At 62.3% G+C, this 226,335-nt stretch carries 216 protein-coding genes, 1 other RNA gene and 1 pseudogene (2 of these 218 only partly in view); 108 read left to right on the top strand and 110 right to left on the bottom strand.

Annotated elements, in window-relative coordinates; translation table 11 throughout:
- Positions 1-2,023, top strand: the 3' portion of a protein-coding gene (locus F455_RS0103580) for a xanthine dehydrogenase family protein molybdopterin-binding subunit (protein ID WP_018971896.1). 197 nt of this gene lie to the left of the window's left edge; the window shows 2,023 of its 2,220 coding nt (coding positions 198-2,220); the start codon falls outside the window, past its left edge; the stop codon is at positions 2,021-2,023.
- Positions 2,024-2,093: 70 nt separating this feature from the next.
- Here F455_RS0103580 and aceA read toward each other — a convergent pair whose 3' ends face one another.
- On the bottom strand, positions 2,094-3,389 hold the full coding sequence (gene aceA / locus F455_RS0103585) for an isocitrate lyase (RefSeq protein WP_018971897.1): 1,296 nt from the start codon (positions 3,387-3,389) through the stop codon (positions 2,094-2,096).
- 68 nt (positions 3,390-3,457) lie between these two features.
- Complete coding sequence (locus F455_RS0103590; protein WP_157578399.1) at positions 3,458-3,802, bottom strand: hypothetical protein; 345 nt, start codon at positions 3,800-3,802, stop codon at positions 3,458-3,460.
- Positions 3,803-3,930: 128 nt separating this feature from the next.
- Between F455_RS0103590 and F455_RS0103595 the strand changes: the two genes are divergently transcribed.
- From F455_RS0103595 to F455_RS0103610, 4 genes are read left to right on the top strand one after another with little or no spacing between them, the layout of a single operon-like run.
- The gene (locus tag F455_RS0103595) at positions 3,931-4,980 is read left to right on the top strand and encodes a LysR family transcriptional regulator (protein ID WP_018971899.1); all 1,050 of its coding nucleotides are present in this window, start codon (positions 3,931-3,933) and stop codon (positions 4,978-4,980) included.
- 20 nt (positions 4,981-5,000) lie between these two features.
- Entirely contained in the window at positions 5,001-6,569 is a 1,569-nt protein-coding gene (locus tag F455_RS0103600) for an ATP-binding protein (RefSeq protein WP_157578400.1), read from the top strand.
- On the top strand, positions 6,566-7,315 hold the full coding sequence (locus F455_RS0103605; RefSeq protein ID WP_018971901.1) for a response regulator: 750 nt from the start codon (positions 6,566-6,568) through the stop codon (positions 7,313-7,315). Before F455_RS0103600 ends, F455_RS0103605 begins: the two co-directional genes overlap by 4 nt.
- Before the next feature lie 28 nt (positions 7,316-7,343).
- The gene (locus F455_RS0103610; protein ID WP_018971902.1) at positions 7,344-8,573 is read left to right on the top strand and encodes a nucleoside recognition domain-containing protein; all 1,230 of its coding nucleotides are present in this window, start codon (positions 7,344-7,346) and stop codon (positions 8,571-8,573) included.
- Positions 8,574-8,578: 5 nt separating this feature from the next.
- Here the strand turns inward: F455_RS0103610 and F455_RS0103615 are convergent, their stop codons facing one another.
- Positions 8,579-8,782 (bottom strand): hypothetical protein, encoded by a 204-nt coding sequence (locus F455_RS0103615; RefSeq protein ID WP_018971903.1) that lies wholly within the window; start codon positions 8,780-8,782, stop codon positions 8,579-8,581.
- Between the two features lie 135 nt (positions 8,783-8,917).
- Positions 8,918-10,759 (bottom strand): monovalent cation:proton antiporter-2 (CPA2) family protein, encoded by a 1,842-nt coding sequence (locus F455_RS0103620; protein WP_018971904.1) that lies wholly within the window; start codon positions 10,757-10,759, stop codon positions 8,918-8,920.
- A 149-nt stretch (positions 10,760-10,908) separates the two neighbouring features.
- Between F455_RS0103620 and F455_RS19645 the strand changes: the two genes are divergently transcribed.
- Entirely contained in the window at positions 10,909-11,277 is a 369-nt protein-coding gene (locus F455_RS19645; RefSeq protein ID WP_245539934.1) for a hypothetical protein, read from the top strand.
- 209 nt (positions 11,278-11,486) lie between these two features.
- Positions 11,487-13,574, top strand: a complete 2,088-nt coding sequence (locus F455_RS0103630) for a hypothetical protein (RefSeq protein WP_157578401.1) — start codon at positions 11,487-11,489, stop codon at positions 13,572-13,574.
- Between the two features lie 68 nt (positions 13,575-13,642).
- Here the strand turns inward: F455_RS0103630 and F455_RS0103635 are convergent, their stop codons facing one another.
- Positions 13,643-13,972 (bottom strand): hypothetical protein, encoded by a 330-nt coding sequence (locus F455_RS0103635; RefSeq protein WP_157578402.1) that lies wholly within the window; start codon positions 13,970-13,972, stop codon positions 13,643-13,645.
- Positions 13,973-14,464: 492 nt separating this feature from the next.
- Between F455_RS0103635 and F455_RS0103640 the strand changes: the two genes are divergently transcribed.
- The 9 genes from F455_RS0103640 to F455_RS0103680 all read left to right on the top strand — a co-directional run bounded on the left by F455_RS0103640 (position 14,465) and on the right by F455_RS0103680 (position 19,110).
- Positions 14,465-14,734: a hypothetical protein gene (locus tag F455_RS0103640; RefSeq protein WP_018971908.1), complete on the top strand. Its 270-nt coding sequence runs from the start codon at positions 14,465-14,467 to the stop codon at positions 14,732-14,734.
- Positions 14,735-14,980: 246 nt separating this feature from the next.
- On the top strand, positions 14,981-15,190 hold the full coding sequence (locus F455_RS0103645; protein ID WP_018971909.1) for a cold-shock protein: 210 nt from the start codon (positions 14,981-14,983) through the stop codon (positions 15,188-15,190).
- Between the two features lie 63 nt (positions 15,191-15,253).
- Positions 15,254-15,511: an RNA recognition motif domain-containing protein gene (locus F455_RS0103650; protein WP_083918879.1), complete on the top strand. Its 258-nt coding sequence runs from the start codon at positions 15,254-15,256 to the stop codon at positions 15,509-15,511.
- On the top strand, positions 15,508-15,954 hold the full coding sequence (locus tag F455_RS0103655) for a hypothetical protein (RefSeq protein ID WP_018971911.1): 447 nt from the start codon (positions 15,508-15,510) through the stop codon (positions 15,952-15,954). The genes F455_RS0103650 and F455_RS0103655 overlap by 4 nt, the downstream gene beginning before the upstream one ends.
- Positions 15,955-16,495: 541 nt before the next feature.
- Positions 16,496-16,645, top strand: a complete 150-nt coding sequence (locus tag F455_RS22345; RefSeq protein WP_018971912.1) for a DUF3096 domain-containing protein — start codon at positions 16,496-16,498, stop codon at positions 16,643-16,645.
- Positions 16,646-16,749: 104 nt separating this feature from the next.
- Positions 16,750-16,908 (top strand): DUF3309 family protein, encoded by a 159-nt coding sequence (locus tag F455_RS22350; RefSeq protein WP_018971913.1) that lies wholly within the window; start codon positions 16,750-16,752, stop codon positions 16,906-16,908.
- Between the two features lie 164 nt (positions 16,909-17,072).
- On the top strand, positions 17,073-17,465 hold the full coding sequence (locus tag F455_RS19655) for a DUF5329 family protein (protein WP_018971914.1): 393 nt from the start codon (positions 17,073-17,075) through the stop codon (positions 17,463-17,465).
- A gap of 165 nt (positions 17,466-17,630) precedes the next feature.
- Complete coding sequence (locus tag F455_RS0103675; RefSeq protein ID WP_018971915.1) at positions 17,631-18,350, top strand: Crp/Fnr family transcriptional regulator; 720 nt, start codon at positions 17,631-17,633, stop codon at positions 18,348-18,350.
- 52 nt (positions 18,351-18,402) lie between these two features.
- A complete protein-coding gene (locus F455_RS0103680; RefSeq protein WP_018971916.1) occupies positions 18,403-19,110 on the top strand; it encodes a Crp/Fnr family transcriptional regulator in 708 nt (235 codons plus the stop codon).
- A 47-nt stretch (positions 19,111-19,157) separates the two neighbouring features.
- Here the strand turns inward: F455_RS0103680 and F455_RS21795 are convergent, their stop codons facing one another.
- From F455_RS21795 to F455_RS0103690, 4 genes are all read right to left on the bottom strand, one after another.
- Positions 19,158-19,985, bottom strand: a complete 828-nt coding sequence (locus F455_RS21795; RefSeq protein WP_018971917.1) for an SH3 domain-containing protein — start codon at positions 19,983-19,985, stop codon at positions 19,158-19,160.
- A gap of 249 nt (positions 19,986-20,234) precedes the next feature.
- A complete protein-coding gene (locus F455_RS23610) occupies positions 20,235-20,429 on the bottom strand; it encodes a DUF3606 domain-containing protein (protein WP_157578403.1) in 195 nt (64 codons plus the stop codon).
- 95 nt (positions 20,430-20,524) lie between these two features.
- Positions 20,525-20,692, bottom strand: a complete 168-nt coding sequence (locus F455_RS23185; RefSeq protein ID WP_169337285.1) for a hypothetical protein — start codon at positions 20,690-20,692, stop codon at positions 20,525-20,527.
- 226 nt (positions 20,693-20,918) lie between these two features.
- On the bottom strand, positions 20,919-21,374 hold the full coding sequence (locus tag F455_RS0103690) for a hypothetical protein (RefSeq protein WP_018971918.1): 456 nt from the start codon (positions 21,372-21,374) through the stop codon (positions 20,919-20,921).
- 290 nt (positions 21,375-21,664) lie between these two features.
- Here F455_RS0103690 and F455_RS22360 point away from each other — a divergent pair, with 290 nt between their 5' ends.
- The 4 genes from F455_RS22360 (at position 21,665) to F455_RS0103710 (ending at position 23,033) form a co-directional block, all read left to right on the top strand.
- Positions 21,665-21,826 carry a DUF1328 domain-containing protein gene (locus tag F455_RS22360; RefSeq protein WP_018971919.1) on the top strand — a complete coding sequence of 54 codons (162 nt, stop codon included), beginning with the start codon at positions 21,665-21,667 and terminating at the stop codon, positions 21,824-21,826.
- Positions 21,827-21,921: 95 nt separating this feature from the next.
- Entirely contained in the window at positions 21,922-22,122 is a 201-nt protein-coding gene (locus tag F455_RS0103700; protein ID WP_018971920.1) for a CsbD family protein, read from the top strand.
- Positions 22,123-22,341: 219 nt separating this feature from the next.
- The gene (locus tag F455_RS22815; RefSeq protein ID WP_018971921.1) at positions 22,342-22,515 is read left to right on the top strand and encodes a hypothetical protein; all 174 of its coding nucleotides are present in this window, start codon (positions 22,342-22,344) and stop codon (positions 22,513-22,515) included.
- A gap of 80 nt (positions 22,516-22,595) precedes the next feature.
- Positions 22,596-23,033, top strand: a complete 438-nt coding sequence (locus F455_RS0103710) for a hypothetical protein (RefSeq protein ID WP_018971922.1) — start codon at positions 22,596-22,598, stop codon at positions 23,031-23,033.
- A 71-nt stretch (positions 23,034-23,104) separates the two neighbouring features.
- On the opposite strand, the gene F455_RS0103715 is transcribed toward F455_RS0103710, so the two are convergent.
- The 3 genes from F455_RS0103715 to F455_RS22820 form a co-directional block, all read right to left on the bottom strand.
- On the bottom strand, positions 23,105-23,722 hold the full coding sequence (locus F455_RS0103715) for a TMEM175 family protein (RefSeq protein ID WP_018971923.1): 618 nt from the start codon (positions 23,720-23,722) through the stop codon (positions 23,105-23,107).
- Positions 23,719-24,582, bottom strand: coding sequence for a slipin family protein (locus tag F455_RS0103720; RefSeq protein ID WP_026293036.1), 864 nt, complete (start codon positions 24,580-24,582; stop codon positions 23,719-23,721). The genes F455_RS0103715 and F455_RS0103720 overlap by 4 nt, the downstream gene beginning before the upstream one ends.
- A gap of 377 nt (positions 24,583-24,959) precedes the next feature.
- The gene (locus tag F455_RS22820) at positions 24,960-25,163 is read right to left on the bottom strand and encodes a hypothetical protein (protein ID WP_157578404.1); all 204 of its coding nucleotides are present in this window, start codon (positions 25,161-25,163) and stop codon (positions 24,960-24,962) included.
- A 534-nt stretch (positions 25,164-25,697) separates the two neighbouring features.
- Between F455_RS22820 and F455_RS0103725 the strand changes: the two genes are divergently transcribed.
- The 6 genes from F455_RS0103725 (at position 25,698) to F455_RS0103750 (ending at position 29,305) form a co-directional block, all read left to right on the top strand.
- On the top strand, positions 25,698-26,177 hold the full coding sequence (locus F455_RS0103725) for a hypothetical protein (protein ID WP_018971925.1): 480 nt from the start codon (positions 25,698-25,700) through the stop codon (positions 26,175-26,177).
- 127 nt (positions 26,178-26,304) lie between these two features.
- Positions 26,305-26,571, top strand: coding sequence for a hypothetical protein (locus F455_RS22825; RefSeq protein ID WP_157578405.1), 267 nt, complete (start codon positions 26,305-26,307; stop codon positions 26,569-26,571).
- A 115-nt stretch (positions 26,572-26,686) separates the two neighbouring features.
- Positions 26,687-26,905 (top strand): hypothetical protein, encoded by a 219-nt coding sequence (locus F455_RS0103730; RefSeq protein WP_026293037.1) that lies wholly within the window; start codon positions 26,687-26,689, stop codon positions 26,903-26,905.
- A gap of 304 nt (positions 26,906-27,209) precedes the next feature.
- Positions 27,210-27,680, top strand: coding sequence for a Spy/CpxP family protein refolding chaperone (locus tag F455_RS19665; protein ID WP_018971927.1), 471 nt, complete (start codon positions 27,210-27,212; stop codon positions 27,678-27,680).
- Between the two features lie 57 nt (positions 27,681-27,737).
- A complete protein-coding gene (locus F455_RS22830) occupies positions 27,738-28,043 on the top strand; it encodes a hypothetical protein (RefSeq protein ID WP_157578406.1) in 306 nt (101 codons plus the stop codon).
- Between the two features lie 773 nt (positions 28,044-28,816).
- Positions 28,817-29,305, top strand: coding sequence for an RrF2 family transcriptional regulator (locus F455_RS0103750; protein WP_018971930.1), 489 nt, complete (start codon positions 28,817-28,819; stop codon positions 29,303-29,305).
- Between the two features lie 54 nt (positions 29,306-29,359).
- Here F455_RS0103750 and F455_RS0103755 read toward each other — a convergent pair whose 3' ends face one another.
- Entirely contained in the window at positions 29,360-29,800 is a 441-nt protein-coding gene (locus F455_RS0103755; protein ID WP_018971931.1) for a cupin domain-containing protein, read from the bottom strand.
- A 61-nt stretch (positions 29,801-29,861) separates the two neighbouring features.
- A complete protein-coding gene (locus F455_RS0103760; protein ID WP_018971932.1) occupies positions 29,862-30,614 on the bottom strand; it encodes an SDR family oxidoreductase in 753 nt (250 codons plus the stop codon).
- A 393-nt stretch (positions 30,615-31,007) separates the two neighbouring features.
- On the opposite strand from F455_RS0103760, the gene F455_RS0103765 reads away from it, so the two are divergent.
- From F455_RS0103765 to F455_RS0103795, 6 genes are all read left to right on the top strand, one after another.
- Positions 31,008-31,877: a hypothetical protein gene (locus F455_RS0103765; protein WP_018971933.1), complete on the top strand. Its 870-nt coding sequence runs from the start codon at positions 31,008-31,010 to the stop codon at positions 31,875-31,877.
- 43 nt (positions 31,878-31,920) lie between these two features.
- Positions 31,921-32,979, top strand: coding sequence for a YncE family protein (locus F455_RS0103770; RefSeq protein WP_033409194.1), 1,059 nt, complete (start codon positions 31,921-31,923; stop codon positions 32,977-32,979).
- A 137-nt stretch (positions 32,980-33,116) separates the two neighbouring features.
- Positions 33,117-36,059: a TonB-dependent receptor domain-containing protein gene (locus F455_RS0103775; protein WP_169337286.1), complete on the top strand. Its 2,943-nt coding sequence runs from the start codon at positions 33,117-33,119 to the stop codon at positions 36,057-36,059.
- 136 nt (positions 36,060-36,195) lie between these two features.
- A complete protein-coding gene (locus F455_RS0103780; protein ID WP_018971936.1) occupies positions 36,196-36,858 on the top strand; it encodes a response regulator in 663 nt (220 codons plus the stop codon).
- A complete protein-coding gene (locus F455_RS22365; protein ID WP_033408904.1) occupies positions 36,855-38,180 on the top strand; it encodes a sensor histidine kinase in 1,326 nt (441 codons plus the stop codon). Before F455_RS0103780 ends, F455_RS22365 begins: the two co-directional genes overlap by 4 nt.
- 132 nt (positions 38,181-38,312) lie before the next feature.
- Positions 38,313-38,945: a hypothetical protein gene (locus F455_RS0103795; RefSeq protein ID WP_018971940.1), complete on the top strand. Its 633-nt coding sequence runs from the start codon at positions 38,313-38,315 to the stop codon at positions 38,943-38,945.
- 112 nt (positions 38,946-39,057) lie between these two features.
- On the opposite strand, the gene F455_RS21810 is transcribed toward F455_RS0103795, so the two are convergent.
- The gene (locus tag F455_RS21810) at positions 39,058-40,188 is read right to left on the bottom strand and encodes a GGDEF domain-containing protein (RefSeq protein ID WP_169337287.1); all 1,131 of its coding nucleotides are present in this window, start codon (positions 40,186-40,188) and stop codon (positions 39,058-39,060) included.
- Between the two features lie 621 nt (positions 40,189-40,809).
- On the opposite strand from F455_RS21810, the gene F455_RS0103805 reads away from it, so the two are divergent.
- From F455_RS0103805 to F455_RS0103830, 6 genes are all read left to right on the top strand, one after another.
- A complete protein-coding gene (locus tag F455_RS0103805; RefSeq protein ID WP_157578407.1) occupies positions 40,810-43,836 on the top strand; it encodes a sensor histidine kinase in 3,027 nt (1,008 codons plus the stop codon).
- Between the two features lie 43 nt (positions 43,837-43,879).
- A complete protein-coding gene (locus F455_RS0103810; RefSeq protein WP_018971942.1) occupies positions 43,880-44,566 on the top strand; it encodes a response regulator transcription factor in 687 nt (228 codons plus the stop codon).
- A 212-nt stretch (positions 44,567-44,778) separates the two neighbouring features.
- A complete protein-coding gene (locus tag F455_RS0103815) occupies positions 44,779-45,543 on the top strand; it encodes a hypothetical protein (protein WP_157578408.1) in 765 nt (254 codons plus the stop codon).
- Positions 45,540-46,931: a collagen-like protein gene (locus F455_RS21815; protein WP_157578409.1), complete on the top strand. Its 1,392-nt coding sequence runs from the start codon at positions 45,540-45,542 to the stop codon at positions 46,929-46,931. The genes F455_RS0103815 and F455_RS21815 overlap by 4 nt, the downstream gene beginning before the upstream one ends.
- 47 nt (positions 46,932-46,978) lie before the next feature.
- Positions 46,979-48,067 (top strand): Ig-like domain-containing protein, encoded by a 1,089-nt coding sequence (locus tag F455_RS0103825; RefSeq protein WP_018971945.1) that lies wholly within the window; start codon positions 46,979-46,981, stop codon positions 48,065-48,067.
- 26 nt (positions 48,068-48,093) lie between these two features.
- Complete coding sequence (locus F455_RS0103830; RefSeq protein ID WP_026293040.1) at positions 48,094-48,801, top strand: hypothetical protein; 708 nt, start codon at positions 48,094-48,096, stop codon at positions 48,799-48,801.
- Between the two features lie 226 nt (positions 48,802-49,027).
- Here F455_RS0103830 and F455_RS0103835 read toward each other — a convergent pair whose 3' ends face one another.
- Together F455_RS0103835 and F455_RS0103840 are read right to left on the bottom strand one after the other, a co-directional pair.
- Positions 49,028-50,449, bottom strand: a complete 1,422-nt coding sequence (locus F455_RS0103835; RefSeq protein WP_169337288.1) for a thioredoxin family protein — start codon at positions 50,447-50,449, stop codon at positions 49,028-49,030.
- A gap of 149 nt (positions 50,450-50,598) precedes the next feature.
- Positions 50,599-51,468 carry an SDR family oxidoreductase gene (locus F455_RS0103840; RefSeq protein ID WP_018971948.1) on the bottom strand — a complete coding sequence of 290 codons (870 nt, stop codon included), beginning with the start codon at positions 51,466-51,468 and terminating at the stop codon, positions 50,599-50,601.
- 101 nt (positions 51,469-51,569) lie between these two features.
- On the opposite strand from F455_RS0103840, the gene F455_RS0103845 reads away from it, so the two are divergent.
- Positions 51,570-52,469, top strand: coding sequence for a LysR family transcriptional regulator (locus F455_RS0103845; protein ID WP_018971949.1), 900 nt, complete (start codon positions 51,570-51,572; stop codon positions 52,467-52,469).
- Between the two features lie 188 nt (positions 52,470-52,657).
- Here F455_RS0103845 and F455_RS0103850 read toward each other — a convergent pair whose 3' ends face one another.
- Together F455_RS0103850 and F455_RS0103855 are read right to left on the bottom strand one after the other, a co-directional pair.
- Positions 52,658-53,023, bottom strand: coding sequence for a SnoaL-like domain-containing protein (locus F455_RS0103850; protein ID WP_018971950.1), 366 nt, complete (start codon positions 53,021-53,023; stop codon positions 52,658-52,660).
- 294 nt (positions 53,024-53,317) lie between these two features.
- On the bottom strand, positions 53,318-53,896 hold the full coding sequence (locus F455_RS0103855; protein ID WP_033409200.1) for a TetR/AcrR family transcriptional regulator: 579 nt from the start codon (positions 53,894-53,896) through the stop codon (positions 53,318-53,320).
- Positions 53,897-54,052: 156 nt separating this feature from the next.
- Between F455_RS0103855 and F455_RS0103860 the strand changes: the two genes are divergently transcribed.
- Both F455_RS0103860 and F455_RS0103865 read left to right on the top strand, forming a co-directional pair.
- Complete coding sequence (locus tag F455_RS0103860; RefSeq protein WP_026293041.1) at positions 54,053-54,805, top strand: SDR family NAD(P)-dependent oxidoreductase; 753 nt, start codon at positions 54,053-54,055, stop codon at positions 54,803-54,805.
- Positions 54,806-54,919: 114 nt separating this feature from the next.
- Positions 54,920-55,552, top strand: a complete 633-nt coding sequence (locus F455_RS0103865; protein WP_018971953.1) for a class I SAM-dependent methyltransferase — start codon at positions 54,920-54,922, stop codon at positions 55,550-55,552.
- A 379-nt stretch (positions 55,553-55,931) separates the two neighbouring features.
- Here the strand turns inward: F455_RS0103865 and F455_RS0103870 are convergent, their stop codons facing one another.
- A complete protein-coding gene (locus F455_RS0103870; RefSeq protein WP_026293042.1) occupies positions 55,932-56,912 on the bottom strand; it encodes an AraC family transcriptional regulator in 981 nt (326 codons plus the stop codon).
- A 288-nt stretch (positions 56,913-57,200) separates the two neighbouring features.
- On the opposite strand from F455_RS0103870, the gene F455_RS0103875 reads away from it, so the two are divergent.
- The 3 genes from F455_RS0103875 (at position 57,201) to F455_RS0103885 (ending at position 60,679) form a co-directional block, all read left to right on the top strand.
- Entirely contained in the window at positions 57,201-58,232 is a 1,032-nt protein-coding gene (locus tag F455_RS0103875; protein ID WP_026293043.1) for an alpha/beta hydrolase, read from the top strand.
- 100 nt (positions 58,233-58,332) lie between these two features.
- Positions 58,333-59,400: an aldo/keto reductase gene (locus tag F455_RS0103880; RefSeq protein ID WP_026293044.1), complete on the top strand. Its 1,068-nt coding sequence runs from the start codon at positions 58,333-58,335 to the stop codon at positions 59,398-59,400.
- 259 nt (positions 59,401-59,659) lie between these two features.
- Positions 59,660-60,679, top strand: coding sequence for an SDR family NAD(P)-dependent oxidoreductase (locus F455_RS0103885; RefSeq protein WP_026293045.1), 1,020 nt, complete (start codon positions 59,660-59,662; stop codon positions 60,677-60,679).
- Positions 60,680-60,993: 314 nt separating this feature from the next.
- On the opposite strand, the gene F455_RS0103890 is transcribed toward F455_RS0103885, so the two are convergent.
- The 4 genes from F455_RS0103890 to F455_RS0103905 all read right to left on the bottom strand — a co-directional run bounded on the left by F455_RS0103890 (position 60,994) and on the right by F455_RS0103905 (position 63,168).
- Positions 60,994-61,494: an SRPBCC family protein gene (locus tag F455_RS0103890; RefSeq protein WP_051084118.1), complete on the bottom strand. Its 501-nt coding sequence runs from the start codon at positions 61,492-61,494 to the stop codon at positions 60,994-60,996.
- Complete coding sequence (locus F455_RS0103895) at positions 61,472-61,834, bottom strand: ArsR/SmtB family transcription factor (protein ID WP_026293046.1); 363 nt, start codon at positions 61,832-61,834, stop codon at positions 61,472-61,474. Before F455_RS0103895 ends, F455_RS0103890 begins: the two co-directional genes overlap by 23 nt.
- A 234-nt stretch (positions 61,835-62,068) precedes the next feature.
- Positions 62,069-62,674: a TetR/AcrR family transcriptional regulator gene (locus tag F455_RS0103900; protein ID WP_051084119.1), complete on the bottom strand. Its 606-nt coding sequence runs from the start codon at positions 62,672-62,674 to the stop codon at positions 62,069-62,071.
- Complete coding sequence (locus F455_RS0103905; protein ID WP_018971961.1) at positions 62,674-63,168, bottom strand: hypothetical protein; 495 nt, start codon at positions 63,166-63,168, stop codon at positions 62,674-62,676. The genes F455_RS0103900 and F455_RS0103905 overlap by 1 nt, the downstream gene beginning before the upstream one ends.
- Before the next feature lie 113 nt (positions 63,169-63,281).
- Between F455_RS0103905 and F455_RS0103910 the strand changes: the two genes are divergently transcribed.
- From F455_RS0103910 to F455_RS0103935, 6 genes are all read left to right on the top strand, one after another.
- Positions 63,282-63,848 carry a TetR/AcrR family transcriptional regulator gene (locus F455_RS0103910; RefSeq protein WP_018971962.1) on the top strand — a complete coding sequence of 189 codons (567 nt, stop codon included), beginning with the start codon at positions 63,282-63,284 and terminating at the stop codon, positions 63,846-63,848.
- Positions 63,849-63,931: 83 nt separating this feature from the next.
- A complete protein-coding gene (locus F455_RS0103915; protein ID WP_018971963.1) occupies positions 63,932-64,768 on the top strand; it encodes an oxidoreductase in 837 nt (278 codons plus the stop codon).
- A complete protein-coding gene (locus tag F455_RS0103920; RefSeq protein ID WP_018971964.1) occupies positions 64,765-65,772 on the top strand; it encodes an NADP-dependent oxidoreductase in 1,008 nt (335 codons plus the stop codon). The genes F455_RS0103915 and F455_RS0103920 overlap by 4 nt, the downstream gene beginning before the upstream one ends.
- A gap of 23 nt (positions 65,773-65,795) precedes the next feature.
- Positions 65,796-66,248: a hypothetical protein gene (locus tag F455_RS0103925; protein WP_018971965.1), complete on the top strand. Its 453-nt coding sequence runs from the start codon at positions 65,796-65,798 to the stop codon at positions 66,246-66,248.
- Positions 66,249-66,509: 261 nt separating this feature from the next.
- The gene (locus tag F455_RS0103930) at positions 66,510-67,436 is read left to right on the top strand and encodes a LysR family transcriptional regulator (RefSeq protein ID WP_018971966.1); all 927 of its coding nucleotides are present in this window, start codon (positions 66,510-66,512) and stop codon (positions 67,434-67,436) included.
- 101 nt (positions 67,437-67,537) lie between these two features.
- Complete coding sequence (locus tag F455_RS0103935; RefSeq protein ID WP_018971967.1) at positions 67,538-68,089, top strand: carboxymuconolactone decarboxylase family protein; 552 nt, start codon at positions 67,538-67,540, stop codon at positions 68,087-68,089.
- Between the two features lie 48 nt (positions 68,090-68,137).
- On the opposite strand, the gene F455_RS0103940 is transcribed toward F455_RS0103935, so the two are convergent.
- Positions 68,138-68,695: a TetR/AcrR family transcriptional regulator gene (locus tag F455_RS0103940; protein ID WP_018971968.1), complete on the bottom strand. Its 558-nt coding sequence runs from the start codon at positions 68,693-68,695 to the stop codon at positions 68,138-68,140.
- A gap of 149 nt (positions 68,696-68,844) precedes the next feature.
- Here F455_RS0103940 and F455_RS0103945 point away from each other — a divergent pair, with 149 nt between their 5' ends.
- A complete protein-coding gene (locus tag F455_RS0103945) occupies positions 68,845-69,705 on the top strand; it encodes an alpha/beta fold hydrolase (protein ID WP_018971969.1) in 861 nt (286 codons plus the stop codon).
- Positions 69,706-70,082: 377 nt separating this feature from the next.
- Here the strand turns inward: F455_RS0103945 and F455_RS0103950 are convergent, their stop codons facing one another.
- The 3 genes from F455_RS0103950 to F455_RS0103960 form a co-directional block, all read right to left on the bottom strand.
- On the bottom strand, positions 70,083-73,217 hold the full coding sequence (locus tag F455_RS0103950; protein ID WP_018971970.1) for an efflux RND transporter permease subunit: 3,135 nt from the start codon (positions 73,215-73,217) through the stop codon (positions 70,083-70,085).
- Positions 73,217-74,332, bottom strand: coding sequence for an efflux RND transporter periplasmic adaptor subunit (locus F455_RS0103955; RefSeq protein WP_018971971.1), 1,116 nt, complete (start codon positions 74,330-74,332; stop codon positions 73,217-73,219). The genes F455_RS0103950 and F455_RS0103955 overlap by 1 nt, the downstream gene beginning before the upstream one ends.
- 84 nt (positions 74,333-74,416) lie before the next feature.
- Positions 74,417-75,034, bottom strand: coding sequence for a TetR/AcrR family transcriptional regulator (locus F455_RS0103960; protein ID WP_018971972.1), 618 nt, complete (start codon positions 75,032-75,034; stop codon positions 74,417-74,419).
- A gap of 89 nt (positions 75,035-75,123) precedes the next feature.
- Here F455_RS0103960 and F455_RS0103965 point away from each other — a divergent pair, with 89 nt between their 5' ends.
- Positions 75,124-75,594, top strand: coding sequence for a hypothetical protein (locus F455_RS0103965; protein ID WP_018971973.1), 471 nt, complete (start codon positions 75,124-75,126; stop codon positions 75,592-75,594).
- Between the two features lie 263 nt (positions 75,595-75,857).
- Here the strand turns inward: F455_RS0103965 and F455_RS0103970 are convergent, their stop codons facing one another.
- A complete protein-coding gene (locus F455_RS0103970; protein ID WP_018971974.1) occupies positions 75,858-76,232 on the bottom strand; it encodes a hypothetical protein in 375 nt (124 codons plus the stop codon).
- Positions 76,233-77,337: 1,105 nt separating this feature from the next.
- Here F455_RS0103970 and F455_RS19685 point away from each other — a divergent pair.
- Both F455_RS19685 and F455_RS0103980 read left to right on the top strand, forming a co-directional pair.
- Complete coding sequence (locus tag F455_RS19685; protein WP_169337289.1) at positions 77,338-78,201, top strand: tyrosinase family protein; 864 nt, start codon at positions 77,338-77,340, stop codon at positions 78,199-78,201.
- 48 nt (positions 78,202-78,249) lie between these two features.
- Positions 78,250-79,536 (top strand): discoidin domain-containing protein, encoded by a 1,287-nt coding sequence (locus F455_RS0103980; protein ID WP_083918782.1) that lies wholly within the window; start codon positions 78,250-78,252, stop codon positions 79,534-79,536.
- A gap of 361 nt (positions 79,537-79,897) precedes the next feature.
- Here F455_RS0103980 and F455_RS21820 read toward each other — a convergent pair whose 3' ends face one another.
- Positions 79,898-83,857 carry a beta strand repeat-containing protein gene (locus F455_RS21820; protein ID WP_020684046.1) on the bottom strand — a complete coding sequence of 1,320 codons (3,960 nt, stop codon included), beginning with the start codon at positions 83,855-83,857 and terminating at the stop codon, positions 79,898-79,900.
- Positions 83,858-84,266: 409 nt separating this feature from the next.
- On the opposite strand from F455_RS21820, the gene F455_RS0103990 reads away from it, so the two are divergent.
- Complete coding sequence (locus tag F455_RS0103990) at positions 84,267-85,247, top strand: hypothetical protein (RefSeq protein ID WP_157578410.1); 981 nt, start codon at positions 84,267-84,269, stop codon at positions 85,245-85,247.
- Between the two features lie 571 nt (positions 85,248-85,818).
- Here F455_RS0103990 and F455_RS0103995 read toward each other — a convergent pair.
- Together F455_RS0103995 and F455_RS22835 are read right to left on the bottom strand one after the other, a co-directional pair.
- Positions 85,819-86,286 (bottom strand): DUF6197 family protein, encoded by a 468-nt coding sequence (locus F455_RS0103995; protein WP_018971978.1) that lies wholly within the window; start codon positions 86,284-86,286, stop codon positions 85,819-85,821.
- Positions 86,287-86,290: 4 nt separating this feature from the next.
- Positions 86,291-86,755, bottom strand: a complete 465-nt coding sequence (locus tag F455_RS22835; RefSeq protein WP_157578411.1) for a hypothetical protein — start codon at positions 86,753-86,755, stop codon at positions 86,291-86,293.
- 356 nt (positions 86,756-87,111) lie between these two features.
- On the opposite strand from F455_RS22835, the gene F455_RS0104000 reads away from it, so the two are divergent.
- Positions 87,112-88,512 carry a 3' terminal RNA ribose 2'-O-methyltransferase Hen1 gene (locus tag F455_RS0104000; RefSeq protein ID WP_020684048.1) on the top strand — a complete coding sequence of 467 codons (1,401 nt, stop codon included), beginning with the start codon at positions 87,112-87,114 and terminating at the stop codon, positions 88,510-88,512.
- 17 nt (positions 88,513-88,529) lie between these two features.
- Entirely contained in the window at positions 88,530-91,079 is a 2,550-nt protein-coding gene (locus tag F455_RS0104005) for a polynucleotide kinase-phosphatase (protein WP_018971980.1), read from the top strand.
- 318 nt (positions 91,080-91,397) lie between these two features.
- On the opposite strand, the gene F455_RS23615 is transcribed toward F455_RS0104005, so the two are convergent.
- From F455_RS23615 to F455_RS23620, 4 genes and pseudogenes are all read right to left on the bottom strand, one after another.
- Entirely contained in the window at positions 91,398-91,760 is a 363-nt protein-coding gene (locus F455_RS23615) for a type II secretion system protein GspG (RefSeq protein ID WP_425413735.1), read from the bottom strand.
- A gap of 3 nt (positions 91,761-91,763) precedes the next feature.
- Positions 91,764-92,270 (bottom strand): hypothetical protein, encoded by a 507-nt coding sequence (locus F455_RS19695; RefSeq protein WP_018971981.1) that lies wholly within the window; start codon positions 92,268-92,270, stop codon positions 91,764-91,766.
- Positions 92,271-92,371: 101 nt separating this feature from the next.
- Complete coding sequence (locus F455_RS22840) at positions 92,372-93,253, bottom strand: hypothetical protein (RefSeq protein ID WP_157578413.1); 882 nt, start codon at positions 93,251-93,253, stop codon at positions 92,372-92,374.
- A gap of 195 nt (positions 93,254-93,448) precedes the next feature.
- Positions 93,449-93,505, bottom strand: a pseudogene (locus tag F455_RS23620) (SEC-C metal-binding domain-containing protein); the annotation flags it as partial.
- Between the two features lie 258 nt (positions 93,506-93,763).
- On the opposite strand from F455_RS23620, the gene F455_RS21825 reads away from it, so the two are divergent.
- The 3 genes from F455_RS21825 to F455_RS22850 all read left to right on the top strand — a co-directional run bounded on the left by F455_RS21825 (position 93,764) and on the right by F455_RS22850 (position 96,661).
- Complete coding sequence (locus F455_RS21825) at positions 93,764-94,483, top strand: hypothetical protein (RefSeq protein ID WP_018971982.1); 720 nt, start codon at positions 93,764-93,766, stop codon at positions 94,481-94,483.
- A gap of 73 nt (positions 94,484-94,556) precedes the next feature.
- Positions 94,557-95,777: a hypothetical protein gene (locus F455_RS22845; RefSeq protein ID WP_157578414.1), complete on the top strand. Its 1,221-nt coding sequence runs from the start codon at positions 94,557-94,559 to the stop codon at positions 95,775-95,777.
- Positions 95,778-95,929: 152 nt separating this feature from the next.
- Positions 95,930-96,661 carry a hypothetical protein gene (locus F455_RS22850; RefSeq protein ID WP_157578415.1) on the top strand — a complete coding sequence of 244 codons (732 nt, stop codon included), beginning with the start codon at positions 95,930-95,932 and terminating at the stop codon, positions 96,659-96,661.
- Positions 96,662-97,234: 573 nt separating this feature from the next.
- Here the strand turns inward: F455_RS22850 and F455_RS0104020 are convergent.
- Positions 97,235-98,536 (bottom strand): PQQ-dependent sugar dehydrogenase, encoded by a 1,302-nt coding sequence (locus F455_RS0104020; RefSeq protein WP_018971983.1) that lies wholly within the window; start codon positions 98,534-98,536, stop codon positions 97,235-97,237.
- A 161-nt stretch (positions 98,537-98,697) separates the two neighbouring features.
- On the opposite strand from F455_RS0104020, the gene F455_RS0104025 reads away from it, so the two are divergent.
- A complete protein-coding gene (locus F455_RS0104025) occupies positions 98,698-102,171 on the top strand; it encodes an ankyrin repeat domain-containing protein (RefSeq protein ID WP_018971984.1) in 3,474 nt (1,157 codons plus the stop codon).
- Here the strand turns inward: F455_RS0104025 and F455_RS0104030 are convergent.
- On the bottom strand, positions 102,168-102,650 hold the full coding sequence (locus tag F455_RS0104030) for a YajQ family cyclic di-GMP-binding protein (RefSeq protein ID WP_018971985.1): 483 nt from the start codon (positions 102,648-102,650) through the stop codon (positions 102,168-102,170). The two genes, F455_RS0104025 and F455_RS0104030, sit on opposite strands and share 4 nt — an antisense overlap.
- A gap of 80 nt (positions 102,651-102,730) precedes the next feature.
- Positions 102,731-102,982, bottom strand: coding sequence for a hypothetical protein (locus tag F455_RS22855; protein ID WP_157578416.1), 252 nt, complete (start codon positions 102,980-102,982; stop codon positions 102,731-102,733).
- Positions 102,983-103,008: 26 nt separating this feature from the next.
- Between F455_RS22855 and F455_RS22860 the strand changes: the two genes are divergently transcribed.
- Genes F455_RS22860 through F455_RS0104050 form a run of 3 tightly spaced genes read left to right on the top strand, consistent with a single transcriptional unit; the run spans position 103,009 to position 105,113 of the window.
- On the top strand, positions 103,009-103,284 hold the full coding sequence (locus tag F455_RS22860) for a hypothetical protein (RefSeq protein WP_157578417.1): 276 nt from the start codon (positions 103,009-103,011) through the stop codon (positions 103,282-103,284).
- Entirely contained in the window at positions 103,281-104,762 is a 1,482-nt protein-coding gene (locus tag F455_RS0104045; protein WP_018971988.1) for a choice-of-anchor tandem repeat GloVer-containing protein, read from the top strand. Before F455_RS22860 ends, F455_RS0104045 begins: the two co-directional genes overlap by 4 nt.
- Before the next feature lie 60 nt (positions 104,763-104,822).
- A complete protein-coding gene (locus F455_RS0104050) occupies positions 104,823-105,113 on the top strand; it encodes a DUF2277 domain-containing protein (protein WP_211212281.1) in 291 nt (96 codons plus the stop codon).
- Between the two features lie 12 nt (positions 105,114-105,125).
- Here F455_RS0104050 and F455_RS0104055 read toward each other — a convergent pair whose 3' ends face one another.
- The 5 genes from F455_RS0104055 to F455_RS0104075 form a co-directional block, all read right to left on the bottom strand.
- A complete protein-coding gene (locus tag F455_RS0104055) occupies positions 105,126-105,851 on the bottom strand; it encodes a pseudouridine synthase (RefSeq protein ID WP_018971990.1) in 726 nt (241 codons plus the stop codon).
- 1 nt (position 105,852) lies between these two features.
- Positions 105,853-106,569 carry a DUF6624 domain-containing protein gene (locus tag F455_RS21830; protein WP_157578418.1) on the bottom strand — a complete coding sequence of 239 codons (717 nt, stop codon included), beginning with the start codon at positions 106,567-106,569 and terminating at the stop codon, positions 105,853-105,855.
- A 64-nt stretch (positions 106,570-106,633) separates the two neighbouring features.
- The gene (ubiB, locus tag F455_RS0104065) at positions 106,634-108,298 is read right to left on the bottom strand and encodes a ubiquinone biosynthesis regulatory protein kinase UbiB (protein ID WP_018971992.1); all 1,665 of its coding nucleotides are present in this window, start codon (positions 108,296-108,298) and stop codon (positions 106,634-106,636) included.
- The gene (locus F455_RS0104070) at positions 108,295-108,939 is read right to left on the bottom strand and encodes a ubiquinone biosynthesis accessory factor UbiJ (RefSeq protein WP_018971993.1); all 645 of its coding nucleotides are present in this window, start codon (positions 108,937-108,939) and stop codon (positions 108,295-108,297) included. The genes ubiB and F455_RS0104070 overlap by 4 nt, the downstream gene beginning before the upstream one ends.
- A 50-nt stretch (positions 108,940-108,989) precedes the next feature.
- Entirely contained in the window at positions 108,990-109,982 is a 993-nt protein-coding gene (locus F455_RS0104075; RefSeq protein WP_018971994.1) for an NAD-dependent epimerase/dehydratase family protein, read from the bottom strand.
- Between the two features lie 117 nt (positions 109,983-110,099).
- Here F455_RS0104075 and F455_RS0104080 point away from each other — a divergent pair, with 117 nt between their 5' ends.
- Positions 110,100-112,166, top strand: coding sequence for an alpha/beta hydrolase (locus F455_RS0104080; RefSeq protein ID WP_018971995.1), 2,067 nt, complete (start codon positions 110,100-110,102; stop codon positions 112,164-112,166).
- 7 nt (positions 112,167-112,173) lie between these two features.
- On the opposite strand, the gene F455_RS0104085 is transcribed toward F455_RS0104080, so the two are convergent.
- The 11 genes from F455_RS0104085 to F455_RS0104135 form a co-directional block, all read right to left on the bottom strand.
- Positions 112,174-112,767, bottom strand: a complete 594-nt coding sequence (locus F455_RS0104085) for a HupE/UreJ family protein (protein WP_018971996.1) — start codon at positions 112,765-112,767, stop codon at positions 112,174-112,176.
- Complete coding sequence (gene ureG, locus F455_RS0104090; protein WP_018971997.1) at positions 112,764-113,414, bottom strand: urease accessory protein UreG; 651 nt, start codon at positions 113,412-113,414, stop codon at positions 112,764-112,766. The genes F455_RS0104085 and ureG overlap by 4 nt, the downstream gene beginning before the upstream one ends.
- Positions 113,414-114,112 (bottom strand): urease accessory protein UreF, encoded by a 699-nt coding sequence (locus F455_RS0104095; RefSeq protein WP_018971998.1) that lies wholly within the window; start codon positions 114,110-114,112, stop codon positions 113,414-113,416. The genes ureG and F455_RS0104095 overlap by 1 nt, the downstream gene beginning before the upstream one ends.
- Positions 114,099-114,602, bottom strand: a complete 504-nt coding sequence (locus F455_RS0104100) for an urease accessory protein UreE (protein WP_018971999.1) — start codon at positions 114,600-114,602, stop codon at positions 114,099-114,101. The genes F455_RS0104095 and F455_RS0104100 overlap by 14 nt, the downstream gene beginning before the upstream one ends.
- Positions 114,603-114,610: 8 nt before the next feature.
- Positions 114,611-116,323 carry an urease subunit alpha gene (ureC, locus tag F455_RS0104105; RefSeq protein WP_018972000.1) on the bottom strand — a complete coding sequence of 571 codons (1,713 nt, stop codon included), beginning with the start codon at positions 116,321-116,323 and terminating at the stop codon, positions 114,611-114,613.
- Entirely contained in the window at positions 116,320-116,640 is a 321-nt protein-coding gene (locus F455_RS0104110) for an urease subunit beta (RefSeq protein ID WP_018972001.1), read from the bottom strand. Before F455_RS0104110 ends, ureC begins: the two co-directional genes overlap by 4 nt.
- Before the next feature lie 11 nt (positions 116,641-116,651).
- Positions 116,652-116,954 (bottom strand): urease subunit gamma, encoded by a 303-nt coding sequence (locus F455_RS0104115; protein WP_026293049.1) that lies wholly within the window; start codon positions 116,952-116,954, stop codon positions 116,652-116,654.
- Positions 116,955-117,029: 75 nt separating this feature from the next.
- Positions 117,030-117,407 (bottom strand): cupin domain-containing protein, encoded by a 378-nt coding sequence (locus F455_RS0104120; protein ID WP_018972003.1) that lies wholly within the window; start codon positions 117,405-117,407, stop codon positions 117,030-117,032.
- A gap of 75 nt (positions 117,408-117,482) precedes the next feature.
- On the bottom strand, positions 117,483-118,370 hold the full coding sequence (locus F455_RS0104125; RefSeq protein WP_018972004.1) for an urease accessory protein UreD: 888 nt from the start codon (positions 118,368-118,370) through the stop codon (positions 117,483-117,485).
- Between the two features lie 99 nt (positions 118,371-118,469).
- Positions 118,470-118,886 carry a DUF4156 domain-containing protein gene (locus F455_RS0104130; protein ID WP_018972005.1) on the bottom strand — a complete coding sequence of 139 codons (417 nt, stop codon included), beginning with the start codon at positions 118,884-118,886 and terminating at the stop codon, positions 118,470-118,472.
- Between the two features lie 97 nt (positions 118,887-118,983).
- Entirely contained in the window at positions 118,984-121,911 is a 2,928-nt protein-coding gene (locus F455_RS0104135; RefSeq protein ID WP_018972006.1) for a M16 family metallopeptidase, read from the bottom strand.
- A gap of 423 nt (positions 121,912-122,334) precedes the next feature.
- Here F455_RS0104135 and F455_RS0104140 point away from each other — a divergent pair, with 423 nt between their 5' ends.
- The 3 genes from F455_RS0104140 to trmL all read left to right on the top strand — a co-directional run bounded on the left by F455_RS0104140 (position 122,335) and on the right by trmL (position 123,975).
- Complete coding sequence (locus F455_RS0104140) at positions 122,335-122,589, top strand: hypothetical protein (protein ID WP_018972007.1); 255 nt, start codon at positions 122,335-122,337, stop codon at positions 122,587-122,589.
- Between the two features lie 382 nt (positions 122,590-122,971).
- On the top strand, positions 122,972-123,244 hold the full coding sequence (locus F455_RS0104145; protein ID WP_018972008.1) for a hypothetical protein: 273 nt from the start codon (positions 122,972-122,974) through the stop codon (positions 123,242-123,244).
- Positions 123,245-123,510: 266 nt separating this feature from the next.
- On the top strand, positions 123,511-123,975 hold the full coding sequence (gene trmL / locus F455_RS0104150; RefSeq protein WP_018972009.1) for a tRNA (uridine(34)/cytosine(34)/5-carboxymethylaminomethyluridine(34)-2'-O)-methyltransferase TrmL: 465 nt from the start codon (positions 123,511-123,513) through the stop codon (positions 123,973-123,975).
- Here the strand turns inward: trmL and F455_RS22865 are convergent.
- The 6 genes from F455_RS22865 to F455_RS0104175 all read right to left on the bottom strand — a co-directional run bounded on the left by F455_RS22865 (position 123,959) and on the right by F455_RS0104175 (position 127,659).
- On the bottom strand, positions 123,959-124,387 hold the full coding sequence (locus tag F455_RS22865) for a hypothetical protein (RefSeq protein WP_157578420.1): 429 nt from the start codon (positions 124,385-124,387) through the stop codon (positions 123,959-123,961). The genes trmL and F455_RS22865 overlap by 17 nt on opposite strands.
- A 51-nt stretch (positions 124,388-124,438) precedes the next feature.
- Positions 124,439-125,458 carry an NAD(P)H-dependent glycerol-3-phosphate dehydrogenase gene (locus tag F455_RS0104155; protein ID WP_026293051.1) on the bottom strand — a complete coding sequence of 340 codons (1,020 nt, stop codon included), beginning with the start codon at positions 125,456-125,458 and terminating at the stop codon, positions 124,439-124,441.
- A gap of 75 nt (positions 125,459-125,533) precedes the next feature.
- Positions 125,534-126,016 carry a protein-export chaperone SecB gene (gene secB, locus F455_RS0104160; protein ID WP_018972011.1) on the bottom strand — a complete coding sequence of 161 codons (483 nt, stop codon included), beginning with the start codon at positions 126,014-126,016 and terminating at the stop codon, positions 125,534-125,536.
- Between the two features lie 217 nt (positions 126,017-126,233).
- Positions 126,234-126,674 (bottom strand): rhodanese-like domain-containing protein, encoded by a 441-nt coding sequence (locus tag F455_RS0104165; protein ID WP_026293052.1) that lies wholly within the window; start codon positions 126,672-126,674, stop codon positions 126,234-126,236.
- A 76-nt stretch (positions 126,675-126,750) separates the two neighbouring features.
- The gene (locus tag F455_RS0104170) at positions 126,751-127,158 is read right to left on the bottom strand and encodes a hypothetical protein (protein ID WP_018972013.1); all 408 of its coding nucleotides are present in this window, start codon (positions 127,156-127,158) and stop codon (positions 126,751-126,753) included.
- A gap of 66 nt (positions 127,159-127,224) precedes the next feature.
- Entirely contained in the window at positions 127,225-127,659 is a 435-nt protein-coding gene (locus F455_RS0104175) for a YiiD C-terminal domain-containing protein (RefSeq protein WP_245539935.1), read from the bottom strand.
- A gap of 118 nt (positions 127,660-127,777) precedes the next feature.
- On the opposite strand from F455_RS0104175, the gene F455_RS0104180 reads away from it, so the two are divergent.
- Positions 127,778-128,584, top strand: coding sequence for a uroporphyrinogen-III synthase (locus tag F455_RS0104180; RefSeq protein WP_026293054.1), 807 nt, complete (start codon positions 127,778-127,780; stop codon positions 128,582-128,584).
- An 83-nt stretch (positions 128,585-128,667) separates the two neighbouring features.
- Positions 128,668-129,324, top strand: coding sequence for a YkgJ family cysteine cluster protein (locus tag F455_RS22380; protein ID WP_169337290.1), 657 nt, complete (start codon positions 128,668-128,670; stop codon positions 129,322-129,324).
- A gap of 31 nt (positions 129,325-129,355) precedes the next feature.
- Here F455_RS22380 and xerC read toward each other — a convergent pair whose 3' ends face one another.
- From xerC to F455_RS0104220, 6 genes are all read right to left on the bottom strand, one after another.
- Positions 129,356-130,261, bottom strand: coding sequence for a tyrosine recombinase XerC (xerC, locus tag F455_RS0104195; protein ID WP_018972018.1), 906 nt, complete (start codon positions 130,259-130,261; stop codon positions 129,356-129,358).
- Entirely contained in the window at positions 130,258-130,956 is a 699-nt protein-coding gene (locus F455_RS0104200; protein ID WP_018972019.1) for a DUF484 family protein, read from the bottom strand. Before F455_RS0104200 ends, xerC begins: the two co-directional genes overlap by 4 nt.
- Positions 130,953-131,777 (bottom strand): diaminopimelate epimerase, encoded by an 825-nt coding sequence (gene dapF / locus F455_RS0104205; protein ID WP_018972020.1) that lies wholly within the window; start codon positions 131,775-131,777, stop codon positions 130,953-130,955. The genes F455_RS0104200 and dapF overlap by 4 nt, the downstream gene beginning before the upstream one ends.
- Before the next feature lie 16 nt (positions 131,778-131,793).
- Entirely contained in the window at positions 131,794-131,982 is a 189-nt protein-coding gene (lptM, locus tag F455_RS23325) for an LPS translocon maturation chaperone LptM (RefSeq protein ID WP_020684049.1), read from the bottom strand.
- Between the two features lie 106 nt (positions 131,983-132,088).
- Positions 132,089-132,901 carry an SEL1-like repeat protein gene (locus F455_RS19715; RefSeq protein WP_157578421.1) on the bottom strand — a complete coding sequence of 271 codons (813 nt, stop codon included), beginning with the start codon at positions 132,899-132,901 and terminating at the stop codon, positions 132,089-132,091.
- A gap of 118 nt (positions 132,902-133,019) precedes the next feature.
- Positions 133,020-133,799, bottom strand: a complete 780-nt coding sequence (locus F455_RS0104220) for an AraC family transcriptional regulator (RefSeq protein WP_018972023.1) — start codon at positions 133,797-133,799, stop codon at positions 133,020-133,022.
- A gap of 168 nt (positions 133,800-133,967) precedes the next feature.
- Here F455_RS0104220 and F455_RS0104225 point away from each other — a divergent pair, with 168 nt between their 5' ends.
- Positions 133,968-135,188, top strand: a complete 1,221-nt coding sequence (locus F455_RS0104225) for an MFS transporter (protein WP_018972024.1) — start codon at positions 133,968-133,970, stop codon at positions 135,186-135,188.
- 31 nt (positions 135,189-135,219) lie between these two features.
- Here the strand turns inward: F455_RS0104225 and F455_RS0104230 are convergent, their stop codons facing one another.
- Positions 135,220-137,226, bottom strand: coding sequence for an SPFH domain-containing protein (locus F455_RS0104230; protein ID WP_018972025.1), 2,007 nt, complete (start codon positions 137,224-137,226; stop codon positions 135,220-135,222).
- Positions 137,227-137,592: 366 nt separating this feature from the next.
- On the opposite strand from F455_RS0104230, the gene F455_RS0104235 reads away from it, so the two are divergent.
- The 4 genes from F455_RS0104235 (at position 137,593) to F455_RS21835 (ending at position 145,231) form a co-directional block, all read left to right on the top strand.
- A complete protein-coding gene (locus tag F455_RS0104235; RefSeq protein WP_018972026.1) occupies positions 137,593-138,831 on the top strand; it encodes a sterol desaturase family protein in 1,239 nt (412 codons plus the stop codon).
- A 147-nt stretch (positions 138,832-138,978) separates the two neighbouring features.
- Positions 138,979-140,064, top strand: a complete 1,086-nt coding sequence (locus F455_RS0104240) for a hypothetical protein (RefSeq protein WP_018972027.1) — start codon at positions 138,979-138,981, stop codon at positions 140,062-140,064.
- 78 nt (positions 140,065-140,142) lie between these two features.
- A complete protein-coding gene (locus tag F455_RS0104245) occupies positions 140,143-143,664 on the top strand; it encodes an indolepyruvate ferredoxin oxidoreductase family protein (protein WP_026293057.1) in 3,522 nt (1,173 codons plus the stop codon).
- Between the two features lie 217 nt (positions 143,665-143,881).
- Positions 143,882-145,231 (top strand): glycosyltransferase, encoded by a 1,350-nt coding sequence (locus tag F455_RS21835; RefSeq protein ID WP_169337291.1) that lies wholly within the window; start codon positions 143,882-143,884, stop codon positions 145,229-145,231.
- 25 nt (positions 145,232-145,256) lie between these two features.
- On the opposite strand, the gene F455_RS0104260 is transcribed toward F455_RS21835, so the two are convergent.
- The 3 genes from F455_RS0104260 to F455_RS0104270 all read right to left on the bottom strand — a co-directional run bounded on the left by F455_RS0104260 (position 145,257) and on the right by F455_RS0104270 (position 147,649).
- Entirely contained in the window at positions 145,257-145,862 is a 606-nt protein-coding gene (locus tag F455_RS0104260) for a lysophospholipid acyltransferase family protein (protein ID WP_018972031.1), read from the bottom strand.
- Positions 145,859-146,266 (bottom strand): alternative ribosome rescue aminoacyl-tRNA hydrolase ArfB, encoded by a 408-nt coding sequence (gene arfB, locus F455_RS0104265; RefSeq protein WP_018972032.1) that lies wholly within the window; start codon positions 146,264-146,266, stop codon positions 145,859-145,861. The genes F455_RS0104260 and arfB overlap by 4 nt, the downstream gene beginning before the upstream one ends.
- 93 nt (positions 146,267-146,359) lie before the next feature.
- The gene (locus F455_RS0104270) at positions 146,360-147,649 is read right to left on the bottom strand and encodes a 6-phosphofructokinase (protein ID WP_018972033.1); all 1,290 of its coding nucleotides are present in this window, start codon (positions 147,647-147,649) and stop codon (positions 146,360-146,362) included.
- Positions 147,650-147,756: 107 nt separating this feature from the next.
- Here F455_RS0104270 and F455_RS0104275 point away from each other — a divergent pair, with 107 nt between their 5' ends.
- The 6 genes from F455_RS0104275 to F455_RS0104300 all read left to right on the top strand — a co-directional run bounded on the left by F455_RS0104275 (position 147,757) and on the right by F455_RS0104300 (position 152,489).
- Positions 147,757-148,320, top strand: coding sequence for an adenylate kinase (locus tag F455_RS0104275; protein ID WP_018972034.1), 564 nt, complete (start codon positions 147,757-147,759; stop codon positions 148,318-148,320).
- A 5-nt stretch (positions 148,321-148,325) separates the two neighbouring features.
- Positions 148,326-148,712 carry a hypothetical protein gene (locus F455_RS22875; protein WP_157578423.1) on the top strand — a complete coding sequence of 129 codons (387 nt, stop codon included), beginning with the start codon at positions 148,326-148,328 and terminating at the stop codon, positions 148,710-148,712.
- Between the two features lie 100 nt (positions 148,713-148,812).
- A complete protein-coding gene (locus tag F455_RS0104280) occupies positions 148,813-149,355 on the top strand; it encodes a hypothetical protein (RefSeq protein ID WP_018972035.1) in 543 nt (180 codons plus the stop codon).
- Between the two features lie 70 nt (positions 149,356-149,425).
- A complete protein-coding gene (gene mpl / locus F455_RS0104285) occupies positions 149,426-150,805 on the top strand; it encodes a UDP-N-acetylmuramate:L-alanyl-gamma-D-glutamyl-meso-diaminopimelate ligase (protein WP_026293058.1) in 1,380 nt (459 codons plus the stop codon).
- 153 nt (positions 150,806-150,958) lie between these two features.
- Positions 150,959-151,849 (top strand): cupin domain-containing protein, encoded by an 891-nt coding sequence (locus F455_RS22390; protein ID WP_245539936.1) that lies wholly within the window; start codon positions 150,959-150,961, stop codon positions 151,847-151,849.
- A gap of 52 nt (positions 151,850-151,901) precedes the next feature.
- The gene (locus F455_RS0104300) at positions 151,902-152,489 is read left to right on the top strand and encodes a YdeI/OmpD-associated family protein (protein ID WP_051084121.1); all 588 of its coding nucleotides are present in this window, start codon (positions 151,902-151,904) and stop codon (positions 152,487-152,489) included.
- Positions 152,490-152,615: 126 nt separating this feature from the next.
- Here F455_RS0104300 and F455_RS0104305 read toward each other — a convergent pair whose 3' ends face one another.
- The 3 genes from F455_RS0104305 to F455_RS0104315 all read right to left on the bottom strand — a co-directional run bounded on the left by F455_RS0104305 (position 152,616) and on the right by F455_RS0104315 (position 155,015).
- On the bottom strand, positions 152,616-153,602 hold the full coding sequence (locus F455_RS0104305; protein WP_018972040.1) for a catalase family peroxidase: 987 nt from the start codon (positions 153,600-153,602) through the stop codon (positions 152,616-152,618).
- Positions 153,603-154,144: 542 nt separating this feature from the next.
- Positions 154,145-154,621, bottom strand: a complete 477-nt coding sequence (locus tag F455_RS0104310) for a helix-turn-helix domain-containing protein (RefSeq protein WP_018972041.1) — start codon at positions 154,619-154,621, stop codon at positions 154,145-154,147.
- Between the two features lie 16 nt (positions 154,622-154,637).
- Positions 154,638-155,015, bottom strand: a complete 378-nt coding sequence (locus F455_RS0104315) for an HU family DNA-binding protein (protein WP_018972042.1) — start codon at positions 155,013-155,015, stop codon at positions 154,638-154,640.
- A gap of 420 nt (positions 155,016-155,435) precedes the next feature.
- Between F455_RS0104315 and F455_RS0104320 the strand changes: the two genes are divergently transcribed.
- Positions 155,436-155,987: a hypothetical protein gene (locus F455_RS0104320; protein ID WP_018972043.1), complete on the top strand. Its 552-nt coding sequence runs from the start codon at positions 155,436-155,438 to the stop codon at positions 155,985-155,987.
- A gap of 64 nt (positions 155,988-156,051) precedes the next feature.
- Entirely contained in the window at positions 156,052-156,651 is a 600-nt protein-coding gene (locus F455_RS0104325; protein WP_026293060.1) for an LON peptidase substrate-binding domain-containing protein, read from the top strand.
- On the opposite strand, the gene F455_RS23625 is transcribed toward F455_RS0104325, so the two are convergent.
- Positions 156,617-156,823 (bottom strand): hypothetical protein, encoded by a 207-nt coding sequence (locus F455_RS23625; RefSeq protein ID WP_425413736.1) that lies wholly within the window; start codon positions 156,821-156,823, stop codon positions 156,617-156,619. The genes F455_RS0104325 and F455_RS23625 overlap by 35 nt on opposite strands.
- A gap of 122 nt (positions 156,824-156,945) precedes the next feature.
- Between F455_RS23625 and F455_RS0104330 the strand changes: the two genes are divergently transcribed.
- The 3 genes from F455_RS0104330 to F455_RS0104340 all read left to right on the top strand — a co-directional run bounded on the left by F455_RS0104330 (position 156,946) and on the right by F455_RS0104340 (position 159,535).
- Positions 156,946-157,764 carry an SDR family oxidoreductase gene (locus F455_RS0104330; protein ID WP_018972045.1) on the top strand — a complete coding sequence of 273 codons (819 nt, stop codon included), beginning with the start codon at positions 156,946-156,948 and terminating at the stop codon, positions 157,762-157,764.
- Between the two features lie 70 nt (positions 157,765-157,834).
- Positions 157,835-158,266 carry a VOC family protein gene (locus F455_RS0104335; protein ID WP_026293061.1) on the top strand — a complete coding sequence of 144 codons (432 nt, stop codon included), beginning with the start codon at positions 157,835-157,837 and terminating at the stop codon, positions 158,264-158,266.
- A 45-nt stretch (positions 158,267-158,311) separates the two neighbouring features.
- Positions 158,312-159,535, top strand: a complete 1,224-nt coding sequence (locus F455_RS0104340; protein WP_018972047.1) for an acetylornithine transaminase — start codon at positions 158,312-158,314, stop codon at positions 159,533-159,535.
- Positions 159,536-159,565: 30 nt separating this feature from the next.
- Here F455_RS0104340 and F455_RS0104345 read toward each other — a convergent pair whose 3' ends face one another.
- Both F455_RS0104345 and speA read right to left on the bottom strand, forming a co-directional pair.
- A complete protein-coding gene (locus F455_RS0104345) occupies positions 159,566-160,435 on the bottom strand; it encodes an NAD(P)-dependent oxidoreductase (protein ID WP_018972048.1) in 870 nt (289 codons plus the stop codon).
- Positions 160,436-160,446: 11 nt separating this feature from the next.
- Positions 160,447-162,336, bottom strand: a complete 1,890-nt coding sequence (gene speA / locus F455_RS0104350) for an arginine decarboxylase (RefSeq protein WP_033409224.1) — start codon at positions 162,334-162,336, stop codon at positions 160,447-160,449.
- Positions 162,337-162,471: 135 nt separating this feature from the next.
- Here speA and speE point away from each other — a divergent pair, with 135 nt between their 5' ends.
- Positions 162,472-163,329: a polyamine aminopropyltransferase gene (speE, locus tag F455_RS0104355; RefSeq protein WP_018972050.1), complete on the top strand. Its 858-nt coding sequence runs from the start codon at positions 162,472-162,474 to the stop codon at positions 163,327-163,329.
- A gap of 1 nt (position 163,330) precedes the next feature.
- Here the strand turns inward: speE and F455_RS22880 are convergent, their stop codons facing one another.
- Positions 163,331-163,810 carry a PGPGW domain-containing protein gene (locus F455_RS22880; protein ID WP_169337292.1) on the bottom strand — a complete coding sequence of 160 codons (480 nt, stop codon included), beginning with the start codon at positions 163,808-163,810 and terminating at the stop codon, positions 163,331-163,333.
- Here F455_RS22880 and F455_RS0104365 point away from each other — a divergent pair.
- The 6 genes from F455_RS0104365 to F455_RS19735 all read left to right on the top strand — a co-directional run bounded on the left by F455_RS0104365 (position 163,809) and on the right by F455_RS19735 (position 169,441).
- Positions 163,809-164,963: a hypothetical protein gene (locus F455_RS0104365; RefSeq protein WP_018972052.1), complete on the top strand. Its 1,155-nt coding sequence runs from the start codon at positions 163,809-163,811 to the stop codon at positions 164,961-164,963. The two genes, F455_RS22880 and F455_RS0104365, sit on opposite strands and share 2 nt — an antisense overlap.
- A 58-nt stretch (positions 164,964-165,021) precedes the next feature.
- Complete coding sequence (locus F455_RS0104370) at positions 165,022-165,654, top strand: nucleotide-binding protein (protein WP_018972053.1); 633 nt, start codon at positions 165,022-165,024, stop codon at positions 165,652-165,654.
- 78 nt (positions 165,655-165,732) lie between these two features.
- Positions 165,733-166,197, top strand: coding sequence for a SixA phosphatase family protein (locus F455_RS0104375; RefSeq protein ID WP_018972054.1), 465 nt, complete (start codon positions 165,733-165,735; stop codon positions 166,195-166,197).
- A 39-nt stretch (positions 166,198-166,236) separates the two neighbouring features.
- On the top strand, positions 166,237-166,881 hold the full coding sequence (locus F455_RS19730; RefSeq protein WP_018972055.1) for a YceI family protein: 645 nt from the start codon (positions 166,237-166,239) through the stop codon (positions 166,879-166,881).
- A 37-nt stretch (positions 166,882-166,918) separates the two neighbouring features.
- Positions 166,919-168,775: a phospholipase D family protein gene (locus F455_RS0104385; RefSeq protein WP_018972056.1), complete on the top strand. Its 1,857-nt coding sequence runs from the start codon at positions 166,919-166,921 to the stop codon at positions 168,773-168,775.
- 93 nt (positions 168,776-168,868) lie between these two features.
- Positions 168,869-169,441 (top strand): YkvA family protein, encoded by a 573-nt coding sequence (locus tag F455_RS19735; RefSeq protein WP_018972057.1) that lies wholly within the window; start codon positions 168,869-168,871, stop codon positions 169,439-169,441.
- 82 nt (positions 169,442-169,523) lie between these two features.
- Here the strand turns inward: F455_RS19735 and F455_RS0104395 are convergent, their stop codons facing one another.
- Entirely contained in the window at positions 169,524-170,801 is a 1,278-nt protein-coding gene (locus tag F455_RS0104395; RefSeq protein ID WP_018972058.1) for an acetyl-CoA C-acetyltransferase, read from the bottom strand.
- Between the two features lie 64 nt (positions 170,802-170,865).
- Here F455_RS0104395 and F455_RS19740 point away from each other — a divergent pair, with 64 nt between their 5' ends.
- Positions 170,866-171,579 carry a 2OG-Fe(II) oxygenase gene (locus tag F455_RS19740; protein WP_018972059.1) on the top strand — a complete coding sequence of 238 codons (714 nt, stop codon included), beginning with the start codon at positions 170,866-170,868 and terminating at the stop codon, positions 171,577-171,579.
- 16 nt (positions 171,580-171,595) lie between these two features.
- On the opposite strand, the gene F455_RS21840 is transcribed toward F455_RS19740, so the two are convergent.
- From F455_RS21840 to glnA, 9 genes are all read right to left on the bottom strand, one after another.
- Positions 171,596-172,537, bottom strand: a complete 942-nt coding sequence (locus tag F455_RS21840) for a class I SAM-dependent methyltransferase (protein ID WP_018972060.1) — start codon at positions 172,535-172,537, stop codon at positions 171,596-171,598.
- Between the two features lie 261 nt (positions 172,538-172,798).
- Entirely contained in the window at positions 172,799-173,956 is a 1,158-nt protein-coding gene (locus tag F455_RS21845) for a class I SAM-dependent methyltransferase (RefSeq protein ID WP_157578433.1), read from the bottom strand.
- A gap of 168 nt (positions 173,957-174,124) precedes the next feature.
- Positions 174,125-175,534 carry a nitrogen regulation protein NR(I) gene (gene ntrC / locus F455_RS0104415; protein WP_018972062.1) on the bottom strand — a complete coding sequence of 470 codons (1,410 nt, stop codon included), beginning with the start codon at positions 175,532-175,534 and terminating at the stop codon, positions 174,125-174,127.
- On the bottom strand, positions 175,527-176,588 hold the full coding sequence (locus F455_RS0104420; protein ID WP_018972063.1) for a two-component system sensor histidine kinase NtrB: 1,062 nt from the start codon (positions 176,586-176,588) through the stop codon (positions 175,527-175,529). The genes ntrC and F455_RS0104420 overlap by 8 nt, the downstream gene beginning before the upstream one ends.
- A gap of 9 nt (positions 176,589-176,597) precedes the next feature.
- Complete coding sequence (locus tag F455_RS0104425) at positions 176,598-178,442, bottom strand: family 43 glycosylhydrolase (protein WP_157578435.1); 1,845 nt, start codon at positions 178,440-178,442, stop codon at positions 176,598-176,600.
- A 108-nt stretch (positions 178,443-178,550) separates the two neighbouring features.
- The gene (locus tag F455_RS0104430; RefSeq protein ID WP_018972065.1) at positions 178,551-180,038 is read right to left on the bottom strand and encodes an ammonium transporter; all 1,488 of its coding nucleotides are present in this window, start codon (positions 180,036-180,038) and stop codon (positions 178,551-178,553) included.
- Between the two features lie 29 nt (positions 180,039-180,067).
- A complete protein-coding gene (locus F455_RS0104435) occupies positions 180,068-180,406 on the bottom strand; it encodes a P-II family nitrogen regulator (RefSeq protein ID WP_018972066.1) in 339 nt (112 codons plus the stop codon).
- Between the two features lie 15 nt (positions 180,407-180,421).
- Positions 180,422-181,192 carry a TorF family putative porin gene (locus tag F455_RS0104440; protein WP_018972067.1) on the bottom strand — a complete coding sequence of 257 codons (771 nt, stop codon included), beginning with the start codon at positions 181,190-181,192 and terminating at the stop codon, positions 180,422-180,424.
- A 280-nt stretch (positions 181,193-181,472) separates the two neighbouring features.
- Positions 181,473-182,879, bottom strand: coding sequence for a type I glutamate--ammonia ligase (gene glnA, locus F455_RS0104445; protein ID WP_018972068.1), 1,407 nt, complete (start codon positions 182,877-182,879; stop codon positions 181,473-181,475).
- A gap of 268 nt (positions 182,880-183,147) precedes the next feature.
- Here glnA and F455_RS0104450 point away from each other — a divergent pair, with 268 nt between their 5' ends.
- Positions 183,148-183,669 (top strand): tetratricopeptide repeat protein, encoded by a 522-nt coding sequence (locus F455_RS0104450; protein ID WP_157578439.1) that lies wholly within the window; start codon positions 183,148-183,150, stop codon positions 183,667-183,669.
- A gap of 20 nt (positions 183,670-183,689) precedes the next feature.
- Here F455_RS0104450 and F455_RS0104455 read toward each other — a convergent pair whose 3' ends face one another.
- From F455_RS0104455 to F455_RS0104505, 11 genes are all read right to left on the bottom strand, one after another.
- Positions 183,690-184,991 (bottom strand): aspartyl/asparaginyl beta-hydroxylase domain-containing protein, encoded by a 1,302-nt coding sequence (locus tag F455_RS0104455; protein ID WP_018972070.1) that lies wholly within the window; start codon positions 184,989-184,991, stop codon positions 183,690-183,692.
- A gap of 5 nt (positions 184,992-184,996) precedes the next feature.
- Positions 184,997-186,016 carry a tetratricopeptide repeat protein gene (locus F455_RS0104460; protein ID WP_018972071.1) on the bottom strand — a complete coding sequence of 340 codons (1,020 nt, stop codon included), beginning with the start codon at positions 186,014-186,016 and terminating at the stop codon, positions 184,997-184,999.
- Between the two features lie 205 nt (positions 186,017-186,221).
- The gene (locus F455_RS0104465; protein WP_018972072.1) at positions 186,222-187,214 is read right to left on the bottom strand and encodes a YheT family hydrolase; all 993 of its coding nucleotides are present in this window, start codon (positions 187,212-187,214) and stop codon (positions 186,222-186,224) included.
- A 251-nt stretch (positions 187,215-187,465) separates the two neighbouring features.
- Complete coding sequence (locus F455_RS0104470; RefSeq protein ID WP_018972073.1) at positions 187,466-188,263, bottom strand: lysophospholipid acyltransferase family protein; 798 nt, start codon at positions 188,261-188,263, stop codon at positions 187,466-187,468.
- Between the two features lie 67 nt (positions 188,264-188,330).
- Entirely contained in the window at positions 188,331-188,768 is a 438-nt protein-coding gene (locus F455_RS0104475) for a hotdog fold thioesterase (RefSeq protein WP_018972074.1), read from the bottom strand.
- 36 nt (positions 188,769-188,804) lie between these two features.
- A complete protein-coding gene (locus F455_RS0104480) occupies positions 188,805-190,067 on the bottom strand; it encodes a heme biosynthesis HemY N-terminal domain-containing protein (RefSeq protein WP_018972075.1) in 1,263 nt (420 codons plus the stop codon).
- Positions 190,064-191,197 (bottom strand): uroporphyrinogen-III C-methyltransferase, encoded by a 1,134-nt coding sequence (locus tag F455_RS19755; RefSeq protein ID WP_018972076.1) that lies wholly within the window; start codon positions 191,195-191,197, stop codon positions 190,064-190,066. The genes F455_RS0104480 and F455_RS19755 overlap by 4 nt, the downstream gene beginning before the upstream one ends.
- Positions 191,198-191,279: 82 nt before the next feature.
- A complete protein-coding gene (locus F455_RS0104490; protein WP_018972077.1) occupies positions 191,280-192,047 on the bottom strand; it encodes a M48 family metallopeptidase in 768 nt (255 codons plus the stop codon).
- A gap of 46 nt (positions 192,048-192,093) precedes the next feature.
- The gene (locus tag F455_RS0104495) at positions 192,094-193,011 is read right to left on the bottom strand and encodes a recombination-associated protein RdgC (RefSeq protein ID WP_018972078.1); all 918 of its coding nucleotides are present in this window, start codon (positions 193,009-193,011) and stop codon (positions 192,094-192,096) included.
- A 67-nt stretch (positions 193,012-193,078) separates the two neighbouring features.
- Positions 193,079-193,951 (bottom strand): tRNA 2-thiocytidine(32) synthetase TtcA, encoded by an 873-nt coding sequence (gene ttcA, locus F455_RS0104500; protein ID WP_018972079.1) that lies wholly within the window; start codon positions 193,949-193,951, stop codon positions 193,079-193,081.
- 51 nt (positions 193,952-194,002) lie between these two features.
- Positions 194,003-195,379, bottom strand: a complete 1,377-nt coding sequence (locus tag F455_RS0104505) for a leucyl aminopeptidase family protein (protein WP_018972080.1) — start codon at positions 195,377-195,379, stop codon at positions 194,003-194,005.
- Positions 195,380-195,514: 135 nt separating this feature from the next.
- Between F455_RS0104505 and F455_RS0104510 the strand changes: the two genes are divergently transcribed.
- Positions 195,515-195,718: a YdcH family protein gene (locus F455_RS0104510; RefSeq protein ID WP_018972081.1), complete on the top strand. Its 204-nt coding sequence runs from the start codon at positions 195,515-195,517 to the stop codon at positions 195,716-195,718.
- A gap of 41 nt (positions 195,719-195,759) precedes the next feature.
- Here F455_RS0104510 and plsB read toward each other — a convergent pair whose 3' ends face one another.
- The 4 genes from plsB to F455_RS0104530 form a co-directional block, all read right to left on the bottom strand.
- On the bottom strand, positions 195,760-198,294 hold the full coding sequence (plsB, locus tag F455_RS19760; RefSeq protein WP_018972082.1) for a glycerol-3-phosphate 1-O-acyltransferase PlsB: 2,535 nt from the start codon (positions 198,292-198,294) through the stop codon (positions 195,760-195,762).
- Between the two features lie 160 nt (positions 198,295-198,454).
- Positions 198,455-199,402, bottom strand: a complete 948-nt coding sequence (locus F455_RS0104520; protein ID WP_018972083.1) for a hypothetical protein — start codon at positions 199,400-199,402, stop codon at positions 198,455-198,457.
- Between the two features lie 494 nt (positions 199,403-199,896).
- Entirely contained in the window at positions 199,897-201,879 is a 1,983-nt protein-coding gene (locus tag F455_RS0104525; protein WP_018972084.1) for a UvrD-helicase domain-containing protein, read from the bottom strand.
- Between the two features lie 111 nt (positions 201,880-201,990).
- Positions 201,991-202,833: an NAD-dependent protein deacetylase gene (locus F455_RS0104530; RefSeq protein ID WP_157578441.1), complete on the bottom strand. Its 843-nt coding sequence runs from the start codon at positions 202,831-202,833 to the stop codon at positions 201,991-201,993.
- 169 nt (positions 202,834-203,002) lie between these two features.
- On the opposite strand from F455_RS0104530, the gene F455_RS0104535 reads away from it, so the two are divergent.
- From F455_RS0104535 to F455_RS0104545, 4 genes are all read left to right on the top strand, one after another.
- Entirely contained in the window at positions 203,003-203,623 is a 621-nt protein-coding gene (locus F455_RS0104535; RefSeq protein ID WP_018972086.1) for a thymidine kinase, read from the top strand.
- A 99-nt stretch (positions 203,624-203,722) separates the two neighbouring features.
- Positions 203,723-204,448, top strand: a complete 726-nt coding sequence (locus F455_RS0104540; protein WP_018972087.1) for a response regulator transcription factor — start codon at positions 203,723-203,725, stop codon at positions 204,446-204,448.
- 59 nt (positions 204,449-204,507) lie between these two features.
- A non-coding RNA gene (locus F455_RS22395) (sX9 sRNA) lies at positions 204,508-204,584 on the top strand.
- Between the two features lie 57 nt (positions 204,585-204,641).
- Complete coding sequence (locus F455_RS0104545) at positions 204,642-205,886, top strand: sensor histidine kinase (RefSeq protein ID WP_018972088.1); 1,245 nt, start codon at positions 204,642-204,644, stop codon at positions 205,884-205,886.
- A 58-nt stretch (positions 205,887-205,944) separates the two neighbouring features.
- Here F455_RS0104545 and F455_RS0104550 read toward each other — a convergent pair whose 3' ends face one another.
- The gene (locus F455_RS0104550) at positions 205,945-207,591 is read right to left on the bottom strand and encodes an L-lactate permease (protein WP_018972089.1); all 1,647 of its coding nucleotides are present in this window, start codon (positions 207,589-207,591) and stop codon (positions 205,945-205,947) included.
- Positions 207,592-207,925: 334 nt separating this feature from the next.
- On the opposite strand from F455_RS0104550, the gene F455_RS0104555 reads away from it, so the two are divergent.
- The 6 genes from F455_RS0104555 to F455_RS0104580 all read left to right on the top strand — a co-directional run bounded on the left by F455_RS0104555 (position 207,926) and on the right by F455_RS0104580 (position 214,203).
- A complete protein-coding gene (locus F455_RS0104555; RefSeq protein WP_018972090.1) occupies positions 207,926-209,263 on the top strand; it encodes an FAD-linked oxidase C-terminal domain-containing protein in 1,338 nt (445 codons plus the stop codon).
- Positions 209,264-209,268: 5 nt separating this feature from the next.
- On the top strand, positions 209,269-210,330 hold the full coding sequence (gene glcE, locus F455_RS0104560) for a glycolate oxidase subunit GlcE (protein WP_033409243.1): 1,062 nt from the start codon (positions 209,269-209,271) through the stop codon (positions 210,328-210,330).
- A 2-nt stretch (positions 210,331-210,332) separates the two neighbouring features.
- Entirely contained in the window at positions 210,333-211,586 is a 1,254-nt protein-coding gene (gene glcF, locus F455_RS0104565; RefSeq protein WP_018972092.1) for a glycolate oxidase subunit GlcF, read from the top strand.
- Between the two features lie 64 nt (positions 211,587-211,650).
- Positions 211,651-212,703, top strand: coding sequence for an oxidoreductase (locus F455_RS0104570; protein WP_018972093.1), 1,053 nt, complete (start codon positions 211,651-211,653; stop codon positions 212,701-212,703).
- Between the two features lie 97 nt (positions 212,704-212,800).
- Positions 212,801-213,577, top strand: coding sequence for a protein-disulfide reductase DsbD domain-containing protein (locus F455_RS19765; protein WP_169337293.1), 777 nt, complete (start codon positions 212,801-212,803; stop codon positions 213,575-213,577).
- Between the two features lie 14 nt (positions 213,578-213,591).
- The gene (locus F455_RS0104580) at positions 213,592-214,203 is read left to right on the top strand and encodes a thioredoxin family protein (RefSeq protein WP_018972095.1); all 612 of its coding nucleotides are present in this window, start codon (positions 213,592-213,594) and stop codon (positions 214,201-214,203) included.
- Between the two features lie 16 nt (positions 214,204-214,219).
- Here F455_RS0104580 and F455_RS0104585 read toward each other — a convergent pair whose 3' ends face one another.
- The 3 genes from F455_RS0104585 to F455_RS0104595 form a co-directional block, all read right to left on the bottom strand.
- A complete protein-coding gene (locus F455_RS0104585; protein WP_018972096.1) occupies positions 214,220-215,500 on the bottom strand; it encodes an MFS transporter in 1,281 nt (426 codons plus the stop codon).
- Between the two features lie 18 nt (positions 215,501-215,518).
- On the bottom strand, positions 215,519-216,052 hold the full coding sequence (locus F455_RS0104590; protein ID WP_018972097.1) for a PadR family transcriptional regulator: 534 nt from the start codon (positions 216,050-216,052) through the stop codon (positions 215,519-215,521).
- A 160-nt stretch (positions 216,053-216,212) separates the two neighbouring features.
- Positions 216,213-216,728, bottom strand: coding sequence for a lipocalin-like domain-containing protein (locus tag F455_RS0104595; protein WP_157578443.1), 516 nt, complete (start codon positions 216,726-216,728; stop codon positions 216,213-216,215).
- Positions 216,729-216,860: 132 nt separating this feature from the next.
- Between F455_RS0104595 and F455_RS0104600 the strand changes: the two genes are divergently transcribed.
- Positions 216,861-217,721, top strand: coding sequence for a LysR family transcriptional regulator (locus F455_RS0104600; protein WP_018972099.1), 861 nt, complete (start codon positions 216,861-216,863; stop codon positions 217,719-217,721).
- Between the two features lie 23 nt (positions 217,722-217,744).
- On the opposite strand, the gene F455_RS0104605 is transcribed toward F455_RS0104600, so the two are convergent.
- Both F455_RS0104605 and folE read right to left on the bottom strand, forming a co-directional pair.
- Positions 217,745-219,112 (bottom strand): TCR/Tet family MFS transporter, encoded by a 1,368-nt coding sequence (locus tag F455_RS0104605; RefSeq protein ID WP_018972100.1) that lies wholly within the window; start codon positions 219,110-219,112, stop codon positions 217,745-217,747.
- A 72-nt stretch (positions 219,113-219,184) separates the two neighbouring features.
- Positions 219,185-219,796, bottom strand: a complete 612-nt coding sequence (folE, locus tag F455_RS0104610; protein ID WP_018972101.1) for a GTP cyclohydrolase I FolE — start codon at positions 219,794-219,796, stop codon at positions 219,185-219,187.
- A gap of 129 nt (positions 219,797-219,925) precedes the next feature.
- Between folE and F455_RS21850 the strand changes: the two genes are divergently transcribed.
- On the top strand, positions 219,926-220,714 hold the full coding sequence (locus F455_RS21850) for an energy transducer TonB (RefSeq protein ID WP_083918788.1): 789 nt from the start codon (positions 219,926-219,928) through the stop codon (positions 220,712-220,714).
- Here F455_RS21850 and F455_RS19775 read toward each other — a convergent pair.
- On the bottom strand, positions 220,684-226,335 hold the 3' portion of the coding sequence (locus F455_RS19775; RefSeq protein WP_018972102.1) for a glycoside hydrolase family 94 protein. Its footprint extends 3,159 nt past the window's final position; 5,652 of the gene's 8,811 nt are visible here — the last part of the coding sequence; its start codon lies beyond the right edge, outside the window — the gene reads right to left on this strand; it ends in the stop codon at positions 220,684-220,686. The two genes, F455_RS21850 and F455_RS19775, sit on opposite strands and share 31 nt — an antisense overlap.

Here is a 226,335-nt window from a genome sequence, read left to right on the forward strand (position 1 = left end):
AGCACAGATTCCGCCAAACGCCTTCGTGCGCATTGCGCCCGACAACAGCGTGACTGTGCTGCTCAAGCATTCGGAAATGGGCCAGGGCGTGTGGACCTCGATTCCGATGGTCATCGCCGATGAACTCGATTGCGATTGGTCGAAAGTGAAAGTCGAGCATGCGCCGGCCGCACCCGAGTACAAGCACACCGTATTCGGCATGCAGATGACCGGCGGCTCGACCAGCACCTGGGAATCGTTCGCGCAGCTGCGCGAGGCCGGCGCGACGGCGCGTGCGCTGTTGATCGCCGCCGCGGCGAAGAAATGGAATCTAGCCAGCGCCACCGATTGCCGCACCGAAAACGGCTATGTCATCTGCGCCGACAAGAAGGCGAGCTATGGCGAGCTGGCCGAGGCGGCAGCAAAGCTGCCGATGCCGACCAATGTCGCCCTGAAGAAGCCCGAGGAATTTCGCCTGATCGGCAAGCCGACCAAGCGCCTCGACAGCAAGGCCAAGGTTACCGGCACGGCCGAATTCGGCATCGACGTGAAGCGGCCGAACATGCTGATCGCCACTGTCGCGCGCGGACCCGTGTTTGGCGCGAAGGTGAAATCGTTCGACGCGACGAAGGCGAAGGCCGTGACCGGCGTCGTCGACGTCGTGCAGGTGCCGAGCGGCGTCGCCGTGCTCGGCAAGCATTTCTGGGCAGCGAAACAGGGCCGCGATGCGCTCGTCATCGATTGGGACCTCGGCGATGGCGCGAAGATCTCGACCGAGGGCCTGCGCGCCGACTATCGCAAGCTCGCGCAGACGAAAGGTGCCGTCGCGAAGACCGCGGGCGACGTCGATGTCGCGTTGAAGAGTGGCAAGGTCATCGAGGCCGAGTACGAAGTGCCGTTCCTCGCGCATGCGCCGATGGAACCGGAAAACTGCACGGTAGAAATCGGCAAGGATGGCGCGGACATCTGGACCGGCACGCAATTCCAGACGCTGGACCAAGGTTTGTCCGCACAGATTCTCGGCTTGAAACCCGAGCAGGTGCGCGTGCATACGACCTTCCTCGGCGGTGGCTTCGGCCGGCGCGCGAATCCGACCTGCGACTATGTTACCGAAGCGGTGCAGGTCGCCAAGGCCTCGGGCAAGACGGTCAAGGTCGTGTGGACACGCGAGGACGACATCCATGGCGGCTACTACCGGCCGATGTGGTTGTCGCGCGTGCGCGCGACGCTGGCCAAAGACGGCAAGCCCGCGGCGTGGGCACAGACGATCGTCGGCCAGTCGATCATTGCCGGGACGCCGTTCGCGAGCGCGATGATCAAGGATGGCGTCGATGCGACCAGCGTCGAAGGCGCTGCCGATTCGCCGTATCTCGAGTCGGTGCCGGCGCATCGCGTCGACCTGCATTCGCCGACGAGTCCGATCTCAGTGCTGTGGTGGCGCTCGGTCGGGCATTCCAATACCGGTTTCGTCGTCGAGAGCTTTGTCGATGAGCTTGCGCATGCGGCGAAGCAGGACCCGCTGAAGTATCGCCAGGCGCTGTTGCCCGAAAAATCGCGCGAACGCCTGGCGCTCGACCTTGCTGCCGAGAAGTTCGGTTGGGGCAAGCCGTTGCCGAAGGGCCATGCGGCGGGCATCGCCGTGCACCAGTCGTTCGGCAGTTATGTCGCGCAGATCGCGGAAGTGTCGGTGGCCGACAAGAAGATCACCGTGCATCGCGTCGTCTGCGCAATCGATTGCGGGCCGGTGGTCAATCCGCTCACGGTCGAAGCGCAGATGCAGTCGGGCATCGCCTTCGGTCTCAGCGCGGCGCTGCACAGCGAACTGACCTTCAAGGACGGCAAAGTGGAGCAGTCGAACTTCCACAACTACCTCGTGCTGCGCTCGAACGAGATGCCGAAGGTCGAAGTGCACATCGTGCCGAGCACCGACAAGATGGGCGGCGTCGGCGAACCCGGCACCCCGCCGATCGCACCAGCGGTGGCGAACGCCGTGTTCGCCGCGACGGGCAAGCGCCTGCGCAAGCTGCCCTTGAAGCTCGCGTAAAAAATGCACAGCGAAAAAAGCGCGACTCGTTCGAGCCGCGCTTTTTTTGTTTCGCCCGCACGCGTTAGCGTTACGCCGCCTTCTCGCCGTGGAACTGCTCTTCTTCGGTCGAGCCCTTGAGCGCGGTCGTCGACGACTGGCCCTGTTGGATCGTCTGCGTGACCTGATCGAAGTAGCCGGTGCCGACTTCGCGCTGGTGCTTGACTGCGGTGAAGCCCTTGTCCGCGGCGGCGAACTCGGCTTCCTGCAGTTCGACGAAGGCGCTCATCTGGCGACGCGCGTAGCCGTGCGCGAGGTTGAACATCGAATAGTTCAGCGCATGGAAGCCGGCCAGCGTGATGAACTGGAACTTGTAGCCGTAGCTGGCGATTTCCTTCTGAAACTTGGCGATCGTCGCGTCGTCCAGGTTCTTCTTCCAGTTGAACGACGGCGAGCAGTTGTAGGCGAGCAGCTTGCCCGGAAACTTCGCGTGGATCGCATCGGCGAACGCCTTGGCGAAGGCGAGATCGGGCTTGCCGGTTTCGCACCAGACGAGGTCCGCGTACGGCGCATAGGCGAGGCCGCGCGAGATCGCCTGGTCGAGGCCGTTCCTGGTCTTGTAGAAACCTTCGACCGTGCGCTCGCCGACGACGAAAGGCTTGTCGTTCGCGTCGACGTCGCTGGTGAGCAGATCGGCGGCTTCAGCGTCGGTGCGCGCGACGAGCAGCGTCGGCACGCCGAGCACGTCGGCGGCAAGGCGCGCCGCATTGAGCTTCTCGACCGCTTCGCGCGTCGGCACGAGCACCTTGCCGCCCATGTGACCGCACTTCTTCACCGAGGCGAGCTGGTCCTCGAAGTGCACGCCCGCGGCGCCGGCTTCGATCATCGCCTTCATCAGTTCGAATGCGTTGAGCACGCCGCCGAAACCGGCTTCAGCATCGGCCACGATCGGCTGCAGGAAGTCGATCGAGTCGTCGCCCTCGGCGTGATAGAGCTGGTCGGCGCGCAGCAACGCGTTATTGATCCGCTTGACCACCGCCGGCACCGAGTCGGCCGGATACAGTGACTGGTCCGGATACATCTGGCCGGCAAGGTTTGCGTCGGCCGCGACCTGCCAACCGGACAGATAGATCGCCTTGAGCCCTGCCTTGACCTGCTGCATGGCCTGGTTGCCGGTCAGCGCGCCGAGCGCGTTGACGAAGTCGTCGGTGTGCAGCGACTTCCACAGCTTCTCCGCACCGAGGCGCGCGAGCGAGTGTTCGACGTGCACGGTGCCGCGCAGGCGCACGACGTCCTCAGCCGTGTAGTTGCGCTTGATGCCGGCCCAGCGTGGGTTGTTGGTCCAGTCCAGCTTGATCTGTTCGGCGGTAGGGAGACTCGGTTTCATGATGGATCCTGCATTGGTGAGGTCGGGGTAGGAGATAGGCGGTGTCTTTCGTATGACTTGCCGCAAAGTCAGGGCAGTCGGTGTTTCGCGTAGATCGTCTCGGCCACCTCACGCGAGGCGCGCAGCAGCCGCGCGAGTCCTGAGGTTCCGTTGGCGGGTGCAACGCGTTCCTGCACGCTGAGGATCGCGTCGTCGAACAGGGCGTAGTCGATCGGCGAGCCGTCGGCGAGCGCGATCGCTTCGTCGCCCAGCCAGCGGCTCAGCTGTGTCTGCGCGGCGAGCGCGACCGATTGCGGCCCGTCGATCAGCGCGCGCACGCAACGGTCGACGCAGGCGGCGAAGTCCGAACGCGTCGCCGGTGCGCCGGCGGTGGCGATTCGACTGTCCAAGCTCATCATTGCGCTGCAAGCCATGTTCTGCTCCGGTCAACTTTGTTGCGTAGCAGCACCCTAGGCCTGATCCATCTATTTGACAAATCAAATGTTTCAACGTAATAATTTGAAATTGTCAAATAATCTATATCTCATTGATTTACAGACTAATGACGCCCAGTAATCCAGGCACGAAAGGGACCAAAACCGCGGTTCGAGGACGTCGTCCGAGCAAGCCTCGAGCAGCACCCAGGCGCGGCGCGGACGCCGAACCGGCACGGTTCTACTACAAGGGCAGCCGCCTCAAGCAGCTGCGCGCGTTCTGCTACGCGGTCAAGTTCGGCACAGTCGTGCGCGCGGCGGAATCGCTGTTCTTGTCGCCGTCCTCGGTCAGCCTGCAGCTGTCCGCGCTCGAATCGGACTTCGGCGCGCGCCTGCTCGAGCGCACGCGTCCGCGCCTCGCGTTGACCGCCGACGGCCAGTTGCTCTACGACCTCGCCCGGCCGCTGGTCGAAGGCATGGAGAACCTCGACCACCAATTCCGCAACCGCCGCACCGGCGAGCCCACGCGCGAAATCCACATCGCCTGCGGCAATTCGACGATCCAGTACCTGCTGCCCGAGCTGGTGCGCACTTATCGCGAGAGATTTCCCGACGTGCGCCTCGAGCTCGCCAACGTCACCGGCATCGATGGTCTTGCCTTGCTGCGTTCGGACAAAGTCGACTTCGCCGTCGGCTCGATGCTCGACGTGCCGCACGATCTCGAATACGAACCGGTGCGCTGGTTCGATCCGATGCTGATCGTGCCGCATGGCCATCCGCTTGCGGACAAGCCGGACATTTCGCTCGAGGACATTTCGCCTTATGGGCTGATTCTGCCGCCACAGCGTCTGACGACGTACCGCATGGTCGACCTCGTGTTCCAGCGCAGCAAGGTGCCTTATCACGTTGCGATCGAGGTCGGTGGCTGGGAGGTGATCAAGCAGTACGTCGGCATGGGTCAGGGCATCTCGATCGTCACTGGCATCTGCATCACGCCGGGCGATGAGGAACGCCTCGTTGCGCGCAATATGCGGCGCTACTTCCCGCAACGCAGTTACGGCGTGGTGATGCGCAAGGGCAAATATCTTTCCGAGCAATCGCGCGCGTTCATCGACCTGATCAAACCCGACCTGTTCGGCCGCCGCGACTATTACGACTCCGGCCATTCGGAGCGCTGAGGGGCAACTATGGAGAAAAGGTGAAACCGCCGCGGCGCTGTTTCCCGAGTGGCTATCGCGCGCTATCGTGGGCGTCGTTTTCCCACCTGTACGATCCGATGCGTCTGGGTTTGTGGCATCGCCTGTTCCTCGCCTTCGCCGTGCTCAGCGTGGCGATCATCGCCGGTTTCGTTGCCTGGCAACAGCGCAGTTTCCGCCAGGGTTTCTCGAACTATCTCAACGAGATTTCCGTGCAACGGCTGCAGTCCGCCGCGGAACGCCTCGCCGAGGTCTACGCAGAACGCGGCGGTTCCTGGGAATTCCTGCGCGGCGACGGACATGCGTTCGATGCCTACGTCGACCCGTTTCGGCTGAAGCGCAAGGCCTTTGCCGAAGAGCCGCTGCGTCGCCCCGGCGATGCACCGGGCGAGCGCGGCATGCCGCCACCCGAGCCTCCTCCCGACGCAGAGGCCAAGCCGCCGTCCGACACGCCGCCACCGCGCGGTGGCCCGTCGAGTCGCGTCCTGCTGGTCGATGCCGCGGGCGCGAGCATTGTCGGCGACGCGCGTATCGCCGGCGAACAGGATCTGCTGCGCGTGACGATCCAATCCGGCGGAAAGGAGGTCGGCAGCCTGCTGACGCGAAAAGTCCCGCCGCGCGCGTTCGGCGGTCCCGATCTCGCCTTCGCGCTCGCTCAGCGGCGTGCCGCCATCGTCGCCGGTGCCGTGGCCCTGCTCGTCGGGCTCGGCTTCGCCTTCGCCCTCGCACGCTGGCTGCTGGCGCCGGTGCGGGCGCTGACCGCGGGCATGCACGCGCTCACCGCCGGCGACTACGCGCGCCGTGTCGCCGCGAGCGGCAGTGCGGAACTCGGCGCGCTCGCGCGTGATTTCAACCGGCTCGCACAGACACTCGAGGCGCACCGCGATGCACGGCGACGCTGGGGCGCCGATATCGCCCACGAGCTGCGCACACCGCTGAGCGTCCTGCGCGGAGAGATATCGGCACTGCAGGACGGCGTGCGTGCACCGACGCCGGCCGCGTTCGATTCGCTCGCGGCCGAGGGCGAACGCCTGTCGGGATTGATCGAGGACTTGTACCAGCTCGCGCTCGCCGACGCAGGCGCGCTCGAGTACCGTTTCGAGACGCTCGATCTCGCCGAGGTCGTGCGCGACGCGGCGCAGTTGCAGAAGCGCGCCTGCGCGGACGCCGGCCTCGCATTGGAGCTGAACCTGCCGGGCGATGCGCCGACCGTGCGCGGCGACGCACGACGTCTTGGTCAATTGCTCGACAACCTGATCGTCAATGCGCGCCGTTACACCGACGCGCCGGGACGCGTCAGCATCGAGCTGGCGCGCATGCAGGACTCGATACGCCTCACCCTCGACGACACCCCCCCTGGCGTGCCCGCCGAATCGCTGCCGTTGCTTTTCGAGCGCCTCTACCGCGTCGACCACTCGCGTGCGCGCAACAGTGGCGGCGCGGGTCTGGGTCTGGCGATCTGCCGAGCCATCGTCGAGGCGCACGGCGGTAAGATTCGTGCCGAAGCCTCGCCGCTCGGCGGTCTGCGCATCCTCATCGATCTGCCACACGCTACGGAGACACTCGCATGACGATCAGCGCGAACGAATCCGCGGGGCGCGATCCGGTCAAACCCGACAGCGCCAAGCACGTCCTCGTGGTCGAGGACGAGCCGAAGATCGGCGCATTGCTGCGCGACTATCTGGCCGCTTCGGCATTCCGTGTCAGCCTGCGCGAGAGCGGTACGGGTACGATCGAATGGATCCGCGAGCACGCGCCCGATGCGGTCGTGCTTGATTTGATGCTGCCCGGGACCGACGGCCTCGAGATCTGCCGCACGCTGCGCGCGCTGCCCGACCCGCGCATCGCCAACCTGCCGCTGCTGATGCTGACCGCGCGCGTCGAGGAAATCGACCGCCTGCTCGGCCTCGAACTCGGCGCGGACGACTACATCTGCAAGCCATTCAGTCCGCGCGAAGTCGTCGCGCGAGTCAGGGCTGTGTTGCGCCGCTCGGCAGCGGTCGAGCCGGGCAAACCACCCGCGGTCGAGCTCGACGAAGGACGCTTCGAAGCGCGCGTGCACGGCCACGCAGTCGCGCTGACGCCGGTCGAATTCCGCCTGTTGCGCAAGCTGTCAGCCCAGCCGGGCCGCGTCTACTCGCGCCAGCAGCTCATGGATGCGCTGTACAGCGACCATCGCGTGGTCAGCGACCGCACCGTGGACAGCCACGTGAAGAACTTGCGGCGCAAGCTGGGCGAGGCCGGTGTCGATCCGATCGCGTCGATCTACGGCCTGGGCTACCGTTTCGAGTGGAACGAGGAAGTCCAGTCGAATTGACCGGCAGGCATCACGCTATGCTTGCGCGATGCTCAACAAACTCTGGCTCGGATTCTTCTTCGCCGCCGCGCTAGCCGCGCTTGCGCGCTGGATCATCGGCGGTGACGCCGCCGTGTTCGCGGCGATGATCGCCGCGCTGTTCGACATGGCCAAGCTGTCGGTCGAAGTCGTCGTCCTGCTGTTCGGCACGCTGACTCTCTGGCTGGGTTTCCTGCGCATCGCCGAACAGGCCGGGCTGATCGATCTGCTCGCGCGTGCACTCGGTCCGTTGTTCGCACGGCTGATGCCGGAGGTGCCGCGCGGCCATCCGGCGATCGGACTGATCACGCTCAACTTCGCCGCAAACATGCTCGGCCTCGACAACGCGGCGACGCCGATGGGCCTGCGCGCGATGCGCGAGCTGCAGGCGTTGAATCCGCAGCCGACGACCGCGAGCAACGCGCAGATCCTGTTCCTCGTGCTGCATTCCTCCTCGCTCGTGCTGCTCCCGGTGACGATCTTCATGTACCGCGCGCAGCAGGGTGCGCACGATCCGACCCTCGTGTTCCTGCCGATCCTGCTCGCCACCTGCGCTTCGGCCGTGACCGGCCTGCTCGCCGTCGCCTTTGTGCAAAAGCTCAAACTGTTCGATCGCGTCGTGCTCGCCTGGTTCGGCGGTTTCGCCGTGCTGATGGCCGCGTTCATCGCGTTGCTGGCGTCGATGAGCCCGGAAAAACTCGCGGCGTTTTCCTCGCTGCTCGGCAATCTGGCGATGTTCGCGATCATCCTTCTGTTCCTGATTGCCGGCGCAGTGAAGAAAGTGCCCGTCTACGAGAGCTTCATCGACGGTGCGAAACAGGGCTTCGACACGGCCAAGGAAATCCTGCCGTATCTCGTCGCGATGCTCTGTGCGATCGGCGTACTGCGCGCGTCGGGCGCGCTGGATTTCCTGCTCGAAGGCATCCGCCTGGCCACGCAGGGCGTCGGCCTCGATACGCGCTTCGTCGATGCGCTGCCGACCGCGCTGGCCAAACCGTTTTCCGGCAGCGCCGCGCGCGCCCTGCTGATCGAGACGATGAAGACCCACGGCGTCGACAGTTTCCCCGCGCTCATCGCCGCGACCGTACAGGGCAGTACGGAGACGACGTTCTACGTGCTCGCCGTCTATTTCGGCGCGGTCGGCATCCGCCGCGCGCGTCACGCGGTGGGCTGTGCAATCGTCGCCGACCTTGCCGGCATCGTCGCCTCGATCCTGGTCGGATATTGGTTCTTCGGCTAGCGCGTTCAGCGCGTCGCCGGTCGACCGCCAAGCACGCGTGCGGGCAGGAGCAGCAGTGCGCGCAGGAATTCGAACACGCCCTCGACCGCGATGCCGACGAGGCGGAACGGCAGCAGCAGCAGCCAGAAGATCGGATACAGGATCAGCGCGAGCAGCGCGATCGGCCAGCAGAACACGAACAGCAGCAGCCAGAGGATGAAAGTCAGCATCGTCGATCTCGGGATAGCCTGGAGGATGTGGCCAACGTAGGGTCACTCTACGCGGAGTCAAGCTCTTGGAGGAGTGCCCAATGGCATGGAAGCGGGAAGAATGCGACGAAACGCCCAGGGCGCCGACGAAACGGCTCAAGGCGTGCCTGGGATCATCGCCTTGCCTTCTTCGTCCTCGTCCTCGTCGGCTTCAATCTGGACCGGGCGTTCGTCGGCTTCGAACAGCCGGTCGAGGTCCTTGAGTGCCTCCTGCGCGGTCTGGCGCAGCGCGGCCTCGTCGTCGTAGACGAGATGCTGATCGCGCAGCAGCTGTTCATCGCGCTTGCGGAAGATGTCGATGCGTGCCTTGGCGATTTCTGGTGCGACGCCGAGGTCGACGAGCACGCCCTTGGCCATGACCAGGCTCGAATAGAACGTGTCGCGCACGATGCCGTCGATGTTCATGTCCATCAGGCGCCAGACATGCTGGCGATTGCGCGCACGCGCGATGATCTTGACCTGCGGATAGAGGCGCTTGACCACGCGCGCGGTGCGGATGTTGAGTTCCGGATCGTCGGTCGTCAGCACGAAGATTTCGGCCTTCTCGATGCCTGCTGCGCGCAACAGTTCCGGCCGGCTCGAATCGCCGAAGTAGATGTTTTGGTTGAAGCGGCGCACGAGTTCGACCTGCTCGACCGAGCTTTCCAGCGCGGTGTAAGGAATCTTCTGCGCACGCAGCACGCGCGCGACGATCTGGCCGACGCGGCCGAAACCGGCAATGATGACGCGCGGGTGCTGATCGGGGATGACGTCGAACTCGCGCTGCGGTTTCTTTTTTCGGTCCGTGAGCAGGCGACCGCCGCCGACCACGAGCAGCGGGATCAACGCCATCGACAGCGTGACTGACACCACGAGCAGGCTGTGTTGCGTGCTTTCGAGCAATTGACGGTCACGCGCGAGATTGAGCACGACAAAGGCAAACTCGCCGCCGCCGGCGAGCACGAGCGCCAACCGCACGGACTGGTCGAAGTCGAGTTTGCCCGAGAACTTGCCGATTGCGAGCAGTACGACTGCCTTGACCGCGAGGATGCTGGCGACGATCAGGCCAACGGCGAGCGGCTGCTGCCTGACCATGCCGAGGTCTAGCGAGACGCCGACGCCGACGAAGAACAAGCCGAGCAGCAGGCCCTTGAACGGTTCGATCTGCGATTCGATTTCGTGGCGGAATTCCGAATCGGCGAGCAGCACGCCGGCGAGAAACGCACCGAGCGACATCTGCATGCCGGCCATTTCCATGAGCCAGGCCGCGCCGAACACGACGAGCAGGGCCATCGCGGTGAACACCTCGGGAATCTGCGTCCCGGCAACTGCGCGGAAGATCGGGCGCAGCAGATAGCGGCCGCCGACCACGACGACCGCGATCGTGCCAATGGCCTTCGCCGCGGCGAACCAGATGTCGCCGCTCGCATCGCTCGCGCCGTGCGCGCCGAGCAGCGGCACGAGGGCGAGAATCGGAATCGCGGCCAGATCCTGGAACAACAGGATCGCGAACGCGAGGCGGCCGTGCGGCTCACCGATCTCCTTGCGCTCGGCGAGGATCTGCAGACCGATCGCGGTCGACGACAGCGCCAGCGCGAGGCCGATGATCACCGCGCTCGACGCCGTCACCCCCAACGCGATCGCGATGCCGCAGAGGATCAGTGCGGAGAGCACGACCTGGATCAGGCCGGCGCCAAACACTGCGCGGCGCATCAACCACAAACGCGCGGGCGACAGTTCGAGGCCGATCACGAACAGCAGCAGGATCACGCCGAGCTCGGACAGCTCGTTGGCGCGGCTCATGTCCGGCGCGAGGTTGAGGAAGTTCGGCCCGATCGCCGCACCTGCGCCGAGATACCCGAGCACCGCGCCGAGGCCCGCGCGCTTGGACAGCGCCACCGCGACCACCGCGGCAGCGAGGAACATCACCATGTATTGCAGGAAGTGCGAACCTTCCATTCCGCTGTCCTCCGGATGGGATTGCATTATGCGGCGTCGGCGAGGCGTTCGCCTACCGTGCCGGAACGGCCTGCACGCGGACGAGCGCAATCTCAACTACTGAGATGACCGTGCCGCATGCTCGTCCATGACTTGACGAGGAGTAGACCATGCGTGCAACTGTTCTGTATTCAAGTGCGTTGCCGTCGTTCGGCGCGAAAGAGCCCGTCATTGCCGTGCGCGTTGCGCAGTCCTGGCTCGCGCTTGGTTGCCTCGCGGTATTATGCCTGCCCGCGTTGCGCGGGCGCAGCGAATGGCTGGGCTGGCTGCCGCTTTGGCTGGTGATCATACCGATGGCGCAACTCGCGATCCTGCGCTGGCGTGTGCTCATCCTCGCCTCGGCCGCAGTCTGGATTCGTCTTTCCCGCCGTCGCGCCGGACCTGCCTCACGCCATGCGTCGCGTGTGCGCAGACCGACGCGCCCGCGGCGTGCAAATCGAGGCGGCGGCGCGCTGCTTGCCGCGTTCCTGCCCAGCTAGTCGAGTCGCGCAGGGCCAGTCTCCAACCAGCCGCCGGCCGCAGAATGGAAATGTTAAATTATTCTCAGTTGGCGCTGGATGGAGTGATTCATAATTCGCGCTTCCATATCGAATGGTTACCGGCAGTCGCTGTAAGGGGCAGTTGCTGAGCGGTGCATGCGCGTCGCACGTTCGGCGATTTTGAAGCTTCCGTGGTCAGGAGAGCTCGCATGCGAACGATATGTCAGATCGGAATTTTTCCGTTTACCCGTGCCTTGAATTGCCTGCTGGCTTGCGCGCTGCTCGTCATCGCGCCAGGCGTCGGCGCGCAGCTGCGGTTCGCCGATCGCCTGCCGGGCGGCAGTCATTTCGCTGCCGCCTCGGAAAAGCAGGCGCTGGTCGACGCGATCGGCCGCGGTGAGTTGAAACAGATCGCGAAGGCAAAGTCGCACAAGCCCGGGCCGCTACCCGATCCGAACCTGCTCGGTCTGCCGCACTGGACCGGCTCGCAGAAGATCAAAGGCAAGGACACTCCGTTCACGATCATCGGCGGCGATCCGGCGGCCGGTCAGACGACGGTGATTCCGGTCGTCATCATTCCATATCGCTTCCTGTTTGCCGACGGCGGCGTCGTCGACGCGAGCACGGACGTCGTCGATGGGGTCGATGAAGTCGACGGCATCCTCGGCTCGCCGGTTCTCAACGACTATCCGTTCACCGCCGGCTCCAGCGTGCTCGGTACGACGCAGTTCGGCGACGCCTATCTGCGCGCGGCGTTCTGGGGCACGGACGGTGGCAGCGGTTCCAGTTATCACACGCGGCTGCAAGTCGTCGGCGTGACGCCGCCCGTCGAAATTCCGGTGCCGGCCAGCCTCGGTTTTTCCGTCACCGTCGGTGGCCAGACGGTGGGTGTCATCGACGGTGGCGCGCTGCTTGAGTTGACCAAGTCCGTCGTCGGCGCGTTCGGGATTCCTTCGCCGGTGCTGACGATCCATGCGACCGGGCAGACGATCGGAACCGGGGCGGTGGGATTCCTTGGATATCACGACTGGGTCGACGCCAGCGCGCAGACCGGCGTGCCAGGGGTGAGCAACCTGCTCACCGTCGGCTGGTTCTCGAACACGATAAGCCCGGGTGGCAACAATGCCGCGGTGCTCGGGCACGAAGTGCTCGAATGGCTCATGAATCCAATCGCCGGCAACGTCGTGCCGGGCTGGGCCGATCCGGCGAAACCGCATCTGTGCTACAGCAACTATTTCGAAGTCGCCGATCCGCTCGAAGACCTGCCCGGACACACGTTCAAGCTCGGCGGCTACGGCTACACGCTGCCCGATGCAGTGTTCCCGGCCTGGTTCTCGGGTGTCAACAAGGCACGCGACACGGTCAACGGCTGGTACAGCCTGTACAACACCGTCAGCGCGCCGACCCAGGCCTGCCCGTTCTTCGAGTGGCCAATCTCCTTCTATTTCCCGAACGACGTGGGCATGACCGAATCGCACCTCACCGGTGCCAACAATCACAAACAAGTCAGTGGCTACTTCGTGCAGTACGGCGAGCTCGTCAGCTTCGTACTCGGCAACGTCGATCCGCTGGCAGGGGTCCCGGCGACGCTCGACATGATCGTCAGCGTCCCCGGCGCGTCGGTCACGGTCGCGCGGCGCGTCAACGACGCGGGCCAGGTCGCCGGTTTGTATTTCGATCCGATAGGCATCGAGCATGGCTTCCTGTTTTCAGGCGGCCAGTACGCGAGCATCGACTACCCCGGTGCGCTGGGGACCGAAGTGCTCGGCATCAACGATCAGAATGTGCCGACGCTGGTCGGCGACTATGTCGACGCATCAGGCGCGGTCCACGGATTCACGCTCAAAGCCGGCGTGTTCACGACGATCGACGTTCCCGGCGCCGTCGGCACGGCGATCTGGGATGTCAACGACACGAACCAGGTCGCGGGGCGCTTCGGCAACGGATCGCAGGTGCGCAGCTTCAGCGGGAATCCGGGGCGGCTGAGCATTCTCGACTACCTCGGCAACCCGGCGTTCACGACGGCCGCAAGCAGCATCAATGCGGCCGGCATCGTCGCCGGCAACGAAGTCGACGCAGCAGGTTTCGGCTCGGGATTCCTATTCGGTGCCGGCAACTTCATGGCCGCGCACCTTGACGAGGCGAATGGCATCAACGAGGCCGACAGCATCGTCGGCTCGCTGTTCGTCGGCGGCGGCCCGGCAGCGGCGATCGCGATGCGCGCCGATCCACTGTATTTCGCGCCATCTGCCTCGACCACGTTGGTGCTGCCGCAGGCGCTGTTGCATCGCCACTAGACAAACCGCCGCTGCGCTTCGTGCGCAGCGGCGGTTTGGTATTCTCGTGTGCAAAGCATGGTCCCGCGCTACAAATGCGTGTTGGTGACCTGCGCGCACGCCTTCTTACATGAAATCGATCCGCATTCGGAAGTCAAGCTGGAGCCAAGGAAGGCTTGCTCCTCGTCTCGGTGAATACGCTCACGCCACTTCACTATGTGTGCGTGCAGCGCGAAGGCAACTACTTTGCTTCCGCCAAAATCGCGGGCTTGAATGCCGGAAGAAAATTTATGCCGTAGCCGCGGGCAAATATCGCTGATCGAGTCCGATTGAGTAACAACTACTTCTACGAACTTGCCAATGCTGCGGAGTTTAAATTGGAAGTACGCGCGGGCGTAGTCAACTACCAGGAGACGCATGTCAAACCTCGCGAGCAAACGCCCGCTGTAATCCGGTCACGGCATTGCCGCCTTGAAAAACCTTAAGACTGCCAATCCAGCAATCGCGGCTTTTCTGAAAGAGCGAATTGCTGACATTTCTGGTTCAGCAACCTCGCCTGCTCGAGCAACAATCCAGATTGTCGGAAGCCGCGTTTGAATCGCGCGCGCCCATCTCCAGTGCGTATACGGGGTGAGCATGGGCATCCAGAGGCATCGACCAAGCGAATCATTGGCCCGATGCGCCGGAAGAAATGCTTGATGACCACAATCATGTGGGATAAGGAAAAAACCGGACCAAGAATCGCACCGCAAAAAGCGGCGATGTGCCTCTGATATAAAAACAAACGCGTTTGCACAACGTTAACATTTTCGTTGCCTTTGGCCGCAAGATGTTGGCGTTCGTATCTATGTCCAACCGGCTACCGCGAGTAGAAAGGCGCATACTGCACACTCTTTATTAGGAGTGCTTCAATGGCGATTCCGGTGGCTCTGCTTCAATTTCGTCTGGACGCCAGTAACGGAATTGGCCGCAACGAGCTGCTCAAGCTGTGGTCGGCGGCTTGCAGATCGGAGGACGCTGCCGTGAGCCGCGTCGAATCTGGCGGTGGCTATCGCAGAATGCACACTTATTCGTTGCTGGCCTCGGCGAAGAACGTGAATATCGACGATGCCGAGAATCGGATGCACGATTCTTTGGCGACGGCCTTGCCGAAGATTGCGTTTGTGCTTCGCCGATGCTGAGTGCCTGCGATTGCACCAGCAGAAATTCAGTTCGAAGCATGTTTCCGTAGGCTAGAAACACGGGTTCGGGCGGCTCGAGCCGAAACGTGTTATACTTCTACGACTGAGCTTGCCTTGGCGGTCGCAGTCTGTGACCTGATCGCGCGCAATGGCGCGGTTTTACTCCCGCTCTCCACTCCCTTCGCATCCCAGTAGTCGATTTGTTCGCAGACCGGCTCGTCATTTCTTTTTTTGGGAGTTACAAGTATGTCTGACCGCCAGCTGGGTACCGTCAAGTGGTTCAATGATGCCAAGGGTTTCGGCTTCATTTCACGCGAGAACGGACCTGATGTGTTTGTTCATTTCCGTGCCATCACCGGCGCGGGTTTCCGTACGCTGGCCGAGGGCCAGCGCGTCGTCTTCGATTTGACCCAAGGCCAGAAAGGTCCTCAGGCGGAAAACGTCGCCGCTGCATGATTGCTTGCGGAGCGATGAAGCTTTGAGTTTTACCCTTTCCAAGGAGCCAACAAAGTGCTGACGATGATTATTCGTGGGCTGCCCAAGTCGATGACGCAGATGACGCTCGAACATCTGTTCACGCCCCATGGCCGTGTGTTCGACGTACGGCTCTCGAAGGATCTTTTCAGTGACGAATGCAAAGGCTTCGCGCAATTGAAAATGGAAGGTCATGAGGCTCGCGCCGCCATCGCGGCGCTCGATGGAAGCTCGCAAGGGGATTCATACATGCGAGTCTCCTTGCTCGACGAAAACAAAAAGCGTCGTGGTAAACGCTGGTGAGCAAGACGTTCAAATCCAAGACTGTGCGTCAGCCCGATCCCGCGCGCTTGCGCCGTCTCGCCGGGACGCAAGGCGAGCACGCGGTTGTCGGGGAAGTGCTCGATAGCGCAGATGGATTCATCTGCTGGGAGTTGAATCCGGCCTATGCCGCCTGGTTCTGGCCGTTGATGCACAAGGCGACGGAATTGGTCTTGTCGATTCCGGAATCGGAGCTGGAGCCGCTGCAACTCGGCGACAGCGTCGCGGCTCCGCGTGCGCCAACGGAAGAAGAAAAGGACGAGATCCTCAAACTTCCCGAACGCACAGAGGACTCTACGCGGGTGTACGCGCTCACTCTGAAGGGCAAGCCAGCGATGGTCCGCAAAGCGTTCCCGACTCGAACAGCCAATATGCGGGCTCTGCAATTTTTCCAGCAGCGGCTTAACGGCCAGTCAAATAGCTGAAAACCTTTAGTGGTCTCCGGATGCGGTCGCATCGTGCGTCCGCCATTGCCGCCTAGAGCAGCAGACCCGCCTCTGCGACAACCCCGAGTTCTCCACGGCCTCGAAGCCTCTGCATCCGCCAAAGCGGCCGATCATCGCTTTCGGCTATAGCATGGCAAGACAGTGCCCGGCTGGACCAAAGCGGGGGCTTCGGGGCGCACCAGCCGGGTGCGAACATCGTTGTCACGTCAAGCTGCCGCTGCTTGCTTCTTGACGCTAGCTTCCCTGCCGCGCACCCATGACGATGCTCTTGAACAGCGACGATCGTCTGTACGCTGACGAACATAGCGCTCGGCGTCGCGCGAGCAACCGGCGTAGCGTCGCCATGGTCCGCAATCTATCCAATGTTCGCTATCGAACAGAGTTCGACGGGTTGCTGGGATATGGTGACGTTCGTCGCCCTTGTCGAATATCGCGGCGAACCAAGATGGTCAATCATCCTGCACCCCTCGTTTCCGAGCCTATTCATCTCACGTTGCGGCTTGTCCGCTAAGGATGCTTTATGAACCTGCAATTGAGCCTTGCCCCGCTGGTATCGCTGATCGCCGGAATTTTGATTTTGGTGATGCCGCGGCTGCTGAATCTCATCGTGGCAATTTATCTGATCGTGATCGGCCTTATCGGACTGTTCGGCGGCCATCTTCACCTGTAGCCGCGGACAGCTTTCGCACGGATCGGCCGAAGCGCAGTTCCTGCCTTTGGCTGGAATTGCGGAAAGTTGAAAGAGTTACACATCCGGTTTCAAGGAGAAACGAAATGACACTGGGCACAATACTGTTGATTGTTCTGCTGCTGATGCTGGTTGGCGCCATTCCGAGTTGGCCGCATAGCAGAGGCTGGGGTTATGGCCCGAGCGGCGGCGTGGGCGTCCTCTTGCTCATCGTGGTCGTGCTGCTGCTACTCGGCAAGCTATAGGGGTGGCTTGAGTGCCTCTCCAGAACGCGCGCAGCAGGCCGCAGAATTCGCTTGCCCGACCGGGTCGGCGTTGCGTGCGACGAACGCAGCTAAGAAAAGTCAGACTGCGGCCAAATTTTGTCAAACAAGCCTCCATTCTTGTCTCGGCCGCGCGCAATGCGTTCATGCGCGCGGCGCTTTGTCTGCTTTTTCTCATCGGATTTCCGGCCACCTCCGTCTTCAGCCAGCCGGCAGTCAGCCAGCAGGAGATCGAACAACGCAAGATTCAATACCTGATCAATGTGGTCGCCAATCTGAAGGACGCCACATTCTTGCGTAACGGCAGCGAATACGACGCGCAGCAGGCTGCTAGCCACATGCGTTTGAAGCTTCGTTTTGCCGGCAGTCGCGTCAGAACTGCCGAGGATTTCATCGTCTATTGCGCGACCGGCTCGTCGATGAGTGGCGAAAAATACAAGATCAAATTTGCCGACGGCCGACTGGTCGACTCCGCCACGTTCCTGCGCGACAAACTCGGCGCATATCCCGCACCGCAAGACACCCCACATCCGCTATAGCCCGAACGACTCGGCCTTTTCGGACTGCCCGCTTGTGCGTGATTCCAATGTTCGCTTGCGTACATACGCGCCGGCACTTTTCTTCTATATTGGCTGTCTTGAAGAGGATTGCATATGCCAGCTCCGGTAGCGGCGCACACATTGCGGACAAGGTCGAGAGCGCGTATGCCCGATCCCAACGACCCATGCCAGAATCACCTTCTGCGCGCCCTGCCTGCGCTCGAAGCGGAGCGGCTGCTTCCGCGCCTCGAGTTGGTGGCGATGCCGCTGGGACACGTGCTCTACGAATCCGGCAGCCAGTTGCGGCATGTGTATTTTCCGACAACCTCGATCGTCTCCTTGCTGTATGTCATGGCGGATGGAGCGTCGGCGGAAATCGCCGTGGTCGGCAACGAGGGCATGGTCGGCGTCGCGTTGTTCATGGGCGGCGAGACCACGCCCAGCCGCGCCGTGGTGCAGAGTGCGGGTCACGCGTATCGGCTCAAAGGCCAGTTCCTGAAAGATGAATTCACACGCGCCGCAGCGCTGCAACACTTGCTGCTGCGCTACACCCAGGCGCTGCTGACGCAGATGGCGCAGACCGCGGTGTGCAATCGCCATCATTCGGTCGATCAGCAGCTGTGTCGCTGGTTGCTGCTGAGCCTGGATCGATTGCCGTCGAACAAGCTCTCCATGACCCAGGAATTGATCGCCAACATGCTCGGCGTGCGCCGCGAGGGCGTGACCGAGGCCGCCGGCAAATTGCAGGTGGCCGGTCTGATCCGCTACAGCCGCGGCCACATCACGGTGCTGGACCGACCGCGTTTGGAAGCCCAGTGCTGTGAATGCTACGAGGTCGTGAAGAAGGAATTCGATCGCCTGCTGCCGGACACGATCGCGACGTGAGCCAGTGTCGACCGACCGGCCGTCGGCTCCCAAACCTTCGCAGGAATTCGCCATGCAGCGCGTGAAGTCCGCTCGCACCAGCAACCGTCTGCTAGCTGCCTTGCCGGCCAGGGACCGACGTCGGATCCTCGCGAGTTGCGATCTGGTTGAACTCACCTCGCACGAGGTTCTGTACGAAGCCGGCACGAATCTGCGCTACGCCTATTTCCCGACCAGCGCGTTTATTTCGCTGGTGACGCCGCTCGACGCCTGCGCGGGGCTGGAGGTAGCGCTGGTCGGCAACGAAGGCATGGCCGGCGTTGCCCTGCTGCTGGGCGTGCCCGTGTCGCCATTGAATCATTTGGTGCAAGGCGCGGGCGGCGCACTGCGCATCAGTGCGGCGGCGTTCCGAGGCGAACTCGAACAATGCCCGGCGCTGCGGCGCCGGCTCCAGCGCTATGCCTACGTCAAGATGCACCAGTTCGCGCAAACCGCGGCGTGCACACGCTTCCACTTGGTCGAAGAGCGGCTGGCACGCTGGCTGCTGATGAGCCATGACCGGGCGCACGCCGACTCGTTCTATGCGACGCACGAGTTTCTCGCATACATGCTGGGGGTACGGCGCGTCGGCATCACCAAGGCTGCTACATCGCTGCAGGAACAATCGCTGATTCGTTACCGCCGCGGCGACATCACGATCCTCGACCGCCGCGGTCTGGAATCCAGTTCCTGCGGCTGCTACCTCGCAGCCAACGAACTGTACGATCGCATCCTCGGCTGAGTGCTGGATCGACAAAAAGGCCAAACCAGCTCACCGAAAAATCCATCTCAGTGCTGTTGGTCCTTGTCCTTGTCTTTGCCGCGCTCGTTGTCTCTACCGCCTTGACGTTCAGGCGTCGATCTTGCGGCCTTTTCCTTGTGCTGCGAGTTCGACTCTGCCGACTGCTGTCTCACGACCCCGTTCTGCTGTACCGTCGCTCTCGATCCGCCTGCGGTGCGCTCCACAGGTCTTTCGTGACCAGCGACTTTTTCTCGCGATCGCAAATCGTTTGCGACCGGATACGACGGCGGCGTGTTCGCGGTCCTACCCTGGTAGGCAGGGGGCGGAGTGACCGTGGCCGATCGCCTCCTCTCATCGGGCGCGCGGGACGCGGGCGCATACGTTGCGCGCGAATCGCCTGACGTGATGCCGCGTGAATTGCGGTAGGTCGCATCACGTGAGTTTCGATACGAACCCTCTCGCATATCAGGGTATCGCGGTTGCACGCGACTCCAGTGGTCGCGATTGCCGTACCAGGGGCGGCTGCGGTAATGCTGGTCCCAATACGAGCCGAACGCGAAACTGACGATGGGGATGCCGATCTGCAATCCATATTCGGGAATCAGCACGCGTTGACCTTGATACTCTTCCTGCAGGAAATTCCCCGCCACCCAGCCGCGCTCCTCCGCCGTAGCGACATCGCACCACGACCAACCGTCGACGCAGCCCTCGATTGCGACTGGCGTACCCGCTTGCAACATGGTGACACGCGGATAGCTCGAGTCTGGTCCGGCACGCAAGTTCACGTTGCCGGTCACATAGCCGTCGGCGGCAAAGACCGCAGGAATTGCGATGAGGGAAAGACTCAGTGCCGCGAAGGTGGATATACGTTTCATTTGGGCATCCTCTCGAATAGGGAATCACTCTGGTCAGCGGCGATCGCCAAGGTGCTGGCGCATGCGATTGCAACCACGGTGATCGAAATGTACGCATGCGGCGCTATATCTAAGCGATCCACGCATGCGTGCAAGATGTCGTGGCGACCTTGTCCTACGGCAGGACGCTAAATCAAAGAACGGTTGTAGCGCGTCGGATGCAGAACAGCGAATCCAATTTGTTCTGATATACCGCGACGTCTCGTCCGCTTACGAAAAGCGATTGCCGCACCGCAGGTGCCGCCTTACCAAGTCGGAATTGCTTCCTACGATTGCAACCGCATTGCACAACTGCTGGCGGGTTACGCCAAAGGTGCGACACCAAAGATCCAGACATTCGATGTAGCGGACATCGATCCCGGACCGGAGATTGCGAGTGTTTACGTGTGCTGTGGACTGGTTCATGTCTTGTTGCCCTTCGTTAGTTGGGTGGACGCGCACTCCGAAGTGTCGATCTGCTCGCGGAACCGCGTTTTTCACCCTGCGCACAACGATGTCTCTTAATCTGCCAGCCGGCACACATCAGAGACGACTGATGCGCCTGCCGCGCACGCCACGAGAGAGTCGGAAAGTGGGCTCAATGCGCGGTCGATGTCGATAGAAGGAAAATCTTCCGAATCCAATCTTGCAGAAAAACTGAAAAAGCCCGTCATGGACTTTTTCAGCATGCTTCAAACGCCACGTATGGCGCTTCCCCCTGCTTCGTAAATCCATCCCTTGCGGGATCGATTCACGTACGGCCCATCCTTGGGCGTGTAACTTGCCCGCCTGCTTATGCGGTGTTGTTCGGCGAGGCGCCCTGGAGTGCCATGCTTGTCGAGCACCTTTTTTCTTTCATTCACACTAGCCCTGCCGAGGCGACCAGGTCTGTTCGCCAACGGACAATGCCAGACATCAATTCCTGCGGCTCAGCGTGAATTCGCCGACGTCGATGCCGAGATCGACACCTTCACCGGCACCGGCCAGCGCCAGGGACACCGTACCCTTGGTGAGTACCTGCGCAGTGCCGGACTTGACGACTCCGGCGTGGGCTTCGGCTTGGGCGTAGGAGCCCAACACATCGGACATGCGATGCACATCGCTGAAACGTCCGGTTCCGCTATCGACATGCGATTTGCCTACCGTCAGGCCCGCGCCTCGGGCGGCGATATTGACCCTCATCGACTTGCCGTCCTCGCAGGTGACCGTACCGCTTCCTTCGGAGTGCTTGTAAATCGCTGACCAGGTCGACAGGGAAAATTTCAGCTTGCAGTCCAGGTCGGCGGAATTATCCGCACGCGCAAGACCGGGATAAACAGCGACGGTGCCGAGCGCAATTAATGCGCTCGCGATGCGGGTAATGGGTTTCATGTTGCTCTCCTGAATCCTGCAGATGGTGGAAGAAACGCCTTCCGGCGGATTTCGCCCGACCAGCGCTGGGCATTCCTGCAGATGCCAGCGAGTATTGGGTATGTCGCATCCATGCAAGTGGTCGTGTCATGCAGCATGGTCTTTGCTGACCCAGTTGTATGTACGCCAGCGCACACAGACTGCCGTGCATCGCATCGATCTTGTGTGCGATGGCGCACCGACCTGCAGTTTCGTCGCGCGTAGGGTTTGTCGCACCCCCACAACAGCGCGATTCATAAGGAGGTGTCGTCATGTTGCACTATGCAGTGGTATTTCTGATTCTCGCGCTGATCGCCGGCCTTCTTGGCTTCACCGGTATCGCCGGTGCTTCGATCGGTATTGCGAAGATCCTGTTCTTCGTATTCATCGCCCTGTTTGCAGCCTCGTTCATCGTCAACCGGCGCGGCCGCTAGCGTGCCGCTACGTCAGCGAAGTCGATGCCGGCAAGATCAGCACTACTCGGGACGATACTCGGGTCCAAACGCGTCAATCACGAAGGAGCAACGAAGTGAACGAGGACATCATCAAAGGCAAGTGGTCGCAACTGAGTGGCAAGCTCAAGGAAAAGTGGAGCAAGCTCACGGACGACGACGTGAACCAGCGCGCGGGCCATCGCGAATATTTGATCGGCAGGTTGCAGGAGCGCTACGGCATCGCAAAGGAAAAAGCCGACATGCAGGTCAAGGAATTCGAGCGCGCGCTGCGCTAGTCGCTATCGAGGCGCCGTCAGTCTGCGCATGAATCGCAACAGCACGCGTGCTGCCTGTCATGAACCAGTATCGCTGTTCCACAACGCCTGCCTGCAAGGAGCGCAGGCTACAGTCTGTGCATCAATCGATCCCTTCACCAAAGACCGATCTCAAGCGTACGAATCGCGGCAGAGATGCACTTCCCCCAAGGACGGTCCAATTTCTCAGGAGATTCCATCATGAATTCGAACAATCATAACAACCACAGCAAATCCAATACTCGTTTCGGCCATAAACCCGGAGCCAAGGATGCGCCCCATGGCGGCAACAAGAGCAAGGTAGTTGCGCCGGCAAATCAGCAGAAGCAAGAAGCGCCGAAGGCAACGAAACCAACTGAAAATCCGGAGAACTAAGCGCTTGCCAGGGAGAGCCTGATCAGCAACCGGACTCTCCTTTCTACCTAAGGTTGCCCAGACAGCCACGACAGATTTTCATGATCGCGCAAATCCCCACCTCGCCAGATGGCCAAGCTTATCAAACCGCCGAGGACGCGTTCACATCCGAAGGCGGTTACTTGGCAAGAGAGCTCGATCCGGATTGGATAAGGATCTGTGCTGCAGTGGATAAACGTGCACGTTTGATGTCGAAGTTGTCGATCCGTTATGACGGGCTCCATTACGTTTTCGAAGACTATCGCTACGACCGGCTTACCGATGCAGTCAGCTATGCCCGGCTCATGCGGGCACGATCGCAACGGCAGCAGGGGTCGTATCAATCAAGGTTCGACAAGACCATCGAATCGCCAGATGGGCTCGACAGAAAGCTCATGAAGACACTGCATATTTCATTCAGTGCCGGGGTGTACGAATTTCAGGGATATCGCTACGATCGTCTCGTCGATGCGGTGAACTATGCCCGACTCCGCCAATAGCGAGCGGCGACCGTAGCCACAATGCGGACCCACACATTCGACCGGAACTGAAGCACCCCACGGCTTCGATCTCAATTCTTCGCAAACCAATCTCTGAACGCAAACAACAGCGCCAAAAACAAGCACGCGGCGATGCTCGCACTCTCGGAAAAGAACGACGCGCCGAATGCGGCCAAGTAAAGAGGGGGACCATATCGGTCCTGCTGGGTGATCTGTCTCGCATCAGCAGTTGCTCCGCTTCGCGCGAGCAGTCTCTTATCCCTTGTTGCATGCCGCCACAGTCGCTTGAAAGAGACGGAAATCGCCAGCGTCGTTCCTGTATACAGGCTTGCCGCGACTTTTGCGTCGGGATGCAGCAAGTAGTCCGCCAGCAGTGCTGTCGGGAAAGGCAATAAAGTCACGAAGAAAAGCAGCAGCCCGTTCCAGTACAGAAAGGCATGATCGGTTCGTTCGATCAAGGTGAACATCGAGTGGTGTTTTACCCAAATCACCAAGATCGAGACAAAGCTCGTGACAAACGCGAGGTAACTGGGCCATAGCGCAACAAGCATGTAGGCCAGCCCTCGCTGTTCGACCGCGGCATGAGCGGGTACGTGGATTTCCAGAACGAGCAGGGTAATAGCAATAGCGAAAACACCATCGCTAAACGCTTCGATACGCGCTGTACCTTCGTCTTTCCGCGATTTCATGCGGCGCCGGGAAGCCTTTCCACTGCGGCCGGGCTGCTTCTGGCAAGCGCCAGGGCGAGTGCAGGGTTCAGGCTGTCGACCATCGTAGTCGGTATCAAGATCGTCGCACCGCGTTCCTTCGTGGTCTCGTAGATGATGTTCATCGCGCGCAGTTGCAACGCAGCGGGATGATCGGCGTACAGTTGCGCCGCCTCCACGAACTTTCCGGCAATCTCGGCTTCGGCGGCACCGAGAATCACGCGCGCCTGCTTCTCGCGCTCGGCTTGCGCTTGACGGGACATGGCATCCTGCAGCGCCTCAGGAATGGCGACGTCACGAATCTCGACCGAGGTCACGGAGATGCCCCATTCGACCGTTTTGCGGGCGATCTCGTCACGTAACTGTCCATCGGCCACCTTGCGATTCGACAGCAGCGTGGCAAGCATCGACGAGCCGATCATCTCGCGCAACGAAGTTTGCGCGACGCGATCGATCGCCTCGCGATAATGAGTGATTTCGAGCGCCGCCTTTTGCGCATCGTGGACATGCCAGAAGATGATCGCGTCCACGTTGACCGGAACCGTGTCCTTAGTCAGCGCCTGCTCGGCGTTGAAAGCTGTGGTTTGAATGCGCTCGTCGATAATGGCGACGATATTGTCGATGACCGGAAAGATCACGAACAGGCCCGGCCCTTTGACGCTGTGAAGCTTTCCTGCACGAAGGACGACGAATTTTTCCCACGTATTGGCCATCTTGAGCGCGAGCCAAATAACAAGAGCTAGCGCGAGGAAAAACGCGCCCAAATAGAGGTTCACGAAATTGCCTAAAGCGAGGCCTAGGGCAGCAAAGAAAAAGGCAAGAACAGCTGTGATCGGATTCATGGCAGCGATCTCCTGGCGAACAGTGCGCAGGTGGACTGGAAGGTGCCACCAACGCAAGTATCATTCGCCAATAGTGATGCGCCATCTGTTCGCCAGCGCACCCAGAAGAATTAGCGTCATTTGCGCCATTCCTCGTGATGCGTTCAAGCCACGCTCTACATTACTTCTCCTCCCAGTCGACGATGCTGGTGACATGTGTCGCCGCTGACTCAGCGAGCGCAACCGTTCTTCATCGCGCTGCCCTCTCCCTACCCACGATACCGCTCGCGAATCGCGATCAGGCGTGATCGGCATCTGCCAAAAGCGGCCCTACTAACAGACGTAGGCGAACCGGGTCCGAAGACGAAGGTGCTCGCCTTCGAGGCAGACGAGTCGGATCATTTTGCTGACTCCGTCTCCGCAAGACGAACAAGAAGCGCGTCGGAAAGCTCCGTCGCTGCAGCGGTCCATTTCACCAAATCGGCCGCACGAACAAGAGATGGTGTCGTTGAGCACAATCCGGCGAGTACACGCGCTGCGATTTCCTCCCGCTTGGTGAGCGTGGATGCGAGACTCTTGCCGTTTGCAATCGGGTCACTCATTGCGTTCTCTCCATGTTGTTTAGGCCGAATAGACCGCGCGATACGTTTAGCGCGACTTCTTCACGGGCTCCGGGTGCGCGATCCGGTTTCATCATACCCCCAAGCAAGTACTCGCAAGTCGAGCAAGATCCTTTGTTGGCTGATGTGTGCCTAAAGGGTACATAAGATTCGGCAGTGAACTTTGCAGGCCGGGCTGACTGGTTTTCTCATCAGCACTCGAATAACCACTGCGGCCAACAACAATCGCTTAGTAGGTCTCTCGCATATTGCGACCCATCCTGTTGCGCATTGTGCGGTGCCGTACAGACCACGGGCAGTCGTGCGCATAGCCTTGCTCAGGAATGTCCGAAGTCCATTCATGCTGCCTACCACCGATCTGCGGCATTTCCGCAGTTCATGGCTTTTCACGGAACGTGAATCGCTTACACGAATTGGATTCGACTATCGCGTGACCAGTGCGACTGCACTGCATTTCGAGCTGAGGGCCGCCCAAATGGAGCACTCTCCCAGCGATTCTCTCTAGAAGGAATATTTATGCAAAACCAATATCAGAGTTTGATCGCGATAGCTTTCGCGATGCTTCTGCAGGCATGCAGCCAGCAAGTGGATACCGCCAAAGTTGAAGCGAACGTGACAAAGGCAGAAGCCGATGGCCAGAAAAAAATCATCGACGCCCAGGCGAAACTCGATCAAGTCGTTGCGCAGAGCAACAAAGAGCTGATCAGCATGCAGGCCGATGCAAAGAAGGATGCGGCAAACGATCCCAACGCCGCAACTCCGGCTGGCGGCGCCGACATGACCAAAGCGCGCACCAACGCCGAGATCAAGATTGCCGGCGCTCAGTACGACGTGGACACGGCCAGGGCCAAAGCCGCCGAAGAGGTCGCCGAGGCTCGCTGTGAGCTGCAGCTCGGCGATGCAAACAAGGCATGCGTGGCGAGCGCGAAGGCAAGCTATGAGTCAGCAGAAGCGACAGCGAAAGCAAAAAGGGATGCGCCGCATCCTGCGCAATAGCGCCCTTGGCGTGGAGTAAGAATGCTTCGTAAACGCACCGAGTGTCAGTGAACCCCAGGCGATTGCGTTCGCGATCGTGGTTCACGGTGCGGTGTCGAGTCCACAATCAAGACCTAAGGAGAAATCCATGCATATGTCCATTTTATTGACGCTCGGTGTTTTTGCTGCCGCAAGTTCGGGCTGCATGAGCGATGTGAAAGCCCCCAGCGGCGCAAAGACATCGACCTTTGATTGCTCGGGACCTGGCAAGGGCTGGGGAGATTGCACTGATAAAGCAGATGCGCAATGCGGAGTCCGCGGCTACACGATCGTGGCGAGAAACGGCGACGCAGAAGGGAACAACTCCAGTGGCAACACGCAGATGAAGCGTACCTTGGTGGTTTCGTGTAAGTAAGAGCCGAAATTCGCAGGCTTGATTGCCGATTCAGTCTGCAGCCATCACTGATGCAGTTAGATTGCATGCGAATGGTTTGCCGTGAAACGAATGTTTTCACTCAGGAGCACTTGAAATGAGCGCAATGAGAATGGCAGCGATAGTCCTGATAATTGCCGGCCTTCTGGGCCTTGCCTACGGCAGTTTCAGTTACACCAAGGAAACGCACGAGACCAAGATCGGTCCGATCGAGATTGCGGTCAAGGACAAGGAAATCGTGAATATTCCGATATGGGCCGGTGTCGGGGCAATCGTCATCGGCGGCCTTCTGCTGATGGTGCGCAACAAGAACTAGTCGAGGACGTTGCTGATCCGGCGCACCCGGTGGGCTCGACAGTGGAATCAGCGCAGGATCAAACGCGCTTGTTTCAATGTGCGGTATCGAACAGATCGAAACGGCACCTGTATGGTCGAATGACCGTGCAGATACCGCGTTGGCTATCCCATCAGAAAGGCTCAACCCATCGTGGGGGTTCAGTGTCAAAAGGCACAAACCCTCGCGGCTTTTGGTCGACCCGAAAACTCGAGAAATCGCGATTGCCTCATTTCTCGATGCCAGTGCATGAATCCCGGCAATCGGCACACTCTGGAGAAATCTCATGAAAGCAATTGTTTCAGTACTACTGGCTTCCGCGTTTATTGCGGCTGGCGCATACGCACAATCGCCGACCAGCGCCGCTCGCGCTACCGATTCTCCGACCGGCGCGACGAGGCCGGACGCAGGACACGATAGGGATGTTCAGCAACGCATCGCCGATTTGCACGCGAAACTTGCCATCACGCCAAGCGAGGAATCGCTTTGGAGTGCAGTGGCACAAACGATGCGAGATAACGCTGGCCAGCTCGACGCGGCAATCGACAAACGCGAAAACGCAGACACGACCGCCGTTGAAGACTTAAATGCCTACGGCAATGTAGTCCAAGCCCACGCGGACGGTATCAAAAAGCTTTCCGCGGTTTTTTCTCCGTTGTATACCTCGATGACGGATCAGCAGAAAAAGGTAGCCGACGAGGTGTTCGCTCAAGCCGGGCATCATCAGAGCAAGGGCGAACCTCGGGCAATGAAATAAAGCTTCATCAGGCGTCGTGGTGACTTTCGCCGCACGACTGTATTCCAAGGAACTGTCATGAAACGACGAATTCTTTCACTTGTTCTTGGCGCTCTAGCGCTTACCGCAGCTTCGGCCGCAAGTGCTCGGGTAGCTGTCAGTATTTCCGTCAATCCATACGGCTACGGAACATATGCCCCCCGGTTGTTTATCAGCCGGATCCGTACTACTCCGCCCCACCCGTTGTTTATTACGGCAGTGGATATTGGGGCAACGGTCGCGTCCGCCACTCGCGAGGCCATAGTAATTATGGTCACGATCGCGATCGTCGTGACGACCGTGACCGCCGCGACGAGCGTGGCCACTAACGATCGTCGCGGTTAAGCAGGTGCGGATCACCATCTTCGATAGATAGCAATCTATTCAATGATGGAATGGTCCGCATCGAGCATGGGCAATGGGCTTGTATCTAGTCGGTTACCACCAGCCGCGTGGTGGCGTTTTCTGCATTCGCGCCACGCATTGCTATCTGGATTCGAGATACAGACCAGGAAGTTCTGAGGCGTCTTGTTGGAGGGCCAAAACAGCCGGCGCGAAAGAGCTGACGCAGCAATCGAAAGAATCAGCCGACGTCAGAATCCGACGTCATCAGCATCTTTACGAATAGCGACCCATCGGGGAGCCGTGTCTCCTCGCGAACTACCACTTGCGCCTTCTTTGATAGCCAGAATCGCGTAGCGCCGTAGCCTGGATTGTCCGACGAGGTATCGACGATCCAGCGGTCAATGCTGCCGTTGTCTGGAGTATTGATTTTGTCGCTCTCGACCACGCGGTAGGAAAAACTTCGGCTCAGGCTGGCCGGGCCCGGGTTCGTAAAACGGGATGCGTACGCTATAGCCACGGCGCAGCGGCAGTGCTTGCAACAACTCCATGTCGGTCTCGAATGCATGCGGAGCTATTTCGGCCAGCTGCACAAAATCCTTGCGTGCGTTGTCGGGGAGGTCGGCGAGCCCAATAGCGATCGTGCAAGCGACATTCGATCACGGCAGAGGAAGAGGGCTCCTACGATGAATCCCCCAGCGCCGTGTTTACTACGACAAATATAGATATCATATATCCGTAATTTTTCCTGATCTCTCCACTCTCGAAACAGATCCATGGTCTTAAAGAGCCAAGTCGAGTGGGCACTGCATTGCTGCGCCATCCTCGCCGGCCTCCCAGAGGGGCGCTATCTGTCGACAAAGGCCCTCGCGGAATTGCACGGGCTTCCGAAGGAATATCTGTCCAAGGCCCTGCAGAGCTTGTCTCAGGCGGGACTTGTGCATTCGACCCTCGGTCCATCCGGCGGATACCGGCTCGCAAAGCAGCCAGAAGAACTGACCTTTCTGGATATCGTAGAGGCCGTGGAGGGCACATCGCGGACCTTCGTTTGCGCCAATATCCGCGCCAACAATCCCTGCCGCCCGAAGGGTCATTGCGACAGCAGCCCATGCGCCATCGCTCGCATCATGTGGGAGGCCGATGAAGTTTGGCGGCAAAAGCTGCGCGACGTCGCGTTATCGGATCTTGTAAAGAGGCTGTCGCGGGAAACGCCTCGAGCGCTATGGAAGGACACGTTCGAATGGGTTCTCAACCGAGCAGGTTGAGCGCATACCAATGAGAGGAAGCCGAGCTAAAGCCGACGATCAACCGATCGTTGTTCAGTTCGTCATTCCGCTATTTCCGATCGGAAAAGTCAGTTCCTTCTGTGCGGTATCGACCACGAATACAGCGAGCAACTTCGCCGACTCAGTCTTGCTGGCGTTTTCGCTGACGCCGTGGCGATCGCCCGGCAATTCCGAAAAGCTTTCATCGGCCTTATAGATTTTGACAGGACCATCATTGACCTGACTGCGGATCGCGCCTTCGAGGACGGTCGCGTAGATGAATGCGGACGCGGGATGTGTGTGGCCCTCGGAGAAGCCACCCGGAGCGTACTCGACGAGAACGCCCTTCATGCTCTTGCCCGGCACATTCGGCAGTTCATGGTTATAGACCAGCGTAACCTTTGCACCCTTGCCGCCACCGGGCGTGTCTTGCGCAAGCGCTGAGCTCGATAGGAGAGCCATCAGGGCGATGGCAAAAGCGAATGACTTGTTCATATCTACCGTCCTTTAATGACTGAGGCGCCGGGCCGCCATCAGACGACCCACGCGCACGTGGTTATTTTCTGGGCGTCGTCGCGAACCAGCGATCGAAGTCGATGCGGCCCACGCGGGGATGGTTGTTGGAGACGAGCGAATCGTCCTCCAACTTGGTCCCGAAGTACTGGGCATTCGGATCTGCGACGACGGTGCGGGGATCTCCAATTGCTTTGAGGTAGCGCGCGACGAAATCGCAGAGACGCGCGCGTTCCGGACCGGAGATTTCGATGAGGCCATTGGTCGGTGCGCCAAGAGCCGCGTCCGCCACAAAATCGGCGACGTCATCGGAGGCGATCGGCTGCAGGTATCCCGTCGACAGGTGAGTGGTTTCGCCAACCGTGCCCGCTTGGGCGATACCGCCGAGGAATTCCAAGAACTGCGTGGAACGTACGATCGTGTAGGGGATGCCAGATTCCCGAATGATTTTTTCCTGTGCGACTTTGGCTCGAAGATAGCCGCTGTCCGGCAGCCGATCTGTGCCGACGATGGAAAGCGCGACGTGATGCTTCACGCCGGCCTTCTTTTCCGCAGCCATCAGATTTCTGCCCGATGTCTGGAAAAATTCGAGCACGGCCTTGTCTTCAAAGGACGGCGAGTTCGCAAGGTCGATTACTACTTCAGTATTCTCGAGCGCTTCCGCCAAGCCCTCGCCCGTGATGGTGTTGACGCCGGTATTCGGAGCAGCGGCAACTACCTCATGCCCCTTCTTACCTAAGCGCTCAGCAGTCTTGGAACCGATCAAGCCAGTTCCGCCAATGATGACGATTTTCATCACAATCTCCCCAAATTACGGATGTCGTGCATCCTTAAGGATATATAATATCCTCAATTGAGGAAAAGTAAAGACCCTCTAGCACAGTCAAGGAACGAACGGGAAGGAACGGGAGAAGACTAAGCAATGGTCTAGTCGCTCATAGCGCCCGCTAGTGACCCGAAGCAGCCTCTTCGTCATTCAACTTGCCAACGCCTGCTCGAATCCCGACCTTGCAACGATGCAGGCGGAATCGGACCGGGGCATCGACTGCTTTAAGAATGCCTTCAGTTTCCCGTGCTAGCTTGCGGCCACTCGCATCGCCGCTATGGATTTTTCGTCATCGCGGAATACGGCGCGACCAGCACGTCCACACATATAAGGTCGGCTTGAACCGACATCGGGAGGGAAGAGATGCGCCGCATCGCGTTTGCGTTTGCAGCATGCATAGCTTGTTTCTGCGCTCAAGCCGTCGACGCGCCAAAGAAGATCTATGCACAGGAATTGATCGACCAGGTTGTGGCAACGCATCCTGAAGTCGCCGGCATCGAAGTTCACGTGACGCCACCGAAAGCTGCGGACAACATCGTGATCGCCGCCTACAACGGGCGTCTCGGCGACAAGGCTGATCCAGAAGACCTTGACGTGATCAAAACCGGAAAACCAAATGCCGGCGTCAATAGTGCAGGCGACCGTTACGAAGTCAACCTGCCGCTGTTCGACGTATCGCATCGGACCGTTGGCAGCATCGGCATCGCATTCAAGTACAAAGCGGGTGACGACAGGGCGGCGCGCGGCAAGGAGGCGACGGAGATACGTGATCGCCTGTCGCGGCGTATCTCGCACGTGGCGAACTTGATGGAAAAAAATCCGATCGATCCGGCCGTGCCGATGAGCACATTGGCGCGGAAGCTCGTCGACGAGGCGCTGGATGCGAACAAGGATGTCCTCATCATCGCGATGCACGCCGCAGCGCCGATCAAGGCGGAGTATCCGATCGTCGCCTCGAACATCGGCCGCATAGGAAAGCCCGCAGACGAGGACGACATGGGCGTGATCAAGAGCGGCAAGCCGAAGCTGGAGCTCAACGAATCGGGCGACCGGTTCGAGTCTCTGGGTGTGCTGCACGACACCGGCGGCAAGGTGATCGGCGCGGTCGGCGTGGTCTTTCCCTACAAGAAGGGCGACGACCAACAGGTGATGCACTTGCGTGCAGAAAAGATCCGCGCGGCGATGGCTGCACAGATCGCGCGCGCCGATGCACTACTTCAGCCTGTGCATTGACCACGTCGCGCTGCGATTGCGGCGTGCATCCAAGGAAACGAACATGACGACACGCAAACACTTCATTCGCACCTTGATCGCGATTCTTGTTGCCTCCCTGGCGTCGCATGCGACTGCCGCGCGGGACGTGACCGCGACCGAAGCGAATCAAGCGCCAGTGCTCGAGGCGGCCGGCAAGGTGGAACTGCCCGGTTACGAAGGCGACTTCGACCATTTCGAAGTCGATCTCAAGGGCAATCGCCTGTTCCTTGCCGCCGAAGACCACAACACGCTTGAAGTCTTCGACCTGAAATCGCTCCAGCATCTGAAGACGATCGAAGGCCTGGAAACTCCGCACGGCCTGCGGTACCTGCCCGACGTGAACAAGCTAGTCGTGACCCAGACCGGCTCCGACGGCGAGACCAAAGTCATCGATGGCACGAGCTACAAGATTGTCGGCTCGTTCAAGCACACCAAGGGCGCCGATTCGATGGCCTACGACGCGACGCGCAAGCGTCTGTACGTTGTCGCGGGCGGGCGTGACATGAAGCAAACCAGCACCTGGCTGGCCGAGATCGATCCCTACACCGGCAAGAACTACGGAGAGATCAAGTTCGACACCGACAAGATCGAGGCGATGGCGATCGAGGAGCGCGGCGACAAAATTTTTGTCAACGTCACGGGCAAGAAGGAGATAGCCGTGGTCGACAAGAACACGCGCAAGGTCATCACGACTTGGCATGTCGAGACCAAAGGTGACAACGCGCCGCTCGCGTTCGACGAGAGTACACACCGTCTGTTCGTCATCACGCGCAATCCCGGCACGCTGATCGTCCTCAATGCCGACACGGGTGCCTCGGTCGCCGAATTCAAGGCACCAGAGCGCTGTGACCAGGTGATCTTCGACAAGACGGCCAAGCACGTTTATGCGCTTGGCGGCGATGGCCACATCGGCGTGTTCTTAGAAAAGGATGCCGATCACATCGAAGCGCTGCAGACCATTACGACGGCGCCCGGGGCTAAGACGGGCATTCTCGTGCCCGAGTTGCACAAGATGTTCGTCGCGGCTTCGCCGGGCGACACCAAGGCGACCGCTGCGGTGCTGGTATACAACGTGAAATAGAAGGCAAGCCGGCGATGGTCGCTGCGAGCGGCTGCCGTGCGGGACAGCTTCAACAGGAGCCACGCGCAAAACAACGTACGTCCACAACAACCATAGCCGGGACCGAAGAGTCCCGAAATTGCCCTCGGGAGGGAGTTATGCGCAGCCGTAAATTGATTTCGTTGGGAATGATGTCGACTTTGGCGCTGAGCGTCAGCGCGGCGCTGGTTGCCGATGCCTATGCGCAGGAGAAGCAGGGCGCAGAGAAAAACGAGACGCAAAAATTGGGCGAGGTCAGTGTCACCGGCAGCGCGATCCGTTCCGCCCCCGATGAAGTCGTTGTGCCCGTGGTGACGATTGATGCGGAAAAAATCGCGCAGTCCGGCGTCAGCACCAATGCGCTCGAGTTGCTGCGCAAGCTCGTTCCCGCATTTGCCGGCCGCAGCAATTCGGGCAACAGCAACGCCAACAACAACAACCAGAACACCGCCGGTGGCTCGCAGGTGCAGTTGCGCAATCTGCCAACCCTGGTCCTCATCAACGGGCGCCGTGCTGCCAACAGCGGCATCGGGGGCCTCAATGGCAAGAACTTCGTCGACATTGGCCAGATTCCGGCGCAGGCAGTCGACCGAATAGAAGTTCTCGCCGATGGCGCGTCTTCTCTGTACGGCTCCGACGCGATCGGCGGCGTGGTCAACTTCATTCTCAAGTCCGACTACGAAGGCGTAACCGCCGGTTCACGCTGGGGTGATGCGGATGGCAATTACAGTGAGCGCTCGGCATGGATCACCGGCGGCGGCACCCTCGCAGGCGTGAAAATCGTGGCGACATTGAGCGCCAATCTTTCCGACCCGCTCTATCAGAACACGCGTTCGTTCACGAGTCCGCTTTACGGCAAGACCTCGTCGATTCCCGGCGCGGTCGGCGGCGCGAGCTATCTTCTCAACCCAAGCTTGTATTCGCCACGCCAGAACAATCCTGTCGGCGCGAACGCGACGGCGAATTCGATAACGGATCTGGTCAACAACGGCACGTATCTGAAGACCACACCGGCCGCAATCGCCGCTGGCTTCGATATTTCTCCGTATCAAACCTTGCTATTGCGTCAAAACAACGTGGCGTTTGTAGCGAATCTTTCAAAGACACTAATCGAAGACAAACTCGAGGCATTCGGCGACGTGGAAGCATCGCATGGACGCAGCTTCACGCGCTGGGCACCGGTCGCGGCAACCGGAATCGCGGTACCCGCAGGGGCACCCTACAATCCGTTGAAGACGGTATTCAGCGGCGTCGCCTTCAGTTATCTTCCCGATACGCACAACTTCTACAACGACGTGACCGCCTACCGCGCGACCGCCGGACTGCGCGGCCATTTCACCGACGATTGGTCGTGGGAGGCGGCAGCGGTCTACAGCCGCAGCGATCTCGATCAGACGCAAGCGAATCTGATCTACAAACCGAACCTCGCCAAGGCTATCGCCGGCGGCTACGACGCGAACGGCAATCCGGTCGCGGGCGGTGCCTACAGCAAGGTTTACGGCGGCTATTCCTTGAATGGCCCGCTCGTGCTGCAGCCCGCGCTTGATCCGTTCGCTCTAGCTGCCGGTGTAGATCCGGCTTCGCTCTCCAATCTCATCGGAAACGAATTGATCGGTGCAAGCAGCCAGCTGGCCTCGTTCGACGTTAGTGCCAATGGCAAGCTGTTTCATCTGCCAGCTGATGAGGTGGAGATCGCGACAGGTGTCAGCGGGCGCCGTGAAAGTCTGTCCGGTCATGCCGATGCGAACGGTCGCGTGACCGATCCGGCTACCGGAAGCACGACAGGAAACGACCAGCAATGGCTCGGAGGCACCTACGCCGATCCGTTCTCGAAGAGCCGCGACATCTACGGTGCCTTTGTCGAATTGCGCGTGCCGATCACCGGCAAGGAATGGAATTTCCCTGGAGCGCAGGCACTCGATCTCACGCTCGCCGGTCGCGAGGAAAAGTATAGCGATGCGGGTTCTTCCTTCGTGCCGAAGGTCGGCATACGTTGGGAACCGTTCGACAAACAGTTCATTGCGCGTGCCAATTACTCGAAATCCTTCAGCGCTCCGTCGCTGTACGCGGAGTACGGTCCCACTGACACGCGTCAGGTTGGAGCCGGCGTAATCCAGGGCGTATTCGGCAACAACTACACCGCGATGCCGTTCAACGGCGAGGACGGCAACAACCCGAACCTCAAGCCGGCGAAATCGACCTCGAAGCTGGTTGGCTTCACTCTGCGGCCCGACGCGGTGCCTGGACTATCGCTTGCGGTCGACTATTCCAACATCACGTTGAAGGGATTCGCGGGCGGCATCGGCTTCAACACCATCCTGACGAGCATTAACTCGCTGGGCTCGGCCTCGCCATATTTCGCCAATCTCGCCGTCGACGCATTCCCCGGCCAATCAGGCGCCGCGCAACCGTTCACTCACCCCGGCGATCTACTCGCGTTTCTCACCAGTTCGGCGACTGGCAAAGGCGACCCGAACCAAGCGAATCGGCTGTACCTAATCGATCAGTTCCGCAATCTCGCTTCGTTGACCGAGCACTCGTTCACGATCTCGGGAGACTACCTGATACCGACCGAACGCTTCGGCACGTTCCGCTTGTCCACAGCAGGTGCCATATTCAACAAATTCAATTTCCAGCCGTTGCCCGGTGGTGCGTACATCGAGTATGCGGGCCACACCAACAACGCCGGCGCGAGCGGCGGATTCGGCGGCACCTTGCCGAAGTATCGCTTCTACTCGACACTCAACTGGACCGACGGAAATTGGGATCTGACGCTCGGCAACACGTACGCCTCCGCGGCGAGCGATACCGGCGTGAACGGCACTTCGACACCTGAAATCCACGTAAGTGGCTATATGTCGTGGGACGTTCGTGTCGGCTATGACATCCATCCCGCCAACGACAAACAAATCAAGGACGTCAAAGTCGCGGTCGGCGTCAACAACATCGCAAACCGCATGCCGCCGCTCGCCCCGCGTGCCTTCGTCGACAACAATGCCGATGTGTCGACGTATTCACCGCTCGGACGGTTGACCTACGCCTCGGTCGAACTGCAATTTTGAGTTCGACAACGCAACCCCGCGAGCGAATCGCGGGAAGCGGTCCGGGATCGTAACGATAAGAGGCCAAAGTTCATGGGCTGGCCGATATTCGGTGGCATGATAGCGTTGTTACGTGGGCATTGGACCGGGTGACGCCATGAAGCTGCTCTTGACCGAAGACGACGAAATGATCGGATCAGGTTTGCGCAAGGGTCTGCGCCAAGAATCGATGGCCGTCGACTGGGTGCGCGACGGTCGTTTGTCGCTGCGAGCGCTCGTCGATGGCGACTACGATCTTTGGTTGCTCGATTTGGGCCTGCCCGATTGCGATGGCATAGACCTCCTCAGGCAATCACGCGAACGCAACGTCGCAACGCCGGCTTTGATACTCACGGCACGGGACTCCGTTACGGACCGAATCAAAGGACTAAATAGTGGTGCAGACGACTATCTGCCCAAACCATTCGACTTGAACGAATTGGTGGCGCGTTTGCGCGCCCTGCACCGCCGCTCGATGGGCATTTCGGACGCATCCTTGCGCTATGGCGAACTGGTTCTGATTCCTGCAACGCATGAGGCAACCTGGGCGGGCCGGCCGCTGCTTCTTTCCCATCGGGAATTTGCCGTGCTCGAGGCGTTGCTTGAACGCCCGGGCGTCGTGCTTTCAAGACAACGGTTAGAAGAAAAGCTCTACGGCTGGGGCGAGGAAGTTCAGAGCAATACGATTGAAGTGCATATTCATTCCTTGCGTCGAAAGCTTGGCGTCGGCTTCATCCGCAACGTACGTGGCGTCGGCTACGTGCTGCAGGCCCAGACATGACCTCCATTCGAGGAGCGCTGCTCTGCTGGCTCAACGGAGGTCTGTTGTTGTGTTGTCTTGCCGCGGCCGCAGCGGTGTACTCACTCGTCGAAAACGAGGTGGGCGAACTCAACGACTACCAGTTGCGACTGGTGGCAGAGTCGATTTCGAGCAATCCGCTCGAAGCAGTCAGGAACGACGCCTCGAAACGCACCGATTTCGATATCGACGACGATGACCAGTTCATCATCCAGACTTGGGATCCCGATGGGACTCAAACCTACTCCTCGGTTCCCGCACTCGGTCTGCAACTGGATCGGCAAAATGGCTATAAAACCGTAGCGACAGCATCAGGGCCTTGGCGTATCTATTGCGCGCTCATGCGTGGACGATATATACAAGTTGGACTGCAGCTCAGAGCCCGTAACCAACTTGCAGTGCGTATCGCGCTGCGCGCGATCGTTCCGCTTCTACTTCTGTTTCCATTGGTCAGCGCGCTGGTCTGGATCGTAGTCAACAGAGGACTACGCCCACTGACGCGGGTGATGAGATCTCTCAAAGAGCGGTCGGCGACAGCGCTTCAACCGCTGCCAACGGAGGGCTTGAAGGCAGAGATCTTGCCACTCGTTTTGGCCCTCAACGATTTGCTTGAACGGCTTTCCCGCGCGATTACCGTGCAGCGTAATTTCGTTGCCGACGCTGCGCATCAGTTGCGCACCCCTCTTGCCGCCGTGCGTTTACAAATGCAGTTGGCTCAGCGTGCGCAATCTTCCGACGAACGGATTTCTGCTTTCGATGATCTTGCCAATGGTGTCAACCGCGCCGCGCACCTTGTGGAGCAGCTTCTGACCTTGGCAAAACATGAACCCGACGGCATTCAATATCGGATGCTCCCTCTCGATCTGGCTGGCGTTGTGACTCTCGTTGTCAATGAATGCTCTCTTCTCGGACGCGAAAAAACGATCGATCTGCAGGTGCGCGCCGAAGAGCCCGTCGGGATCGTGGGTGATCTCGAAGCGCTGCGCGTCATGTTGCAGAACCTCATCGAGAATGCCATTCGCTACACTCCGTCTTTCGGGCGTGTAGAAGTGCGCGTCGACGGCGGCGATCGGCAAGCTCGCATCGAAATCTCCGATACGGGCCCCGGCATTCCGGAGGTCGAGCGCGAGCGCGTTTTCGACAGGTTCTTCCGCCGTCAAGGGACGCAGCAAACCGGAAGCGGCCTGGGTCTCGCGATCGTTCGAAACATCGCTTTGCGGCATCGTGCTGTCGTCCGTCTGCTGACGGCATCGAGCGGCAACGGCTTGCTCGTCAGAGTCGAGTTTCCGAAGCAAGCGGCATGAGCCGGTATTCTTCGTTCACGAATTATTCGCCGCGATCAACGAAAGTGCGGCCCTAGCCCGGTAAAGGGCCAGCGCGCGCAGGCTTCCTGCAGATGTCCTCCGCCGTCGCTCACCAAGCCTAGCGCCCTAAATATGCCTCTGCAAAATCGCGTCACGCCGTTCGGCGATATCGTTGCCATCAACCAACGCGGCTTGTTCACTGGTAACCGCGGCATCATCCATGATGTCGCGAGCAAGACGTTGTTGAACCGTCGTTGGTCAAGCAAGGCATGGATCACTTGCGCCCTCAGTTACAAGGGACATTGGCGCGATGTCATGGCGCAGCGCAGTTGGACGGAGTTGTTCTTTCTTGACGAGGCCGTGGCGCTCTCCGCAGGCCATCGTCCCTGTTTCGCATGTCGCCGCGCATCGGCCGAGGCGTTTCGTGCCGCATGGGCCAAAGCACACGGGTTGAATGTGCCGCCATCCGCACCGGCAATGGATGCGATTTTGCACAGCGAGCGGCTCAACCATCGCCTCAAGCGCATCCATTCACTCACCGTGCCGCTTGCCGATCTCCCTGACGGCGCGGCCGTTGTGCACGACGACGCAGCCTTCGTAATCGTCAAAGGGCGCGCCTATCGCTGGAGCGAAGGTGGTTATGATTTCGCGCCGCACCTCTCGCATGCCGACGGTCTGCTTACACCACCGTCGACTTTGCGTGCAATGTGTGCCGGCTATCGGCCTCTCTTGCATCCGACAGTAGAGCGATATCGACTTGACTGAGCTATTAGCCGCCGGGGGTGCAGGAAGACTGCTCAGCGGTTAGGGGACTCCCCACGCATCCGTGCGGCCCACGGTGCAGCTAGTCCGTGAGCTGTTTACAACGATGCATTGATCAAACGCTCCAGATCGCCTCTTCAACACGATTGCGTCCATGGCTCTTCGCGCTGTACAAGGCGGTGTCTGCGGCTTCAAACAATGTCCTTTCGTCATTGTTGATAGGCACGACGGCTGCAACCCCAATGCTGACCGTAACAACTCCGTGAGGATTGTTCTCATGTGGAAGCGACATTGTGCGGACCCCTAGGCAAATTTTCTCGGCGACAACGAAAGCATCGGATACATCAGCACCGGGAATCAGGACGGCAAATTCTTCCCCGCCTAGGCGAACACATAAATTGCCACGTTGCTGAACAGTTGCACGAATGACCCCGGCGATAGCGATGAGGCATTGGTCGCCGGCCGCATGTCCATAGGTATCGTTGTATGCTTTGAACAGATCAACGTCGATCAGCAGAAGCGAGATCGATTGACGCTCGTGCGCCGCGCGCCGCCACTCGGTCTTCCGGAACACTTCGAACTGACGTCGATTGGGCAGTCCTGTGAGCGAATCGAGCAACGCTTCGTTTCGATGGTGCTGGGCGACGTCGAGAAGCACCGCAAGAAATATGGCCAATGAAAAAGCGATGCTCACGACGTTGCCGACATCTCGCGCCATCATCACGATGTCCGTCGAGATCGGACCGCCTCCTGACAATCGTGCCGCATGGATCAGGGGTATCGCTACCGCGATTATCGATAGCGTCATCGCCACAACAACGCCGAACAACAGTTTGTCGACCTTTTGCTTCAGGTGTCGCCGCATTGTGGCCAGGGCGATTCCGGTAAGCGCAAGGCGCATCATGAGCCTGATCAGGAGTTCGACCCATTTCAAGTGAGGAAAAAGGACAAGCCAGGCGGTAACCGAGGTGACACTGATATAAAGCGCGAGGCGCGTGCGAAGCGCGAACTTGGCTTCGCCGATGCGATCCTGCAATCCGTGCATCTGCAGGAAAATCGACGTGAGGAAAAGCGCTTGCGGCAATATTTCCGGCCTCAATGAGGCGGAACGAAAGTCAGGGAGCAGCAACAAATCGCACGCTGCCCAGCACAAGTATCCCCATCCCCAAAAAAGCGCCGGTCGGACGTTCCACCATCGCCAGATAATCAGGAATGCGACGCCCAACAAGGTGAGCGTCAGAGTCACCATGACTACCAACGAGCACCTCCAATCAGATTCAATCTGCCGCCCGTGCCGGCGGGCGAAGCGAGGCGCTTGCTCTCGCTAAGATCAATCCGAATAGGGCATCGCACAGACCCCCCGTCCGTCTACGTAGTTAATGGCGATGAGCGGATCATGCGATCGTTGCCTCGAACCGCGATATTTTCAATCTGCATGATTATACGTGAACTGCATCACACTCCAAGCTTTCTGCGCAGTCTCAGACCGTGAGCTGGCCGGTCGTACTCTTGGCGCATGATCACGCTGGACGACGCACGCACGCCGCAAACCGGAACGACCACTTGGGTTGGGTCGTGCAGGCGAACTGGAGTCGGCTTGAACTATTTCGTTAGAAGACGCTGCTCGATAGCAGCCACTCGCCAATGGCGTCTTCGGGTCGATGCCAGCCCTTCCCTACCCGCGATAAGCCTCGCTAATCGTGCAAGACTTTACCTACGGCTCCCCAAAGGCTCTGCTTCTGGGTGAGTCGAGATACGAGACAGTTGCTGAAACGTCCGCCGATTGCAGATCGAGATTCGAGCCTTTCTCCAGTATTGAAGGGAGATTGCGTCCACATCCGGGACGACGATAGGATCGATTGCCGGCGTGTTTGTTGCTTTTGCCTCTCCTTCAAGCGAAGAGCCCGTCAAGCGATCGAGTGCCGCATTTTCTCCAGAAGATGGGGCCGCGCACCTTACTCCGGGTAGATTCGCTTTTACGAAAAGTGCAGCCTGCGCGTATCGCGCACCGATGGCAACGGACAGATCAAGTATTCCGCTCATGGCCAATTTCTGCCGCTACCTCCTGCTTCTTCTACTTATTGCACCATTCACGACATTGCGGGGGCAGGAAAGCTACTTTCGTACCTACGATGAAAATGCCGGGTTCAGCTCCGGCGAAATCAAAGCCCTTGCACAGGATGAGGCCGGTTTCATCTGGATCGGCACGCAACGCGGCCTGATTCGCTTTGACGGACGCAACTTTGTTCCCTGGGGCGCGGATCAGATCAAAGATCCGATCGCCCCGCTCGGTCTCGTTCGCGGCGCAGACGACGAACTGCTGATCCGGACGCGGAGCGGCCGCTCTTCGCGTTTGTGGCGGCGTACACGCGATGCGGTGGAACCTTTGTTGGGCCCTGAGGGCAAGCCGATCGAGAATTCGATCGCGCTGGCATTCGACGCCCGCGGCGATCTCTGGACTGTACTCGGCAAGGAACTGTGGCGGCGCGATCGCGCAATGCAGTGGCAGCGCGCGGGGCAAGGCATACCAGCAACGGAAAATTTCCGGGGCTTGCGCGCAGCGGGGCAGTCCATGATCGCTGTGACCGATGAGGCGATCTGGCGCCTGCGAGACACCGCCGCTGCGGAACTCGTACTTCGTGGCGGTGTGTTCGACAGAGTCGCCGGTGACGACGACGTGCTGTGGTTGAGCAAGCGCACCGGCACCGACGTAGATATATGGCGGGTCGATGCACAAGGCGCGCGCAAGATCGTCGACCTCGGCAGATACCAATACGTACGCGACATGGCGCAGCGCGGTTCGACGTTGTGGATCGTCGCGCAGGGGCTGATCGCGCTCGAGGCAAACGGACGCACCCGCAATTTGAATGTCAACGCAACCATACTTCCGACCGGCGGTCCGATTTTGGTCGATCGCGAAGGCAGCCTCTGGCTAGGCACGTCGGTGGGTCTGATTCAATTTCCCGAACCGGACACGTGGAACTGGTTTCCCAACAGCAATCTGAAACGATTCTGGCAAGCCGGCGACACGACCTGGGTCCAGGGCGATCTGAGAAGCATACTTCGCATCGAAACCGGCACCGGCGCCGTCGCGAGAGAACAGCTCGATGCCGATCTCTGCATACAGCCGCCAAATTATGTACGGGCCGTTTCGGAATCCAAGGTATATGCCTGGCACGGCAGCACGTTCAAGGCAGGCGCCTTCCAGTCGGTCGCCGACATGCCTGCCGGAACGGAATTTGTGAACGCCTGCCGCGTAGACGCCAGCGGCGCGCTGTGGATCTATACCGTGAGAGACCTGCTCCGTCTCGCACCGGGTGCATCCCGTCCTACTCCGATCCACACTGTCGATGCGCAGTATGCGACCGTTCTTTGGTTCGACGATCGCGACGATCGTCCGTTGGCATTGGTCGATGGACGCGTATGCCGATTGCGCGTTTTGCCCGACAACCACGCGACGGCAGAAGACTGCGTCGCAGGCGACGAGTTGCGCACCATCCAATCCGTACAACGCGTCGACGCGCAGCATATCTGGCTCGTCGCATTGGGCGGCGTGTATGCCTTGGACGCGAATAACAAACTTCGCCTTCTGCCGGGCAATCGCAGCATCGGCGGCGGCGAGGTCAGCAGCACAGCGCCTGCGCAAAACGGCGAAGTCTGGTTGAGCCACGGGTTGCCGGCGCGCGTGCAGCCTTGTGCCGACTGCGAGGATGGCTGGAGAATCACGGAACGCCCCAGCGCATGGCACGGCTTGCCCGACAACAGTAGCAATTACACACTGGAAACTGCGGAGGGCGATCTGTGGACGTCCGGTTTCCACGGCGTCTGGCGCGTGCCGAAGGCGGTGCGCAACCAGCCTCTGGTCACGCCCAGGACCGTGTTAGTACGCAGCCAGGTCGATGCCGACCTCCGCAATCCCAATGCTCCGCTACAACTCAAGCCCAGCGATCGCCGCTTGGAACTTGAATTTGCAAGCTTGAGCTATCGCGACCGCAATCTCCTGCGCTACCGCTCGCGCATCGCCGGCGAAGGCGATTGGTCGCTGCCGATGCGCGATCCACGGCTGCAGTTCGCTGCGCTGGAACCTGGCGCCTATCGCGTCGAGATGAGCGCCAGCCTCGACGGCGAACACTGGTCCGATCCTCCCGCAACCGTCGAATTCAGCGTGCTGCCGCCTTGGTATCGGACCTGGTGGGCGCAAATCCTGTTCGGCCTCGCCGCGCTCTCGCTGCTTGTGCTGATCTACCGACTGCGTGTTGCCGCGCTGCTGCGCGTGGAGTCGGAACGCACGCGCATCGCGCTCGACCTGCACGACGAGATCGGCGCCGGCCTCGGCAGCATCGGCATGCTCGCCGGCGCCGCGGCGCGAACCGCCGCCGGTGCCGACGAGCAAACCCGCATCGTGCGCGAGATCGGCAACGTCGCAGGCCTGCTCAGCAATGGCCTGCGCTCCCTGGTGTGGTCGTTGCGCAGCGACAAGGGCGGGCTGGCCGAACTGGGCGAGCAGATTGCCGACCATGCTCGCCGGTTGTTTCCCGACGAAGAGCCGCGTCTGTCCCTGCAACTGTCCGGGCCGGGGCAGCAACTTTCGTTGCCCGTGGAGGTGCGCCGGCATGTTTTGTTGTTCGCGCTCGAGGCGCTGCACAACGCGTCACGTCATGCTGGGGCACGATCGGTCGAGGTCAGCCTGCGGGTGAACGCCGGCAAAGGGTTTAGCCTGGGCGTTCGCGACGACGGCATCGGATTCGATCCTCGTCAGGACACGCCGGGCAACGGCGTCGAAAGCATGCAGCGCCGCGCCAAGGCGATCGGCGCACGGCTCGATATCGTGAGTGCTCCCGGCGCCGGTACAGACATCCAGCTGACTTGGCCTGACGCGTCGCGGCACGCATGAACATGTCATTGCCAGCATCCGCAAAGCCGTGCAGCGTGTGCGAATGAACGACATTGTCGCGCTGCGCCTCGCTACGGTCGAAGACGATCCCCGTTTCCGTCGCAGCCTTGCTCTGCTGCTGAGCAATCTCCCTGGTTTTACGGTAGTGGCTAGCTACGCGAGCGCAGCTCCGTTGCTTGCCGCGGCGCGAAAGATCCGTGAACTCGGCATGCCGATGCCCTGGGATCTGGTCATCACCGATCTAGGTCTGCCCGAGATCAGCGGCACCGAACTCACGCGCCAGCTGAAAGCCCTCTTCCCGCAACTGCGCGTGGTCGTACTGTCGGTATTCGAGGATCCGGCCAACGTGCTCGCCGCCATCTGTGCGGGTGCCGACGGCTATTTGCTCAAAGGCGTCACCAGCGACGAAATGATCGCCAAGCTGGAACAGATACGCCAAGGGCGATCGCCGTTGAGCACGGCTCTCGCCGGCACTCTCATGCGTCTCGTGCGCGAAAGCCACAAGGGCGCGTTCGGCAACGCAGGTTTGCCACGCGATCTCGGCTTGAGCGCACGTCAACTCGACGTGCTGCGCGGTCTGGTCGACGGCCTGTCGTACCGCGAAATCGGCGAACGCCACGGCATCGCCACCGACACGGTGCGCAATCATATCCGCCAGATCTATTCCACCCTGCAGGTGCACAACGTCGCCGAAGCGGTGAGCTACGCACTGCGGCACGGGTTGGTATAGCGCTGCCATCAGCGCGGCTCGCGGAAAGAGAAACCTCTGTGCACACATGCCGCACCGGCATGATCATGTCATGGTGACTCCCGCGTTTCTTCGTTAGTTTTCATCCACGCTCGCGCTCGAGTAGCCAATAGATGGCTTAGGCGCGGAAGAAACGTTTTCTCCGAGTAGTCCGCATGCCAATCACGAACTTTGTCCGCGCTAGATCGACGAGCGTGCCGAGAGCATTGGGCTTGCTGAGCTGCGCGTCGCTGATCTTGACGATACGCAACGCCGCCGCGGCGATCATCGTCGGCGCGGGCTCTTCGGTGAATTTCGCCGACAACAGCATCGACCTGGGCTGCTCGGATTTGACTGTCGCCGGCTCGGTCGGTGCAAGCGCGGCCAATGTTGCGTCGATCGCGAATCTCGACCTGGTCGGCGGCAGTTTCGCTGCGGGTGCGAGCCGGATTTCCCTCGGCGGTAATTTCACTAACACAGGCAGCTTCGTTGCCGGCAGCAGCCGAGTCGCGATCGTCGATGCCTGCGGCAACGGCACGAGCCAGATGTCCAGCGCAACCGGTTTCTACGATTTCGTCGTCGCTAGCACTTCCGGAAAGCAAATTCTCTTTCCTGTGGCCGCGGCGCAAAGCGTCGCCCACTCATTGATTTTGCAAGGCACCCCAGGGCATCTGCTCGATGTCCGCAGCACCGTTGCCGGCCAACGCGGCGTGCTTGCTCTCGCCGAAGGCGCGGCGCAAACCATCGCCTACGTGAATGCGCGCGACAATCACGCCAGCATCGCGCACATCGCCCCCGGATTTCCCACGCAGTTCAACTCGGTCGATAGCGGCAATCTCGTCAACTGGTTTCTCAACGTGTCCGGCGACACCAAGCTCGTGCCTGCGCCAGCGCTTGGAGCTGGCCGCTGGATGCTGGTGGCCATCATGCTGCTCGCCGCGGCGCGCAATCTATTTCGACGCAACAGGAAATTTTCGTGACCATTCGCCGTACTCGCATGTTCCAGGCAACCGCATCGGCGTTTGTCTCGCTCACTCTCGGCGCCGCGTCCGCGACCGCCGCCGATGTCGTCGTTCAACCCAACAGCGGCAGCGGCCTCGTCGTGACCGACGCCAGCGGTTCTCAGATTCGCCTGCGCGTCAACGAAGACGGCGAAGTCATCATTCCGGTGCTCGTGAACGGTGCACCGCGCAACCTGCCGGCCTGCGTGAGCGCGACTGGGCAACTCGGCCCGTGCGCACCCGGTGTGGTCGGCAGCGTCGGTCCGCAAGGCCCGGCCGGAGCGACCGGCGCCACGGGGCCTGCCGGTGCAACCGGTCCGCAGGGTCCGATCGGCAGCGGCAGCTTCGCTTTGCCGTATGCGGGCGCCACGGTGACATCGCATGCGGCGTTTTCGGTGAGCAACACCGAGGCATCCACTGGCGTGGGCATCTACGGCCTCGGCGGCGCGGGCTCCGGCATGAACGCGGACTCCGGAGCGGGCGTATGGGGCGACTCGTCCGTATCCGACGGTGTGTTTGGTTCGAGCAAGGACGGCGTGGGCGTGCTCGGCAATGGAGCGAACGTCGTCGGTGTACGCGGCATGAGCACGAACGGCAGAGGCGTAGAGGGCTATAGCACCAACGGCTACGGCGTTTATGCTTCCAGCGCGAACAACTATGCCGTATACGCTCATGGCATCAATGTGGCCGCCGTGCATGCCGAGAGCACGAATGCGGATGCCGTCCAGGGCGTCAGCGTCAGCTTCGCCGGCGTCTACGGCAAGAGTACCGGTCCGAAAGGCGGCGCGGGCGTGCTCGGCGAGAGCGCCGCGTTCGACGGCGTGCACGGCTATACGAGCAGCACATCGGCGGTCGGCGTCGCCGGCTTCGCCGACCAAGGCAACTCATCGGGCGTGCTCGGCGTCGGCAAAGCCGGCTCGGGCGTGGCCGGCGTCAGCACGTCCGGCACAGGTGCAAGCGGAATCAGCACGAGCGGATTCGGCGTCTTCGGTCACAGCGATTCGAACTATGCCTTCGTCACCGATGGGCCGGTGCAACAGAATCCGAATCAAGGTGGCTGGGTCAAGGCGATGGCATTCGTCGTACCCGGAGGCGGCGGCGTCGTGCGTTGTTTCAACTCGCAGCTTGCTGCGAGCGTAGCGTCGGTTCCGCCCTGCGGATTTGCGTATTCGCGACTGAGCTCCGGACAGACGCAGATCGATTTCGGTTTTCCCGTGGACAACCGATTCTTGTCCGCGACGGTCCACTACACCTATCGGAGCACCATCACCGTTATCCCTATGTCGAGCACATCGGTCCAAATTAACACGTACTACGTAAGTAACGATGCGTCAGAGGATGAGTCGTATTCCCTGATCGTGTTCTGAGCGCAACAAACGATGTGGCGTTGATTTGCCACCATGCGGAGACCTCAATGACCTACGTTTTCAAATCTCGTACCCGAAACCTGCACGTACTCTGCAGCGGCTTCGTTTTCGCGCTCATGGCCGCTATTTCAGCGCCCGCCTCGGCCGACGTTCTCGCGTTCTGGAATCCGTCGGGAACAATCGACAGCAGTGTGCCCCTGCCACCGACGAGCGTGTCACCCAATCTCGTTTCTGCAGGAAACTTGACCGGCGGACCCGGCCTGACGAATCCGGGGCTGTTCGCCAACGCCTACGAATTCGACAACTGGAGCGGCGGGGCATTCGATGCTACCGACTACCTCGCCTTCTCCACGACCGGCAACAACGTCACTTATTCGTCGATCGCCTTCTCCTTGTACAACAATTACGACGGAAGCGGAAACTGGGAAATACGCTCGAGCGTGGATAGCTATGCGGCCACTTTGAGCTCGGGCACGTTTTCGGGAATATTTTTTGGCGGCCAGCTGATCACCGCGGACGTCAGTGCGCTCGGCGTGCAAAGCGGTACGGTTCAATTTCGCATCTACACGTTCAATAACTCGGGCAGCACAAACCCGCTGCAAAGAGGCATTCGCGGCACAGGCGGCTCAGGGCAAGGGCTGTCCGTGATCGGCACCGCCTCCGCGGCACAACTGATCGGCACCACAACGACGTTGAACGCATCACCCAATCCCGCTGTGGTTGGACAATCGGTCAATTTCTCCGCCACGGTCAGTGTCGGTCAGGCACCCGAGAGCACAGGATTCGCGGCCACAGCCGAGTCCAAAGCTCAAATGACGCCAGCTGCGCCGACCGGCGTGGTGAGTTTCAGTGAAGGCGCGACCACGCTTGCCGGCAACGTGGCGCTGAACGGCAACGTCGCCACATTTGTTACATCCAACCTCGCTGCGGGCACACACGCCATCACCGCGACGTATTCGGGCGATGCCGTATATCGCAGCAGCACGACCAGCATCGATGTGGTGATCAATACCGCTCCACCCGTCAGCTCAACGACCGCGGCGCCAGCTCTAAGTCTGCAGGCGCTATTGCTTCTCAGCCTAGGTGTGATGGCCGCAGTTTGGCGCTTCCGTCGTTATACGCATAAGAACCTGTGAACGAACTCCCATCAATAGTTCCGAGCATGAATGAGAGCAGAGGCTTCCTGATTTTCCACAGCGCCATATTGGCTATCGTGCTGATTGGCTTCGGGCGCTCTTATTACCTTCGAGATTGGTTTCTCGTTCGGCCACTGGATGTTCCGCTGCGAATTCACGGGTTGTTTCTGACTTGCTGGTTCGTGGCTACCGTCGTGCAATCGTATCTCGCTTATTCGGGGAGGGGTTCCTTGCATCGAAAAGTTGCATGGCTCGCCGGAATTGCGGCATTAGGTGTGGTGATATCGGCTACCTGGATCAACACTCGCCTGGCATTGGAAATACGTTCTCCACAGGAACCGGAAAACGCATTTATTTGGAGCAACTACATGAGCTTGGCGGTTTTCGTCGCGTTGTTTGCAACCGCGCTCTTCAAGCGACGCGAAGCGCAAAAGCATCGCCGGCTGATGTTGCTTGCTTCAATCGCCATAGTGGGTCCCGCATTTGCCCGCTTCGCCTTCTGGCCGATATTCGGCTACGGATTGGCAGGAGGACCGCCGTTCGCACTGGGAGGGCTGCTCCTGCTGATGTTGGCGCTCGTCGGCTATGACTTAGCGACTCTCAAAAAAGTGCATTCGACAACTCTGCGCGGGATCACCGCCATTATTCTGTTCATCGCTCTTGGGGTTGGCTTAGGGCTTTCCGGAGTAGGCTTTCAGGTGTTTAGTCGCGTGCTGAATGCGGCGACAGCGTAGCGCGTGGTTTAGCGCGTTTCGGCGCCACTCCACACAATTTCGCGGCACGTCGCCCGAAGCAAAGGCAGCTTTGTTGCACGGCGACGGTCACCTGCCCGACTTAGCCAACGGCCGCAACCGGCCAGAAGCAGACCTGCAGAAACTTCCTGCCCTTAAGCAGCCACTCGCGAATCCTGTGCTGTGTAACGCAACGCAGCCCGCGCAAACACAGTGATGCGCTAACCGATCAAGAAACCTTCTTCGCTTCAGCGTTCAACACGTTTCTCAGATCTTCCTTGTCTTTCGGAAACCAAGACCCGGCTTTCTCCAGTGCTTCCGCGACGACTCGCTCCGCCTCAGGCCGACGCTGCAGTGCAATCAGCGCCTGTGCCCGAGCATTGGCGACGCGTAAAACGTAGCGCCCGCTTGCCATGCCAGCCGCTCTTTCCAGATACGGCAACGCTTCAGCTGCTTTGCCGTCGGTCAATAGGGCTTTGCCGTAAATCAATGAGTAGTTGCAATCGTCGCTATAAGCGGTCGCGAGTTCTTTGAGCAGCGCCAACTTCTGCTCTTTGTGATCGGAGAAGCGATACAGCGCATAGAGATCGTCGCTCGCACTGCGATCTTTCTTCAGATCGAGACCGCCTTTGCCGTCATCCATCTGGCTGCGATACGCGGCGATACCGCGATCGAAAATCGTTTTGGAGCCGGCTTCGTCGCCGATCGCCTTGCTCGTTACGCCCAAGATCAATACCGAATCGCGCGATCCGGGAGGCAACGGGCGAATCGAAAGCTTCTGCGCATCGAGCTGAGCGACCGCCGCAGCGATCGGCGCCGCCAGCAGCGCTTTGCGCTGCGCCTGTGGAAAATCCGCACTGCAGTCACTCAGCGTGTCGATGATATCGATGCGGTCGTCATAGTCAGGTTTGGACGCGAGCGCTTGCTGGCCATGCTCGACACAACTCCGGGCAAACGCAGCCTTGGCTGCCGTTGTTTTGGCCGAGGACAGGTCGTGCTTGTCCTGCTTCATGTGCATCGCTTCCAGATCGAGCGCAACCTTCGCGTTCTGCGTTGCCTGCTGGCGTGACGCTGCGGGCAGGCTGGCATACCAGGCAAACGCATCGTTGTAGTCCTCGCGTGCCGCATAGACGTCGAGTGCTTGCGCAACATCCGTAGGCGAACCCTTCGCCGCTTGGCTCTTGAGCTTTTCCAACGTGTCGGCACCGCCTATCAGGCGGTCGATTTTTGGATAGAACTCGTCGCGCTTCGCCTCGCCGACGATGCGACCGATTTCCTTACCGTCGGCATCGAGCATCACATAAGTCGGCAAACCGGTGACCTTGAGCTTCTTCATCCAGGCCTCGCCGTCGGCCGAATCGGCATCGCTCTCGACGTAGACCAGATGTTTACCGAGAGCATCCCATTGCGCCCCATTCATCACGTTGGTCTTCATCCACCAGCAGCTGTGGCACCAGATCGCGGAGAAATCGACGAGTACAGGTTCGTGCGCGGCCTTGGCGGCTTTCAACGCGGCGTCGATAGTGTCGTACTGCGTGTCTTTAACGTCTTGCGCGAAAGCACCGTGTGGTGCGACCGCCACTGCACAGGTGATGACCGCAGCGGCAAACCAGGACGAAACGGCAAACGGGCTAAGGAGCGTCGTGGGCATGAAACTTTCCTGATGAAGTTTGTCGTACCAGTCAGTGTACGGCATGTCCATCGGCGTCGAATACCTGCACCTCGCCGATGTTGAGCGCATGTACACGCCTGGAACGGCCCGCCTCTTTCGAGGCGAGACCGTCGATTGCGGTGACGTGATTACGTCGCGACGGCGATGCCGGAAGCGAACTCGCGATACGAGTGCAACGGGCGGCCGAGCAGCGCGATCAGACGCTCCACATCGCCCGACTCCGGAATCATTCCATCGGTGAGGAAGCGCTCACCCATCAGTCGCATGTCATACGCCATCCACTTCGGCATGACGTTGCGCAGGTTCTGCTCGAATGCCGCCGTGTCGCCGCCGCCATACGCGATCGGACGGCCCAGCGCTTCGGACCAGATCGCGGCGATGTCGTTGCCGGTCAGTGTGTCAGGCCCGACGACGTTGATGCGCTCGAGCGGAAGGTGATCCTTGGCTTGGTCGCGGCGCAGCAGTTGGATCGCGGCAATCTCGCCGATGTCGCGCGGGTCGACCATGGCGAGGCCCTTGCTGCCGATCGGCATTGGATAGACGCCGTAGCCGGTCACCACGTCTTTGATGGTGAGGTCGTTGCTGATGAAGTACGCGGGGCGCAGGATCGTGGCGTTGAAGCCCATCTGCTCGATCATGCGTTCGACGCCGAACTTGCCGGCGAAGTGCGGGACGTTCACGTAGATATCGCTATGCAGCACCGACAGGTAAACGACGCGATCGACGCCAGCGTCACGGGCGAGGTTGAGTGCGATCAGCGCCTGCGTGAATTCGTCGGGGACGACGGCGTTGAGCAGGAACAAGGTGGAAACGCCGGCGAATGCGTTGCGCAGCGAATCCACATCGAGCAAGTCGCCTTGCACGACGTTCACGCTCGCCGGGAAGCTGGCCTTGCTTGGATCGCGGACGAGCGCGCGCACGTCGGCGCCACGCTTCACGAGTTGTTCGATGACGATGCGGCCGACGGTGCCGGTGGCGCCAGTAACGAGGATGGTCATGACAGTTCTCCACTTCAGTTGAGGTGGACGAATAATGGGTGGTTCACATACGGTCCGATAGACCGTATATTTGGACGGGATGTCTCAATGGTGGAACACTTATGGACCTGTTGGCGCTGTCCGATTTCAACCTGGTTGCCCGGCATGGGGGTTTCGGGCGGGCCGCGCGCGCGGCGGCGCGGCCAAAGGCCACGCTCTCGCGTCGCGTGGCGGAACTCGAAAGCAGCCTTAAATTACGTCTCTTTGAACGGGGTCCGCGTGCGTTGAAGCTCACGCAGGAGGGGCTGGCGCTGCATGAGCGGACCGCCGCATTGCTCGCCGAACTGGATCAGACTGCAGCGGCTATCGCTTCGGGGGGCGAGACGCCACGAGGCAGTCTCCGGATCAGCGCACCGCTGTTCTTCGCGCAGACTGCGATGGGCAAGCTGGCCGCGGAATTCGCGCTGCGTTATCCCGAGGTGCGGCTCGAGGTCACCACGGAAGACCGTCCCGTGGACATGGTGGAGGAAGGCTACGATTTGGTGATTAGGGTCAATCCGGATCCGGACGAAACCTTGGTCGGACGCATATTCCTGCGCGATCGGCTAGTCGTTGTGGCAAGCCCTGGACTCGCTCGCCCGAAGAAAGGGAAACTTACGCCGGTCGTTGCGCGAGGGACGCGGGACCAGGCCACTGCTTGGGACATGAAGACCGCTAAAGGAAAGACGCGCATAGCAGTCGATCCGGTACTTCGCTTGTCCTCGCTGATCATGGTTCGTGACGCAATTCGTTGCGGAATCGGTGCCGCGCGGCTTCCCGTTTCCCTCGTCAGCCGCGATCTCGCGGCTGGAAGTTTGGTGAAGTGGGGCGACGTCGAAGGGCGCGACATCGAGTTGTGGACGTTGTATCCATCGCGGCGGCTCTTGAGCACGCGCGTGGCCGCGTTGCTCGAGTTTTTCAAGAAGGCCTTCCCGTTAGGAAAGCCTCAGGAACTGGCGGCTTACCTCGAAAGCTACACGTAGATGCGCGCGATGACGCGTGCCGAACCTGCACCCGCGACATCCGTGTCGACTGCAATTCGCTAACAAGAATTTCGTCGATTTCGAATCTTGCCAAGTTGCAACAAGGAGCTAAGCTCAACCCGATAGCCGCTATGGGGCGTCGCAGCGGGCGTCAGCGCGTCCGCTGCGCTTTCGGAAGAGTTGCGCGCTTATCCGAGGTCGTAAAAAAATTGCTCGCGGAAGATCTTACCGTCACGCACGCCGTAGACGCAGATTTCGCGCATGTTCACGCGGCCGCGGCCCTTCATCGTGGCATCAAGCGTTGCCGCCACGCTGAACCAGTTGCCCGCGATCACTGGCTCGCTCACGGTGCCGCCGTGCACGGCTTCGAGCATGGCATCGAACTGGCGACCTTTCTCGAAAATCGCCGCCAAGCCCATGGCGTTGCCCAGGCCCTGTGAGCCTTCCATTTCGATGCTCACGGCGTCATCGGCGTAGAGCTCCTTCTGCGCCTGTTCGTATTCACCCTTGCGGCACAACTCGACCAGGCGTTTGGCAATTTGTTCGGTACTCATGGTGATCTCCTCTTGTAGGGGAGACCATCCTAAGAAGGCCATGCTGACAGCGGCATGTCAGTAGTCTCGCCGGCGTTCTCTTGCTCATGGATGCGTTGCGGTGGCACGGTGCATCCTGCGCGGTTCGTCTAAGCAGTACTGATCACGTTCCGCGGAACGATTCATAACTGTGCACACCGGTGAGATTGATCAGCTAGACCGATCTGCGGCGATCGTCCGACCACGCTGATCATCACCAAGCCGGGAATGGCCTCTTCCGGCCACGACCCGCGGTTCATCCGATGTCGAGCTGATTCAACGTGTTGCCTTCTTGACACCGCTGCTCGACCGATTTGGCAGGATGGCGCTAGTGACAATGTGAACGAGATGATCCGCCCGTGGGGCGAATGACGGTAGGTCGACGAGCCAGCCGAGCGCCGCCATCAGGCCGAACAAGTCGTCCCCATTCATATCGGTGCGCGCCGTTCCTTCGGCCTGAGCACGGAGCAATAGTCGCGCGCTCGCTGAGTGCACCGCTGCGCATGAAGCATAAAGAGCGGAGTCCGGGTTCGTGTGGGCGGCCGCCATCAGGGCGACGACGCCCCTATAGCTTTGGGTGAATCTCATCCATTCGTGGAACCAAGACACGAGCGCTTCGTCAGGTGAATTCGACTTTTCGAGTTCGTCTGCCTTCTGCGTCAGTTCGTCCAGATTCGTACACAACAACGCTTCAAACAAGGCTTCTCGCGTCGGGAAATGACGCAGCAGTGTAGCCAACCCGACGTCAGCCCGGCGGGCGATATCTCGCATGGACGCGTCGACACCGTGCTTAGCGACCACGTCGTGCGCGACTGCAAGTAGATGGCTGTAATTTTTTTTGGCGTCGGCTCGCATGGGACCCCTTGACAAACGGATCACTGATCCGTATATGTGGATCACTGATCCGAATGCTGCGAATCAGGATCTGGATCAATGGTCCAAATGATACAGCGCCTTTGTACCAATGGGATAACGGCGCTGCCCTACACCACAAATGAAAGGTGAAAGATTGTGAAAAATTTAGAAGGTAAGGTTGCAGTTGTCACGGGTGGAAGCAGCGGGATTGGCTTGGCCACAGCCAAGCGCTTCGTGGAAGAAGGTGCGCACGTCGTGATCACTGGGCGACGAGAGAAAGAGCTGAAGGAGGCCGCCGCCTCCATCAATAGAAACGTTACGACGGTCGTGGGCGACGTGTCGCGTTTGGAAGATCTGGACCGGCTCTATGCCGTCGTGAAGGAGAAACATGGTCACATCGACGTTCTCTTCGCGAACGCGGGCGCAGGAACAATCGCACCGCTCGCGGTAGCTACTGAAGCCCATTTTGACCGGACCTTCGACGTGAACGTGAAGGGAACGTTCTTTACGGTACAGAAGGCCCTTCCCCTCTTCAAAGACGGCGGTTCGATTATCCTGAACTCTTCGGTCTCAAACGTCCTCGGGCTTCCAGGATTTACTGCTTACGCCGCGAGTAAGGCGGCTGTGCGCAACTTCGCGCGCGGCTGGGCTTTGGAATTGAAAGACCGCAAGATCCGCGTAAACAGTATGAGTCCCGGAGCAATCGACACCCCGGCCTTGGCGACGACGACGGGCCTTACCGCTGAACAGGCCGAGCAAGCAGTCGCGCAGTTCACCACGCAGATCCCAATGGGCCGCAGAGGCATGCCCGAGGAAATCGCGGCAGCAGTCGCGTTCCTCGCCTCTGATGAAAGTTCTTACATCACTGGTGTGGATCTCGCCGTCGATGGAGGCATGGCACAGGTCTGACCCCGGCGCGCTCCCGTGGCTGGTATATAAGCCCCGCCAGTCAAGTTCGACTGATGGATCGCGATCGCAGATGTCGCCGCAATTACCTATACCCAACCGTAACGGAGATTCCCGATGTACGAACAATCCAAACTATCCGAGTTGATCCAGTTCGCACGAGTTGTTGCGGGCTCCACCGTCATCGATGTTTACCCAGGCGACGGCGACTGGACCCGTCTCTTCTCCGACATCGTGGGACCCGAAGGACGGGTCTACAGCTTCGTGCCGGCCGAAGTCGCCGACTTCAAGAGCGATCCGGTCGGCCGCATGCGGATGCTTGCGAAGGAGCCGGGCCGAGAGAATGTCGAAGCCGTCTCGGCGGACCTCGTGGCGATGCCGAAGGCCACGTCACCAGCGGATGTGCTGTGGTTGCATCTGTTCTACCACGATCTCCACACCAAGCTGATGCAGGCCAGGGGCGCGACGGCGGCCCACTTCAATCGAGCCGTCTACGAGCGGCTGAAGCCCGGTGGGTCCTACGTCATCGTGGACCACGCGGCCGCCTTCGGGGCGGGCACGAGAGATGCCCAGTTGCTGCATCGGATTGAGTCTGCAACCGTTCGCGAGGAGGTGGAGGCGGCTGGCTTCGTACTGGACGCGGAAAGCACCATGCTCGCGAACAAGGACGATCCGCATTCGGTCAAGGCGTTCGATCCGTCAATCAAGGGCGATACTGATCGCTTCGCCTATCGGTTCGTGAAGCCCTGACAGATCCCGGCGCCGACCCCAAGGGCGGTCCGGTTGCGGATTTCGCTTCCCGAAAGTGGACACCCGTGACCGTCTCCCTTGGGTCGCTTTCTGACGTCAGCCTTCGGCCAGGAGCAGACTTAAAGATAGTCGAATTGCCCTCAAGCGGCCACTCACAGGCCGCCTGCTGGCGTGCTGTTATGTCAGCCATTCGCCGCGCCTAGCGAGATTCGCTTTTGGCTTCCCGCGTGGAGATCTGACAAGATCAACCTAGCTCATTCACGCACCGTGCTAACGACCATGCCGAGCCCCGGTGCAGCTACGGGATGCGCCGTATTGCCTGTCCACACTTCGCCATGCCCTTCAAGGACGAGAAGCGAATCCGAGCACGGCCGCTCTCCTATAAACCGAATTCGCTGGACGTGCTAAATGTTTGAGGCACCTCGACCTCCTCCTGCGCCGTCCGCCGATACTGACCTGGTGCAACAGCCATCACGCGCTTGAATGCACTACTGAAGGCACTTTCGGAAGAGTATCCGACCGCAGCCGCGGCCTGCGAAATCGAAGCACCAGCTCGAAGTTCACGTCTCGCCAGATACATCCGCCATTGGGTCAAATAAGCGAGAGGAGGAACGCCCATCATTTCGCGGAATCGAACCGCAAGTGATGTCCTCGACATCCCTGCCTTTTTTGCCAGTTCTTCCAGGTCCCAATTTCGGGATGGTTCGCCATGAATGCAACTGAGCACAATGGCCAGCCGGCGGTCGCCAAAGCCTTTTAGCCATCCATCATCGCCAATCGGCGCGTGGGCCAAATATGCCCGCAATGTCTGAACGAATAGCAATTGCGTCAGTCCTGATATGACGACGGCTCGCCCAGGTCGTCCGTCTTTCATTTCCGCCACAAGTTGTTTGAGCAACCACCAAATCGGCTCGGTTTCGTCTGCAGTTCCTCGTACGTGGATGAGCGGCGGCAGACCATTCAAGAGCAACGCTTGCTGGTCAGCATCAATCCGCACTATGCCTCCCAACATGGTGAAGTCGCACCCTTGGCCAAGCTGATACTGATTGTCACTGTCTCGAACGACTGGCTTGGTCGTCGCGTTAGGAATCAAGGCTGCGGCACTGGCCAGCGTCAGAGTGCGCGTGCCGTTGGTGATTAAGACATGACCGGCGTCCACTCGCGCTGGCTCAGACATGCCATCAATCAAATACCAGCAACCCCCTTCTGTGATTGCGCAAAATTTGATCGCATCCAGATTGGTGAAACGGCGTGCCCAATTGCCGCCAGCTACCAGCCGTCCTGACAAGTCGCACCGCGCTTGAAGGAAGTCCAGCAGATCTGACAGTGGGTCAACCACCATATTTGAACTATCGCGCATAAAGATTGAACGGATGCGCCTTCTTCGTACGGAACCGAAAGCCTACCATGCATGCATCTGTCTTGGAGACCATGCCATGCCCACCCCGTTATCCCTCATCGGTTCAAGCTTCGGCTGCTTCCACCGCCAGAAAAGTCATTCGCGGCATTGACCCTACCGGCAAGTGCTCGAGCCACGAGCCGAAGCCTCCGTTTCCTAAACGAGATTTCGCCGACTGAACCCAATGGATCGCGCTTCCGAGCTGCCTGTCCTTATAACTTTTAATACCCCTGACCGAAAGGAGCAACTATGACTAAGATCAAATCCACTGCTGCAGCTTTAGCGCTCACCGTGTCCGGCGTCACCCTTGCTGTCGTGCCGCCGGTTTCGAGTGACCCTAATTTGGATCCACAGGTTCGCAGCTTTCTAGAGGGAATCAACAAGGATCCGTCACCTTTCTGGGAACTGCCACAGCCCAAGCCGCAGGAAATCCTGACAGGCCTTCAGAACCAGACACCGGTTGATGTGTCAGGCGTGACGACTGTCGAGCGCACCATCGCCGTGGACGGGCACCCACTGAAGCTCTACATCATGAAACCAGACCATGTAGCCGATAAGCCCGGCGTACTGTTGTTCATGCATGGCGGGGTGTGGATCGTCGGCAATTTCGACAACCACAAGCGTTTGCTGCGCGATCTGGTAGTCCAGTCTGGCCAGGTGGGTGTTTTCGTTGAATATACCTCGCTTCCCGAAGCGAAATTCCCCGTGCAGCTCGAACAGGGCTATGCCGCCCTGGAATGGGTGAAAGCCCATGCCGGCGACTTCGGTGCTGACGGCAGCCGCATTGCCGTGGCGGGCAATTCGGTGGGCGGCAACATGACCGCGGCACTGACGTTGATGGCCAAGGATCGCAAGGGGCCCAAGATTAGCTATCAGGTATTGTTGATCCCCGCCACCGATGCCAGCGTGGATAGTTCGTCCTATCTGACCTACGGTCAGGACCGCTTCCTGGCCCGGGCATTCATGAAATATGGCTGGGATCTTTATGCTCCCGACGCCGCTCAGCGTGACAACCCCTATGTTTCGCCCTTGCGCGCCAACTTGAGCGAATTGAAGGGCCTGCCGCCCGCATTGATTATCACGGCGGAGAACGATCCGTTGCGCGATGAGGGCGAAGCCTATGCCCGCAAACTCAAGGAGGCGGGCAACACGGTTTCGGCAGTGCGCTTCAACGGCACCGTCCATGATTTCGTTCTATTGAACGCTCTCAAGAACGTACCCTCTACCCAGGCTGCAATCCAGCTCGCCAGCGATGGAATTCACGAACATATTGGTCGCTGAGACTACTTATGTCGATGCGGCGCAGCCGCATTGCTGCGCCGATTTTGCCCTGAGAGACGCGAGTATCTATTGAATTCTCCAACTCAGACACGAGAAATCCATGCCTCTCAATCACTATGTCACGCTCGGGCGTTCCGGGCTGCGCGTTAGCCCGTATTGCCTGGGTACGATGACCTTTGGCGAAGATTTCGGTTGGGGCGCAAGTCCCGAAGTATCGTTCGCCATGCTCGACGAATACCGGAGTCGCGGAGGAAACTTCGTGGACACGGCCAACATCTATACCGCCGGTCATTCCGAACAGATCATCGGTGACTATATTCGACAGAAGAAAGTCAGACGCGACGAGATCGTGGTCAGCACGAAGTTCTATTGCAATCTGTTCCCAGGCGATCCGAATGGAGGTGGAGCGGGACGCAAGGCCCTCATCCAGCAGTGCGAAGCCTCGTTGAACCGGCTCAAGAGCGACTACATCGACATCTACTGGCTGCACAACTGGGATCGGACGGCACCGATCGAAGAAACCTTGCGAGGTCTCGATGATCTCGTCACGGCCGGCAAGATCCGTTACGTCGGCTTCTCGGACATTCCCGCCTGGAAAACGGCCGAGGCGCAGACGGTCGCCCACTTCCGCGGATGGGCGCCGATCATCGCGCTGCAACTCGAATATTCGCTGTTGGAGCGGACGAGCGAGGGCGAGCTGTTTCCGATGGCGCAGGCGATGGGGATGGGCATCATGCCTTGGTCGCCACTCAAGAGCGGCTTCCTAAGCGGCAAGTTCAGGCGCGGCAGTGAAGGCGATGTCGATACCAAGCGTACCAACATGGTCGGCGTTCCAAGCGCGCCGGACTACGACATCATTGAAGCCGTCGCGGACGTTGCTTCGGAGCTTGGCCTCAGCTCCGCGTCGGTGGCGTTGGCTTGGGTTCGGTCACAAGCAGGCGTCAGCTCTACCCTGATTGGCGCCCGGCGGCTCGATCAGCTCAAAATCAATCTCGACTCCCTCGAAGTGACGCTGTCTGCCGAACAGATCAATAAGCTCAGCCTGATTTCCAAGCCGAAGCTGAATTTCCCGGCCGAAAACAACGAGACCCTGGCACCCATGCTCGCCTTTTCCGGCACGACAGTTGATGGCCGAACCGTGCCGTCGCCCGCTCGACTCTCTGCTTGACTGGAGTGAGCACGAAGGAACTCGATAGTGCCGCAAAAGCGTATCGCTGCATGTCGTCGAGTGTGGCGAAGGGCCTGCAGCACGTCCTCACGGATCCACGAAAGGTTATTGAGCTGCCGAAACTTGGTCACTGGCCTCCGTTTGAGGCCGCGCAACAAACGAATTCCGCATTACTCGGCTTTCTAGATGTAAACAACTAGAACGGTTGGATCTCAAATTACCACGAACTAACTCTGATTTAGAAAAAGGAAATATAGCAATGAGCACAGCCCAAGCACCAATCGGTTCGGGCTTTAGCCGCGCCTCTACGACCGCCGACATCATTAGAGGTGTCGATCTAGTCGGCAAGGTGGCGATCGTCACAGGGGGCTACTCCGGCCTCGGACTTGAAACTGCGCGCACGCTCGCCTCCGCGGGCGCGCGAATCATCGTGCCGGCGCGCGACGTCGAACGTGCGCGCAAGGCCATCGCCGAAGCAGGCGGTGGAATGGAAGTTCAGTCGATGGATCTCACCGACCCCCGTTCGATCGATGGCTTCGCGCGCGATTTCGTCGAAACAGGCCTGCCACTTCATGTGCTCATCAATAACGCCGGCATCATGGCGCTGCCCGAACTGAAGCGCGATGCACAAGGCAATGAGCTACAGTTTTCCACCAACCACCTCGGTCATTTCCGGCTGACCTTGCGACTCTGGCCTGCTCTCAGGCGGGCCGGTGGCGCCCGTGTTGTGTCCGTCTCGTCCGCTGGACACCGCTTCTCGCCGGTCGTCTTCGACGACATCAATTTCGAGCGCCGCGACTATGAGCCTTTCAAGGCCTATGGCCAGTCGAAGACGGCCAACATTCTGTTCGCGGTCGGCCTCGACCGGCGAGGCAAGGACGAGGGCATTCGTGCGTTCGCACTCCATCCGGGCGGGATCGCGGGAACGAATCTCGGCACACACGTCGGGGTGGAGATGCTGAAAAAGACCGGGTTCGTCGATGAGACCGGCCGGCCAGTCGTCGATCTGACCCGCGACCTGAAATCGGTGCCGCAGGGCGCGGCCACCCACGTCTGGTGCGCGGTCAGTCCGCAACTCGACGGCAAAGGTGGGGTGTTTTGCGCCGATTCCGATATCACGCCCGTACTGCCGGAGGGTGGTTCCCCCGACCTGGCCACCGAAGATCGCACCAATCGCGGCACCGGTGTCCAAGCCTATGCGATCGACCCGGATGCGGCCGAGGAGCTTTGGCGCGAAAGCGAGAAAATCACCAACGTCTCCATCCAACGCCCGTCGTGATGTGATGGGCAATTCCGTCGTTCGGCACCGAATAACTTGCGAGAGTCGGGTGCCCCAGCGGGCAACCCAGCGATAACCTCCTCATGGCGTCACCGCGCAGCCTAGTTGCAGCCATTCGTTATCGACAGCTATGGGTCGCGTCCGGACGACCGAGTTCGGCCAATACCTGAGATTGCCGAACTACAAAGCCAATCCCAAATCCGCCGAGAAGAATTGCTCGAGGCCGGCAACTGGGCGGATGGTGCCTGCCACCGAGCTAGGCACTCGACATCGCAACCTTCTCACCTGTGGATCATCTCGTGGCCGCGGTGCGTTCACTCTCCGCCTGCAAGCAACTCATCCAACTGCGCGAACTGTTCGGGCAGTCCTTCTGCCGAACCGGCAATGGCTTCGTCGCGGGCCGCTTTTGTGGGGTAGAGTTCGTGCAGGGTGACCAGCGTCTTGCCGGCACGTTCTTCGAACGTCACCGTGGTTACGGCACCTTGATCGCTTTCTTCGTTTGTCCATACGAGGCGCTTGTGCGGCGTTACTTCTCGGTACGTGCCGAAGAACGTCATCGGTTGATCGAAGGCCGGATGGCGGAACACGAGGCGATAGGCGCCTCCGGTGCGAATATCCATGTCACACGAGACCAGCGACATGCCTGCCGACTTCGGAATCCACCAACGCTTGAACAATTCGGGTTTGCTCCACGCTTCGAAAACGACGTGCGCCGGGGCATCGAACGTTCGCGTGGCGACGAGTTCGCGGTCGGACTTGCGTTCCACGGCGGTGCGGTTCATGGCGGCGGGACTACCTTCTTTTTCTTTGGGCATCTGCTTTTTCCTTGCGTTTCAATTGCTCGACAATCTTGTCCAACGCGTCGAAGCGTGCGCTCCAGAGTTGGCGGTGCCATTCGATCCAGGCCGCCTCTTCTTCCAGCCGACGTAGTCCGAGCTTGCAGGTTCGGACGCGTCCGACCTTCTCCGTCGTCACGAGCCCCGCCTGCTCCAAGACACTGACGTGTTTCTTCATGCCCGTGAGGGTCATGTGAAACCTTTGGGCAAGATCGGTGATTGAGGCGTCTGAACTCCCGAGTTGCTCCAGCACGCCGCGCCGGGTGACATCGGATAGCGCGGCGAACGTTGTGTCGAGGCGAGCTTGATAGTGAACCATATGGTTCACTGTAAAGCTCGCATGAGTGATTTGCAAGCGGATGACCCACGAGCGCAATTCGCACGTAGCTCCTCTGCCGCTCCGAACCCAAACGGCGCCCACCAAGCGTGGGGCAAAGTTCCGACCGGCGGCTTTGTGGCAGCCAGATCAAGACATCGGATGACTCTTCACAGTCGCATCCAGATGACCGAGTTCAGCCAATAGGGGACAACCGTCAGATTTGGTTCGCCGCCGCTATGTCGTTCTCAGACGACTGGTAGATTGCTTCGCAATCTCCCAGAACAGCAATGCGTTGCCAGCAGCTCGCGCAGCCAACATGGCGCCGTGTATTGACGCCATGAGCAAAGCGGCCTCAGCCGACGGCACATCCGCCAGTTGCATTCTGCCCTTTGATTTCCCCTCCTCCATGGTTGCAGTAATCCATGAGTGGAGGTCTTTGAAGTGACCTTTGACCTCAGCCGCGACTTCGGCAGGAATAGCCGGTAATTCCGCCGCTAGCAAAGCGCAAATGCAGATTGGAGGATTGGATCCTTCAATGCATTCCGCCCAAAAACGACAATAAGCAACAAGACGCTCCAAGGGATCATCTGTCAAATCATCAAGTGATTGCAGACCACGCCGCACTGCATCTCGATGGAGGGCAACCGTTGCCTTCACCAAATCGGCCTTGGTTGGGAAGTGATGGTGAATGCTGGCCTTTCTTACGCCCACCAACTCCGCAAGGTCTGCGTAACTGAAGCTGTTGTAGCCCCCCGATGCCAGCAGCTCATTCGTCCGCTGAATGATCTCCTGAGCTTTCGGCGAATACTGCAACTGCGAATCTGGTCTGGCTGAAGTCATCAAGTGACTGCCTTGCTTTGAACGACTCTCCGCTTGTAAAGCGCACGTATCTGTAAAGGAATGCCAATTATCAGAATCAAAAATAGCGCACCCTGCGCGCCGAGCAAAAGCGGGTCTTTCATATCGGTCACGAGTGGATTGCCGACGGGCAGTCTGCGCAAACTTTCACTTACCGTGGGAACCATGAGGAGGAACACGCTGATGCTGAGTGAAATCGTTTCAATGTACTTCCCGAATCGGTTCGCGGTGGGCCATCTGGAGATGCCATAGCCCAGAAGAAGCACCACAAGCGTGATGGTCGCGATGATTGAGCTTATAGGCTGATGCGCAATCGGATAAACCGTGAGCACGCCCAACAACATGAACCAGAAGTAGGCGCGCCCTGCACTCGTTTCAGGAACGATTCGTCCGTACTTGATAAGCATGTAAGCGGCAAGAGGTATGGCAGGAAGGCTTCCCAGCGTGTGAAGCCAGCCAAGTGGAGAAATGCCCATGGAGTTGTTCCAGTAGAAGGGAAACGCATACTACCTTCTAGTAGGTAGACAGTCAACCCTAGTGTTCTTGCGTTTTGCGAAGAAGCGTATATGATGTGCATCATATGAAACGAATGAATACCCGATCCAAGGAAGCCACACACGAGCGCATCGTCGAAACCGCCGCGCGCGCCATCCGTCGTAGTGGTTACGACGGCACCAGTGTCGTGGACATCATGAAGGAAGCTGGCCTGACCCATGGTGGCTTCTACGCTCACTTTGCTTCGCGCGAGGGCATGCTGGTGGAAGCAGCGAGGCGGGCCTGTGCGGAGTCGGCAGCCATAGCGGCGGACGTGGTTGCCAGTGTGCCCCCAGAACAGGCTTTGACCTATATGCTCCAGGCCTACCTCTCGCGAGAAAACCTAGAGCAGGTGGAGCGGGGATGCCCGCTGGCCGCGCTGGGCTCGGAGACCGTGCGCCAAGCGCCCGAAGTCCGGCGCGTAACCACCCGGCACATCAAGGAAATGGTCGATCTTGTTGCCCGCCAGTCGCCAGATTGGGGGCAGCCCGGTGCTCACGAACGCGCCCTGGTGACCGTCGCCACCATGGTCGGCACCTTGCTGTTGGCCCGCGTCGTCGACGAGCCCACGCTATCCGACAGCCTGCGCACGGCTGCGTTGAAGCACCTGCCCATCGCTTGACGCCACTGAAATCTACTGATCTTTCGATCGCTCGCAAATATGATGATCATCATTCAAATATCAAACACTGAAGGAAAAACAGCATGAATACGAAGAATAAAGTGGCCCTCGTAACGGGGGCCTCATCGGGCATAGGCGAAGCCACTGCACTGCAGCTCTCAAAGGCGGGTTACAAGGTATACGGAACCAGCCGGCGCGGCGGCAAGGCGCCCCAACGAGCATTCGAGATGCTGCCGCTCGACGTAACGAGCGACGAATCGGTCGACGCCGCGGTCGGAGAGGTGATCCGATTGGAAGGTCGCATCGATCTACTCGTGAACAATGCCGGGTTCAGCGTTGCGCCCGCGGGAGCGGAGGAAAGCTCCATCGAGCAGGCGCAGGCGATCTTCGACACCAACTTCTTCGGAACAGTACGGATGACTCGCGCCGTCGTGCCCTATATGCGACGCCAAGGGAGTGGCCGCATCATCAACATCGGCTCCGTGCTTGGCTTCCTTCCGATGCCGTATGGAGCGTTATACGCGGCAACCAAGCACGCAATCGAGGGCTACTCAGAATCGCTCGATCATGAACTGCGCACGAGGGGCATTCGGGTTTCAGTCATCGAGCCCGCATTCACAAAGACGCAGTTCGAGGCGAACTTCATAGAACCGGACACGAAGCTCGACGAATACCGCGAGGTGCGTGCAGCCTTGGCGGAAAGAACAAAGGTGCTTGTCGAGGCTGGAGACAAACCTAGTGTTGTCGCTGATGTCGTGTTGCGAGCCGCGCTCGCGGCTCACCCGAAGCGCCGATACACAGCCGGTGGACGGGCGCGCGGCCTGCAATTCCTTCGCAAATACGCACCGGCCACCCTGATGGATTCCGGGATCCGAAGAGACCTTCAACTCGATGTGCCGCAGGCAAGGAGGACATCATGAAAGCCTTCATCGTGGATCGGTACGGCAAAAAGGAACTAATGCGGCTTGGCGATACGCCGAGACCTCAGCTTCTGGACGATGATGTATTGATCGAAGTCCATGCAGCAGGCGTGAACCTGCTGGATTCCAAGATCAAGAGTGGCGAGTTCAAGCTGATCCTGCCTTATCGCATGCCGCTGGTATTGGGTCATGACGTGGCCGGCGTCGTGGTGCAAGTTGGATCGCGAGTTCGACAATTCAAAGCCGGCGACCAGGTCTATGCGCGGGCGCCCGATCACCGCATCGGTACGTTTGCTGAGTTCATCGCCGTGAATGAAAACGATGTCGCGCCCAAACCCATGAATATCACCATGGAAGAAGCGGCCTCGATCCCGCTGGTCGGCTTGACGGCTTGGCAGGCCCTGATTGAAAAAGCCCACCTAGTGAAGGGGCAGAAGGTGTTCATCCAGGCGGGGTCAGGCGGTGTAGGCACCTTCGCCATTCAACTGGCCAAGCATGTTGGGGCGACGGTAGCCACCACCACGAGCGGCGCCAATACCGAGCTGGTAAAGAGTCTCGGCGCAGACGTAATCATCGACTACCGCAAGGACGACTTCGAGAAAGTTCTGCAAAACTACGATGTGGTCCTGCACAGTCAGAATGCGGCGGCGCTCGAGAAGTCCCTACGCGTACTGAAATCCGGCGGAACTCTCATCTCGATTTCCGGCCCTCCTGATCCCGCATTCGCAAAGGGCATCGGAGCGCCGTGGTTCGTTAGGCTCATTGCCCGCCTGTTGAGTGCGGGTGTCAGGAGAAAGGCAGCCCGCCGCGATCTTAGGTATTCGTTCCTGTTCATGCGTTCGAACGGACAGCAGTTGCGGGAGATAACTCGGCTTATCGAGGCTGGCGTCATTCGCCCCGTAATGGACAGGGTCTTCCCGTTTGAGTCGGCTAATGAGGCCCTGGCCTACGTCGAAACAGGTCGCGCGAAGGGCAAAGTCGTCGTCAAGATCAAGCGAGATTGATTCGTGCGGCCACCAATGCACAAATGAACGGCGCCGAGAACGTACAGGGAAGGAACAGGGAACGACTAGGCAATGCAGACAACTCGCCGCTGCGCATCGCTCAGCGTCTGGTTTCGGCCAATAGCGGCGCTGCTCACGTTGTCGGCGACCATGCGCAGATCATCGGCTTCGACGGTGCCGTACGAGTGATCAGCGCCAATGGCCAGCACTGGGATTGTCAGCTTGCCCTGCGCGACAAATTCCCGATTGTCGACTCCGTCTTGGGTGAAGGCCGCGAACTGCTCGAACGCGTCGTGGATGGCGTGCGGCGATGCGTAGAGCTGTGCGTAGTGGTCGCGGGTCTGCTCGTCGATCGCCGCAGGATTCGTCGACAGTTCGTTGTAGAAGCGGTCGAGCAGAATTCGTTTGAGTTTTCGTTCGATCCCTCGATCAAAGGCCAGACCGGTCGCTTCGCGTATAGGTTCGTGAAGCCCTGACAGATGTCGTGTGATCCTCGCGAAGAGAGCTTAAGAGACAGGCAAAATCGCCGCTCATCGCCCGACGCGCGCGGCGTTCAAGTTCGTGATCGCCAAAGTGGGCAGTTTTTTATCGACCGCCAAGAGATCGAGGAAACTCCCGTCATTTACTTCGGGGGTTATCTGCCGGTATATAGCGCACGGCAGCCGGCGCGCGCCTGTTGAAAGACTGCAACGGTCTTCTATGATGAAGGCATCCGCAAGTTCGGAGCCTTCGTCTACATGAATCGACTCGAAGCAATGTCCGTCCTTCTGCTGACGGTGGAGAAGGGCACACTGACGGCGGCGGCCAAGGAGCTCCACATGCCGCTGCCGACCGTGAGCCGCAAGATCAGCGAGCTGGAGGCGCATCTTGGCGCCAAACTGCTTCAGCGCTCCACGCGCAAGCTCACATTGACCGAAGCCGGACGCAGCTATGTCGATGGCGTGCGCCGCATCCTTGAAGATGTCGATGAGGTCGAGCGACGGGCGACGGGCGAATACCAAGTGCCGCGCGGGGAACTCGTGCTGACTGCGCCCGTTCTGTTTGGACAAAAATACATATTGCCCCTGGTCACCGATTTTCTGGCGCAGTTTCCCGACATCAACATCCGCTTGTTGTTGTCGGATCGCAACCTTCATCTGTTCGACGAGGATGTGGACATGGCCGTGCGCATCGGCGTCTTGCCCAACAGTCGCATGCGCGCGACGCGCATTGGCAGCATGGACACGCTCACCTGTGCGACGCCCGAACTCCTGGCCACTCACGGCAAGCCAAAGCACCCTTCCGACATGGAGCGGTTGCCGTGTGTGGTCTTCACGGCACCCACGACGGCGACTTGGTTGTTTCGCGAATCTGTCAGTCGCAAGGAGTTTGGCGTGGACATCCGGCCGCGCTTGTCCGTGACTTCGGCCGAGGCGGCGATTCAAGCGGCTCTGCGGCATACAGGCTTTACGCGTGTGTATCGGTATCACTGCGCCGAGCATCTGCGCGCGGGCGCATTGGTCCAGGTGTTGCGCAAGTTCGATGTCGCTCCGCTGCCCGTCCACCTGATCCACGGATCGCAAGGGCAGCTGCCATTGAAGATGCGCACCTTTTTGGATTTCGCTGTGCCGCGCCTGCGGGATGAACTCGCCTTAATGAGCGCCTCTAACTCTTCCACAAAATGAAAGATCGATTTTCAAAATCGCTGGCTTATTCTTTCTGAGGTAAGGGTCTAATCTTCTGCGCCACCGATGCCATTCCGGCACCGGATCACAGGAGACTCACCATGGCACGCCTCAACATCCCGACCATCGACCAAGCCCCGACCAAGTCGCAGCCGATCCTGCAAAACTATGTGAAAGTTCTTGGCCTGGTCCCGAACTTCTTCGCGCTCATCTCCCAGTCGCCTGATGCGCTGAAAGCGATCGCTGACATGCATGGGGCACTGGGCAAGAGCCTGGGTCATAAGACGCGCGAGCGCATCCACGTGATGACGGCCGAGGTCAACGGCTGTAACTACTGCTTGTCGGCGCACACCTTCCTGGGCGGCAAGCTCCAGGGCCTGACGGCCGAAGATATGGAACTCAACCGCACGGGTCACTCCACCGACCCCCAGGCCGATGCCGCACTCCAGTTCGCCTACAAGATCGCCAAGTCGCGCGGGCACATCGAAGACGCCGATGTGGAAGGGGTGCGCGCGGCCGGCTTTACCGATGCTCAGATCGTGGACATCGTGGCTGAGACCGCGTTTAGCTTCATCACCAACATCTTCAACAATACCTTCAAGACGGAAATCGACGCGGCGTTCCCGCCGCTTCAGACCAAGAAAGCGGCGTGATGCGCTTTCCACGAACCGGGCGCTCGCAAGGGCGCCCGGCTTTTTGTCCTAGGTTTTGGCGAGATCCAGCAGCGCCTTGAGCGCTCGGTCGAACGGCGCGGTGTCGGCTGTGGCGGCGTGAAGAATCAAGGCACCCTGAAGGCGCCCCACCCAATCTTGCGCAAACCGATGCGCGCGCGCAGGCGTGAAGCCTGCGTCGATCGCCAACACTTCGATGGCCTGGATCCAATTGTCGAACGAGGTGCGTAAGCTGGCCCGAGCCGTTTTGCTCAAACCCGCACCAGAGAGCTGGCCCAGCACGCAGGCGGTCGTGCCGTTCGAATAGAAGGCTCGCAATGCTGAGGCGATTGCCCCAAGACGGGCTTTTAGCGAATCGCCGTTGCGGGCGACTGCCAGTATTCCTTGGTCCACGATATCGGCCGCACGCGCGAGCACGACCTCAGCCATCTGGTCCTTGCCGCCCGGGAAGTAGTGGTACAGGCTCGATTTGCCCAAACCTGTCGCCCGGGAAAGGTCTGAAAGAGAGGCGCCTTCAAACCCGCGGTCACGAAAGACCTCAAACAGGCGCTCGACGACTTGCTCCTTTGAGATCAGTGCGGCGGGCATCGGAGCCTCTTTGGATGGAACAATCGGTCCAACTTTAAGAAACGCAGCAAAAGGGCGCAAGTTTTTCTTGACGGCGACCCATCGATTCATTATTGTACCGATCGTTCGGTACAGTTAGTAGTTTTTTTCAATCATCATCAGAGACCGCCATGATCCATCGGACCTACCACCGCACCGCCACCGTCAACGGACGCGAAGTCTTCTACCGGGAAGCGGGTGATCCGAAAGCACCGACGATCCTGCTGCTTCATGGCCTGCCAACCAGCAGCCAGATGTTCCGCGACCTCATCCAGGTCTTGGCCGATCGTTTTCATTTGGTCGCGCCCGACTACATTGGCTTTGGCCATTCTGCAGCGCCGGCGCGAACGGAGTTTGAATACAGCTTCGACAACCTAGCCAGGCAAGTGGCCGATTTCGTCGATGTGCTGGGGCTCAAATCCTACATCCTCTACATGCAAGACTATGGTGGGCCGATTGGGTTTCGCCTGTTTACGCAGCATCCCGAACGCGTGAAGGGATTCATCATTCAAAACGCCAATGCCTACATGGAGGGCGTGGGAGAAGCGCCCAAGCAAGTGTTGCTGCCGCTGTGGGAAAAGCGCACGGCCGAAACCGAAAAACCCGCGCGCGAGTTCGTGAGCTTAGCGGGAACCAAATTCCACTGGCTGGTAGGCGCGAAGGATCCGGCGGCGATCAACCCGGATAACTGGGTGCTCGACCAGGCGCTGCTCGATCGGCCGGGCACGCAGGACTATCAGGTCGACCTCCTCGAGAACTACAAGACCAACATTGCGCTATATCCGGTCTGGCAGGAAGCCTTTCGCCAGCACAGCCCCAAGACGCTCATCGTGTGGGGCAAGCGCGATCCGTTCTTTATTGAGGCGGGTGCCAGCGCTTATTTGCGTGATCTCAAGAGCGCCAAGCTCGTGTGGCTGGATGCCGGGCATTTCGTACTGGATGAAAACTTGCACCAGGTCGCTTCGGAAATCAAAGCGTCTTTTTGCTCGTGAGCGGATGCACTTTCCGCGCTCTCTTGAGCGGCATTCTGGGAACCTTGAACCTGCTTCCTAGGTTGCGCAGGCTGGAGCGTATCGACCGAAGCTGAACAGCATTACGAAGTTGCGCAGGTCGCCCTTGATGGCCCCCTAAAAATGCTCCACCCGTGGCCAGTTCAAAGTGCTCCACCCAGAATGTGGCTGCTTTCGGCCAGTTCGCGACATACATTTGTCAGGATTGGTTGACCGAAAGCAGACGATAAAGTGCCGCATGGTGTATCGCGTGGCCTTTATCGACAAGTGCAAGATGGGTGGCTACGACGCACTTTACCTAGCTCTCGTGCGAACTTTGCCAATGATTGCAACGACGATTCAGGTGGGTCTTCGTGCTGCTATCCGGCAACGGCTTCCTCCAGACTGTGCGCCGACGGCCGGGACGGCTCATGCCGATCTTTGCGTCCGTCCGCCGCATTCCCCGGCCGGATCTTGAACCAGATGGAATACATCGCTGGCAGGAACACCAGGGTCAGAATCGTTCCCGCAAAAGTGCCACCTATGAGCGTGTAGGCGAGGGTTCCCCAGAACACCGAATGGGTAAGCGGAATGAAGGCCAAGATCGCCGCCAACGCGGTGAGGATCACCGGCCGCGCGCGCTGCACGGTGGCCTCGACCACCGCATGGAACGGATCCAGCCCTGTTTCTTCGTTGTGATGGATCTGCCCGATCAGGATCAACGTGTTGCGCATCAGGATGCCCGACAGCGCAATCAGGCCGACCAGCGCGTTGATGCCGAAGGGTTGCCGGAACAGGATCAAGGTGGGCACCACGCCGATCAAGCCCAGTGGGCTGGTCAAGAACACCATCACCATCGCGGAGATGGAGCGCACCTGGAAGATGATGATGAGCAACGTGAATGCCAGCATGATTGGGAACAGCGGCAGCATGGCGGTCGTCGCCTTGGCCGACTCTTCAATGGAGCCCGCCTGCTCGATGCGGTAGCCGCTAGGCAGCTTGGCAATGATCGGCTGAAGCTGCTTACTGATGGCGGTAGAAACATCTGGCGGCTGCAGGTTGTCGGCAATATCGCCACGCACGGTGATCGTCGGCATACGGTCGCGACGGCGCATGATCGGTTCTTCCATGCGCACATCGACCTTGCCCACCTGCGACAGCGGAATGCGTTGTCCGTTGACACCGGCCAGCGTGAAGTCGCCGATCCTGGCCGGGTCGAGACGAACATCGCCGGCCGACCTCGCAACGACTTGCACGGTACGAATGTCTTCCCGTACCGAAGTGACCGGCACGCCGCTCAGTAAGAATTGCAGCTGCCGTGCCACTGCGTTGGAGGTGAGCCCCACCGCCTGCAACCGGTCCTGCTGTAGGGTGAAATGCAGCGTAGGCGAGCGGGTACCCCAGTCGGTGTTCACCGTGCGCATCATAGGGCTGGCATACATCACCTGTTCCACTTCCGCCGCGATACCGCGCAGGGCATCCGCATCCGGGCCGGTGACGCGATAGGCGACGGGGAATGGCGAATAGGGACCGAACACGAGTTGCGTGACACGCACACGCGCCTCGGAGGCCAAGCCTTCTGCGACAGCCTCGCGTAGCCGTTGCTTCAGCGCATCGCGCTCGTCCTCGTTATCGGTGCGAATCACGATTTTGGAGAACGACGGGTCAGGCAGCTCAGGACCAAGAGCCAGATAGAATCGCGGCGCGCCTTGACCAATATAGGTGGTAACGATCTTGGCTTCCTTTTGTTTGGCCAGCCACGCTTCCACCTTCGCCGAGGCCGCACTGGTCTGATCGATCGAGGTGCCATAGGGCATCTGCACTTCGACCAGCACTTCTGGACGATCGGAGATGGGAAAGAACTGCTTCTTCACCGCCGCCATGCCGAGGATGGCCAGTACGAAAAGACCCACCACGGAACCGGCTACCAGCCATTTGCGCGCGATGACGCGCCCCAGCATCTGACGGAAACGGTTGTAACGTGGCGTGTCGTAGATTGCCTCGTGGCCCCCTTCGACTTTCTTGAACTCGGGCAGCATCTTCACGCCCAGGTACGGCGTGAACACCACTGCCACGACCCAGGAAGCGACCAGCGCAATGCCGACGATCCAAAACATGTTGCTGGTGTATTCGCCGGCGGTGGATCGCGCGAACCCGTTGGGCATGAAGCCCACCGCCGTCACCAGTGTGCCCGCCAGCATAGGCGCAGCGGTGTGGCTCCAGGCATAAGCGGAAGCGGCCACACGGTTGTAGCCCTCTTCCATTTTCACCGCCATCATTTCGATGGCGATGATGGCATCGTCCACCAGCAGGCCCAGCGCCAAAATCAGCGAACCTAAGGTGATGCGATCAAAGTTCTTGCCGGTGGCGGCCATCACCACGAACACCACCGCCAGCGTCAACGGCACGGCCGCGGCCACCACCAATCCCACGCGCCAGCCCATGCTGACGAAGCTCACCAGCATCACCACCAGCAGCGCGACGAAGAACTTCAGCATGAACTCGTCGACCGCCGAGCTGATGTTGACAGCTTGGTCGGTGACCTTCGTGAGGCTCATGCCTAGTGGCAACTCGGCGTTGATCGCACCGACCTCGTGGTCCAGCGCGTTGCCAAGATCCAGTCCGTTCCAGCCATCGCGCATAACGATGCCCAACAACAACGCAGGTTCACCGTTGTTGCGGATCATGAAGGTAGCCGGATCTTCATAGCCACGCTTGACGGTGGCGATGTCCGACAGCTTCAACGTGCGGCCGCGGGCCACTACTGGTGTGTCGCGGATCTTCTGCAACGAGTCGAAGGCACCGTCCAGGCGTATGAACACCTCCGATCCCTTCGTTTCCACAGAGCCGGCCGGCGTTAGCGCGTTTTGGCTGTTGAGGGCAGCGAACACGTCCTGCGGGTTCACGCCCAGTGTGGCCAGACGATCATGCGAGAACTCCACGTAAATCTTCTCCACCTGCTCGCCGATGATGTTGACCTTCTTCACGCCCGGCACGTGCAATACGCGCTGGCGCAAACTTTCCGCATCGCGCACCAGAAGGCGCTGTGGTTCGCCCTTAGCCTTGAGCGCGAACAGCGCAAAGGTGACATCCGCGTATTCGTCGTTGACCATCGGCCCGATCACGCCGGGCGGAAGATTGTTGACCTCGTCGCCGACTTTCTTGCGGGCCTGGTAGAACTCTTCCTGTACTTCCGACGGAGGCGTGCTGTCGAGCAAGGTCAGGGTGGTGAAGGCCAGGCCGGGTCGCGTGTAGGTTTCGGTACGGTCGTACCAGCGCAGTTCCTGCATGCGCTTTTCGATTTTTTCGGCGACCTGGTCCTGCATTTCCTGCGCGGTGGCGCCGGGCCATATAGTGATGATGGTCATTACCTTGACCGTAAAAGCGGGATCTTCCGCACGGCCGAGTTTGAAGAACGAGAGCAGCCCGGCCAACGAGATCAGAAAAATCAGAAACAAGGTGACGGAGCGCTCGCGCACCGCCAGCGCAGACAAGTTGAAGCGCCCCTGACTCATCATGGCCGGCCCCCTTCGCTTGCCACGGCGACGGCCTGGTTTGCCACCCGCACCAACTCACCTTCGCGCAGCAGATGCGCGCCGAGTGCGACGATGCGATCGCCTTGCTGGAGTTGACCTGCGACGCGCGCGCTGTCGTCATCCAGATGCTGGACCTCCACCGGCCGCCAGGACACTTTGGCCGGCGAGCCGTTGATCACCCACACGCCCGGCCCTTTGCCCGTGTCGAACAGTGAAGCCATAGGCACCTGCAAGCCACCTTGCTGGGCGGCACTACCGGCGGGAAGGCGGATCGTCACCGTGGTGCCCAACAGTGCGTTGGACAGCTCGCCTTCCAGCACATAGCGCGCTTCAAACGTGCGAGTGAGGGGGTCGGCTGCATCCGAGAGTTGTCGCAGCGTGGCTGGCACGCTCAGTCCTTCCTTGCCGAACAACGCCGCTTGTGCGGCGGAACCGATCGCGGGACGCAAGGTTTCCGGCAGTTGGACCACCGCCTCGCGGGGACCGGCGTGCGCCAAGCGCACGACGGTTTGCCCGGCGCTCACCACTTGGCCCGGTTCGGCCAGCGTTTCCATCACCACGCCGTCGCCGTCGGCCTCCAACTCGGCGTAGCCGCTGGCATTGTTGGCCACGTCGGCGTCGGCTTCTGCGGCACGCAGTTGGGCTTTCGCGGTATCTGCCGCCGCCTTGCTCTGGTCGTAGGCCGACGCGGAGATCGCGCCGGTGCCGCGCAGGTCACGGTAGCGCGCTTCGTCCTCTGCAGTCTGTTTTGCACGGGCGCGTGCGGCGGCAACCGCCTCCTGCCGCGCCTGCGCCGCCAGCTTCAGATCAACCGGATCGATGCGCATCAGCAGTTGGCCGCGCTTCACGGTTTGCCCGGCATCCACCAACCGTTTCAGCACCTTGCCGGAAACGCGAAAGCCCAAGTCGCTCTGCACTCGGGCGGCGACGGTTCCAGTAAACGAACGTGTGTCGGGGATGGCGTTCTGAGCGACAGCTACGCGCACCAAGGGCGCCTCGGTGCGCGGATCGGAGGGTGCTTTGCCGCTGCAAGCGGCCAGCGCAAATGAAAGCGCGAGAACGAGTACAGAAGTGGCAAAAGGAAGCCGAAACATGAAAAGCCCCACGGACGAAGTGACAGGGCTTCATTTTGTCATTAAGTGACTAAATTAGTCAATAGTCACTAACAATCTCATATCTTAAGGAGACAGGCTGCGTAGAACCAGGCCGGACAGTTGCCCTGGCGCTACGTCGGTATAGTCGAAACTATGCTGCAGCAGCAGCGGATTGAAGTAGGGGCGCATCACCAGGTAAATCGCCGCGGCGGTTTCGTCCAGAGGCGTCTTGCGCTCGAAATCCCCGCTCCGCCGTCCTTCCTGCAAGATCTCCTTAAGCAGCGCCTGCACGCGCTCTTCATAAGCCACCACCGCCGACCAGCGTTCCGTGGCAGCCGCAGCGGCAATCTCATAAAGTTTGCGATCCCGGAACAGCAGCCGAAGGGTCGCTTCGGTGAAACCTTTGAACATCCGTCGCAACTTTTCCGACGGCAGATCGGATTCCGCAATGGCCGATTTCACTTCGGTTTCGATGTCTCGCAGGCAATTGGCGCAGATCATCTCGCCAATGGCTTGCTTGGACTCAAAGAACTTGTAGACGTACGCCTTGGAAAACCCGATCGCCTTGGCCAGGTCGGAAACGGTGGTTTTCTCGTAGCCATACCGGCTGAAGTGCTCGGTGGCCGCGGTAACGATTTGATCCCGCACCTCATGGTCGACCGGACCGCGCGCGGGTTGGGGGGTAGTGGCTGCTTTTTTCATGAGTGAGAGCTTACCTCTCATCCGGGGAATGGACAACTAGTGACTATATGGTAATATGGTCACAACTGCCACTGCTTGCAATCGACTCCATGTCCACCAAACGCTTTCTTGCCATGCTCTTTGCCGCCAATATTCTTACTGGCTGCGCGGTCGGCCCTGACTACGTCCGGCCCACTCTGCCCATGCCCGACCGTTTTCAGGGCCAAGCCGAGGTCGATCAGCGACACGCGGCGGCCAACGCCGACCTCGCCACCTGGTGGACAGGTTTTGGCGACCCGCAACTGACTCGGTACGTGACGATTGCCCTGGAACAAAATCTGGACCTCGCTCAGGCATCTGCGCGCGTCAACGCGCAGATCCAGCAAGCCAGAGGGCAGCAAGGCGAAATGCTGGCTGTCTATCAACTCGCTGCGCTCCACGCCACAGAGGATGTGGAGAACGCCTTTTCTGCACTCGTCAAGCGTGAGGAGCAAAGTATTCTCCTGAACCAGAGCGTGAACTCGCTCGCTCGCGCGTGCGAGGCCTCGTTTGCGGCTTATCAAAAGGGATCGTCAGTCTGATCGAAGTGCTGCAGGCCGACGAAAACATGTTGCGTGCCTCCGATGCGCGCGCGCAGGCTAAAACGGAATCAGCACGTGCAGCGATCGCCGCCTACAAAGCGCTTGGCGGTGGGTGGGGATTTCACGAATCCGGGACGGTAGCGATCAGATAGCAACTGCCCGTCGAAGGCGAGGTCACACTTTAAGCACATACACTGCAGCAGCGTCGTCAGATTGTTTCAAGCAGCATTTGAACCCGCATAAGAGCCACATGGGCTCTTAAGTCAGCGCGAGTCGCCCAGGATCATCTTGCGGGCTATCAGCATCGGATCCCAAGAACGGGCGCGATCGCTATCGTCGGGGCGAGAGGCCATATGTACAACGCGAGAACGCGAGCCGTCCGCGCTCCCGAGGATCATTCGTTGGACTACCACCATCGGGTCCGGTGAACTCGCAGAAGAGTCACGGGCCTTCGAGAGATTGCTGCTGATGGCTTCCGACGCTGTGGACGAACACTTGGCGCTGCTGCAGAGCATGCACCGCGCGGTCTGGGCCGAATCGGTGTCCTCGGCGAGGGCTGCTGCGGAGAAAAACAGGCCGGCCAGCAATATGCCGGCCAACCTCGCAATTCCGAATGAGACTTTTGTTCGGGTAAACATAATGATGCCTCCTTGAGGCTTAGATTTCGGCACGAGGTGCCAAGGACTACGAGAAGAAGACAAACCGTATCGGTGGTGACTAATATACGCTATAGTCACTATTTGTCAATACTCTCGGACAAAAGTAAGCGGGTCAAGTTGGAAAAGTTATGTCTTATCAAGTTAAAGCAATCTACGTATCTAATTGAAAATTAATTATATTTATAAGAAATAACATTTCCACCAGTTACGCTGATAGGCTTGGCTTTAAATTTTGTTGGTGCGCAAAACATTCACTTACCTATGACTGATGCGTAATTTCGTCACCTCTCGAGCGGTGATATCCTGCTATCCGCGCAAAAGTTCTGACCCATCAAATGACTTGCCTACGTGTTGAAGTCTGGAGTGGGCTACCCGCGTTTCTCATGGGCGGGGAACGGGCTGATCGGTGCCAATGCCTTGGCCAATCGAGCGGTAGCCCGGCAATGGGGACAGTCCCGTGCAGGTCATGGCGATGACGCTCTGCGGCAATCCCTTCCTGCGCAGCCAAGACCTAGTCGACTAGACGTCTATATTTGCGCAGGTGTCTTCAACTCTCTCTTAAACTCGATCTCTCGTGACTCGAAAATACTGCCAGCCACGAGAGCCTGTACGTCTTCAAGAGAGCGAATTCGCTTTGCCATGTGAGTGTTAGCCTGACTGATGAGTCTTGATCCAAGATACCAAAGCCGCACGGTCCACCTGACCAACAATTAGGTCCAGGCTGCAAAAAGGGGCGGCATCACTGCCACCCCTTGATAGACCTTCGATAGTAGTGACGGTTGGATCCGTCTAGCTGTCCGGCCTCGAGGCAACAGTTCTTGAAACAACCTCGCTGAGCCGCATGGACATGGGCCGTTGCGCCCGAGCTTCTCGAATCAACTCCTTGTCTCCGTGTACAACGCGATCGCCTTTCTTGACGCGCTGCTCGGATGGGAAGAGATCGAAGCTCGCCTGCGGGATTACAATGGGAGTCGCCCTCGCTAGGCGTCCGGAGAACGAACGCGGGCAGAATTGCTCGATGGGCAGTCTTTGAAAATTGCTAGGTCCGTTGTTCCACGTCTTTTCTCGACTAGGGAGGTACTTCGTGGCCGTCCGCACCAATTTCCTCGAGAACGAGGCCGCCGCTCTGGATTACATATCAGGTGTAAAAATACTGAAACAAAGTGGCCGATATGACAACTACATTCGGTTGCATCTGAGAGCTGTACAGTATGAGGCGGCGCCCGGCATCAACGGAGCTCACATGGGTGCCGCGTTCTTGCCTTGGCATCGCGCGATGCTGCATGCCTTCGAAATCGATTTGCAGCGGGTGCTAGACGATGCTGATTTCGGACTACCGTACTGGGACTGGTCTGCGGATGCAGAGTTACCCGACCCGACAACCTCCGCAATATGGAGCGACAGCTACATGGGCGGCTCAGGCGATCCAATTGACGGCCCTTTCACCAATTGGCAAACGGTGAACGAAAGCGGCAGGATCAGCACCAACAACATTGAGCGCGATCTTGGCGCAAGTAGTAGCCTTCCAACCTATGCCAGCATTGCGGCCATCCTTGGCAATGAACCTTACGACGTTTCCCCTTATTCGACGCAAAGCAAATATGGGTTTCGTAATGCTCTAGAAGGCTTTTTGATCACACAGGCAAGCGCGATGCACAACGCTGTGCACGACTGGATTGGCGGTCAGATGTCGTCTCCGCCTGTCGCGCCGAATGATCCGGTGTTTTTTCTGCTTCATGCGAATGTGGACCGGATCTGGGCACTTTGGCAGTCACAACATCCTAGCCAAACCTACTTTCCGGTGGTCGATGGCGCACCGACGCAGCGTCTCGAAGATGTCCTTTTTGGATACCCTATTCAGCCGACGAACTTCGCCTATACGCCGGCAAGCGTTTGGTCGATCTCTACGTTGGGCTATTCGTACGACAACTATCCCGCCATCTCGTGATTCGATTTCGGCGAAGCCTTTCCATTCTGATTGTCGAGGGGTAAGCACATGGCCGCTTGGTTTTTGGGAAATTTGTATTCGACTTATGATCAAACGATCTCGCTAGATTTTGAAGTAAACGAAGCGTCGCCGACTGCACCGGTTTCTTTCTCAACCGGGCAAATCACCGCACTTGTCGGTACGGGCATTTCCATGGTCATGCTGGAAATTCCGTTGCGCGGCATGGTGATGTTCATTCCGCAGCCGAACAATAACGTCATCGTCGAATTTGGCGACCTAAGCTGGACCTATACACCCGGCACGGGTGGAGGCCCCCTCAACGTGTTCGTAAATCAGATCGGTACGCCAAGCTTCGCTACCAGCGCGCCCTCTACGATGACGGCCAACCCTGGTCAGATCTGCCTGGCCTACAACGTACTGGCAAGTTCATCCCTGAACTCTGCGTGGGATGCATGGAACGCAGCCGATGGCAATCTTTCGACCTGCTGGTCGAGTTCTGCATATATGAATCAGCCTATGCAGGGCGCTGCTCCCTACATTCAGCTCGACTTCCAGGGCTCTTGCATTCTCAGCCGCGTGATCTTGTATCCGCGCTGGGACGCGCCAAATGGTGGAGGCACGCAAAAGCAGCCGCTTTGTTTCCCGAGTCAGTTCTACATTGAGGGCGTGCCCGCTCCAATAAACAGTCCGGCACTGTATTCGTCGGGCCCAGGATTCGCCGTGCCACAGTCTCTACAAGTGGGTGTATGCATTGCCATCCCGGAACCGACGGCTGCGGCATATGAAGGTGTGCAAGTCTACGGCCAGACATTGACCACGGACGGAAGCCCGACGCTTTACTTTCAGCTCGCAGAGATTGGGGTCTATAGCAGCGTAATTGCAGCACAAGCAACTGCGAGTTCATTCTTCCAGGGTCTTTCGCAGTGGTCCGCAAGTAATCTTACGGACGGCCAATTTCAGAACTCCTGGTCCAGCGACTATTGGACTACGACCTCCGGAAGCACGTGGGTGACCCTTGACCTCAGCGCCCCTACGCCATTCGATACCGTCGTGCTTTATCCCCGTTGGGCGCCTCCGGCAGGCGCACCAAACGGAACACCGTCCGTTCGCGGCTTCCCAATCACGTTCACTTTCTTGGGCTCATCAGACAACGTGAATTGGAACGAGCTCCTGTCCGTCTCCAATTTCGCGTCGCCTACACAAAGCACGGGAATTGCCTTTCCACTTGGCAACCAATTCTATCGATACATCCAGCTGAACATTACCGCTACCGGGTCGGATGGCTCGGGCACGCCCATTGCGCAACTGCTGCAGATGGAGGTTCTTCTAGGCTGATTTGACCTGGCGTGTAAATCCGAGTACCCGTCTCCGGTCAAAATTCCCAGTAACAGGGAAATTTACAGGGAATTTTTCGCGAAAACGACGCCCCTGCAGTCACAGTTGCCCTTTAGGCCACGTCTGACGCCATTTCCGGGCAGAAACCCTTTTCAACGGCTCATCGGTAGCAGGGAATCGATCAGGGAACGTAACAGGGAAGGAACAGGGAACGACCAGGCAATGCTGATTACTCGGCCGCTGAGCATCGCTCGGTTTATGCGCGTGGCTCGTCACCCACGGCGTAAAGTCGCGCCGATGGCACGCAAGCGAGTTTGGCGATCATCTCTCTGGTTGGCCGCCTTGCCGCATCGCTTCTCTATCAGACGGATTGACGCACTCGACGGATTCGCAAGAACGCACCCAAACCCAGCAAACCTGCCAACAGGGCCGTGGCCCAACGATCGAGTGCTGGGGCAGCGCTAGTATTAGTATCCGCGAACACGGTTACGACCGATGCCGACGATGTTGCCGCTAAGAAGTTGCCGTCGCCGTTGTATGTCGCCATGATCGTGTGCGACCCGGTTCCGGTGGGAGTGTCGGTGCAAACGGCTGTCGAACTGGTCGCACCGGGCACCAGCGTCACCGGCGAACACGGCAACGTGTTTCCGTTGTCGGTAAAACTCACCGTACCGGTCGGCGGATCGCCCGCGACAGTCGCCGTCATCATCACCGACTGGCCTAGTGCGATGCGGTCAGGTGCGACGACGAGCGAGACGGTGGTGGTCTTCTTGCCGATCGCTATTGTCTGCTGCGCCTGTGGCGCAGGCACGTAGTTGGCGTCGCCTGGCTGATTCGCATCAATGATGCAGTTGCCCGCGCCGGTGAACGACACGACGTTGCCTGAAATAGTGCAAGCACCTGCGGCCGAATTCGCATCGATCGAATACGCCACCGCCAGCCCTGAACTGGCCGAGGCACTGACGTTGTAGCTGCCGGTGACGACCGCGTTCGTCGGTGGCGTTGAGGTGAACGTGATTGTCTGTGTTGCCTGGGTGACCGTCATGGTCGTGGAGCCGCTGACAGCGCTCAACGTGGCGCCGATCAGACTGGTGCCGGCGTTGAGCGCGGTCGCAAGGCCTGCGGTGCTGATGGTGACATTGGCCGTGGTGCCGGATGACCAGGTCACCGTGGAAGTGATGTTCGCGGTGCTGCTATCGCTGTAAGTGCCGGTGGCGGTGAACTGCTGGGTCAGGCCTTTGGCGACCGAGGGATTGGCCGGTGTGACCGCGATGGATTGCAGGGCTGGTGAGGTGACCGTCATCGTGGTCGAGCCGGTGACCGCGCTTAACGTGGCGCCGATAAGGCTGGTGCCGGTGTTGACCGCAGTCGCAAGCCCAGCAGTGCTGATGGTGACATTGGCCGTGGTGCCAGACGACCAGGTCACTGAGGAAGTGATGTTCGCGGTGCTGCTATCGCTGTAGGTGCCGGTCGCGGTGAACTGCTGGGTCAGGCCTTTCGCGACCGAGGGATTGGCCGGTGTGACCGCGATCGACTCGAGCACCGGTGACGCGACCGTCATCGTCGTCGAGCCGCTGACAGCGCTCAACGTGGCGCCGATCAGGCTGGTGCCCGTGTTGACCGCCGTGGCCAGGCCGGAGGAACTGATGATGACATTGGCCGTGGTGCCAGACGACCAGGTCACTGAGGAAGTGATGTTCGCGGTGCTGCTATCGCTGTAGGTGCCGGTCGCGGTGAACTGCTGGGTCAGGCCTTTCGCGACCGAGGGATTGGCCGGTGTGACCGCGATGGACTGCAGCACCGGTGAGGTCACCGTCATCGTGGTCGAGCCGCTGACAGCGCCCAACGTGGCGCCGATCAGGCTGGTGCCGGTGTTGACCGCCGTGGCCAGGCCAGAGGTGCTGATGGTGACATTGGCTGTGGTGCCGGATGACCAGGTCACTGTGGAAGTGAGATCCGCGGTACTGCTGTCGCTGTAAGTGCCGGTGGCGGTGAACTGCTGGGTCAGGCCTTTGCCGACCGAGGGATTGGCCGGTGTGACCGCGATGGACTGGAGCACCGGTGCGGTGACCGTCATGGTCGTCGAGCCATTGATTGCGCCCAAAGTGGCGCCGATCAGGCTGGTGCTGGTGTTGACCGCAGTCGCAAGGCCGGCGGTGCTGATGGTGACATTGGCTGTGGTGCCGGATGACCAGGTCACCGTGGAAGTGATGTTCGCGGTGCTGCTGTCACTGTAAGTGCCGGTGGCGGTGAACTGCTGGGTCAGGCCCTTGGCGACCGAGGGATTGGCCGGTGTGACCGCGATGGACTGGAGCACCGGTGCGGTGACCGTCATGGTCGTCGAGCCATTGATTGCGCCCAAAGTGGCGCCGATGAGGCTGGTGCCCGTGTTGACCGCGGTCGCAAGGCCTGCGGTGCTGATAGTGACATTGGCCGTAGTGCCGGATGACCAGGTCACTGTGGAAGTGAGATCCGCGGTACTGCTGTCGCTGTAAGTGCCGGTGGCGGTGAACTGCTGGGTCAGGCCTTTGGCGACCGAAGGATTGGTGGGCGCGACGGCGATGGACTGGAGCGTCGGCGCCAACACCGTGAACGCCCCACCCACATACGAAATACTGTGAGATGTGTCGGTGGAGAGACCGCTGCAACTGGTGCCGTCGATCGTGTACGAACCACCTGCGGCGAGCGTCGGGGCGATGCTGGTGCCGCCGTTCACCGTCGTGCATGTGGCCGTCCCGGCAACACCCGTCGTGGCCGGGTAGCCGAACGTCGGCGAGCCACCGTAGGTCTGGCTGCCGGTGACGGTCACGCTGATGGTCGCGGGCGTCACGCTGAACGTGCCACCCACATACGAAATGGTGTGAGCTGCATCGGTGGAGAGACCGCTGCAACCGGTGACCGCGAGCGCATAACCCGTCGCAGCTGCGAGTGTGGAGCTGACCGCGGTCGGCGTCGTGATGCCGTTCCCGGTCACCGTCAGGCCGGTGCAATTGACCGTGCCCGTCACCGAACCGCCGCTGGCGGTATCGGTCAATGTGGGGCTCGATGACCCATACATCTGCGAGCCGTTGACCGTGACTGTGATCGGTGTGGTCGCGGTATCGACCTCGAACGCCCCGGCGTCGCAGAACGTCGTGCTCACAGCCAGGCGGGGATGACCGCGCTGGTCCGTTGCCGGGCACTTCGCTGCGGCGACGGCGTGATAGGCCGAACTGCCGGACGTGATGGCCATCGTCTGCGTCGGGCCGCCGTTGGAGGCAAGACTGCCGAGCCCAATCAACGTCGCGGTGGTGGTCACGTCGCCGGTCCCACCGTTGAAGCACGTGGCATCGTCGGCCACGTTGTACCCCTGGTCAGTCAGCGCCCCGGACGAATTGACACACGCCTGTGCCGTGCTGCCAACCTTGTTCGTGCTGAAGAGATTGCCGCTCAACGTGAACCCGGTGAAGCTGTTGTAGATCGCTGCCCCTGCCGTGCCCGCAGTGTTGCCAGAGAAGGTCGTGTTTTTGATGACCTGCGAGCCACCATAACTATTGATTGCGCCGCCCCAAGTACCAACGCTATTCCCAGAGAACGTACTGTTGGTGACGTTCAACACCGCGGAAGTACTACTGTAGATGGCACCGCCGGTCGAGAAACCCGTTCCGTTCGCGGTGTTTCCAGAAAAGGTACTGTTCGTGATCGTAACAGTGGCGCCGCTGTTGAAGATCGCACCGCCAGCCTCAAAGGTATTGTCCGCGTGGTTGGACGCAAAGGTGCTGCTGTCGATGGTTACCGTGCCGCCATTGGCATAGATGGCGCCGCCACCGGAGTTGCCGCTGACTGCCGAATTGTTCGAGAACCTGCTGTTGGTGACGTGGAGCGTGCTGTTGTAGGTCAGGTCGTAGATGGCGCCGCCTGAGAGCGCTGAGTTCTGCGAAAAGGTGACGTTATCCACCGTGAGCGTGCTCGGCGTCGTTCCGCCAGACGCTCCCGAGACGATCGCGCCGCCTGTGGCACCCGTGATCGTCGCGCCGTTTCCCTCGATCGTCAGGGTGATGCCTTGCGCCAGCGTCAGCGGCCCCGGGGTGGTGCTGTTGAAGGTGTAGGTACAGCCCGCGACGAGATCGATCTCAGCTGTTTGGCCGGTGGTTACTGCCGCAACGGCCGCCGCAAGCCCCGCCATGTCGCCCGTCGTCCCCGTGCATCCCGCGGTCACCGGTGTGACCGCCCACGCTATGCCGCCGCCCCACAGCTGTGCCGCAAGCAACGCCACGACGGAGAGCGTAGTCAGATAAGACAGACGCAAGCGGCGCGCACAAACCACCTTCGACACATGCATTGGCTGCCCCAAGAACGATTAGTTGCGGTTCAAACGACTTCGCGACCTCACCTGCCCCGAAGTACCGCTCTGCGAGCAACGGGAAACAGATACGTGCCACCCCCGTACGGGCTCGGCTACAAAGATCCCCACTACCAGTACAAGCTAGCGCAAAATTGGATGCGCGCCTATCACCTGGCCAGAACATTTTCCGGCCGATCAATCCGGAACCAAATTGTCAGCTTGCCGCAAGGTTTGCAAAGTGATTTCGCGGCGGCCGCGCGCTAGGGCCGCGTCGAGCACGCCTGAAGGCGAAGAGCGCAATGTATCTCGTGAGCTGACGATCTTGAGACGCCGGCTCGAAGAAATGAATCGCATCCGTGCAGGTACGGAAAGGGGCCGTGCGAACTGCAGGTACTAGTTTAGTGCCTTGACGCTCGTTGGCCGTCTCGATGTGGGAATTGAGGCCCTGTTGAAGACCGTAGAAAATCCTCTTTCTACTGTCTTTACGACTAAAGGAATATACGAAGCCTGCGAGATTGTGCTCCAACATACCCCTACTTCCATGCTCGGCGAGCATCCGATGCCCGACGCAAAAGCCAATACCCTTGTTTCTCCGGAGCTCGCTGCAGAAACCGAACTGTTCAAGAAGGCTTATAGCGACTACAGAGCGGCTGCCGATCCAATGCCGTTTGCGCTAAAGCTGACGCCATACCCCGATTTAGCGCTCAAATTCGAAAAGGGACTTCGTCTTGTCATGATCGATTCGATGCTGGTAGAGCATCCGCAGCAGATCGCGAACGATTTGAACGCAGTGGTACGGCACTACCATCAGCTTGAAGCTTGGACCAAGGTCTTGCCGAATTACGACGAATCAGAGCGGTTGGCGATCGTGTCGGAATTTCTCGAACCATTGGCGTCATTCCTACTTAACGCTCCGCATCTCCTTGCCCAGCGATTCGTCTACTCGGTGAGTCATCTTGCGCACCAAGCGAATTTGCTCACACGAGCGGGAGCAAAAGAAGATGATTTACCTGACGAGCGCAATATTGGTCTGAAGGTGATGCGCAAGGTTGCCGCGGGCTGGCCTACCTTTGCGCCATTCGCGGCAGCGTTGTTGTTGCTTGATGATGAGTCCTTCTCAGATCAAACCGACAACTTCCGAAACAAGCAGCATCACCGTATCCCCGCACGCTTCGAACTCGGTCACACCCAATGGGTGACGAGGAATCGTGCCGAGAAACGCGTCTCGTACGGCATTGGCGGCCGACCGCCGCTAAAGTTGGAAGAGCTTCTGGTGCCCCTGGCTGTCCAGCACGACAGGGCTTGTGCCGTGTTTTCTGTGTACCTAGATCTGATCCACGAAATATCGGCTGCAATTGAGGCAAGGAATGAGAAATCTGGAAAGTGATTTCCCAATTTTACAAATTTGGATGTTACGTCCGGATTGAATCGGGAGTCTTGGCGAACGCTTTCTTTCTGGCCGACCATCAACCCTGGTTGGTCGCCCCGATGCGAAAACGGAGACGCTGCGTTTGTATGAGGCGGGAAATACCCCTATTTTCGTCTCCGGCGACCAACGGAAATAGAAAAGCCCGCGACAAGGCGGGCTTTTCTAGCTTTGTAGCAGCCAAGTACGCTGCGCGCGCAACTGAATGGTGGTGTGGGCAGTCCGCCGGGTACCCGTCTCCGGTCAAAATTCCCGTTAACAGGGAAAATAACAGGGAAATTTTTGCGAAAACGACGCCTCTGCGGTCACCGGATTGCCCTGCAGACCACGTCTGACGCCATTTTTGTGCAAAAACCATTTTCGACGGCTCATAAGTAGCAGGGAATCGATCAGGGAACGTAACAGGGAAGGAACAGGGAGCGACTAGGCAATGCGAACTACTCGCCGCGCGTGGCTATATCGGCAGCGTTGGCGCGCCGTTCCCGCAGTAGCCGCTGGTATCACGGACCAGTGTCGGCGCGCAGCCATTCGCTCAACCGCTACTAGGTGTATGCGTTGGCGCGGGCAGCCGCGCCACAACTTTAGCTCGCGCCATGGCCAAGACTTTCTTGACGTCACCGAAGGTTGTTGTAGGAAGATTGTTGAAATCCATCAGGCGATGCTGGAACTTGCGACCGCCCGACACGTCCTCAATGATAAATCGAACTTCCTGAAGGGCTACTCGTCTGTGATCGTACGAACCAAGCACTTCGATGCTTGCATCGTGGAGGGCACAGAAGAGACTTAGCATCTTGGCTTCGGCCGGGCACTTCCTGGTGTCGTTTCGATTCCAGCTGGATTCGCTGAGCAACAGTGCGTTGGCCTTGTCTAGAATTTCGACATCCGCGGCGGTTACTGGCTGATCACGATTCTCGTACGCGGGTGGCGACGAATAGTCACAGCCGCCCAGCGCCGCGAAAATCCACAGGAATGCAAAAATTCTTCTCTGCTTCGAGCGCATGACGTCAGAGGAAAACTGCTTGGTCTCTAGCCACTACTCGCCAAGTGCCGTCGTTTTTCGACAACACATAGGTCACGACGGCACCGTGTATAGACCAGGAATGATGAATCTGTATTAGGGCTTTCGATCCATCTGCGCTATAGCCCGGCAAAGTTAGAGACCCGACCGCCTTCGCTCCGTCAGGCGGTCCAAATCTATAGATATTCTTGGAACCTGGTGGTTGCGGACGGGCCCAGCGTGATCCTGAGAAGAGCGAAGCCATCGACAAAGGGGATCTATTTCGCACTATAAATGCGCTCACGATCTCGTCGTCCAATTGACCGGAGATTTCGGGCGCGAGCGCTTTAATATCTCCAACCGTGGCGTGTGGGTCGGCACTCGAGCTGGATTCCAGTTCGAGTACGCCTTCGAGTTCGCCGAAGGTCACATCCTTCCAATTCGCAAAGTCTTCCAGTGCTGCTGCAATCACTGCTGCATCCGCTTCGGAACTAGCTGACCGAGCTGAAGACTCGTGATCTCTGACGCAGGAGGCTAGCAGCGTGGCAGATAGTGCGAGTAGAAAGAAGAGGTATCGCATCATCGCGGTCCGCTCGGCGAATATTCAGATCTTACCGCGACGAACCGTGGCAGGACATGGCTGGCGTTTGGTTAGCGCGACACGTCACACCGATCCACTTGGGCGAGTAGTTACTCGCAACTGCGCTTGGCTCACAGCGTCCACCTCCCTGCGATAGCAGGCGCGAGCCTACGCAATGGCGCATTTGATCGAAATGCCCTTGGGCTGTCTACGGTAGACTGAACAATTCCTCCCATACCCGAATTATCGTGCTGCTGTCGCTATCCACTACTGTTCAACCCGCAACCGACCTCGGTTACCTCCTCGTAAAGCACCCGGATCGGGCGCACGAAGTCGAGTTGCCGTTCGGGACCGCGCGCGTCTTCTACCCGCAGGCTGACGAGAGCCGTTGCACAGCGGTATTGATGCTGGACATCGATCCTGTGGGCCTTGTGCGAGGTCGCGGCGACGGCGAAGGGTCGCTCTCACAGTACGTCAACGATCGCCCGTACGTCGCGAGTTCGTTCCTGTCAGTCGCGCTCAAGCGCGTGTTCGGCACGGCGATGGCGGGGACAAGCAAGGGGCGCCAAGAGGTTGCGGACGCGCCGATCCCGCTGGAAGCAGAAATCCCGGTCCTGCGGTGTCGCGGTGGTGAGGAACTGCTGCGCAACTGGTTCGAGCCGCTCGGCTACGCAGTCGATGTCGAACGCCTTCCCCTGGACACGAGATTTCTGGAATGGGGCGAGAGCTACTACGTGCGCTTGCGCCTGTCCGGCAACGTGCGCCTGCGCGACCTGCTCACGCACCTGTACGTGCTGCTGCCCGCCATCGACGGCGACAAACACTACTACGTCGGCAACGATGAGATCGACAAGCTACTCGAGAAGGGTGGCACCTGGCTCTCCGCGCATCCGCAACGCGAAGCGATCGTCGGCCGATACCTGCGCCGTCACAAGCCGCTCGTGCGCGCCGCGCTCGCTCGCCTTCTCGACGATGAAGAAGACGAGATTGAAGCACAGGAAGTTCGCAAGGAGGCCGTGGAGGAAGCGATTGAACGTCCGCTCAGTCTCAACGAGCAGCGCATGAATGCCGTTGTCGACGTGCTGCGTGACCTTGGCGCGCGTCGCGTGGTGGATCTCGGTTGCGGTGAAGGCCGCCTTCTCGGCCTGTTGCTGAAGGATCGACAGTTCGAGCACCTACTCGGCATCGACGTGTCGCTGCGGTCGCTCGACTACGCCGCGCAGCGTCTGCACTTCGATCGGATGCCACCGATGCAGCGCGAGCGCATCACGCTCGCGCACGGCGCGCTGACGTACCGCGATCGCCGCATCGAGGGTTTCGACGCTGCATGTGCGATCGAGGTCATCGAGCACATGGATCTGCCGCGCCTGCCGGCGTTCGAGCGTGCGTTGTTCGGATTCGCGAAGCCACCGTCGGTCGTCATCACGACCCCGAACAGCGAGTACAACGTGCGCTTCCCTGCGTTGTCTGCCGGCAAGTTCCGCCACCCGGACCACCGTTTCGAGTGGACTCGCGCTGAGTTTCACGCGTGGGCCGATGGCGTCGCCGAACGCAATGGCTACGTCGTACGATACGCGCCCGTCGGCGTGGATGACCCCGAGGTCGGCCCTCCGACCCAAATGGCGATCTTCACCCGCGACGCCGCCTGATCTCTTTCGACAATCCGATGACCATCCGCATTCCCCAGCTCAGCCTGGTTGCACTTATTGGCCCGTCCGGCAGTGGCAAGTCCACTTTTGCTCGCAAGCACTTCCTTGCGTCGGAGGTGATCTCGTCCGATGCCTGCCGTGCGCTCGTGGCCGACGACGAAAACGACCAGTCGGCAACCAGTGACGCCTTCGATGTCCTGTACTACATCGCGCGCAAGCGCCTCGCCGCGGGTCGCCTGACCGTCGTCGACGCGACGAATGTGCGCCCGGAGGACCGCAAGCGTCTCGTCGAACTCGCGCGCGAGTACCATGTATTGCCGTCGGCGATTGTCTTCGACTTGCCCGAGCGTGTGTGCCAGGACCGCAATCTTTCGCGCCCGGACCGCGACTTCGGTCCTCACGTCATTCGCAACCAGCAGCAGACGATGCGCAAGGGCCTGCGCGGATTGGAACGCGAAGGCTTCCGCAACTTCACTGTGTTGAAATCGGTGGAGGACGTCGAGGCGGCCACGATCGAGCGTACAAAAGTCTGGAACGATCGTCGTGAAGAACATGGCCCGTTCGATCTAATCGGCGATGTGCACGGCTGCCGTGATGAGTTGGTGACGCTGCTCGAACGTCTTGGCTATGGCATCGGCGGCACGCGCGAAGCGCCGCAAGTCACCGCGCCCGAAGGCCGCAAGGCCGTCTTCGTCGGTGATCTGGTCGACCGTGGCCCGGATTCGCCGGGGGTCTTGCGCTTGGTCATGCACATGGTCGGCAATGGCACCGCAATGTGTGTGCCGGGTAACCACGACGTGAAGCTGCAGCGGAAGCTCGCTGGTCGCGACGTGCGCGTGACGCACGGCTTGGCCGAAACGCTCGAACAATTGCAAGCCGAGCCCGAGGAGTTCAAGCGCGAGGCCGCCAAGTTCATCGACGCGCTTGTGAGCCACTACGTGCTCGACGATGGCAAGTTAGTCGTCGCCCACGCGGGTCTCAAGCAAGAGCTGCAAGGACGCACTTCAGGCCGTGTGCGCGAGTTTGCCCTGTATGGCGAGACCACGGGCGAGACGGATGAATTTGGCTTGCCGGTTCGCTACGACTGGGCCCGCGACTATCGTGGTCCGGCAATGGTCGTCTACGGGCACACGCCCGTGCCGGAAGCGGAGTGGGTGAATCGCACGATCTGCATCGACACGGGGTGTGTGTTTGGCGGCAAGCTCACCGCGTTGCGCTATCCGGAGAAGGAACTCGTGTCGGTAGCGGCGGCGCGTGAATATTACGCGCCGATCAAGCCGCTGATCCCGGCGGAAGACGCGATGACCGCGCAAGCACGTGAAGCGACGTTGCTCGACCTCGAAGACGTCTCGGGTAAGCGGGTAATCGAAACGCGCGTCTTCCGCACCGTCACGATCCGCGAGGAGAACAGCATTGCGGCGCTCGAAGTCATGAGTCGCTTCGCGATCGACCCGCGCTGGCTGGTATACCTGCCGCCGACGATGGCGCCCCCGGAAACGGCAAAGGACGGCGACCTGTTGGAACGCCCCCAGGAGGCGATGGCGTTTTTTCGGCAGGAAGGCGTCGCATCGCTGGTCTGCGAGGAAAAACACATGGGGTCGCGCGCGGTCATCGTGCTGTGTCGCGATGCGGCGACTGCACAGCGTCGCTTGGGTATCGGCGACGACGGGCGTGGGGTGCTCTATACGCGCACGGGCCGTCGCTTCTTCAACGACCGCGATCTAGAGAACGCACTGCTCGACCGACTCGATCTCGCGATGGAGCACGCGGGTCTCTGGGACGAGTTGCAGTCCGATTGGATCGTGCTCGACACCGAATTGATGCCTTGGTCAGCCAAAGCGCAGGAATTGTTGCGTGAGCAGTACGCGCCAACGGGCGCGGCGGCGACATCGGCTCTCAGCGCCGCCGGCGAATGGCTGGCAGCGGCAGCAGCGCGCGGCATCGACGTGCAAGGGTGGCAGGCGCAGAACGCATCTCGACACGCTGACGCCACGCGCTTCGTCGATGCATACCGACACTATTGCTGGTCGGTCAACAATCTCAACGACCTCAAGATCGCACCGTTCCATGTGCTGGCCAGTGAAGGGCTAATGGGCCTCGCGCGCGATCATCGCTGGCATCTCGACGTCGCAGGTCGCCTGGCCGCGACCGACGCCGCCTTGTTTCGACAGACTCGCCACCTGTACGTCGACCTGGCCGACGAAGCGAGCGTCGCCGCCGCCGTGCAGTGGTGGGAAACGCTGACGGCCGAAGGCGGGGAAGGAATGGTTATCAAGCCTGTGGAAGGCCTCGCGCGCGGTAAGCGAGGCCTGCTGCAACCGGCGATCAAGTGTCGCGGCCGTGAGTACCTCCGCATCATCTACGGACCTGAATACACCGAGCCACAAAACCTAGAGCGCCTGCGCCAGCGCGGCTTGCGTGCGAAGCAATCGCTCGCGATCCGCGAATTCGCGCTCGGGATAGAAGGTCTTCAGCGTTTCGTCGACCGCGAGCCGCTGTACCGCGTGCATGAATGCGTGTTCGGAGTCCTTGCACTCGAAAGCGAACCAGTGGATGTGCGACTCTGATCGAAGATCGCACTTCTCAAACCTGTCGAGCTGACACTTTTTTGTTCTGGCGGCTTATGTTTGTGAGTGACGACATCGAGGTTTCAATCTTGTCACCCGAGAACCACATCCTGGTATGAAAGGCCTCGAATGAGTTGACGGCCCATTTCGTTCCATTGCAAAGTAGAATTAGTTCGCCGTGCTTCTCAACCCGCGCAATGCTTGTTTGCATGGCCTAAGCCCCCTGATTCACCCTAGTGTTTTGTCGCCAGAGACTGTATTTCTCATGTTCAACAGTTTTCGTTTCGATGGCTCTAGATCGTTTCAGTATAGTTGTCATCACGGCTCGTGAGTGCGCTCTACTCTTACTCCGCCACGACCTATTGCAGAGAGCTTGAAACTTTCCTTTGAGAGAACCTGATACTCGACCGACTTGTTGCGCAAACCTTGAATCTCCGCTTCCTTTGCGTATGGGCCCCGCCATCGCGGGATTCCATTATTTGCAACAAGATCGGTGAGGTCCTTCGGCAAGTCTCCGGTATCTAGCTGGTACGCTTCGATTTTCATCGCTAATGAGGCGAGACGCGCCTTTGTGGGATCGAAAGCTTGTTCAGAATTCGCCAGATGGTATGACCACGCGCAAAAGGCCGCTGGAGCGACAACAAGTACTAACGTGGTCAATAGGATTCTTGGCTTTCGCAAGGGTTATCCATTTTCCATGTATCGGTAGAAGCCCTCTATTTCGGCTTCGGTCATGTCCAGATAGGCACGTGCGTGGTTTCTCCGCCCGAGACTCAGAGCAAGGCACGCCATAAATGGTTCAAAAGCGTGCTCGCCCCAGGCTTCGGTGCGGTTGAAACCGATTTGAGGAAGCTCATTGAGAGCCGCGCGATAGGAGAGCTCGATCTCAGCCGGAACCGGCGGGTTTCGGTTCTCTGTGCGCTCGAGTTCAACAACGGCCGTAAAGCCAAAAACATGCCACTCGATGACTTTCGCTGCGCGCGCATACTCTACGAGGTAAGGAACAACTGCGTAGGATGCCTCGCCGACATCGCCCTGATGATGTAGATCATCCCAAAGGATCGCCCAATCGCGTTCACTTATCACGCCAGATTGGAGCTTCGTAAGGAATGACACCACGTCGAGCACGGCTCGGTTGTAGCCGCCACGATAGTAAGCCCAGCGCGGATCGCTTAGAGATAGCAGATTCATCGTCGATTTCCCCAATCCCCAAATCAGCCCCGTAAGAAATCGCAATAGTTCACTTGAAAAGATGGGCTGGGGTACGGGTTCGGAATGAATAAATCACCGAATCAAGCCCATGGTCGCCACCACGGGCGCCTTCCGACCTTGGCGTGCGGAAGTGAACCGTCATTTGAAGCGGTGGAGTTGGCTGCAGCAACAATAGAATCGTTGAGAAGGCGATAGAGCTCTTCCGAAAGATTGTCGTATTTGCGCTGTTCGTTGCCTTCAAACCCTAGGTCATTCCAAGAACCCATGCCACCAAAGACCCATGCTGATTGGGCAGCAGATAGCAGCTGAGCAGCAGTCAGCGGCATGCGAGAAGACAGCATATCGTTGTGGTGGAGGCCATTCCCTGGTGACGAGGACTCAAGATGGGACAGCCCAGCCTCAAAAGCTTTGGCAAAGCCATCCAAGTTGTGATGGCGAGCAAAAGCGGATATTTCCTTTAGGTTTTTGACTAGGCGACGCTTCAAGCTTTCTAGGTCGGCAGGAGGTCCAAGTTGAGACGGCTGGTTGACGGCAATGCGGCCGTAGGTCACTTGCCAAATTTTGCGATCAGAGCGGTTTTGGTCGCCCACTACCCAGCGGCCTTCCCAGTAGTCAGACCCTTTGGGTCCTGCCGTTTTCAGAAGCCAATGGCCGCCGCCGCCGACAAATCCAACTAGCATGCGATCTGTGGGTCCAGTCTGCGTCTCACCACTTGGCATATAAGCCATCCGAATGGATTGAACTTCATTCTGTCGAAGTTTTTCAATCCACGATGCGGGATCAGCAGCGAACGCCGTTTCAGACAGACCTGCTCCAGAACGTCTCAGGTCCACGAATTTGACGAACTCGCAGAACGCGAGTGTGCTGTGAGCAGCGGGGAATGCCACAGCTTGATCCGCGCTGCGAATATAGGCGTTTCCTTGAACAACAAGCGCCACGATTTGCGCAATTGTGCCCTGCACACTACCCCCTGGTCGCCAGCTTGTCGTTCGAGGTCGACGGCCGCGACCCACGATGTGGAAGAAGATACCGAAGCTCACCGCCGCGGTCCACTTGGTCGAATGGCTAGGCTGGAACGAAAAAGGGGTGGCATCGCTGCCACCCCTTGGTGCTACCTTCGATAGTAGTGACGGTTGGACCCATCTAGCTGTCCGGCCTCAAGGCAACAGTTCTTGAAACAACCTCGCCGAGCCGCATGGACATGGGTCGTTGCGCCCGAGCTTCTCGAATCAACTCCTTGTCTCCGTGTACAACGCGATCGCCTTTCTTGACGCGTTGCTCGGATGGGAAGCCCTTGCGGCGTTTGCTAGTGCGCTCGAAAGCAGAAATTGTTGGATGACATGACACGCCTCCTTGTGGAGCCCTTTTTGGGCGCGCGGATTGTACTTGATTCGTTCGACCGAACGTCGGGACGCCTGGCAAGCCGAGCAAAATGCGGCCAGATTGCAAGACAATTCAACGAAAGGCCACGTATGCGAGACAACTTCAAGACGCCGAGGGAAGTGTTCACTCGATCCTACTACATTTCGCATCCGGATCATCTTGACAACGATCTGCTGCACCAGAGACCAGGCACGAATTGGAGACTGTCGGCGCCGGAAATCGAGCGACGAGTTGGGGAGATGGTGGATGCGATGGTCTCGGACCGGGCGGAGGTCGTCGGTGCGGCCAGCCGCGAGCGGATGAGTGCGGGCGAGATCGACGCCTTGTTGCGGATGATCGAAGCCGCGGGACAGACCGACTATCTGGGTTGGGTCGCCCGCGTCGTACTTCACGAATATCAGATATCGGTGACGGCGCAGATTCCTGCTTCGAAGCCGATTCGGCTCGAGCAAACGCTACCGATGATCATGAAGCGGCGTGGCGTGGAACGACGGTTGGTGATTTCGCCCGACAAGATCAAAGTCGCGGAGCCCGACCCGCATATCCTCAAAGCTATCCGAACGGGATTCAAGTTCTGGGATCAGCTGATGTCCGATGATCCACTAACCGCGACTGAGTTCGCAAAGCAGGAAGGCGTTGACAATCGCTATGTCGGGCGAGCCCTATCGCTGGCATTCTTGGCGCCGGACATCGCTGAGCATTTCGTATCCGGACTGCATCCACCCGCCTGGACGGCCAAGCGACTATTGCGCTGGTGTCACGTGCCCATCTCGTGGGTTTGTCAGAGAACGTTTTGTGAACTGGAATGAATTATTACCGCTCCAGTGAAAAACCAAGCTCTAACGAAGTACGATTGGTCATAACTAAAATCCAGGGGGGAACATGTCAGCCGAGAAAATTCGAGAGGTAGTTGTACCACCATTCGGCATTCGTCAGAAGTTCGAATCTCAAGAGGCCGTGCTCGACTTTGTGGCCAAGGAAACCACAACTTGGTCAGAATGGGTGAAGAGAGTAACGGGTGTCGCGCGAGTAGCAGGCAATTTGCAGTCGAATGATGACCTCCCAGCTCATTGGGCCCGCATCAGGGAACAGATAAAACGACAGGACGACGGCTCCATAGTCGGAGGCGACCAAGCAGTCGGAGTCCTACAAGAACTGTTGAATCAGCGACGTGTAGTACTCTCAACCACTGCCACGGGTGCTTCGATTCTGAATCTGGCCGATACAAGCCCCGCACTTTCTTCATTTCTAATGTCGATCAGCAGGTCGACAAATCTCGGTCCAGATCTAAATAATTACGGTAACCAAACTCTGGGCTTTGCGGTCACAGCCCTCCTTGAGGCGATACCTGCTGCATCTGCTACCAAGACTGTCAAACGGCATGCGCAGGAAGTAAGGGAAGCTGCGGAACAAAGCGCTTCGCTATTGGCGCGCACTTTGGAAAACACAAATAGGTCGACGGTGGATGGCGCGACTTTGGTACTGAACCTACAAAGTACCCTTAATGAGGGTAGGTCGGACTTGGCGAGAATGCTGCGGCTTAGCCGCGCAAATGCTAGAGACCAGCGTCGCTCCTTCAACGATGATTGGACTGCCTTGCGCAGAACCTACGACCTGAAGCTGAAAACGAAATCGCCTTTTTCATACTGGCGAGGCAAGGAGCGGCTGCATCGCCGTTCCGTAGGCACATGGCGAAACTACATGATGTGGATTCTAGCCATCGGATTTCCAGCCACGATTTCTTCGGCACTTCTTCTCAGTTCGTACAAAACCGAAGGACCAGTTCCTTGGCTCACCTTCGCCATTGTTGTTGGTGGCTGCGCGTTTGTCACCGTCTGGCTAGCGCGGCTGGCGAACCGCCAATTAGTTGATCAGCTTTTACGGATGGAAGATGCTCGGGAGAGATCGATTATGGTCCGGACGCTTCTAGCATTCAGTCGTCAAGACAACTCTGGCGCAATCGCAAGCGAAGCAAATATCAACGCAATGCTTTCCGCTCTATACAGACCCGGCCCCGGTCTTTCCGCAGACGATTCCCCAAGCATCTCTTTGGTCGAAGCGGTAATGAAGAGCATTCAGGGGAGTCGTGGAACGCATCCCTAAGCCGTTCGCTTCAAAGTGCCGTTGAAGGAACTCAGGCGTTCAAGTATGGTCGCGCCATACGCTTGCATGGCGAACTGCGCAGGACAGTGCGCCCCTAGCTGGTCATTCACACTGGCGCTTTCGGTGTGGTCAAAATCAAAGGCAGTGTCTCGATGAGCAAGTTCAAGCCCAATCAACTGGTGTACGTGCCATCTTCATTGTTGCCAGATGGGGATCGCGAGATTTTCGCGATGGTTCGAAAGCGAGTTAATTCGGTCTCTGCGCGATCGATAAAGGTTGACCTGCCAGGAGGAATCGTCTCTGGCAGCATCGGCTCCTCTAAGGCGCATGCAAAGATCGGAATTGCAATAATTTCAATTGGAGACTTCGATACAGAGATCTCACTTATTTCGCCGCTGTCCAAGAGCATTCTCCAATTCTCTCGTCTGCTGTTGCCAGACGACCATATCGCTAGCGTTACGATTCGCTCTCTTGCAGAGCTTTCCGGTTGGTGGAATCGGTATCAAAAAGGCTATACACATATAATTCTGATTGGGCACGGAGACTCAACAGCGCTCTACTTTGGCGTTGGAGGCGCCACAACGCCCACGCAGATCGGTGCATCGCTTTCTCCAATCGGAGCAGACAAGAAGATTTTCATTTCGCTTTGCTGCGAACACGGAATGCCGCCCTTCGCGTCAGATTTTTCAAACTTACCCTTTTGCGACAGTTTGATAGCACCCGAATCGTCGATTCACGGTGCAGCGGCTTCCCAGTTCGTACAAACTATTCTTAACCTCCATCTATTGCAGGGGAAGTCGAAGAAAGTTGCGTATAACAATGCAAACGATCTTCTTCCTGGCAAGGAGAGCTTCTCCATGTGGCAGAATGGCAAGAAGATTTAGCGCAGTGGCTATTTTCGCGGCGCTGGGCGCTCTATGTTCGCTTGGCGGATTACGGACGCTCCTTTGGTCCTCGCGATGCGCAAACGGAGACGCCGTTGCCAATTAGGCGATAAACGCCCCTTCCACCCTTCTCTAAGTCCAACCAAAAATGAAAAGCCCGCGACACGGCGGGCTTTTCGGGCAGTGAGGCGGCAAAGTTCTCCACTACTGCGACTTGATGGTGGGCCCACTAGGATTCGAACCTAGAACCAAAGGATTCACATGATCCGAATGTTTCCATTCGGTGCGGACTATCTCTTCACCCGCAGCGATCGCTGGTAGGGTGCGGGACGCTCTAGCCTGTCATCAAGGACGCTGAAGTCCTCAGGTAGTCTCTGCACCTTCCGGCGGTGCACCGCCGGCTTGGCTCAGGGTTGCCATCGGCATGAGCCGAGAAGGGTTCCCTGAATTCATCCCGTTCCCGTCCGCGCGTTTCCGCGCGGCGGCACCTTTCGATGAGTCCTCTGCTCTAACCGTTGAGCTATAGGCCCGGACGGCAGGCATGTTAGGCGAAGTCCGAACGCATGCATAGCCTCACGGCTTGGCGTAGCTCACGCGCCAGATCGATCCCGAGCCGTCGTCGGTGACGAGCAGCGATCCGTCGCTTGCCACGGCGACGCCGACCGGGCGGCCCCAGACGTCGCCATTGTCGAGGACGAAGCCGGTGAGGAAATCCTGGTACTCGCCACTGGCCCGTGCCGTGCCGTGGCGTGGCACGCGGATCACCTCGTAGCCGGCGCGCGCTGCCTTGTTCCACGAACCGTGCTCTGCGGCAAAGATGTCGCCCGCGTACTCGGGCGGGAATTGCTTGCCGTCATAGAACGTCAGGCCGAGCGAGGCGCTGTGCGGCTGGATCAACACGTCGGGCACGATGACCTTGTCCTTAAGCTCGGGATGCTTGCCGGCGTGGCGCGGGTCCTGGTTGGCGCCGATGTACCACCATGGCCAGCCGTAGAAGCCGCCTTCCTGCACATGGGTGATGTAGTCGGGCACGAGGTTGTCGCCGAGCATGTCGCGCTCGTTAATGCTGGTCCACAGCTCGCCCGACTTCGGATCGATCGCGAGCCCGACTGGATTGCGAATACCGCCGGCGAACACCTTGCGCTCACTGCCGTCGGGTTTGTATACAAGTATATTCGCGCGGAATTTCTCTTCCGGCGTCGTGTCGGGATCGTCGACGTTGGAGCGCGAACCGACCGCGACGAACAGGCGCTTGCCGTCGGCGGAGAAAACCACGTCGCGCGTCGAATGCCCGCCGGGCGCCAGGTCGGCGAGCTTCTCGGGTTGTCCACGCGCCTTGAGATCGCCGTTGCGGTACGCCAGGCGCACGACCGCGCCGGTGTTGCCGACGTAGAGCCACTGCGGCTCGGCGCCGGGCGGATAGAACGCCAGGCCGAACGGCGCATCGAGTCCGCTCGCGAACACTTCGACCTGCTGCGGCTTGCCGTCGGCGCCGATGCCGCGCAGTACGCGAATGCGGCCGGCGCTCGTCTCTGCAACGAAGATATCGCTGTTCGGTGCGCGGCGGATCTGGCGCGGATTCTTCAAGTCCTGCGCAAACAGTTCGACCTTGAATCCCGGCGGTGCCTTCGGCCACGCATCCGCAGGCCGCGGCACCATGCGCGCGCCGTTGCCGACACCCTTGGTCGCATACGGCGCGGGCATATCGGCCGGGGTGATCTTGCGCGTGGTGCCGGGCGACTCGTAGCGGAAATCGGTGAATGGCGGCGGCGGCGCGGGTGCGTCGAACTTGCCTGTCGCGGCCTGCTGTGCCGAAGCTGGAACGATGGCGAAAAAAGAAGCGGCGACGATCAGAATGGCGGCTGGGCGAATCATGGCAACTCTCGTGCAGTGAAGGGGACGCGCCGGGCCGAGCGCGACTCGAACCGATATTCTGCAACGAGTCGCGAGGATTTTTCGTTACGCGCGGCTAACAGAATGCCTACCATTTCTCGGTATACTCGCGCCGAATTCCCCCACCGCAGACCGCAACGGTAATGTCGAACCCCAGGCCCGGGCGCCCGCACAACCTGCTGATCGATGTCGCCTGGTTCGTGCCGGCACTGGCCGTGTTTTCGCTCGCTGCCTTCGTTCACCATCCCGCAATTGCGATCGCCCTGCTCGTCGGCGACGGCTTGACGATGATCGCGATGGCGCACGCCGCGCATCTGCGCCGTCGGCCGGTCGACATCGAACCGCTCGTCCTCGGCGGCACCGCGTATACGGCGCTGCTCACGGCCTACGCTGCAGTGTTCGCGCTTGTCGCATTCTTTCCGTCGCGTCTGATTCTCGCCAACCCATCGTTCAGCGCCGCGCTGCTGCTCTCGGCCGCGGTGTTTCTGCTGCTGCTCGCGCCGTGGCGCGGCTGGCCCGCATTCGGCCTGGCCGCGCTGCTGGATGAGTTGCGCGCACGGCGGCGTCCGCCGGGTCTCGTCGAGACGATCGGCAACAGCGTCGAGCTGGCGCATCGCATGACCGCACGCGAAGACCTGTATTTCCCGCAGGGCCTGATCGTCTCGCTCGCCCTGTTCGCGCTGACGCTCGGCGCCTTCGCGATCGCCGAGATCGGCGTCGACCTGCCCGAGACGACGCGCCTGATCGCGCTGGCCGTCTACGCCTTGGTGCTCGCGCCGCTCGCCCACTGGCTGATCGTGCGCGCGAGTCTCGCGGCGGTACTCGACCAGCGCGATCTGCTGCGCCCATCGCATCGGCGCGATGCGCGGCCGCAACGCATGCCGCCATCGCTGGATGCCTTGACTGCGGCCACGCCTTCCATCTCGGTCGCAGCGCCGGCACCCGTCGCCGCGCCTGCGCCAGTCCCTGCACCCGCGCCAATCGACCAGGCCGAGCTCGACGCGCGCCTGTTGCGTCACGCGCGCTGCTGCGACGGTCCGGCCGCGCTCGCCGCGCTCGCGCAAGGCGCCGATGCCAACCTCGTGCCCGATGCGGGCGATCGTGACCAGCGCTCGGTCGTCGTGCTCGCTTGCGTCGCCCAGGATCTCGCCTTGCTGCGCGCGCTGATCGCCAAGGGCGCCGACATCAATCGTGCGCACGCCGGGCTGACTCCGCTGATCGCGGCGACGCGCGACAGCTACCAGGGCCGGCCCGATGTGGTCGTCACCCTGCTCACCAATGGCGCCGATCCGCAGTGCGCCGACACCGAGGGCAACACGCCGCTGCACTTCGCGGTGCGCGCGGCCGAGCCGACCGTCGCGGCGCTGCTGTGCGATGCCTCGGCGCCGATCGATGCGGTCAACCGCGAGGGCTACACGCCGCTCGCGATCGCCTGCGCGCTGGGCCGCGGCGACCTCGTACGCTTCCTCATCGAACGCCGCGCCGATGTCCATGTCGCCGGTGCCGTGCCCGCGTTGATCGCCGCCGCGGCCTCGCCCGACGACAACACCGACGTGATCAAGCTGCTGCTCAAGCGCGGCGCGCGCATCGACGTCAGCGATAGCCACGGGCGCAAGCCGCTCGCGATCGCCGCGCAGCACGACAACGCCGACATCGTCGCGCTGCTGCTCAAGTCCGGCGCCGCGATCGATGCGGACGACGCGCTCGGCGTCACCGCGCTCATGGAAGCCGCGCTCGCCGGTGCCGCCGACGCACTCGACGTGCTCGGAGCGAGTGCGCCGTTGCTCGAAGCGGCCGACCACACCGGTCGCACCGCGCTGATGTTCGCCGCCGAATCGATGTACGCCGACGACGCCTTCGTCGCGCATCTGCTTGCGCTCGGCGCCTCGCCCGCCACGACGACGGCCGACGGCAAGCGCGCGGTCGATTTCGCTGCCGCGGCCGGGCGCTGGAGCGTGGTCAAGCTGCTCGATCCCGACTACGCGCTGCCGGCCAGCGTCGATGCGGGCGCAACGACTGCCGCTGTGGCGCGCGAAGACTCGCCCGCACACCTGCTCGACGCGCTGCGCTTCGGCCACTGGCAGATCGCCGACGGCTTCGCCGAGACGCAACGCGCCTGGCCGATGGCGCGGCGCGCCCAACTTTTTCTCGACCTCGCCGAGCACCGCGATCCGGCGGCGCGCGCGTGGCTGCTGTGCCACGGCCTCGACGTCAACGCGACGCTGCCGAACGGCAGCACACTCGTGGGCGCGCTGCTCGCGCAACTGCCGATGAGCCTGGCCGCGCTGCGCGAAGCGTTCGATGCCGGCGCGCAGACGTCCGGCGTCGGCGTACTTGGCCCGGTGTTCGACGCGATCGTGCGCAAACCCGATGCGCGTGCCGGACTCGAAACCCTCGCGTTGGCAATGATCGAACGCGGCGCGGATATTTTCGCTGCCGACGCAAATGCACAGACGCCGCTCGCAGGCAGCATCGCCTGCGGCAGCGCGCGCATCGCCGAGGCGCTGCTGCTGCGCGGAGCCGATCCGAATCTGCGCGACCGGCACGGCCGCACGCCGCTGTTCGCGGCCTTCGCTTTGCCGGCCGAGGCCGCCGAAGCGGTCACGCGCGCGCTGGTCCGCGCCGGAGCCGATCCGGAACTCGCTTCGGCCAACGGCGAGACGCCGCTCGGTCTCGCCCTCGCCTCGGCGCAGACGAGCCCGCGCCGCTGGCTCGACTGGACGCAATGGAAGCTGCCCAAGCGCGCGCTGCGCGCGACCGACCTGCCGGCCGCCGCGCAACTCGGCGACGCGGATGCGGTGGCGAAACTAATCGACCTCGGCTTTGCCGTCGATGCGCCCGACGCGCAGGGTGCGAGTGCGCTGTTACGCGCCGCGGGCGCGGGCCACGCCGACATCGTCGTGCTCTTGCTCGAACGCGGCGCCGATCTCGCCCAGGCCACGGCGAGCGGCGCGACGCCGTTGTCCGCAGCCGTCACTGCGCGCCGCACCAGTGTGGTCGACCTGCTGCTCGACCGCGGCATCCCGGTCGACCAGCGCCTGCCCGGCGGCAGCACCGTGCTGATGATCGCCGCGGCTCTGGGCTATCCTGACCTCGTCGCGAGCCTGCTCGCGCGCGGCGCCGATGCCAATGCGCAGGACGAACGCGGCAAGCGCCCGTTGCACGCCGCGGCGCAATTCGCCTTCGCCGGCCGCGACACCACGCGCGCACGGCAGACGCTGGAACCGCTGATCGGCAAGGGCGCCGAACTCGACGCGCGCGACGCCAAGGGCAGCACCGCGCTGCACACCTTGCTCGGCGCACATGCGGCACCGGGCAGCGTCGGCGACCAGCAACATCTGCAGGCACTGCTCTCGCTGTTCCTCGTCGGCCGCGCCGACGTCAACGTGCAGGACGAGCGCGGCGTGTCGCCACTGCATGCCTGCGCGATGCACGGTTTGATATTGCCCGCGCGTGCTCTGCTCGCCGCGCGCGCCGATCCGGAAGCGACAGACTCGATGGGCCGCACGCCGCGCGACGTTGCCAATGTCCTCGGCTTCATCGACGTCGCCGCCGAGCTCACCGTGCGCCTGCCGACGGCGATGCCGCTGCCCGGGCGACCGGCAGTACAACGTTAATCGCGGAAATTCTCGTATTGCAGCGGCATCTTCAAGTCGGCCGCGCGCAACAGCGCCATTGCCGTTTGCAGGTCATCGCGCTTCTTGCCGGTCACGCGCAGCTTGTCGCCCTGGATCTGCGCCTCGACCTTGAGCTTGGCGCCCTTGATCATCGATACGATCTCTTTCGCCAGCGGCTGCTCGATGCCCTGCTTGAGCGTGACCTTCTGCTTCGCGCTGGCGAGATTGGTTTCCGCATCGTCGACTTCCATGCAGCGGATATCGATCTGCCGGCTCGCGAGTCGCTGCTTCAAGATGTCGAGCATCTGTTTCAACTGGAACTCGGCCTGCGCCTTCATCGTGACGATGGTCTCTTCGCGCTCGTAGACCGCGCCCGTGCCCTTGAAGTCGAAACGGTTGATGAGCTCGCGGTTGGCTTGGTCGACCGCGTTGGTCAGTTCGTGCAGATCGAGTTTGGAGACGATGTCGAAGGAGGGCATAAGGTTCTACTGCTTCACGGGCATCCGCATTGTAGCAATGAGCGCGCTTGACTCCATGTAGTCCAGGGTATACAACCCGCTCACGCGTGCAAAGACGAGCGCGGTCCACTTGGATTGGACCATTCGCTCAAGGACAGATCGTTCGTGCGAGTATCGGTGCACCGAGCCTCGCACACGGCAATTCCGACCAGTTTCGCCGCCTCGCGCACGGCGTGTCGGAAAGGAAAATCGACGCTGATCCGGTCCGTCGTGTGTGCTGCACCGAATGCCGCGGTGTATTGATCGTGCTGTTCACGGGTGGTGACAAGTGAAGCCGGCAACGCGACATTCATACACCTATCGAACCTGCCGAGAATCTGTGGGCACGCTTGTGTCCAGATCCGCAATCCAAGTCAATCGCAAGACCAAAATCGTTTCCAATGACATCGCCGAGCAAACTGGCGAAGAAGTGGCGGCTAATCTCGATGCGCGGTTTGTCGAAGCATCCGACGATGCTGCCGGCATCGCGCGTGCGCTTACACGCGGAAGCCGCTTGAAATTGCGCCTGAATGCAGTGGAGTCGCTTGGAGTTCTTCCGTGGCTGCGCATGGATGTTGCAATCGGGGTAGCAGGTCTGAACAGGGGAAATCGATGAAAACCGTTTATCGCGCTGTGGCGCTGATCTTGGCATTGACTGGCTTTGCATGGGTGTCCCCCTGCACGGCGGACAACACGACCACGATCTATGAGTTCCAGGGGGGTGACGATGGAACGTGGCCATACGCCGGCCTGCTCGAACACAACGGCGAATTCTATGGCACGACATGGAAGGGGGGCACCGACGACCTTGGAACGATTTTCAAGCTGACACCGCCGGCCAATGGCCAGGGCGCGTGGACGAAAACCGTACTGTATGACTTCCATGGCCACAGCTTGTTCGGCCTCACCGACGACGGTGCCCATCCCTGGGCCGGCCTGATCTGGGACGGCAACGAAGGCAAGTTCTACGGCACGACAAATCAAGGCGGCTGGTGGGGCTGGGGGACGGTTTTCGTGTTAATACCGCCCGTCAACCCCTTGGATGGTTGGGTGGAATACCCGATCCACGACTTCTGCTCGTTGTCGCACTGCAACGACGGCACCTATCCCCAGGCCAGCCTGCTAGTTGGCGCCGACGGCGCGCTTTACGGAACGACCTCGGAGGGCGGCCCCTACACGGGAAACGGTTACGGGACGGTTTTCAAACTAACACGCGACCCCGTCCTGGATTATCAATGGACTTATGCCGTGATTTATAACTTCTGCAGCAGCGGATACCACTGCCTTGACGGCTACCATCCCGTGGCTGAGCTGATTGCCGATAAACAAGGCGCGCTGTATGGCACTGCGGAATATGGCGGTAACGGTAGCCTCGATGCGGGAATCGCTTTCAAGCTGACGCCGCCGGCGGCGGGCGCGGGCCTTTGGACACAGACCGTGCTCCATAATTTTTGCTCCAACGAATTCCTTGGACATTGCAATGACGGCCTCTACCCCGCATCCGCCCTGGTCTTCGATACGCAGGGCAACCTCTACGGCACGACCGTAACCGGTGGGGTATGCCACGACCCATACGGCACCTGCGGTGGCACAGTCTTCAAGCTGACCCCGCCCGGGAATGGCACAACAGGCTGGACAGAGAGCGTGACCCATAGCTTTACCAGTGGGCTCCGCGGCAACGCCCCGGCTGCTGCCTTGATCGTCGACTCGCAAAACAACCTTTACGGTACGACCCAATTTGGTGGGCCCGTAATCGCCCCCGGCGACACCGGGCCGGGCTGGGGTACGGTTTTCAAGTTTGGACCGCCGCACTCGGACGGAACTCACAGGACCCTTACCGTGCTCACGAACTTCATCACCAGCAAGAACAACAGTCCCGCCGGCCCCGTGACCCTCTACCAGGGTGCGCTCTATGGAACGACGGCATACGGTGGATCTGGCAACTGTCTCAACGCCGCGGTCCCCGCACTTGGCTGCGGGTCAATCTTCCAAGTTTCGTTGGGCGTAGGCGCACCCACACCGACCGGAGGCGGCCGTTTGAGCGAGCCGCATGGCAGCGGTGACGATGGCGTCCCTGCCGCGCCGACGGACTAACGGCTGGATCGTGCAAAATCCCAGCATCAGCGAACGCAATGCGCATGGATCCACGTGGAGGTGACTGCGAGCCTTATGTGCCGGAACATCAAGACACTTTTCAACTTCGACCCGCCCGCGACCGACGCCGAAGTGCACGATGCCGCGTTGCAGTTCGTACGCAAGCTCAGCGGCTTCAACGCGCCGTCGAAAGTGAATCAGGCCGTGTTCGATCGTGCGGTCGCGGATGTCAGCGCCGTGGCGCGCAGCCTGATCGACTCGCTCGTGACCACGGCCGATCCGCGCAATCGCGAAATCGAAGTGGCGCGGGCGCGCGAGCGCAACAAGATGCGGTTCGCATTGCCGCGCTAGAACAGCCGGCGCTCAGGCCGCGATCGCGCCCTGCCAGCCGAAGCGCTCCGCCACACGCTGCCATACTTCATCGGGCTTGGCGACCAGCACCACGCGCGCGCCCGACGCCGGATGCGCAAACTCCAGCCGCCACGCATGCAGCAACATGCGATGCATGCTGAAGTGGATGCGCCAAAGGCGATTGTGATCGCCGCGGCCGTGGCTCGTATCGCCGACGATGTGGTGTGAGATATGGTGGAAATGCTTGCGGATCTGCCGATAGCGCCCGGTCTCGGGTGACGCTTCGACGAGCGCGTAACGCTGCTCGGGATAGCGGCCCATCTCGATCGGCACCGTCGTCGTGGCGAGCGTGCGCCAGCGCGTCAGCGCCGGCTTGCGTGGACCGTGCTCGCGCACACCGGGCAGCGAATAGTCGATCTCGCCTGCGGCCGCCGGCCAACCGCGCACGACGGCAAGGTATTTCTTCGTTACCTCGCGCGCCATGAACGCGCGGCCGAGCTCGCCGGCGATTTCACGCGATTTGGCCAGCAACAACACGCCCGAGGTCGCGCGATCGAGACGATGAGCGAGATACAAGTTCGCGCCGACCTGCTCCTTGATCCGCTCGAGCAGGAAATCGGTTTCGTCACTGGCGATCTTGCTCTTGTGCACGAGCAACCCGGCAGGCTTGTTGACCGCCAGCAGTTCTCCATCCTCGTAAAGAATTTCGATGGCGCTTTCCGAACTTGTTCGAGTCATTTCACGGCGTGTGATACATCTGCGCGAGCACGCAACGATAGGCAGCAATCGGCATCATGTCCATGTCGGCGCGGCGCTCGTCGAGATGTTCGGCATCCTCAACCGGTTCCATCTGCATCGTTCCGCCGGCTTGCGTGAACTGGGTGCCGTAACGCTGCGGTTTGTGTTGGCCCATGACAAGCACCCGGTCGAGCAACAACGCGTAGCCTTCGCGGCCCACCTCACCACGTTTCGCAAGCGGCCCCATGATGTCGAGGACGAACTGCTGGAATTCGGGATGCTCTGCCTGATGCTGCACTAGAAGAAACGCCGCTGCGGAACCGTCTCCGCCTACCATGGTGATGGTCGGAAAACCGTACTCGTCGATCACGCCGCGGATGCGCCGATAGTTAAGCGCATCGACCGAGCGCATTCGCGCAAGCGCAATTTTGAATTCGGCCTGTCCGATCGCTAAGCCTTTCATCATTGGCTCGCGAGCCTTCTGGTCGAGTTTGCTCCATGTCAGCAATTGCTCGCGCAGCTTCGGCAAAACCATAGACGATGCGGGCGCCAGTTTTTCCTTTCCATGCTTTTGCTTTTGCTGGTCTTGCCATTCGCGCAGAGCCGGACAAGCTTTGAGCATAGGATCATCCAACTCGTCGGCGAATGCTACGTGAGAGAGGATTCCGCACAGGGTAAGCAGAACGGTCCAGATGAGCCGGACACCAAACGACTTCATGCATGCCCCCGGTCATCGGAAACCCATAGGACCTTCGACAAGGCAACCGAATTGGAGTTCGCCCCTACTTTGCTCGCCGCCATGAGACAAAAAACGCAGTCGCGCTGACGATCAGTGCGATCCACGCCGACACAGGCACATGCATCCAAGGCGCGCCGTGCGTGTCGAACGCGTAGAGCAGCGCCGCGCTGACTAGCGACGCTGCGGCGAGCGGTAGCACGGCGAGCTGGCGGCGTTGCGCGCGTGCGAGACGTTCGTTTTGTTCGAGCGTGGCGATCTGTGCCTGCGATGTCAGTTCACCGACCGCGGCGCGTTGCAGCGTCGCATGGATCAACTCGGGCATCTGCGGCGCGACCGCGAGCCATTCGGGCAGGCGCTTGCGCACCTGTTTCCACGCATGGCGCACGCCGTAGCGCTTGCGCAGGATCTCGGCAAGCACGGGCCGCGCGACGGCCCAGATGTCGATCTGCGGATGCAGCAGGCGGCCGACGCCTTCGATGTTGAGCAGGGTTTTCTGCAGCAGGATCAGTTGCGGTTGCACGGTGAGCTGGTAGCGGCGTGCAACCGAAAAGAGTTTGGCGACGACTTCGCCGAGCGAGATTTCGCTCAAGGGGCGCGTGAAGTACGGCTCGCAGACCGTGCGCACCGCGGCTTCGAGCTCGTCGATGCGCGCAGTCGGTGGAATCCAGCCGGCGGCGACGTGCAGCTCGGCGATGCGCCGGTAGTCGCGATCGAACAGCGCCATGAAATTCTCGGCGAGCCAGAACTGGTCCTGGTCGGGCAGAGAACCGACGATGCCGAAATCGAGCGCAATGAAGCGCGGATTCTCCTTGCGCGCCGGATCAACCCAGATGTTGCCCGGATGCGCATCGGCATGGAAGAAGTTGTCGCGGAACACCTGCGTGTAGAACAGGCGCACGCCCTTCTCAGCGAGCGCGACGCGGTCGATGCCGGCAGCGTCGAGCGCGGCAAGATTATCGACGGCGATGCCGTGCACGCGTTCGAGCGTAAGCACCGATTCCTTGGTCTGGTCCCAATACACCTTCGGGATGTAGACGTCGTCGCCGGCGGCGAAATTGCGCTTGAGCAACGAGGCGTTCGCCGCTTCGCGCTGCAGGTCGAGTTCGTTCTCGAGCGTGGTCTCGATCTCGGCGACGATGTCGCGCGGGCGGATCTTGTCCGCGGCCGGATGCCAGCGTTGGGCGAGTTCGCCGAGCGCGCGCAGCAGCGCGATGTCGGCGCGAATGCGCGCATGGATGCCGGGGCGCAACACCTTGACCACGACTTCTTCGCCGGTGTGCAGGCGCGCTGCGTGCACCTGCGCGATCGACGCGGAAGCGAGCGGCGTCGTGTCGAAGTTCGCGTAACTCGACGCGATCGGTGCGCCGAGCGCGGCTTCGACCGCAGCGCGCGCCTGCTCGCCGGGGAACGGCGGCACGCGGTCCTGCAATTGCGCGAGCTCGTCGGCGACGTCGGCCGGCAGCAGGTCGCGGCGCGTGGACAGGATCTGGCCGAACTTGACGAAGATCGGGCCGGCGTCGATCAGCGCCGCACGCAGGCGCGCGCCGCGGGGCTGCTGCGCGATATCGGCTGGCGCCTTTGGCAGCACCGCACGCAGCAGGCGCAGCGCACGCGGCGGTTCAAATCCGTCAACGATCTCATCGAGCCGATAGCGCGCGATCGTGGCGACGATGCCGGCGAGGCGAGGGAGTTGCCCCAGCGTCGTCATGCCGCATCCTTGCCATGGCGCGCGGCGAGATGCTTCACGCGCGCCTCGAGCCGATCGGCGCGTTCGCGCAGCGCATCGACGTCGTCGAGAAACGATTCCATTTCGGCCGGCGCGACGAGATCGCGGCTTTCCTCGCGCAGGAACTCGGCCGTGTCCTGCGCCGTTGCCTGCGCGGAGTCGCGCGCATAGGCGAACGCGCGCTGCAGCGCGCGCGCAAGCGGCACGCCGAAGACATCGCCGAAGGTTTGCGCGAACGCCTCCTCGATGTCGGGACGATAACCGCGCAGCAGTTTTTCCATGCGCCGGGCGAGATCGGCGTCGCCGGAAATCTCGACCTTGCCGGGCGCGACCGCGTCATCGTCGCCACGGCGCAGGGCGAAGGCGAGCAGGCTCGCCGGCGCGGCGCGCAGATTCAGGTCGCCGGATTTTTCCCAATGCGGGCCGACGTTGAGTTTGCCGTCGACGACCGTGATCGCGAGCGCGAGTCCCGTACCGCGCAGGTCGACGCCGATGCGCCGGCCTTCGAGCGTGGACAGGCGCGCCTGCGTTTCGGCATCGAGCGCAAGCGCGCGGTTGAGCGCGAATTCGAGCGCGTTGCCGAGGCGTTGCAGGAGCGGATTGGGCGTGCGCGGATCGGACATCGTGCGGCGGTGCGGAGACAGGCCGCTATTGTAGCCCGGTCGCAGCGCGCTCAGGCGCGGGCGGCGGCGAGATGCCGCGTCAATCGGCGCATGCCTTCCTCGAAACCGACCAGCGGCGCGTAGTCGAGGTCGCGCCTGGCCGCGGCTATGTTGAACCAATGCGAAGTGGAGAACTCCTCGACGATGAAGCGCGTCAACGGCGGCTCGCTGCGAATTCCGAACATGCGATAGATGCCTTCGAGCGTGGCGGCGAGCGCATGGGCAACGCCGGTTGGAATGCGCCGTGTCTCCGGGGGTAGTCCCGCGGCGGCGAGCCACGCGCCGAACAGACGCGCATGCGTGATCGGCTCGTCCTGGCTGATGAAATACGCCTTGCCCGCAATCGGCGCACCGACATCGAGACGTTCGAGCGCCAGCACGTGCGCCCGCGCAGCGTCGTCGACGTAGACGATGTCGACGCGCTTGTCGACCTTGCCGATCAGGCGCAGCCGCCCGGCGCGCGCGCGCGCAAGCACGCGCGGCAGCAGGTTCGGATCGCCCGGCCCCCAGATGAAGTGCGGGCGCAGCGCGACTGTGGCGAGGTCCGCGCCGTTCGCGGCGAGCACGCGCTGTTCCGCGAGCGCCTTGGTCTGCGCGTACACCGAGGCGAAGTGCGCGGGATACGGCAACGACTCGTCGGCGCCTTCGATATCGCTGCCGCGCTGCACGACGCTCGGACTTGAGGTGAGCACGAGCTTGCGGATGCCATGGCGCGCACACGCAGCGAGCACGTTGTCGGTGCCGCGCACGTTGATGTCATGGTATTCCTGCGCCGGGCCCCAGGCACCGACCTTGCCCGCGCTGTGCACGATCGCATCGACGCCTTCGGCCGCGGCGAGCACGTCGTCGGCATTGGCGATGTCGCCGCGGCGCGGTTCGATACCCGCCGCTGCGGTCGTCGTCGCGGAACGATTGAACGAACGCACCATATGGCCGCCCGCAAGCAACTGCGTACAGACCGCGCTGCCGAGAAATCCGCCACCGCCGGTAACCAGAATCTTCATCGTCGTTCCTCCCGACACGCATGCTAGCTGAACGCGTCAACGCATTGGATTTACCCGCGTTTCAGCAATGAAGGACGATGATCCGTGGAATCGGGATACGACATGAGGGGCGGCGCGATGCGTCATCGTTTTGCAGTCGGCTTGACGACACTCGCCAGCCTGTTCGCTTGTGCCGACGCGGCGCGCGCCGGGCAGACCCTGAGCGGCCAAACCGCCTCGGGCGCGTACTACCAGATCCAGGTGCCCGACGGCTGGAAAGCGGGCGATAGCCTCGTCTTGTTCCAGCACGGCCTGTCGTTCGATCCGCCCAAGCCGAATCCGAGTCTTGGTCCGCTCGCCACACTGCAACTGCAGGAAGGCTACGCGGTCGCCGCGTCGAGCTACAGCCAGCGCGCGTGGGCGCTGTTCAACGCGCCCGACGACAACGCGCAATTGCTCGACGTGTTCAAACAGAAAGTCGGCGCGCCCGGCGCGATCATCCCATGGGGCGGTTCGCTCGGCGGCCTGGTCTCGCTCAAGCTCGCCGAGGACGCTCGCTTCGCGCCGGTGCCCGGCGTGCTCTCTCTCTGCCCGCCGGCGGCCGGCTCGCGCACCTGGGATTTCGGTATCGACGCGCGGCTTGCCTACGACGTGGTGTGCAAGGACGTGAACAGCGCTGGCCAGCTGCCGAAAGGCGCCGCGCCGATGACCTGGGCCTACAACCTCGACGACATTCCCGACAATCTTTCCGATCTGCAGGACCAGGCGGAGCTCGCGCGCACGCTGCTGCCAGTCAACGTCTGCACCGGCGTCAACCTGCCCCCGGTGCTGCAGAACGACGCAATGCTGCGCCGGCTCAATGAATTGAAGACGTTCGCGCACATCACCAGCGACGATTTCTTCCTCACCGACCTCGGCTATGCCACGTTCGGCCTGTCCGACCTCGTGCGCGCACCGGACAAACTTGGCGGCATCAACCCGTTCACCACAACCGGCGTCGTCTATTCCGATGCCGCGATCAACACTGGCATCGCGCGCATAGTCGCCGATCCGTTCGCCCAGCTTTACCTGCGCTGGGCTTCGGACTTCCGCGGCCGTGTCGACCCGTCGACGAAAGTGATCTCGATGCACACGAGCCATGACCAGCTCGTGATTCCCGCGCACGAGTCCGTGCTGCGCGCGACCTTGCCGGCGACGCAGCTGACCAGCGCGCTGGTTAACGAGTCCAAGCCGACGCACTGCGGCTTCAACACGGCCGAGGGCGTGGCCGCGTGGGAGGCACTGCGCGCCTGGATCGCCGGCGCTAAACAACCGAGCGTCGCCGACCTGCAGACCGGTTGCCAGAGCGCCGTAGCCGGCGGCGTGGCAGGGCCATGTCGCTTCGATCCGAGCCTGCAACCGCCGAGCTTCGACAGCCAGGTCGCGCCGCGGCCCGCATCGACCGCGCCGAACGTCGATGCGAGCTACAGCGGCCTCTGGTACGACCCTGCGCGCAGCGGCGAAGGCATCGAGCTGGAAATCCTGCCGGGCAACAAGGCATTTGTATACTTTTTCACCTATCCGCCGAATGGCGTCGCCGGCAGCCAGGCCTGGGTATTCGGCATGGGCGACATCGTCGGCAACGGCATCGAATTCGCCGACGTGCGGCGCGGCCAGCGCGATGCGCAGGGCAAGGTGACCTCGCAGCATTGGGGCCGCATCGCGCTGAGTTTCGACACCTGCACGGGCGGCGGCATGCGCTGGGACGGGCCGAGCAACTGGGGTTCGATGGAGGTTCCGCTGGTCAAACTCTCGCAGCTCGACGGCCTCGGCTGCGGTTCGACCAGCACCATCGCACAGGCCAGCGGCGCATGGTACGACCCGGTGACCACGGGCAACGGTTTCCTCGTCGAGCGATCCGACCCAAGCCGTCTGCAAGTGCTGTACTTCCAGCTCAATACGGACGGCACGCAATCGTGGATGATCGGCACAGCCGGCTCCGATGGCAACGGCGGCTACTCGGCGCAGCTGATCGAACCGACCGGCACGCAATTCGGAAGTGCGTTCGACAAGACCCGAATCGACAAGTCGGTCGCCTACCCGCTGAGCATGCAACTCGCCTGCAGCAACGGCACCGCATCCATCGCGCTCGGCCCAGGCAGCGCGCTCACGTTCGCCTTGCAGCGCCTGACGACGCCGGCGGGTATCGCGGCTTGCACTCCGTGATTCTTCGCTAAATTGCACCAACCAACACGGCTACGCCCGTGATCGCCGTTGCCGCGCCGCCGACTCGGCCGAGTCGCGGCGCATGGCGCTGGACCAGCGTGCCGAAGACGATGCCCACGCCATGCAGCAGCGCGGTCGCAGCGAGAAAACCGATCGCATAGCGCAACGGATCGGCAGTCTCGGGTAGTTCACCGCCGTGCGCAGCGCCGTGGAACCAGGCGAATACGCCGACCAGCGTGACCGCCGCAGCCAGCGGCAGACGCTGCGCGCGGAACACGAGCAGACCGAGCGCGAGCAGCGAGGCGGCCACGCCCGATTCGATCGCGCCGGCGGCGATGCCGGCATGCGCGGTCGTTGCAGCAGCAGCCCCGAGTGCCATCACCGACACGAAGGCGAGCGGCACGGCCCACAGTGCGCGGCCGCCGAGCTGCGCCGCCCAGACCCCGACCGCAATCATCGCGAGCAGATGGTCCACGCCCGACAGCGGATGCGCGAAGCCGGCGAGCAAGCCGCCGTAGGCGGTGTGACCCGGGTGGGCGTAGACGTTGGCTGCAAGCACGCTGAGTGCGCAAGCGAGAAGATAGTGCGAGGTTTTTTTCATTGCGCGAGCTCCGGCAAAGGACGGGAAGGCAGGCCACCGGTCTCGATGATGAAGCGCGCGACCGCGTCGAGGCCGTGGTTGATCTTGAGATTGCTGAAGACGAACGGGCGCGCACCGCGCATCTTGCGCGCATCGCGATCCATTACTTCGAGCGAGGCGCCGACCAGCGGCGCGAGATCGATCTTGTTGATCACTAGCAGATCCGAGCGCGTGATACCCGGGCCGCCCTTGCGCGGAATCTTGTCTCCGGCGGAGACGTCGATCACGTAGATCGTGAGGTCGGCAAGCTCGGGCGAGAACGTCGCTGCGAGATTGTCGCCGCCCGATTCGATGAAGATGATTTCGAGTCCCGGGAATTTCTTGTTCATTTCGGCCACCGCGGCGAGATTGATGCTCGCGTCTTCGCGGATCGCCGTGTGCGGACAGCCGCCGGTCTCGACGCCGGCGATGCGCTCGGGCACGAGCGCGCCGGCGCGCGTGAGGAATTCGGCGTCTTCCTTTGTGTAAATGTCGTTGGTGATCGCGGCGACGTTGTAGGTGTCGCGCAGCAGCTTGCATAGTCGTTCGGTCAGTGCGGTCTTGCCTGAACCGACCGGGCCGCCGATGCCCACGCGCAGCGGGCCGGTATGGGGGTTTGTCGTAGTCATCAACTTCTAAATAATCTCGTGTATTGGGTTTCGTGGCGGATCGAACAGAGTTCGAGCAGCGGTGCGGCCGTACCGAGTTCGTCGAGCGGCATGTCGAGCGCCTCGGCAGCGATCGCGGCGATGCGCGATGCGAGACGCGCGGTGGCGATCTGCCCATCGGTCTGACCGAGCGGGACCAGGCGCACGCCGGCGGAGACGAGATTCGCCGCGACCGCGTGCAACCACGCGGACAGCGCAGGTTCGCGCGGAATGTCGTGCGCGGCGCAGGCGAGAGCCATCGCGATGCTGTGCGCGACCGGCGCGTCGCCACGCCGCTCGGTGAACGCATCGAGCTGCGCGTGCGGCCACGCCTTGCGCGTGACGGCGAGAAACGCCGCGCCCTGCTGATGACTTTCGAGCGCCGTTTCGGCGCTGCCGCGAAAGGCCGCGGCGAGGTCGGCGATCTCGTCGAAGGCGGTCGCATCGTGCGCACATTCGTACGCGCGCGCGAACAGCACCGCGTCGATCCAGCCGCCACCGCGTGCGAGCACGGCGTCGATGTAATCGATCAGCGTGGCGACGTCGCGCACGTCGCCGGCTTCCACCGCCCATTCGAGGCCGTGGCTGTAGCTGAAGGCGCCGGTGGGATACGACGGCGAGGTCCAAGCCAACAATTTCGTCATGCCGGTGAAGCCGGCATTCGAATTATCTTTGCTCATGTGAACTCGCGAACACGAAAGGGTGCGCCGCGGCCTGATGATCGCCATGTGCATGCGCATAGGCACCGCGCTCGGGCGTGAACGGCGCGGTGATCCTTTCCACGTGCGCGCCGAGTCCGCGCAGCATGTCGACGATCACCGCGTCGTCGCGGATCAGGATGCGATCGCTGGAAAGCTGCGCGGGCAGGTGACGGTTGCCGATATGCCAGGCGAGTTTGACCAATGCATCGGCGTCGATCGCCGTCACCGCGACGAGCGCTTCTGGCGCCGCTTGCACGAGCACGATGCGGCCATCGTCGAGCCGCAAGCCGTCGCCGTCGTGCAGCAGCGTGGTCTGTTCCAGATCGAGCACGAACTCCAGTCCGCCGTCGGCGACGTAACGATAGCGGCGGCGATGGCGGCCCTCGTAGTCGAGCGTGATGCGGTCGGCCGCGCTCGCGACGTTCCACGTGCCGGCCGGAAGAATGTTGCGGGCGAACAAGTCGGTCATCAGTGCGCTCAGAAAAGGAAATAACGCTGCGCCATCGGCAGCACCGTGGCGGGTTCGCAGGTCAGCAGCTCGCCGTCGGCGCGCACTTCGTAGGTTTCCGCATCGACTTCGATCGTTGGCATCGCATCGTTGAGGAGCATGCTGCGCTTGCCGATGCCGCTGCGCGTGTTCTTCACCGCGGCAAGTGGGCGCGTGAGGCCGAGCTTGCGCGCCTGATCGCTCGCGACGAATGCGCCGCTGACGAACAGCAGCGAGGATTCGATACGCGCGCGTCCGAACGCGCCGAACATCGGCCGGTAGCGCACGGGCTGCGGCGTCGGAATGCTCGCATTCGGATCACCCATCGGCGCGGCAGCGATCGTGCCGGCCTTGAGCACGTAGTCGGGCTTCACGCCAAAGAATGCCGGCGACCAGATCACGAGATCGGCCAGCTTGCCAACTTCGACCGAGCCGACGTGTTCGCTGATGCCGTGCGCGATCGCTGGGTTGATCGTGTACTTCGCGATATAGCGCCGCACACGAAAGTTGTCGCTATGCGCATCGTCGGAACCGAGCGCGCCGCGCTGGCGCTTCATCTTGTCCGCGGTCTGCCAGCAGCGGATGATCGTTTCGCCGACGCGGCCCATCGCCTGCGAATCCGAACTCATCATCGAAAATGCGCCGAGGTCGTGCAGGATGTCCTCGGCCGCGATCGTCTCTTTGCGGATGCGGCTTTCGGCAAAGGCCACGTCCTCGGCGATTTTCGGGTCGAGGTGATGGCAGACCATGAGCATGTCGAGATGCTCATCGAGCGTGTTGACCGTGTACGGCCGCGTCGGATTCGTGCTCGACGGCAACACGTTCGGCAAGCCGGCGACTTTGATGATGTCGGGCGCATGGCCGCCGCCCGCGCCTTCGGTGTGGAACGCGTGGATCGTGCGGCCTTTGAACGCAGCGATCGTCGATTCGACGAAGCCGGACTCGTTGAGCGTGTCCGTGTGCAGGGTCGCCTGCACGTCGAGCGCGTCGCAGACGGCGAGGCAGCAGTCGATCGCCGCGGGCGTCGTGCCCCAGTCCTCGTGCAGTTTCAAACCACACGCGCCGGCCAGCACCATCTCTTCGAGCGCCTTCGGCTGGCTTGCGTTGCCCTTGCCGAAGAAGCCCAAATTCATCGGAAAACTTTCCGCTGCCTGCAGCATGCGCGCGAGATGCCATGGCCCGGGGGTGCACGTCGTCGCGAGCGTGCCGTGCGCGGGGCCGGTGCCGCCGCCGAGCATCGTCGTCACGCCTGCATACAACGCCTCTTCGATTTGCTGCGGGCAGATGAAATGGATGTGCGTATCGATGCCGCCCGTGGTGACGATCTTGCCTTCGCCCGCGATGATTTCGGTGCCGGGGCCGATGACGATATCGACGCCGGGCTGCACGTCCGGATTGCCGGCCTTGCCGATCTTCGCGATGCGCCCGTCGCGCAGGCCGATATCGGCCTTGTAGATTCCCGTGTGATCGAGAATCACCGCGTTGGTGATGACCGTGTCCATCGCGCCGTCCGCGCGCGCGACCTGCGACTGGCCCATGCCGTCGCGGATCACCTTGCCGCCACCGAACTTCACTTCTTCGCCGTAGACGGTGAAATCCTTTTCGATGCGGATGAAAAGCTCGGTGTCGGCGAGGCGAATGCGGTCGCCCGTGGTCGGGCCGTACATGCCGGCATAGGCGCGGCGCGAGAGCGTGTTGCTCATGGCTTCGCCGCTCCCAATGCGCCCATGACCTCGCCGCGGAAGCCGATCGCGACACGCGCGCCGGCGTAGGGTACGAGGCGCACCTCACGGCTTTGCCCCGGTTCGAAGCGGATCGCGGTGCCCGCAGGGATGTCGAGGCGCATCCCGCGCGCGCGGTCGCGGTCGAAGCGCAGCGCGGGATTCGTTTCGAAGAAGTGATAGTGACTACCGACCTGGATCGGACGATCGCCGCTGTTTGCTACGCTCAGCGCGATCGCTTCACGATCGGCATTGAGCGTGATGTCGCCTTCGAGGGTGAGGATTTCGCCGGGAATCATTTGTCGTCGCCTCAACGTATCGGCTGATGCACGGTGACGAGCTTGGTGCCGTCGGGGAACGTCGCTTCGACTTGGATCTCACGGATCATCTCGGCGACGCCCTCCATCACCTGGTCGCGCGTGAGCACCTGCGCGCCGGCCTGCATCAGCTCAGCGACGCTGCGCCCGTCACGCGCGCCTTCGACGACGGCATCGGTGATCAGCGCAATCGCCTCGGGATAGTTTAATTTCACGCCGCGTTCGAGCCGTTTGCGCGCGACGATCGCGGCCATGGCGACGAGCAGCTTGTCTTTTTCGCGCGGAGTCAGATTCATCATTTTACCTCTGCTCGCGTCCTTGCTCGCGAAGTCAAAAAGCAGGCATCCTGCCTGCACTCTCAAATAAGATCATCAGATCCAGCGGTCGTTCTGCGCAGTCAGCTCGCCGCCGGCCTCGCCGGTATTGACCACGCCACGCGGTTCGATGATCAAGGCATGGCATTCCCTCGTCGCACGCGTGATGTGCTCGACGCCACGCGGTACAACGAACAATTCGCCTTCGCGGATCGTCACGTCACGGTCGCGAAATCCGACTTGCATTTCGCCGCGGACGACGAGGAATACCTCGTCGGTGTCCTTGTGCTCGTGCCAGACGAACTCGCCTTGCAGCTTGACCAGTTTGAACTGATAGTCGTTCATCTCGGCGACGACGCGCGGCGACCAATGCTCGGAGAATTTGGCGAGTTTTTCCGCGAGATTGATCGCGGCGGCGGCTTTCACGTGGTTCATGGTAGTTTCCCTTGCTCGCATCCTTGCTCGCGAAAATCAAAAAGCAGGCTCCTGCCCGCACTTTTCAAAAACAGCCTAGCAATACCAGACCTGGGGCAAGCGTTCCGACAAACCCGCGGCGAGCGAGCGCACAATGCCGGCCGCGCGTATGAGCGCCTGCCGCAGCTCCGCCGCGTCGTCGGCGAGCAGGCGCAGGATCAGCAGGTGCTCGCGCGTCGTCGCGTGCACGATCGTGGACACTTCCGCTTCATCAAGCCGGGTGCGAACTGGGGTCAGCAGTGCAGGCGCGTCGTCGGCCGCGTAGATCAACGTGGCGTACGCCGTCGTCGCGCCGAAGCCGAATGGCGCAGCGCGCAGTGCGGCGAGGCTGCCATCGAAATGCAGGCCGTCCAGATGCAACGCGTCGGCGAAGATCAGGCGTCCGCCGCGGCGGATGCGCCAGGCGTCGTGGATGAAACCACTGCGCAACGATTCGCCCATGGCGCGGCGACCGAGGACTAGACTTTCCGTCGCGAGCAGGCACGCGCCCGGCGCAAGGTTCGCATCGAGTTGGCGGCGCAGGCGCGCACCGTCGAACAGGATCGTCTCCTGGGCAAGATATTCGACATGCGCGCCGACGCCAGCCGTGATGCACACGTCGATGCGCGCGGGTTCGTCGCCAGGCAACGCGCGGTAGATTTTTTCCGCGGCCTGCGAAGTCAGCGTCGCGCGCGCGCCCGCATGCGCCGCGAAGTCCACCCGCAAGCGATCGCCGCCGGTCAGGCCGCCGCTCGTGGTCAGCAATACCGCTTGGACAGGCTCGCCGGGATCGATGTCGGGAAACAGCACGCGGCACGGTGCGCGCTGGTAGAGATCGGCAAGCCGGGTCTTGCCGCCGGTCGCCGAAAACTCGATCCGCGTTGCGCCGTTCACGCGCTGATGCGCGGAAACAGACGGCAACAGCGCAGGTTCGGCCAGCAGCATCGCGGTTCCTCGTGAGCGAGCCGAAGCGGCTCGCTGCACTGCATCATTGCGGGAATGCGTGGCGCCGTCAATGCCGCCGGGAAGGCGGCGGATCGCGCTTCAATGCTCCTTTACCGGGAACGTCTGCACGCCGTCCTGCGTCGTCGGCGGCTGGCTCGCAGGCGTGGAGATCTCACCGCGCTGACGCAGCTGGGTCTTGCCGCAGACGTAGGCCTGGAAGCGCTGCGCGCCATCCTTCGGTTCACTGCGCGGCACGATCGTGTCGGCCGGCAGGCTGGCGGCCTCGTTGCGCGCCATCGTCTCGAGCTCGTCGGCGACCTTGTATTCACTGCGATGGTAGAAGGCGATCTTGTCGGCGACGGTGACCGCGACCGTGCCGGCGTCGCGACAGCCGGCAACCTTGCCATCGTAGGCGACGCGCACGGCGTTGCCGCTGACGGTCGGCTCGACCCAGGTGCAGGCGGCCGGAAGCAGACCAAGCGAAAGTATAAAAATGGAGAATGCGGCGTTTTTCATGATGCTCCGGACCTATCGATCATTTTCGCGCGAAACGTACAAAAAACGATGGCCGGCATTGGCCGGCCATCGCGTGCAAGTGAGGAATGACCTAGCGCTACTTTACTACTTTGCCGTCGGCGTCGATCACCTTGGTCTCGCCGATCTTGAGCGCGCGCACCGGCTTCTCGATCTTGGCGAGGTCGCCGACGATGACCCAGGTCAATGCGTTCGGCACAAACAGTGTTTTCGCTGCGGCGTCGACTTCGGCCTGCGTCTGCGCCTCGATTTTCTGCTTCAGCGTCGGCACGTAGTCGTCGGCGCGGCCGTAGAGCTGGTTCGAGGCGAGTGCGCCGAGCACGGCGCCCGTCGTTTCGTAGCTGCCCGGCAGCGCACGCACCCGCTGCGCCTTGATCTTGGCGATCTCGGCCTCGGTCGGTGGATTCTTGCCGGCGACGTTGCGCACTTCCTTGAGCGCCTCGGTCACCGACTCGGCGGTCTTGTCGGTCTGCACCGGTGCCTGCAGGATCAGCGGGCGCTGACCAAGCGCGTCCTGCAGCGAGGAACGCGCGCCGTAGGACCAGCGCTTGTCTTCGCGCAGGTTCATGTTGAGGCGCGAAGTGAACGTGCCGCCGAACACCGAGTTCGCAGTCTGCATCGGCAGATAGTCGGGTGCCGTGGTCGGGTCCGCGAGGCTGCCGGCGAGAATCAGCGACTGCGGCGAATCCTTGCGGTCGATCAGGAATACACGCGGCTTCTTCTGTGCGGCGACATGGGCGATGTTCTTCGCCGGCAAGGCCGTCGCCGGCGCGCTCCAGTCGCCGAAGGCCTTGTCGAGCAGCGGCACGATCGCCGCCAGCGTGGTGTCACCGGCGACGAGGATTTTCACGTTGTCCGGGCGATACCAGGCGTCATGGAACGCGGCGAGATCGGCCGCGGTGAGCGAGGTGATCGCCGCTTCCGTGCCCGAGCCGGTGAACGGAATGCCGTAGGCGTGGTCCGCGCCATAGAGCAGCGGCGGCAGCGTGCGCAACGCCATGCCCTGCGGCTGGGTCTTCTCCTGGGCGATGCCGGCGAGCCACTGCGCGCGAATGCGCTCGATGTCGGCGTCGCGGAACGCGGGGTTGCGCACGACGTCGGCGAACAGGTCGATCGACGGCGCGAGGTTCGCGTTGAGCGCGTTGAGACTGACATTCGAGGTGTCGAGGCCGGTACCTGGGCGAATGATCGCGCCGAGACTTTCGCGGCGCTTGGCAATCTCGACCGAATCGAGCGACTTCGTGCCCTCGTCGAGCATCGAACTGACGAAACTCGCGGTACCGAGCTTGTTGCCGTGGTCGGCCGCGTAACCGGCGTTGAACTGCATCTGGATCTGCGTGACCGGAATCGTGTGGCGCTCGGCGAGGATCACCTCGATCCCGTTCTTGAGCTTGCCGCGCTGCACGGCCGGGAAGCTCAGCTCGGGGAACTGGCTGACGTCGGGCACGCCCTTGGAACGATCGACGTCGTTTTTCGCGGTCGTGTAGGTCTTCGCCGGCGGCGTGACCGACGCCGGCTTGCCATCGCGCGCGGACAAGCCCTTCACCGCCTTGTCCTCGGCGGCGAGGTCGGTACCCGGCTTGGCCGGCAGCACGGTCAGCGTGTAGTCGCCCTTGGCGATCCACTTGCGCGCGGCATCGAGCACCGAGGCCGGCGTGGCCGCCGCGGCGCGTTCGAGATCCTTCTTGTACGCCGCGGGATCGCCGAGATAGACCTGGCTCTGGGCGAGGATCACCGCCTTGCCGCGGAACCCGCCCACCTCTTCGAGGCCGCGGATGAAGCCGGCGCGCACCGAGGTCTGCGCACGCGCGAGTTCGTCGGCGGTCGGGCCATCCTTGAGGAACTTGGCCCATTCGTCGGCGATGGCCGCTTCGACCTTGGCCGGGTCGACGCCCTTCTTCACGTCCGCGCTGAGCACGAACTGGCTGACCAGGGCGAAGGTCTGCAATTCGACCGAGACGTCGTCGACGAGCTTGTCCTGATAGACGAGGCGCTGATAGAGGCGCGAGGTCTTGCCCCCGCCGAGCACGTTGGCGGCGAGTTCGAGCAGCGGATTGTCGGGCGCGCCGAGCTGCGGCACATTCCATTCGCGGTAGATGCGCACTTGGGCGACATGGTCGGACTGCGTGCCGCGCGTGGAGGCGTCACGCTCGGCCACCCAAGGCTGCTGGCGCGGCACCGGCGGGCCGGCCGGGATGTCGCCGAAATATTTCTGCAGCTTTTCCTTCGCGATCGCCGGTGTGATATCGCCGGCGAGCACAATCGTCGTGTTCGCGGCGCCGTAGTAATCGCGGAACCATTGCTTGACGTCGTCGAGCGAAGCCGCATCGAGATCAGCCATCGAGCCGATCGTGTCGTGCTGGTAGGGATGGTTGGCCGGGAACGCGTTCGAAAGAATGTTCTGGTCGGTGCGGCCATACGGACGGTTCTCGCCCTGGCGCTTCTCGTTCTGCACGACGCCGCGCTGGGTGTCGAGCTCGGGCTTGCCGATCGCCGAGAGCAGGTGGCCCATGCGGTCCGATTCCATCCACAACGCCATGTCGAGCGCGGTGGTCGGCACGGTTTCGAAATAGTTGGTGCGATCGAACCAGGTCGTGCCGTTCATGCCGGTCGCACCGGCTTTCTCGAACGGCGCGAAATACGTGCCTTTGTGATTCTCCGAGCCCGAGAACATGAGGTGCTCAAACAGATGCGCAAATCCGGTCTTGCCGTTCGGCTCATCGGCCGAGCCGACGTGATACCAGATCGACACCGCGACGACGGGCGCCTTGTGGTCTTCATGCACGACCACGGTCAGGCCGTTGTCGAGTTGGAACTTGGTGAATGGGATATCGATCATCGGAGCGGCCGTCTGCGTGGTCTTCGCGGGTTTCGCATCGTGCGTCGCTGGAGCGGTGGCGCAACCGGTCGCGGCGATCGCCAGCACCAGCGCGGTCGATTTGAACAAACCGGTCCGGAACAAGCGGATCGGGGCATGGGCAAAACGCGAAGTTGCGGCGGGCATCATTTCCTCCGGCGGCGAAAAGTGAGCGAGCCTAACCGACGGCGGGCGACCGGAGCAATGGCCGAAAGTCAGGGCCGGCGGTCTTGTTTCAAGAGGCATTTTTCGCGTGCGAGCGGAGTAATCCATTGAATGGATTTGGGAATTTTCATGAATAAATACTGTACCAGATAGTTAGGTATTGGTTCAGGGATGCCTGCGTATGATGCGCTGCAACAAAATTTGTTCGTCAGCATCGATCCGCCTGCATACCCGTCCCAGCGCCATTGCGCGATAGGGCCGGGTCCCTCCAGCGCCCGATCTTCAAGGCCAGCATTGGCCGCACAGATTCCCCAACCGGAACCCAGGCGGCCAACCTCGCAATGGCCGGGCATTGCCGTCGTCGCCGGCGAACAACACAACCAATGCCCCAAAGACAAGGATAAAAACATGAACTTCAACACGCAGATCAAATGTACCGTCGCTGCGCTCGCGCTGTTCACCGCGGTCGGCGTCACCGCCCTCACACGCGCCGAAACGGTGGACAAGCCGGCGACGCTGGATGTCGTGCATACCCGCATCGAAATCAGCGCTGCGACATCGATCGATGCCGACAACGCCCCGACCGCGCGCGTGCATGTCGGCAACCCGATCGCGGTCGATGCGAATCCGACCTCCGCCGATATCGAGCGCGCTTCGCGCTGACGCAGGCCACCGAGTGATCGGCGCCGGGCAACTCTAAAAAAAACTACTGCGCTACGGTTTTTAGAAGCGCCCACAATTCGTTTGCAACGATCGGCGAGCCGCGTGCTCGCCGATTCGTTTTTGCGTCAGACGATCTTCACGTCAGCGGCAACAGCGAACGGACGGACAGTGTTTGTCCGCGGACACTCGTGCACCCTGCCACAAGTCATGCGCATGCGCCGCGCAGACTGCGCACAGCCATGCCGGAAGTCACGATCGCGGAACTTTGTGCAACCCAAAGCCTCGATTACGCATCGAACTCATCGAACAAAATGCGAATCCACCATCGTTGGCACAGGGTTTGCTTTTTGCACAAATACCAAAGTATACGAAGGAGCCCACCATGAACCTTTCCACCCACATCCACCGCGGTCTCGTCGCCATCGCGCTGTGTGCTGCCGTCAGCGCCTATGCCGTCGCCGCCTCGCATCCCACCGTCGCTGTCGGCGCACCACTGGAAATGCAGATGCTCGGCACGATCACGGTTATGGCCACACCGAACGACGTCGACGACAGCGTCGTCTACACCCAGGTGCAAGGCAAGGCACGCGTGACCGTCGGCGAACCGGTGACGATCGGCCCGAAGGAAGAGCCGCGGCTGGTCGCGATGCGCTGAGCGCGGGGATGCGCAACATCCCTCGCGCTTGTCGCCCGTGCAGAAAGCGCGAAATTGTGAACCTCTGAATAAACGTAGCGAGCGAAGGCACATCGCGTGACGCCGGAGCGCAGGAACCGGAGTTTACCGATCGTAAATGAGGATGACTCGCCGCATCCGCGGCTCATCCTACAGGTCATTCGCTGCGCGAATGCTTCGCGATCCGAGCACCGCCGGCGCGTGAGATGCCGAGCGCAATAGTCTATTCAGAAGTTCATAATCGCGGCATGCTGCATGTCGTCCTCTACCAGCCCGAGATTCCGCCCAACACGGGCAACGTGATCCGCCTCTGCGCGAATTCCGGCGCGCGCCTGCATCTGATCCGCCCGCTCGGCTTCGAGCTCGACGATGCGAAGCTGCGCCGCGCCGGCTTGGACTACCACGAGTTCGCCGCGATTGATGTGCACGATGACCTCGCCGCCTTCGTCGCGAAGATCGAACCCGAACGTCTCTTCGCGCTGTCGACGCGTGGGCGCACCCTGTACACGGGCGTGCAATTCGGCGACAACGATGCCGTCGTGTTCGGCCCGGAAACGCGCGGCCTGCCGCAAGCTTTCCTCGACTCGCTGCCAGCGCAGCAGACCTTGCGTCTGCCGATGCGACCGGATAACCGCAGTCTCAATCTCTCGAACGCGGTCGCCGTGGTCGTCTACGAAGCGTGGCGCCAGCGGGGATTCAGTGGCGGCGCGTAGAAGCCCGCGGACGCAACGCGATAAATGCGGATGCGAGCAAGGAAAGGACGATGCTCGCGAAGCCTGTTGGGGACAGGGCTGGAGCGCTGGCCACACTGGCATCGGCCACGACAAACGATCCAAGCGTAGTAGTCGAGCAGGGCGGCACGTCGGTGCACAATTGAATGGCGAAGCTATAGGTTCCTGCGGCGAACGAACCAAGGTCTACAGCCAAGTTGGTCGTAGAAGAGCACGGTATGAGCAGTGGCAAGGTCACCATCGATCCAGCGCGCACCGGCGAGGATGCCGCGCACAAACTCTCGCCACCCAGAAGTGCCGTCACTGACTGACCTGGTTTCGGATTCGCAGGAACAAAGGAAACCGAGTTGATAACTTGCGCCTGCACCAGTCCGACAAAAAACAGCAGTGCCATGCCTATGGCTGTTCTGATTGCGGCTCTGCGAACAAACATTCTTGCCTCGCGCTAAGTTGGCTGAGCTGAAGGATATTCGGGTTTCTGTTCACGAGCCAATAGCATACGCAAGCCTTCAGCTGGCGTGATTTCCTCGTGCAGCACGCGCTGCACGCCGCGCGATATCGGCAGTTCGATGCCATGCTCGTTGGCGAGCCGCATCACCGTGTCGACCGTCTCGATGCTTTCGACAACCTGGCCGATCTGCGCGACAGCATCTTTCAGGCTGGTGCCGTGGCCGAGCGCGAGGCCCAAGCGGCGGTTACGCGAAAGATCGCCCGTGCAGGTAAGCACGAGATCGCCGAGGCCGGCGAGGCCCATCAGCGTCTCCGGACGCGCACCGATCGCGGCGCCGAGGCGCAGCATTTCGTTGAGACCGCGGGTGATCATGCCGGCGCGCGCGTTGAGGCCGAGTTGCATGCCGTCGGCGACGCCCGTGGCGACGGCGAGCACGTTCTTCATCGCGCCGCCGAGCTCGGCACCGATCACGTCGCTGCCGGTATAGGCACGGAAATTCGTTGCGTGCAGAAGTTGCGCAACAGTGTGCGCGAACGCATCGCTCGCCGAGTGCACGGTCACCGCGGTCGGCAGGCCCTGCGCGACTTCGCGCGCGAACGAAGGGCCGGTGACGATCGCCGCGGGCACGCCGTGCAGACGCTCGGCGACGATCTCATGCAGGAAACGACCCGAGCCAGGGTCGAAACCCTTGGTTGCCCAGGCGACGCCTGCGCCTTGCCTGACATCGGCGGCGATGTTCGCGATCAGCTCGGCAAACGCATGGCTCGGCGTGACGATCAGCAATACCTGCGCGCCACGCACCGCGGTGGCAAGGTCCGCTTCGTAGTGCAGCGATGCCGGCAGTTCCATCTCCGGCAGGTAGCGCGCGTTGCGCCGCGACGCACGCATCGCCGCGAGCGCCTGCGCGTCGCGGCCCCACAACGTCGTCGGCGCGCCATTGCGCGCGAGCACGGCGGCGAGCGCCGTACCCCACGACCCAGCTCCTAGTACCGCAACAGCGGGCCTATCGCTCATTTGAAAAGTGCGGCCACGGATGGCCGCTTTTTGACTTCCGCGATCATGGATGAACGCAAAAAATGCCGCGCAAAATCACGCGTTGCCGCTGAGACCCTGGCCTTCGGCCTGGCGACGCTGCTGCTCAGCGTAGAGTGCGTCGAAGTTGATCGGCTGCAGCAGGAACGGCGGGAAGCCGCCGTTCTGGACCAGATCGGAAATGACCTGACGGGCATACGGGAAGAGCACGTTCGGGCAGTAGGTGGCGAGCACGGCGTCGCGCGAGGGCGCGTCGAAGCCGATCACGCCGAACACGCCGGCCTGCTGCACTTCGGCGAGATAAGCGGTCTTCTCTTCGAGCTTGCAGGTCACGGTGACGGTGAGCACGACTTCGTAGATGTCCTGACCCAGCGAGCCGACCTTGTGCTCGAGGTTCAGCTGCACCTGCGGCTGACCCTGCTCCTGGAAGATCTGCGGCGCGGACGGCACTTCGAACGATGCGTCCTTGATGTAGACCTTCTGCAGCTGCAGTTGCGCGCCGGTTTCGGCGCCGCCGTTGGCGGGAATATTGTCAGTCATTTTCGATCACTCCAAAAAAAGCCAATTTGAAAAGTGCAGCCACGGATGGCTGCTTCTTGATCCTCGCGATCACGGATGATCGCAATGAATACCCCAAAGTGCGGCCAAGGATGGCCGCTTTTTGATTCTCGCGGTCAGGGACGAGCGCAAAGATAAACCCGCGGATTATCCCATGCAGGCGGCTTGCATGCACCCGCGGATACGACGAACGGCAGGATCAGCGCCCTTTCGCCACCGGCAAGTTGGCCTCGCGCCATGCAGCGAGGCCGCCGCCGAGCCAGAACACTTGCTTGAAGCCAGCCTTGACCAGCCGTGCCGCAGCCTGTGCGGACGCGGTGCCGGTGCGGCAGTACACCGCCACCGGGCGTTCCTTGACCGGGGCGAGGTCCTTGTTCTCGGGATCGAACTGGCTCACCTGTACATTGCGTGCGCCGGGAATATGCGCCTTGTCGAAATCGGCCGCGGCCGACAGGTCGACGAGCAGCGGGCTTTCGCGGTTGATCAGCTGCGTGAGCGCAGCCGGCGTCAACTCTCGATAACCGCGGAACAGGCGCGAGAATTCGTTGCCGATCAGGGCGACGAGTACACCGGCGAACAGCATCGCGAGGACGAGGTGGTTGCCGATGAACTCCGGCAGACGGTGAAGGATATCGGACATGGATGGCAGGCGCGGCATGCGCCGGGAGGACTTGCGGGCGCGGATTATCCGTCAGAGCGCGGCTTCAAGGCAAAAATCAGTGCTGGGTGATGTCGGGCAGGCCGGTCACCAGCCACCAGCGCTTGGCTTTCTCGTCGTAGCGCCAGCGTTGGCGATCGAGCACGCTGCGCACGCTTTGCGTGTTGTTGTTGGTCAAAACGACCTCGGCCACCACCGTGACTTCGTTGGTGCCGACCGAACGCGCCGGCTGTGCGTTATAGCCGCTGATGCGCAGCTGGCGATAGCGCTCGAGGTCGAGTGTGGTCAACGGATGCGCTTTCAGCGTTTCCGGATCGACGAACGCCGCCGCGTCCTCGAAATTGCCCCAGCGTATCGTCGAAGCGTAGCTTTCCAGCGTCGCCTCGAGCAGGTCGCCTTTTGATTTCTGCCCCGCGCAGCCGGCGAGGAGGCAGAGTGCGAGCATCAGGGCAACGATACGCGGCATGGCAGGCATCCGGTGAAAGACTGCGGCCATTCTATATGCCGCCGAGGCCGGAATCCGCGAGCGCGATCAGGTCGCGCTGCGGATCGCGACGAAGCGCGCGTCCAGCGTGCACGCATCCTTGCCGTCTTCGAGCGGCACGCGGCATTCCACGCGTAGGCGTCCACGGCCGCGAGTTGCCAAGACGGCAAGAAATTCGTCCCACGACTCGCCTTCGGCCAGCGCCGCCCGCGCCACGATTTCGCCCCATACCGGCGCGAGATAGCGGATCGTCGAGTCCTGCACGTAGATTTCGCAGTCGATTTGCAGCGCCTTCAGCTTCAGCGCGACCAGACCCCAGCCGGCCAGCGTAGCCACGCTGGCGAGGCTGCCGCCGAACGCGCAGCCCTTGTCGTTGACGTTCGGCGCGAGCGGCGCGGCCAGCGCCAGCGTTTCGCCGTCGTAGTCGCGCAGCTCGATCTGCATCGTCTGCGTCAGCGGAATCCTCTCGAGCAGGGAGTCCATATGCGCATGCGCGAACGCGAGATCGGGAACCGGCTTCATATCGGACGACGGCAGGAAAGGGCGCGTAGTGTGCGCAGCCGGGCTGCCGCGATCAAGTTCGCTTGATACAGTAGGCCGCATGGCCAGGCCGCAATCGACACAGCACACCCATTCACCGCCGCTGACAGGCGCGAGCGTGGTGGTGACGCGACCTTCGGCGGCCGCCGCCACGCTCAAGCGCCGCATTGCGACACTCGGCGGCAGCGTGATTGCGCTGCCCGGAGTTGGCCTGCGCGGCATCGAAGACGCGGTGTCCGCGCGCACCGCGCTGCGCGCGGCGCGAAATGCCGACATCGCGATCTTCGTCAGCCCCAACGCGGTGCGCCATGCGTTCGCTCTGTTGCCCGCGCTGCGTTTCGCGCGGACGACCCAGGTCTGCGCCGTCGGCCGCGCCACGGCGCTTGCGCTCGCGCGACGCGGGGTGCACAACGTGGCGTGGCCCGATGCGCGACAAGACAGCGAAGGCCTGCTCGCGCTGCCACAGCTCGCTCGTCTGCGCCGCCGTCGCGTCGCACTGGTCGGCGCGCCGGGCGGACGCGAGCTATTGCCGACCGCTTTGCGTGCCCGCGGCGCAGTGCTGGAAACCATTCATGTGTATCGCCGTGACGCGCCGCGCTGGAATCGCCGCCATTTCGACAGGCTCGCAAGCGCCGCTACGCCGCTCATGGTCCTGCTGTCCAGCGCCGAGACCATCGCAAACCTGAAGCTCGGCCTGCCAGCCGAGTTGTTCGCCAGAATTGCGGCGGGTGAATGTATCGTCAGCAGCCTGCGTCTTGCCCATGCGGCGCGCGCCGCCGGATTCACGCGAGTGCATGTCGCGGCCTCAGCCGATTCACGCGACATGCTCGCCGCCGCGGAAGCGGCGCTTGCACAACACCGCTTGTAGCGAGCTGAATCAGCCTTGCCGGAATCCCGATTGCGAATCCGCCATGGCGGGCGCAGACTTCATCGAATCCTTGGGAGCAAGCTGTGGGAAAACTGCAAACAGAAGTGCTCGAACTGCAGGCTAAGGTCGAGAAAGATACCGCGCGTCTGCTGCGCGAAAATCGCAATCGCGTCTTCGCCGTGCGCTTGGCTCAGAGCGCGCAGAAAGAAATCGATCGGGTAAGGGAACAAGTCGAGCAGCGCGGCGTCCGCTTCGACTGCAAAAAGGGCTGCGCCATCTGCTGCCGTCTGGAAGTCCAGGCGTTGCCCCAGGAATCGTTTCGAATTGCGCGCAAGCTGGGCGAGCGGCCGGACCGGGAATCGCTCATCGCCAAGCTCTCGGAACATGTCGAAGCGCATCGCGGGATAACCGACAAGCGGCAACGAAAATTTTGTCCATTCTTACTCGACGGGGCATGCTCAATCTACGAGTTCCGCCCGCTCGTTTGTCGCAAGATGGATTCACTCGATGTGGAGCGCTGCAAAGAGATGGGTGAAACCGTGCCAGGCGATCCGGAGATGTTCTACAAAGCCGAGGCAGTCATGACAGGCACGCAAAAAGCATATGCGCGTCTGAAGCTACCCAACGAAGCCCGCGAAATGGTTGCCAGCGTATTGCTTGCCTTGACCGATCCCTCTGCCGAGGAGCGCTGGTGGAAAGGCGAAGATGTGTTCGAAGCCGGCGTCCGACCGCCGTCTTGACCTCGCCCGCTCGGGGCCACCGGCAGATCGCTTAAGTTTCGTTCTTTTTTCGCCGTGCGCGCGGATGCGCGGCGTCGTAGACGCGCGCGAGATGCTGAAAGTCGAGATGCGTGTAGATCTGCGTCGTGGCGATGTCCGCGTGACCGAGCAACTCCTGCACGGCGCGCAGATCGCCGGAGGATTCGAGCAGGTGGCTGGCGAACGAATGCCGCAGCAGGTGCGGATAGACGCGACGCTCGATGCCCTGCGCCTTGGCCCACGCTTTCATGCGCGTGCGCACGGTCGCCGCGCCGATCGGTGCGCCGTTGCGGCCGCGGAACACGGGCTCGTCTTCGCTTGTGACCTGTTCGAGATCGCGCAGCACGCGCAGCGCTATCAGCGCCTTCGAGCCGACCGGCACGATGCGGGTCTTGCGGCCCTTGCCGGTGACGCGCACGCTGGCGTCGGCGAGATCGAGGTCTCGCCATTTGAGTCCGGTCAATTCGGATATGCGCAGTCCGCTCGAATAGAGCAGTTCGAGGATCGCGCGATCGCGCTTGGCCTCGGCGCCGTCGGTCGGGATCTCGACAAGCTTGCCCATCTCGTCGACGTCGAGCACCTGCGGCAACTTGCGCGGTGCCTTCGGTGCGCGCACGCCGGCAGCGGGATCGTGCTTCAACTCGCCGCCGCGCAGCAGAAACTTGAACAGGCTGCGGCACGCGGACAGGCGCGCCTGCAACGTCTTCGGCGCGATGCCCGCGCGATGTTCGCCGGCGATGAAGTTGCGCACCGCATCGCTGCGCAGCGTGTTCCAGTCGGCAATGTTGCGTGAGCCGGCGTATTCGACCAACCGGGTCAGGTCATGGCGATAGCGGATCAGCGTCTGCGGCGAGTAGTCCCTCTCGACCTTCAGGTGATCGAGAAACCGTTCGACCGTCGCTGACAGCGTTTCGCTCATCCGTGCGCCGGAAATCTCGCGATTGCGGCGGCCACGGTTTCGGCGATCAGCTTGAGGAACATCGTGCCCATGCCCGGATGAAAACGGTTCGCATCGGCACTGCCGATCGCGAGCAAGCCGAGCGGCGCATCGCGCTCGCCGAGCGCGTGTAGTGCGGACGAGTGCACGTCACCGGCGTGCTTGCCGAACAGAAAGTCGAGCTTCTCCGGCTGCAGGCGGCCGCACAGTGCTTCGCCATTCCTGAAGAATTCGGCGAATTCGGGCAGCGCCTGCACGCCCTGCGGTTGCACGATCAACCAGTCGGCGGCCGGCAGTTCCGGATCGGCCCGCAGCAGAACCAGACGCACGAAATCGGTACTGAAGTCTTCGCGCAAGCCAGCGACGACGCGACGCACACTGCCGGCCAGGGTTGCTTCGCGCATCAGCGACAGATTGAGTGCGTGCACGCGTTGCACGAGCTGCTCGTTCTCGTTGGCGATGTTGACCAGCTCGGTCAGGCGTCGCCCGAGTTCGCGGTTCTTGTCGCGCAGCACGTCGAGCTGGTAGCTGGCGAGCGACGTCGTCTTGCCTTCCTCGCGCGGCGGCAGCAGGGTCAGGGCGAGATCGGGATAGTCGTGCAGGAAGGCCGGATGGCGGCGCAAGTAGCTCGCCACTTCCGCGGGGGTCACGCCGTCCTTGATCGCTGTGTCATTCATTCCCAATCTCCTTCGTAAACGAATGCGGCGGGACCGGTCATCCAGAGGGTATGCCCCGGGCCTTGCCAACGGATTTCCAGGCGTCCGCCCGGCAGACCGACCGCGACCGTCGCATCGACCTGCGCGCGCCTGCGCAGCACCGCGGCCGCCGCGCACGCGCCGGTACCGCAAGCCAGCGTCTCACCGACGCCGCGCTCCTGCACGCGCAGGCGCACATGCGCGCGCTCGACGATCTGCACAACGCCGACGTTGCAGCTTTGTGGAAAATGTGAATTTGTGGACAATGCCGCACCGATCTGCGCGAGCGGCGCGGCGTCGACATCGGCGACCTCGACCACCGCATGCGGATTGCCCATCGACACGGCGCCGAATTCGATGCGCCCACCATCGAGCGTCAGCGCATACGGATCGGCTGCCGGCAGAGTCAACGGAACATCGCCGGGCGCGAAGCGCGGTTCGCCCATGTCGACGCGCACGCGGCCATCCGCCAGCAACTCGACACTGACCGCTCCCGACGGGCTTTCCAGCCGCGCGGCGCCCGTACCGAGCACGCCCGCTCGGCGCAGCCACGCGGCGACGCAGCGCACGCCGTTGCCGCACTGCCCGCTCATCGAGCCGTCGGCGTTGTAGATGCCGTAGTAGAACAGGCAGGACGGATCGCGCGCCGGCTCGATCGTCAGCAATTGATCGAAGCCGACGCCAGTGTGCCGGTCGCCGATGCGAGCGATCTGCGCCGGAGCGAGCGCGAACGGCTGCGTGCGGCAATCGAGCACTACGAAGTCGTTGCCGATGCCGTGCATCTTGGTGAAATGCAGACTCATCGCCGGCTTGGCGGTATCAGTGCTGGGTTGCGGCGCCGTCCATCGAAGTCTTCTGCGCAGGCTGCGCGACGTTCGCGGGCTGGTCCTTCTTCTTGTCCTTGTCTTGCTGCTCCTGCGGCTTGTCGGGCAGCACGAGCGGGCCCTTGTTGCCGCAGGCGGCGAGCGGCGCGGCAATCACGGCGGCGAACAGGAGCACACGTAGCATGGACGACATGGCGATGCGATCGAAAAAGGCGACAGCCGCAGTATAACCTGCAGCTCCGCCAGCGTGGCCGCAAGCTCCGCCTGCGCGGACCTTGCGATCGACGCCGTCAGCGTTGCTTCTGCGGCGGATTTGCCGGCGCTGGCGCGGCCGTCGCATTGGGTTGAGCGAGCTTGTCGATCGGCTTGCCCTGCTCCTCGACTGCCCCGACCGTGACCGTGGCCTTCCATTCGCGATCACGATCGGCGAAGTATTTGTCCGGATCCCAGTTCTCTTTCGCATACATATCAGCACCGCTGCAGCCCGCTTGCGGCACGGTGCGGCCGCCGATGACGAGCGCGGGCCCGCAGATGTCCTTGGTGCTGGCATGGTTCGCCCCGGAATCGAAACCGGTGCGCGACCCGGTGATCTGCGCCTGACCCTGCTGCAGTTGTTGCACCATGCGCGGCTTGGCCACCGCGTCGCTGTAGCGTTCGGCGAGTTTCTTGCGCAGCTCAGTCGCCTGCGCAAGCTGCTCCGGCGTGAGCTGGGACTTCAATCCGTCGCGCGTGGCGACGAAGTCGGGATAGTCGCGCTCGGCGGCGAGATCGAGCCAGGCATAGGCAGTGACCGGATCTTTCTTCACGCCCTCGCCGTTCATGTACATCAAGCCGGTGCTGAGTTGGGACAGCTTGTCGGCGTAGTAGGAGCCGATCTCGAAATACTTCAGCGCGCCGGCGTAGTCCTTGTGCGCGTAGCGGCGCATGCCGACGGTCATGCCGAACAAGTCGGGGTGATACCAGGTCGAGGCATTCGCCATCGCGCGCAAGGTTTTCTGCACACCGGCGTCGTTGAGCGGATCATCCTCGGCGTGCGCCGCGATGGGCAGCGCCAGTGCGACCGAGGCCGCACAGAGAATCCGCATTGCGAAACTTCCACGCATTGTTCTCTCCTTGGGTTTGCGTCTTGCCTGTTTTCACAGTCTGTAGCGCCCGCTCGTGAGTCGGACAGTGCCTAAAGACACGGTGCCACACGCGGAGTTCCTGCGTACATGAAAAAGCTCAATGCGGCGCAGAGGTGCCGGCGTAAGCGCTCGGCGCGACACCGGTCTGGCTGCGGAACATCTGCGTGAATGCGGACGGGTTCGCATAACCGAAATCGAGCGCGATCGTCGTGATCGAATCGCCCGCGGCGAGGCGCGGCAGCGCGGCAACGATGCAAGCCTGGCGGCACCAGGCCGCGAAGCTCGTGCCGGTCTGCTCGCGGAACAGGCGCGTAAATGAGCGTCGCGACATGGCTAGCGCCGCGCACCAGTCGTCGATCGTCTCGTGCGGCGTCGGCTTGTCGAGAAACGCGCGACAGCGCGCGGCGAGTTTCGGCGCGGTCGGCAAGCTGATGTTGAGCGGCAAGGTTGGAAGTTGTTCGATCTCGGCGATCAGGAGACGCATGATCAAGCCGGCGCGCGCATGCACGTCATACTTAGCCGGCAAGTCCACCGCTTCGAGCAGCAGCGCGCGCGCGAGCGGGGTGATGCCGAGCACGCGGCACTCGCGCGGCAGCTTCCTGCTGACTGCCGGTTCGAGGAAGATGCTGCGCGTGGTGACCGGGCCGACTGCATAGACATCGTGATAGATGCCTGCGGGTATCCACAGCGCGCGCTGCGGCGGCACCACCCAGCGACCCTGTGGCGTGGTGACGATCATCAGCCCCGTTGCGCCATAAAGCAGCTGATTGCGTCGGTGCTGGTGCGAGCCGCGCGCAACGCCAGGCGCATAGTCGTTTCCGACCGAGATGATCGGCCGCGGTGTTGCTTCGTAGTCGTCGACGTTGGCGTTGCGCATGTGGCACTTAAGCTGCAAGAAGAGCGAAGAGCTGATCGGAGTCGCGCTCGCGCGTGACAATTTCAGCAGTGGCCCAACCTCGTAGATCGTTGACCTGCCTGCGGCGGCGGGCGAATGCGAGTGATTCTAACCTGCATGCGTCGAATTAGTAGTCCAGGACAAGAAACCGTGAGCGCCAACTCCGCCCTCATCTCCGACGACGCCGCACCCGCAACGACGGCTCGCGCCGGCACCGCGCTGGGCGTGCTTGCGGCGGTGAGTTCTTCGCATTTCCTCAACGACCTGATCCAATCGCTACTGCCGTCGATCTATCCGATCCTGAAAAGCAACTACGCGTTGGACTTCGGTCAGATCGGCCTGCTGACCTTCACCTATCAGCTCACCGCCTCGCTGCTGCAGCCGCTGGTTGGTGCGTATACCGATCGTCGGCCGCTGCCGTATTCGCTGCCGTTCGGTATGGGCTTCACTCTCTGTGGCTTGCTGCTGCTTTCGCAGGCCGGATCATTTCCGATGCTGCTGCTCGCGGCCGCGCTAATCGGCACGGGCTCGTCGATCTTCCATCCCGAATCCTCGCGCATCGCGCGTCTGGCTTCGGGCGGGCGCCACGGCTTTGCCCAGTCGTTCTTCCAGGTCGGCGGCAACGCCGGCTCGGCACTGGGGCCCCTACTCGCCGCATTCCTGATTCTGCCGCACGGCCAAGGCGCGTTGGCTTGGGTGTCGGTGCTTGCACTCGTCGGAATCGTGCTGCTGACCCGCGTCGGCATGTGGTACGCGCGGCGCGCGAAACCGAAAGCGGCAAGGGTCGTCGTCGCCGCAGCAACGCTGCCGAAACGGCAAGTCATCATCGCGGTTGGCGTGCTGCTCGCTCTGATCTTCTCCAAGTACTTCTACCTGATCAGCCTGTCGAACTACTACACGTTCTATCTGATCGAGAAATTCCACGTCTCGACGCAGAGCGCACAGATCCACCTGTTCTATTTTCTCGGCGCGGTCGCGCTCGGCACACTGGTCGGCGGCCCGATCGGCGACAAGGTCGGGCGCAAGTGGGTGATCTGGGTGTCGATCCTCGGCGTGCTGCCGTTCTCGCTGCTGCTGCCGCACGTGGACCTGTTCTGGACCGCGCTGCTCACGGTCGTCATCGGCCTGATCCTGTCGAGCGCGTTCTCGGCAATCCTCGTCTACGCGACCGAGCTGCTGCCCGGCAATGTCGGCATGATCGCCGGCATGTTCTTCGGCTTCGCCTTCGGCATGGGCGGCATCGCCGCCGCGGTGCTCGGCGAGGTTGCTGATCACAAGGGCATCGAATACGTCTACCAGATCTGCGCCTGGCTGCCCGCGATCGGCCTGCTCACTGCGTTTCTGCCCGACCTACACAAGCGGCACACATAGGCGACGCAACGCCGGCCGCCTCCTTGTCTGCTTACTGCACCGTCGTCGATTTCGCTTGGCGGAACTGCTGGCCCGTGGCGAGAATCATCGCCGTGATCGCCTCGATCGCGTTGCTGCCCTTGCCGTCGCCGCCGACGAGAATTTGCGGCACGACCGGCAGCTTACCCTCGGCAATCGCGCGCGTGATCTGCGCGGAGATCTCCTGGGCCAAGCGGATCTCGGGGCCGCCGTAGGCCTCGACCTGCTTGTGCGCAGCGCGTGCCGTCGCCTCGCCTTCGAGTTCGATGCGGTTCGCGTTCGCCGCACCGATCGCCTTGATGCGTTCGGCGTCGGCCATGGCGACGTTGCGGATCTTCGCCGCATCCGCCTCACCCTGGCGCGTCTGCGTCTTCACCTCGGCGAGACCCTTGTTCTCGGCGATCTCGATCGCGATGCGCGACTCGGTCAGACCCTTCTGCTGTGCTGCGACCGCGGCGGCTTCGCGCAGCGTGCGCTCCTTGACCGCTGCCGCTTCCTGCTGCTCGTAGGTCTCGATCTGTTCGCGCGCGACCTGGCGATCACGCAGCTGAGCGAGGATGTTCTCGATCTGACTGTTGCCGGCCGGTGACTTCGGCGTACCGATCAGTACTTCCTGCAGCTCGAGATTGTAAGCCGCGAACTTGCCCTTCATGTCGGCGAGCGCCTGGCCCTGGATGTCCGCGCGCTGCTGCAGCAGTTCGATCAGCGTCTTGGTCTGCGCGGTGTTCTTGAAGTAGGCCGAGACCATCGGATCGAGCGTCTGCTCGACCAGCTTCTGCACATCGCCGAAACGCTGGATGACCTTGGCCGCCTTCTTGTAGTCGATATGCACGACCACGGACAGCGGCAACGTCGGCTCGAACGCGTCCTTGGTGATCAGCGAAATCTCCTTGAGGTTGCGGTCGAAGTCCGAGCCCGACTGGCCCGATTCCCATTTGAGGATGAAGTTTGTCGTCGGCACCTTCGCGATCGCACCGGCGAAACGATTGAACGCATACTTGCCTGGCAGCATCGGCGCTTCCCAGACGCCGCGTTCGCCGTCACCGACGAGTTCGCCATGCTGGTATTCCACGCCGGAGCGGTCGGTGCCGCGCTTGCCGATAAATGAGACGACCACGCCGACCGTGCCCATCGGCACGAGCGTCTTCTCGATGAATTCCACGCTCGCGAACAAGCGGTTGACGTAGTAGGTGCCGTCGACGAGCACTTGGTACTGGCGCCCGCGAAAGCCGCCGGCGGCGAGAAAACGATCGGCATCCTGGAAGTTGTTGTGATAGGTCGCGGCCATACTGCGGTCGGCACCGACTGCGGGCGCAATCAACTCGCCCGCGGGTAGGCCGGGACCATCGTGCACGGTGACGATGCCAATGACGTCGTTGACCGTGCGCGCTTCCTTCGCGCCGGGGTCGGTGACGCGCAATCCCTGCGCCGATTGTTCGCCGATAACGACGGGGTGGAAACCGCCACGCGCCTCGATCTGCGCGCGCATCGACTCGATCGTGTCCGTATCGGACTTGGCTAGCGCAACTGCATAGGTGTTCGCGCGCGTGAGCACGACGAACTGGGCGATGTTGATTGCGTAGACGCCTTCGCGCAGCACCTTGCGCTGCGGACCTTTCTGGCCATCGGCGGCGAGGAACTCGCGCACGCTCTCGAAATCGTCGGCGTTGCTGTTTCCGGCCAGCGACTGACCGGCTTCGAGCGCTTTGCCGTCGCGCGCGAACACATAGCCGATCTCGCCTTGCGGCACGGTCACGAGGTCGACCTTGTGCACGCGGTACTGAAACGGGAACAACAGATGGAAGCCACCGCGCAGCAGTTCGGGCACGTAACCGGCTTCACCGCCGAGCGCGACGAGGCCGCGCTTGACTGAGCCTTTGCCGGCCCACAGGCGTTCGAGCACGCCGACGCGGTTGTTGGGCACGTAGACGATGGACGAATACAACAATGTCAGCGCGACGACTACGCCGGCGATGACGCCGATATTGCCAAGACTCAATTCCGTATTAAGCCACGACATGACGCTCTATCCTTCGACAGGTTGGGAAAAGTGGAAAACGGGAGACGAACAACACGCAAGAACAGCTACATGGGCGGCATGGACCACTCCGGGCTGTGAAGAAAGTAGACGCACGCGGCAGCAGGCGCGCAAAGCGCAGGCAAAACGGAATACGCTGGCGAAAATGTGCAGGGCCGGGTGTCGATCGCGACAAACGCGACGCGCGGCGAGCGGAAGAAACCCCTGGCGGTAACGGTAAGCACGACTGCTTTCCTTGCCTTGGAGATATGGCGTGGAAGGCGTTTTTCAAGATTCCGCGCGCGCTCGTGCAAGTGCCTGAATCCGCGGCTATAGTGCGCGCAACCTCATCAAGGTAACGGAATCGTCATGTTCGGATCGTCTCCCCCGTCCGGCTCCAAGCGCGCGATTTCCCGCCGGATCCTGGTCGCGCCGCTCGCCAAGGCCGCGCATCACGTCAGCGAAGTCGTCGACGAAACCGACGACCTGCTTCACGCCAGCGGCGACCTGCGTCAGGGCAAGGCGCTGATCACGACCGTGATCGCACTGCTGCTCGGCATCCTCAGCCTGCTCGCCGTGCTCGCGTTCCATTTTCCGCAGTATCTGACCATGCCGGAGCTGCGCCACAAGTATTCGGTCGACGTTCTGCGCCAGCTCCTGTTCGGCGGACTACTCGTCGCCGGCGCCCTGTCGTTGACCAATCTGATCTTCAATCGCCGGCGCAATCTCAACCTCGTCGCGTTCGCCTGCGTCATCGTTGCCGTGGCGTTAGGCGGTTCGCGCGTGCCGGTCGGCGACTTTCCGGACAACACGCCGTACATCGGCCTCGACTGGTTCATCCTCGACTTGCTCGGCTCGACCGTGATCTTCGTCGTGCTCGAGAAGCTGTTCCCGCTGTACAAGGGTCAGCCGATCTTCCGCCGCGAGTGGCAGACCGATCTCAAACACTTTGCGGTCAACCATTTTCTCGTCGGCGTGATCCTGCTCACCGTGAACTTTCTGATCCATCACGTGTTCGGCTGGCTGGTCAACCACGATTTCCAGCTCGCCGTGCAGCGCATCTGGTTCGTGCCGCAGCTGCTGCTGTGCATCCTCGTCGCCGATCTCGCGCAGTACTTCACCCACCGCGCGTATCACGAGGTGCCGTTCCTGTGGAAATTCCACTCGGTGCATCATTCGACGAAGACGATGGACTGGCTCGCGGGTTCGCGCCAGCACATGCTCGAGATCATCGCCACGCGCGTCGCCGTGCTCGCGCCGCTGTTCGTGATCGGCTTTTCCGAAGGCGTGATCAATGCCTACATCATCATCGTCGGCTTCCAGGCCGTGTTCAATCACGCCAACGTGCATCTGCCCTGGGGTCCGCTGCGGTATCTGATCGTGACCCCGGACTTCCACCATTGGCATCATTCGCAGGACGACGAGGCGATCGACAAGAACTACGCCGCGCACTATTCGTTCCTCGACTACCTGTTCGGCACGGCGGTGAAGTCGGACAAGAAGTTCCCCGAACATTACGGCGTGGTCGGCGACTACATGCCCGACGGCTTTGTCAACCAGCAACTGTTTCCGTTCAAGGCGATGATCAAGCCGGACACAAGGGCTTAGTCCCCGAATAAGCTACGGCGTTCGGCAGCGCACAGCGTTTGCAGAGGTTCCCGGGCGCATTTGCAAAAATTCGCGGCGAATCGCCCGGTTTTGCCTCATGCTCTCGTCTACACTTGCACCACTTTGTCGCTGGGGAGTGACCGCGCAATGCAGGGCTTGATGGTTCTCTATCTGGTTTCCTTCGTTCTGGGAATCTTCATCGTCGTCCGCGTCTGGCGGGCGAGCACGCTCGAGGGCGTGCTGACCTTGTTCCTTCCGTTCTACGTTTTCTACGCGCTGTACAAGTACTGGGGTGATGCGGATCACGACATCCGCTGGCCGCTGTTTGCCCAGATCGTCGTCTCGGCCATTCTGCTCTGGAACGTGTATCACATCGCGCCAGCCGCGATCGATCCAGGTTATGCCGCCGTGCAGACCCAGGGCGCGGACGACGACGACCAGGCCGACGAGGATCAGCCGGCGGCTCGGCCGACCCGGACATCGACGGCCGCTTCGGCGCAGGACCGGACGACGCCCGCGTCGGCGGCGACGCGGACAGCGGCGTCCGCCCAGGCCGGCGAGACCGAGCCACCGCCGCGTCGCGCGACGCCGGCGGAACTGAACGACCTTGCGACGCACGTCCTGTTCCTGCGCGGCCGCTTCGTGCGCGAGGCGATCGGCATGCGTTTCGATATTCCGCGCGGCCAGCACTTGCTTGCCGGCACCGACGCACGTCAAGCCGACACCGCGCTGCGCGGTGAAGTCGATCCGCATTTGATCGGCTGGATGGTTGCCGTGGGCAGGACCATCACCGATCCGAACCTGCGCATCGTGCGCCTGCGCTGGCGGCATGACGGTCTGGTCGCCGGCGACGCACCGGATCCGGCTGCGCTGCTGGATACCGCGCACACTCGCCCCCCGGCGCCACGCCTCGCCGGTAGCGGCGGCACCTTGGTGCGCTACGACGTCGCGCCGGCGCGCGAGGGCTCGACGATCGTCTGGAGCGAAGAGCGTCGGCCCGAGGGTGCGCAAGCCAGCGCCCACGACTGCCATGCGCTGCGACTCGCACGCAAAGGCGTGCTCGAGTTCAGCATCGTCGGCGTGGATGCGACCGCAGCGGTCTCGTGCACGGACGAGTTACGCGCGATCGTCGCTACGGTGCGTTTCGACCCGGAATCGGACTTTCCGGCACAGATCCAGGGCGAGCATCTCGCCTCCTATTCGCTTAGCGGAATGATCACGCAAACGCAATAGGCCGCCGTTCGCCCGCACAACATTCCACAGCCCCGCACGGAGCCGATGCTAAAATCGAGCATTGACTCTAACGCGAGCATGGCTGTCATGTCTGTTCCCGCAACGCAGTTGGACCTCGGCTACACGCTCGAGGATAAATACACGCGCAAGGAGGGCCGCATCTATCTTTCCGGCGTACAGGCGCTCGTCCGCCTGCCGCTGATGCAGCAGATGCGCGACCGTGCCGCCGGCCTCAACACCGCCGGTTTCATTTCCGGCTATCGCGGTTCACCGCTTGGCGGTTTCGACCTCGAGCTGTGGAAGGCGAAGAAACACCTCAAGTCGTCGAATATCGAATTCCAGCCCGGCCTCAACGAGGACCTCGGCGCGACGATGGTCTGGGGTACGCAGCAGGCCAATCTGTTCCCCGGCGCGAAGTACGACGGCGTGTTCGCGATGTGGTACGGCAAGGGCCCGGGCGTGGACCGCTCGGGCGACGTGTTCAAGCACGGCAATGCCGCGGGCACCTCGAAGAACGGTGGCGTGCTCGCTTTGGCCGCGGACGATCATGCCTGCCGCTCGTCGACGCTGCCACACGGTTCGGAACTCGAATTCGTCAGCGCGATGATGCCGATCTTGAATCCGGCCGGCGTGCAGGACATCCTCGACATGGGCCTGCTCGGCTGGGCGATGTCACGCTACACCGGGCGCTGGGTCGGCTTCAAGACGATCGCGGAGACGGTGGAATCCTCGGCCAGCGTCAACGTCAATCCGCATCAGCTCGACATCGTGATTCCGACCGATTTCACGATGCCGCCCGGCGGCCTCAGCATCCGCTGGCCCGATCCGCCGCTCAACCAGGAAATGCGCCTGCACCAGTACGCCGTGCAGGCTTCGCAGGCGTTTGCGCGCGCGAACAAGATCGACCGTGTCGTCATCGACTCGCCGCGGGCGCGCCTCGGCATCGTCACCACGGGCAAGAGCTATCTCGACGTGCTGCAGGCGCTCGAATATCTCGGCATCGACGAGAAAATGGCCGCCGACGTCGGCATCCGCGTGTACAAGGTCGGCATGACCTGGCCGCTCGAGCCGGTCGGCATTCGCGAGTTCGCCAACGGCCTCGAAGACATCATCGTCGCCGAAGAGAAGCGCTCCTTCATCGAATCGCAGATGAAGGAATACATGTACAACTGGCCGACGCGGCCGAGCGTGGTCGGCAAATATGACGAGGAAGGCAACTGGATTCTGCCGTCCACGTCCGAGCTGACGCCAGCGATGATCGCGCTCGTGATCGCCAAGCGCCTGTCGCGTTTCTTCAGCAACGACACGATCAAGTCGCGCGTCGCCTGGATCGAGGCGAAGGAACAAGAACTGACCCTGCCGCGCGCAAATTTCCCGCGCGCCGCGCATTATTGTTCCGGCTGCCCGCACAACACCTCGACCGCGGTGCCCGAAGGCTCGCGCGCGCTCGGTGGCATCGGCTGCCATTACATGGTCACCTGGATGGACCGCCGCACCGACACGTTCACCCAGATGGGCGGCGAAGGCGCGACCTGGTGCGGCCAGGCGCCGTTCACCGAAACCCAGCACGTGTTCCAGAACCTCGGCGACGGCACCTATTTCCACTCGGGCTCGCTGGCGATACGCCAGGCGATCGCGGCCAAGGTCAACATCACCTACAAGATTCTCTACAACGATGCAGTCGCGATGACCGGCGGCCAGCCGGTCGACGGCACATTGACCGTGCCAGGCATCGCCAACCAGATGCGCGCCGAAGGCGTGCAGACGATCGTGGTGATGAGCGACGAGATCGAGAAATGGTCGAAGCGCGAACTGTTCCCGCGTGACGTCGAGTTCTTCGATCGCGCCGAGTTCGATGCCGTGTCCAAGCGCTTGCGCGAAGTGCCCGGCGTGTCGGTGCTGATTTACGATCAGACCTGCGCAACCGAGAAGCGTCGCCGACGCAAGCGCGGCAAGCTCGAAGACCCGAAGAAACGCGTCTTCATCAACTCGCTCGTTTGCGAAGGCTGCGGCGACTGCGGCGAGAAATCGTTCTGCGTTTCCGTGCTGCCGAAGGAAACCGAATACGGGCGCAAGCGCGAGATCGACCAGTCGAACTGCAACAAGGACTATTCCTGCGTGAAGGGCTTCTGCCCGAGCTTCGTCACCATCCACGGCGGCGGTTTGAAGAAGCGCAAACCCGGAAGTGGCAAAGTGGACTTCTCCACATTGCCGCAACCGAGCTTCGCCAGCGACCTCGCCCAGCCTTGGAACATCCTCGTCACCGGCATCGGCGGTACCGGTGTCGTCACGATCGGCGCACTGATCGGCATGGCCGCGCATCTGGAATCGAAGGGCGCGACCGTGCTCGACCAGACCGGTCTCGCGCAGAAGGGCGGTGCGGTGACCTGTCATCTGCGTATCGCGAAGACGCCGGCCGACATCCATGCCGTGCGCATCGCCGCGGGCGAGGCCGATCTCGTCCTCGGCTGTGACATGGTCGTGGTCAACGACTACTGGGCACTGTCGAAGATCCGCGCCAAGCGCTCGCACGTCGTGCTCAACACCTACGAGGCGATGCCCGGCACGTTCACGACCAAGCCGGACATGCAGTTCCCGGCGTTGCAGATCGTCAAAGCCGTCGGCACCGCGCTCGACGGCGACGAGCCCGAGCTCGTCGACGCGACCGATCTCGCGACCAAGCTGCTCGGCGATTCGATCGCGAGCAATCTGTTCATGCTCGGCTACGCCTGGCAGAAAGGCTGGGTGCCGATCTCCGAAGCCGCGCTGATGCGTGCGATCGAACTCAATGGCGCCGCGATCGAAATGAACAAGAGCGCGTTCAACTGGGGTCGTCTGGCCGCGGTCGACATGGCCAAGGTCAAGGAAGCGGCCAACGGCATGCAAGCGCCCGCGGCGGCGACGGCGTTCGCCGCACCAATGGATGACGTGAAGATCAGCCGCACGCTCGACGAGGAGATCTCCCGCCGTGCCGCCTTCCTCACCGACTACCAGGACGCCGCGTATGCGGCGAAGTACAAGGCGCTCGTCGACAAGGTGCGCAGTGCCGAGCAGGCGAAGGCACCGGGCCAAACCGCGCTGACCGAAGCGGTCGCGCGCTACGCGTTCAAGCTCATGGCGTACAAGGACGAGTACGAAGTCGCGCGCCTGTACACGAGCGGCGAGTTCGAGCAGCAGATCAAGAACGTCTTCGACGGCGACTACAAGATTCACTTCAATCTTGCTCCGCCGACCTTCGCCAAGAAGGACTCTGACGGCCATCTGGTCAAGCGCGAGTTCGGTCCGTGGATGTTCCGCGCGTTCAAGCTGCTGGCCAAGTTCAAGCGCCTGCGCGGCGGTGCGCTCGACGTTTTCGGCAAGACCGCCGAGCGCAAAATGGAGCGTCAGTTGATCGCCGACTATTTCGCGACGGTGGACGAGCTGCTGTCGAAGCTCGACCGCAACAACCTCAAGCTGGCCGTCGACATCGCCTCGATCCCTGAGCGGATCCGCGGCTACGGCCATATCAAGGAGGCGAACTTCGCCAAGGCGGCGGCCGCACATCGGGAACTCATGAGCGGATGGCGTTTGGCAAAACCCGAAGTTCGCGCAGTGGCGTGATGGCGCGACGACATTCCGTGGCGGAACGCCACGATCGTTCGACAGTAGGTGGCTTCTTGGGAATTCACGCCAAGGTTATCTCGCAGCACGCGCGCAAGTTTGAGGCGACAGTGACGGAGCGCGATCGTCGCACGGTATGGGCCACCTTGAGCCTCTTTCGTACCGGCGACTCGATAGCTTTGAAACGCCCGCAACGCGACGCCATGACGAGCCTGCTATGAATCTGCACGTTGCTTTCGACACCGGCATACAGCAGCGCGATATCCTGCGTCGGGCAGCCGCCTTGCTGCAAACCGGCGAGGGTGAGCAAGCAAGGCGAGCCCTGCAAACCCTGCGCGCCGAGCATATTCGCGATCTTGAGGAAGCCGTCGTCGCGGTCAACATGCTCCTCGATGTGAATCTGCCCGACGCGGCGCTTGCGATGGCTGTCAGGATGGGAGGACTCGCTCCTGGGCATCCCGAATGCGCTGAGCTCATGGCGGAATGCCGTTTCCTGATCGATCGACCGACGTTCTGGCAGAACGAGAGCCGCGACATCCGCACAGCCCTCGAACAGATCAGCACGCTCGCTTCCACGGCAGAGCATGCTGCGACGGACTCGAAGTTGCACATACTTTGCAACCTCGACAGCATTGGCGGCAGTGAGCGCCGCGCGCTCAACCTGTACCGCTTTCTTTCCGCGCACATGCCGACGACATTGTGGTCGACTGCGCCGGCCCATCCAGCGCATCGCGAACAGGCTCCAATCCGTCTCATCCACGGCGACGAAACGCCATCGGGTGGCACAATCGTCCTGATCGGGACCTACTACGACATCGGCGATCTGCTCGAACGCGGCCACTTCGAGCGGGTGGTGATCTGCCACAACCTGATCGACCAGAATCAGAACCTGCTCCGGTGGCTGAAGCGGATCGGCAACAATCCGGCCCACCCATCCGTGGAGCTGACGTTCCCGTCAAAGATGTTCGGCGAGCTGCTCGGCCTGCCAGGCGCCGCCGAATATTCTCCTGTCGATCTCGCCCACTTCCGTTGCCGCCAAGCGCGCGCATCGACACCGGATATTGCAGTCGGCCGCCACAGCCGCGCCTACGCGTACAAATTCCACTACAACGATGCGGCCTTTTTCCGCCAGGCTATCGCCCATGGATACCGGGTCAGATTACTCGGAGGCAATGCAATCGAGCGCGTCTTCGCGGCCGACAAGGGTAAGCGCCCGGAATTGATCGCCGAAGGCGCGGTCGAAGCGCGGGACTTCCTCGAGACCCTCGACGTGTTCGTCTACCGCAAACATCCGCAATGGCTGGAGACCGGCGGCGCGGTCATCCTCGAAGCGATGGCGATGGAGTTGCCGGTCATCATCTTCCCCGAACAGTGCGGCTGCGCGGAGCTGATCGTGCACGGCGAGAACGGCTTTCTCGTCGCCAGCGAAACGGAGGCATTCGAAATCCTCGCGCGCCTGAGCGCCGAACCCGACTTGCGCAGACGCATCGGCAGCGCAGCGCGGCAAACCCTGGTCGATCTGCAGCGGCGCCAGGAACCCGAACTCCTCGCCCGCTATCGCGGCTGAGCGAGCGCCGTCCGCAGGCGGCGCGTTACACCGTGCCGCGATTCTTGCCCTGGAACGGCACGTAGTATTCGCGGATGCGCGCCATGTCGGCGTCGAGGTCGTCGCTCAGCTCGATCAACGGCCCCAGGCCGATCGTCTTTTCCGGATAGTGAAAGTAGAGCAATTGCACCGGTACGTTCGCCGCGCGCGCGATGTGCCAAAATCCACTTTTCCACTTTTTAACTTTCTTGCGCGTGCCTTCCGGCGTGATGCCGAGCCAGAGCTTGTCGCGCGCGGCGAACTGCTGGCGCATCTGCGTCACCACGTCATGCGCCGCCTTGCGATCGATGCCGATGCCGCCGAGGCCGCGCACCAGAGGACCTAGCAGGCCCTTGGTGTAGTCGTGCTTGATGATGAAATGGATGTCCAGGCGTAGCGCCACCTTGAACGCAAGCGCCCAGACGCCGTCCCAGTTGGACGAATGCGGCGCGCCGATGATGACGAGCTTGGGCACGTCCGGCAGCCGGCCGGCGATGCGCCAGCCGGTCAGGCGCAGCAGCCCTCGGCACACCCAGCCCAGCAACGAAGGCGAAAAATGCGGCGCCTGCGGCGGCACGCCCGGGAAAATCGACGCGTTGGTGCCCTCGCTCAATCTTCGCTCCAGTTGCGTTTCGCGCGCTGCTGTTTGTGCGTGCTGCGTTGCCGCTTGGCATCGAGGCGGCGTTCCTTGGATGCGCGCGTCGGCTTGGTCGCGATACGTTTCTTCGGCACATAGGCCGCAGCTTGCAGAATTTCGGCAAGGCGTGCGCGCGCGTCCTCGCGGTTCTTCGCCTGGTCGCGGAAACGGTTGGCCTGGATCACGAGCACGCCGTCGGCGGTCAAGCGGCGATCGCGCCGCGCGAGCACGCGAGCACGCAACGCCTCCGACAGCGACGGCGAATTGACCACATCGAAGCGCAACTCGACCGCCGAGGCGACCTTGTTGACGTTCTGCCCGCCCGGGCCCGAGGCACGAACGAAGGTTTCGATCAGCTCGTTGTCGGGAATGTGAAGCATGTCTTGCCGTGCCGCCGTTCGAGAGTGCTCTGACAGCCGACACTCCCGCGAAAGTAGGAATGACGGCGAGGGGGTTTCGTACTCGAAAATCCGCTATTTGTCCGCGATCTCGTATTTCGGCAGCTTCTTCTTCAGCAGCACGCGCTTGAGACGTGCGTACTTGGGCAGGCCGGTCTTTGCATCGTACGGCGGCGCGGCTTCGCCGCGGATCAGCGGCTCGAAGTAATTGCGCGCGGCGGCGGTGATGTGGAAACCGTCCTTGCTGATGTAGTTTGCCGGCAGCTTCTTCTCGATGTTGGCGATCTTCGTGATCGGCGCGGCCTCGATCTTCCACTTGAACGGCGTCGACGAGGTGCGCTTGATCACCGGCATCACCGCGTTCTTGCCGGCCAGCGCGTACTCGACCGCGGCCTTGCCGACCGCATAGGCCTGCTCGACGTCGGACTTCGAAGCGATGTGTCGCGCCGAGCGCTGCAGGTAGTCCGGCACTGCCCAATGGATCTTGAAACCGAGCCTGTCCTTGACCAATCCGGCGATGATCGGCGCTGCGCCGCCGCCGAGCTGGGTATGGCCAAACGCGTCGACCACGCCCGAGTCGGTGAGAAACCTGCCGTCCGGCGTCTTCACGCCTTCGGACACGATGACCGAGCAATAACCCACCTTGGCCACGACTTCTTTTACGCGCGCGAGGAACTTGTCCTGCTCGAACGGCACCTCGGGAAACAGGATCACGTGCGGCGGCGCGTCTTTGCCCTGCGCGGCGAGGCCCGCGGCCGCCGCGATCCAGCCCGCGTGGCGGCCCATGACTTCCATGACGAACACCTTGGTCGACGATTCGCTCATCGACTCGACATCGAGACTGGCCTCGGCGATCGATACTGCAGTGTACTTCGCCACCGAACCGAAGCCGGGACAGGAATCGGTCACCGGCAGGTCGTTGTCCACCGTCTTCGGCACGCCGACGACTTTGAGGTCATAGCCGAGCTCGGCGCTGAGCTTGGAAATCTTCAACGAAGTGTCGGCCGAGTCGTTGCCGCCGTTGTAGAGGAAGTAGCGGATGTCGTGCGCGCGGCAGACTTCGATCAGGCGCTCGTAGCGCGACCGGTCGGCCTCGATCGACTTGAGCTTGAACCGGCACGAGCCAAATGCGCCGCCCGGGGTGTGGCGTAATGCCGCAATCGCGCTGCGGTCTTCCTTGGCCACATCGATCAGCTCCTCGCGCAGCGCACCGAGAATGCCATTGCGCCCGGCATACACCGGCACGCCGTGTTTGCGGCAGGTTTCGATCACGCCGCAGGCGCTGGCGTTGATCACCGCGGTCACCCCACCCGACTGCGCGTAGAACAGCGCGCCTTTGCTCGCCTTGCCCTGCTTCTTGCTCATGCGATCCTCAATGGTAAAAGGTCTCGTTGACTCGTTGACGCACTGCCGCTAGGTTAGCCTGTCGCAGTTTGCATTGCACCCACCGCCGCGTCCTCACGGAATCAGATATGCGCATCGTTTTCTTCGGCCCGAATGGATCGGGCAAGGGCACCCAGGCCACCCTGCTCAAGAATGAACTCGGCATACCGCATATCTCCACCGGCGACCTGCTGCGCGCCGCGGTCAAGGCCGGCACGCCGCTCGGGATCAAGGCCAAGGCGGTGATGGACGCCGGCCAGCTCGTCTCCGACGACATCGTGCTCGGCATGCTCGAAGAGCGCATCACCCAGTCCGACGCGAAGGGCGGCTTCATCCTTGACGGCTACCCGCGCAACCTCGCCCAGTGCGCCGCGCTCGAGGACCTGCTCGCACGCATCGGTCAGCCGCTCGACGTGGCGATCAAGCTCGACGTACCCGACAGTGCCATTCTCGCGCGCTGCGAGATCCGCTTCGCCGCCGAACACCGCGCCGACGACGACCCCGCCGTCGTGCGCAAGCGCCTCGAAGTCTACCGCGCACAGACCGCGCCGGTCGCCGACCACTTCGGCCAGATCGGCAAGCTCAAGACGGTCGACGGGGTGGGCGAAGTTCAGGAAGTGTTCCAGCGGATTTTGGCTGTGCTGCCAAGATAGAAAGCATGTCCGTTGAACCCGGTCCGACGCGTTTTTCGCGTGGTAAGCGATGGATACGCATGTGGGCAGCTACCGGACACGAGCTTAGGATTTTCTTTCGATTCCAGAAGTATTCCTCGGTTTTTCTTGCAGTCGCGATGCTGCTATTTCCGTTCTATATTCTTTACACGAACGGCTGGGCCGATATTCCCATCCATAACTTAAATAGCGGCACCACTCACTACGTAAATCCCCTCCTTATTGTCTTGCCGCTCTCAATCTTTGGCATCGGCTTGAGTCTGATTTGCTACCGGGCCGCAAAACGGGCGTTAAAAGCGTTAAACACGAAAAGCGATCCGTACAGGCAAGCTGGAAAAGCTTACCGACGTGCCAAAGCGAAGCGAGGACAATAGCATGCGCTTTACGCGTGCTACTTACGGCCCCCAAACCGAAGGGCCGCGGCGAACTGATACACTCACGAGCTATTAAATAAGCTCGGTTGCAACCGCTTTCATGCCTCCTGTTGTAGAAATCTTCCGCGATCTCGTCCTGTTGCGCCGTGGGCCGCAGGACCTGCCGTATTCAACTCAACTGCTCGCAGTGCTGATCGTCGCCTGCGTCGTCGTGCAAGCCGTCGCACGCACGATTCCCGCTCCGATCGGCCTCGGTGAATCATTCCTTTCGACACTGATCGAGACGCTGCTGGTACTCGCGGCGCTGCGCCTGGCGTTGCGCATGCGCGGTCTCGGCAGCCGCTTCGTGCAGGCGGGCAGCGGCCTCGTCGGCTGCAACCTGATCTTCACATTGATCAACATTCCAGTCGCGCTTGCGTTCGGCAAGTTTCCGATCGAAGCGGGCCGCCTCGTGCCCGAGCAGGTTACGCCGACACAGATGATGTTGTTCCCGCTGATTTTCGCGCTCGGCATCTGGCAGCTGGTGGCGGTGGCGAATGTGCTGCGCCACAGCTTGAACCTGACTCTGGCCGGCGGCATTGCGGTGATCTTCGGCTGGATCGCGCTGCTGTCGCTGCTGCTGAGCCTGATCGCAGGAACGTAGCCATGCGTTCGTCCTTGAACGCCAAGATTAAAAACCGGCTATCCATGGCCGGACTTCTCAATAAAAGCGCATGAAGCTCCATATCCTGGGGATTGCGGGGACGTTTATGGGCGGGGTCGCTGCGCTCGCGCGCGAACTCGGTCACGAGGTCGAAGGTTCGGATGCGAACATCTATCCACCGATGAGCGATCAACTCGCCGCGCTCGGCATCGCGCTCAAGCAGGGTTATCGCGCCGAACATCTCGGTAGCGACGATCCCGCGCGGAAACCGGATCTCGTCGTCGTCGGCAACGCCTTGTCGCGCGGCAATCCAGCGATCGAATACCTGCTGAACGCGCGCCTGCCCTATGTCTCCGGCCCGCAGTGGATCGGCGATGCGCTGCTGCGCGAGCGCCGCGTGTTTGCGGTCGCCGGCACGCACGGCAAGACGACGACGACGGCGATGCTTGCCTGGATCCTCGAAGCCTGCGGCCGCAAGCCGGGCTTCCTCGTCGGCGGCGTGCCGGAGAATTTCGACGTGTCGGCCCGGCTGGGCGCGAACGAGGACTTCGTCATCGAAGCCGACGAATACGACACCGCGTTCTTCGACAAGCGTTCGAAGTTCGTCCACTACCACGCGCAGATCGCGATCCTCAACAACCTTGAGTTCGATCATGCCGACATCTTTCCCGATGTCGCCGCGATCCAGCGCCAATTCCATCATTTCGTGCGCACCGTGCCGGGCAATGGCCGCCTGATCGTCAATGCCGAGGACAAGCATCTGGCTGAAGTGCTGACGATGGGCGCATGGTCGCCGATTACGACGTTCGGCATCGATGCGGGCAACTGGCGCGCGCGCCTGATCAGGACTGACGGCAGCGAATTCGCCGTACTGCGCGAAGGCAAGGAACTTGGCGTCGCGCGCTGGGGCCTGATCGGCCGGCACAACGTGAGCAATGCGCTCGGCGCGCTCGCCGCGGCCGAGGCGGGCGGTGTCGATATCGAAAAGGCGCTCGCGAGCCTCGCCGATTTCCGCAGTGCCAAGCGACGCATGGAACTGGTCGGCGAAGCGCGCAGTATAAAAGTATACGACGACTTCGCCCATCACCCGACCGCGATCGCGACCACGCTCGCCGGCCTGCGCGCAAAGATCGGCAAGGCACGCATCCTCGTCGGCATGGAGCCGCGCTCAAACTCGATGCGCCTTGGTGCGCATGCCGCCGAACTCGCACCGAGCCTCGCCGATGCCGATGCGGTCGTATTCCTGCAACGCGCCGAACTGCCGTGGGATGCGCACAAAGTCACCAGCGCGCTCGACGGTCGCGGTCGCACCGCACCGACGGTCGACGCACTGATCGCCGCGCTGCGCGAGCAGGCGCAGCCGGGCGACCACGTCGTCTTCATGTCGAACGGCGGCTTCGAGAACGCGCCGCGGCGCTTCGTGGCCGCCCTCTCGTCCATGTCGACGTAGCGCCGCGGCAACCTCCTCGGGCACCCCGGATCGTTCTCATCTCGTGTTGTCGAAAATCACGACAGTGGTTCGTCGTGTGGTTGTAGGCCGAGCCGCTTGTATAGCGGCTGCTAAATGCCTCAACTCGTCCGGAAAGTCTGGAATGGGGTCCGCATGAGGGCCTTGGACCGGACTTCGTTGAAGCCGTTCGCCGCATCAAGTCGCAGGACGGCCCGGATCTCATCCTCGGGTAGCGGCACGCTGACTTCAATCCTGCTCGAACACGGGCTCACAGATGAAGTCGTGCTGGCCGTCAATCCAGTCCTGCTGGGCGCGGGTAAACGCTTTTTTTGCTGCGGGAACCCCGGCCCGTGCGTTCGAGCTCATCAGCACGCAAGCCCTGCCGTCCGGCATCATCCTCAGTACTTACAAGGTCGCCGGGCCGTTGAAGACAGGATGACATCAGGCCAATATTGCGAAGCTGTGCTCAGCCCTCGTTTAACCGTACTGTCGCGGCGCGGTTGCATTAGCATCCCAGGTATCGCGGCGACGGCCGCTTATCTGACTTCGGTGAGCATGGTGAACAAATACATTTGGTCTGCTCTTCTTCTCTGCCTGTTTGCGTCTGTTTGCGTGGCAGCCACGGCCACTGCACAAGGCAACAGTGCAACCAAAGTGATCACGCCCAGAGAACTCTCCTTTGTTCAGGTTTCCGAGGGAGTACGGCTGAAGGAACTTACCGGCCGCTCGGCTCCGCCCGCTGCCAAATCAACCATGGGCAGCGTTGCATTATTCGAACTCGACCCAGGTCACGCGAGCGCTTGGAGCCACAACAAAGTCGGTGAAGAGTCTTTCTTCGTCCTCGACGGGCACGGTGAAGTTTGGACAGGTGCGGTAGCGCATCCAGTAGGTCCTGGCGATTACATATTGATTCCGCCTTCGGTAGTCCGTTCCATTCGAGCCAGCAAAGGCGAGATCCTCAAGTTTTACGCCATCACGACGCCGGCATGGAGCAAGGACGATGATGTTCTGGTGCCGGCTCCGAAAGGGGCACCTGTTCAGTAGACATCAAGCGCTTGCAGACGATTAACTGGCACGAACCTGAGTTGAACCACTTATGGGCAAATTACCTTCCCGTGCTCTGCCGGAACCACGGAGTTTTCGATCATCAAAAGAACTTCGCGCATGGATGGCGAAGGAGCACGCCCGAGCCGGTGTTCTGCTCCTGCGGATTTTCAAGAAGGACTCTGGTGTTCCATCGGTCACATATGCCGAGGCGCTTGACCAGGCGTTATGTTTCGGTTGGATAGACGGGCAAAAGCTGCCGCTTGATGCAAACTCCTGGGTGCAAAAATTCACTCCGCGCGGAGCGAAGAGCGGTTGGTCGAAGAGAAATGTTGCGCATGTGGATCGGCTTATCCAGGAGGGCAAAATGACGCCCGCTGGTCTCAAGGAGGTGGAAGCGGCCAAAGCCGACGGGCGCTGGGCCACTGCGTACGATTCCTCCGCTAACGCAACGGTGCCTGCAGAGTTCGTCAAAGAGCTCGCACGTAACCCCAAGGCAAAGCAATTCTACGCGACGCTCAACAAGGCCAACCTGTATTCGATTGCCTATCGGTTGCAAACAGCAAAGCGCTCAGAGACAAAGCTCAAGCGTATAGAGCTGATTATCGATATGCTCGCGCGCGGCGAGAAATTTCACTGACTGCTAGGCCGTGCTTCCAAGCACGGCAATTCGCCGCTCCAGCGTCCATGACCGCCGATCCGAAGCTGGTCTCTCCAGGTGCGGCCGCCGACAGGCAGCGGCTGCATTTCTTCGATGTTCAACTTCTCATTGACTGCGGCGTGAGAACGACACGGCGTACGCTCCGGTGCGAACCACGGGCAGAGTGTCGTCGGACAACTCGATGCCATCTGTGAGTGCTGTTGGCATGAACAAGAGTTTCTTTTGCGCCTCCGTGCTGTCCGCCACGGGCTTGTCCAAGGTCAAGGTGCCCAGTTCAACGACTTTGCGGGTATCGGGCCAGGGTTGGCTGGGATCCTTGGTTTGGTCGTCGGCGCTGGCCAGCTGCGCTTTCAGATGAAACACCACTTGCTTTCTAGCGATTCGCTGCGGCAGGTCGTCCACGAGGAAGTCCGGAGACTTCTTGGAAGCTTCTTCGGGTTTGAGGTGCACGACCTGTTCGGGCACCATCTGATAGCGCACCGCTTGTTTATGTCCCGCCTTGTCGACCAGCAGGAAGGCGTCGATACCGTAGTACTCTTCGTCCGCGAAACTGGCGGGAGTAGCCACCGTCGCGAACGCCTTGTCTACCGCAGGGTGGCCGGCTTTGAACTGATCCAGCTTCGTCGGCTTTGGGCTCTCTGGCGCGCTTTCGCTGATCGCAACGAGCAGATCGCGGAACTCTTCGCCGGAGGCCACCGGAAAGAACTTGAGCGAGTTGATCACCATGTCGGTGCTGGAGCCACCGGGCAGATGATACTTGATGGCCATGCCGTGAGGGTTAGCGCCGGGCGAACCGTCTGCTACGGTGGGCAATCCCCCTGAATCCGAGAAGCGCACTGTCACCGGGATTACGCTGCCATTGAAAATGGCCGCCCGGCTGAGCTTTGCGGCTTCCGGTGTCGCCTTGAACGTTCCCTGGGCCACAACGCCTTTTGCGTGATTTGCACGAAATCCGGGATGGGAACCGTATATCTTGTTGAGCGCATCGACGATCTGAGTCGTAAGCGGCGCGTCCGCCGCCAAGGCCATGGGCGACGTCAGTGCCATCGAGACGGCAAGAACACTAAGAGATTTCCACTTCGAGATAGACATGGGTGCTCGTTCCTGGCGGGTTGTTCAAGTTTTGGATTTTGGTCTTCCGATATCCCGATCGCCCTGCGTCGATCCGTCATTCCGCTTCATGGACTTTGGCGATTTTCGATTCCGTTGGCAACGGGGCGCAAGTCGGCATGACTCATGCTCGTGCGCGAACTGCATGCTTGCGGCAATTCGAACGAGATTTTCCCAGCTGATTTTGACAATTCCTAGGGCTCGCCGAAGCAACAAGAGCAGCGCCGCCTGGATGTCGAGGACACGGCATGTCGATGATCGAGAATTCGCGGCAACTGCACCAACTTGCGTGGAGTCTTGCCATCGGATCTGACCATGCTCGCACGGGGACCAACGCAGAGGCCTATCGCCGCTGCGCGGTGTTCGGCGCTCCATCTTCAACGTCACTCTTCGCGGATAGAGAGGAGTGGACGCATAGTGCTGGGCGGCAATGTTTTTGAGCGCAAGCAACCTGTGGAGAAGAAACAGTCATTTCTTCGCCGGGCAATTCGAAGCCACAACCATTTGGTCGAGAATGGCTTGTTCTAAGCTGTGCTCTTCTTCTTGGCACGCGGCGAGCGCGACGCTTTGATTGCATCAAGGCGCTCTTGCGCTTCACGCTTTCCAATACCACGCATCGCAATGATCGCCGCGAGCTGTTCTTTCCGCGGCGTGGCCTTTTTCGTTTCCCAGTTGTAGATCGACTGCTCGCTGACGTCGAGCAGCAAAGCCAGTTGCGCCGCGGACAGGCCCAGCCGCAAACGCAGCGAACGCAGCCCTTTCGCTACGAACCTGACGGGACGATCAGGCAAGGTTCGTGGATTGCTGTCTCTTGCTGCGACATTCGTTCGCTTCTCGAGCGAAGCCGACTTCTTCTGCAGCGCTGCAACTTGTCGCTTGAGCGAGGCGATATCACGCCGGTAAGCGGCCGACGCCTTCTTTACGCTCGCTACCGTCTTGCGGATCTCGCGTCGGCAAAGACGCGAGATTTCGTCCTTCAGGAGAACACCTATATTGGGCATAGATCTCAGCCGAGAATCACGAAGCAGCGTCTTTGAGCTTCTTCAGCGGGCGCACTTTCACCCGGACCGAAGCGGGCTTCGCGGCAAACCACTGTTCCTGCTTGGTGAACGGATTGATGCCCTTGCGCTTTGGCTTCGCGGGAATGCTGGCGACGGTAACTTTGAACAGGCCCGGCAGGGTAAACGTGCGTGCACCGTTCTTGTTGACTGAACCGACCACAGCGCCTTCAAGCGCGGCCAGTACGGCGCGGACATCCTTGGCCATGACAGCAGACGAGTTGGCGATGTATTCGACCAATCCGGATTTGCCGAGAGCCTGCTTGATCGGCTTGGCTGCGGCCGGCTTCGTGGCGGGTTTCGCCGCTGCTTTTTTGGAAGCTTTCTTAGTAGCCATGATTTTCCCCACGGTGATGTTTAAGTTAGTTAGGAGACGATGATCTAGATAATAGCGTGAACAGGCGTCGCACAAAATGCAAGGTTCAACGGTTCAAACGGTGCGGCTCTCGTTGACGCTTGAGCTGGGCGGCCGTTACATGCTAACCCAACTTCAGTGCTTCGGTCTGCTTGAGCCGTAGATTAGCCATTGCTCATCCAAACCGCACTTCCCGGAACAATCCGGTCTGACGCGCAAGACTATCACTTCTGCTTTCCGGCGGCGCATCGTTGCAATTGGTTTATGAATCCGCCCGGACTCCGATGAACGTCGCTGGACCACGGACAAATTGCCCCGCTTACGCAACACCCATAACGAAGTGGACTGGCGCATGACGTACTTGTACCGTCGAGTTACCCAAACGCCGGAGGAGTACGCGCGATGATGCGATTCACTCTATGGGTTCTGCTCGCCGTTTCAGGCGCCAACGCGGCAGCCCTTGTCGAGCTGGGCCGCTACGACAACCGCGATCAGGCTGCCAAGTCGCCGCGCGACGTGGACTCCGCCATTCCACAGGTCACGCTGACGATCGAACCTACGCCGCAAAACGATTTCGCGCTTTGGCATGTGCACCTGCAGACCGACGCCGAGTCCACCTACGAACAGACGTGGGCAATGCAATCGCGCACGGAGCATGACGGCAGCGCGTCGCTGATTCCCTATTTTCAGTTCAAGCAAATCGTCACGCCTTCCGCAGCGGCATTTGACGCCCAAAGCTGGCTTTCGCTCGAGGCCTGCGCGCTGCGCGGCGAGTTCGGCAAGACACGCATCCGCGCGATGTCCGAAGGCGAGCCTTGCGCCGCGGCGATCATGAACGTCGGCGCGCGGCGCGCACTGTTGCCGGTAGGCATCGAGCGCAACGGCGCGCGCTTGCAGCTCGATTTCAATCTGCGCGGCAAGCGCACGCGCATCGAGCTGCAGCGCCGCGAATGACGGTCGGCGGACGCGCCGGCGTCGCCGCCATCCGCTCCGCGGTCAACGGACCTATACTGCGGCGGTGAGCTCCAGGCAGACGACCGATATCCCGCTGTTTCCACTCAACAGCGTACTGTTCCCGGGTGGGGAAGTCGGTCTGCGCATATTCGAGCCGCGATATTTGGACATGGTGCGCGACTGCGCGCGCACGAACTCGCCGTTCGGGATTTGCCTGATCCTTTCCGGTACCGAAGCCGGCGAGCCCGCCACGCCCGCGGCGATCGGCACGCTGGCGCACATCGTCGATTTCTCCACCACGCCCGATGGCCTGCTCGGCATCCGCGCGCAAGGCAGCCGGCGCTTTCGTCTGGCCCATTCGCGCGTTCGCGACAGTGGCCTCGCGCATGGCGAGGTCGAGTTGTGGCCGGACGAGGCCCACGTCGAAGTACCCGTCGAATTCCATTTGCTCGCGACGATCCTTGAGCGCCTGCTCGAGAAAATAGGCGGCACGCATGCAAATGCGCCGCGCGCGAACTTCAACGACGCGAGCTGGATCGGCTTCCGTCTCGCCGAGCTGCTGCCGCTTGAGAACCGCGAGCAGCAAATGCTGCTGCAGACGGTCGATCCGATCGAAAGGCTGGCTCAGCTCATGCACGCGCTGCCGCGCTTCCAGTCGGGTTGAGTCGCGTCCGACGCGTCAACCCGTGCCGATCACACAGCACCGCGGCCAGTCCCGCGCTGAAAAGCACGGCCGACCCGGGGCTCACGGCTACGGCAGGGGCGGCCCTGACAAGGACCGCGCCGCTCAGCACCCGCAGAATCTGCAGCGCACCGAGCAGAACGTATAGCGGCACCAGGCAGCCAGCGTATCGGTTTGCCCGAGCGGCGCAACCGGCATGCGCACCGCCGATGCTGGAGCGCCCGCCGCTGCTGATGCATCATTCACCGCGACGCTTCGTCATCGATCGGGACCGACATGGGCTCACTGCAGGGCAAGACGCTGTTCATCACCGGCGCCTCACGCGGCATCGGCCTCGCGATCGCGCTACGCGCTGCGCGCGATGGCGCGAACGTGGTCATCGCGGCCAAATCGGACGTGCCGAACCCCAAGCTTCCCGGCACGATCCACAGCGCCGCCGCCGCGGTCGACGCAGCCGGTGGCAAGGGCCTTGCGATCCGCTGCGACATCCGCGAAGAGAGCGAGGTGCGTACCGCGGTCGAAATCACCGTCTCGCGTTTCGGCGGCATCGACGTGCTCGTCAATAACGCCAGTGCAATCTGGCTGCGCGGCGCGCTCGATACACCGATGAAGCGCTTCGATCTGATGAGCGAGGTCAACTCGCGCGGTACCTTCCTCTGCGCGCAGGCGTGCCTGCCGCATCTGTTCGAGTCGGCTAACCCGCACATTCTTACCTTGGCGCCGCCCCCGTCGCTTGATCCCAAATGGTGGGCGCCGCACACCGGTTACACGCTGGCGAAGATGGGGATGAGCTTCGTCACGCTCGGGTTTGCCGCCGAGTTCGCCGACAAGGGTGTCGCGATCAATGCGCTGTGGCCGCGCACGCTGATCGCGACGGATGCGCTCAACATGATCCCGGGCGTCGATGCCGGCAACGGCCGTAAGCCAGCGATCATGGCCGATGCGGCGCATGCCATCCTCACGCGCCCCGCGCGCGAGGCGACCGGCAAGTTCTTCATCGACGATGACGTGCTGCGCGCCGCCGGCGTCACCGATTTCTCTGCCTACACGGTCGATCCGTCGAAACCGCTGCTGCCTGATCTGTTTCTGGATTGAATTGAATAGCGCGGACAGGATGCCCGCTTTTGATCTCGCGATCACGGACGATCGCAAAGGAGAACGCACCATGAAATATCTGCATACGATGATCCGTGTCCGCGATCTCGACGCCTCGCTGAAATTTTTCTGTGCCGGCCTCGGCCTCATCGAGACGCGCCGCGTGGAAAACGAGAAGGGCCGCTTCACTCTCGTCTTCCTCGCCGCGAAGGAATCGCTCGACGCCGAGATCGAACTGACCTACAACTGGCCCGACGCCGACGGCAGGACCGAGGACTACGGCAGCGCACGCAACTTCGGCCACCTCGCCTTCCGCGTCGACGACATCTACGCCACTTGCGCGCACCTGCAGGCGATGGGCGTGACGATCAACCGCCCGCCGCGCGACGGCCACATGGCCTTCGTGCGTTCACCCGATTTGATCTCGGTTGAGCTGCTGCAGGACGGCCAGCTGCCGCCGCAGGAGCCGTGGGCGTCGATGCCGAACGTGGGGACGTGGTAGCCTCGCGCACCCCCATCGTTCCTGTCGACAATACTCGAGTTTCGCATGCCCACCACCGCCGACCTGCTCGCCGCAGGCAAACGCTACTACGTCCCGATCTACAAGCCGCGCGAGACGATTCTCGAACGCGGTCAAGGTTCGCGCGTGTGGGATCGCGATGGCAAGGAGTACGTCGATTTCGGCGCGGGCATCGCCGTGTGCGGGCTCGGCCATTGCGATCCCGATCTCGTCACAGCGCTCAGCGAACAGGCCAGTAAGCTCTGGCACACGAGCAACGTGTTCTATTCCGAACCGCCGTTGCGGCTCGCGGAAGAGTTGGTCGAAGCCTCGCGCTTTGCCGAGCGCGTGTTCCTATGCAACTCGGGTGCCGAGGCGAACGAGGCGGCAATCAAGCTCGTGCGCAAGTGGGCCGCGGCAAACGGGCGCCCGCCCGAGAAGCGCGTGATCGTCACGTTTCGCGGCAGCTTCCACGGCCGCACGCTCGCCGCGGTGACGGCGACCGCGCAGCCGAAATATCAGGAAGGCTACGAGCCGCTGCCCGGCGGTTTCCGCTACGTCGACTTCAACGACATGGCCCAAGTGGAAGCCGAGTTCGCGAAGGGCGATGTCGCCGCAGTGCTGGTCGAACCGATCCAGGGCGAAGGCGGCGTGATGCCGGCCACATCGGGTTTCCTGCGCGGCCTGCGCGCGCTCTGCGACAGGCATGACGCCCTGCTCGTGCTCGACGAAATTCAGTGCGGCATGGGCCGCACCGGCCAGCTGTTCGCGCACTGGCACGACGAGATCAAACCCGACATCGTCACGCTGGCGAAGGCGCTCGGCGGCGGCTTCCCGATCGGCGCGATGCTGGCCGGTCCGAAGGTCGCCGAGGTGATGCAGTTCGGCGCGCACGGCACCACGTTCGGCGGCAATCCGCTCGCTGCAGCGGTCGCGCGCGTCGCCCTGCGCAAGCTGGCGTCGCCGGAAATTTCCGCGAACGTCGCGCGCCAGTGCGATGCGCTTACCGCAGGCCTGCAGTCGATCAACGCCGAGTTGAATGTGTTCGACGGCGTGCGCGGCCGCGGCCTGATGCTCGGAGCCGTGCTCGCCGAAGCGCACAAGGGCCGCGCCTCTGCGATCCTCGATTGCGCCGCGCAACAAGGACTGCTGCTTTTGCAAGCCGGGCCCGACGTGCTGCGCTTCGTGCCGGCGCTCAATATCGGCGATCGCGACGTGGCGGAAGGGCTCACCCGCCTCGCGCTGGCGTTGCGTACCTTCCTGAAATCGTAGTCCGCGACACGCCGCGGATATCCGCGTGCGTTATCCGTTGCGCCGCTTGAGTCGGAGCACCGCGGAAACATCCTCGTCGCCATAGCCCTGCGTCATCAGCTCGGCGAAATCCGCCAGCGATTTGTCCAACGTCTCATGGCCGACACCGGCCGACGCCGCGAGATCGCGCGCGATGCCGAGGTCCTTGTGCATCAGGGCCAGCTTGAAGCCGACGTTGAATTCGTTGCGCATCGCCGAGGCGCCGCGCTTGTCGAGATACCAGGACTGCGCGGCGCCGCCCGAGAGCGTGGGCAACAACACCGCTGGATCGAGCCCAAGCGCTTCAGCCAGCGCGAGTCCTTCGCCAATACCCTGCATGACGCCCGCGATCACGGTCTGGTTGACCGCCTTTGTGTTCTGGCCAGCGCCAATGCCGCCCAGATGCGCGATGCGCCCCGCGTAGGCTTCGAGCACCGGCCGCACGCGCGCGAGCGCGTCCGCATCGCCGCCGACCATGATCGAGAGCTTGCCGTTCTTCGCGCCCTCGACGCCACCCGAGACGGGTGCGTCGAGAAAATCGCCGCCGGCGGCGCGCATGATCTTCTGCGCTTCGATCGCGGTCTTCGACGACACGGTCGAATGATCGATCACGATCGTGCCTGACTGCACCTGCGCTGCGATCGCGCGCGTCACCTCGAGCACGTCAGCGTCGGCCGACACGCACAGCGCGATGACGTTGCAATGTTTCGCTAGCTCGCCGGGATTCGCCGCGCCGAGCACGCCGTGTTCCTGTGCGAACGCCTGCGTCTTCGCCATGCTGCGATTGGCAACGCCGGCCAGCAGACCCGCGCGCTTCAAGTGCCCTGCCATGGCCCAGCCCATCGCACCGAGGCCGATGAATCCCGCTTTGATATCTGCCATGTTCGTCTCGCTCAATCCTCTGCCAAATACGTGTAACCCGTCAGCCCAGCTTCGAGCGCGGCCTCCAATCGTTTCGCTTCGTCGCCCACAATGTCCGCACGTGCAATCTTGTTCGCGTACTCGGCGCGCAGCGCGGCAAGATCGTAGCCGACGTAATCGAGCATCAGATCGGTCGTGTCGCCGCGACGCAGGTGCGAGAACTCATAGCCGCCAACGGCAGTGAGGCGCACGTTGACGGCGTCGGTGTCACCGAACAGGTTGTGGATGTCGCCCAATGCCTCTTGATAGGCGCCGACAAGGAAGATGCCGAGGCGATAGGTTTCGCCCTCGGCCGGCGCATGCACCGGCAGACTGACGTCGATGCCATCGGCGTCGACGTAATCGTCGATACGGCCGTCGGAGTCGCAGGTCAGGTCGGCGATGACGGCGCGGCGGTCGGGTGCGCGGTCGAGGCCGGCGATCGGCACGATCGGGAAAATCTGGTCGATCGCCCACGAATCGGGAATCGATTCGAAGATCGAGAAATTGACGAAATATTTGTCGACGAGCTTTTCGTTGAGCTCGTCGAGCGCCTGACGGTGCGCGCGCTCCTCGGGCTTGAGGCGCAGACGCAGCGCATTGACGATCGCATAGTACAGATCGTCGGCACGCGCGCGCTGGCGCAGCGTGAGCTGGCCGAGCGCGAACAGGCTATGACCTTCGCTCCAGTGATGCTGCGCTTCGTGGTACAGCTCGATCACGGAACGCTCGCCAATCTCGCCGTGAATCTCGCGCAGGCGACGCAAGACAACGGGCTCGTCGGAATCACTCGGCGGAATACGTCCCTCGGGCGCGCGCTCGATGTCGCTGACGTTAGTGACGAGCACGGCATGGTGCGCGGTCATCGCGCGACCAGTCTCGCTGATCACGTGCGGCGGCGCGAAACCGTGCTCGGCGCAGGCCTGGGCAATCGGCTCGACGATCGTCGACGCATACTGGTCAAGGCCGTAGTTGATCGAACAGGCCGAGCGCGAACGCGTGCCTTCGTAGTCGACGCCGAGGCCGCCGCCGACGTCGACGTAGCGGATCGGCATGCCGAGCTTGCTCAGCTCGACGAAGTAGCGCGTCGCCTCGCGCATGCCGCTGGCGATGTCGCGCACATTGGAGATCTGCGAGCCCATGAATACGTGCAGCAGTTGCAGCGAGTTCGTCAGGCCGGTCGCCTTGAGCTCGTCGATCAACGTGAGCAACTGGCGCGGGGTCAGGCCGAACTTGGATTTCTCGCCGCCCGTGTTCTGCCATTTGCCCGCGCCGAGACTGGTCAGGCGCATGCGCACGCCGAACAGCGGTTCGACGCCGAGCGCCTTGGCTTCTTCGAGCGCCGGCTTCAGCTCGGACGGTTTTTCGATGACGATAAACACGCGCAGGCCGAGCTTGCGCCCGATCAAGGCGAGGCGCAGGTATTCGCGGTCCTTGTAGCCGTTGCAGATGACGATGCTGCCCGGATGCGCGAGCGCAAGCACCGCCATCAATTCGGGCTTCGAGCCGGCTTCGAGACCGAAGCCTTCACCGCCAGCCTGGGCGAGTTCTCCGGCCACGCCCTTCTGTTGGTTGACCTTGATCGGATAGACCGCGCTGTAGCCGCCGGCGTAGTCCCATTCCTTCATCGCCTTGGCGAACGCGCCCTGCAGGCGCGCCAAGCGATGGCGCAGGATATCGGCGAAGCGCACCAGCAACGGTAGGCGCGAGCCCTTGGCACGGGCCGCGTCGACGATCGTGGGCAGGCTGAACGCCGGACCGTCGGCGCCGCGCGGGCGCACGAGAAGATCGCCGCTCGCGTCGACGTCGAAATAGCCTTCGCCCCAGTGCGCGATCGCGTATTGCGCGCGCGCGTCGTCGGTGGTCCAGCTCTGTTTGTTCAATACCTTGCTCCACACGGCGCACCAAGCCGGCGCCAAAGAACGCGTATTGTAACGGCCTAGTTCTGCCGTTGCGTGTCCTTGTCATTCGCAGCGGCTACAATCGCGCCCCTTCCCCTTTTTGCCCGCGGAATGCCCATGTCGAACGAACACACCTTTTGGTTCAACGAAGAGCACGACTACTCCGGCTCGTCGATCGGCTTTCGCGTGACGAAAAAGTTACACGAGGAAAAGACGCCGTTCCAGACGATCGCGATCTACGACACGACCGACTGGGGCAAGCTCATGACCATCGACGGCTGCATGATGGTCAGCACGCGCGACAATTTCTTCTATCACGAGATGATGTCGCACCCGGCGCTGTACACGCATGCGAATCCGAAGAACGTCGTCATCATCGGCGGCGGCGACTGCGGCACGCTGCGCGAGGTGCTCAAGCACAAGGGTGTCGAGAGCGCGATCCAGGTCGAGATCGACGAACAGGTGACGCGCCTGGCCGAGAAGTATTTCCCCGAGCTGTGCGAGTCGAATAATGATCCGCGCGCCCAGCTGCTGTTCATTGACGGCATCAAATGGATGGCCGAGGCGAAGCCTGAATCGCTCGACGTCATCATCATCGATTCGACCGACCCGATCGGGCCGGCCGAAGGCCTGTTCAACGCGGCGTTCTACGCGACCTGCCTCAAAGCGTTGCGCCCCGACGGCATCATTGTGCAGCAGAGCGAATCGCCGCTGGCGCACCTGCCGTTGCTCACCGACATCCGCAGCGCGCTGACCACGGCCGGCTTCGAATCGCTGCACACGATCTGCTTCCCGCAGCCGTGCTATCCGTCCGGCTGGTGGAGCGGCACGCTGGCGCGCAAGCGCGGCAAGCTCGACGCATTCCGCGAAACCGATGTGGCCGCAAAGCCGTTCGCGACTCAGTACTACAACCTCGACATCCACAAGGCCGCGCTCGCGCAGCCGGAGTTCCTCAAGCGCGCTTTCGGCGGCTGATTCATTCGCGCTGCGCCCGCCTCGCCCGCCAGCGCGCCCAACATGCGCTGGCATGGAAATCGAAGCGGTCGAGCCAGCGTGCAATGAGCAGCGATTCACCGGCAATCAGCGCCGCGCCGATAGCCATCACGAGCAGGCCCGGTCCCGGCGTCACCAGCATGAGGATGCCGGTCAGGAAAACCAGCACGCCGCCGATTACGGCAAAAATTGTGCGCGCCGGGTGCGGATGTGCCTGCCGCCGGCGGTGTTGGCGGCGGAAGCGCGTGCCGCTGCGCGAAGCGAGAAATGCGCGCAAATGCGCGCGCAGCCAATCGAACATGTTCGGTCCATCGTGGGTCCTGTTGTTGTGATGCCGTCGCGCGCGACGAAGTTCAAGTCCCCGTTTGCGGCATTTGATGGACGCAAGCTGAACCGCTTGCCGCGGCCGCCTCCGGCATGCGGTTACACTTGACGGCCGTATCGTTTCGGAAAGGACGGCCATGTCTCGCATCACGACCCTGATTTTCGCCGCCTGCGCCGTGGCCGGCGCGGGCCATGCCCCGATCGCCGCCGCGCAGGATGCCGCAGCGGCACCCAAAGTCGCCGCAACGGCGCCGGCGAAGAAGGCCGCGGCAGCAAAAGCGGCCGCGGAAAAGAAACCGGAAACCGCGGCGGCGCCGGCCGAAGACGAGGCATTCAAGCTGTTCCGCCGCGACCTGATCAACCTGCTCGCGCTGAGCGGCGATGCGCGCAAGCAGATCGCGGCGGCACAGTTCGCCGCACCCGACCAGAAGGACTCCACGCGCTCTGCGGTCAAGAAGACGCCGGCGCTGGTCAAGCGCGCGCTCGAACTCGGTCCGCAGGATCCGCTCGTGCTCTGGATCGCCGCCTCGAACGCCTGTCTGGACAAGCCGGGCTGCGCCGATCCCGCTGCGTTGAAGACGCTGCAAGGCATCGACGCGGACAACACAGCGGTCTGGCTGCTTTCCTGGCCTGCCGACGACAATGCGGGGATGCAGCGCGCCAGCGTCATGCGCATGGCGCAGACGCAGCGCTACAACGACTACTGGGGCACCGACGTCGCCGCGCTCTATCGCGCGCTGGAGATCCTGCCGGTGCCAAAGGAAATCGTCGCGCTCGGCCTGAGTTCGGAAAGCGCACGGATCAATTTCGCCACCTCGATCGCAAGCGCCTTCCTGCCCGTGCCGCTGCAGCGTCTGCACCAGTTCTGCACCACGCTCGACGCGGCCAAGGACGAGGCTGCTGTGGCCGATTGCATCGCCGTAGCGCGCAAGCTCGAGGCCGGCGGCACGTTCGTCGCCCAGGGCATCGGCTTCGCCATCGAGGAAGCGCTGTTGCAGCCCGGCGTCGACAAGGACGTGATGGGTGCGCGCCGGCGCTCGGCCGCGTGGCAGAAGGAGAAGTTCATGGAACTTTCCGGACGCTTCTCGCGCGAACCCGCGCTAGCACAAGCCTATGTCGATGCGCTGGAAAAGGAGCCGGACGCGTCCGCCGCGCTGATCGCCTTCCTGCGCGGACAGAAGCAACATACCGACCCGCCCGGCGATTGGCAGCCGGCGCCGCCGCCGAAGGCGGCGGATGCGCTGACCTCACCCGCACCCTCGCCCCCACCCCCACCGGCCGCGCAACCCTAGCCGGCGTCCGGGCTTGACGTGTACTCTTGGGAAACGAACGTTCTCCAGGAGTAGCGCGATGCTCAAGATTCTGGTGGCTAATTCGAAAGGTGGTTGCGGCAAGTCCACGATCGCCACCAACCTCGCCGCGCACTACGCGCAGGACGGCAAGAATACGCTGCTCGTCGATGCCGACCGCCAGGGCTCGAGCCAGAGCTGGTGCGAGAAGCGCGCCGGCTACACGACGCCGGTGCTGCCGCTGGCCGGCACGCGGTCGGACTGGCGCTCGCACGTGCCGAAGGGTACCCAACGCCTCGTCGTCGACGCGCCGGCGGCGATCCGGCCGCAGGATGTCGACGCCTTCCTCGACGACATCGATGCGGTGCTGATCCCGGTGCTGCCTTCGCGCATCGACCTCGAAGCAAGCCAGCATTTCATCGACGGCGTCGTTGCGCTGCCGCGGGTCAAGCGCGGCAAGGTTGCGGTCGGCATCGTCGCCAACCGGCTCAAGCCGTGGACGACCGCCTCGCAACTGGCGATCGAGGAGATGAAGGCACTGCCGTTTCCGCTCGTTGCGCAGATCCGCGATTCGCAGGCTTACGTGCTCATGGCCGGCCTTGGCAGGAGTATCTTCGACTACTCCTCCGAGACCGTGCGCTCGCATCAGGAAGACTGGAACAAACTGTTGCGTTGGCTGAAGAAGCTTGGCTGATCCCGGTCACGGCCGACCGCTGCACACGATGCCTTGATCCCGTTTCTATCATCGACTTTTACAAACCCGGACACAGGCATGACCCGAGAACTGATCCTGCTGCGGCATGCCCACGCCGAGAGCGCCAAAGCTGGCGGCGACGACGCGACGCGGCCGCTTTCCGCGCGAGGTATCACCGAAGCCGAAGACGCCGGCGCCTGGCTGCGCGAGCACCACGCGCTGCCCGCGCGCGTGCTCTGCTCGCCCGCGCAACGCGCGCGGCAAACCCTCGAGCGCGCGCTCGGCGAGGTCGGCGCGATGCTCGAACCGCGCATCTACGACGCGACCGCGGGCGGCTTGATCGCGCTGATCGACGAGCACGTCGATGTCGGGCGCCTGCTTTTGGTCGGCCACAATCCCGGCTTCGAGACCGTCGTCGCCCTACTGACAACCGGCCAGTCGGGCGACTTCCGCGGCATGCCGCCGGGCGGTATCGCCTGGATCGAACTCGCCGGCGCAGCCGAGCCAGGCGCCGGCAGGCTCAAGGCATTCTGGGCGCCCTGAAGTGGCAGACCCGGTCATCCTGGGCAGGCAACGCCAGACATGACGACAAACCCCAGTCCGACGATCACAGCACAGCCGATGCGGGCGACCGCAACTGGCGCTGCGCTCGTCGGCCTGCTGCTCGGTCTTTGCACTTTCCCCGTCGCGGCGGACGCCGCGGAACGCTATCAGCAGCTGGCGCTCGACACGGCCCGCTCGCATGTTGACTTCGAAGTGAAGGTGCTCTGGCTGGTCGGCGTGCACGGCCGCTTCGGCAACGTGCATGGCATGATCACGCTGGATCATTTTCGCAACGCGGCGACGGTCGAGGCGCAGATCGATGCGGGTGTTGTCACGATGCGCAACCGCAGCCACGAGGAGTGGGTCAAGTCGGAGGAATTCTTCGACGCCGAGCATTATCCGCAGATCACCTTCGTCTCCGACGCAATCCCGTTGCAGCGCCTGCAAATGGGCGGCGACATCGACGGCATGCTCACCCTGCGCGGCGTCAGCAGGCGCGTGCGTTTCGAACTGGCCAAACCCGACTGCCCCGCGACGAGCGGCGACGACTGCCCGCTCGAGGCTGAAGGCAGCATCCATCGCAGCGACTTCGGCATGAGCTCGCGCCGCGGCACACTGTCCGACAAGGTCGAGCTGAGCTTCTCGATCGCAACCCGACCGATGGCCGACGGTGCACGACGGTGATGATGCCAAACGATCAAAATCCCTTTCTTTTGCCCTTGTGCTTCTGAGTCCACGCAGCGCCCTCGTAGTCGCACTGGTCGCCGTGTTGACAGCGCTGGCCGGCTGCGCCGTCGATCCGATTCATGCACGCCGCGCCGCGGCGACGGCGAGCGCCGCGCAGGATCGCACATTGGACTGCGCGCCCGAACGCATCGATGCCTGCGCGATCGACACGCCGTACCGCAGCCTCGTCGCTTCGGCGTTGCAGCAGTCGACAGCAACCGCGCCCGTGCACTTCGTCAACCTGATCGAACGCGGCGAGGATGCCTTGTTGCTGCGCATCCACTTGATCCGCAGCGCGCGACGCAGCATCGAGATCCAGACCTTCATCTTCAGCGAGGACGATGCCGGCACGCTCGTGCTCGACGAACTGGTGAAGGCCGCGCGGCGCGGCGTCCAGGTGCGCGTGATCGCCGACCAGCTGTTCTCGCTCGATGACGCGAATCTCTATGCGGCACTCGCGCGCGCGCATGCGAACTTCGAGTTCCGCGTCTACAACCCGACCCTGCACAAGGCCTCGACGCCGCCGCTCGAGTTCGCCGCCGGCGTGCTCTGCTGCTTCTGGCGCTTCAACCAGCGCATGCACGACAAGATGCTGCTCGTCGACGACGAAATCGGCGTTGTCGGCGGGCGCAACTACGAGAATCGCTACTACGACTGGGACAGCGAGTTCGACTATCGCGATCGCGACCTGCTCGCTGCCGGCCCGGTCGGCGCGGCCATGCGCACCTCGTTCGATGCGTTCTGGAACTCCGCCTATGCCGTGCCGTTGAGCCACTTGCGCGACGTCGCCGGTAGCATCCTCGATGCCGGCGTCGCCGCGCCCGGCTACGCCCTGCACGCCTACCGCAACGCGGCGCGCGTTGCCGAACTGTCGCGACGCGCGGACGATGCGGAGTTCATCCGCGCGCGCTTCGTCGACACGGCGCTGCGCGTCGGCCGCGTCGACTATTTTTCCGACGTACCCGGCAAACCCGCGCCTGCAACGGCCCGGCGCGAATCCACGCGCCCGCTCGCCGCCTTGCTGCGCGCGGCGAAATCCGAGATCGTGCTGCAGACGCCCTATCTCGTGCTCAGCACGACCGCGAAGGGCATCTTCCGCGAGCTGCATAAGCGCGCGTCGCCGCCGCATGTGATCGTCTCGACCAACTCGCTCGCGGCGACCGATGCGTTCTACGTTTATGCGCTGTCATACAAGTACAAGAAGCGCTATCTCAAGCTCGGCTTCGAGATCCATGAATTCAAGCCGTTTCCTGCAGAGGCGACGGAGTTGATCGCGAACTACGTTGGGCTCGGCGCCGAACCGGCACTGCCTGCCAGCCCAGTGCGCGACCGCGCGCGCAGCAAGTATCGCAATGCGCCGCTCAAGCGCGGCGGCGTGCGCATAGGCCTGCACGCGAAATCGATGGTGATCGACGGCGAGATCGCGGTGATCGGCTCGCACAACTTCGATCCGCGTTCGGAGAACCACAACACCGAGGCCGGCTTCATCGTTCGCGACGCTGCCCTCGCCGCGCGCCTGCGCGACTCGATCCTGCACGATACGCAGCCAGACAACGCCTGGACGATCGCCAAACGCCAGCGCACGCGCATCCTCGGCGGCCTCAACAACGCGATCGCGAACGTGTCGGAGCGGCTGCCGATCTTCGACCTGTGGCCGTTCCGCTATGCATCGAGTTTCGAGTTCGATCCGACCGGATTGAACGGCACCTGCCGGCCCGTGCCGCCGAGCAGCGCGGATTTCTACGCCTGCCACCACGACGTCGGCGACTTCCCCGAGGTCAGCCTGCCGCTGAAGACGATCTACACGCGCATCGTGACCGCGTTCGGCGCCGGCCTGGTATCGATCATGTAAAACGAGACGGCGTCGGGCGTGACCAAAACCGATTGACGCGGCCGGCCACGCTGGCTACGCTCATGAGTCTTCGGGGACTAACGGACCAGCGCCATGTCATTGCAGATCACGATCGACCTCAACGATGCCGACCTCCAGTTTTTTATCGATGCGGCCAAGCGCGCGCAGGCCAAGGCCGGCAACCTGAGCCCGAAACAGATCACCGATGCGGCCGGCAAGCTGCTGGTAGATTCGAAGAACGCGCGCGTGCCCGAATTCATCGCCTCGCGCCTGTCCAAGCTCGACGCGATGATCAGCATGGTCAACGATGCCGGCTGGGACCTTTCCGAAACCGACAAGAAGCGCGTGCTCTCGGCGCTGACCTATTTCGCCGACCCCGATGACGTGATCCCGGACAACGTACCGGTACTCGGCTTCCTCGACGATGCGATCATGATCGAACTGTGCCAGCGCGAGCTGCAGCACGAGATCGACGCCTACGAAGAATTCGTCGCCCACCGCGTCGCCGAAGCCAAGCACCGCGGCGTAGACGTAAACACCGTCAAGATGCAGCGCGTGGACTGGCTCGAAGACCGTCGCGCCGAGCTGCAGGCGCGCATGGCGTCGCGTCGCACCGAATCCTACGTGCCGACGAGCTTCTCGCAGGCGCTGTTCCGCGTGACTTGATTTTTGCCGTCCTCCTGACGGCGAAGACCAAACCGGCATCCATGAGCAAACTAGCGCTCGCCGATTCAGGCGGGCGCTGTGTTTATGGGCGCTCGAGAATCGCGGTCACGCCCATGCCGCCGGCGGTACAGATCGAGATCAGGCCGCGGCCCGAGCCTTTTTCCTCGAGCAGCCTGGCCAGCGTGGCAACGATGCGCGTGCCGGTCGCGGCGAACGGATGGCCGAGGGCGAGGCTTGAGCCGTTGACGTTGAGTTTGGCCGGATCGATCTTGCCGAGCGGCTTGTCGCGGCCAAGGCGGTTCTTGCAATAGTCGGCGTCTTCCCACGCGCGCAGCGTGCACAGCACCTGCGCGGCGAAGGCTTCGTGGATCTCGTAGAAATCGAAGTCCTGCAGGGTCAGGCCGGCCATGTCGAGCATGCGCGGCACGGCCACGGTCGGCGCCATCAGCAAGCCCTCGCCATGGACGAAGTCGACTGCGGCGGCCTGCGAATAGGTGATGAACGCCTGCGGCTTGAGACCGCGCTTCGCTGCCCAGTCCTCACTCGCCAGCAGCACCGCCGAGGCACCGTCGGACAGGCCGGTCGAATTGCCCGCGGTCAGCGTGCCCAGACCCGAAGTCTTGTCGAACGCGGGCTTGAGCGCGGCGAGTTTCTCGATCGTCGAATCGGGGCGCAGGAAGCCGTCGCGATCGAGACCGCGGAATGGCACGACGAGATCCTTGAAGAAGCCGCGCTCGTAGGCGGCGGCGGCCTTGAGATGGCTGGCCAGCGCGAGCTCGTCCTGTTCCTGGCGCGTGATCTTCCATTCGCGTGCCATCAACTCGCAGTGCTCGCCCATCGACATGCCGGTACGCGGTTCGGCGACGCCGGGAAAACTCGGTTTGAGTTCGCCGAGCGAGAAGCCGCTGACCGCGGCCTTGAGCTTGTCGCCGGTGTCCTTGGCGCGGTTGACCGCGAGCAGACGCTGCTGCATCGCGCGGCTGTAGACGATCGGCACATCGCTGGTCGTGTCCGAGCCGCCGGCGATGCCGGCTTCGATCTGGCCGGTCGCAATCTTGCTCGCGATCAGCACCGTGTTGTCGAGCGAGGTGCCGCAGGCGCGCGCGGTGGTGATCGCGGGCGTGTACGGCGACAGACCCGAGGACAGCACCGCCTCGCGCGCGAGATTCCAATCGGCAGCGAGCTTGATCACCGCGCCGAACGCGACTTCGCCGAGCTCGACATCGTGCAGATCGAACTTCTCGACCAGCGAACCGAGCGTCTTCACCGCCATGCCGAAGTTGCCGACTTCGGCGTATGCAGTGTTGTTGCGGCAGAATGGGATTCGAACTCCGCCGAGGATGGCTGCACGTTTTGTCATAGATCAAAAGGGGGGCTGGAGGCGGACTGATATTATGCGCCCGTCGTCCAACAATCGACCATCCATGTACATATTCGACACCGACCGACTGATGCGCATCGCCGAGACGCGCGCGGAAGAATTCCGCAATGCGCAGCCGTATCCGCATATCGTCATCGACGATTTCCTACCGAGCGACGTGGCGCGCCGGCTCGCGAGCGTGTTTCCCGGTCCGGACGACAACGTGGCATGGGACCACTATGCGGCCCCCGGGCTCGAAGTGAAGCTCGGCTGCGGCGACGAAACGAAGTTCCCGCCGGCGATCCGCACCGCAGTGCGCGACATGAACTCGGCGGCGTTCGTACTGTGGCTGGAGAAGATGACCGGCATTCCGCACCTGCTCGTCGACCATCACCTGCTCGGCGGCGGCATGCACCTGACTCGCCACGGCGGCCTGCTCGGCATCCACTCGGATTTCAACTGGCACCTGCAAATCCATGCGCACCGGCGCCTGAACCTGCTCGTCTACCTCACTCCGGACTGGCGTCCGGAATACGGCGGTGAACTCGAATTGTGGAACACCGAGGGCACGCAGCTGGTGCGCACCGTCGAGCCGCAGTTCAACCGCGCGGTGCTGTTCACCACGCGCTCGGACACGTTCCACGGCCATCCGAAACCCTGGGCGGCGCCGAACGGCATCAACCGGCAGAGTATAGCTTTATACTATTACACAAGCGAACGGCCGGCCGAGGAGCAGCGCCCGGCACACAACACGTTATACAAGGGCTACAACATCTGAGGGCGCCGCGCCCGGATCACGGCTTGATCAGATGTTCGGGTATCGGCCCCCAGGACTCCTCGTTGTGCCGCCACACTTCGATGAAGGCGGAGCGGAACAACGACACTTCTTCGCCGCGCGAATCGTCCTGCATCGTTTCGAGCGCGGCAGTCAGCGACATCGTGCCTTCGAGCTGCGAGGCGATCAGGTTGTCGAACAATTCCGTCCACAGCGGCGAATAGGCGATGCGATCCTTCGCGGCCCGCACGCGGCGGCGCTCGGCCTCGATGTCGCCGCCACCGCGGCGCATCGCGATCGCCTGCACCCACGGCGAGTCGCTGAACATCTCGACCACGTCGAAGCCGGCATGGTCGAGGAAGCTGCGCACTTCTTCGGGATTGCTGAACTGGTTGCGCGCCACGTCCTTGCGCTCGGTCGGCACGACGTCGCGGAACGGATTGAGCTCCACGGCGAAGCGGCGCCAGCCGCTCGGATGCGACGTATTCCAGGTATCGAAGAACAGCAGGCCGCCCGGCTTGACCACGCGCGCCCAGTCCTCGAGGTACAAGTAGAAATCTTCCTTGTCCATGTGGATGAACACGGCGATGCTGTAGGCCTTGTCGAAGCTCGCATCGGGCAACGGCTTGAAGTTGCTGCGCGTGAGCTCGGTGAGACCGGCGTTGGCGAACCCGGACAGGCGTTCGCGCGCGATCTTGAGCATATTGGCGGAGATGTCCGAACCTTCCCAGTGCGCGATGTGCGGTGCGAGTTCGCGGCCGATGCGACCGACACCGCAACCGAGTTCGAGCACGCGGTCGGTCGACTTGAGATCGAGCGCGGCCATCACCTGGCGCGCGGTGTACGCCCCCGTCGCACGAATGCGTTCCTCGCTGGCGCTGCCGTCGACCGACAGCATTGCATGCACCGGCGTGGTGGACTTGGCGTCCCAGGTGGTCTTGTAATTCGGCAGATGCAGCATGCGTGGTCCAAAGCGAACGGGGGCGCAGGATCATACTCGCGCAGGCCATCGCGTTCAACGCGAGCGCTCGGCGAATCCCTTGTTTGTGCTGCAAATTTTCCGACGCTGAAATCGATTCGCTAAAACCTATCTCAAAACGTAGCAAGCGAAGACAGTTCGCGTGTCGCCGGAGCACAGGAGCCGGAGTTTACGTGTAGTAAATGAGGATTCCGAGCACCGCCGGCGCGCGAAATGTCGAGCGCAGTAGCTTTGAGATAGATTCTAGAGACGATGCTTGCGGTTGTACGCGGACAGCAGCAATTCCCCGACCGCCAGATCGACGAACGAATATCGCTGCAGCTCCGGCGTGTAGTCGACCCGATCGTGCGTGCGCAGCGCGACGCGCCAGGGCTCGAAGCCCAGGTCGCGCAGCTCGCGCTCGAATCCGGGCACGGTGATTGGATTGAGCTCGGAGATGAATTTCCAGTGCTGCTCCATCGTCGGCTCCCAGCCGCAGCGGTCCAGCGGCTCGATGTCGCCGAGCAGGATCTGTTCGCGAATCCATTCGGGCGGGCGCTTGAGGTGCACGTAAGGCTCGCGCTGTGCGAAGCGGAACTCGCCCATGTGGTTGCCGACGTCGGAGTAGTACAAGCCCGGCGCGATCATCAGCAGGCCGTCCGGTTTCAACACCCGGCGCATTTCCTGCAGCGCCTTGGCATAACCGCCTGCCATGTGCTCCACCGAACCCCAGGACACGAGCACATCGAAATGATCGTCCGGGAACGGTATGTCGTTCGCGTCGGCAGCGATGAAGCGCAGATTTTTCGGAATGATGTCGGGCGACAGACCGCGTTCGCTCAGGATTTTCGGCAATCGCTCGAAATCCGGAAACGGATCGATGCCGACGAACTCAAGCGGTCGTTTGCGCAGGGCGATGCCGAGATCGGTGATGCCGTCGCCGCAGCCGACGTCGAGGATGCGGCCCTTGAGCAAGTCCGAATCGCCGAGCAGATAGCTGGTGATCGTCAACGCCGCGTGGCGGAAGTGTTTGTAGAACCAGTCGCTGTCCCCCCGCTGCCACGACAGGGCGGAAACCGGCGGCGTGTTCGCGCGGCTTTCGAGCTGCCACGAGAACTGCGGACCGTCGCCACTGCCCGAGCTCACCTCGAATTCGAGCGCGGCGGCGCCGGCCTTGGTCTCGGTGGAATCGTCGCGATGCCACAGCGCGAGGTTCGCGACATAACGTCCGGGTTCAAGTGCGATCCGCGGCGCCAGGGCGTGCGCGACGTAGCTGCCACGCGGCAGCCACGCCGCGTCGCAACCCCCGGCGCGCATCTGCGAATGCGCCAATTGCTCGCCGGAGAGGCGATGGATATCGAGCGAAATGTCGACATCGAACACAATGTCTGCATCGACCTGAAAATCGACGCCGATGCTCACTGGTCCGGAGCCATCGATGGCTCCGAGCCTGATCTCAGCCAATGAGAGTTGCGACTTCACTACTCCACCACCCAAGCAAATCCGTGAAAAAAACCGCACCCACCTCTCGCCGCGGCGAGATCGTCGATATCGGTATGGAATGGCGGAAGTGTAGCGTGTTTGCGCTGCTTATTTGCCGCGCCGCTTGCGCGAGGCGCCGACCTTGCGCGTGAGCGTGTTGCGGCCGAGGCCGAGTTGCTCGGCCGCGCGTACGCGGCGTCCCGAGTTCTCGGCTAGCGCGGCCTCGATCAGCGTGGCGTCGAATTCCTGCCGCAGTTCGTCGTAGATGCCTTGCTCGCCGCGGGCGAGTCGGTTGCGCGCGAGACGATGCAGGTTTTCGCGCCAGCCTTCGCTGGTCTGCACGACAATGGCGTTGTCGCCGGCCGGGAGATCCTGCGGACGGATCTCGCGCCCCGGTGTCATCACCGCAAGGCGGCGGCACAAGTTCTCGAGCTGGCGCACGTTGCCGGGCCACGAGCGCTTGCCCAACTCGGCGAGCGCGGACGCAGTGAAGCGCTTCGGTTCGAGGCGCATCTCCTGCGCAGCACGCGCGAGAAAGTGCGTGGCCAGCAGCGGAATGTCGGCGGCGCGTTCGTCGAGGGGGGGCAGGCGCAGGCGCACGACGTCGAGGCGATGCAGCAGGTCGGCGCGGAATTCACCGCGCTCGACCTTGCCTTCGAGGTCCTGGTGCGTGGCCGCGACGACGCGCACGTCGGCGCGAATCAGTTCGCGACCGCCGACGCGATAGAACTCGTTTTCGGCGAGCACGCGCAGCAGGCGCGTCTGCAGCGACAACGGCATGTCGCCAATTTCGTCGAGAAACAGGGTGCCGCCCTCTGCCTGCTCGAAGCGCCCGGCGTTGCGCTTCACCGCACCGGTGAACGAGCCGGCCTCGTGGCCGAACAATTCGGATTCGAGCAACTCGGCCGGAATCGCCGCAGTGTTGAGTGCGACGAACGGCCGCGCCGCGCGTGCGCTGTGCCGATGCAGGGCGCGCGCGACGAGTTCCTTGCCGGTGCCGGTCGGGCCGGTGATCAGCACGTTGAGATCGCTCGCGGCGACACGGCCGATCGCGCGGAACACCTCGCGCATCGCGGGCGAGGTTCCGATCAGCTCGGCGGCCTCGATCTCGTCGGTTTTCGCAGGTACGACCGCGGCTTGGCGGCTCTCGCCGAGCGCGCGCTGCACGGCAGCGACGGCCTCGTCGAGATCGAACGGTTTCGGCAGATAGTCGAATGCGCCGCTGCGGTACGCCGCCGCGGTCGAGGCAACGTCGGTGAATGCGCTCATCACGATCACCGGTAGCAGGCTGCCCGCCGCACGCAGATCGGCAAGGAATTCGAGACCATTCGTGCCTGGCATGCGGATATCGCTGACGACGACATCGGGCTGCGTACGCGCCAGCGCACCACGCAAGCTGTCGGCATCGGCGAAGGCGCGCACTTCGACACCCGCCTCGCGCAGCGCTTCGGCGAGCACGAAGCGGATCGATTCGTCATCGTCGGCGATCCAGACCTGGGCGCGGCGGCGTTCAGCCATGCAATTCCCCGCGCCCTGGCAAAACGATCGGCAGGATCAAGGTGAACACCGTGCCACGCGGCCGGCTGCGGTAACTCAGCGCGCCGCCATGCTCTGCTGCAATCTCCTGCGCCAACGCGAGGCCGAGGCCGGTGCCCTTGCTGCGGCCGGAAACGAAGGGCAGGAAAAGCGTATCGCGCATCGCTTCGGGTACGCCGTGGCCGTCGTCGATCACGTCGAGGCGGGCGACAAGGCGCGAGACTTTCTCGCCGATCAACACGTTGTGCTCGACGCGCGTGCGCAGGCCGATATGCACCGCGCCAGCTTGCAGCGCGTTGCGCATCAGGTTGAGCACGAGCTGGAGCAAGCGATCGCCATGGCCGCGCAGAAGCGGCAGGCTCGGATCGTAGTCGCGATCCAGATGTAACTCGGGTTCGGCCTCGGCCGCGATCAGCGCACGCGCGCGCTCGGCCACCTCGTGCAGGTTGAGCGCGGCCAGATGCGGCTTACCGCCCGGCTCGAGCAGGCGATTGGTCAGCGCGGCGAGGCGGTCGGCCTCGGTCACGATCAGGTCGGCCAGGCGCGCAAGCTCCACATCGGCGACGCGACGCGCGAGCAGTTGCGCCGCGCCGCGCACGCCGGCAAGCGGATTCTTCACTTCGTGGGCAAGGCCGCGCAGGCTTTCCGAGAGGCTCAACGGCGCGGCCGTATCGATCTCGCCGCCCAGTTGATGCACCTCGATCAGCACATCGCCACCCGACGCCACGCCGATCGTGATGTCGGCGTGCAGGATGCGCTCCGCGCGCGTCTCGATGCGTTGGTCGCGTCGGTGCAGAGTCTCGGCACCGTGGCGGACGCGCTCGATCAGCGGCGCGAGCACGCGCGCACCTTCGCCGAGCGCGGCGAGCGGCAGACTGCGCGAGCGCGATGGGCTGACTGCGAACAGCTCGCAGAAAGCCGGATTGGCGTAGGTCAGCAAGTCCTCGCGGTCGAGCAGGGCCACACCGGTTTCGAGCTGGTCAGCGATCTCGAAAATGCGAGCGGATGCGGGTGGCAGGGGCGAAAGCGCGCTCATAGCACCATCTTAGTGCAATTTATCGGGTACATGGACGACTTCGCTCAGTTTCGATACGCCGTTTTCATCGAATGCCTCGACCGCCACGTCGTAGGCGACGCCGGCGTTGAGCGCACGCAGGTCTAGCGTGGTGCCTTCATCGGCGAACACCTGGTAGCACAGGTTCAGCCGATCCGGCTTCACGCCCCAGCGCACGTTGTAGCCGACCGCGCCACGCACGGGCTGCCAGCTCACGCGCAGTGCACGCGGATCGAGCCGCCGCGCTTCCACTCGCGTCGGCGCGGTCGGTGCGTTGCCACCCGCATCGCCGAACACGCGCAGATCGCTGATCGCCAGATGCGCCGCACCAATGTGGCCATGCACGTAGCGCACGTAGCGCGCGCGCACCGGCTGCGGCAGCTGGAAATACGCATTCGGGCGATCACGACGTGGCGGTTCGGTCTGCGCGAGCAGACTCCAATTCTTTCCGTCCAGCGAAAACTCCAGTTTGAATTCGGTGTAAATGTCAGGCGCATCGCCGTAACGCTGCGATTCGTAGTCAGCGAAGTTCACCTGCACGGCACGCAGCGTTTTCGGCGCGCCAAGGTCGAGCGTCAAGGTCTGTCCCGCCGCGTTTTTCGCCGCAACCCAGAACGTGCGCGGGTTTTCGTCGCTGACGTTGTCGGCGAGAAAGTCCTTGAGCGTCGACGAAGCTGTCGCATGCTTGCGATACGAAAGCAGCATCCAGCCGGTGAACAGCTTGTCGGGATCAGCGACTTTTTCTTGCGGCATGTAATGCGGGAAATCACCGAAGCGCGTATCGACGCGCATCTGCCCGTCGTCGGCAAACGCGGCAGGCCACAGGCCGATACGGCGCTCGAACGGCCAGTTGTGGCCGATCCACGGCGAGCCGGTGTTCCACCAGTTGCCGGACTTGTCCTGGAACGTGTTGCCGTGGCCCGCGCCTTCGACGAAGCCGCCGGGTTTGTAGCCGACCGGGTTGTACGCCGCATACGCGAACGGGCCCAGCGGCGAGTCCGACACGTACGTGCCAGTCGCGTAGACGTTGTACTCGGTGCCCGGCGCGCCGTATTGCAGGTAGTAGCGGCCGCCGCGCTTGGTCATCCATGCGCCTTCGATGTAGGAAGGATGATTCTCCTCGCGATGGTCGCGGCCGAAGCGTTCCCAGCCATGCTGCTTCGAATCGAGCGTGAACAGCGCACGCGGCTTGCCGACGTAGGCAAAGCCATGTGCAAGATCGACTTCGATGCCGAACAACGGGAAGCGTTCGAATGAGCCCCAATACAGGTACCAGCGGCCGTCATCGTCGCGGAACAGGTCGGGATCCCATGGCCCGGGCGCGATCTTGTCGGGTTGCGCATCGCCGTTGTGCCAGGCCGGCAGCTCGCGATCCCATCCCGGCGGCACGGCGTCGGGCAGCTTGGGCGTGAGCCGAGTCAGAAAGTCGAACTGGCCGTGGGCTGGATCGGTCGTCTCGAGAATCGGCTCGGGCGTCATCGTCGCGCGCATCAGCAACAGATGTTTGCCATCCGACACCGCAGCCGGTGCAACCATGCCGTCGAACGGCCAACGGTTCGGCGTGACGAATTCCCAGTCGAGCAGGTTGGTGGAGCGCCAATAACCGTCGGCCAGAGTCATGAACAGATAATAGGCATCGCCGTACGGCACGATGACCGGATCGGCGCCAGTGCGGTAGGAAATCTTCTCGTTGAGCTGCTCGAAGTTGTAGCGATAATCGACGTCGACCGGATTGGCGTAGGTGCGTGAGGTGGGCGCAACTTGCGCCGATGTCGTCGCGCCTGCGCATTCGAGCGCCAGCGCACCGATCCACGAAATGATCCTGGCTGTCTGCATGATTCGAGCTCGTGCGAAAACATCATCATCGCAGACTGCTTTCAGATCCGCCGAAACCTCTTCGACGAAAACCGGCGGCGCGAGGCCGCCGGTTTCGCCCCACACGCATTACATGTCGTAGGCCGACTCGCCATGCGAAGCGATGTCGAGACCTTCGCGCTCTTCTTCCTCGGTCACGCGCAGGCCGACGATCAGGTCCGCGATCTTGAACGCGATGAAGGCGACGACCGCGGTCACCACGATCGTGATGCCGACCGCCTTGGCCTGGATCAGCAACTGCGCGCCGATGCCCGGATAACCGACCGTCATCTTGACCCAATCCTGCACCGAACCGGGGCCGCCGAGCGCCGGCGAATTGAAGACGCCGGTCAGCAGCGCACCGCTGATGCCGCCGAGCGCGTGCACACCGAACACGTCGAGCGAATCGTCGGCCTTGATCAGCTTCTTCAGACCAGTCACGCCCCACAGGCAGATCACGCCGGCGAGAAGACCAATGGCGAACGCGCCCGGAATGCCGACGTTGCCCGCGGCCGGGGTGATCGCGACGAGGCCGGCAACCGCACCCGAGGCCGCGCCGAGCATCGACGGCTTGCCCTTGAGCAGCCATTCGGCGAAGGTCCACGACAGCACCGCGCAGGCAGTGGCGAGATAGGTGTTGATGAAGGCGAGGCCGGCAGTGCCGTTCGCTTCGAGCGCGGAACCCGCGTTGAAGCCGAACCAGCCGAACCACAGCAACGAGGCGCCGATCATCGTCATCGTCAGGCTGTGCGGCTTGATCGCTTCCTTGCCGTAGCCGACGCGCTTGCCGAGCACGAACGCACCGACGAGGCCGGCGATACCGGCGTTGATGTGGACCACGGTGCCGCCGGCGAAGTCGAGCGCGCCCATCTGCCAGATGTAACCCGCGGTCGCCGTGACCGCATCAGCCTTGGCCGGATCGGTGTACGCATCGGGACCCTGCCAGAACCAGACCATGTGCGCGACCGGCAGGTAGCTGAAGGTGAACCAGATCACCGCGAAGATCAGTACCGCGGAGAACTTGATGCGCTCGACGATGGAGCCGAGGATCAGGCAGACGGTAATCGCCGCGAACGTCGCCTGGAACGCGACGAAGACCAGCTCGTACAGCGGCGTGGCCTTGGAGAACGTCGCTGCCATCGAGAACGATCCGTCGGCCGGATTGAACGTGCCGTTCAAGAACAATCGCGAGAAGCCGCCGAAGAACGCATTACCCTCGGTGAACGCGACGCTGTAGCCGTAGATGCACCAGAGCACGCTGATCAGTGAAAACACGACGAACACCTGCATCAGCACCGAGAGCATGTTCTTGGTGCGAACGAGGCCGCCGTAAAACAAAGCGAGCGCGGGCACGCTCATCAGTAGCACGAGAGCCGTCGAGGTCAGCATCCAGGCGACATCGCCCTTGTTCGGCGTCGGCGCGGGTGGCGGCGTCGCCGCGGCAGCGGGAGCCGCTGCTGCAGCCGCATCCTGAGCGTAGCCATGCTGGGCAAGCAACAGCGCGATCGCGCCGCAGCCCAGCGCGGCGAGGATCGGGAGGAATCGCCGGAAGTCCGGCAGCGAAGTCAGGGTCGTCATCGCGGATCTCGGGGTAAGGTGGGTGTTCTTCATAGCGCGTCCTTCCCGGCTTCGCCGGTGCGGATACGCAGCGCCTGTTCGATCGGGCTGACGAAGATCTTGCCGTCGCCGATCTTGTCGGTGCGTGCGCCGGCAATGACGGCATCGAGCGCGCGTTCGAGCAATTCCTCGGGCACGACCGCCTCGATCTTGATCTTCGGCAACAAGTCGACGACATATTCGGCGCCGCGATAGAGCTCGGTATGGCCCTTCTGCCGGCCATAGCCCTTGACCTCGGTGACGGTGAGGCCCGACACGCCGGCCTGAGTCAGTGCTTCACGCACTTCCTCGAGCTTGAACGGCCGGATGATTGCGGTGATGAGTTTCATGCTGCCTCCAATGGGTCAAAAAGTCTTGGTCAGCGACGCCACGCCAGTGGAGCGCCCTTGGAACGTGCCGTCGGGGAAGGTGTAAACAGCCTTGTCCGCATTCGTGTCGTAGTAGGCGACGGCGAGCGACCAGCCGCCGTCGAAGTTCTTGGTCACGCCGAGCTTGTAGTCGGTGTAGCTCGCCGCGCTGAAACCGTCGACTTTCTGCCGGCCGATATGTGCGTTGAGCACCCACGTCGGCACGAACTCGTAGTTGGCCGACAGATCGAGATAGCCAGAGTGCTTGGTGCCGGCGAAGCCGAACAGGTTGGTGAACGTGTGCGAGTACTTGAGCGAGACGAAGCTGTAGCTCAACGCGACGTAGCCTTCCAGCGTGTACGGCAGCTTGTAGCCGACATTCTTCGGATAGTCGCCCGGGTAGTAGTACTCGTACAGGCCGACATCGAGGCCGATCGTGTCGGCGATCTTCGTGCGATAGCCGCCATAGAGGTCGATTTCCAGGCTGCTCGACACCGAAGAGACGTAATCGTGCAGCCAGTTGATGTTGCTGCCCCAGGTGCCGACGTAGAAGCCCGAGGCATGGTCGATCTCGATGCCCGCCTGCAGCGCGGGCTCGGTGTTGGTCTGGGTCAGACCGCGGAAGATGTAGTCGTTGGCGATCGAGACCGAACCCGGGAAGGTCCAGTCCGGTGTCGGCGCGGCGGGTGCTGCGGCTTGATCTTCAGCGTGCACCCCGGTCGAAAGCAGGGCGGCGGAGAGGATCGCGAGGGTCAGGCGGTTCTTCATCACGTAGGTCTCCAGTAACTTCGGGGAAAGAAAGCGTGCAAATCGTGGACGACGCGTTTTCCGTTCCACCCCCAGCCCTGCGCTTTTTTCGCGCCTCGACTGCCTTTTTTCAGACAACACTCAGCCCTGAGCGTGAGTACTCAATCTCCAAAATGAACTTGTATACTTCTTCCGCCCCGCACTTACCGGAGAACGTTCCCCGGAACGAGGCGGATGAGGGTTCCCTGCGCCAGCGAACCCACCTTCAACCCCTCGCCTCAATAGGCGAGGGGCCCATGCATCAGATCGAGTAGTACATTTGGTATTCGATCGGGTGTGTCGCCGCGCGGAACCTCGACACTTCGCCCATCTTCAGTTCAATGTAGGCGTCGATGAAGTCGTCGCTGAACACGCCGCCGGCCTTGAGGAACGCGCGATCCTTGTCGAGCGCGTCAAGCGCCTGGTCGAGCGAGTGGCACACGGTCGGGATCAGCTTCTCTTCTTCCGGCGGCAGGTCGTACAGATCCTTGTCGGACGGCGCGCCCGGATCGATCTTGTTGAGGATGCCGTCGAGGCCGGCCATCATCAGCGCGGCGAAGGTGAGGTAGCCCGTGTTCATCGGATCCGGGAAGCGCACTTCGATGCGGCGCGCCTTCGGCGAGTGCACGAACGGAATACGGCACGAGGCCGAACGGTTGCGCGCCGAATACGCGAGCATGACCGGCGCCTCAAAGCCCGGCACGAGGCGCTTGTAGCTGTTCGTCGTCGAGTTCGCGAACGCGTTGATCGCGCGCGCGTGCTTGAAGATGCCGCCGATGTAGTAGAGCGCGGTCTGCGACAGGCCGCCGTAGAGGTCGCCTGCGAACAGGTTGGTGCCGCCCTTGGCCAGCGACTGGTGCACGTGCATGCCCGAGCCGTTGTCGCCGACGATCGGCTTCGGCAGGAAGGTCGCGGTCTTGCCGTTGCGATGCGCGACGTTCTTGATCACGTACTTCAGCGTGAGCAGCTCGTCGGCTTTCTTCGTCAGCGTGTTGAACTTGGTGCCGATCTCGCACTGGCCGGCAGTCGCGACTTCGTGATGATGCACTTCGACGGTGAGGCCGCAGGTCTCGAGGATTTTGCACATTTCACTGCGCAGATCCTGCAGCGAATCGACCGGCGCGACCGGGAAATAGCCGCCTTTCACACTCGGGCGATGGCCCGAGTTGCTGCCGTCGAACTTGTCGTTCGTGCTCCACGCGGCTTCCTCGGACTGGATCTCGAAGCTCGCGCCCTGCATGTCGTTCTTGTAGCGCACCGAGTCGAAGATGAAGAACTCCGGCTCCGGTCCGAAGAACGCGGTGTCGGCAACACCAGACGACTTGAGGAACGACTCGGCGCGCTTGGCCACCGAACGCGGGCAACGCGTGTAAGCCTGCATCGTCGACGGCTCGAGCACGTCGCAGGTGAGGATGACAGTGGGGATTTCGGCGAACGGATCGAGGATTGCGCTGTCCGGATCGGGCATCAGCACCATGTCCGAATCGTTGATGCCTTTCCAGCCCGAGATCGAGGAGCCGTCGAACATCTTGCCGTCCTCGAACAAGCTCTCGTCGACCGCCTTGACCGGGAAGGTGACGTGATGCTGCTTGCCGAGCATGTCGGCGAAACGCAGGTCGACGAATTCGACGTTGTTGTCTTGAACGAGCTTGTTGAAGCTAGCGGACATGGAGATTTCCTTGATTGAAGTATTGGACGGTAATGTTTTAGCAATCAATGTGCCAAATCAGAAAATTGATTCATTATCAATAATTTAATATTGAGAAAATTGCACCGCAGCAGGGAAATGCTCTAATTTGGTGCAATATTTTCCGATTTGGCACCCAATCAGAACACAAAATCCATTGCCGCGCGCGGCCGCGACGCGCATGGAATACCGCGCAAGCCGTCGATATGCTTGCGCCGGATTCATCCTCATCCACTTGCAAGGAGTCGCAATGAAAATCCGCCAGACCGCCCTCGCCACCCTCGTGTTCGCCGCCGGCATCGGCATCGGCGTCGCCGGGCAGCAAAAGCTCGACGTCTCGCTGTTCCAGGGCAAATCCAATCTAGAGGCTGCGCGAGCCCTGCTTGGTTCCGCACGCACCCAGGCTGGCGACGGCAGCTGGGAGCGTATCGCGATCGGCCGCGTCTACTATCTCGGCGGCATGAAACCGGAAGGCCAGGCGATCTTCGATCAAGTGCTTGCGGAGAAACACAAGCCCAGCGACGAATTGCGCATCGCGCGCGTTTATCGCGAAGCCGGTGAATGGCACAAAGCCAAGCCCCTATTCGATCACTATCTCGTCGAAGAGCCCAAAGACGCGACCGACACCGCCGAAATCGGCAGTTACTATTTGATGAGCGGAGACCGCCCCAAGGCGGAAGAACTTTTCACGCGCTCATTCGGGCTCAAGCCCGAGCTGTGGGCCACCGTCGCCGCCGCTGGCGGCTATCTCAATGTAGCGCCGCAGGAGTAGCGCCCGCTCCGCGGCGGGCGTCAGTCGTTGATGCCCGCCGCACGGTTGAAATCGCCGATCGCGCCGACCAGCACCGTTACCGCCTCGCGTTCGACCTCGGTCAGATATGGGTTCCAGCAGTCCATCAGCATGACCACGCGCGTCGACGCGCCCCGGTTCCAGGCCTCATGCTCGAACGTGTCGTCGAATGCGAAGCACTCGCCTTCGCGCCACTCGCGCTTTTCGCCGCCGACGACGATGGCGCAGTTGTCGGGCACGATCAGCGGCAGGTGCGTGACCAGGCGCGTGTTGGTCACGCCGCGATGCGGCAGGATGTGCGTGCCCGGCGTCAGCAGCGAGAAACAGATCTCGGGCGCGTGTTCGCGGATGCGCACGATCGGCAGCGAATCGAGAATTGCCGCGGTTCGCGGGCAGCGCGCGCAGTTCTCGTCGTATCGCTCGCCGTGGCGGTAGAAGAAGAACGCGTCCCAGGCCGGTGGCGCCTCAGTGCCGGCAAGCTGGTCGCCGACGCGGTCGAGTGCGTTGGTGCCGAGGAACGGGGCGATGCCGCGCTCTTCACGCAGCACTTCGAGCAGTTCCGCCCGGATCACGTCCACATTTTCTTCGAGCACCGCATGCCACGGGAACAGCGCGCGATCGAAGTATGGCGTCGTCGGCAGGCCGGGAAAATAGAGAAATTTCGGCCGCTGGCGCGAATCGGGCAGGTCGGCACTCGCTTCGCCGAGATAGATATCGAGGCAGCGCATCACGCGCGCCAGTTCCGCGTCGCCGTGTTTCGCACGCAGTGGTGCGAGCGCATCGGTGAGGGTCACGCGCCGATAGCGATCGGCAAAGTCCATCGCTTGCAGTACGCGCGCGCGCATCGCCGGCGGCGTGGTCGCTTCGTCGAGCCACAACCCCTGATTCTGCGCAGCGACGATCGCGCCAAAGTAGTGCACTGCGGCCTCACGCATGCGGCCAGCGCCCTCGTGGATTTGGGCGAGGAACAGGCGCGCGCGAAAAGCCGTCGGATCGAGGCCGATCGCCGTGTCCAGTGCCGTCGCCGCGGATTGTGCATCGCCGGCCGCGAGCCGGGCGAAGCCGAGGTTTTTCCATAGTTCGGCGCTACCTTTCTCTACCGTCGTCGCACGTTCGAGCATCGCCGCCGCCTGCGCGGCGCGGCCGGCCAGCAATGCGCGCTGGGCAAGATAGTTCAACGCTTCGAGATGGTCGGGGTCGTGCGCGAGGACACGAGCGAAAGCGGCGTCGGCCTCGTCGTAGCGAGAGGCCTCCGCGGCAACGCGCGCGTGCTGCAATTGCGTCTCGAATTCCGCATCGGCCATCGTCGTCACGCCGTGCGCGCGAGTTCGGCGCGAACCTGTGCCGCTTCGTCGCCGCGACCGAGCTGGTCGAGCAGCGAGGCGAGCTGAGGACGCAACGTGTTCGCATCGGGCGAGTGCGCCACGCCGTCGGCGAGATAGCGTACGGCGGCCTCGCGATCGCCGAGCTTTTCCATGCACCAGGCGCAGGCGTTGATCGCGCCCGCGTGCGCGGGATCGAGTTCGAGCGCGCGCTTGTAGAACTTCAGCGCCTTCACCGTCTGCCCGAGCTTGCGCGCGATGTCGCCGAGCCCGGCGTTCGCGCCAAACTGCTGCTTGCCTTCGGCGAGCAGCGCGGCGAAGCCGTCACGCGCGACTTCGTCCTTGTTCTGGCGCATGCGCGCACGCGCGAGGAACAGCCAGGCGAAGGTCGAATCCGGACTCAGGCGCACGGCATTGGTGAATGCTTGCTCGGCGAAGGCGAACGCCTCCTGCGCGAAGAAGGCTCGCCCGAGCGCGGTCTGGATCGCCGCATCTTCGGGCCTCAGTTCCGCGGCGCGACTGAGGAATTTCGCGGCGTTCACGGCGTCGCCTCGTGCAAGCTGCACGTTGCCGAGGCCCAATAGGATCAGCGGATCCTCATTCTCGAATGCGTCGACCGCGCGGCGCCCGATGCGGAAGCGGTTCTCGGCTTCTTCAAGTTCACCGTCGCGCAATTGCAGATGGCCGAGCACGCCGTGTGCCTCGACCAGGTTCGGGTCGAGTTCGAGCGCGCGCAGGAACGCACCGCGCGCGGCCTCGTCCTGGCCGAGCTGCATGAGCACGCCGCCGAGCGAAAGATGCAGCCGAGCGACTTCGGGCGCGATCTGTACCGCGCGGCGCAGTAGCTCCATCGCGGCCGCACTGTCGCCGCGCTGGTGCAACAGCACACCGAGCAAATGCAAAGCGTCGACATCGTCTGCGTGGTCGACGAGATAGTCGCGATAGTCGCGTTCGGCGGCGGCGATGTCGCCATCGCGATGCCGCTGCAGGATTTCTTCAAGGATCATTGCCGAAAGTGGTCGTGAATCAGGCGGTCATGATAGGGGAAAAGCGCGACCGGAACCCGTGTCTAGAACCTATCTCAAACCGTAGCGAGCGAAGCCAGTTCGCGCGTCGCCGGAGCGCAGGAACCGGAGCATACACAGAAGTATGTGAGGATTCCGAGCACCGCCGACGTGCGAAATGTCGAGCGCAGTAGTTTTGAGATAGGTTCTAGACGGAATGATCGGGCAAGTGCGCCTTCATTCGCCCGGCGAGAAAATCCTCTGCCCAGCTGCGCAGGCTCGTATCGGCGATGAATCCGCAGTGACCGCCGTGCGGCACGATAACGAGCTCGGTCGACGCTGAAAGCTTCAATGCGTGGAAATCGGCGACCGGAATGATCGGATCGTCCGCGGCGGTGAGGATCGTCGCCGGCACATCGAGCGTCGCCAGCGCATCGCCCGCGATCGAATAGCCGTTGAAATAATTTTCCACCGTGCCGAAATCGGTATGTCGGCTGACCAGGCTCTGGGTCAGTTCGCGCAGGTTGCCACGCAACTCGTCCGTGGCGAACAACGTCACCTGCGGGAACAACGCCTGCTTGCGCTTGAGCGAACTGCGCCACTTGCGCAGGAAATAGTAGGAATAGACCGGCGATGACTCGATCGCACGCATCGCCACGCTCGGACTGATCGGCGGGCAGACCGCGAACACCCATGCCAGCTCGACGCCCGCCTTGCGCGCGCGCAACGCCGCGCGCAAGGCGAAATTGCCGCCGAGCGAATAACCGCCGACGATCAGCGGGCGCTGCGGAAATGCCGCCGCGATCGCGGCGAGCGCGCCGACCACTTCCTCGATGCGACAGGAATGGAAGATCTCGCGGTTGAGATGGTGCGTGTCGCCATGGTCGCGGAAATTGAGGCGGAACAGGTCGCAGCCTTCGGCAAGCAGGCGCGCGCCCGTGCCGCGCACGTAGGTCGACTGCACGCTGCCTTCCCAGCCGTGCAGCAACACGACTAGTGCGCGCGGCTGCGGCAGCGCGGTCTGGCGCGTATGAAAGCCCTGCAGGCGTACACCGTCGCCGCAATCGAGGATGTGCTCGGTCGCACCGTTTTCGACCAGTGCGCCGCGATGACGGAAGAAGTAGCGGCGCACGCCGCTCGACGCGAGCACCGACTGCAAATGCGGATTGCGCAGCCAGCGACGAGGACGGAAGGTTTCCACTAGAACCTATCTCAAGACGTAGCGAGCGAAGACAGTTCGCGCATCGCCGGAGCGCAGGAACCGGAGCATACAAACAAGTATGTGAGGATTACATGCCGCTCCTGCGGCATGCCCTGCGGGCCAGCTTCGCTGTTCGCTTCGGCTTCCTGCCTTCGCAGTCCGAGCACCGCCGGCGCGCCCGATTTTGGTTTGAATCGGGTCGAGCGCAGTAGTTTTGAGATAGGTTCCAGCGCGCTCACCGGCCGGTTCCGCTACTCATAGCCCAGCGCCGCCGCGATGCGCGCACGCGCCGTCTCCGCGATCTCTCGCCGGCCCTCGCCGTCGACTGCGAACGGTTCGAGGAAATGCACCTCGGCATCCATGCCGGGGCCGCCGAGCAAGCGCACGAAGTTGCCGAAGAAACTTTCGTTTGCGCCGAACGGCACGGACAAATCCATTTTTCCACTTTTGCCGTAGCACAGCGCAACCGGCTGGATCGGTGCCTGCGCATCGACCGCGACCTGAAAGATGCGTGCATGGAACGTGCGTACCTTGTCGCCCGGCCCGGTGCCGCCTTCGGGAAATATTCCCGCCGAGCCGCTCGACTTCAGGTGCGCGACCACGTTTTCCGTCACCGAGGCGAGCGAATGCGTCGAACCACGCTGGTGGTAGATCGTGCCGGCACGCGTCGCCAGCCAGCCGACGAACGGCCAGCGCGCGATCTCGCTTTTCGCGACGAAACTCATCATGCGCTGGCTATGCATCAGTTCGATGTCCATCCACGACACGTGATTGGCGACGAACAGCGTCGCTCCCGGCAACGGCTCGCCGATGCGCCGGATGCGGAAACCGAAACGACGGATCAGCGCGCCCGACCACCAACGCGTCGCCCAATGGTCGAAGCGCTCGCCGCGCACGCGCAGCTTCGCACCAAGCGGCGAGAATACGAAGATCGCCAGCGGCGGCGCGATGACGATATGCAGAAGCAGCAGCGGCACGCGGACGAAATAGCGTAGCGGCCGCATCAGGTCGCGGCGCGGCATGGCGGTATTGTCGAGCGCGGCATTCATCGGTCGCGATGGTAGCCAAGCGCGCCTCGTACCGCCACCGCTGCTATGCAACAACGATGGAACCGATTCAGCTTGTGGGAATCGCCTGCTTCGGCACCACCGCCATCGTCAGCCGCGAGATGCAGACGAGCTTGCCCACTTCGTCTTCGATGCGGATCTCCCAAACCTGGGTCGAACGCCCGACATGCAGCGGCCGCGCGGTGCCGGTCACGCTACCGCTCGCCACCGCCCGCACGTGGTTGGCGTTGATGTCGAGGCCAACCGCGTAGAACCCGGGGTCGCAGCACAGCATCGCCGCGTAACTGCCCAGCGTTTCCGCGAGCGCGACCGAGGCGCCGCCGTGCAGGATGCCGTAGGGTTGGTGCGTGCGCGCGTCGACCGGCATCGTGCCGCGCACGAAATCCTCGCCGATCTCGGTGATCTCGATGCCGATCGTGTTCATCAACGTCTTCTGGTTCGCCTGCTTGATTGCGGCGAGATCGGGTTGGGTTTTCCACAACGGCATGCTTCGATCCTTTCGTTCGTGTTGTGTGGCGCCGCCTTACTGACGTGGCAGCACGAGCGTGGGCACACCGTGCGCACTGCGTTGCTCGACCACGCTCGCGCGCGTGTCGAGCGTGCCGCGCAGAGTGTCCGGCAGCGATTCGGTCTTTTCGCCGCGTGCGGCGCGCAAGGCGTTGCGATACGCGCGCTGCGCGGTGTCCTCGTCCTTGAGCCCGACGCAGGCATCGCCGAGCGCTTCCCACAGTTGTGCATCGGGCGCGATCGCGAGGCCTCGGCCGAGGTATTCGCGCGCCTTGCCCCAGAGTTCGCTCTGGTTGCACAGGCGGCCGAGGGTGAGCATCAAGCCGGCGCTGTTAGGCTGCGCCGCGATCCAGCCCTCGGCCTGGCGCAGGCGCGCGGCGACATCCGACGGCCCGAGTTCGGCGTAGGCGCGCACGAGGTTTTCCGACCAGTCACGACGCAACGCGGATTCGATTTCGCCGATCGCGGGAAGCGGCTGGCCGAGCGCGGCGGTGCGCCTGGCGTAGGCGATCACGAGCGGTTCGCGCTGGCGTTGCGCGCGGCTCAGCCCCGACCAGATGCCCGCCAGCGCGTCTGCGCGTGGCGCATTCGTCAGTGCCGCGGCGAGCGTGTCCGTTTCGAGCTCGGCAAAATCCGCGTCCGCGAGCGCATGGGTTTTCGTGTAGGCGGACAGCGCGGCGAGTGCCGTAGCCGAATCCCCGCCGCGACCGGCCGCTTCGATCAGGCTACGCAGCGCCGCGGGCGGCAACGGCGCTTTCGCCATCGCGTCCTTGAGCAAGGCGAGCGCATCGGCATTGCGGCCGTCGTCGAGCAGGAAGCGGGCGCGCAGCGCAAGCGCGGCCTGCGGCGCGAGCGCCGCCGCTTCATCGAGTGCAGCGCTGGCCTGCTCGGCATCGCCCCGCCGATGCGCGGAACGGGCACGCTCGAGCAGCGCCGGAGCCTGCAAGGCTTGCACGTGCGCGGCGCGCTCGAGTGATTTCGCCGCCTGCGCATGGCGCCCCTCGGCCGCGGCGATGAGTCCGTCGGCAATGCGTTCGTGTCCGCGCTGCAACGCACGCCGGCGCAAGGCGCGACCCGGCCAGAACACGGCACGGAAGATCAGGCTCAGAATCGCCCAGAGCAGCAAGGCGGCGATCACGCCGAACACGAAACTCGTTTCGATGCGCCAGCCGGCAAAACGCAGGCGAACTTCGCCCGGATCGAGCGCGAGCGCGTGCCAGCCCCACGCCGCGGCGACCGCGACGATCAACAACAACAGCACGGCGGTCCACGATCTCACGACTGGCCTTCCGCTTGCGCCGGTGCGACGGGTTTCGCCGGCTCGGCCGCGGGCGCGGCTTGCAGGCTGTGCGTCGTGCGCAGGTTGCGCAGTTCCTTGAGCGCTGCGCCGAGCACGTTCGGCGCGGGCGGCGCGATCGCCGTTTTCGCCAGACCATCGAGTGTCGCCTGCGCTTTCGCTGCTTCGGGTGAAGCCGTGTCGAAGTCGTGCGCGAGCTGTGCACGCGCTGCGGTCAGGGCCTGTTGCCAGCGCTGCGCATCGTGCACCAGCAACGCTGCCTGTGCATCGCGCAGACTCGCGTCGAGCAACGTGCGCGCGAGCAGTGGATCGTTGCGTCCGAAGCCGGCGCCCGCATCGTCGTCGCGGCGGATGCGGATGAACTGGCCGAACACGCGCGCAAAGCGCGAACCCGGTTGGGCCGCGCTGGATTCTTCGTCGTGTTGCCGGGTCGGCAGCTGCGCCAGCGACTCGCGCAACTGTGCCAGCGACTGCTGCTGCGCCGACGGATTGTTCGCCTGCAGCTCGCCGAGTGCCGCGATCTCCGCGTTGATGCTCTGCCGTACCGAGGCGAACGCGGCATCATTGGCCTGCGCCAGCGCCGCGTCGGCGAGTCGGTACGCAGCCAGCGAAGGCGCTGGATCGGTGAACAGCGCATAGCGTTCCTGCGCGAGCACGAGCAGCAATTCGGCTTCGTTGAGCAACAGCGCATCGTGACCGGACAGGCGCTTCTCGGCGAGATTCGCGATCGCGTCTTCGGACAGGCGCGCGCGCTCGGACAGGCCGAGCACCTGCGCGCGCAGCGAGTCGTTGACTTTGGCCGTGTCGTCGAGCCGCGTGCGCAGTGTCTGCGCCTCGCTTTTGCTTGCATCGGCGCTGCGGCGCAACGCCTCGACCTCGTCGCGCAGCTTCTGCGCGGCGGAAGTCTCCGTCTGCACCGTCGCTTCGTGGCCCTGCTCGATGCCCTGGAGCCGCCAGTAACCGTAACCCGCCGCGGCGAGGAGGAGCACCAACAACAGCCAGCCGAAACCACCCGTACCGCGCCGAGGCGGAGGAGTAGGCATCGGCGCGGGCGGATTTTCGACCGGCGCCGGCAACACGCTTAGAGGATCGGCCGCATCGTTTTCGCTCATGCCCGCATGCTAACCAAACGTCGAGCGCCGTGCACGGGCTTGGGTCGCCAGCGGCGGCGAGGCATTTGCGCAGAAATGACCCTTACGCGGCCTCGATCAACCGCGCCAGTTCCGCCTTCAGCGCATGCCCGCGCGCCTTGAGCCACTCGCGCTGTTCCTTCCAGTCAGGATAGAGCGAACCGACCAGGGCCCAGAAACGCGGCGAATGGTCACGATAGCGCAGGTGGCAGAGTTCGTGGACGACGACGTATTTCAGTGCTTCCGGCGGCGCCAGCGCGAGGGCAAGATCGAGCGTGACCGCATCGCGCGTGTCGAGACTGCCCCACAGGCTCTTCAGCGACTTCACACGCACGCCGGTCGGTGCGCGGCCGAGTTCGGGCACATAGCGCGCGAGCAGGCGCGAGACGTCGCGGCGGATCTGCGCTTGCAAAAACGAATGCAGCAAAGAGCGTGCGGCGGTCAGCGTGCGCTTGTTGTGCGGCTTGGGCAACGTGAGCACGAGACGGTCTTCGCCGTCGAGTTCGATGTGCGGGAAGGCTCCATCGCGCCAGACCAGGCGCTTGGTCTCGCCGCGCATAGGAATCAGCGTGGGCCGCCCCGGCTCAATCGGCGGTGGTGCGTCCTCGATCTGCAGTTCGTCGAGTTTGCGCTCGAGCCAGTTCGCGTGCTTGCGCAGGAAGGCGAATACCTGCGCGGGATGCGTCGACGGCGGATATGACACGCGCGCGCCACCCGAAGTTACGGTCAGGCGTAGGCGCCGTGCGCGCGGATGCGCGGCGCGCAACACCTTGATCGTGTCGCCGTCGTCGGTCGAGAGTTCGAGATAATTGTTTTGCTCTGCCAAGGTCATGTCGATAAACCTCATAAATACCTCGGCGTCGCGTAACCGGGTTGTTCTATTTTTTGTCGGATGGTCGGGGTAACCCGAACCATTCCTCAAATTTTGCAAAAAGCCGTCTCAATTCCAGAGACATCAACGCAAACACTGCGTCGAGTTCGGCGGCGGTGCTCTCCTTGTCGCCCTCGCCGAGTTCATCCTGCACCACGTCGAGAAAGCGCAACTTGCGCACCACGAGGTCCTCGCCCAGCGAGAAATTCAACCGATCCTCGAACGTCAGCCCCAACGTAAACACTTGCTTCCCACTCTTCAGATGCTCCCGCACCTCGTCCGTTTCAAGCTCCTGACGCCGGCAGCGGACGATCGCGCCGGACTCGACCGGATCGCGCAGTTCGCATTCGTCGCCCAACACCAAACCCGCCGGCAATTTGCCGTGCGCGAGCCAGTCCGTCATGAGCACGCGCGGCGATTCCTCGGCCGCCATCGGCACGGCCGGAAAGCTGCCGAGTGCCTCGCGCACTTGCGTGACGGCTTCTTCGGCGGCTTTCTTGCTCGCGGTATCGACGACGAACCAGCCGTCCTGGCTATCCAGATAAGCATTCCGCTTTGACAAGCGTATGAAAGCGCGTGGAAGCAGGTCGGTCAACACCTCTTCCTTGAGTCGTTTGCGCTCGCGACCACCAGGCTTTCTTCCCGTTTTTTCGGCGATTGTCTGCAAACGAGTAGTTAATTCGTCGTTAATTACCGAAGATGGAAGAAGTTTGTCTTCCGCGCCGATGGTCAAAAGGGTGAATTCTCCGGTCCGGTGCGTCAAGACGTCCTCGTTGCGACCGAACGGCGAGATGAATCCGCGTGTAGCCAGCTCGACCGGGCCGCATGGGCGCAACTTCTTCTCGGCGAGATCGCCGTCGAGCGATTTGAGCGATTTGGCCACGGCGGGCGAGAAGCGGAACAGGGTCAGGTTGCGAAACCACATGGCGATTTTCCAGACAGAAGAAATGCGCGGGCCGCGACGCCCGCGCAGAAAGAGGGAATCGGTGAAATCAGGAACCGGACGCGTCGATGCCGTCGCCGAGCAGCCAGTCGGTCATGCTCGGTGGCGGATTCGGCGAGCGCGCGCCGAGTGCGGCGAAGTCGAACAGCTCGCGATCGGCGAGCTGCGAAGGCGCGATCGAGGTCATCGCACGGAACACGTTCTCGGTGCGACCCGGCGTCTTGCGTTCCCACTCGTGCAGCATTGCCTTGATCGCCTTGCGTTGCAGCGTCTCCTGCGAGCCGCAGAGATTGCACGGCATGATCGGAAACGCCTTCTGCTCGGCGTACTCGGCGATATCGACTTCCTTGCAGTAGGCGAGCGGGCGGATCAACACGTGCTTGCCATCGTCCGACAGCAGCTTCGGCGGCATCGATTTCAGGCGCGAGTGGTAGAACATGTTGAGGAACAGCGTCTCGACCATGTCGTCGCGATGGTGGCCGAGCGCGATCTTGGTGAAGCCCGCGCGCTCGGCGTGCGTGTACAGCGCGCCGCGACGCAGGCGCGAGCATAGGCCGCACATGGTCTTGCCTTGCGGAATCACGCGCTGGACGACGCTGTAGGTGTCCTGTTCGAGGATCTCGAACGGCTGCTCGACGCTGCGCAGGTAATTCGGCAAGACCTCGGGATCGTAACCCGGCTGCTTCTGATCGAGATGCACGGCGACGAGCTCGAAACGCACGGGCGCCTTGGCCTGCAGCTGGCGCAGCACGTCGAGCAGCGTGTACGAATCCTTGCCGCCGGACAGGCAGACCATGACCCGGTCGCCGTCCTCGATCATGTTGTAGTCGGCGATCGCCTGGCCGACTTGGCGGCGCAGGCGTTTGGCCAGCTTGTTGGCGTCGATGCGCTGCGCGGGCAGCGCGAGGGATAAGGCGGACATGGGAAATTCAAAACCGGAACAGGCCGCTATTGTAAGGCCTGCGGCCTGGCTTCACCCGCGATAGCGCTGCGCGAGCAGTGCGAAGATCGCGCGCAGGCCGAGCGCCTCGCCGCCCGCGGGCCGGCCCGGCTTGTCGGCGTCGTTCCAAGCGTAGGTGTCCAGATGCAGCCACGGAATCGTCTGCGGCACGAAGCGCTCGAGATAGAGCGCGGCGGTGATTGCGCCGGCATGCTTGGACGGGCCGGCGTTGGCCAGATCGGCCACGCGCGAATCGAGCATCGCCCGGTACGGCGCCCACAGCGGCATGTGCCAGAGCGGATCCTGCTCGCGACGACCCGCGGCGACCGCAGCCTGCGCGAGATCCTCGCGGTTGCCGAATAGCGCCGGCAGATCGGGGCCGAGCGCGACACGCGCGGCGCCGGTCAGCGTCGCGAAATCGACGATCAGATCCGGTTTCGACTCGCTCGCGTAGGTCAGCGCGTCGCAAAGCACGAGGCGGCCTTCGGCATCGGTGTTGTCGATCTCGACGGTCAGCCCGGCACGCGTGCGGATCACCTCGCCGGGACGATAGGCGTTGCCGGCGACTGCGTTCTCGACCGCCGGAATCAACAAGGTCAGGCGCAGCGGCAGCTTCGCGCGCAGGATCAGGTCGGCCAGCGCGATCGCATGCGCGGCGCCGCCCATGTCCTTCTTCATCCAGCGCATGCCGTCGGCGGATTTGAGATCAAGACCACCCGTATCGAAGCAGACCCCTTTGCCGACGACGACCACATGCGGGTGCCTAGCCTCGCCCGCGCGCAACTCGGCCAGGCGCGGCGCGCGGTGACTCGCGCGGCCGACGGCGTGGATCGTCGGGAAATTGTCGCGCAGCAGATCATCGCCCACCCACTCGCGGAATTCGACGCCGTGCGCGGCGGCCAGCGATTTCACATCGGCAGCGAGTTCCGCCGGCCCCATGTCCTCGGTCGGCGTGTTGACCAGGTCGCGCACGCGCGATGACGCGGCGAGCCGCGCTTCGACCGCACGCAGGACGGCGCCGTCGACGGCGAGCTTCGCCGGCACGCGCGCCGGGCTGCGGTAGCGCGTGAACTGATACGCGCCGAGGCCCCAGCCCAACGCCGCACGCTCGGCATCGAGCGCTATTCCGCCGTCGTCGAGCCGGTAGCTGCCCACGGGCAGGCGCAACGGCAGGCCGGCCAGTGCGTAGAGATCGTCAACCGCGGCGATGCCGGCGAGGACGCGCCGGGCGTTGCCTTGGGCATCGGGCAACAGGCAGAACGTGCCGGGCGATGCGTCGAAGCCGTTCGCCGCAATCCAATTGGTCGCGCTCTTGCCGAGCTTGGCGGCAGTGGCGCGCAGCGTCGCTTTCGTCACCGCAATCAGCGGAATCGCCTTGGCGGCGCGGCGCGTTTCGATCAGGGCGTGCATGGCGGCTCGAGCTCGCGGGGAAAGACTGCGAGATTACATCCTCGCGCCGGCGCACGCACCGCACGAGCCCGCCGCGGTCATCCGTGGGCGACGAACCGCGCTAAACTAGAATCGCCTCGTGCAAGGACGTTTTCCGTGCCGCTCGATCCTTCCGAAATCACCCGTCAGCTCGTCGAACTGCGTGTCGAGCACCGCGATCTCGATGCGGCGATCGCCGCACTGGCCGCGAGCGCGCACGGCGACGAACTGCGCCTCAAGCGCATGAAAGTGCGCAAGCTGCGCTTGAAGGACATGATCGCGTATCTGGAATCGAAGCTTATTCCCGATCTCGATGCTTAACTTCGCCCTGAAGGCGACGCTGCCGTGTACGGCAGCACCCTTCAATTCGACGTTTTTTCCTCTTCGTTCGGCGAAGACAGCGCATTGCGCCGCTCCGGCGTCAACTTGAGGATGCCGTGGCGGATCTCGCGGCTCAGGATGAGCTTGGCGTCGCGCACGATGCTTTCCAGGTCGGCATGAAATTCGAGCTTGCCGTCGGCGCCGGGCCAGATCACGCGGCGTTCGCGCAGTTTGGCGATGAAGCCTCGAAACAGCGCCTTGTCGAAGAACTCCGGCGCATTCAGCTGCTGCAGCAACGACAGGCGCTGCGCGGTCAACGTGCAAAGATTTTCCAGCTCGGTCGCGGTCAGCGTGTTCGGCCCGTTGCGCACGAGCGCGGCGATCGCGATGTAGTAGCGTTCGATCGTCTGCAGCAAGCTCTGCGCGATCACGCGCAACTGGAACGAGCCGTCGCTCTGCCCCGGTTCGCGCTGCAGCGTTTCCCTTGACTCATCCGCCTTGAGCAGGCCGCGCGTGACGAAGAAGTCGATCGTCTCATCGAGGCGCGAAGCGAATGCGTCCTCGCTCCACGGCAGGAACAGTTCCGCCTGCACGAACGGATAGACGACGCGGCCGAGGCGCAGGATCTGCTCACGCTTCATGCCGCGATTGTTGAGGAAGCAGCAGGCGATCCACGCCGCCGTCGCGACGACGTGCAACACGTTGTTGCGGAAATAGGAAAGCAACACCGCCGCCTTGCCCTCGCTCGCGAGCACGTCGCCGAGCGGGTGCGTAATGCGGGTGATCGCCGCCATCTTCTCGCCGTAGGCGATGATTTCGGCGGCGGAAAGACTCGTGATCGTGAGTCGCTCGGAATACGGCAACGCGGTGATCAGATCACGGGTCAGGTCGATCTGCGCGAGCAGATCGGCCTCCGCCATCGCATGCTTCGGCGTTGCCAGCAAAACGAGCGCGATCAGATTGATCGGATTGACGTCGACCGCGCGATTGATGTCGACGGCGATGCGCTCGGCGAGTGCGTCGACTGCTGGCTTGAGCCAGGCCGGCTTCGCGTCGGGATCGGCCGTCGCCGCACGCCAATCGGCATCGACGCTGTCGAGCAACGGCGCGAGGAAGATCGGCTCACCGAAGTTGACCGCGACCTGGCCGTAGTTCTCGCGCAGCTTGCCAAGCGCGCGCAGCAACTGAAACCACGACTCCTTTTCCTTCGGTTTGCCCGACAGCTCGCCGATATAAGAGTCGCCTTCCATGATGCGCTCGTAACCGATGTAGACCGGCTGGAACACCACCGGCCGCTGCGACTCGCGCAAGAAGCTGCGCAGCGTCATCGACAGCAGGCCTCCACGCGGCGTCAACGTGCGACCGGTACGCGAGCGCCCGCCCTCGACGAAGTATTCGATCGACACGCCGCGCGCGAACAACTGGCTCATGTATTCGCGGAACACGGTCGAGTACAGCGGATCGCTGAAACTGCGGCGCATGAAGAACGCACCGCCGCGGCGCAGGAACGAACCGAGGAGCGGCAGGTTGAGGTTCACACCGCCGGCAATGTGCGGCGGCGCGATGCCGTTGCGGTAGAGCAGGTAGGACAGCAACAGGTAGTCGATGTGGCTGCGATGGCACGGCACGTAGATGACTTCGTGGCCTGGCGCGATCGCGCGCAGCTTGTCGAAGTGGTGCATGCGCACGCCGGAATAAATCTTGTCCCATAACCCGGTCAACAAACTGGAGGCCGAACGCACGACCGGATGCGACTGGTCGGCGGCGATCTCCCAGGCCATCGCGCGCGCCTTGGCCGTCGCGGCGTCCTTGTCGACATTTTCCTTGCTTGCCGCAGTCGCGATCGCCGCCTGCACGGGCGCAGCGTTGATCACCGCATCGATCAGCGTGCGCCGGTGCGAGAGGTCGGGACCGATGACAACTGCGCGCTGGCGCTGGAAGTGCACGCGCAGCACGCGCGACACCTTGCGCAGCGTGTTCGGCGCGTCGCGCTCGCCCGCGATCACCGCGCGCAGCGATACGGGCGCGGCGAAATGCGCGATCGTGCTGCGCCCGTTGAGCAGCAGCGCAAGCAGGCGGCGGAAGCGGCCAACCACGTTCCAGTTTTCCGAGAACAGCACGCGGAACCAGCCCGACTCGCGGTCGGGCGCGCGGCCGACGAAGATCGCCACCGGCACCAGTTGCACGTCGATGTCGGGATGCGCGCGCACCGCTTCGAGCAGCTGGGCGAGCGTCTGCGAATGCGTCTTCGAACGCGGTTTCTGGAACCACCAGCCGTCGCGCCGCGACAGCGCGAACATCGCACGCTGCTTGGACAGGCCGGCGATGTCGAACGGTCGCAGCGGTTCGGGCAAGCCCGCCTCGCGGCAGGCCTGCTCCAAGATCAAAGTATCGGACAGACCGTAGCGCTCGATCACGTAGCAGACCGGCACCGCAGGATCGAGGCTGGCGCGCGGATCGGCCGGATCGCGATGAATCTTGAGCCACGGCTCAGCCAGCGCGCCGAGCGCGCGCAACCACCACGGCGCCTGCGGTCTGGCGGTGACCGGCGGAAACGAACCGGATTGATCGTTCATGTCGGGAATTGTACGCAAGCGCGCGCGAAACGGCTGTTATGGCGCACTACGCCGCAGGATCGGCGCGGACGGCGCAACCGGCCGCGTAGCGGCAAAGGGCAGGATGCCCGAAGTCAATGATGACGGCGCCCGCAAGCGCCGTCATTCGCCGCAAGCGAGCTTACTTGTTCGCCGGCGCCGGCGCGGCTTCGGGCTTGGACTGCGGATTCGCCGCGGCCGCGGCCTCGGCCGCCTGCTCCTTCTGCCACTTTTCTATCGCCTGCTTGCCGTACCACTTGCCGTCGACCTTGACCAGTTCGCTCTCGGTCGTGAACGGCTGGCCGAACGCGGAATAGGCGACCTTGACCTTGGCCGCATCGCCTGTCGTGCTGACCGTTTCGGTCTTGACCGAGTCGAGCCACTCGTCGATCTTGAGGCCGTAGGAGCCGGCCACTTGCTTGACCCCGGCCAACGCGATTCCGGCCTTGACCATGCCCTGGTCGTAGTTGAGCGCGCGCACTTCGTCGAGTGATTTGAAATTGAGGTCGCGCGCGGTCTTGCACACCGCGGCGATCGCGGCCTTGGCCAGCGCCGGATCGGTGAACTTCACGCCCTGCGCCCATTTCGCCGCGGCATCAACCAGTGCGGAAGACTGCTTCTTCTGCTCTTCGGTCAGGTCCTGGTTCTGCTGGATCGCGCTCTGCAGGAAGCCCTGGCCCATCGCGATCATCATCGGAATCTGCGCAGCCTGCGCCTCGAGTTTCTTCAACTGCGGCTCGGCTTCGGCGAACAGCTTGTCCTCCGCGCCCGGTGCCGTCAGCTTGGCCATCTGGTCGGCGAACTTCTTGCGATCCTCGTCGGTGATCGGGTCTTCGGTCATCTTCTTCGCCCAGTCGCCCTTGATCTTGGCGACTTCGCCGGCCGGCAGCGCGGCGGTGAGGAAGGCGTTGATATCGTTGCCGCGCAGTGCGCGCACCGAAGCTAGCACGGCCGCATCCGGCGTCACCGTCGGAACCGCTGCAGGCGCCGGGGTCGCGGGCGCGGTGGCAGTTTCTTCTTTCTTGCCGCAAGCAGCGACGGCAGCGGCGAGCGCAAGCAGCAGCGCAGTGCGTTTCAAGATGACGGACATGGGGTTCCCCAGAGTGAGTGGAAAAGTGCGGCGACTGTAGTGAGCCGCATCGCGCTTGGCAAGAAATACCCTAATGGGTAAGTTGGAAAAAAGGGGATTTTGTTGAGAAGTGCGGCCAAGGATGGCCGCTTTTGATTTTTGCATCCAAGGACGAATGCACAGGTAACCCGAAGCGCTGCCAACGACGGTCGCTTTGATTTCGCGATCAGGAACGACCGTAAAAAAACAGACCCGCAAAAAAATCGGACGACTCAGGGTCGTCCGGCAGAGTGCTGGCCGTTCGCCAGCGGGAACCGTTTCTTGTTGTTTGCGGTGTTCCTACGGCAATCGGGGCGTTGTATGAGGCTCGTTGTCTGGTAATCGCCGTATGCTTTGAGCACGGTTAAACGCTCATGGCAGAATATACTTAAATGACATAGCTAATGCAATACCTTAGCTTATATATGCTAAGTCATTGAATTTAGAGTTTGTTCAGCTTCAGAATGTCTTCTGAATCAGTCGGCGAGCAGGCTCGCTAGCCGCGCGATATGTGAGGAGGCGAGTTCTTTTTTCGCCTCGGCGTCGGCCGCTTCGTCCAAACCGTCGCGATGCAGGTCGCCTGCCGGCAGTTCGGCGAGAAATCGGCTCGGTTCATTGCGCACGATCTCGCCGTAGCGACGCGAGCGCGCCGCATAGGACAGACACAGGCTTTCGCGCGCGCGCGTGATGCCGACGTACATCAGGCGCCGTTCTTCCTCGGTACGGCCTTCGTCGATGCCGGCCTCGTGCGGCAGCTTGCCTTCCTCGACGCCGACGATGTTGACGAAGCGAAACTCCAGTCCCTTGGCCGAATGCAGGGTCATCAAGCGCACCGCATTGCCCGCGTCCTCGCGATCGGCGTACGTGAGCAGCGCGAGCTGCGCGGCGAGATCGCCGACGCGTGAGTCCCCTTTCTGCATGGCGCGGAACCAATCGCCGAGTTCGCGCAGGTTCTCGACGCGCCGGCCGCGCACGGCCTGGTCGCGCGTTTCGGCTTCGAGATGCTCCAGATAACGCGTACGCCGGATCACCTCATCGACAAGATCCGCCGCGGACAAGGTGTGCGCCGCGGTTTCGAGCTCGTGCGTCAGCGCGGCGAAACCGGCCAACGCCGACGCCGAGCGCGCCGCGAGCTGCTTGAGCACGCTGTCGCTGTTGGTCGCGCGCAGCATCGAGGAATGCCGCGCCTGTGCGAGTTCGCCGAGTTTTTCCAGCGTCGTCGCGCCGATGTCGCGACGCGGGATGTTGGCAATGCGCACGAACGCCGCATCGTCGTCCGGATTGACGATCAGGCGCAGGTAAGCGAGCACATCCTTGACTTCGGCGCGGTCGAGGAACGCCGTACCCCCGGTCAGGTGATACGGCACCTGCGCGAGGCGCAGTGCCTTTTCCAGCGCGCGCGATTGATGATTGCCGCGATATAAGATCGCGAATTCGCTCCACGCCGCCTTGTGCTTCTGCGCCAGATGGGCGATGCCGGAAGCGACACGCTCAGCCTCGTGCTCGTCGTCGCGGCATTCGAGCACGCGGATCGGCGCGCCCTCGGCATGCTCGCTCCACAAACTTTTCTCGTGCACGTGCGGGTTGTGCCGGATCAGCGCGTTCGCCGCGCGCAGGATGCGCTTGGTGCAACGGTAGTTCTGTTCGAGCTTGATCACGCGCAGCTTCGGGTAGTCGCGGCCGAGCTGGTCGAGATTGTCCGCATTCGCGCCGCGCCAGCCGTAGATCGACTGATCATCGTCGCCGACGCAGGTCAGCGCACCGCGCTCGCCGGCAAGCGCTTTCAGCAGGCGATATTGCGCCGTATTCGTGTCCTGGTATTCATCGACAAGCAGGTAGCGAATGCGTTCCTGCCAGGCACTGCGCACATTCTCGTCGCTTTCGAGCAGACTCAGCGGCAGGCGGATCAGGTCGTCGAAATCGACCGCGTTGAATGCAGCAAGACGGCGTTGGTAGTTCACGTACAAGGTCGCGGCCTCGTGCTCGCGCGCGCTGCGCGCGCGTTCGAGCGCGGCTTCGGGCGCGAGGCCCTCGTTCTTCGCCGCCGAGACGAGATTGCGCAGTGCGAACAATTGGTCGGGCTTGGTCGCCGCGGGCAGCAACTCCTTGATGATCGCGCCGGCGTCGTCCGCGTCGAGCACGGAAAATCCGCGCTTGAGGCCGAGCTTGGCGTGCTCGATCTGCAGGAACTTCAGGCCGAGCGCATGGAACGTGCTGATCGTGAGTTGCTCGGCCGCCTCGCCCTTGATCAGTTTCGCCGCACGCTCGCGCATCTCGCGCGCGGCCTTGTTGGTGAACGTGATTGCGGCGATCTTCGCCGGCGCGAGATTTTTTCTCGCGACCAGATAGGCGATCTTCTCGGTGATCACGCGCGTCTTGCCCGAGCCTGCGCCGGCAAGCACGAGCAAAGGCCCGTCGCCGTACTCGATCGCGGCGCGTTGTTGGGGATTCAAGCTCATCAGGCCGTCAATTGTGCCGGGATATTCCCGTTTGCGGCAGCTTGACAGCTGGCCTTGTGCGCTCGTCCAAGATCGCGAAAGTCAAAAAATGGTCATCCTTGACCGCGCTCTTTAAATTAACAACAGAACTTCCGCGCAGTCGCCTTCGACTTTCAACGCGAACAAATCGTCAGCGCGCGTGCGTCCCCGATTGATCGCGGCGATCGGTTTGCCGCTTCGCGCCGCCTCTCGCGCAAAGCGGAAGCCCGAATAAACCATTAGCGACGAGCCGACCACGAGCATCGCATCGCTGGCCGCGAGATGCGCCCAAGCCTTCTCGACGCGCTCGCGCGGCACGTTCTCACCGAAGAACACGACATCGGGCTTGAGCATGCCGCCGCAAGCCGTGCAGGCGGGCACGTCGAAGCTCGTGAAGTCCATGCCGTCGAGATCGGCGTCGCCGTCGGGCGCGGCGAGCGCGTCAAGTTCACGCCATGCCGGATTGCGCGCTTCGAGTTCGCGCTGGAATGCCTCGCGCGGAATCCGGCGCTCGCACTGTAGGCAACGCACTTCGTCAAGCCGGCCATGCAGATCGATGACCGCGCGGCTGCCGGCGCTTTGGTGCAGGCCGTCGACGTTCTGCGTCACCAGCGCCTCGATGCGGCCGTCGTTTTCGAGGCGGGCGAGCGCGGCGTGTGCCTGGTTCGGCCGCGCGCTGCCGAAACGCCGCCAACCGATCAGGCTGCGCGCCCAGTAGCGCGCTCGTGTCGCCGCATCGGCGACGAAGGCCTGATAGGTCACCGGCGGCCGCCGCTTCCAGCCGCCGTCGAGGTCGCGGTAGTCGGGAATGCCCGAGGCGGTGCTGATGCCTGCGCCGGTGAGCACGAACAGACGCGGATACGCGCGCACAAAGTCCGCCAGCGCCGTACCCGGCGCTGTCATCGGATCGGGTATTGCTGCCGTGCCGTCGAACATGAACATCATCCTAGCGCGCCGCTGGGAGGCTGTGCGGCGCATCGCCAAGATGGGTCGTTGCAACGGGTTTCGCAAGCCAGGACTCGCCCGATTGCAACGCCATCCGCGACGAATGGTTCTTCTCGCCGCCGACTCGGATTAGGATGCACCCTGCTGTTTTGGAGCGCCCATGGCCAAACTTTACTTCTATTATTCGGCGATGAACGCCGGCAAGACGACAACCTTGTTGCAAAGCGCGCACAACTATCACGAGCGCGGCATGCGCACGCTGATCTTCACGCCGAAGCTCGACAATCGCTACGGAGATGGGGTCGTCGCCTCGCGCATTGGGCTCAAGGCCGACGGCTGGATCTTTGCGCGCAACGACGATCTTCTACACATGACCCAGGACGACATCGCCGCCCATGGACCGTTGCATTGCGTACTCGTCGACGAAGCGCAATTCCTGTCGAAGGCGCAGGTGTGGCAACTGACCGAAATCGTCGACCGGCTGAAAATTCCGGTGTTGAGTTACGGCCTGCGCACGGATTTTCGCGGCGAGTTGTTCGAAGGCAGCCAGTACCTGCTCGCCTGGGCCGACAACCTGGTCGAAATCAAGACGATCTGCCACACCGGCAAGAAGGCGACGATGGTCGTGCGCGTGGACGAGCACGGCCACGCGGTCATCGACGGCCCGCAGGTCGAGATCGGCGGCAACGACCGCTACGTTTCGGTCAGCCGCAGCGAGTTCAAGAAGGTCATGGCCGGCGAAGGCCGCATCGAAACCAAGCAGGGGACGCTGCTTTTGTGATCGGCTTTTCTGCGCTCTTCCCTGATTACGAGAATCAAGAAGCGGCCCTGGCCGCACTGCTTAAAGTGTTCTCTTCCTGCTTTTTTAGAGGGGCTTAAGATGGGACAGCGGAAACTCGTCGCCGAAGAGTCGGGAAAAGGCACCCGTTTGCGCATCCTGTTGATCGAGGACCAACGCGACATCGCGGCGAATATCTGGGATTTCCTGGAGTTGCGCGGCTTCGTCATGGATCATGCCGCCGACGGCGTGAACGGCCTGCGCATGGCGCTCGAAGGCGGCTACGACGCGATCATCCTCGACCTTGGCCTGCCCAAGCTCGACGGCATCGATCTGTGCCGCGCGCTGCGTCGCGCCAACCGCGACACGCCCGTGCTGATGCTGACCGCGCGCGACACCTTGCAGGACAAGCTCACCGGCTTCGCCGAGGGTGCCGACGACTACGTAGTGAAGCCGTTCGCGATGAAGGAACTCGAAGCGCGCATCCGCGCGCTGCACCGGCGCGGACGCATGCAGCACGGCGATCGTCTCCATGTCGCCGACCTCATGCTCGATCCGCTCGACTACACGGTGGAACGCGCGGGCGAGCGGCTGACACTCACGCGCGCCGGCCTCGTCCTGCTCGAAACGCTGATGCGCAAATCGCCCAATCTCGTGCGCCACAACGATCTCGCGCACGCGCTCTGGGGAGATGGCGCCGGCGACATCGCCACCTTGCACACGCACCTGTCGGTGCTGCGCGCGGCGATCGACCGGCCGTTCAAGACTCACCTGTTGCACACCGTGCACGGCTTCGGATATCGCATCGCCGAGCAGGCGGACGCTTGAACCTGTCCTCAAAACTACTGCGCTCGATAATTTGCGCGCCGGCGGTGCTCGGAATCCTCATGTACTTCTACGTACACTCCGGTTCCTGCGCTCCGGCGACGCGCAAATTCTCTTCGCTCGCTACGTTTTGAGAACAGGTTTCGAGCTGTAAGCGGTGATTGCTTTTGCACGGGCGAAGCCGCAGCCTATCGGCATGCCCTTCAAGCTCAGCCTGCGCACGCGCGTCGCTCTCACCTTTGCCCTGCTCGGCCTCGTCGTCAGCGCCTGCCTCGCATTCATCTCGCTGCACTTTTCCGCTGCCTACGTCGGCCGCGTCGCGCGCGAAATGCTGCGCGTGGAAGGCGAGTACATCGTCCAGCGCTACGCCGAATTCGGCGCGTTGCCGCACACGCATTCGGCGCATTTCCGCATCTTCCTCAGCGGCGCAAAGGGTAATGAGGCGCCACCTGTCGAGCTGGCCGCTCTCCAACCCGGGGACCCGTACGAGATCGGGGACAGCGACCCGCACCGCTATGTCGCGGTGCATGCGACCGCCGACGGCCGGCGCCTATACATCGTGCTCGACATGGGCATGGAAGGCGTGCGCGAGCGCCGCTGGACACGCGACCTGATCGCACTGGTGGTCTTCGGCACGATCTTGTCCGCCTGGCTCGGGTGGTTCTGGGCTGGACGCGCGATCGAGCCGGTGCGCCGTCTCGCCCGCCGCGTCGAGGTGCTCGAACCCTCGCGGCGCGGCGCGGAGAAACTCTCGCCCGGTTTCGCCGAGGACGAGGTCGGCGCACTCGCGCTCGCCTTCGACAACTACCAGGAAAAACTCTATGGCTATGTGCGCCGCGAGCGCACCTTCACCGCCGATGCCAGCCACGAGCTGCGCACGCCGCTCGCGGTGATCCGCGGCGCGATCGAGGTGCTGCTCGACTCCGGCCAATGCGGTGCGGCGATCGTGACCCGGCTCAAACGCATGCAGCGCGGCGCCGACGAGCTGCGCGACCTGCTCGATGCCCTGCTTGTGCTCGCGCGCAGCGACGAGTCGGACGCGAACGAAGGCCGCACGCCCGATCTCGACGAACTCGTGCGCAGCCTGCTCGCCGAGCGCCGCGATGCGCTCAACGAAAAACATCTCGGCCTGCAACACGAAGGCATGGCGAATGTCGCGGTTGCCGCGCCGCAGAAAGTATTGCGCGTGATCCTCGGCAATCTGCTGCGCGCGGTGACGCAGTTCGCCGACGGCGGCGTGCTGCGCGTCGCGGTCACGCCGGACGCCGTGCGCATCGTCCACGAAGGACCGCCCGCGACCGCCGAGGCCGCGTCGCTCGACGTGCGCGAGCACGCGCTTGGCCTCGGTATGATCCGCCGTGTCTGCGAACGCTGGGGCTGGCGACTCGAGGAAAACGTGGCCGCTAACGGCGACCATGCGTTCGTGCTGCGTTTTGCCTGAGCCACGGAAGCCCTGATTAACCTACTGCGCTCGCTCGTTACGGTTAAGCAGAGATTCCTTACGGCGCCGGCAACGTCATGCTCGCCGGCTGCAGGAAGTGGAACGCCACCGCGATCACGATCAGATAGGCGAGCAGGACGAAGGTCCAGCCCATGTTGTGGCGGATCACATCGCCTTCCTTGCGCACGAAACGGCTCGTCGACACGCCCACGCTTGCAGTCTGCGGCGCTATCGGTTTGCCGATTTCCGCGCCGACCGAATTCAGCGTCGGCAGCAGCAGCGGTGGCAAGCCGAGCTGCGCGCCGACCAGCGCCTGGAATTTGCCGAACATCGCGTTCGTCGAGGTGTTCGAGCCCGACAGCGCGACGCCGATGAAGCCGAGGATCGGCGCGACCACGATGAAGGCGGTGCCGAGTGAGGCGAAGCCTTTCGCCAGAGACGCCGCCATGCCGGAGAAGTTGAACACGTAGGCCAGCCCGAAGATGAACACGCCGACCAGCAGCGCTCCCCACATCTGGGTGAAGGTCTTGCGGAAGACCTGGCCGAGCAGGTCGCCGGTGAGCTTGCCGATCGCGAACAGCCATGCCGCAACCAGCGCCCATGCGACCAGGATCGCCGTGCCGCCGACCCATGGCGCGAAGTTGAACACCGCGCTGACGTCGGGCTTGGCCGCTGTGCAGGCAGACCCCGCCGCGCAGGCCATCGCCGCGGTCTTGAACCAGCTCACCTTCGGCAGCGGCGACCAGGGTCCGGTCCACAGCGCGACGACGACGAGCAAAATCGCGAACGGCAGCCATGCCTGCACGACTTCGCCCGGACTCAGGCCGTGATCGCGCTTGTGTTGCGCGAGCGCAGCCGCGTCGAGCGGCACGCCGCCGTAGCCGAGGATCGCGCTCGGCTGCCAGAATTTGAGCAGCAAGAGCAGCGCAGCGAAACAGACGATCGATCCGGTCACGTCGGGCAGGTACGGCCCCATGTAGACCGCGACCGGATACTGGCCGAGGATGTAGCCGAGCGATCCCACGACTGCGAGCGGCCATGCGCTCCACATGCCGGCACGACCGGAGACGAGGTACAGCAGCACCCACGGCGGCAGCAGGGCGAGCACGGCGACGACCGAGCCGATCGAACCCGACAGCGCGAGCAGCGGATAGCCGGTGACCGCGGCGAGGCCGATGATCGGCGCGCCGAGCGCGCCGTACGACACCGGCGCGTTGTTCGCGATCGCCGCAACGCGGATCGCGTTGAGGTCGGAGATGCCGAGCGAAATCAGGATCGGCGCGACCACGGCCCACGGATAGCCAAAGCCGACGAGGCCTTCGAGCAGGGCGCCGAAGGCCCAGGCGAACAGCATCGTCTGCACGCGCACGTCGGCACTGCCCTGCGCGATCAGCCAGCGCCGGAAATTCTCGAACAGGCCGGTCAGCGACAAGGTATTGAACAGGATCAGGCCCCAGAACGTAATCCAGTTGACGTTCCACATGCCGGTCGCTGCACCATTGAGGAAGGCCTGCGAGCCGACGTCGAACGGCATGCGCCAAACCCACATCGCGAGCAGAAAGGTGACCAGCGAGCCGGCCATCACCGCGATCCACGCCGGCGCGCGGAATACAGCGAGCAGGACGAGCAGGAACACCACCGGAATCAGCGCGACCAGGCAAGTCAGGGTCAGATTGCCCAGCGGATCGATCACCTGCGTAAACATGCAGCCTCCCGTGTTGGACGATACCCACAAAACATATTTTTGTTTTTTTGCGGCGCCGTCGTTGCCACGGCCGCTCCGCCGTGGGGGATATACTCCTCCCGCGCAGCATTGTCACCCTGGCCTGTTTTCGGCACGCTGGGTGTCACCCCTGATCTTTCGGCGTTAGCATGCGGACATGTCCGCCAGCGATGCCCGCATACCGCCCCCGGCCACCGACGCGCGACGCGCCGAACTTCGGCGCGCGCTGGGCGACGCATTGCCTGTCAATTGCTTGTTATGCGACACAGAGCAGACTGCACCATTCGAATGCGACGGACTTTCCGCTTTCCGGCAAATGCCGCTCGCGGTTGCGTTGCCGAAAACCGCAGCGCAAGTGCGCGAGGTGCTGCGCGTCTGCCATGCCTTGCAGATGCCTGTCGTCGCGCGCGGCGCGGGCACGGGACTGTCTGGCGGCGCGATGCCGTGCGCGGATGGCCTCGTATTGTCGCTGGCGAAATTGAACCGCATCCTCGAGCTCGATCCGATCGCCTGCACCGCACGCGTCGAACCGGGCGTGCGCAATCTCGCCGTGTCCGAAGCAGCAGCACCGTTCGGTCTGTACTACGCGCCCGATCCGTCGTCGCAAATCGCCTGCTCGATCGGTGGCAATGTCGCGGAAAATTCCGGCGGCGTGCATTGCCTGAAATACGGGCTGACCGTGCATAACGTGCTCGGCCTGCGCGGCTACACGATCGAAGGTGAAGAAATCGTGCTCGGCGGCGGCGCGCTCGACACACCCGGGCTCGACCTGCTCGCGCTCGCCATCGGTTCGGAAGGCTTGCTTGTGGTCGTCACCGAAGTGACCCTGCGGCTGATCCCGAAACCCAGCGTCGCACAGGTCGTCATGGCCTCGTTCGACGACGTGGCCAAGGCGGGCGATGCAGTCGCCGCGATCATCGCGGCAGGAATCATTCCGGCGGGTCTGGAGATGATGGATCGCAAGGCCACAGTCGCGGTCGAGCCGTTCGTGCAGGCAGGCTATGACCTCGGCGCAGAGGCGATCCTGCTCGCAGAAAGCGACGGCACGGCCGGCGAAGTCGCTGATGAAGTCGCCGAGATCGAGCGCGTACTCAAAGCCGCCGGTTCGACCGGGTGCGTGGTCTCGCAGTCGGAGGCCGAGCGCCTGCGCTTCTGGTCGGGACGCAAGAACGCGTTCCCTGCAGCCGGGCGCATCTCGCCCGACTATTACTGCATGGACGGCACGATCCCACGCAAGCACCTCGGCCGCATGCTGCGCGCGATCGAGGAGATGGAAAAAAAATATGCCTTGCGCTGCATGAATGTGTTCCATGCCGGCGATGGCAACCTGCATCCGCTGATCCTGTTCGACGCGCACCAGGAAGGCGAGTGGGACCGCGCCGATCGCTTCGGCGCCGACATCCTCGCGCTCTGCGTCGCGCTCGGCGGCACGATCACCGGCGAGCACGGCGTCGGCATCGAGAAGATCGGCTCGATGTGCGTGCAGTTCACGCCAAGCGAGCGCGAAGCGTTTTTCGCGATCAAGCGCGCCTTCGATGCCGACGGCCTGCTCAATCCTGGCAAGGCGATTCCGACCTTGCATCGCTGCGCCGAATTTGGCCGCATGCACGTGCACGACGGCCAGCTTCCGTTTGCCGACCTGCCGCGGTTCTGATGTCGATGGAAACCTCGCTCATCGAACTGCGCGAACGCATCCTCGCCGCCAATGCGGCACGCGCGCCGTTGCGCCTGCGCGGCGGCGGCAGCAAGGATTTCTACGGCGAAGCGCTGGCCGGCGAAGTGCTCGACACGCGCGGCCATGTCGGCATCATCGACTACGAACCGTCCGAACTCGTCATCACTGCGCGCTGTGGAACGCCGCTTGCCGAGATCGAAGCCACACTCGCACAGCACGGCCAGTGTTTGCCGTTCGAGCCACCCGCATTCGGCGACGACACGACGATCGGCGGCGCGGTCGCCGCGGGCCTGTCCGGACCGCGTCGCGCCTATGCCGGCGCCGCGCGCGACTTCGTCCTTGGCGCGCATCTCGTCGATGCGCAAGGCGAATTGCTGCGTTTCGGCGGCCAGGTGATGAAAAACGTTGCCGGCTTCGACGTCTCACGCCTGCTCTGCGGTTCGCTCGGCGTGCTCGGTCTGATCGCGCAGGTGTCGCTCAAAGTGCTGCCGCGTCCGCGCGAGGAAATCAGCTTGCGCTTCGATGCCGATATCGCGGATGCGCTGGCGACGTTTCACCGCTGGCGCGCACAACCGCTGCCGATCACCGCCACCGCCTGGCACGACGGCGCGGCAACGGTGCGCCTGTCGGGATCGCCGAGCGCCCTGCACGCGGCGCGTGCGACGCTCGGCGGCGCGCCGTTGAACGATGCGGACGCGCGGACGTGGTGGCTTGGTTTGCGCGATCAGACTTACGGATTTTTCCGCGATGACAACCAGCCGCTGTGGCGTTTGTCGCTGCCTGCCACGGCGCCGATCGATATTTCCGGCGGCGATCTGATCGAATGGTCCGGCGCGCTGCGCTGGCTGCGCAGCGAGGCACCGGCGGCGGAGATTCGCGCGACGGCTTCGCAACTCGGCGGCACGGCGATGCTCTGGCGTGGCGCGCGCGCGGCATCGATGTTCCATCCGCTGTCGCCGATCCAGCTCGAACTGCACAAACGCCTCAAGCGCCAGTTCGATCCGCACGGCATCTTCAATCGCGGCCGCCTGAGCGCGGAGTTCTGAGTATGGAAGCGCATCTCGCCGAGCGGATCAAACGCACGCCCGACGGCATCGAGGCCGAATCGATCCTGCGCGCCTGCGTGCATTGCGGCTTCTGCAACGCGACCTGCCCGACCTATCAACTCACCGGCGACGAACTCGACGGCCCGCGCGGACGCATCTACCAGATCAAGCGCGTGCTCGAAGGCGAGGCACCGGGAGCGTCGACACAGCTGCATCTCGACCGCTGCCTGACCTGCCGCAACTGCGAGACGACGTGCCCGTCCGGCGTGCGCTATGGGCGTCTGCTCGATATCGGCCGCGCGGCGGTCACCGAACGCGTGACGCGGCCCGCGATGCAACGTTGGCAACGAAATTTTTTGCGCTTTGCACTGACCCGGCAAGGGTTGTTCAATTCTGCGGTGCGCATCGGCCGCGCATTGCATCGCCTTGTGCCGCCGACGCTGCGCGGCAAACTCCCATCTGCGCGCGCTGCCGGCGCGTGGCCGCGCGCGACACATGCACGCAAGGTGCTGCTGCTCAATGGCTGCGTGCAGCCGGCATTGATGCCAAGCATCGACGCGGCGACCGCGCGCGTGCTCGATGCCTGTGACATCGAAGCCGTCGTCGCGCCGAACTCCGGCTGCTGCGGCGCGATCGATTTTCATCTCGACGCCCACGCGGCCGCGCAGGCGCGCGCTCGGCACAACATCGATGCCTGGCTGCCGCTTCTCGACGGCGGTGTCGAAGCGATCGTCATCAACGCTTCGGGCTGCAGCGCAATGGTCAAGGACTACGCGCATCTGCTGCGCGATGATTCGACGTACGCCGACAAGGCGCAGCGCATCGCCGCGGCGACGCGTGATCTCGCCGAATTTCTGCCGCCGCTGCTGGGTGCGCTGGGTCTGCGCAAACCGGCGACGCTGCCGGAAACGCTGCGCCGCGTCGTCTTCCATCCGCCGTGCACGTTGCAGCACGCGCAAAAAGTCACCGGCGCAGTCGAAAACATGCTGGCGGCGTTCGGCGCCGAACTCGTCCCCTTCGCCGAATCGCATCTGTGCTGCGGCTCGGCCGGGACCTATTCGATCCTGCAGCCGGAATTCTCACAGCGACTGCGCGAGCGCAAACTCGAAAACCTGCAGCGCGGCCGCCCGGCGATGATTCTCTCGGCCAACATCGGCTGCCTCGCGCATCTCGAAGCAGCGGCAGCGGTGCCGGTGCGGCATTGGGTCGAGTGGCTCGATTCGGTGCTGGCCCTTACCGACACGCGCGCGCAGTGAGCGGCGCTGGCTGCTTCGCCGGGGTTCGCCTTACACTCGCAAGCCTTCGATATTCTCACCTGCGATGTCTTCCTCTCCCATTCGCGTCGGCCTGATCGGCTACGGCTATGCCGGCAAGACTTTTCACGCGCCGCTGATCGCGGCAACGCCGGGCTTGAAACTCGCCTGCGTCGCGTCGAGCGATGCGGCGAAAGTGCACGCCGACTGGCCGCAGGTCGAAGTCATTGCAGATGCGCAGACGCTTGTCGCGCACAACGATATCGATCTCGTCGTCATCGCCTCACCGAACGACACACACGCGCCGCTCGCCCGAGCCGCGTTGCGTGCTGGCAAGCACGTCGTCGTCGACAAGCCCTTCGCGCTCGATCTCGACGAAGCGCGCGCCGTCATCGCCGCCGCGCGCGAGAACGATCGTCTGCTTTCGGTTTTCCACAACCGCCGCTGGGACAGCGATTTCCTCGGTGTAAAACAGGCGATCGCCGACGGCCTGCTCGGCCGCGTCACGCATTTCGAATCGCATATCGATCGCTTTCGCCCCGAGGTGCGTGCACGCTGGCGCGAAGGTGCGGGACCGGGCGGGGGCCTGTGGTTCGATCTCGGCCCGCATCTGATCGATCAAGCGCTGCAGTTGTTCGGCCTGCCCGAGCGCGTGCAGGCGAATTTCGCACGCCAGCGCACCGGTGCGCTCAGCGACGACTGGGCGCACGTGGTGCTCGACTATGCCGGCGGTCTGCGCGTGATTCTGCATGCGAGCATGCTCGTCGCCGGCGGCAGCCCGCGCTTCATCGTGCACGGCGAGCGCGGCAGCTTGATCAAGCGCGACACGGATCAACAGGAAGCCCAACTCAAAGCCGGCGTCGTGCCTGGCGCGGATGCTTGGGGGATCGATCCCGACATGTTTGTGTACCATGACGGCGGCGCTGCGCCGCGCAGCATTCCCGCGCCACGCGGCGATCAGCAACAGTATTACGTCGCCATCGAGCGCGCCCTGCGCGGACTCGGCCCCAATCCGGTCACGCCCGACGAAGCGCTTGCCGTGATGAACGTAATCGAGACGGCACAACGCTCGGCACACGAGGGTCGCTCGCTGCCGCTCGCGTCGCTTACGCCAAGCTAACGCCCGCGATGCTAGCGTGCGCAAGCCGTTCGCGGTTTTGCCGGTCGTCTTGCCCGTCATGCGAATTTTCGCCGCTGCGTTTGCTTCGCTCCTTACCGTGTCCATCGCACACGCGACGGCGGTCGCGGACGAGCATCTCGAAGTCGAACTCGTCGGCGCACGCGACGCACTCGTGCCCGGGCAGACGGCATGGCTCGGCCTGCGGCTCAAACATGCACCGCAGTGGCACACGTACTGGATCAACCCCGGCGATTCCGGCCTACCGACCAAGCTTGCCTGGACGCTGCCCGCGGGCTACGCCGCCGGCGGCATCGCCTGGCCGGCGCCGAAGCGATTCGATCTCGGCGAGCTGACCAATTTCGGTTACGACGGCGAAGCACTGCTACCGGTGCCGATCAAGGTGCCGGCGGACGCCGCCATCGGCACGCGAGCGCATCTTGCGCTCGAGGCGAAGTGGCTTGTTTGCCACGAGGAGTGCATCCCCGGCAAGGCGACGCTGGTTCTCGACCTGCCGATCGCGCAAACCGCTGCGGATGCGCCCTATCGCCAACTCTTCACCGATGCGTACACGGCGCAGCCGCAACCCGCGCCGTGGCCTGCGCAAATCAGACTCGCCGGCGGCCGCATTGAGATCGCCGTGCGCGGCACGGATCTGCCTGCCGCCCCGCACGATGTGTTCCCGGTGCAAACCCGCGTCGTCGCCAACGCGCCGCCGCATATCGAAACACGCAACGGCGAACTCGTGATTAGCTTCGCCAAGAGTGACTATTTCACCACCATGCCGAAGCCATTCGATCTCGTGCTGCTCGACCGCAGCGCGCGCAGCTGGCTGCTGCATGCGGACTCCACAGAACCTTCCACTACGCACCGCTAGAGGAGACACCGACCATGTCTTTGCGCATCTCCATCCTCGCCGCCTTCACCGCGGCCGTCGTCAGTTCCGGCGCGTTCGCTGCCGTCACGGTCGGCAGCGCCGCACCGGATTTCTCGCTACCCGATGCGAACGGCAAGACGCAGACGCTTTCGCAATACAAGGGCAAGACCGTCGTGCTCGAATGGAACAATCCGGGCTGCCCGTTCGTGCAGAAACACTACTCGAGCGGCAACATTCCCAAGCAACAGGCCGACGCGACGAAAGAAGGCGTCGTCTGGCTGACGATCAACTCGGGTGCGAGCGGCAAGCAAGGCCATCTCGACAACGCGGGCGCGCAGGCGTTCGTCGCCCAGTACCACGCCGCGCCGAGTGCGTACCTGTTCGACGGCGATGGCAAGGTCGGCCATCTCTACGGCGCGAAGACGACGCCGCACATGTACATCGTCGACGCCGGCGGCACGCTGCGCTACATGGGCGGCATCGATTCGATCGCGAGCACGGACAAGGACGATCTTGCCAAGGCAACTCAGTACGTGCCGCAGGCACTCGCCGAACTGAAAGCCGGCAAGCCGATCAGCGTGAAGACATCGGAGCCGTACGGCTGCGCCGTGAAATACGGGCCGTAGCGTAGGGCGGGGACGCTCAGGACTCAGCCTCGGCGGGCACCACAGGCGCCGCCACACGCGGCGACTCGGGGTGGCCGACGCGGGCGATCCAGAACATCGCGAACACGGTCAGCGCGGCCCCGATCCAGCCGTTCGTCTCGTAGCCGACGAGGGTATTGCCCGGACCGATGTCGAGCAGCATGCCGCCGACCCACGAACCCAGGCCCACGCCGAGCGACTGTATCGCGGTCGCGATGCTCATGAACGCGCCGCGTTGTGCGGGCTCGGGCACGGTCGTAAGCAGCGCCTGCATCGGAATGAAGCGGCCCGATGCCGCGACCATGAAGAACGGGAAGAACGCGACAATCGCGATGAACGGCAGCGCCGGCAGATGGGTGATGAACAGCAGCGGCAGGATCGAGAACCCGGCAACCCAGCGGAACACGCGCACCTTGCCGTAGCGGTCGGCGAGCTTGCCGATCGCACGTGCAGTGAACAGCGTGCAGAGGCCGCCGGCAATGTAGATCCACGCGATCTGGTCGGGCGCGACGCCGTGATTGGCGACGAGCACCGGCGAGATGAACGGGATCACGATCATGTTCGAAGCGACCACGGACAAAGTCAGCGCGAACGCGCGCAGATGCGCAGGCTTGCCGATCAGGCGCAGCAGATTCGGCACGACTTGCGTGAACGGCGGCGGTGTCTTCGCCAGATGCGCGGTCAGCGAGGGCACGAGTCGTATCGCCGCGAGCAAGATGGCCACGCAGAGCACGGTCAACAGCACGAACGCCGCCTGCCAGCCGAAGTGGGCGCCGAGCGCAACGCCGGCCGGCACGCCGGCGATCGAGGCGAGCGAGAACGAGGTCATTACCACGCCCATTGCGGTGCCGCGGCGCGATTCGGGAATTACATCGCCGATCACGGCGAGGACCATCGGCCCGAGCACACCGGCGGTCACGCCGGCGAATGCGCGCGCGAACAGCAGCAGATGGAAGTTCGAGGCGAGCGCACAGCCGAGATTGGACAGCGCAAACAAGCTGAATACGACGAGCAACAACCTGCGCCGGTCGAAGCGATCGATGTAGGTCGCGGCGAACAAGCCGGTCAGACCCGAGCACCAGGCATAGGCCGATACCGCCGCGGCGAAGCCGGCGGGGCCGATGGCGAAGGCCTGCATGATCTGCGGACCGAGCGGCATCATGACCATGAAGTCCATGATGACGGTGAATTGGATCAGCGCGAGCAGCCAGAGCAGGCCGCGTTCGCGCGCAGGCGCGAGCAGGCCCGGCTGCGCGGCCGGAGGAGTTTGAGTGTTCATATTCGTTTGTCTATTTATTCAGGGGAGTTTGCGGATCTCGGCCGCGGCGCGGTCGAGAATCGCGACGATCTTCTTCATTTTTTCCGCGGAGAGCTCGGTTTGCGCCTGCGCGCGCAGCAGGTCCTTGATCTCATGCATTGCCGCGCGAATCGCGACGATGCCGTCACGCTCATCGCCACAGCCCGCGCCCATGCGCATGAAAATCGCATCGACGAAGGCGCGGTTCTGCTTGAGGAAGGCGCGGCCGTCAAGTGTGATGCTATGCAGTTTCTTGTTGCCGTCCGCCGTGACCTCGACATGGCCCAAATCCTCGAGCAACGCGAGCAGCGGATAGATCGCACCGGGACTCGGCGCATAGCCGCCGCCGACGCGTTCCTCGATCTCCTTGATGATCTCGTAACCGTGACGCGGCCGTTCCGCGATCAGCTGCAGCACGATGTAGCGCAACGCGCCAGCGTCGAACATCTTCGGCCCACGCGTATAACCGCCGCCGCTTTGGCGATCGTGCCAGCGCCCTTGCAGGCGATGACGGAAGCGGCGGGAGGAGAACATCGGCAGGCATTCCGATATATCGAATTAAGATATATCTTACGAGTGACGACATCGCTTTGCAAGGAATTTCTACCCGGAGATTCTCTTCATGCAAAAAAAGCCGCCCTTCGACTGGGCGGCTTCCCTTTTTGACACGCCCGCTGCGCAGCCTGCGCACGACTCACTTGCCGCGCAGACGCTTCCAGCCGCTGATCGGCACGTCACCATTTGCGCGCGGCGGCACTTTGTAGCTCAACAAATCGCCGTCGAGTTCGTACTTTCGCACCTGCGTCGTGCCCTCCCAATTCGGATAGGTCGCGCCGTCGATGTGCAGCGTCAGCGTATGCGCAACCGCATCGACGCTGATCGTGCCGAAATGCGAGCTCGTACCGAGTGCGGCCGCGCGGAATTCGTCCGCGGTGCCTAGGCTCTTCTCGCCGGCCGCAAACTTCGGCCTCGCCGTACTGAAGATCAGCATCGAGTAGTGCCCCGCGTGATCGATCTGCAGCAGTCCCTTGGGTGCGTTGCCGTAATCGTGATCGCGCCTGCCGTCCGCATGCAGCAGGTCGGCGTAGGCCAGCGTCCAGGTGCCTTCGAGTGGGGGCGCGAGGCGCGTTTCAGCAGCCATTGCCGGACCCACAAAAGGCAGTGCAAGCATTGCGAAGCGGAAGAACTGTGTGCGGGGAGAAGGTTTCATCGTGCGATCCTTCTTGTGAGGGCCGATTCGGTTTCCGATTCGCGCCGAAACCTGGTCGGACGGAACACAGTCTAGGCAACGGTGTAAGATAATAAAATCCTATTATTGCTATTTCATCGATATTGAATTGTTATGAAACAATATCGTCCACTCGATCTCGACGCGGTAAAAGCGTTCGTATTGGCCGCGGAGCTGCAGAGCTTCACTCGCGCCGCCAACGCGCTGGCCACGAGCCAGGCTGCGGTCAGCGTCAAGCTGCAGCGGCTCGAGACGCAGCTCGGCCACCGCCTACTTGAACGTACCCCGCGTCAGGTGCGCCTGTCGGCTGAGGGCGCGGTTTTTCTCGACGCCGCGCGCGAGCTCATCAGCGCGCACGACCGCGCCGTTGCTTCGTTCTCCGTCGAAACCCATCGCCTCGCGATCGGCATCAGCCAACATCTGGTCGGCGCGCGTCTGCCTTCGCTGCTGCAGCGACTGAATGCGCACGATCCCAAGCTGCGCATCGACCTGCGTGTGGCCGGATCGGGCGAGCTGCTGCAGGCGCTTCGCGTAGATGCGCTCGATGCCGCAATCGTGCTGCAAAACGACAAACAGCGCAGCGGCGAGGTGCTGTATGCCGAAGCATTCCGCTGGATTGGCGCCGCGCACTGGCATCCGCGCGCCAGGGAGCCGTTGCCGCTGTCCACCCAAGGCGAATCGTGCGCGGTGCGGCGCGACGCGGTACGTGCGCTCGACGCCGCCGGGATCGCCTGGATCGAGGCGTTCATCGGCCAGGGAGCGGCCTGCGTCGGCGCCGCCGCCGCGGCCGGTCTGGCGATCGCCGTGCTCGCCGAGCGCGCTGCGCCGCCAAACACGGTGGACCTGGGCGCTCGTCTAGGCCTGCCGCCGTTGCCCAGGCGCAAAGTCGTGCTGCATTCGCGGCTGCGCGATCGGCGCTCGCGCGAAGCACTGAAAGTCGTGAGCGCGGCGTTCCGCGACGATCGCCGCTACTAGCAAGCGAAAAACACAACCCGCAACTACGAGCGCGCCTCGCTTTCCTGCACCGGCGAACGCAACTCACTCGTCACCGCGGCGACTTCTTCGGTAATGTCGGGCCCGGGTGTCATCACCGTCGCCGCCGTGATCGATGCCGGAAGATGCGCGGAAATGTACCAGGCCAGCAGCAGCGAAATGCCCAGAACGAAGGCGGCGATGAAAAACGTCGCGCCCGCCCAGACGCCGTGATCGTGCGAGCCCGAAACCAGCGCCAGCGTCGAAGGGAACAAAAATGCGCCGACGATGCCGGAGATGCTCGACGTGCTCGCCACTGCGCCTTGCAGACGACCTTGTTCGCGCGGATCGACGAGGTGGCTCATCATTGCCTGTGCCGCCGGCTGCGCCGTGCCCCACAACGCCGCGATCGGCATTGCCGCCCAGAACCAGTAGCCGCTCGGCGCGAGCGCATAGAGTACGAGGCCGAGCGTGCCGCAGGCGAGGCCGAACAGCAGCGTGCGACGCTCGCCGAATTTGCCGACGATGCGCTTGACCAATACGCCCTGCACGACGGCCTGCAACACGCCGACGAGCGCCAGCGTGACGCCGACCATCAGCGGCCCCCAGCCGAAGCGATAGTCCGCGTACAGCACGAAGGTCGTCGGATAAACCATATGCACGAGCGCGATCAGCGCAACCACGCAGACCAGGCCGAGCACTTGCGGGTAACGCGAAAGCAGTTTCAAGGCGCCGAACGGATTCGCATGCGCCCAATCGAAGTGTGCGCTGCGCTTGTCCGGCGTCAGCGACTCGGGAAGCACGAAAAAGCCGTAGCAGAAATTGGTCAGGGACATGACCACGGCAGCCCAGAACGGCAGACGCGGATGGATTTCGCCGAGGAAGCCGCCGATCACCGGCGCGATGACGAAGCCGATGCCAAACGCGATGCCGAGCACGCCGTAGGCCTGAGCGCGCTTCTCCGGCGGCGTCACGTCGGCGACGTAGGCGTTGGAGGCAGAAAAACTGGCCGAGGTGATGCCCGAGATCACACGGCCGATGAACAACAGCGGTAGCGTGTTGACCAGCGCCATCATGAGAAAATCGAGACCGAGGCCGAGGTTCGAGGCGAGGATGATCGGACGCCGGCCGAAGCGGTCGGCGAGCGCGCCCTGAATCGGCGTGAACAGGAATTGCATCGCCATGAACACGACCGCGAACGCCATGTACCACCACGCCGCGAGCGAGGTGTCGCCGCCGACGAAGTTCTTGATCAGGTGCGGCAGCACCGGAATGATCAGGCCGAACGAGAGGATATCGATCAGCAGCGTGATGAAGATGAAGACCAGCGCCGCGCGACGGCCGTTTGGGGGTGGTGCGGCAGTCGGATTCGTTGCGGCGTTGTCCATGAGCATCCTCTCGGTTGATCGCGGCCTGGCGGGCGCGAAAGTTTCCGCGCCGTCTGTCTCGAATCTCGCGACGGGGCGCTACTTGCGCCGCGGTGCGTCGATATCGATGAAGCGCAGGAACTCGCCGCGCGTGCGCGCATCGGTGCGGAACGTGCCAAGCATCTGCGAAGAGATCATCGACACGCCGGTCTTGTTGACCCCGCGCGTGGTCATGCACTCGTGCGAGGCATCGATGACGACACCGACGCCACGTGGCTTGAGCACATCCTCGATGCAGTGCGCGATCTGCGAGGTCAGCTTCTCCTGTACTTGCAGGCGGCGTGCGAAGATCTCGACCACGCGCGCGAGCTTGGAGATGCCGACGACGCGGTTGGTCGGCAGATAGCCGACATGTGCGCGGCCGATGATCGGCGCCATGTGGTGCTCGCAGTGCGAGGCGAATTCGATGTCGCGCAGCACGACCATCTCATCGTAGCCGGCGACCTCCTCGAACGTGCGGCGCAGTTCGTCGGCCGGATCGTCAGCGTAGCCGGAGAACCAGTCTTTGTAGGCATTGACTACGCGCTTGGGCGTGTCGATCAGGCCTTCGCGCGTCGGGTCGTCGCCAGCCCAGCGCAGCAGTACGCGCACGGCGTCTTCGGCCTGAGCTTGGCTGACGGGTGGAGACTTGGGCGTTTTCTTTTTCTTCATGGGAGACAATCGTGCGGAAGAGGGGGCCGCAGTGTAGCGCGATCCTCATTTTGCTGCGTCGCTTCGGCTGCGCGGTTTGGGCGGCACATTCGGTCCGCGCTCATCGCCGCGGGCGTAGGATCGACAGCCATGACACTGCGTCCGACCCGCCTTGCCCAGCCCCCGGCGCGCGCCGGAACGGGTTTGTCCGCTATGCGAGCCTCTTACGGCATCGGTTTGTCGCGATCGGCCACCGCGATTGCGCTCCTGCTGTCGCTGCTCCTGCATGTCGCCTTCATCCTAGCGCTGCTGCGGCCCGAACCTGCGCCGCAAGCGATTGCACGTGTCGATGTGGTGTCGGTGCATCTGGTGCCGACGCAGCCCGCCGCGACCGCAGCGGCCTCGGAGCCGCCCCTTCCTCCCGCGCCGAGCACCGCGAAATCCGCAGAGCAAGCAGAGGAGGTCCATCGACAAGGCGACACGGCGCCCCCATCTGAGCCGAACGTGCAACGCATGAACGTGCGGCGTGCAGCTTCTGCAAAACGGCTGCTTCCGAACAAAGCCGATGTCTTGCCGCAGCCCGCGCCCAAAGCCGATGCCGCCGCGCCGACACCACACCTCGACGAGTCACCAGAAAATCGCGCGGCGAACAGCCTTTCCGACTATCTGCGCCTGCTCGCCATGCGTCTCGCCGAGGTCAAGCAATATCCCGCCGCTGCGGTGGCGCAGCACGAACAGGGCGAGGTGCTGGTCGGCTTCCGCCTCGATCACAGCGGCCACGTGCTGTCTTGGCAGATCGCGCGCAGCTCCGGTTACGACGAACTCGACGCCGAAGTCGCGCGCATGGTCGAGCGCGCCGCGCCGTTTCCGCCACTACCGCGCGCTTGGCACGCAGACTCGGCAAGCTTTCAGGTGCCGATCGGTTTCTCGCTGTACTGAATTGCGGCTTCCTCGCCGGCGGCGGCGAGATACACCTCGACGCGATGCACGCCGGCAGCCGCGTCGAGGACGATCGCGTTGCCGGACTGCGCCACGCCGTCGAGAACCACGCTGCCCGCCGGCTTTGACGCGTCGCGTTGCACGTGGATTGCGTAAGTCGCATCGCCATGGCGATAGGCGATGTCGATGCCGGACCACGCCGCAGGCAGGCGTGGTGCGACGACAAGGCGCTCGCCCTCTCGCGTCAGGCCGACGAACGTCTCGATCAACAACCGATACATCCAGCCCGCCGAACCCGTGTACCAGGTCCAGCCGGCGCGGCCGCGGTGCGCGGGATTCGCGTAGACGTCGCCAGCGACCACGTAGGGCTCGCCTTTGTATATTTCTGCACTTTTTCCATCGACGGCATGGCGCTGCGGATTGATCAGGTCGAACAGTTGCCAGGCGCGCTCGATGCGCCCGGCCTCGGCGAACGCCATCACCGCCCAGACCGCGGCATGCGTGTACTGGCCGCCGTTCTCGCGCACGCCGGGCAGGTAGCCGGCGATGTAGCCGGGATCGGGAGCTTGCAATCTCGCGGCTGCGCTGCCCCTTTGTTCATTCACTGCGTTGAGTTGTCGATCGAAGGGAGGCGAAAGCAGGCGGATCAGCTTCGCCTCCTCGTCGACCAGTTGCGCATCGAGCGCGTCGAGCGCGCGCGCGACGCGCGCGGGACGCCCCGCGCCGGAAAGGAGCGCCCAACTCTGCGCGATCGAATCGATCCGGCATTGGTCGTTCTTGCGCGACCCGAGCGGCGTGCCGTCGTCGAACCAAGCACGCAGGTACCAGTCGCCGTCCCACGCGTACTGTTCGAGATTCGCCGCGAGTTCGAAGGCGCTGCGCGTGCAACGCTCGCTGAATATGGCGTCGCCACGAATGACGGCCACGTCGTGGAATTGCGTCAGCACGTGGTGCAGGAAAAACCCTAGCCAGACGCTTTCGCCGCGGCCCTCGGCACCGACTGCATTCATGCCGTCGTTCCAGTCGCCGCTGCCGATGCGCGGCAGGCCATGCGCGGCGCCCTTGATGTTGCCCAATGCATGCTCGATCGCACGCACGCAGTGCTGGTAGAGGTCGGCGGTCTCGTTCGAGCGCAGCGGCAGGTCGTAGTACGACTCCTCGCCGGCATTCAAGGGCCGCGCTTCGAGATAGTGGCTGCGCTCGTCGAGCACGGCGTGATCGCCGCTTGCGCGGATGTAACGCGCGACCGCGAGCGGTAACCATAAGTAATCGTCGGAACAATTCGTGCGCACGCCGCGACCGGCCGGCGGATGCCACCAGTGCTGCACGTCGCCTTCGCGGAACTGGCGCTGTGCAGCGAGCACGATCTGCTCGCGCAACAATGCTGGCTCGGCGTGCACGAGCGCCATCGCGTCCTGCAGCTGGTCGCGGAAACCGAACGCACCGCCGGATTGATGAAAGCCGCTGCGCCCCCACAATCGGCAGGCGATCGTCTGGTACAGCAGCCAGCCGTTCGCAAGCAGATTGAAACCTGGATCTGGCGTAGTCACGATGACGTTGCCGAGCAGGCGTTGCCAGAGCGCCGCGACCTCCTCGAACGAGGCACGCGCGGCACCGGTGCGGCGGAAACGCGCGACCAGCGCCTCGGCGTCTTCGCTGCTGCGTGCCGCACCGAGGCGAAAAATCACTTCGCGCGTCTCGCCATCGGCGAGTTCGAGTTCAACCTGGATCGCCGCGCACGGATCAAGACAAGCACCGACGCGGCCGGACAGGCGCGCGCGGCGCATCGCCGCGGGCGATTCCAGACTGCCGTTGCGACCGATGAATTCACTGCGGTCGCCGCTCACCGTGCGCTGCGCGGAGCCGACATCGAAGAAGCCGACTTGACCGGCGAATTCCGCATTCCAGCTGTTGCGCGCGAACAACGCGCCGCTCGCATCGAACCACCCGGTCACGTGCTGCGCCGTCCGCGAAGGCAGATCGCCGAGCACCCATTCGACATAGCCCGTGATCGAAAGCCGGCGCGCGCGGCCGCAGTCGTTGCGCAGGCGCAGGACGAAGAACTTCACCGGGGCCTCGGCGTCGACATGCACGCGCAAATCGCTCGCGATGCCGTCCTCGACATGTTCGAACTGGCTGTAACCGAAGCCGTGGCGCACGACGTAGCGGCCACGGCCGCCCGCATGCGCCGGCGTCGGCGACCAGTACGCGCCGGTTTCCTCGTCGCGCAGGTAGAACGCTTCGCCGCTCGGGTCAGCGACCGCGTCGTTGTGCCACGGCGTCAGCCGATATTCGTGCGCGTTGTCGAAGAACGTGTAGCCGCAGCCCGACTCGGTAACGACGCAGCCGAAATGCGGATTGGCGAGCACGTTCGCCCACGGCAGTGGCGTGCGCTTCGCTGCGTCGCAGACAATCACGTATTCGCGCCCGGCGCGCGCGAAGCCGCCGTAGCCATTGAACATCTCCAATTTCGGTATCGACGCCTGTCGCGCATCGGTGCTTGCCGACTGCCGCGTCGCGACGAATTTCGGCACCACGATTTCGCTGCTCGAAGACTTCGCGTCGCGCAGCTGTTCGGCGAAGCTGCCCGCGCGATCCGACAACACCACACGCGCGACCGCGAACAATTGCACGCGATCCTCGTGCGGAACCTGCGCGCTGGCGCGGATGAAGACACCGCCGGGCTTGTCGATCGCCGCGCCTTCGCCCACCGCTGCGACGGCGGCGTAGATCGCGTCGTTGACTTCCTGGCGATAACCGCCACGCTCCTCGTTGAGCACGATGAGGTCGAAATGCAGCCCCTTCGTCCGGCAATAGCGCTGCGCGCTCACCGCCTGGCGCACGAGCGCGAGCTTGTCCACATCCTCGATCGACACGAGCGCGATCGGCAGGTCACCCGAGATGCCGTGTGCCCACAGCCCGTTCTGGCTCAGGCGGTTGCTCGCGACGACCTCGGCCTGCGCACGCCGTGCGGGATCGGCATAGAGGATCGCCGAGGCCACGCGCGAGTAGAGCTGCGCCTCGCTTTCGCTGACGTTGATCTGGCCGAGCGCCATGCGGTTGTGCGTGGTCGCGATCGCAAGCGCGCGGTCGGCGAACGCGCGGTCGCGGTACTTGTCGGCCAGCTCGAGCACGGCCTCGCGGCTGTCGCCCGCACCGATGACGAGATCGACGACGACGCTGCCCTCCGCCGGCACGCTCACACGCCGGCGGATCGCGACGATCGGATCGAGCACGTCGCCTGCGGTGTTCGAGAGCACGCCCGCGCTGCGTGCCGCGGCCGGATCGTGCGCGTCGTGACCGCGGCCAAGGAAGCGCATGCGGTCGGTTTCGAATGAAGTCTCGACCGTGGTGTTCCTGCGCCCGGCCTCCTCGCGGATGCAGAACAGATGCACGAGCCAGGGCTGTGCATCGCCGGCCAGGCGCGGCCTGCGCGTGGCGAGGATCGCCGCGTGCTCAGGCAGGATCTCGGTCTGCACGAACAGATTGTTGAACGCCGGGTGCAGCGCGTCGGCCGCGCCGGCGTTGAGCACGACCTCGGCGTAGCTGGTCAGCTCGAACGTGCGCGGCGTGCGCGCGCGATTGGTCAGGCGCAGGCGGCGCAGCTCGATGTCGTCCTCGGGCGAAACCACGATCTGCACGCGCGCCTCGAGGCGGTCGAGGCTCAGGCGCTGCTCGACACGCGCGTCGTCGAACACGATTTCGCGTGCTTCGACCGCATCCGCGGCGACCGCCGCGGCCGTGCTCCAGCTCTTGCCAGTGTCGACATCGCGGATATGGATGAACGTGCCCCAGGCGTCGCGCGTCGGATCCTCGCGCCAGCGCGTGAGATCGAGTTCGCGCCAGCGACTGTAGCCGGCGCCGCTCTGGGTCAGCATGAGATGGTAGTTGCCGTTGCTCAGCAACTGCACCGCCGGGCGCGGTGTGTCGGCGCGCGTGTAGCGACGCTGCGGCGTCGCCGCGGCCTCTTCTTCGGCGCGCGCATCGAGCGCGGGCGGCGCCGCAGGCGCGAGCGCGACGTTGCGTGGCACGCGTTCCTGCAGCAGCAGTAACACCGCTGCGAGCTCGGCATCGGCGGCGAAACGGCGCGGCATCGGCGCGTTGTTGAGACATTCGCCGAACGCGACCAGGCTCATGCCCTGATGATGCGCCATGTATTCGCGCACCACGCCGACCGTCTCGCCTGAGGGCAGGTGCGCCGCGGTGAAGTCGATTGCCTCGTAATAGCCGTACTGCGACCACCAACCGCGCGCGGCGATCTCGGCGAGATTGTGCGCGGCTTCGCTCGGCGCTGCGAGCATGGCGAGTGCGCTCGCATACGGCGCGATTACGCGATCCTGCGACAGGCCGCGCTGCAGGCCGAGGCCGGGCGCGCCGAACGCGCGGTAGTGATAGTTCTGGCCCGCGTCGGTGAGGAAGTAACCGGATTCGGAGATGCCCCAGGGCAGGCCGTGTTCGCGGCCCCAGCCGATCTGCCGCGCGACCGCGACGCGCGCCGACTCCTCGATCAGGCTGCCGGGCCATACCGGCATCACCAGCTGCGGCATCAGGTATTCGAACATCGAGCCGCTCCACGACAGCAGCACCTGGCCCTCGGGAACTTGGGTCTGCGCGCGGCCGAGCGCGAACCAGCCGTCCTGAGCAATCTGTCCCTGCGCGACCGCGAGGTAGACGGCGAGGCGCACTTCGGAGGCGAGCAGGTCGTAGTAGCCGGCATCGCGGCGGCCCTCGCTGACGTTGTAGCCGATCGCGAATTGTTCACGCGCCGGATCGTAAAGGAAGGCGAAATCGACGCGCGCGAAATCGGCGCAGAGCGCGCCCAATGCTTCGATTTCCTGTACGCAGGTGCGTGCGAGTCCGCGCGCCGTGGGCGAGATCGATTGCGAGGCTGCCAGCGCCTGCAGGCTCGGCATCGGCGATTCGGCGTGGATTGCGCCGGCATCGTGGGCGACCGCCGCCGCAATCGAAACATCGCCGACGAAGTCTTCGATGTCGGCCATCGTCATCGCCGCCTGGCGCAAGAGTTTTTCGCTCCACTCGCGCTCGAGTGGCTCGCCGTCGGCCAACTTTGCGTGCAGCGCCTGCGCACGCAGGAACAGTTCGCGCAACGCGGCGTGGGTCGGGACGATCGGCAACGTCGGCGGCAGGCGCTGCGCTGCGGCCAGCGCATCGTCGAGCGGCTGCCACAGTTCGCTGTCCACGCGCGCGCTCAACGCGCGCAGCACGGCAAACGTGTCGGCCAGGCCATCGAATGCCTGCTTGCCGACGATCGGTGCGCGCAGCAGTTCGAACAAACCTTGGCGCAGGGTCAGCACGTGGCCGACGAAATTGCCGCTGTCGACCGTGGAGATGTACATCGGCTGCAACGGCGTCAGCGCCGCCGTGTCGTACCAGTTGTAGAGATGACCGCGGTAACGCTCCATCTTCTGCAGGGTGTCGAATGTACGCCGCGTCGCCGCGAGCAGACTGCGCAGCGAAACGTAGCCGAGATCGTGCGCGGCGAGATTCGCAAGCAGGCCCATGCCGATGTTGGTCGACGAGGTGCGGTGCATGATCTTGACCGCCGGATATTCCTGGTAATGATCCGGCGGCAGCCAGTTGTCCTCGGCAGCGACGAAACG

The sequence above is a fragment of the Rudaea cellulosilytica DSM 22992 genome, assembly GCF_000378125.1.
Classification (GTDB): domain Bacteria; phylum Pseudomonadota; class Gammaproteobacteria; order Xanthomonadales; family Rhodanobacteraceae; genus Rudaea; species Rudaea cellulosilytica.

What these genes read in the sequence shown, in the direction of transcription:
- aceA (WP_018971897.1), bottom strand. Translation starts at nt 3,389, where the DNA reads ATGAAACCGAGTCTCCCTACCGCCGAACAGATCAAGCTGGACTGGACC.
- F455_RS0103590 (WP_157578399.1), bottom strand. Translation starts at nt 3,802, where the DNA reads ATGGCTTGCAGCGCAATGATGAGCTTGGACAGTCGAATCGCCACCGCC.
- F455_RS0103595 (WP_018971899.1), top strand. Translation starts at nt 3,931, where the DNA reads ATGACGCCCAGTAATCCAGGCACGAAAGGGACCAAAACCGCGGTTCGA.
- F455_RS0103605 (WP_018971901.1), top strand. Translation starts at nt 6,566, where the DNA reads ATGACGATCAGCGCGAACGAATCCGCGGGGCGCGATCCGGTCAAACCC.
- F455_RS0103610 (WP_018971902.1), top strand. Translation starts at nt 7,344, where the DNA reads ATGCTCAACAAACTCTGGCTCGGATTCTTCTTCGCCGCCGCGCTAGCC.
- F455_RS0103615 (WP_018971903.1), bottom strand. Translation starts at nt 8,782, where the DNA reads ATGCTGACTTTCATCCTCTGGCTGCTGCTGTTCGTGTTCTGCTGGCCG.
- F455_RS0103620 (WP_018971904.1), bottom strand. Translation starts at nt 10,759, where the DNA reads ATGGAAGGTTCGCACTTCCTGCAATACATGGTGATGTTCCTCGCTGCC.
- F455_RS19645 (WP_245539934.1), top strand. Translation starts at nt 10,909, where the DNA reads ATGCGTGCAACTGTTCTGTATTCAAGTGCGTTGCCGTCGTTCGGCGCG.
- F455_RS0103630 (WP_157578401.1), top strand. Translation starts at nt 11,487, where the DNA reads ATGCGAACGATATGTCAGATCGGAATTTTTCCGTTTACCCGTGCCTTG.
- F455_RS0103635 (WP_157578402.1), bottom strand. Translation starts at nt 13,972, where the DNA reads ATGCGTCTCCTGGTAGTTGACTACGCCCGCGCGTACTTCCAATTTAAA.
- F455_RS0103640 (WP_018971908.1), top strand. Translation starts at nt 14,465, where the DNA reads ATGGCGATTCCGGTGGCTCTGCTTCAATTTCGTCTGGACGCCAGTAAC.
- F455_RS0103645 (WP_018971909.1), top strand. Translation starts at nt 14,981, where the DNA reads ATGTCTGACCGCCAGCTGGGTACCGTCAAGTGGTTCAATGATGCCAAG.
- F455_RS0103650 (WP_083918879.1), top strand. Translation starts at nt 15,254, where the DNA reads ATGATTATTCGTGGGCTGCCCAAGTCGATGACGCAGATGACGCTCGAA.
- F455_RS22345 (WP_018971912.1), top strand. Translation starts at nt 16,496, where the DNA reads ATGAACCTGCAATTGAGCCTTGCCCCGCTGGTATCGCTGATCGCCGGA.
- F455_RS22350 (WP_018971913.1), top strand. Translation starts at nt 16,750, where the DNA reads ATGACACTGGGCACAATACTGTTGATTGTTCTGCTGCTGATGCTGGTT.
- F455_RS19655 (WP_018971914.1), top strand. Translation starts at nt 17,073, where the DNA reads ATGCGCGCGGCGCTTTGTCTGCTTTTTCTCATCGGATTTCCGGCCACC.
- F455_RS0103675 (WP_018971915.1), top strand. Translation starts at nt 17,631, where the DNA reads ATGCCCGATCCCAACGACCCATGCCAGAATCACCTTCTGCGCGCCCTG.
- F455_RS0103680 (WP_018971916.1), top strand. Translation starts at nt 18,403, where the DNA reads ATGCAGCGCGTGAAGTCCGCTCGCACCAGCAACCGTCTGCTAGCTGCC.
- F455_RS21795 (WP_018971917.1), bottom strand. Translation starts at nt 19,985, where the DNA reads ATGAAACGTATATCCACCTTCGCGGCACTGAGTCTTTCCCTCATCGCA.
- F455_RS23610 (WP_157578403.1), bottom strand. Translation starts at nt 20,429, where the DNA reads ATGAACCAGTCCACAGCACACGTAAACACTCGCAATCTCCGGTCCGGG.
- F455_RS23185 (WP_169337285.1), bottom strand. Translation starts at nt 20,692, where the DNA reads ATGCTGAAAAAGTCCATGACGGGCTTTTTCAGTTTTTCTGCAAGATTG.
- F455_RS0103690 (WP_018971918.1), bottom strand. Translation starts at nt 21,374, where the DNA reads ATGAAACCCATTACCCGCATCGCGAGCGCATTAATTGCGCTCGGCACC.
- F455_RS22360 (WP_018971919.1), top strand. Translation starts at nt 21,665, where the DNA reads ATGTTGCACTATGCAGTGGTATTTCTGATTCTCGCGCTGATCGCCGGC.
- F455_RS22815 (WP_018971921.1), top strand. Translation starts at nt 22,342, where the DNA reads ATGAATTCGAACAATCATAACAACCACAGCAAATCCAATACTCGTTTC.
- F455_RS0103710 (WP_018971922.1), top strand. Translation starts at nt 22,596, where the DNA reads ATGATCGCGCAAATCCCCACCTCGCCAGATGGCCAAGCTTATCAAACC.
- F455_RS0103715 (WP_018971923.1), bottom strand. Translation starts at nt 23,722, where the DNA reads ATGAAATCGCGGAAAGACGAAGGTACAGCGCGTATCGAAGCGTTTAGC.
- F455_RS0103720 (WP_026293036.1), bottom strand. Translation starts at nt 24,582, where the DNA reads ATGAATCCGATCACAGCTGTTCTTGCCTTTTTCTTTGCTGCCCTAGGC.
- F455_RS22820 (WP_157578404.1), bottom strand. Translation starts at nt 25,163, where the DNA reads ATGAGTGACCCGATTGCAAACGGCAAGAGTCTCGCATCCACGCTCACC.
- F455_RS0103725 (WP_018971925.1), top strand. Translation starts at nt 25,698, where the DNA reads ATGCAAAACCAATATCAGAGTTTGATCGCGATAGCTTTCGCGATGCTT.
- F455_RS22825 (WP_157578405.1), top strand. Translation starts at nt 26,305, where the DNA reads ATGCATATGTCCATTTTATTGACGCTCGGTGTTTTTGCTGCCGCAAGT.
- F455_RS0103730 (WP_026293037.1), top strand. Translation starts at nt 26,687, where the DNA reads ATGAGCGCAATGAGAATGGCAGCGATAGTCCTGATAATTGCCGGCCTT.
- F455_RS19665 (WP_018971927.1), top strand. Translation starts at nt 27,210, where the DNA reads ATGAAAGCAATTGTTTCAGTACTACTGGCTTCCGCGTTTATTGCGGCT.
- F455_RS22830 (WP_157578406.1), top strand. Translation starts at nt 27,738, where the DNA reads ATGAAACGACGAATTCTTTCACTTGTTCTTGGCGCTCTAGCGCTTACC.
- F455_RS0103750 (WP_018971930.1), top strand. Translation starts at nt 28,817, where the DNA reads ATGGTCTTAAAGAGCCAAGTCGAGTGGGCACTGCATTGCTGCGCCATC.
- F455_RS0103755 (WP_018971931.1), bottom strand. Translation starts at nt 29,800, where the DNA reads ATGAACAAGTCATTCGCTTTTGCCATCGCCCTGATGGCTCTCCTATCG.
- F455_RS0103760 (WP_018971932.1), bottom strand. Translation starts at nt 30,614, where the DNA reads ATGAAAATCGTCATCATTGGCGGAACTGGCTTGATCGGTTCCAAGACT.
- F455_RS0103765 (WP_018971933.1), top strand. Translation starts at nt 31,008, where the DNA reads ATGCGCCGCATCGCGTTTGCGTTTGCAGCATGCATAGCTTGTTTCTGC.
- F455_RS0103770 (WP_033409194.1), top strand. Translation starts at nt 31,921, where the DNA reads ATGACGACACGCAAACACTTCATTCGCACCTTGATCGCGATTCTTGTT.
- F455_RS0103775 (WP_169337286.1), top strand. Translation starts at nt 33,117, where the DNA reads ATGCGCAGCCGTAAATTGATTTCGTTGGGAATGATGTCGACTTTGGCG.
- F455_RS0103780 (WP_018971936.1), top strand. Translation starts at nt 36,196, where the DNA reads ATGAAGCTGCTCTTGACCGAAGACGACGAAATGATCGGATCAGGTTTG.
- F455_RS22365 (WP_033408904.1), top strand. Translation starts at nt 36,855, where the DNA reads ATGACCTCCATTCGAGGAGCGCTGCTCTGCTGGCTCAACGGAGGTCTG.
- F455_RS0103795 (WP_018971940.1), top strand. Translation starts at nt 38,313, where the DNA reads ATGCCTCTGCAAAATCGCGTCACGCCGTTCGGCGATATCGTTGCCATC.
- F455_RS0103810 (WP_018971942.1), top strand. Translation starts at nt 43,880, where the DNA reads ATGAACGACATTGTCGCGCTGCGCCTCGCTACGGTCGAAGACGATCCC.
- F455_RS0103825 (WP_018971945.1), top strand. Translation starts at nt 46,979, where the DNA reads ATGACCTACGTTTTCAAATCTCGTACCCGAAACCTGCACGTACTCTGC.
- F455_RS0103830 (WP_026293040.1), top strand. Translation starts at nt 48,094, where the DNA reads ATGAATGAGAGCAGAGGCTTCCTGATTTTCCACAGCGCCATATTGGCT.
- F455_RS0103835 (WP_169337288.1), bottom strand. Translation starts at nt 50,449, where the DNA reads ATGCCCACGACGCTCCTTAGCCCGTTTGCCGTTTCGTCCTGGTTTGCC.
- F455_RS0103840 (WP_018971948.1), bottom strand. Translation starts at nt 51,468, where the DNA reads ATGACCATCCTCGTTACTGGCGCCACCGGCACCGTCGGCCGCATCGTC.
- F455_RS0103845 (WP_018971949.1), top strand. Translation starts at nt 51,570, where the DNA reads ATGGACCTGTTGGCGCTGTCCGATTTCAACCTGGTTGCCCGGCATGGG.
- F455_RS0103850 (WP_018971950.1), bottom strand. Translation starts at nt 53,023, where the DNA reads ATGAGTACCGAACAAATTGCCAAACGCCTGGTCGAGTTGTGCCGCAAG.
- F455_RS0103855 (WP_033409200.1), bottom strand. Translation starts at nt 53,896, where the DNA reads ATGCGAGCCGACGCCAAAAAAAATTACAGCCATCTACTTGCAGTCGCG.
- F455_RS0103865 (WP_018971953.1), top strand. Translation starts at nt 54,920, where the DNA reads ATGTACGAACAATCCAAACTATCCGAGTTGATCCAGTTCGCACGAGTT.
- F455_RS0103870 (WP_026293042.1), bottom strand. Translation starts at nt 56,912, where the DNA reads ATGCGCGATAGTTCAAATATGGTGGTTGACCCACTGTCAGATCTGCTG.
- F455_RS0103875 (WP_026293043.1), top strand. Translation starts at nt 57,201, where the DNA reads ATGACTAAGATCAAATCCACTGCTGCAGCTTTAGCGCTCACCGTGTCC.
- F455_RS0103880 (WP_026293044.1), top strand. Translation starts at nt 58,333, where the DNA reads ATGCCTCTCAATCACTATGTCACGCTCGGGCGTTCCGGGCTGCGCGTT.
- F455_RS0103885 (WP_026293045.1), top strand. Translation starts at nt 59,660, where the DNA reads ATGAGCACAGCCCAAGCACCAATCGGTTCGGGCTTTAGCCGCGCCTCT.
- F455_RS0103890 (WP_051084118.1), bottom strand. Translation starts at nt 61,494, where the DNA reads ATGCCCAAAGAAAAAGAAGGTAGTCCCGCCGCCATGAACCGCACCGCC.
- F455_RS0103895 (WP_026293046.1), bottom strand. Translation starts at nt 61,834, where the DNA reads ATGGTTCACTATCAAGCTCGCCTCGACACAACGTTCGCCGCGCTATCC.
- F455_RS0103900 (WP_051084119.1), bottom strand. Translation starts at nt 62,674, where the DNA reads ATGACTTCAGCCAGACCAGATTCGCAGTTGCAGTATTCGCCGAAAGCT.
- F455_RS0103905 (WP_018971961.1), bottom strand. Translation starts at nt 63,168, where the DNA reads ATGGGCATTTCTCCACTTGGCTGGCTTCACACGCTGGGAAGCCTTCCT.
- F455_RS0103910 (WP_018971962.1), top strand. Translation starts at nt 63,282, where the DNA reads ATGAATACCCGATCCAAGGAAGCCACACACGAGCGCATCGTCGAAACC.
- F455_RS0103915 (WP_018971963.1), top strand. Translation starts at nt 63,932, where the DNA reads ATGAATACGAAGAATAAAGTGGCCCTCGTAACGGGGGCCTCATCGGGC.
- F455_RS0103920 (WP_018971964.1), top strand. Translation starts at nt 64,765, where the DNA reads ATGAAAGCCTTCATCGTGGATCGGTACGGCAAAAAGGAACTAATGCGG.
- F455_RS0103925 (WP_018971965.1), top strand. Translation starts at nt 65,796, where the DNA reads ATGAACGGCGCCGAGAACGTACAGGGAAGGAACAGGGAACGACTAGGC.
- F455_RS0103930 (WP_018971966.1), top strand. Translation starts at nt 66,510, where the DNA reads ATGAATCGACTCGAAGCAATGTCCGTCCTTCTGCTGACGGTGGAGAAG.
- F455_RS0103935 (WP_018971967.1), top strand. Translation starts at nt 67,538, where the DNA reads ATGGCACGCCTCAACATCCCGACCATCGACCAAGCCCCGACCAAGTCG.
- F455_RS0103940 (WP_018971968.1), bottom strand. Translation starts at nt 68,695, where the DNA reads ATGCCCGCCGCACTGATCTCAAAGGAGCAAGTCGTCGAGCGCCTGTTT.
- F455_RS0103945 (WP_018971969.1), top strand. Translation starts at nt 68,845, where the DNA reads ATGATCCATCGGACCTACCACCGCACCGCCACCGTCAACGGACGCGAA.
- F455_RS0103950 (WP_018971970.1), bottom strand. Translation starts at nt 73,217, where the DNA reads ATGAGTCAGGGGCGCTTCAACTTGTCTGCGCTGGCGGTGCGCGAGCGC.
- F455_RS0103955 (WP_018971971.1), bottom strand. Translation starts at nt 74,332, where the DNA reads ATGTTTCGGCTTCCTTTTGCCACTTCTGTACTCGTTCTCGCGCTTTCA.
- F455_RS0103960 (WP_018971972.1), bottom strand. Translation starts at nt 75,034, where the DNA reads ATGAAAAAAGCAGCCACTACCCCCCAACCCGCGCGCGGTCCGGTCGAC.
- F455_RS0103965 (WP_018971973.1), top strand. Translation starts at nt 75,124, where the DNA reads ATGTCCACCAAACGCTTTCTTGCCATGCTCTTTGCCGCCAATATTCTT.
- F455_RS0103970 (WP_018971974.1), bottom strand. Translation starts at nt 76,232, where the DNA reads ATGTTTACCCGAACAAAAGTCTCATTCGGAATTGCGAGGTTGGCCGGC.
- F455_RS0103980 (WP_083918782.1), top strand. Translation starts at nt 78,250, where the DNA reads ATGGCCGCTTGGTTTTTGGGAAATTTGTATTCGACTTATGATCAAACG.
- F455_RS21820 (WP_020684046.1), bottom strand. Translation starts at nt 83,857, where the DNA reads ATGCATGTGTCGAAGGTGGTTTGTGCGCGCCGCTTGCGTCTGTCTTAT.
- F455_RS0103995 (WP_018971978.1), bottom strand. Translation starts at nt 86,286, where the DNA reads ATGCGCTCGAAGCAGAGAAGAATTTTTGCATTCCTGTGGATTTTCGCG.
- F455_RS0104005 (WP_018971980.1), top strand. Translation starts at nt 88,530, where the DNA reads ATGACCATCCGCATTCCCCAGCTCAGCCTGGTTGCACTTATTGGCCCG.
- F455_RS19695 (WP_018971981.1), bottom strand. Translation starts at nt 92,270, where the DNA reads ATGAATCTGCTATCTCTAAGCGATCCGCGCTGGGCTTACTATCGTGGC.
- F455_RS21825 (WP_018971982.1), top strand. Translation starts at nt 93,764, where the DNA reads ATGCGAGACAACTTCAAGACGCCGAGGGAAGTGTTCACTCGATCCTAC.
- F455_RS22845 (WP_157578414.1), top strand. Translation starts at nt 94,557, where the DNA reads ATGTCAGCCGAGAAAATTCGAGAGGTAGTTGTACCACCATTCGGCATT.
- F455_RS22850 (WP_157578415.1), top strand. Translation starts at nt 95,930, where the DNA reads ATGAGCAAGTTCAAGCCCAATCAACTGGTGTACGTGCCATCTTCATTG.
- F455_RS0104020 (WP_018971983.1), bottom strand. Translation starts at nt 98,536, where the DNA reads ATGATTCGCCCAGCCGCCATTCTGATCGTCGCCGCTTCTTTTTTCGCC.
- F455_RS0104025 (WP_018971984.1), top strand. Translation starts at nt 98,698, where the DNA reads ATGTCGAACCCCAGGCCCGGGCGCCCGCACAACCTGCTGATCGATGTC.
- F455_RS0104030 (WP_018971985.1), bottom strand. Translation starts at nt 102,650, where the DNA reads ATGCCCTCCTTCGACATCGTCTCCAAACTCGATCTGCACGAACTGACC.
- F455_RS22855 (WP_157578416.1), bottom strand. Translation starts at nt 102,982, where the DNA reads ATGAATGTCGCGTTGCCGGCTTCACTTGTCACCACCCGTGAACAGCAC.
- F455_RS0104045 (WP_018971988.1), top strand. Translation starts at nt 103,281, where the DNA reads ATGAAAACCGTTTATCGCGCTGTGGCGCTGATCTTGGCATTGACTGGC.
- F455_RS0104055 (WP_018971990.1), bottom strand. Translation starts at nt 105,851, where the DNA reads ATGACTCGAACAAGTTCGGAAAGCGCCATCGAAATTCTTTACGAGGAT.
- F455_RS21830 (WP_157578418.1), bottom strand. Translation starts at nt 106,569, where the DNA reads ATGAAGTCGTTTGGTGTCCGGCTCATCTGGACCGTTCTGCTTACCCTG.
- ubiB (WP_018971992.1), bottom strand. Translation starts at nt 108,298, where the DNA reads ATGACGACGCTGGGGCAACTCCCTCGCCTCGCCGGCATCGTCGCCACG.
- F455_RS0104070 (WP_018971993.1), bottom strand. Translation starts at nt 108,939, where the DNA reads ATGTCCGATCCGCGCACGCCCAATCCGCTCCTGCAACGCCTCGGCAAC.
- F455_RS0104075 (WP_018971994.1), bottom strand. Translation starts at nt 109,982, where the DNA reads ATGAAGATTCTGGTTACCGGCGGTGGCGGATTTCTCGGCAGCGCGGTC.
- F455_RS0104080 (WP_018971995.1), top strand. Translation starts at nt 110,100, where the DNA reads ATGCGTCATCGTTTTGCAGTCGGCTTGACGACACTCGCCAGCCTGTTC.
- F455_RS0104085 (WP_018971996.1), bottom strand. Translation starts at nt 112,767, where the DNA reads ATGAAAAAAACCTCGCACTATCTTCTCGCTTGCGCACTCAGCGTGCTT.
- ureG (WP_018971997.1), bottom strand. Translation starts at nt 113,414, where the DNA reads ATGACTACGACAAACCCCCATACCGGCCCGCTGCGCGTGGGCATCGGC.
- F455_RS0104095 (WP_018971998.1), bottom strand. Translation starts at nt 114,112, where the DNA reads ATGAGCAAAGATAATTCGAATGCCGGCTTCACCGGCATGACGAAATTG.
- F455_RS0104100 (WP_018971999.1), bottom strand. Translation starts at nt 114,602, where the DNA reads ATGACCGACTTGTTCGCCCGCAACATTCTTCCGGCCGGCACGTGGAAC.
- ureC (WP_018972000.1), bottom strand. Translation starts at nt 116,323, where the DNA reads ATGAGCAACACGCTCTCGCGCCGCGCCTATGCCGGCATGTACGGCCCG.
- F455_RS0104110 (WP_018972001.1), bottom strand. Translation starts at nt 116,640, where the DNA reads ATGATTCCCGGCGAAATCCTCACCCTCGAAGGCGACATCACGCTCAAT.
- F455_RS0104115 (WP_026293049.1), bottom strand. Translation starts at nt 116,954, where the DNA reads ATGAATCTGACTCCGCGCGAAAAAGACAAGCTGCTCGTCGCCATGGCC.
- F455_RS0104120 (WP_018972003.1), bottom strand. Translation starts at nt 117,407, where the DNA reads ATGAACCACGTGAAAGCCGCCGCCGCGATCAATCTCGCGGAAAAACTC.
- F455_RS0104125 (WP_018972004.1), bottom strand. Translation starts at nt 118,370, where the DNA reads ATGCTGCTGGCCGAACCTGCGCTGTTGCCGTCTGTTTCCGCGCATCAG.
- F455_RS0104130 (WP_018972005.1), bottom strand. Translation starts at nt 118,886, where the DNA reads ATGAAAAACGCCGCATTCTCCATTTTTATACTTTCGCTTGGTCTGCTT.
- F455_RS0104135 (WP_018972006.1), bottom strand. Translation starts at nt 121,911, where the DNA reads ATGATGCCCGCCGCAACTTCGCGTTTTGCCCATGCCCCGATCCGCTTG.
- F455_RS0104140 (WP_018972007.1), top strand. Translation starts at nt 122,335, where the DNA reads ATGAACTTCAACACGCAGATCAAATGTACCGTCGCTGCGCTCGCGCTG.
- F455_RS0104145 (WP_018972008.1), top strand. Translation starts at nt 122,972, where the DNA reads ATGAACCTTTCCACCCACATCCACCGCGGTCTCGTCGCCATCGCGCTG.
- trmL (WP_018972009.1), top strand. Translation starts at nt 123,511, where the DNA reads ATGCTGCATGTCGTCCTCTACCAGCCCGAGATTCCGCCCAACACGGGC.
- F455_RS22865 (WP_157578420.1), bottom strand. Translation starts at nt 124,387, where the DNA reads ATGGCACTGCTGTTTTTTGTCGGACTGGTGCAGGCGCAAGTTATCAAC.
- F455_RS0104155 (WP_026293051.1), bottom strand. Translation starts at nt 125,458, where the DNA reads ATGAGCGATAGGCCCGCTGTTGCGGTACTAGGAGCTGGGTCGTGGGGT.
- secB (WP_018972011.1), bottom strand. Translation starts at nt 126,016, where the DNA reads ATGACTGACAATATTCCCGCCAACGGCGGCGCCGAAACCGGCGCGCAA.
- F455_RS0104165 (WP_026293052.1), bottom strand. Translation starts at nt 126,674, where the DNA reads ATGTCCGATATCCTTCACCGTCTGCCGGAGTTCATCGGCAACCACCTC.
- F455_RS0104170 (WP_018972013.1), bottom strand. Translation starts at nt 127,158, where the DNA reads ATGCCGCGTATCGTTGCCCTGATGCTCGCACTCTGCCTCCTCGCCGGC.
- F455_RS0104175 (WP_245539935.1), bottom strand. Translation starts at nt 127,659, where the DNA reads ATGGACTCCCTGCTCGAGAGGATTCCGCTGACGCAGACGATGCAGATC.
- F455_RS0104180 (WP_026293054.1), top strand. Translation starts at nt 127,778, where the DNA reads ATGGCCAGGCCGCAATCGACACAGCACACCCATTCACCGCCGCTGACA.
- xerC (WP_018972018.1), bottom strand. Translation starts at nt 130,261, where the DNA reads ATGAGCGAAACGCTGTCAGCGACGGTCGAACGGTTTCTCGATCACCTG.
- F455_RS0104200 (WP_018972019.1), bottom strand. Translation starts at nt 130,956, where the DNA reads ATGAATGACACAGCGATCAAGGACGGCGTGACCCCCGCGGAAGTGGCG.
- dapF (WP_018972020.1), bottom strand. Translation starts at nt 131,777, where the DNA reads ATGAGTCTGCATTTCACCAAGATGCACGGCATCGGCAACGACTTCGTA.
- lptM (WP_020684049.1), bottom strand. Translation starts at nt 131,982, where the DNA reads ATGCTACGTGTGCTCCTGTTCGCCGCCGTGATTGCCGCGCCGCTCGCC.
- F455_RS19715 (WP_157578421.1), bottom strand. Translation starts at nt 132,901, where the DNA reads ATGCGTGGAAGTTTCGCAATGCGGATTCTCTGTGCGGCCTCGGTCGCA.
- F455_RS0104220 (WP_018972023.1), bottom strand. Translation starts at nt 133,799, where the DNA reads ATGCGCAACGCCAACGTCGACGACTACGAAGCAACACCGCGGCCGATC.
- F455_RS0104230 (WP_018972025.1), bottom strand. Translation starts at nt 137,226, where the DNA reads ATGTCGTGGCTTAATACGGAATTGAGTCTTGGCAATATCGGCGTCATC.
- F455_RS0104235 (WP_018972026.1), top strand. Translation starts at nt 137,593, where the DNA reads ATGTTCGGATCGTCTCCCCCGTCCGGCTCCAAGCGCGCGATTTCCCGC.
- F455_RS0104240 (WP_018972027.1), top strand. Translation starts at nt 138,979, where the DNA reads ATGCAGGGCTTGATGGTTCTCTATCTGGTTTCCTTCGTTCTGGGAATC.
- F455_RS0104245 (WP_026293057.1), top strand. Translation starts at nt 140,143, where the DNA reads ATGGCTGTCATGTCTGTTCCCGCAACGCAGTTGGACCTCGGCTACACG.
- F455_RS21835 (WP_169337291.1), top strand. Translation starts at nt 143,882, where the DNA reads ATGAATCTGCACGTTGCTTTCGACACCGGCATACAGCAGCGCGATATC.
- arfB (WP_018972032.1), bottom strand. Translation starts at nt 146,266, where the DNA reads ATGCTTCACATTCCCGACAACGAGCTGATCGAAACCTTCGTTCGTGCC.
- F455_RS0104270 (WP_018972033.1), bottom strand. Translation starts at nt 147,649, where the DNA reads ATGAGCAAGAAGCAGGGCAAGGCGAGCAAAGGCGCGCTGTTCTACGCG.
- F455_RS0104275 (WP_018972034.1), top strand. Translation starts at nt 147,757, where the DNA reads ATGCGCATCGTTTTCTTCGGCCCGAATGGATCGGGCAAGGGCACCCAG.
- F455_RS22875 (WP_157578423.1), top strand. Translation starts at nt 148,326, where the DNA reads ATGTCCGTTGAACCCGGTCCGACGCGTTTTTCGCGTGGTAAGCGATGG.
- F455_RS0104280 (WP_018972035.1), top strand. Translation starts at nt 148,813, where the DNA reads ATGCCTCCTGTTGTAGAAATCTTCCGCGATCTCGTCCTGTTGCGCCGT.
- mpl (WP_026293058.1), top strand. Translation starts at nt 149,426, where the DNA reads ATGAAGCTCCATATCCTGGGGATTGCGGGGACGTTTATGGGCGGGGTC.
- F455_RS22390 (WP_245539936.1), top strand. Translation starts at nt 150,959, where the DNA reads ATGAGGGCCTTGGACCGGACTTCGTTGAAGCCGTTCGCCGCATCAAGT.
- F455_RS0104300 (WP_051084121.1), top strand. Translation starts at nt 151,902, where the DNA reads ATGGGCAAATTACCTTCCCGTGCTCTGCCGGAACCACGGAGTTTTCGA.
- F455_RS0104305 (WP_018972040.1), bottom strand. Translation starts at nt 153,602, where the DNA reads ATGTCTATCTCGAAGTGGAAATCTCTTAGTGTTCTTGCCGTCTCGATG.
- F455_RS0104310 (WP_018972041.1), bottom strand. Translation starts at nt 154,621, where the DNA reads ATGCCCAATATAGGTGTTCTCCTGAAGGACGAAATCTCGCGTCTTTGC.
- F455_RS0104315 (WP_018972042.1), bottom strand. Translation starts at nt 155,015, where the DNA reads ATGGCTACTAAGAAAGCTTCCAAAAAAGCAGCGGCGAAACCCGCCACG.
- F455_RS0104320 (WP_018972043.1), top strand. Translation starts at nt 155,436, where the DNA reads ATGATGCGATTCACTCTATGGGTTCTGCTCGCCGTTTCAGGCGCCAAC.
- F455_RS0104330 (WP_018972045.1), top strand. Translation starts at nt 156,946, where the DNA reads ATGGGCTCACTGCAGGGCAAGACGCTGTTCATCACCGGCGCCTCACGC.
- F455_RS0104335 (WP_026293061.1), top strand. Translation starts at nt 157,835, where the DNA reads ATGAAATATCTGCATACGATGATCCGTGTCCGCGATCTCGACGCCTCG.
- F455_RS0104340 (WP_018972047.1), top strand. Translation starts at nt 158,312, where the DNA reads ATGCCCACCACCGCCGACCTGCTCGCCGCAGGCAAACGCTACTACGTC.
- F455_RS0104345 (WP_018972048.1), bottom strand. Translation starts at nt 160,435, where the DNA reads ATGGCAGATATCAAAGCGGGATTCATCGGCCTCGGTGCGATGGGCTGG.
- speE (WP_018972050.1), top strand. Translation starts at nt 162,472, where the DNA reads ATGTCGAACGAACACACCTTTTGGTTCAACGAAGAGCACGACTACTCC.
- F455_RS0104365 (WP_018972052.1), top strand. Translation starts at nt 163,809, where the DNA reads ATGTCTCGCATCACGACCCTGATTTTCGCCGCCTGCGCCGTGGCCGGC.
- F455_RS22880 (WP_169337292.1), bottom strand. Translation starts at nt 163,810, where the DNA reads ATGGCCGTCCTTTCCGAAACGATACGGCCGTCAAGTGTAACCGCATGC.
- F455_RS0104370 (WP_018972053.1), top strand. Translation starts at nt 165,022, where the DNA reads ATGCTCAAGATTCTGGTGGCTAATTCGAAAGGTGGTTGCGGCAAGTCC.
- F455_RS0104375 (WP_018972054.1), top strand. Translation starts at nt 165,733, where the DNA reads ATGACCCGAGAACTGATCCTGCTGCGGCATGCCCACGCCGAGAGCGCC.
- F455_RS19730 (WP_018972055.1), top strand. Translation starts at nt 166,237, where the DNA reads ATGACGACAAACCCCAGTCCGACGATCACAGCACAGCCGATGCGGGCG.
- F455_RS19735 (WP_018972057.1), top strand. Translation starts at nt 168,869, where the DNA reads ATGTCATTGCAGATCACGATCGACCTCAACGATGCCGACCTCCAGTTT.
- F455_RS0104395 (WP_018972058.1), bottom strand. Translation starts at nt 170,801, where the DNA reads ATGACAAAACGTGCAGCCATCCTCGGCGGAGTTCGAATCCCATTCTGC.
- F455_RS19740 (WP_018972059.1), top strand. Translation starts at nt 170,866, where the DNA reads ATGTACATATTCGACACCGACCGACTGATGCGCATCGCCGAGACGCGC.
- F455_RS21840 (WP_018972060.1), bottom strand. Translation starts at nt 172,537, where the DNA reads ATGCTGCATCTGCCGAATTACAAGACCACCTGGGACGCCAAGTCCACC.
- ntrC (WP_018972062.1), bottom strand. Translation starts at nt 175,534, where the DNA reads ATGGCTGAACGCCGCCGCGCCCAGGTCTGGATCGCCGACGATGACGAA.
- F455_RS0104420 (WP_018972063.1), bottom strand. Translation starts at nt 176,588, where the DNA reads ATGAGCGCGCTTTCGCCCCTGCCACCCGCATCCGCTCGCATTTTCGAG.
- F455_RS0104425 (WP_157578435.1), bottom strand. Translation starts at nt 178,442, where the DNA reads ATGCAGACAGCCAGGATCATTTCGTGGATCGGTGCGCTGGCGCTCGAA.
- F455_RS0104430 (WP_018972065.1), bottom strand. Translation starts at nt 180,038, where the DNA reads ATGACGACCCTGACTTCGCTGCCGGACTTCCGGCGATTCCTCCCGATC.
- F455_RS0104435 (WP_018972066.1), bottom strand. Translation starts at nt 180,406, where the DNA reads ATGAAACTCATCACCGCAATCATCCGGCCGTTCAAGCTCGAGGAAGTG.
- F455_RS0104440 (WP_018972067.1), bottom strand. Translation starts at nt 181,192, where the DNA reads ATGAAGAACCGCCTGACCCTCGCGATCCTCTCCGCCGCCCTGCTTTCG.
- glnA (WP_018972068.1), bottom strand. Translation starts at nt 182,879, where the DNA reads ATGTCCGCTAGCTTCAACAAGCTCGTTCAAGACAACAACGTCGAATTC.
- F455_RS0104450 (WP_157578439.1), top strand. Translation starts at nt 183,148, where the DNA reads ATGAAAATCCGCCAGACCGCCCTCGCCACCCTCGTGTTCGCCGCCGGC.
- F455_RS0104455 (WP_018972070.1), bottom strand. Translation starts at nt 184,991, where the DNA reads ATGGCCGATGCGGAATTCGAGACGCAATTGCAGCACGCGCGCGTTGCC.
- F455_RS0104460 (WP_018972071.1), bottom strand. Translation starts at nt 186,016, where the DNA reads ATGATCCTTGAAGAAATCCTGCAGCGGCATCGCGATGGCGACATCGCC.
- F455_RS0104470 (WP_018972073.1), bottom strand. Translation starts at nt 188,263, where the DNA reads ATGAATGCCGCGCTCGACAATACCGCCATGCCGCGCCGCGACCTGATG.
- F455_RS0104475 (WP_018972074.1), bottom strand. Translation starts at nt 188,768, where the DNA reads ATGCCGTTGTGGAAAACCCAACCCGATCTCGCCGCAATCAAGCAGGCG.
- F455_RS19755 (WP_018972076.1), bottom strand. Translation starts at nt 191,197, where the DNA reads ATGAGCGAAAACGATGCGGCCGATCCTCTAAGCGTGTTGCCGGCGCCG.
- F455_RS0104490 (WP_018972077.1), bottom strand. Translation starts at nt 192,047, where the DNA reads ATGACCTTGGCAGAGCAAAACAATTATCTCGAACTCTCGACCGACGAC.
- F455_RS0104495 (WP_018972078.1), bottom strand. Translation starts at nt 193,011, where the DNA reads ATGTGGTTTCGCAACCTGACCCTGTTCCGCTTCTCGCCCGCCGTGGCC.
- ttcA (WP_018972079.1), bottom strand. Translation starts at nt 193,951, where the DNA reads ATGTCCGCCTTATCCCTCGCGCTGCCCGCGCAGCGCATCGACGCCAAC.
- F455_RS0104505 (WP_018972080.1), bottom strand. Translation starts at nt 195,379, where the DNA reads ATGCACGCCCTGATCGAAACGCGCCGCGCCGCCAAGGCGATTCCGCTG.
- plsB (WP_018972082.1), bottom strand. Translation starts at nt 198,294, where the DNA reads ATGAACGATCAATCCGGTTCGTTTCCGCCGGTCACCGCCAGACCGCAG.
- F455_RS0104520 (WP_018972083.1), bottom strand. Translation starts at nt 199,402, where the DNA reads ATGTCCGTCATCTTGAAACGCACTGCGCTGCTGCTTGCGCTCGCCGCT.
- F455_RS0104525 (WP_018972084.1), bottom strand. Translation starts at nt 201,879, where the DNA reads ATGAGCTTGAATCCCCAACAACGCGCCGCGATCGAGTACGGCGACGGG.
- F455_RS0104530 (WP_157578441.1), bottom strand. Translation starts at nt 202,833, where the DNA reads ATGTTCGACGGCACGGCAGCAATACCCGATCCGATGACAGCGCCGGGT.
- F455_RS0104535 (WP_018972086.1), top strand. Translation starts at nt 203,003, where the DNA reads ATGGCCAAACTTTACTTCTATTATTCGGCGATGAACGCCGGCAAGACG.
- F455_RS0104540 (WP_018972087.1), top strand. Translation starts at nt 203,723, where the DNA reads ATGGGACAGCGGAAACTCGTCGCCGAAGAGTCGGGAAAAGGCACCCGT.
- F455_RS0104545 (WP_018972088.1), top strand. Translation starts at nt 204,642, where the DNA reads ATGCCCTTCAAGCTCAGCCTGCGCACGCGCGTCGCTCTCACCTTTGCC.
- F455_RS0104550 (WP_018972089.1), bottom strand. Translation starts at nt 207,591, where the DNA reads ATGTTTACGCAGGTGATCGATCCGCTGGGCAATCTGACCCTGACTTGC.
- F455_RS0104555 (WP_018972090.1), top strand. Translation starts at nt 207,926, where the DNA reads ATGCCGCTCGCGGTTGCGTTGCCGAAAACCGCAGCGCAAGTGCGCGAG.
- glcE (WP_033409243.1), top strand. Translation starts at nt 209,269, where the DNA reads ATGGAAACCTCGCTCATCGAACTGCGCGAACGCATCCTCGCCGCCAAT.
- glcF (WP_018972092.1), top strand. Translation starts at nt 210,333, where the DNA reads ATGGAAGCGCATCTCGCCGAGCGGATCAAACGCACGCCCGACGGCATC.
- F455_RS0104570 (WP_018972093.1), top strand. Translation starts at nt 211,651, where the DNA reads ATGTCTTCCTCTCCCATTCGCGTCGGCCTGATCGGCTACGGCTATGCC.
- F455_RS0104580 (WP_018972095.1), top strand. Translation starts at nt 213,592, where the DNA reads ATGTCTTTGCGCATCTCCATCCTCGCCGCCTTCACCGCGGCCGTCGTC.
- F455_RS0104585 (WP_018972096.1), bottom strand. Translation starts at nt 215,500, where the DNA reads ATGAACACTCAAACTCCTCCGGCCGCGCAGCCGGGCCTGCTCGCGCCT.
- F455_RS0104590 (WP_018972097.1), bottom strand. Translation starts at nt 216,052, where the DNA reads ATGTTCTCCTCCCGCCGCTTCCGTCATCGCCTGCAAGGGCGCTGGCAC.
- F455_RS0104595 (WP_157578443.1), bottom strand. Translation starts at nt 216,728, where the DNA reads ATGAAACCTTCTCCCCGCACACAGTTCTTCCGCTTCGCAATGCTTGCA.
- F455_RS0104600 (WP_018972099.1), top strand. Translation starts at nt 216,861, where the DNA reads ATGAAACAATATCGTCCACTCGATCTCGACGCGGTAAAAGCGTTCGTA.
- F455_RS0104605 (WP_018972100.1), bottom strand. Translation starts at nt 219,112, where the DNA reads ATGCTCATGGACAACGCCGCAACGAATCCGACTGCCGCACCACCCCCA.
- folE (WP_018972101.1), bottom strand. Translation starts at nt 219,796, where the DNA reads ATGAAGAAAAAGAAAACGCCCAAGTCTCCACCCGTCAGCCAAGCTCAG.
- F455_RS21850 (WP_083918788.1), top strand. Translation starts at nt 219,926, where the DNA reads ATGACACTGCGTCCGACCCGCCTTGCCCAGCCCCCGGCGCGCGCCGGA.